This is a genomic window from Streptomyces sp. NPDC003379 (genome assembly GCF_053589195.1).
This window is the reverse complement of the sequence record NZ_JBSFRK010000003.1, coordinates 1-230686: the sequence shown is the minus strand read 5'-3', so window position 1 is coordinate 230686 and position 230686 is coordinate 1. Positions and strand designations below refer to the sequence as shown.

At 72.8% G+C, this 230686-nt stretch carries 143 protein-coding genes and 6 pseudogenes; 79 read left to right on the top strand and 70 right to left on the bottom strand.

Features of this window, described 5'->3' with window-relative positions; all coding sequences use genetic code 11:
• Positions 1-22: 22 nt before the first annotated feature.
• Positions 23-685 (bottom strand): HAD family hydrolase, encoded by a 663-nt coding sequence (locus ACWDVB_RS04680; RefSeq protein ID WP_451513902.1) that lies wholly within the window; start codon positions 683-685, stop codon positions 23-25.
• Between the two features lie 24 nt (positions 686-709).
• Positions 710-1972, bottom strand: coding sequence for a cytochrome P450 (locus ACWDVB_RS04675; protein WP_451513903.1), 1263 nt, complete (start codon positions 1970-1972; stop codon positions 710-712).
• A gap of 310 nt (positions 1973-2282) precedes the next feature.
• On the opposite strand from ACWDVB_RS04675, the gene ACWDVB_RS04670 reads away from it, so the two are divergent.
• The gene (locus ACWDVB_RS04670; protein ID WP_451513904.1) at positions 2283-5096 is read left to right on the top strand and encodes a BTAD domain-containing putative transcriptional regulator; all 2814 of its coding nucleotides are present in this window, start codon (positions 2283-2285) and stop codon (positions 5094-5096) included.
• Between the two features lie 79 nt (positions 5097-5175).
• On the opposite strand, the gene ACWDVB_RS04665 is transcribed toward ACWDVB_RS04670, so the two are convergent.
• From ACWDVB_RS04665 to ACWDVB_RS04655, 3 genes are all read right to left on the bottom strand, one after another.
• On the bottom strand, positions 5176-5445 hold the full coding sequence (locus ACWDVB_RS04665) for a hypothetical protein (protein WP_451513905.1): 270 nt from the start codon (positions 5443-5445) through the stop codon (positions 5176-5178).
• 81 nt (positions 5446-5526) lie between these two features.
• Positions 5527-5700 carry a hypothetical protein gene (locus ACWDVB_RS04660; RefSeq protein WP_451513906.1) on the bottom strand — a complete coding sequence of 58 codons (174 nt, stop codon included), beginning with the start codon at positions 5698-5700 and terminating at the stop codon, positions 5527-5529.
• Positions 5701-5852: 152 nt separating this feature from the next.
• Entirely contained in the window at positions 5853-7346 is a 1494-nt protein-coding gene (locus ACWDVB_RS04655; RefSeq protein ID WP_451513907.1) for an alpha/beta hydrolase, read from the bottom strand.
• Positions 7347-7503: 157 nt separating this feature from the next.
• Here ACWDVB_RS04655 and ACWDVB_RS04650 point away from each other — a divergent pair, with 157 nt between their 5' ends.
• The 3 genes from ACWDVB_RS04650 (at position 7504) to ACWDVB_RS04640 (ending at position 9151) form a co-directional block, all read left to right on the top strand.
• Positions 7504-7704, top strand: coding sequence for a DUF4236 domain-containing protein (locus tag ACWDVB_RS04650; protein ID WP_451513908.1), 201 nt, complete (start codon positions 7504-7506; stop codon positions 7702-7704).
• A 229-nt stretch (positions 7705-7933) separates the two neighbouring features.
• Positions 7934-8836 carry an MBL fold metallo-hydrolase gene (locus ACWDVB_RS04645; protein ID WP_451513909.1) on the top strand — a complete coding sequence of 301 codons (903 nt, stop codon included), beginning with the start codon at positions 7934-7936 and terminating at the stop codon, positions 8834-8836.
• A gap of 45 nt (positions 8837-8881) precedes the next feature.
• Positions 8882-9151 carry a hypothetical protein gene (locus ACWDVB_RS04640; protein ID WP_451513910.1) on the top strand — a complete coding sequence of 90 codons (270 nt, stop codon included), beginning with the start codon at positions 8882-8884 and terminating at the stop codon, positions 9149-9151.
• 82 nt (positions 9152-9233) lie between these two features.
• Here ACWDVB_RS04640 and ACWDVB_RS04635 read toward each other — a convergent pair whose 3' ends face one another.
• The 9 genes from ACWDVB_RS04635 to ACWDVB_RS04595 all read right to left on the bottom strand — a co-directional run bounded on the left by ACWDVB_RS04635 (position 9234) and on the right by ACWDVB_RS04595 (position 77698).
• Positions 9234-11795: a type I polyketide synthase gene (locus ACWDVB_RS04635; RefSeq protein ID WP_451513911.1), complete on the bottom strand. Its 2562-nt coding sequence runs from the start codon at positions 11793-11795 to the stop codon at positions 9234-9236.
• Between the two features lie 9 nt (positions 11796-11804).
• Positions 11805-12953: an OzmP gene (locus tag ACWDVB_RS04630; RefSeq protein WP_451513912.1), complete on the bottom strand. Its 1149-nt coding sequence runs from the start codon at positions 12951-12953 to the stop codon at positions 11805-11807.
• A 45-nt stretch (positions 12954-12998) separates the two neighbouring features.
• A complete protein-coding gene (locus tag ACWDVB_RS04625) occupies positions 12999-16601 on the bottom strand; it encodes an amino acid adenylation domain-containing protein (protein WP_451513913.1) in 3603 nt (1200 codons plus the stop codon).
• Positions 16598-31420 carry an SDR family NAD(P)-dependent oxidoreductase gene (locus ACWDVB_RS04620; protein ID WP_451513914.1) on the bottom strand — a complete coding sequence of 4941 codons (14823 nt, stop codon included), beginning with the start codon at positions 31418-31420 and terminating at the stop codon, positions 16598-16600. Before ACWDVB_RS04620 ends, ACWDVB_RS04625 begins: the two co-directional genes overlap by 4 nt.
• Before the next feature lie 28 nt (positions 31421-31448).
• Positions 31449-34679, bottom strand: a complete 3231-nt coding sequence (gene fabD, locus ACWDVB_RS04615) for an ACP S-malonyltransferase (protein WP_451513915.1) — start codon at positions 34677-34679, stop codon at positions 31449-31451.
• Positions 34676-40609: an amino acid adenylation domain-containing protein gene (locus tag ACWDVB_RS04610; protein ID WP_451513916.1), complete on the bottom strand. Its 5934-nt coding sequence runs from the start codon at positions 40607-40609 to the stop codon at positions 34676-34678. Before ACWDVB_RS04610 ends, fabD begins: the two co-directional genes overlap by 4 nt.
• A gap of 72 nt (positions 40610-40681) precedes the next feature.
• Entirely contained in the window at positions 40682-44332 is a 3651-nt protein-coding gene (locus tag ACWDVB_RS04605) for a beta-ketoacyl synthase N-terminal-like domain-containing protein (RefSeq protein ID WP_451513917.1), read from the bottom strand.
• Between the two features lie 16 nt (positions 44333-44348).
• Entirely contained in the window at positions 44349-53327 is an 8979-nt protein-coding gene (locus ACWDVB_RS04600) for an SDR family NAD(P)-dependent oxidoreductase (protein ID WP_451513918.1), read from the bottom strand.
• Entirely contained in the window at positions 53324-77698 is a 24375-nt protein-coding gene (locus ACWDVB_RS04595; RefSeq protein ID WP_451513919.1) for an amino acid adenylation domain-containing protein, read from the bottom strand. Before ACWDVB_RS04595 ends, ACWDVB_RS04600 begins: the two co-directional genes overlap by 4 nt.
• A gap of 978 nt (positions 77699-78676) precedes the next feature.
• Here ACWDVB_RS04595 and ACWDVB_RS04590 point away from each other — a divergent pair.
• The 6 genes from ACWDVB_RS04590 to ACWDVB_RS04565 are packed head-to-tail and all read left to right on the top strand — an operon-like array spanning position 78677 to position 83750.
• On the top strand, positions 78677-79540 hold the full coding sequence (locus tag ACWDVB_RS04590; protein ID WP_451513920.1) for a 3-hydroxyacyl-CoA dehydrogenase family protein: 864 nt from the start codon (positions 78677-78679) through the stop codon (positions 79538-79540).
• On the top strand, positions 79540-80214 hold the full coding sequence (locus tag ACWDVB_RS04585) for an O-methyltransferase (RefSeq protein WP_451513921.1): 675 nt from the start codon (positions 79540-79542) through the stop codon (positions 80212-80214). Before ACWDVB_RS04590 ends, ACWDVB_RS04585 begins: the two co-directional genes overlap by 1 nt.
• Positions 80215-80248: 34 nt before the next feature.
• Positions 80249-80530: an acyl carrier protein gene (locus ACWDVB_RS04580; RefSeq protein ID WP_451513922.1), complete on the top strand. Its 282-nt coding sequence runs from the start codon at positions 80249-80251 to the stop codon at positions 80528-80530.
• Positions 80523-81623: an acyl-CoA dehydrogenase family protein gene (locus ACWDVB_RS04575; RefSeq protein ID WP_451513923.1), complete on the top strand. Its 1101-nt coding sequence runs from the start codon at positions 80523-80525 to the stop codon at positions 81621-81623. Before ACWDVB_RS04580 ends, ACWDVB_RS04575 begins: the two co-directional genes overlap by 8 nt.
• Positions 81620-82615, top strand: coding sequence for a 3-oxoacyl-[acyl-carrier-protein] synthase III C-terminal domain-containing protein (locus ACWDVB_RS04570; protein ID WP_451513924.1), 996 nt, complete (start codon positions 81620-81622; stop codon positions 82613-82615). The genes ACWDVB_RS04575 and ACWDVB_RS04570 overlap by 4 nt, the downstream gene beginning before the upstream one ends.
• 4 nt (positions 82616-82619) lie before the next feature.
• Positions 82620-83750, top strand: a complete 1131-nt coding sequence (locus tag ACWDVB_RS04565) for an HAD-IIIC family phosphatase (RefSeq protein WP_451513925.1) — start codon at positions 82620-82622, stop codon at positions 83748-83750.
• Between the two features lie 40 nt (positions 83751-83790).
• Here ACWDVB_RS04565 and uriT read toward each other — a convergent pair whose 3' ends face one another.
• Together uriT and uriH are read right to left on the bottom strand one after the other, a co-directional pair.
• Positions 83791-85227 carry a uridine transporter UriT gene (uriT, locus tag ACWDVB_RS04560; RefSeq protein WP_451513926.1) on the bottom strand — a complete coding sequence of 479 codons (1437 nt, stop codon included), beginning with the start codon at positions 85225-85227 and terminating at the stop codon, positions 83791-83793.
• Positions 85224-86171, bottom strand: coding sequence for a uridine-preferring nucleoside hydrolase UriH (uriH, locus tag ACWDVB_RS04555; protein WP_451513927.1), 948 nt, complete (start codon positions 86169-86171; stop codon positions 85224-85226). Before uriH ends, uriT begins: the two co-directional genes overlap by 4 nt.
• Positions 86172-86432: 261 nt before the next feature.
• Here uriH and ACWDVB_RS04550 point away from each other — a divergent pair, with 261 nt between their 5' ends.
• Positions 86433-87485, top strand: a complete 1053-nt coding sequence (locus ACWDVB_RS04550) for a LacI family DNA-binding transcriptional regulator (protein WP_451513928.1) — start codon at positions 86433-86435, stop codon at positions 87483-87485.
• Between the two features lie 174 nt (positions 87486-87659).
• Here ACWDVB_RS04550 and ACWDVB_RS04545 read toward each other — a convergent pair whose 3' ends face one another.
• Positions 87660-88997, bottom strand: a complete 1338-nt coding sequence (locus ACWDVB_RS04545) for a M64 family metallopeptidase (RefSeq protein ID WP_451513929.1) — start codon at positions 88995-88997, stop codon at positions 87660-87662.
• Between the two features lie 197 nt (positions 88998-89194).
• On the opposite strand from ACWDVB_RS04545, the gene ACWDVB_RS04540 reads away from it, so the two are divergent.
• The 4 genes from ACWDVB_RS04540 (at position 89195) to hglS (ending at position 94592) form a co-directional block, all read left to right on the top strand.
• Positions 89195-90619 (top strand): helix-turn-helix domain-containing protein, encoded by a 1425-nt coding sequence (locus ACWDVB_RS04540; protein WP_451513930.1) that lies wholly within the window; start codon positions 89195-89197, stop codon positions 90617-90619.
• Between the two features lie 167 nt (positions 90620-90786).
• Positions 90787-91740 (top strand): CPBP family glutamic-type intramembrane protease, encoded by a 954-nt coding sequence (locus ACWDVB_RS04535; protein WP_451513931.1) that lies wholly within the window; start codon positions 90787-90789, stop codon positions 91738-91740.
• A gap of 173 nt (positions 91741-91913) precedes the next feature.
• Positions 91914-93134, top strand: a complete 1221-nt coding sequence (locus ACWDVB_RS04530) for an NAD(P)/FAD-dependent oxidoreductase (protein ID WP_451513932.1) — start codon at positions 91914-91916, stop codon at positions 93132-93134.
• A 48-nt stretch (positions 93135-93182) separates the two neighbouring features.
• Positions 93183-94592 (top strand): 2-oxoadipate dioxygenase/decarboxylase, encoded by a 1410-nt coding sequence (hglS, locus tag ACWDVB_RS04525; RefSeq protein WP_451513933.1) that lies wholly within the window; start codon positions 93183-93185, stop codon positions 94590-94592.
• Here the strand turns inward: hglS and ACWDVB_RS04520 are convergent.
• Positions 94573-95049: a peroxiredoxin gene (locus tag ACWDVB_RS04520; RefSeq protein WP_451513934.1), complete on the bottom strand. Its 477-nt coding sequence runs from the start codon at positions 95047-95049 to the stop codon at positions 94573-94575. The two genes, hglS and ACWDVB_RS04520, sit on opposite strands and share 20 nt — an antisense overlap.
• A gap of 219 nt (positions 95050-95268) precedes the next feature.
• Between ACWDVB_RS04520 and ACWDVB_RS04515 the strand changes: the two genes are divergently transcribed.
• Together ACWDVB_RS04515 and ACWDVB_RS04510 are read left to right on the top strand one after the other, a co-directional pair.
• A complete protein-coding gene (locus tag ACWDVB_RS04515) occupies positions 95269-97545 on the top strand; it encodes an FUSC family protein (protein WP_451513935.1) in 2277 nt (758 codons plus the stop codon).
• Between the two features lie 235 nt (positions 97546-97780).
• Positions 97781-98563 (top strand): PIG-L deacetylase family protein, encoded by a 783-nt coding sequence (locus tag ACWDVB_RS04510; RefSeq protein ID WP_451513936.1) that lies wholly within the window; start codon positions 97781-97783, stop codon positions 98561-98563.
• Positions 98564-98572: 9 nt separating this feature from the next.
• Here ACWDVB_RS04510 and ACWDVB_RS04505 read toward each other — a convergent pair whose 3' ends face one another.
• Complete coding sequence (locus ACWDVB_RS04505; protein ID WP_451513937.1) at positions 98573-100537, bottom strand: M13 family metallopeptidase; 1965 nt, start codon at positions 100535-100537, stop codon at positions 98573-98575.
• A 207-nt stretch (positions 100538-100744) separates the two neighbouring features.
• Between ACWDVB_RS04505 and ACWDVB_RS04500 the strand changes: the two are divergent.
• Positions 100745-101488, top strand: a pseudogene (locus ACWDVB_RS04500) (tetratricopeptide repeat protein); the annotation flags it as partial.
• Positions 101489-101540: 52 nt separating this feature from the next.
• Positions 101541-102143 carry a CGNR zinc finger domain-containing protein gene (locus tag ACWDVB_RS04495; protein ID WP_451513938.1) on the top strand — a complete coding sequence of 201 codons (603 nt, stop codon included), beginning with the start codon at positions 101541-101543 and terminating at the stop codon, positions 102141-102143.
• 244 nt (positions 102144-102387) lie between these two features.
• On the opposite strand, the gene ACWDVB_RS04490 is transcribed toward ACWDVB_RS04495, so the two are convergent.
• From ACWDVB_RS04490 to ACWDVB_RS04480, 3 genes are all read right to left on the bottom strand, one after another.
• Positions 102388-102876 carry a GNAT family N-acetyltransferase gene (locus ACWDVB_RS04490; protein WP_451513939.1) on the bottom strand — a complete coding sequence of 163 codons (489 nt, stop codon included), beginning with the start codon at positions 102874-102876 and terminating at the stop codon, positions 102388-102390.
• A 43-nt stretch (positions 102877-102919) separates the two neighbouring features.
• Positions 102920-103810, bottom strand: coding sequence for an ABC transporter substrate-binding protein (locus ACWDVB_RS04485; RefSeq protein WP_451514042.1), 891 nt, complete (start codon positions 103808-103810; stop codon positions 102920-102922).
• 304 nt (positions 103811-104114) lie between these two features.
• Positions 104115-105539, bottom strand: a complete 1425-nt coding sequence (locus ACWDVB_RS04480; RefSeq protein WP_451513940.1) for an MFS transporter — start codon at positions 105537-105539, stop codon at positions 104115-104117.
• Positions 105540-105726: 187 nt separating this feature from the next.
• Between ACWDVB_RS04480 and ACWDVB_RS04475 the strand changes: the two genes are divergently transcribed.
• The 4 genes and pseudogenes from ACWDVB_RS04475 (at position 105727) to ACWDVB_RS04460 (ending at position 109833) form a co-directional block, all read left to right on the top strand.
• On the top strand, positions 105727-106347 hold the full coding sequence (locus ACWDVB_RS04475; RefSeq protein ID WP_451513941.1) for an NADPH-dependent FMN reductase: 621 nt from the start codon (positions 105727-105729) through the stop codon (positions 106345-106347).
• A gap of 36 nt (positions 106348-106383) precedes the next feature.
• Positions 106384-107249 (top strand): annotated as a pseudogene (locus tag ACWDVB_RS04470) (alcohol dehydrogenase catalytic domain-containing protein).
• Positions 107250-107338: 89 nt separating this feature from the next.
• Complete coding sequence (locus ACWDVB_RS04465; protein ID WP_451513942.1) at positions 107339-108259, top strand: NADP-dependent oxidoreductase; 921 nt, start codon at positions 107339-107341, stop codon at positions 108257-108259.
• Positions 108256-109833 (top strand): AAA family ATPase, encoded by a 1578-nt coding sequence (locus ACWDVB_RS04460; RefSeq protein ID WP_451611940.1) that lies wholly within the window; start codon positions 108256-108258, stop codon positions 109831-109833. The genes ACWDVB_RS04465 and ACWDVB_RS04460 overlap by 4 nt, the downstream gene beginning before the upstream one ends.
• Before the next feature lie 37 nt (positions 109834-109870).
• Here the strand turns inward: ACWDVB_RS04460 and ACWDVB_RS04455 are convergent, their stop codons facing one another.
• From ACWDVB_RS04455 to ACWDVB_RS04445, 3 genes are all read right to left on the bottom strand, one after another.
• A complete protein-coding gene (locus ACWDVB_RS04455; protein ID WP_451513943.1) occupies positions 109871-110695 on the bottom strand; it encodes a maleylpyruvate isomerase family mycothiol-dependent enzyme in 825 nt (274 codons plus the stop codon).
• 63 nt (positions 110696-110758) lie between these two features.
• On the bottom strand, positions 110759-112573 hold the full coding sequence (locus tag ACWDVB_RS04450) for an ABC transporter ATP-binding protein (protein WP_451513944.1): 1815 nt from the start codon (positions 112571-112573) through the stop codon (positions 110759-110761).
• A gap of 54 nt (positions 112574-112627) precedes the next feature.
• Positions 112628-114451, bottom strand: coding sequence for a thiamine pyrophosphate-dependent enzyme (locus ACWDVB_RS04445; RefSeq protein WP_451513945.1), 1824 nt, complete (start codon positions 114449-114451; stop codon positions 112628-112630).
• Between the two features lie 124 nt (positions 114452-114575).
• Here ACWDVB_RS04445 and ACWDVB_RS04440 point away from each other — a divergent pair, with 124 nt between their 5' ends.
• Positions 114576-114878: a hypothetical protein gene (locus ACWDVB_RS04440; protein WP_451513946.1), complete on the top strand. Its 303-nt coding sequence runs from the start codon at positions 114576-114578 to the stop codon at positions 114876-114878.
• Here ACWDVB_RS04440 and ACWDVB_RS04435 read toward each other — a convergent pair.
• Positions 114861-117818, bottom strand: a complete 2958-nt coding sequence (locus tag ACWDVB_RS04435) for a helix-turn-helix transcriptional regulator (RefSeq protein WP_451513947.1) — start codon at positions 117816-117818, stop codon at positions 114861-114863. The two genes, ACWDVB_RS04440 and ACWDVB_RS04435, sit on opposite strands and share 18 nt — an antisense overlap.
• Before the next feature lie 372 nt (positions 117819-118190).
• Entirely contained in the window at positions 118191-119432 is a 1242-nt protein-coding gene (locus tag ACWDVB_RS04430) for an MFS transporter (RefSeq protein WP_451513948.1), read from the bottom strand.
• Between the two features lie 84 nt (positions 119433-119516).
• Between ACWDVB_RS04430 and ACWDVB_RS04425 the strand changes: the two genes are divergently transcribed.
• Together ACWDVB_RS04425 and ACWDVB_RS04420 are read left to right on the top strand one after the other, a co-directional pair.
• The gene (locus ACWDVB_RS04425) at positions 119517-120284 is read left to right on the top strand and encodes a DeoR/GlpR family DNA-binding transcription regulator (RefSeq protein ID WP_451513949.1); all 768 of its coding nucleotides are present in this window, start codon (positions 119517-119519) and stop codon (positions 120282-120284) included.
• Positions 120285-120334: 50 nt separating this feature from the next.
• Complete coding sequence (locus ACWDVB_RS04420; protein ID WP_451513950.1) at positions 120335-120985, top strand: HAD family hydrolase; 651 nt, start codon at positions 120335-120337, stop codon at positions 120983-120985.
• Between the two features lie 8 nt (positions 120986-120993).
• Here the strand turns inward: ACWDVB_RS04420 and ACWDVB_RS04415 are convergent, their stop codons facing one another.
• Positions 120994-121599 carry a TetR/AcrR family transcriptional regulator gene (locus ACWDVB_RS04415; RefSeq protein ID WP_451513951.1) on the bottom strand — a complete coding sequence of 202 codons (606 nt, stop codon included), beginning with the start codon at positions 121597-121599 and terminating at the stop codon, positions 120994-120996.
• A 117-nt stretch (positions 121600-121716) separates the two neighbouring features.
• Between ACWDVB_RS04415 and ACWDVB_RS04410 the strand changes: the two genes are divergently transcribed.
• The 3 genes from ACWDVB_RS04410 (at position 121717) to ACWDVB_RS04400 (ending at position 124627) form a co-directional block, all read left to right on the top strand.
• Positions 121717-123198, top strand: coding sequence for a cytochrome P450 (locus ACWDVB_RS04410; protein WP_451513952.1), 1482 nt, complete (start codon positions 121717-121719; stop codon positions 123196-123198).
• Positions 123199-123287: 89 nt separating this feature from the next.
• The gene (locus ACWDVB_RS04405) at positions 123288-123581 is read left to right on the top strand and encodes a hypothetical protein (RefSeq protein ID WP_451513953.1); all 294 of its coding nucleotides are present in this window, start codon (positions 123288-123290) and stop codon (positions 123579-123581) included.
• The gene (locus tag ACWDVB_RS04400; RefSeq protein WP_451513954.1) at positions 123578-124627 is read left to right on the top strand and encodes a glutathione S-transferase family protein; all 1050 of its coding nucleotides are present in this window, start codon (positions 123578-123580) and stop codon (positions 124625-124627) included. Before ACWDVB_RS04405 ends, ACWDVB_RS04400 begins: the two co-directional genes overlap by 4 nt.
• A gap of 54 nt (positions 124628-124681) precedes the next feature.
• On the opposite strand, the gene ACWDVB_RS04395 is transcribed toward ACWDVB_RS04400, so the two are convergent.
• A complete protein-coding gene (locus ACWDVB_RS04395; protein ID WP_451513955.1) occupies positions 124682-124912 on the bottom strand; it encodes a hypothetical protein in 231 nt (76 codons plus the stop codon).
• Between the two features lie 56 nt (positions 124913-124968).
• The gene (locus tag ACWDVB_RS04390; RefSeq protein WP_451513956.1) at positions 124969-125268 is read right to left on the bottom strand and encodes a TetR family transcriptional regulator C-terminal domain-containing protein; all 300 of its coding nucleotides are present in this window, start codon (positions 125266-125268) and stop codon (positions 124969-124971) included.
• A gap of 14 nt (positions 125269-125282) precedes the next feature.
• Here ACWDVB_RS04390 and ACWDVB_RS04385 point away from each other — a divergent pair.
• Positions 125283-125711 (top strand): annotated as a pseudogene (locus ACWDVB_RS04385) (cytosine or purine or uracil or thiamine or allantoin permease); the annotation flags it as partial.
• A 1-nt stretch (position 125712) separates the two neighbouring features.
• On the opposite strand, the pseudogene ACWDVB_RS04380 reads toward ACWDVB_RS04385, so the two are convergent.
• Positions 125713-125997: pseudogene (locus tag ACWDVB_RS04380) on the bottom strand (LysR family transcriptional regulator); the annotation flags it as partial.
• Positions 125998-126278: 281 nt separating this feature from the next.
• On the opposite strand from ACWDVB_RS04380, the gene ACWDVB_RS04375 reads away from it, so the two are divergent.
• Complete coding sequence (locus ACWDVB_RS04375; protein ID WP_451513957.1) at positions 126279-127526, top strand: MFS transporter; 1248 nt, start codon at positions 126279-126281, stop codon at positions 127524-127526.
• On the opposite strand, the gene ACWDVB_RS04370 is transcribed toward ACWDVB_RS04375, so the two are convergent.
• From ACWDVB_RS04370 to ACWDVB_RS04360, 3 genes and pseudogenes are all read right to left on the bottom strand, one after another.
• Positions 127523-127792, bottom strand: a complete 270-nt coding sequence (locus ACWDVB_RS04370; RefSeq protein WP_451514044.1) for a glycosyltransferase — start codon at positions 127790-127792, stop codon at positions 127523-127525. The genes ACWDVB_RS04375 and ACWDVB_RS04370 overlap by 4 nt on opposite strands.
• 6 nt (positions 127793-127798) lie before the next feature.
• Positions 127799-128447, bottom strand: a pseudogene (locus tag ACWDVB_RS04365) (MerR family transcriptional regulator).
• 53 nt (positions 128448-128500) lie between these two features.
• The gene (locus ACWDVB_RS04360) at positions 128501-129259 is read right to left on the bottom strand and encodes a helix-turn-helix domain-containing protein (RefSeq protein ID WP_451513958.1); all 759 of its coding nucleotides are present in this window, start codon (positions 129257-129259) and stop codon (positions 128501-128503) included.
• A gap of 260 nt (positions 129260-129519) precedes the next feature.
• Here ACWDVB_RS04360 and ACWDVB_RS04355 point away from each other — a divergent pair, with 260 nt between their 5' ends.
• The 3 genes from ACWDVB_RS04355 (at position 129520) to ACWDVB_RS04345 (ending at position 131298) form a co-directional block, all read left to right on the top strand.
• Positions 129520-129888, top strand: a complete 369-nt coding sequence (locus ACWDVB_RS04355) for a hypothetical protein (protein WP_451513959.1) — start codon at positions 129520-129522, stop codon at positions 129886-129888.
• Positions 129889-129954: 66 nt separating this feature from the next.
• The gene (gene rpmF, locus ACWDVB_RS04350; RefSeq protein WP_451513960.1) at positions 129955-130125 is read left to right on the top strand and encodes a 50S ribosomal protein L32; all 171 of its coding nucleotides are present in this window, start codon (positions 129955-129957) and stop codon (positions 130123-130125) included.
• Between the two features lie 12 nt (positions 130126-130137).
• On the top strand, positions 130138-131298 hold the full coding sequence (locus tag ACWDVB_RS04345) for a GTP-binding protein (RefSeq protein ID WP_451513961.1): 1161 nt from the start codon (positions 130138-130140) through the stop codon (positions 131296-131298).
• A gap of 23 nt (positions 131299-131321) precedes the next feature.
• On the opposite strand, the gene ACWDVB_RS04340 is transcribed toward ACWDVB_RS04345, so the two are convergent.
• Positions 131322-132488, bottom strand: coding sequence for a hypothetical protein (locus ACWDVB_RS04340; RefSeq protein WP_451513962.1), 1167 nt, complete (start codon positions 132486-132488; stop codon positions 131322-131324).
• Positions 132489-132818: 330 nt separating this feature from the next.
• Between ACWDVB_RS04340 and ACWDVB_RS04335 the strand changes: the two genes are divergently transcribed.
• Positions 132819-134102 (top strand): lactonase family protein, encoded by a 1284-nt coding sequence (locus ACWDVB_RS04335; protein ID WP_451513963.1) that lies wholly within the window; start codon positions 132819-132821, stop codon positions 134100-134102.
• A gap of 40 nt (positions 134103-134142) precedes the next feature.
• On the opposite strand, the gene ACWDVB_RS04330 is transcribed toward ACWDVB_RS04335, so the two are convergent.
• The 3 genes from ACWDVB_RS04330 to ACWDVB_RS04320 form a co-directional block, all read right to left on the bottom strand.
• Entirely contained in the window at positions 134143-135057 is a 915-nt protein-coding gene (locus tag ACWDVB_RS04330; RefSeq protein ID WP_451513964.1) for a hypothetical protein, read from the bottom strand.
• A gap of 150 nt (positions 135058-135207) precedes the next feature.
• Positions 135208-135378: a hypothetical protein gene (locus ACWDVB_RS04325; RefSeq protein ID WP_451513965.1), complete on the bottom strand. Its 171-nt coding sequence runs from the start codon at positions 135376-135378 to the stop codon at positions 135208-135210.
• Between the two features lie 180 nt (positions 135379-135558).
• Positions 135559-135843 (bottom strand): hypothetical protein, encoded by a 285-nt coding sequence (locus tag ACWDVB_RS04320; RefSeq protein ID WP_451611939.1) that lies wholly within the window; start codon positions 135841-135843, stop codon positions 135559-135561.
• A gap of 44 nt (positions 135844-135887) precedes the next feature.
• Here ACWDVB_RS04320 and ACWDVB_RS04315 point away from each other — a divergent pair, with 44 nt between their 5' ends.
• Positions 135888-136175 (top strand): YkvA family protein, encoded by a 288-nt coding sequence (locus tag ACWDVB_RS04315; RefSeq protein WP_451513966.1) that lies wholly within the window; start codon positions 135888-135890, stop codon positions 136173-136175.
• Here ACWDVB_RS04315 and ACWDVB_RS04310 read toward each other — a convergent pair.
• From ACWDVB_RS04310 to ACWDVB_RS04300, 3 genes are all read right to left on the bottom strand, one after another.
• On the bottom strand, positions 136140-136853 hold the full coding sequence (locus ACWDVB_RS04310; RefSeq protein WP_451513967.1) for a DUF2470 domain-containing protein: 714 nt from the start codon (positions 136851-136853) through the stop codon (positions 136140-136142). The genes ACWDVB_RS04315 and ACWDVB_RS04310 overlap by 36 nt on opposite strands.
• Positions 136854-137002: 149 nt before the next feature.
• A complete protein-coding gene (locus ACWDVB_RS04305; RefSeq protein WP_451513968.1) occupies positions 137003-137665 on the bottom strand; it encodes an MBL fold metallo-hydrolase in 663 nt (220 codons plus the stop codon).
• Positions 137665-138750 carry an S-(hydroxymethyl)mycothiol dehydrogenase gene (locus tag ACWDVB_RS04300; protein ID WP_451513969.1) on the bottom strand — a complete coding sequence of 362 codons (1086 nt, stop codon included), beginning with the start codon at positions 138748-138750 and terminating at the stop codon, positions 137665-137667. The genes ACWDVB_RS04305 and ACWDVB_RS04300 overlap by 1 nt, the downstream gene beginning before the upstream one ends.
• A 175-nt stretch (positions 138751-138925) precedes the next feature.
• Between ACWDVB_RS04300 and ACWDVB_RS04295 the strand changes: the two genes are divergently transcribed.
• From ACWDVB_RS04295 to ACWDVB_RS04285, 3 genes are all read left to right on the top strand, one after another.
• Positions 138926-139735, top strand: a complete 810-nt coding sequence (locus ACWDVB_RS04295) for an ABC transporter permease (protein ID WP_451513970.1) — start codon at positions 138926-138928, stop codon at positions 139733-139735.
• An 11-nt stretch (positions 139736-139746) separates the two neighbouring features.
• Positions 139747-140235: a glutathione peroxidase gene (locus ACWDVB_RS04290; protein ID WP_451513971.1), complete on the top strand. Its 489-nt coding sequence runs from the start codon at positions 139747-139749 to the stop codon at positions 140233-140235.
• A 145-nt stretch (positions 140236-140380) separates the two neighbouring features.
• The gene (locus tag ACWDVB_RS04285; RefSeq protein WP_451513972.1) at positions 140381-141589 is read left to right on the top strand and encodes a D-alanyl-D-alanine carboxypeptidase family protein; all 1209 of its coding nucleotides are present in this window, start codon (positions 140381-140383) and stop codon (positions 141587-141589) included.
• Between the two features lie 166 nt (positions 141590-141755).
• On the opposite strand, the gene ACWDVB_RS04280 is transcribed toward ACWDVB_RS04285, so the two are convergent.
• Positions 141756-142169 carry an SsgA family sporulation/cell division regulator gene (locus ACWDVB_RS04280; protein ID WP_451513973.1) on the bottom strand — a complete coding sequence of 138 codons (414 nt, stop codon included), beginning with the start codon at positions 142167-142169 and terminating at the stop codon, positions 141756-141758.
• A 244-nt stretch (positions 142170-142413) separates the two neighbouring features.
• On the opposite strand from ACWDVB_RS04280, the gene ACWDVB_RS04275 reads away from it, so the two are divergent.
• The 5 genes from ACWDVB_RS04275 (at position 142414) to ACWDVB_RS04255 (ending at position 147280) form a co-directional block, all read left to right on the top strand.
• The gene (locus ACWDVB_RS04275) at positions 142414-143961 is read left to right on the top strand and encodes an ATP-dependent DNA ligase (RefSeq protein WP_451514046.1); all 1548 of its coding nucleotides are present in this window, start codon (positions 142414-142416) and stop codon (positions 143959-143961) included.
• A 39-nt stretch (positions 143962-144000) separates the two neighbouring features.
• Positions 144001-144516, top strand: a complete 516-nt coding sequence (locus tag ACWDVB_RS04270) for a cation:proton antiporter regulatory subunit (protein WP_451513974.1) — start codon at positions 144001-144003, stop codon at positions 144514-144516.
• A gap of 4 nt (positions 144517-144520) precedes the next feature.
• Positions 144521-145777: a cation:proton antiporter gene (locus tag ACWDVB_RS04265; protein WP_451513975.1), complete on the top strand. Its 1257-nt coding sequence runs from the start codon at positions 144521-144523 to the stop codon at positions 145775-145777.
• A gap of 139 nt (positions 145778-145916) precedes the next feature.
• On the top strand, positions 145917-146582 hold the full coding sequence (locus ACWDVB_RS04260; RefSeq protein ID WP_451513976.1) for a hypothetical protein: 666 nt from the start codon (positions 145917-145919) through the stop codon (positions 146580-146582).
• Positions 146583-146665: 83 nt separating this feature from the next.
• Positions 146666-147280 (top strand): sigma-70 family RNA polymerase sigma factor, encoded by a 615-nt coding sequence (locus tag ACWDVB_RS04255; protein ID WP_451513977.1) that lies wholly within the window; start codon positions 146666-146668, stop codon positions 147278-147280.
• Between the two features lie 367 nt (positions 147281-147647).
• On the opposite strand, the gene ACWDVB_RS04250 is transcribed toward ACWDVB_RS04255, so the two are convergent.
• The gene (locus ACWDVB_RS04250) at positions 147648-148127 is read right to left on the bottom strand and encodes a GNAT family N-acetyltransferase (protein ID WP_451513978.1); all 480 of its coding nucleotides are present in this window, start codon (positions 148125-148127) and stop codon (positions 147648-147650) included.
• A gap of 268 nt (positions 148128-148395) precedes the next feature.
• On the opposite strand from ACWDVB_RS04250, the gene hemC reads away from it, so the two are divergent.
• The 4 genes from hemC (at position 148396) to ACWDVB_RS04230 (ending at position 153010) form a co-directional block, all read left to right on the top strand.
• A complete protein-coding gene (gene hemC / locus ACWDVB_RS04245; RefSeq protein ID WP_451513979.1) occupies positions 148396-149331 on the top strand; it encodes a hydroxymethylbilane synthase in 936 nt (311 codons plus the stop codon).
• A gap of 94 nt (positions 149332-149425) precedes the next feature.
• Positions 149426-150766 carry a sensor histidine kinase gene (locus tag ACWDVB_RS04240; RefSeq protein WP_451513980.1) on the top strand — a complete coding sequence of 447 codons (1341 nt, stop codon included), beginning with the start codon at positions 149426-149428 and terminating at the stop codon, positions 150764-150766.
• Positions 150767-150779: 13 nt separating this feature from the next.
• Positions 150780-151424 (top strand): LuxR C-terminal-related transcriptional regulator, encoded by a 645-nt coding sequence (locus tag ACWDVB_RS04235; protein WP_451513981.1) that lies wholly within the window; start codon positions 150780-150782, stop codon positions 151422-151424.
• A gap of 167 nt (positions 151425-151591) precedes the next feature.
• Positions 151592-153010 carry a PP2C family protein-serine/threonine phosphatase gene (locus ACWDVB_RS04230; RefSeq protein WP_451513982.1) on the top strand — a complete coding sequence of 473 codons (1419 nt, stop codon included), beginning with the start codon at positions 151592-151594 and terminating at the stop codon, positions 153008-153010.
• A 6-nt stretch (positions 153011-153016) separates the two neighbouring features.
• Here ACWDVB_RS04230 and ACWDVB_RS04225 read toward each other — a convergent pair whose 3' ends face one another.
• Positions 153017-154510: a DNA-binding protein NsdB gene (locus ACWDVB_RS04225; protein WP_451513983.1), complete on the bottom strand. Its 1494-nt coding sequence runs from the start codon at positions 154508-154510 to the stop codon at positions 153017-153019.
• Positions 154511-154744: 234 nt separating this feature from the next.
• Between ACWDVB_RS04225 and ACWDVB_RS04220 the strand changes: the two genes are divergently transcribed.
• Positions 154745-155929 carry an aminoglycoside phosphotransferase family protein gene (locus ACWDVB_RS04220; RefSeq protein WP_451513984.1) on the top strand — a complete coding sequence of 395 codons (1185 nt, stop codon included), beginning with the start codon at positions 154745-154747 and terminating at the stop codon, positions 155927-155929.
• A gap of 226 nt (positions 155930-156155) precedes the next feature.
• Complete coding sequence (locus tag ACWDVB_RS04215; RefSeq protein WP_451513985.1) at positions 156156-158147, top strand: N-acetylmuramoyl-L-alanine amidase; 1992 nt, start codon at positions 156156-156158, stop codon at positions 158145-158147.
• Positions 158148-158172: 25 nt separating this feature from the next.
• On the opposite strand, the gene ACWDVB_RS04210 is transcribed toward ACWDVB_RS04215, so the two are convergent.
• Positions 158173-160518: a glycoside hydrolase family 95 protein gene (locus ACWDVB_RS04210; protein WP_451513986.1), complete on the bottom strand. Its 2346-nt coding sequence runs from the start codon at positions 160516-160518 to the stop codon at positions 158173-158175.
• Between the two features lie 159 nt (positions 160519-160677).
• Positions 160678-161178: a hypothetical protein gene (locus ACWDVB_RS04205; RefSeq protein WP_451513987.1), complete on the bottom strand. Its 501-nt coding sequence runs from the start codon at positions 161176-161178 to the stop codon at positions 160678-160680.
• 239 nt (positions 161179-161417) lie between these two features.
• On the opposite strand from ACWDVB_RS04205, the gene ACWDVB_RS04200 reads away from it, so the two are divergent.
• Positions 161418-162491, top strand: a complete 1074-nt coding sequence (locus ACWDVB_RS04200) for a leucine-rich repeat domain-containing protein (RefSeq protein ID WP_451513988.1) — start codon at positions 161418-161420, stop codon at positions 162489-162491.
• Between the two features lie 29 nt (positions 162492-162520).
• Here the strand turns inward: ACWDVB_RS04200 and ACWDVB_RS04195 are convergent, their stop codons facing one another.
• The 5 genes from ACWDVB_RS04195 to ACWDVB_RS04175 form a co-directional block, all read right to left on the bottom strand.
• The gene (locus ACWDVB_RS04195) at positions 162521-162763 is read right to left on the bottom strand and encodes a DUF397 domain-containing protein (RefSeq protein ID WP_451513989.1); all 243 of its coding nucleotides are present in this window, start codon (positions 162761-162763) and stop codon (positions 162521-162523) included.
• 106 nt (positions 162764-162869) lie between these two features.
• A complete protein-coding gene (locus ACWDVB_RS04190; RefSeq protein WP_451513990.1) occupies positions 162870-164072 on the bottom strand; it encodes a thiolase domain-containing protein in 1203 nt (400 codons plus the stop codon).
• Positions 164069-165151, bottom strand: a complete 1083-nt coding sequence (locus tag ACWDVB_RS04185) for a thiolase domain-containing protein (RefSeq protein ID WP_451513991.1) — start codon at positions 165149-165151, stop codon at positions 164069-164071. The genes ACWDVB_RS04190 and ACWDVB_RS04185 overlap by 4 nt, the downstream gene beginning before the upstream one ends.
• Positions 165152-166114 carry a Zn-ribbon domain-containing OB-fold protein gene (locus tag ACWDVB_RS04180; protein ID WP_451513992.1) on the bottom strand — a complete coding sequence of 321 codons (963 nt, stop codon included), beginning with the start codon at positions 166112-166114 and terminating at the stop codon, positions 165152-165154.
• A 67-nt stretch (positions 166115-166181) separates the two neighbouring features.
• Positions 166182-166982 carry a crotonase/enoyl-CoA hydratase family protein gene (locus ACWDVB_RS04175; protein WP_451513993.1) on the bottom strand — a complete coding sequence of 267 codons (801 nt, stop codon included), beginning with the start codon at positions 166980-166982 and terminating at the stop codon, positions 166182-166184.
• A 222-nt stretch (positions 166983-167204) separates the two neighbouring features.
• Between ACWDVB_RS04175 and ACWDVB_RS04170 the strand changes: the two genes are divergently transcribed.
• Positions 167205-168854: an acyl-CoA synthetase gene (locus tag ACWDVB_RS04170; protein ID WP_451513994.1), complete on the top strand. Its 1650-nt coding sequence runs from the start codon at positions 167205-167207 to the stop codon at positions 168852-168854.
• 13 nt (positions 168855-168867) lie between these two features.
• Here the strand turns inward: ACWDVB_RS04170 and ACWDVB_RS04165 are convergent, their stop codons facing one another.
• Together ACWDVB_RS04165 and ACWDVB_RS04160 are read right to left on the bottom strand one after the other, a co-directional pair.
• A complete protein-coding gene (locus ACWDVB_RS04165) occupies positions 168868-169488 on the bottom strand; it encodes a chorismate mutase (RefSeq protein WP_451513995.1) in 621 nt (206 codons plus the stop codon).
• 63 nt (positions 169489-169551) lie between these two features.
• Positions 169552-170397, bottom strand: coding sequence for an alpha/beta fold hydrolase (locus ACWDVB_RS04160; RefSeq protein ID WP_451513996.1), 846 nt, complete (start codon positions 170395-170397; stop codon positions 169552-169554).
• Positions 170398-170580: 183 nt separating this feature from the next.
• Between ACWDVB_RS04160 and paaK the strand changes: the two genes are divergently transcribed.
• Positions 170581-171864 (top strand): phenylacetate--CoA ligase PaaK, encoded by a 1284-nt coding sequence (gene paaK, locus ACWDVB_RS04155; RefSeq protein WP_451513997.1) that lies wholly within the window; start codon positions 170581-170583, stop codon positions 171862-171864.
• Positions 171865-171988: 124 nt separating this feature from the next.
• Complete coding sequence (locus ACWDVB_RS04150) at positions 171989-172390, top strand: hypothetical protein (RefSeq protein ID WP_451513998.1); 402 nt, start codon at positions 171989-171991, stop codon at positions 172388-172390.
• A gap of 22 nt (positions 172391-172412) precedes the next feature.
• Here the strand turns inward: ACWDVB_RS04150 and ACWDVB_RS04145 are convergent, their stop codons facing one another.
• Both ACWDVB_RS04145 and ACWDVB_RS04140 read right to left on the bottom strand, forming a co-directional pair.
• The gene (locus ACWDVB_RS04145) at positions 172413-172811 is read right to left on the bottom strand and encodes a hypothetical protein (RefSeq protein ID WP_451513999.1); all 399 of its coding nucleotides are present in this window, start codon (positions 172809-172811) and stop codon (positions 172413-172415) included.
• A 17-nt stretch (positions 172812-172828) separates the two neighbouring features.
• A pseudogene (locus ACWDVB_RS04140) lies at positions 172829-172906 on the bottom strand (hypothetical protein); the annotation flags it as partial.
• Positions 172907-173329: 423 nt separating this feature from the next.
• Here ACWDVB_RS04140 and ACWDVB_RS04135 point away from each other — a divergent pair.
• Complete coding sequence (locus ACWDVB_RS04135) at positions 173330-173458, top strand: hypothetical protein (RefSeq protein WP_451514000.1); 129 nt, start codon at positions 173330-173332, stop codon at positions 173456-173458.
• Between the two features lie 52 nt (positions 173459-173510).
• Positions 173511-173960: an FhaA domain-containing protein gene (locus ACWDVB_RS04130; protein ID WP_451514001.1), complete on the top strand. Its 450-nt coding sequence runs from the start codon at positions 173511-173513 to the stop codon at positions 173958-173960.
• Here the strand turns inward: ACWDVB_RS04130 and ACWDVB_RS04125 are convergent.
• A complete protein-coding gene (locus tag ACWDVB_RS04125) occupies positions 173923-175428 on the bottom strand; it encodes an acyl-CoA synthetase (protein ID WP_451514002.1) in 1506 nt (501 codons plus the stop codon). The two genes, ACWDVB_RS04130 and ACWDVB_RS04125, sit on opposite strands and share 38 nt — an antisense overlap.
• A gap of 106 nt (positions 175429-175534) precedes the next feature.
• Here ACWDVB_RS04125 and ACWDVB_RS04120 point away from each other — a divergent pair, with 106 nt between their 5' ends.
• A complete protein-coding gene (locus tag ACWDVB_RS04120) occupies positions 175535-177949 on the top strand; it encodes a penicillin acylase family protein (protein ID WP_451514003.1) in 2415 nt (804 codons plus the stop codon).
• A 44-nt stretch (positions 177950-177993) separates the two neighbouring features.
• Here the strand turns inward: ACWDVB_RS04120 and ACWDVB_RS04115 are convergent, their stop codons facing one another.
• From ACWDVB_RS04115 to ACWDVB_RS04100, 4 genes are read right to left on the bottom strand one after another with little or no spacing between them, the layout of a single operon-like run.
• Entirely contained in the window at positions 177994-179556 is a 1563-nt protein-coding gene (locus tag ACWDVB_RS04115) for an acyl-CoA synthetase (protein WP_451514004.1), read from the bottom strand.
• A 20-nt stretch (positions 179557-179576) separates the two neighbouring features.
• Positions 179577-180689: an NAD(P)H-dependent flavin oxidoreductase gene (locus ACWDVB_RS04110; RefSeq protein WP_451514005.1), complete on the bottom strand. Its 1113-nt coding sequence runs from the start codon at positions 180687-180689 to the stop codon at positions 179577-179579.
• A gap of 54 nt (positions 180690-180743) precedes the next feature.
• Positions 180744-181634, bottom strand: a complete 891-nt coding sequence (locus ACWDVB_RS04105) for a PaaX family transcriptional regulator C-terminal domain-containing protein (RefSeq protein ID WP_451514006.1) — start codon at positions 181632-181634, stop codon at positions 180744-180746.
• Positions 181631-182272: a GNAT family N-acetyltransferase gene (locus ACWDVB_RS04100; RefSeq protein WP_451514007.1), complete on the bottom strand. Its 642-nt coding sequence runs from the start codon at positions 182270-182272 to the stop codon at positions 181631-181633. Before ACWDVB_RS04100 ends, ACWDVB_RS04105 begins: the two co-directional genes overlap by 4 nt.
• Before the next feature lie 137 nt (positions 182273-182409).
• Between ACWDVB_RS04100 and ACWDVB_RS04095 the strand changes: the two genes are divergently transcribed.
• Complete coding sequence (locus tag ACWDVB_RS04095; protein WP_451514008.1) at positions 182410-183477, top strand: alpha/beta hydrolase family protein; 1068 nt, start codon at positions 182410-182412, stop codon at positions 183475-183477.
• Here the strand turns inward: ACWDVB_RS04095 and ACWDVB_RS04090 are convergent.
• From ACWDVB_RS04090 to ACWDVB_RS04075, 4 genes are all read right to left on the bottom strand, one after another.
• The gene (locus tag ACWDVB_RS04090) at positions 183453-185021 is read right to left on the bottom strand and encodes a phytoene desaturase family protein (protein WP_451514009.1); all 1569 of its coding nucleotides are present in this window, start codon (positions 185019-185021) and stop codon (positions 183453-183455) included. The genes ACWDVB_RS04095 and ACWDVB_RS04090 overlap by 25 nt on opposite strands.
• Positions 185022-185082: 61 nt before the next feature.
• Positions 185083-187320, bottom strand: a complete 2238-nt coding sequence (locus ACWDVB_RS04085) for a tetratricopeptide repeat protein (protein WP_451514010.1) — start codon at positions 187318-187320, stop codon at positions 185083-185085.
• A complete protein-coding gene (locus ACWDVB_RS04080; protein WP_451514011.1) occupies positions 187302-188246 on the bottom strand; it encodes an oxygenase MpaB family protein in 945 nt (314 codons plus the stop codon). The genes ACWDVB_RS04085 and ACWDVB_RS04080 overlap by 19 nt, the downstream gene beginning before the upstream one ends.
• A gap of 4 nt (positions 188247-188250) precedes the next feature.
• Positions 188251-189267 (bottom strand): LuxR C-terminal-related transcriptional regulator, encoded by a 1017-nt coding sequence (locus ACWDVB_RS04075; RefSeq protein ID WP_451514012.1) that lies wholly within the window; start codon positions 189265-189267, stop codon positions 188251-188253.
• A gap of 166 nt (positions 189268-189433) precedes the next feature.
• On the opposite strand from ACWDVB_RS04075, the gene ACWDVB_RS04070 reads away from it, so the two are divergent.
• From ACWDVB_RS04070 to ptlD, 18 genes are all read left to right on the top strand, one after another.
• Positions 189434-189796, top strand: a complete 363-nt coding sequence (locus ACWDVB_RS04070) for a hypothetical protein (protein ID WP_451514013.1) — start codon at positions 189434-189436, stop codon at positions 189794-189796.
• A 110-nt stretch (positions 189797-189906) separates the two neighbouring features.
• Complete coding sequence (locus ACWDVB_RS04065; RefSeq protein ID WP_451514014.1) at positions 189907-190077, top strand: hypothetical protein; 171 nt, start codon at positions 189907-189909, stop codon at positions 190075-190077.
• A 91-nt stretch (positions 190078-190168) separates the two neighbouring features.
• A complete protein-coding gene (locus ACWDVB_RS04060; protein ID WP_451514047.1) occupies positions 190169-190573 on the top strand; it encodes a cobalamin B12-binding domain-containing protein in 405 nt (134 codons plus the stop codon).
• Entirely contained in the window at positions 190570-191880 is a 1311-nt protein-coding gene (locus ACWDVB_RS04055; protein ID WP_451514015.1) for a methylaspartate mutase, read from the top strand. Before ACWDVB_RS04060 ends, ACWDVB_RS04055 begins: the two co-directional genes overlap by 4 nt.
• Positions 191881-191948: 68 nt before the next feature.
• A complete protein-coding gene (locus ACWDVB_RS04050; protein WP_451514016.1) occupies positions 191949-192950 on the top strand; it encodes an asparagine synthetase A in 1002 nt (333 codons plus the stop codon).
• The gene (locus tag ACWDVB_RS04045) at positions 192947-194239 is read left to right on the top strand and encodes a glutamate synthase-related protein (RefSeq protein WP_451514017.1); all 1293 of its coding nucleotides are present in this window, start codon (positions 192947-192949) and stop codon (positions 194237-194239) included. The genes ACWDVB_RS04050 and ACWDVB_RS04045 overlap by 4 nt, the downstream gene beginning before the upstream one ends.
• On the top strand, positions 194239-195522 hold the full coding sequence (locus tag ACWDVB_RS04040) for an MFS transporter (protein ID WP_451514018.1): 1284 nt from the start codon (positions 194239-194241) through the stop codon (positions 195520-195522). Before ACWDVB_RS04045 ends, ACWDVB_RS04040 begins: the two co-directional genes overlap by 1 nt.
• Positions 195515-196999: an amidase family protein gene (locus ACWDVB_RS04035; protein ID WP_451514019.1), complete on the top strand. Its 1485-nt coding sequence runs from the start codon at positions 195515-195517 to the stop codon at positions 196997-196999. Before ACWDVB_RS04040 ends, ACWDVB_RS04035 begins: the two co-directional genes overlap by 8 nt.
• A complete protein-coding gene (locus tag ACWDVB_RS04030) occupies positions 196999-197205 on the top strand; it encodes an MbtH family protein (RefSeq protein ID WP_451514020.1) in 207 nt (68 codons plus the stop codon). The genes ACWDVB_RS04035 and ACWDVB_RS04030 overlap by 1 nt, the downstream gene beginning before the upstream one ends.
• A gap of 160 nt (positions 197206-197365) precedes the next feature.
• Positions 197366-208633 (top strand): amino acid adenylation domain-containing protein, encoded by an 11268-nt coding sequence (locus ACWDVB_RS04025; RefSeq protein WP_451514021.1) that lies wholly within the window; start codon positions 197366-197368, stop codon positions 208631-208633.
• Between the two features lie 29 nt (positions 208634-208662).
• Positions 208663-212643: a non-ribosomal peptide synthetase gene (locus ACWDVB_RS04020; protein ID WP_451514022.1), complete on the top strand. Its 3981-nt coding sequence runs from the start codon at positions 208663-208665 to the stop codon at positions 212641-212643.
• Positions 212640-212990 (top strand): nuclear transport factor 2 family protein, encoded by a 351-nt coding sequence (locus ACWDVB_RS04015; RefSeq protein ID WP_451514023.1) that lies wholly within the window; start codon positions 212640-212642, stop codon positions 212988-212990. The genes ACWDVB_RS04020 and ACWDVB_RS04015 overlap by 4 nt, the downstream gene beginning before the upstream one ends.
• 43 nt (positions 212991-213033) lie before the next feature.
• Positions 213034-214098 (top strand): branched-chain amino acid aminotransferase, encoded by a 1065-nt coding sequence (locus ACWDVB_RS04010; protein WP_451514024.1) that lies wholly within the window; start codon positions 213034-213036, stop codon positions 214096-214098.
• A 309-nt stretch (positions 214099-214407) separates the two neighbouring features.
• Positions 214408-215604, top strand: a complete 1197-nt coding sequence (gene penM, locus ACWDVB_RS04005; RefSeq protein ID WP_451514025.1) for a pentalenolactone synthase — start codon at positions 214408-214410, stop codon at positions 215602-215604.
• A gap of 32 nt (positions 215605-215636) precedes the next feature.
• Positions 215637-216488, top strand: coding sequence for a 1-deoxypentalenic acid 11-beta-hydroxylase (gene ptlH / locus ACWDVB_RS04000; RefSeq protein ID WP_451514026.1), 852 nt, complete (start codon positions 215637-215639; stop codon positions 216486-216488).
• Between the two features lie 14 nt (positions 216489-216502).
• Positions 216503-217975: an MFS transporter gene (locus ACWDVB_RS03995; protein WP_451514027.1), complete on the top strand. Its 1473-nt coding sequence runs from the start codon at positions 216503-216505 to the stop codon at positions 217973-217975.
• 43 nt (positions 217976-218018) lie between these two features.
• Positions 218019-219833 (top strand): neopentalenolactone/pentalenolactone D synthase, encoded by a 1815-nt coding sequence (gene ptlE, locus ACWDVB_RS03990; RefSeq protein WP_451514028.1) that lies wholly within the window; start codon positions 218019-218021, stop codon positions 219831-219833.
• A gap of 56 nt (positions 219834-219889) precedes the next feature.
• On the top strand, positions 219890-220825 hold the full coding sequence (ptlD, locus tag ACWDVB_RS03985) for a neopentalenolactone/pentalenolactone F synthase (protein WP_451514029.1): 936 nt from the start codon (positions 219890-219892) through the stop codon (positions 220823-220825).
• Here the strand turns inward: ptlD and ACWDVB_RS03980 are convergent.
• The 5 genes from ACWDVB_RS03980 to ACWDVB_RS03960 all read right to left on the bottom strand — a co-directional run bounded on the left by ACWDVB_RS03980 (position 220782) and on the right by ACWDVB_RS03960 (position 226052).
• Positions 220782-221969, bottom strand: coding sequence for an acyl-CoA dehydrogenase family protein (locus tag ACWDVB_RS03980; RefSeq protein ID WP_451514030.1), 1188 nt, complete (start codon positions 221967-221969; stop codon positions 220782-220784). The genes ptlD and ACWDVB_RS03980 overlap by 44 nt on opposite strands.
• A 126-nt stretch (positions 221970-222095) precedes the next feature.
• On the bottom strand, positions 222096-222542 hold the full coding sequence (locus tag ACWDVB_RS03975) for a ferredoxin (RefSeq protein WP_451514031.1): 447 nt from the start codon (positions 222540-222542) through the stop codon (positions 222096-222098).
• 237 nt (positions 222543-222779) lie between these two features.
• A complete protein-coding gene (locus ACWDVB_RS03970) occupies positions 222780-223337 on the bottom strand; it encodes a hypothetical protein (protein ID WP_451514032.1) in 558 nt (185 codons plus the stop codon).
• A gap of 48 nt (positions 223338-223385) precedes the next feature.
• Positions 223386-224885 carry a PepSY-associated TM helix domain-containing protein gene (locus ACWDVB_RS03965; RefSeq protein WP_451514033.1) on the bottom strand — a complete coding sequence of 500 codons (1500 nt, stop codon included), beginning with the start codon at positions 224883-224885 and terminating at the stop codon, positions 223386-223388.
• A 99-nt stretch (positions 224886-224984) separates the two neighbouring features.
• Positions 224985-226052 carry a cation diffusion facilitator family transporter gene (locus tag ACWDVB_RS03960; RefSeq protein ID WP_451514034.1) on the bottom strand — a complete coding sequence of 356 codons (1068 nt, stop codon included), beginning with the start codon at positions 226050-226052 and terminating at the stop codon, positions 224985-224987.
• Positions 226053-226146: 94 nt separating this feature from the next.
• On the opposite strand from ACWDVB_RS03960, the gene ACWDVB_RS03955 reads away from it, so the two are divergent.
• Together ACWDVB_RS03955 and ACWDVB_RS03950 are read left to right on the top strand one after the other, a co-directional pair.
• Positions 226147-226497, top strand: a complete 351-nt coding sequence (locus ACWDVB_RS03955) for an ArsR/SmtB family transcription factor (protein WP_451514035.1) — start codon at positions 226147-226149, stop codon at positions 226495-226497.
• Positions 226498-226600: 103 nt separating this feature from the next.
• Entirely contained in the window at positions 226601-227800 is a 1200-nt protein-coding gene (locus tag ACWDVB_RS03950) for a cytochrome P450 (protein ID WP_451514036.1), read from the top strand.
• Between the two features lie 40 nt (positions 227801-227840).
• On the opposite strand, the gene pstS is transcribed toward ACWDVB_RS03950, so the two are convergent.
• The gene (pstS, locus tag ACWDVB_RS03945; protein ID WP_451514037.1) at positions 227841-228941 is read right to left on the bottom strand and encodes a phosphate ABC transporter substrate-binding protein PstS; all 1101 of its coding nucleotides are present in this window, start codon (positions 228939-228941) and stop codon (positions 227841-227843) included.
• A 235-nt stretch (positions 228942-229176) separates the two neighbouring features.
• Between pstS and argG the strand changes: the two genes are divergently transcribed.
• Positions 229177-230628 (top strand): argininosuccinate synthase, encoded by a 1452-nt coding sequence (argG, locus tag ACWDVB_RS03940; RefSeq protein ID WP_451514038.1) that lies wholly within the window; start codon positions 229177-229179, stop codon positions 230626-230628.
• The last annotated feature ends 58 nt before the right edge of the window (positions 230629-230686 follow it).

The window sequence follows — 230686 nt, the reverse complement described above, 5'->3', positions numbered from 1 at the left end:
GTCGGTCCGCGTCTGCTCCCGCCTATTCCCCGGCGGGGAGGGCGCTGTCCAGGCGGTCCAGCAGATCGGCGGGGTCCGCGTACACCGCACTGGCCCCGGCCTCCTCCAGGTCGCTTCGGGGGATGCCTCCGCAGAGCAGCGCGACGCTCCGTACGCCCGCCCGGGAGGCGGCCCGCATGTCCCATACGGTGTCGCCGACGAACAGCGCCTCGTCCGGGGAGGACCGAGCGATGTCGAGGGCGTGGTGCACGGGGTCGGGAGCGGGTTTGCCCGAGGACACGTCGTCCGAGCTGGCGATGCCGGCGATGACGTCGTCCGCGTCGATGGCCCGGCGCAGCGCGCCGAGCTCCGCTCCGCCCGCGGACGTCGCCAGGACGATGCGCCAGCCGCGGCCGTCCAGGGCGTGCAGCAGTTCACGGGCGCCGTTCAGCGCGGGCAGCCGGTCGAAGTACGTGCCGTACAGGGTGCTGTGCGCGGAGCTGATCTCCTCGTCGCGGTCGCGGTCGCGTCCGTCGCCGAGCAGGTGGGCGATGAGGTCGGTCGAGCCGAGGCCGATGGCGTGGTGGATGTCGTGCATCGCGACGTGCCGGCCGGCTTGGCGGAATGCTTCCCACCACGTGATGACATGCAGGTGGTTGGTGTCGGTGAGCGTTCCATCGACATCGAACAGCGCGGCACGCGTCATGGCTGCACACCCTTCCCTTCGTTCTCAACGCACGTCTGTTCGTTCTCCGTGTACGTCTGTCATGACGAAGCCGCTGCGGGGCCTGGTCGGGACCCGGTGCAGCGGGATACGCAAGTCCTGTTCGGGGACGCGGTAGTCGAGCCGCGCGAGGCGCGGGAGCAGAGCGGTCAGCACCGCCAGGGTGACGTCCTCGCCGGGGCAGCGGTGCCCTTGGGCGGCGTCGCCGCCGCCCTGGGGGACGAGTTCGTCGCGGCCGGGTTCGCGGCCGGTGAACCGCTCGGGGTCGAAGGTGTACGGCGCGTCCCACAGCTCGGGGTCGTGGTTCTGTCCGTAGAGGTCGAGCAGGACCATGGTGCCCTTTCGGATCGGCTCGCCGTGCCAGTCCAGGTCGCTGGGCGCGAGACCGGCGACGAACGGCGCGAACGGGTAGAAGCGCCGCAGCTCGTGGGCGAACGCCCGGGCGTAGTCCATGCCCTCCGCGGCGAGCCGCTCCCGCAGCGCCGGATGCCGGTGCAGCGCGTGCGCGCCGAAGACCGTGAACCAGGTGACGGCGACGGTCGGCCGCAGGACGTTGAGGACCTCCACGGCGGCCGTGCGGGGGTCGAGCGGCTGTCCGTCGGCCTCGCGGTGCGCGGCCACGGCCTCCACCACGGTGGGCGGTGCACCGCCCTTCTCCGACGGGCCGTGGCCGGCTGCCCGGACGTCCTCGATCAGACGGGCCAGCCGCTTCTCCTGCCGCTGCCGGGCGCGCCGGGCCCGCCAGTGGCGGGGCCCCGCGGTGGCGAATCCGTCGACCATGGCCACCAGGTCGTGGGCGGTCCGCCGCGCTTCGCCGTCTCCCTGCTCCGTGAGGGGGACCCCGGCCCAGGCGCACACGGCTCGCGTGATCAGGACGCTCACCTCGTCGAACAGCGTCACCTGCGAGCGGTCGGCCCACTCCTTGCCGGCCCGTTCCCATTCGTCGCCGACGCGCTGGGCCAACGCGGTGACGCCCGCCGCGTCCTGGAGGAGCGACATGAAGAGGGCCTTGCGCTTGCGGTGCTCCTCCCCGTCGAGGGTGTGCACCGCGCCCTTGCCGAAGAGGGTGCTCAGTACGGGTTCGGGCAGGGCCGAACGGCGGCGTACATGGTCCTCGTCGTAGAAGAACGTGACGGCCGCCGGACCGCGCAGCGCGATGGCGGGCTTGCCCAGCAGGCGGGTGCGTACGGGCCCCGGACCCTTGCGGCGGCTCAGGTCGGGAAGCCACGCGTACCCCTGGGCGAGCAGCGGCAGCGTGTGGTCCAGCATGAGGTCCTCCTGGGTGGGAACGACGCAGACCGTGGCATGTGACGTGTGACATGTGGCATGAGGGCCGATGCCCCTCATCGGCATCCTGACCGAATCAGGACCCGCATGCATTTCCCCGGCCGGCGCACGACTCGGTCTCCGGCGGTCCGCCGATCAGGATGGTGGTGATCGGCGGACCATGGTGACCGGGTGCCCCACGTTGCCTCCGTGAACCGGAGTGAAGGACGTGGAACCGGGGCCTGCGGCGTGACGGTGGGACAGGTGTGCGGTTCCGGTAATCTGGATCTTTTCCCGCAGAGGAGTTGCATCAGTGGAGTTCCGGCTGCTCGGAGCGGTTTCCGTCGCCACTGAGGTCGGCGTGCTGCCGCTCGGTCCCGCCAAGCGGCGCAGCCTGCTCGCCGCGCTGCTGCTGAGGCCCAACCATCCTGTTCCGGTGGATCAGTTGGCGGCCGCGCTGTGGGATCAGGAGCCTCCTGCGCGTGCCCGCGGGGTCATCCAGGGACATGTGTCCCAGCTGAGGGTCCTGCTCGCCGGCGCCGAGGCGGAGATGTTCGGCGTCGAGCTGGTCACGCAGGGCACGGCGTACGTCCTTCGGATGCCGGAGTCCCTGCTGGACGCCCACCGCTTCGAGGAGCTGGTGACGCTTGCCCGGAGCCAGCGGGCGCCCGGTGACGCCGTGGCGATGTATCAGGAAGCGCTGTCGTTGTGGCAGGGGCCCGCGCTGACCGGCGCGTATCCGAGCCAGCCGCTGCAGGCCGCGGCCCAGGCGCTGGAGGAGCTCCGGCTGGCGTCCGTGGAGTCGCTGGCGGGGGCTTACTCGCGGATGGGCGAGCATGCCCGGGCCGCCGCCGTGCTGCGGGCGGAGGCCGGCGCCCACCCGCTGCGCGAATCGCTGTCCGCCGCGCTGATGAGAGCGCTCCAGCGGGCGGGGCGCCGGACGGAGGCGCTCGACTGGTTCCACCGGACCCGGCGGCTGCTCGCCGACGAGTTGGGCGTCGACCCCGGCCGGGAGCTGGCCGACGCCTACGCGGTCGCACTGCGCGGGGCGGGTGAGGGCGAGGGCTCCGGTGAGAGGGAGGGGAGCCCTGCGGGGACGGCGGGATCGGTGTCGACCCCCGGCCCCGCCGCGGCTCGGGTTCCACCGCCTGCGCCTGCCTCGCCGCTGCCCGCTCCCGGCGCGGCCCTCGCACCGTCGCCTTCCCTCCCGGCCAGCACGATCGATCTGCTGCCACGCATGCCCCGCGGTTTCCACGGGCGAGCCGCGGAGCTCACCGCGCTGACCCGGGCCGCCGCCGGTGAAGCGCCCGTCTGTCTGGTCACCGGGCCCGCGGGCGTGGGCAAGACGGCGCTGGTGACGCAGTGGGCGCACCGCAACCGCGAGCTGTTTCCCGGCGGTCTGCTCTATGCCGATCTGCGCGGCTTCAGTGACACCGGCGAGCCGTCCCTCCTCGAAGTGCTGCGTGAGTTCCTGCTGGCGCTGGGGGTCGCGCCGCGCCGGATACCGGAGTCGGCCGGCGCCGCGTCCGCGCTGTTCCGCTCCCTCTCCGCAGAGCGTCAGCTCCTGGTCGTCCTGGACAACGCGCGGGCGTCCGAGCAGGTCAGGGAGTTGCTTCCGGGCGGCGCCCGCTGCGTCACCGTGGTCACGAGCCGCTACCGGCTGCGCGGCCTGATCGCCTCCGACGCGGCGCGTCCCGTACCCGTGGACGTACTCGAACCGGACGACAGCACCGCCCTTCTCGCCGCGGTGCTCGGCACGGAACGGGTGCTCGCGGAGGAGGTGGCCGCGCGGCGCCTCGCCGAGCTGTGCGGTGGGCTGCCGCTCGCGCTGCGGGTGGCCGCCGCCAGGCTCGCGGACCAGCCGGAGTCGCCGCTGAGCGTGATGTGCGCCGAACTGTCCGACGAGTCGAGGAGGTTGAGCCTCCTCGCCGTGGAGGACACCGGCGTACGCGCCGCCCTGTGGCTCACCGTGCGCCGGCTGCCCGCGAGCGCCGCGCGGCAGTTCGCCGAGCTGGGGCGGCACCCGGGCATGTACGTCGACCGGTACACGGCGGCGGCCCTCGCGGACACCGACCCGGCGACCGCCGAGGCCGCGCTGGACAAGCTCACCGCGGCGCACCTCGTCGTGCGGGCCGGGCCTGACCGCTGGACGCTGCACGATCTCGTACGGCTGTACGCGCGTGGCCTGGATGCCGGTGCCGACGCCCTGACGCGGGTGCTCGACCTGACCGTGGCCACCGCGCTGGCCGCCGCCGACGCGGCCGAGCCCGGTGACGAGTCGTGTTTCACGCTGCCCGCGGATTTCCATCCGCCGCGGGCCACCAAGGAGTTCGCCGATCGCGGGCAGGCCATGGCGTGGTACGCGGCCGAACGGGACGACCTGACGCTGGCGGCGGCCGCCGCGGACTCGGCGGGGCTGCACGGCAGGACGTGGCGGATCATCCTCGGGATGTGGCCGCAGATCGTATGGCGGGTGCAGGACGGCTGGACTCCCCTGCTCCGTACGGCACTTGAGGCGGCGCGGGCCGATGGTGACGCCCGCGCCGAGTCGCGGGTCCTGGCCCTGCTGGGGTGGGTGCTGACCGAGGAGGGCCGCATCGACGAGGCGCTCGTCCATCTGGAGGCCGCGCCCGTGCTCGCGGCGCGGGCACGGGACACGCGCGGCGAGGCGACCGCGCTGATCAACCTGTCGCTCGCCCAGGCCGCGCTCGGCAGCCCGGAAGAGGCCGCCGAGGGGTGCGCGCTCGCGGCGGAACTCGCGCACAGCGTCGGCGACCGCCACACGGAACGCCTCGCGCTTGGTCACCTCGCCCGGCACCGGCTGGACAGCAGGGAGTGGCAGGCGGCCCACGAGACGGCCATCGCCGCGCTGGACCTCGACAATCCCTCGGAGACGTCGGCGGCGGCCGGAGTGCTGCTGCTCACCACCATCGGCGAGGCGCTCCTGGGGATGGGCGACGAGACCGAGGGCATCCGACGCCTGGAGAACGCGGCCCTCGAAGCGGAGTCGTGCGGCTACGACGACGGCGCGGTACGGGCCCTCGGCGCGCTCCTGCGAGTCTCGGCGGACGCGGGGCTGCAGGCGCGGTACGACACGGCGATGGTGCGGCTGATGGCTCGGACGTAGCTCCGAGTGCTTCCTCGTCGGCGAGGCGGCATGCCCCCGGGCAGCGATGTCCGCGCCTTGGCGGGACGCCCCGTCACGATCACGCGTCGGCCGCTCCGCGGGCGGCTCGGTCGGCGGTGAGCTGCCGGTTCACCTCGGCCGTCTGCTCGGCCAGGGCCCGCGCCCTCGCCTCGGCCCGGTCCGCCCGGGCGTTGATGCGGGCGATGTCCTCCTCGATGACCTTGAGGGCCAGCTCGGCCGCGGCGTCCGCCTCCCGCGGGGGCAGGTCCTCGGGGAGGTCGGCCAGGGCACTCTTGACCGCCGGGATGCCGCCGCGGTCGTGGATCTCTTTCCAGAAGTCGTAATCCATCGCGCCATCCTCGCCGACCGGCCGCGCGCCGCGCGAGGCGGTGCCGTCGCCAGGTCGGAGACGGCTCGGGTCGGACACGGCCTAGGAAGCGGGGTCTGCGGGTGCGCTCGCCCGGGGCGGCATGCTGAAGTCCAGGACGTCCTGTGCCGTCTGCTGGGTCTCCTCCGCGGCCTTGCGGGCCGTGGCGACGACGTCGCCGTGCTCCTGGACGAGGGTGTGGTAGATCGGCGCCTGGGTGGCGTCATTGGCCGGCATGACCTGCGGCTCCTTGTTCGGTGACAGCGTGGTTCGGGTCGGCCGAGTGAGCGGCCGACCCGCGACCTTACGCGAACCCGGTGCGTGGACGGCACCCGCCCCCGATCATCAGTTCGGGACTTGTGACGACTTTCACAGGTGGAAGTGCCTGGTCAGGGGCAGCGGACGTCCCGGTCCGGCCGCTCCCCCGTCGCCAGATAGCGGGAGACCGTCCGGTCGCCGCATTCGTTTCCGTTGGCGAGGTAGGCGTTGTGGCCGGTGGCGTTGACGGTCACCATGGTGGCCCGGCGGCCGAGCGCTTCGCGCAGTCTCAGGGCGCCGTTCAGCGGGGTGGCGACGTCGCGCTCGTTCTGGACGAGGAGGATGTTCGACGGGCCGCGGTCGGTGATCCGCACCGGCGCCTCCTTCGGCTTGAAGGGCCACGCGGCACAGAGCATCGCGTTCCTGGTCATGCCGGCGGTCAGCGGATATGCGGCCCGGCTCTCGTCCACGCCCTTCTGGTAGGCGGCCGCCGAGGTGGGCCACGCGATGTCGTTGCAGAGGGTGCCCGCGCCGACCGCGGTGACGTTCTGGACCTGTCGGAGCGCCTCCTCGGACGGGGCCGGCGGCGCGGGCGGAACGGTGCCCTTCCGGGCGGCCAAGATGAGCTCGGCGAGTTCCGGGAAGCCGTCGGTGTCGTACAGCGCGTTCAGCATGGTCTGGCGCAGTACGTTGCCGTTCAGCTCGGCGGGGTTCGCGCCGGGCCAGGGGATCGGCTCGCGGTCCAGGCGCGCCGCGAGGCGCAGAAGGAGCGGGCGCACCTCGGCCTGCGTGGCGGCGAGGCGGGACGGATTGCCGGGCGCCGAGGCCCACTTGGCGAACTCGGGGAAGGTATCCTCGACGCCCGCTTCATGCGCCGCGAGCCAGCCGCGGCCTACGCGCGCGGGGTCGGGGTCGTCGTTGCTGTCGAGGACGACGCGGTCGGTGCGGTGCGGGAACATCTGGCTGTAGACGGCGCCGACGTACGTGCCGTAGGAGACACCCCACGCGGAGAGTCTCCGCTCGCCGAGCGCGGCGCGAATGCGGTCGATGTCGCGGGCGTTGTTGGCGGTGCTGATGTGCCGGATGAGTTCGCCGCCGTTGCGCGCGCAGGCGTCCGACGTGCGGCGGGCGGTGGCCATGTTCTCCGTGACGGAGCCGTCGGGGGCGGGCCAGGGCCGCAGCTTCGAGGGGGCCAGGTCGGCGAGGCCGAGGCCGCAGCTGACCGGGGTGGAGCGGCCGAGGCCGCGCGGGTCGAAGCCGATCAGGTCGTGCGCGTCCCGCACGCTCCGCGGCAGCTTCTGGCCCTTGCCGGAGGGGTCGTTCAGGCTGGAGCCGCCGGGCCCCTCGGGGATCAGGAGCAAGGCTCCTCGGTGGGCCGTGGGCTTCTCGGCGGGGATGCGGGAGATCGCGATCCCGATCTTCTTGCCGCCGGGGTCGGCGTAGTCCATCGGTACGTCGAGGGTGGCGCACTCCTGCCGGGGGTCGGGCTCTCTTCCCTCGCACTTGGCCCAGTCGAGCCGTGGCGGCGTGGCGGTCGTCGACGCCGAGGCGGCGAGCGGAGCGGTGAGGGTGAGGACGGCCGCGGAGGCGGCGAGCAGGGCGGTGTTCCGCTTGATCTTCGTCACACGGACAGCTTCGCCCGGCCGTCACTGCCGTCACATCCTCCCAACGGGCCTACCTGGGCGAGGGTTTACCCCGACGGGCCACCTAGGGGGCGGGCGGGGGCGGCACGTGAGGGGTGCCCCCCGCCGGGTACCCGGGGAGGGACTCAAGGAGGAGTCCATGCCACTCACGTTCCGCAAGAGCTTTCGGATACTTCCCGGTGTGCGTCTGAACATCAACAAGCGCTCCTGGTCCCTCACCACGGGCGGCCGTCACGGGCCGCGCCGCACCCACAGCAGCACGGGTCGGCGGACAACGTCGATGGATCTGCCCGGCCCCTTCGGCTGGCGTCGTACGACGCGGCGGGGCGGGCACCGGTAAGGGGGCGTGCAGCTCACGGCCATATGCCGTCCCACTCGCCGTGTCGCGGCGCACCGGTCCGCCCCATTTGTCGCCATGTACACCTCAAGCACCTCAAACATACGGGGTCTCGTCAGAGCGGCCTGCGCCCGTGGAAACAAGTGCCCGGCCCCCTTCCACTTCGGTCCGGCGCCGGGATACCCCTGGTAGGGAAGACCCGCCCCCTCCCCCGCAGGAAGTGAGTCCCACCGTGACCGACGACGCACCCGCCGCCCGGCCCCTGACCTCCGGTTGGTCCGTGGACGATCGCTGCACGAACTGCGACGTCGCCAGGCAGCTCGCGCCCGAGCTGATCCGTGAGGTCGACGGCCGCTCCGAAGTCCTCCGCCAGCCGCGCGACGCGGCGGAGGAACGCCTGCTGTACGCCGCCGCGTTCGCCTGCCACACCCGCTCCATCCGGCCCGCCTCCGGCCGGCTGGAAGAGGAGCGGGACCCCTATCCCCTGCCCGTCGACGACGCGGTCCTGTTCTGCGGGCAGAACTCCCCGCGCACCGCGGGCGCCAACTCCTACCTCCTGCGCCGCCCTTCGGGGAGCCTGATGATGGTGGACACCCCGCGCTGGAGCGAGGCGCTGGCCGCCCGGTACGAGAGGGTCGGGCCCGTCACCGACGTACTCCTCACCCACCGGGACCACGCCGCGCACGGCCGCCGGTACGCCGACCGCTTCCGGGCCCGGCTGTGGATCCACGAAGGTGACCTGGACGCCGCGCCCGACGCCGACCGCGTCCTGCGCGGCACCGACAGCGTCGAGATCGGCGACGGCGTCCTCGCCCATCCGCTGCCGGGCCACACCCGGGGCAGCGTGCTGTACGTCGCCGACGAGCGGTACTGCTTCAGCGGTGACAGTTTCTACTGGTCGCGTTCGACGGGTGACATCGAGGTGGCCGAGAGCGTCACCTGGTACTCCGTCGAGGAGCTGGCGGCCTCGTTGGCCCGCACGGCCGAACGGCTGCGCTTCGAGTGGCTGCTGCCCGGACACGGCGACCGCAGGCACCTGCCCGCCGCCGAAATGGCGGACCGGATGCGGTCGTTGACCGCTCGTACGGCCACCCTGCGGCCACGCCCGGTGGACTTCACGGCCCTGCGCTGGTGACCGCGTGGCAACGCCGGCGCCCCCGTGACGAGTAGCGTCGCTCGCATGAAGACTGAACCGCAGAGGTACGAGATCCTCCTCGTCCCCGAGTTCGCCGGGGACGGCAGCGACACCAGCGACAGCCGCGGCGTCCTGCGTTCCGCCGTCGTGGTGGCCACCGGCGAGACCGGCGCCTCCGGCTATCCCCGGTACACGGGGGACGGCATGGAGGCCGACATCGACCCCGCGACCCGCGCCGTCGAGGCCCTGCTCGTCGACGGGGCCGAGCTGGACTACGGGCTCTCCGTCCGGGTCGCGGACGCCCAGGACGGCTGAGCCCGCGGGCCGGTACCCGCGGGCTCGATCACCGGGTGGCACCCGTCATCAGGTGGCGCCCGGTCACCAGGTGGTGTTGCCCTCACGAGCCCCCGGGGCGGCGCGCGGCCGCCCGCTGGGCGCGGCGCGACACCCGGCCCTCGGCGCCCTGGGCGGGGGCCGCCGACGGGCTGTCCTGGCTGATGCCCAGCTCACCGCAGAGGTCGCTGACGAAAGACCGCACCGTGGGGTACTCGACGAACGCCGACGAGCGCACCGGGTGGGCCAGTTCCTCGCCGAGTTCGGCGATGACCTCGATCAGGATCAGCGAGTCCAGGCCCATGTCGAACAGGTTGGTGTCCAGGTCCACGGTGCGTGGGTCCGGTGTGCCGAGTACCGCGGCGATCTCCTGCCGGATGAACCCGGTGAGCAGGGCGGTCTTCTCCGCGTCCGACTTCCCCTCGAAGCGGTCCCGCAGCGTCTCGCCCGCAACCTGCGCGACCGGTGCCGCGCTGCCGTGCGGCTCGATCCAGTGCCGCCGGCGCTCGAAGGGGTAGGTGGGCAGCGGCACCCGGCGCACCCGTTCGCCCGCGTGGAACGCCGCCCAGTCGACCTCCTCCCCCGCGGTCCACAGCCGCCCGAGGACGTCCAGGAGGAACGCCGTGCCGACGGTGGAGGCGGACGCCTCGGGCAGCAGGGCGACGGCAGGCCGTCCGGCCCCGGCGGCGTGCTGCGCGCCGGTCCGCTCCAGGAGGCGCAGCGCCGGATCCGGGAGCGCCGTGCGGTCGGCGGCGACCACCGAGGTCCGCACGCCCCAGCCGGCCAGCGTCCGCAGCGTGGCGTACTGCACGGCGAAGGACGACGACGGGTTCCGCGCACGCAGCAGTTCACGGGCGCCGCCCGGTGTGCCGAGGTCGGCCGCGCACTGGTCGAAGTGTTCACGGAAGGCCGGATTCTCCTCGTACAGCGCCGTGGCATGTCCGGGGGCGCCCTCCCGCGCGTTGCCGAGCAGTTCCAGGACCGGCTGGTCGGCGGTGGGGTCCGCGCTCAGGAGGCGGGTCTCGTCGCCGAGGGCCAGGGCGAGCGCCGCGTCCCGTACGTCGGTGGCGACGAGCGCGCGCCGGTAGGTGTGGGCCCGGCGCCCCACCGCCAGGGTGTGGGACACGTCGGGCAGGTCGAGGTCGCCGTGCCGGCGCAGATGGCGGGCGAGGCCGGCGGTCGCCGCGTCGAGGGCGGCGGGCGTACGGGCGGAGAGGACGAGGAGACGCGGGCCGCTGTCGGTGTGGGGCGCGGCGGGCGGGGCCGGGGGCTCCTCCACGATCACGTGGGCGTTCGTGCCGCCGATGCCGAAGGAGCTGACGCCGGCGCGGCGCGGGGTCGCCCCAGCGGGCCACTCCTTGGTCTCGGTGCCGACGTGGAACGGCCCGGCCGCGAAGTCGATCTCCGGGTTGGGCGAGTCGAAGCAGAGGCTGGGGACCAGGGTGCGGTTCCTCAGCATCAGGACCGTCTTGATCAGGCCCGCCATGCCGGCGGCCGTGTCCAGGTGGCCGACGTTGGTCTTGACCGAGCCGATCGCGCAGGACGCGGGGGCGAGCGTGGCGCCGTCGCGGCCGAACGCCTGGTTCAGCGCGGCGATCTCGATCGGGTCGCCGAGCGGGGTGGCGGTGCCGTGCGCCTCCACGTACGAGATGGTCTCCGGGGCGCAGTCGGCGATCTGCTGGGCCTCCGCGATGACGGCGGCCTGCCCCCGCACGCTCGGCGCGGTGTAACCGGTCTTGTCCGAGCCGTCGTTGTTGACGGCGGTGCCCTTGATGACGGCGTGGACGGTGTCGCCGTCGGCCAGCGCGTCGCTCAGACGCTTGAGGACCACGACACCGACGCCGTTGCCGATGACGGTGCCCTGCGCCTTGGCGTCGAAGGCGCGGCAGTGGCCGTCGGGCGAGAAGATCATGCCCTCCTGGTGGAGGTAGCCCTCGCCCTGGTCGGCCTGGATGTGGGCGGCGCCTGCCAGGGCCATGGTGCAGTCGCCGGAGAGCAGGCTGAGGCAGGCCAGGTGCACGGCCACCAGCGAGGTCGAGCAGGCGGTGTTCGTGCTGACGCTGGGGCCCCGCAGGTTCAGCTTGTACGAGGTGCGGGTGGCGACGAAGTCCTTGTCGTTGGTGATCATCATGCGGTAGCGGTCCACGGACGACGCGGTGCGGTAGCGCTCGCCGAGGTTGTGCAGCAGGTAGGTGTTCATGCCGACGCCGGCGTAGACACCGATCTGCTGGTCGTCGCGGTGCGGGTCGTACCCCGAGTGTTCCAGGGCCTGGAGCGCGCACTCCAGGAACTGGCGCTGCTGCGGGTCGATCAGCTCCGCCTCGTCCTGGGTGATGCCGAAGAGCCCGGCGTCGAACTTGTCGGCGTCCTCGACGATCTGACCGGCCTTCACATAGCGCTCGTCGGTCAGGAGCCGTTCGCTCACTCCGGCCGCGCGCAGCTGTTCGTCGGAGAAGTAGGTGAGGGTCTCGCGGCCCTCGCTGAGCACGCGCCAGAACTTGTCGGGGGTGTCGGCGCCGGGGAACCGGCAGGCGAGCCCGACGATCGCGATGTCCGCGTCCCTGACCTCCGGGCCCGGATCCGTCCGCTCCGCACCCGTGCCCTGCTCTATTCGCTGGTCGTTCATCTGTTCTCCTCAACCCACCTTGATACCGAGGTCCGCGGCGACCTTGCGCATGTCCAGGAACGTCTCGGCGATGAATGCGGCTCCGTCGTCGGTGGTGTCCATCTGTTTGAACAGCTCCACCAGCGCCGCGCGGTGCTGCTCGCGGTCCCCCTCGCCCGCGCCGATCTCCAGGACCACCTGCTTGAGGCGTTCCTCGACGTCGGGCAGGTTCAGGGAGCGCGGGAACTTGATGCTGAAGGTGGAACGGTCGTAGTCCTTGTTGCGGCTCACCGCCCGGGTGTAGCTCGACGCGTTGAGCTTGTAGAACATGCAGTCCCAGTTCTTGAACGAGTAGTAGTTCAGAAGTGGGAACAGCGTGCAGTGCGTCTCCATCGGCGACGAGGCGTAGAGGCCCTTCTCCTTCAGTTCCGCGACCATTTGGTCCGGGTCGTAGTCGTGCCGCATGGCGATGAACGGAAAGACAATTTTGGGGAGTTCGTCGTCCTCGGCGAAGAGGATCTCCTCGATCTCGCCGTTGAACAGCTCGCTCGCGAGCCCGGGGCCGAAGGACTTGTAGAAGCCGCGGACCACTTCGCGGACGTTCGACTCCATCGTGAGGATCTGCTGCGGATCGGCGCACAGGGCGATGTAGGGAATGCGCTCGCGATAGGCGTGCAGGATGGCACGGATCACGAAGAAGGTGCGGCAGGAGACGCAGGGCAGCTTCTCGTCGAGATACTGTCCCGGCTTCTTCGGGCGGGGCCGGTTGAAGACGTCCCGCATCATCTTCTTGATGTTGTCGTCGTCCGCGTCCACCACGAAGGTCGCGGGCAGTTTCTCCTGCGCGAGCTTGATGTTCTGCGCCGCGTGCGTGCTCTCGAAGGGAACGTCGAAGGTGTACGCGAGAGTCCGCTTGCCGTACTCGTTGACGAACTTGTCCAGCATGTACGTGCTGTCCTTGCCGCCGCTGTACATGAAGAGGCAGTCGAACTGGCCGCGCGGGTTCGGCGGCGCGGCCTGGAATTCGGCGAACACCTCATTGGTGTATTTGTAATTGACGAGCAGATCACCCGCGACGTCCAGGTTGCACAGATTGCAGACCTGCTCGTCGTCGAGAACGACTCCCGGATGCCCGTCCTTGAGTGAGCAGATCTTGCAGCGGACGATGGTCGGTTCCACGATGCCTCCTTGAAAGATGTGCCGGCTGCCCGGCCACTGGCGGGCTCAGCGTTCGGCGCCGGACCTCCGTCGGCGCGCTCCGAGCAGGGACCTGTCGCGGCCCGACGGCTGCCGCCCGTGCGTCGGCGACGATGGCGCCGGCTGCCCGGCCGCCGTCCCGTCGTCGGCGAGGTGGCGGGCCATCGCCCGGACCGTCGGGTGACGGAACATGTCGAGACGGCTCAGCGAGGGGCGCAGCTCCGCCCTGAGCCGCGCGACGACATGCGTCAGCCGCAGCGAATCGCCTCCGGCGTCGAAGAAGTTGACGTCGACGGCGACTCCCTCCAGGCCGAGCGCGCTCTCCCAGATCGCGGCGATCCGCCGCTCCAGCGCGCCCTGCGGAACCGCGTCCCCGGCCTGCCCGGCGAGGGCCGCCGCGCTGTGGGGCGCGGGCAGCGCCTTGCGGTCGAGCTTGCCGTTCGGTGTCAGCGGCAGCGCGGGAAGCGCCACGACGGTTCCGGGAACCATGTACTCGGGCAGCCGCGCCCGTATGTGGTCGCGCAGTTCGGCGACCGTGGGGGGCTGTCGCGCGCCGTCGGCCACGAGGTAGGCGACCAGGCGGCCGCCGCCTGGTTCGTCCTCTTCGTCCTCGCGTACGACGACCGCGGCCTGGGCGATCGCGGGGTGGTCGCGCAGGACGGTCTCCACCTCGCCGGGCTCGATGCGGTAGCCGTGCAGTTTGACCTGGTTGTCGACGCGGCGCAGGTATTCCAGACGTGCGTCGGGCAGCTGCCGCACCAGGTCGCCGGTGCGGTAGACGCGGCCGGGCGCGAAGGGGTCGTCGAGGAACTTCTCCGCGGTGAGCTCGGGCCGCCGGTGGTAGCCCTCGGCCACCCCGTCGCCGCCGATGTACAGCTCGCCGGGGACGCCAGGTGGCACCGGCCGCAGCCGCTTGTCCAGGACGTACATCCGCGTGTTGGCCAGCGGGCGGCCGATGGTGACCGGACGTCCGGCCTCCACCCGGTCGACGGAGGACCAGATGGTCGTCTCGGTCGGCCCGTACATGTTCCAGACCCGGCCCGCGCGGCGGACGAGAGCGGCGGCGAGGTCGTCGGGGAGCGCCTCTCCCCCGCACAGGACGGTCAGCTCGGTGCCACCCTGCCAGCCCGCGCCGATCAGCATGCGCCAGGTGACCGGGGTGGCCTGCATGACGGTGGGCCGGTACGCCTCGACCAGCTCGCGCAGCGCGAACCCGTCGGCGGCCGTGGCGGCCGGGGCGACGTGCACCTCGCCGCCCGTGACGAGGGGCAGGTACAGCTCCAGGCCCGCGATGTCGAAGCAGGCGGTGGTCACGGCGAGCAGGGTGTCCGTGCGGCCGAATCCGGGCTCCTTCGCCATGGAGCACAGGAAGTTGGTGAGGGCCCGGTGTCCGATCCGTACGCCCTTGGGCAGGCCGGTGGAACCGGAGGTGTAGATGACGTACGCCGGGTCCTTCGCGGACGCCCGGTCGGGGAAGGGCCCGGCGGCCTCCGGGGGCCGGTCGCCCACCGGCTCCTCGCCGTCGCTCGCGTCGATCTCCACGGCCCGAGCCGGGCAGTCCTGGGGCAGCGCGGGGGCCAGCGCGGACTCGGTGAGCACCAAGAGCGCCCCGGAGTCGTCGAGCATGTGCCGGATCCGGCCGGGCGGATAGACCGGGTCCAGCGGCACGTACGCCGCGCCCGTCTTCAACACCCCGAGCAGTCCCGTGAGCAGGTCGGCCGAGCGGTTCAGGAAGACCCCGACGAGGGTGCCGGGGCCCGCGCCGAGGCGGGCGAGGCGGTGGGCGATCCGGTCCGACGCGCGGTCGAGTCCGCCGTAGGTGAGCACGGTGTCGCCGGACCGGACGGCGGGCGCGTCCGGCCGGCGGCGGCTCCACTCCGCGAAGAGCTGGTGGACGCACCGGTCGCTGGGGTAGTCGGCGGCCGTGTCGTTCCACGCTTCGAGGACCTGGCGGCTCTCGTCCTCGCTCAGGAGCGGCAGCAGACCGGCGTCCTCGTCGGGCCGTTCGACGGCGGTCCGGAGGAACTGCCCGAAGCGGTCGGCGAGTTGGTGCGCGGCGTCCGCCATGCGGGGGTCGGCCGGTTCGAAGGAGACACTCCGGGGCGGCTCGTCGGCCCCGCCGAGCCGTACGGTCAGTGCGGCCCCGTCGGACACTCTCGCCGGCCCACGCCCGTCGCTCAGGTCCACCACGATCGGCAGAGCGGCACCCGAAAGCGCGGACCGCTCACGCAGCCGGGGGTCACGCAGGTGCACACCACGGAGCGGGGCGCCGCGCCGGGCCAGGTCGGCGAGATGCTGGGCGACCGCGTCCTTGAGCGCGGTCAGCGGGTGCCCCGCCGCCTGGATCCCGGGGGCGCGGAAGGGTACGTCGGGCAGCAGCGGGGCGGGAAGGCCGGTGCCACCCATCCGGGCGGGGAGGCGCAGGCCGACGTCGTGGCCGCCGGGGTGTTCCCCGGTCATGCGGGCGAGGAACAGCAGCAGCGCGGCGAGCAGCCAGGCGGTGGCCTCCTGACGGTCCATCGCGAGGATTTGGTCCGGGACCTCGGCTCGCGCGAGCGTCCGGGCGCCGGGGGGCGTGCCGTCGCCGTCCGTTTCCCGGGTGCCCTGAGCGGGCCAGGGCACCTCTAGGGGCGTCCGGTCGGTGAGCCGCCGCAGCCAGTACGTCTCGTGGCGGCGCGCCTCGCGGGCGGAGGAGGCCCACCGCTCGCAGGCGGCGTCGTCGAGCTCCGTGAACCGGTCGCCGGGGCGCAGCTGCGCCGCCCCCGCGTCCGACGGTCCGCCGCCCAGGTCGACCAGCTCCGTCAGCCGCACGTCGAGGTCCGTCGTGGCGACGACCACGGCCGGGCCGTCGACGGCGACCACGGTCCCGGGCGGGCTCGTCGAAGGGCACGCGGTGACTTCCGCACCCCGTACGGCGAACAGCCGCCCGCCGAGGGCCAGGAGCGCGAGGCCGAACACGTTGCGGTGCGGCCCCAGGGTGGTGGCCCGCACCAGCGCGTCGAGCTCCCTGGCCGGTCGCCGCCACGAGAAGAGCCCTTCGCGGGGCGGGCCGTCGTGCAACCCGTGGTACGTACGCCGGGTCAGGTCCTGCGGGGTACGCGTGTGCGTGCCGGAGGCGAGTTCGTCGACCAGCTCGCCGAAGGAGTCGGCCGCCGCCTCGTAACACGTGAGGTTGAGCGTGTACGCGGTGTCGTCCGGCCTGACCGGCACGGCCCGCTGCTTGAGCACATCGCCGGTGTCCGCCTCCCGCTCCATCACGTGCCAGGTCACGCCGTGCTCGGTCGCGCCCTCCAGGACGGCCCAGCTGGTGGCGTGCAGGCCGGCGTGGCGCGGCAGCAGCGCGTCGTGGAAGTTGACCGGCATCCGCTCGGGCAGCGCCAGGACCTCGGCGGGCAGCATCCGCAGGTTGGTGACGCTGAACAGGTACGCGAAGCGCAGCGGTCGCAGTCGTCGCGCGAGGTCACGGCCGGGTTCGACCACGGTGAGGCCGTGCCCCGCCGCCCAGCGGCGCAGTCCCGGGTCGGCGGCGACCACGGCGGTCACCTGGTGGCCCCGCGTCAGGAGGTGCTCCCCGCACTCGGCGAGGAGTGGCTCCTCGCCGATCAGGACGGCGCTGAAGGGGGTGGTCATCGCTGCTCCTCCTGGTCTTGGAGAACGGTGCTCAGCTGGTGGAGCAGGCGGTCGACCTCCGCGTCGGAGAGGCGGTCGACGATCTGCTCCAGCCCGGTCGCCGGTTCCTCGGCGGCCGCCTCGGCCTCTGCGTCCCTGTCGGTGTGCCGGGTGGCGAGGTGGCGGGCGAGGCGTTCGATGGTGATGTGCTCGAACAGCAGGGTCGATGGGAGCGGCCCGTACTCCTGCTCCAGCTCCTTGGTGAGGCTCAGGACGACCAGCGAGTCGACCCCGTAGTTCTCGAAGGTGGCCTTCGAGTCGAGGAGTTCCTCGGGCATCTCGAGAACGCGGGCGAAGACCGCCTTGACCCGGCGTTCCTCGGCACCCGCCGGTTCCGCCGCCGATGAGGTCGCGGACGCGGGCACGGACGCGGGCACGGGCACGGTCGTGGACACGGGAACCAGGCCGTCGCTCTCCGCGACCAGCACGCACTGGTACGTACCGCCGTCCGGGCTCGGATGCGCCACGACCTTGCGGAAGCCGTTCTGGGCCAGTACGTCGCGCCAGGCGGCGCTGGCGAGCAGCGGTGACCTCGGCAGCCGGTACTCCGCGTCCTCGAAGAGCCACCAGCCGGTGGCGAGGCCGAAGATGAGCGACATCTGATCGCGCAGCTCGACTCCTTCGTTGACGATCAACAGGCCGTTCATGCGGAGCAGTTGCTTGGTGTGCGCCAGGGTGCGGTCGATGCTGCCGGTCGCGTGGAACACGTTGGTGCCGAGCACCAGGTCGTAGCCGCCGGGCTCGATGTGCTGCTCCTGGGGGTCGCGTTCGATGTCCAGCACGCGGAAGTCGGCGAACGGGTGGTCGGCGCCGAAGCGCTTGCGGCCGTGCCGCACGAATCCGTCGGAGACGTCGGTGTAGACGTACTCGACGTGGCCGCCGTGGCCCGCTTCGGCGATCCCGCGCAGAACGCGCGCGCTGGTTCCGCCGGTGCCCGCGCCGACTTCCAGGACGCGGACGCGGTCCCCGGGGCGGCTGCGCAGGCGCTCCTCCACGTACCGCAGCACGGTGTCGGCGACCTGGTCGTTGCACCGGTCGGTGACGGGGTCGCCCGCGTAGACGGCCCCCACGAGGTCGAAGGAGCCGCCGGGGAAGAGCACGTCCATGTGGCCGCGCCTGCCGGTCAGGACGTCGGGCAGCGCGTCGAGGCAGCGGAGCAGGAGGGCGGTCACCGGGCCCGACTCCAGGTGCCGTCCCGTCAGTTCACGTACCACTTCAGCGGGTTGCTCGACGCAGCGCCGCAGCTCGGCGTCGTCGATGCGGTCCGTGGTCACCAACTGGTCGTTCTCCGTGCGGAGATACCCGCCGCGCGAGAGGACATCGACCAGCAGGTCGAGCAGCCGCTCCTGACCGGCGGCGACGCCGAGGCGGGTGCGGAGGCCGTCGCGGGTGTGCCGCTCGCCGGGCCGGTGCAGGACGCCCATGGTCCGCATGACGCCGACCAGGAGCCGCCGGGCGAGCCGCTCGGTCTCCGCGGAGGCATTCTCGGTCCCCGGGTACGACGTGCTGACGCCCCGCCCGGAAGGCGGCACCGCCAGCGCGGCCGCCGCGGGACGCTGCCGCGGCTGCGGACGCAGCACGGTGTGCGGGTCGACGCCGAGGCCGGCGAGGATGCCCGGCTCGGCCTTGACCACCAGCGCCTGCGGCAGCTCACCCGACAGGACCCGCTCGACGGCTGCCATGCCCTCCTCGGCGCTGATCGGCCGGATACCGACGGCGGAGAGGCGGCTCAGGACGCGCTCCCGGTGGGCGTCGCCCGCCGCGTGCCAGTAGCCCCAGTTGACGACCCGGACGGGGTAGGGCGCGGTGTGTGCCGCGCCGAGGGCCCAGGCGTCGGCGACATGGCAGCCCGCCGCGTATCCGGCCTGGCCGTGGTTGCCCTCCAGCGTGACCGCGGAGGAGTAGAGCAGCGCGAAGTCCAGCTGTTCGCCGCGCAGCGCGTGGAACATGCTCCACACCGTGGCGGCCTTGGCCTCCAGAGCGCTGCGCAGCTCCGCTTCGGCGAGGTCCCTGATGGGCTTGTCGATCAGCACCATCGCGGAGTGGATCACGCCGTGCAGCGCGCCGAAGCGGTCCTTGGCCTCGTCGACGACGCGCCGCAGCGCCGCCGGGTCGGTGGCGTCGCACGGTACGTACAGCACCTCGGCGCCCAGCTGTTCCAGCGCCGCGAGGTCGGCGCGGCGCCGCTCGTCCGGGGCGCCGCGCCCGATCAGGACGAGGCGGGCCCGGTAGGTGCGGGCCAGGTACCGGGCGGTGTCCCGGCCGAGCACCCCGAGGCCGCCGATGACGAGGTACACCCCGCGCTCGCGGAAGCGGGTCGGGGCGGCGGGCAGTTCCACCTCTTCGAGGCGGCGCACGCGTCGTACGCCACCGCGCAGGGACACCGGGCGGACCTTGGCCTGCTCAGGCTCGGCCAGCAACGGCGGTACCACGTCGGCGAGTTCACTCCCCCGCACGTCCAGGCAGGCCGTGGTCAGCTGGGGGAACTCCTTGGCCGCGACCTCGCAGAAGCCGATGAGTCCGGCGGCCGCGGGACGCACCCGGTCGCCCTCGCCGAGCGGCAGCCCGTCGGCGGTGAGCACCTTGAGGCTCAGGGGCCGGTCGAGCATTCCCGCGCGGTCCAGGCCCCGCGCCAGGCGGTACAGGGAGACGACGCCCCGGTCCTGGGCCTCGCTCAATTCCGCCGCGCTCCGCGGAGGTTCATCGGGGCCGCCGACTCCGAGGAAGTACACGAGGTCGATGTGCGGGGCGCGGGCCAGGGCCTCGTCCACCTCCCGCTCGCCGAGGCCGCCGGCTCCGATGTCCAGGCGTACGTGCTGTGTGTCCGGGTGGGCCGCCTCCAGCGCGTCCGTCAGGTGCGCGGCCTCCGGCGGGGCGACCGTCAGGATCGCTCGGGGTGCGGTGGTGTTCTCCCGTGGGGTGGGCGGGGGCGCGACCGCCCAGCGGGGCCGGTAGTCGATGCCGGGCGCCGCCTTCAGCTCCCGCAGGGCCAGACCTGTGATCCGTACGCAGACGTGGCCCTCGTCGTCGGTGATGGTCACGTCGAATCGGTGGGATCCCAGGTCACGGACGTGGGACCAGCCGTCGGCGGGCACCGGGGCGTGCAGTTCGACCCGGTCCGCGGCGAACGGCAGGAGCGGCCGGGCGCCCACGTCCACCCTCCCGGCGAGCAGCAGGTCCAGCGGGTGCAGTGCGGCGTCCAGCGTGCCCGGGTCGAGCGGGCCGGGGCGGGTCCCCGCGTCGCCGGGCCGCTGCTCCGGTCGGCGCAGCCGGGCGAGCGCCGTCCGCTCGCCGGTCCAGGCGCGCGCGACGCGCCGGTAGTGGGGGCCGTAGGGCAGGCCGCGCCGCCGCAGCCCCTCGTAGAGCTCCTCGTGAGTCACCTGGCGCGTGCACTCCGCCTTGATCTCGTCGATCGCCAGGGGTTCGGGGCGGTCCGGTGCGGTGCCGAGGACCTGGCCGAGCGAGTACACGGTGTCGTCGCCGCTGGCGGCGTCGGTGAGCCGGTAGTCGAGTGCCGGGCCGCCGTGCCGGGCGGTGTGCTGCTCGGGGCGGGTCGTGAGGGTGACCTTGGTGCCGCCGTCCGGGACCTGGAGCGGTGCTGTCCAGCGGACGTCCTGGAAGCCGCGCACCGCGCCCTCGCCCAGGGCGCGGACGATCAGATCCAGGTGGCCCACGCCGGGCAGCACCGGGCTCCCTCCGACGACGTGGTCGCGTACGACCGGATCGGTGGCGGCGAGAGCGAGAGCCGACGTGCGCGGCGCCGACGGTGCGGCGGCAGCCGCGGTGCGGGTGACCGGCAGCCAGTGCCGGGGCCTCTCGAAGGGATAACCGGGCAGCGGTACTGTCCGGCACGTGGCGGACGTACGCGCGTCAAGGGCCGTCCACTCGGAGAAGGCACCGGAGACCCAGAGCCGGGCGAGCCGGGTGGGGTCGCCGTCGGCGGCCAGGGTGCGCAGGAAGTCGGGGCCCGCCCCTTCGGTGAAGACGTCCGCGAGCGCGGTGTGCTGTTCGGCGTTGCCGAGGATCGCCCAGGGGCCCGCGTCCCCGGCGGCGAACGCCGCGAACTTGTCGGCGGCGTCCGTGAGGTCGGACGCCAGGAAGGCGAGGCGCTCGGGCAGTGCCTCCCGCCCGGCCCGCAGGGTGTGACCCACGTCCGCGAGGCCCACGTCGGCGAGGCCGGGCCGCTCGCGGCGCAGGTGGGCGGTGAGTTCGGCGGCGTACGCGCGCAGCCGCTCGGGGCCGCGTGCCGAGAGCACCATCAGCTCGGGACCGGCGGCGGGCGGCGTGGGCCGGTCCGTGGGGGCGCGGTACTCCTCCAGGATGACGTGCGCGTTGGTGCCGCCCGCGCCGAACGAGCTGACGCTCGCCCGCCGGGGGTGCTCCACGGGCCTTCCGTCGTCCTCGGTGACGGGCCGTGGCCAGGCGGCGAGTTCGCGCTGCACACGGAACGGCGACCGGGTGAAGTCGATGATCGGGTTGGTCTCCTCGGAGTGCAGCGAGGGCACCAACTCGCCGTGTGCGAGCTGGAGTACGGCCTTGGTCACCCCGGCGATGCCCGCGGCGCCCTCCAGATGGCCGATGTTCGACTTCACCGAGCCGAGGGCGACGCTGCCCGGGTCGAGGGGGGTCCCGGCGAAGGCCTGCCGCAGGGCGGTGTGCTCGATCGGGTCGCCGAGGGCGGTCCCGGTGCCGTGCGCCTCGACGTAGCCGATGGTGCGCGGGTCGATGCCCGCCCGGTCCAGGGCCTCCTCGACGAGCGCCTGCTGCGCCTGCGGGTTGGGCACGGTGTAGCCGCCGGTGCGGCCGCCGTGGTTCACCGCCGTCGCCTTGATCACGGCGTGGATGTGGTCGCCGTCGGCGACGGCCTCCGAGAGCCGCTTGAGCAGCACGGCGCCGACGCCCTCGCCCGGCACATAGCCGTTGCCGCCGGCCCCGAAGGACCGGCAGTGCCCGTCGGTGGAGAGCATCCGCATCCGGCTCAGGTGGGCGTACTTCGAGGGGTGTACGGATACGTTGACGCCGCCCGCCAGGGCGTAGCGGCACTCGCCCCCGCGCACGCTCTCGCACGCCTGGTGGAGGGCGACCAGGGACGCCGAGCACGCCGTGTCCACGACCACGCTGGGGCCGCGGAAGTCACCGAAGTAGGAGACCTGGTTGGCGATCGCGGAGCGGTTGGCGAGGACCGTGTGGTGGTTGCCCTTGGCCGCCTCCTCGGCTGCGAGCTGGGCGTAGTCGCCCCACATGACGCCGGCGAAGACCCCGACGTCGCGGCCCTGGCCGCCGTAGCGGGGGCGCGGCAGGCGGGACGGCGGGTAGCCCGCGTTCTCCAGCGCCGACCAGGCGGCCTCCAGGAAGAGCCGCTCCTGGGGGTCCATCAGCTTGGCCTGGGACGGCGGGATGCGGAAGAACAGCGAGTCGAAGGCGTCCACGTCCGCCAGGAATCCGCCCCACCTGCCGTAGCTGGCGCCGGGCGTCGCGTGGTCGCCGTCGAAGTGGGCGTCGGCGTCCCAGCGCTCGCGCGGCACCTCGGTGACCGCGTCGTGGCCCCGGCGCAGGTTCTGCCAGAACTCCGTCAGGTCGCGGGCGTGCGGGTAGCGGCCGCTGATGCCGATGACGGCGATGTCGTCGTCGGTGGCGGCGGGTTCGCGGGCGGGCCGGGGCGGGGCGGTCGGCCGCTCCTCGACGGACGCCGCGACGCGCACGGCGTCCGTCGGGGCGGCCTGTGGTGCGGCGGGGAACAGCACCCGTATCGCGTCCCCGTGTTCACGCAGCAGGTGCTGCGCGAGTTCGTGCACCGTGCGGTACTCGAAGAGCAGGGTTCCGCGCGCGCCGGGGAAGTCCCGGTCGAGGTGTTCGTCGACCTCCATGACCAGGACGGAGTCGAGGCCGTAGGCGTCCAGGGCGGTGTGGTCGTCGATGCGCTCCGCCGCCAGGCCGAGCACGTCGGAGAGCATGCCTCGTACGTGGTCCCGCACCCGGCCGAGCAGCGCCGGGGGCGGTGTGGCAGCGACTGGACCGGTGTTCTCCGTACGGGCCCCGGAGACTGACACGGCGCCGCCGGTGCGCGGGGCCAGCGCCAGGTCGACGGCCCCGGGGTCGCCGATCGCCGGGACCATCCGGGTCAGGCCGGTGTGCCAGGCGAGGTCCAGGGCGCGCACGCCTTCCTCGCCGGTGAACTCCCGCATGCCGGTGCGGCGTCGGTACCCGGCGCGTTCCTCCTCGCCCATCAGGGCGTCCACGCCGCCGATCCGCCACAGCGGCCAGGCGAGCGAAAGGGTACGGCCCGCCGCGCCGCCCTCGCGCACCCGGGCGTCGCGCTGTGCCGCGTAGGAGTCCAGGAAGCGGTTGGCGGCGGCGTACGCGCAGGCGCCGAAGTCCCCGACGACCGAGGCGATGGAGGAGAACACCACGAACAGGTCGAGCGGTTCGTCGGCGGTGAGCGCGTCAAGCAGCCGGACCCCGTGGGCCTTGGCCGCGAGCAGTTCGGTGAAGCGGGCGGCGTCCGCTTCGAGCACCGAGCGCCGGTCGGCGGCGCCCGCGAGGTGGAAGACGCCGTCGAGGTGCCCGAAGCGTTCCTTGGCGCGCGTCACCGCGGACCGCATGCCGCGCGCGTCGGCGGTGTCGGCGGCCACGAGCAGCACTTCGCCGCCGAGCGCCACCAGCTCGTCCGCGGCCGTGCGTGCCTCGGGCCGGTCGGCCGAGCGGCTGACCAGCACGAGCCTGGCCCGGTGCGTCGATGCCAGGTGGCGGGCAAGCTCCAGGCCGATGCCGCCGGTCCCGCCGGTGAGGAGGTAGGTGCCGTGCCGCTTGAGCGGGGTCGCGCGGTCGGCCGTCCTGTCCGTCCGGCGCAGGACGCGGATCTGGCGGCCCGCCGCCGAGTGGCGCACCTCCGTGCCTGCCGACCTGCCGCCCTGCGCCAGTTCGGCGGCCAGCAGCCCCGGCAGCGTGGGCCCGTCGGCGAGCCCGTCCGCGCAGACCACGGTGGACAGCTCGAAGCGCGGCAGCACCCCGGTGACGGAGAGCGCGAAGCCCGCGACGGCTTCCTGGTCGGGGCGCGGCCCGTGCCGCGACTCGGACAGGACGTACGCGCAGCGCGTCCGCCCGGTGAGCCGTACGGTGTCGAGCGCGAGGACGAGGGAGCGCAGGGAGTGCAGCCCGCGCGCGAAGGCTCCGTCGAGGGCGGCCTGCGCCTCGTGGGACGCGCCTTCGCGTCCGTAGGCGACCGGCGTGGTCGTCAGGCCCCACAGGTGGACGACGTCCAGCGAGCGGACGCCGTCGTTCCGAAGGTCTGTCAGGAGCCGTTCGAAGTCGGCCGGGCGGGTGGGGTCGACGGCGTACCGGTCGGGCCCGGCGTGTCGGAACTCCGTAGCGGCCCGTACGTCGATGACGCGCCGTCCGCCGGCCGGCGCGGCCAGGCTCCGTGCGGTCTCACCGCCGTCCCCGAGGACGAGCACGGCGTCGGCGGCGACGGCGGCGTCCGGCGCGAGGTCCTGGTCCTGCCAGACCTGTTCGTAGAAGAAGGGGGTCCCCCGGGTCTCCTCGTCAGCCGGTGCCGTCGCTTGCGTCGGCTGTTCCTGCGGCGCGGCCGCGAGGTGGCGGCCGCCGAAGTTCTCGATGCGGACCAGTTCGGTCCCGGACGCGTCGAGGACGCGTACGTCGAACTGGCGCAGGCCGCTCGCCGCGTCGGCGTGGCGGGCGGGGACGGCGTGGGCGTAGCACCTGCGGGGCAGCCGACCGAGCGGGGTCAGGATGTGCAGCGTGCCGAGGCTGAACGGCACGGCGAGGTCGTGGCTCTCCTCCGGACCCGGCCGGTCGGCCCAGTGGCAGGCGCGCAGCGCGCCGTCGAGCAGCGCCGGGGGGAGAAGTTCCGTCGCACCGTTCCCGGCGGAGTCCGGCTCGGGCAGGGTGAGGCCGACGAGTGCGCCGCCGTCTCCGAAGTGGACCTCGTCGATGACGTCGAAGGCCGGACCGTACGCGAAGCGGGCGGACCGGTAGGCGCGTTGCACGGCGGCGCCGTCCCGGCGCTGGGAGCAGTTCGCGCGCAGCGCGTCGAGATCGACGGTGGCGGCGGGTCCGGGGTGCCCGGCGGGGGGCGCGGACACGGTGCCGCGCACGTGGACGGTGCGTTCCGTGCCGTCCGACGTCCATACGGTGAACGCCAGTTCATCGCCCCGGCCGCCTCGCTCGCTCGTACGGGCCAGGCTGACGAAGACGTCGCGTCGCTCGTCCCCGACCACCACCGGCCGCCCCCACAGCACGTCCCGGAGTTGGAGCGCGCCGTCGAGTCCGGCCAGCGCGGCCGCGGCCCGTGCCATCTCCAGGCAGGCCGCCCCGGCCAGCAGTGCACGGCCTTCGATGAGGTGGTCGCGTACGAGGGGCTCGTCGGGCAGGAGGGTCCTGCGGTAGCGGATCTCGTCGAGGGTGGACTCGTTGGCGTCGAGGAGCGGGTGCGGTCGGACGGGAGCGGCCACCGGGCTGTCCTGCCGGTCGGCGGCGGGCACCCAGTAGCGCTCGCGGGCGAACGGGTAGTGCGGCGCGGGTATGCGGCGCGGCGGGGCGCCCGCGTCGACGGGGAGCTCCTCCCAGTCGGCCGTGCCGTCGCGTGTCCACCGCGCGGCGAGGGCGAAGGCGGGGTCGTTCATGGGCGCGGGCCGGGCGTCATCGCCCGACACGAGTTCCGGGCACGGTGTGCCGCTCCGGTGGGCGCGCAGTGCCCGTACGAGGGTGGCGCCGTCCTCGGCGACGACCGCGAGGCGCCGCTCCATCACCTCGCGGCCGTGTTGCAGCGTGTGGGCGAGGTCCACGGCGCGTACATGGTCGCGTTCGGCGAAGTCGGCGAGGCGGCCCGCGTACTCGCGCAGGCGTTCCGGGTCCCGCGCGGAGAGCGGGAACACCAGCGGCCGGGCGAAGTGCTGGGCGGCCACGGGCGCCTCGGGGCGTTCGGGCCCTTCCGGGTACTCCTCAAGGACCAGGTGGGCGTTGGAGCCGCCCGCGCCGAAGGAGCTGAGCCCGGCGCGGCGGGGCGCCCGACCGGAGTCACCGGCGGGTGCGGGCCAGTCGGCCGCCTCCCGCTGCACCGCGAACGGGGCCCGGCCGAAGTCGATGTTCGGGTTCAGCTCATCGGCGTGCAGCGAGGGGGCCAGCCGCCGGTGCTTGAACTGCAGCAGCACCTTGGTGAGTCCGGCGATACCGGCCGCCGATTCCAGGTGGCCGATGTTCGACTTGACCGAGCCGATGGGCCACCGTCCGCCGTCCGCCCTCGCGGAGCCGTAGACCTTGGCGAGGCCGGCGATCTCGATGGGGTCGCCGAGCGAGGTGCCGGTGCCGTGCGCCTCCACGTAGCCGATGTCCGCCGGGCCGAGGCCCGCGCCGCGCAGGGCACGGCGCACGGAGTCGGCCTGCGCGTGCGGGCTGGGCACGGTGTAGCCGTTCGTACGGCCGCCGTGGTTGACGGCGTGTCCGCGGATCACGCCGTAGATGTGGTCGCCGTCGCGCACGGCCGCGGCCAGCGGCTTGAGCAGGACCGCGCCGACGCCCTCGCCGGGGACGTAGCCGGTGCCCCCGGCGCCGAAGGCACGGCACCGGCCGTCGGCGGAGACGAATCTGCCCTGGCTGAGGAAGACGTACTTGTACGGGTGCAGGGAGAGGTTCACACCGCCCGCGATGGCCACCTCGCTCTCCGCGCCGCGCAGGCTCTCGCAGGCCAGGTGGATGGCGGTCAGGGAGGACGAGCACATGGTGTCGAGCGCGATGCTCGGCCCGTTCAGTCCCAGGGTGTACGAGACGCGGTTGGCGATCGAGGCGAACGACGAGCCGGTGACGCGGATGCCGCCGCGCTCGGCGTCGGCCGCGCCGTAGAGCTGGTACTCGCCGTACATCACACCGACGAAGACGCCCACGGCGCGCCCGGACAGCTCGTCCCTGCGGTAGCCGGCGTCCTCCAGCACGTGCCACGCGTTCTGCAGGAACAGCCGCTCCTGCGGGTCCATCAGCTCGGCCTCGCGCGGGGAGATGCCGAAGAACAGCGGGTCGAAGCGGTCCACGTCGCGCAGGAAGCCGCCCCACTTGGAGGAGGCGCGGCCGCGGGCGGCCGGGTCCGGGTCGAAGTAGCGGTCGTGGTCCCAGCGGTCGGCGGGGATCTCCGTGACGCAGTCGCGTCCCGCGGCGAGGTTCTCCCAGAACTCGTCGATGTCGTCGGCCATGGGGTAGCGGCCGGTGAGCCCGATGACGGCGACCGCGCCGTCGTCGTCGGGACGGGCGGGTGCGGGCTCGCGGTCCGCGCGTACGTCCGCCACCACCGCGGTGGCGCGAGGCTCGGCTTCGGCCACGGCCTCGCGGCCCGCCGCACCCGCCAGTTCACCCAGGCGGTCACGGTGCTCCGCGACGAAGTAGCCCGCCAGCTCCTCCAGCGTCGCGTACTCGAAGAACAGGGTCTTGGGCAGGTCGTCGAAGTGCCGTTCCAGCTCCGCGTTGAGCTGGGTGATGACCAGCGAGTCGATGCCGTACCGGTCGAACGGCACCCGCAGGTCGAGCTCCGCCGCGTCGAGTTTGGTCCGCTCGGCGAGCAGATCGCGCAGGAAGGTGCCCGTCCACTCGGTCAGCTCCGCCTCGGACAGCGCGGCCCCGGCCGCGGACGGCTGTGGCTGCCGACCGGGGCGTACCGGGCTCGGTTCGAGCGCCGCCGCGACGCGTTCCGGGTCGCCGTGGCCGACGAGGAGCGCGCCGCCGTCCTGGCGCAGCGCCTCGTCGAAGGCCGCGAGGCCGGCGGCCGTGGCCATCGGGGCGAGGCCGAGGCGGTGGCGCAGCGCCCGGACGGCGTTCTCGTCCTGGCGCATCCCGCCGTCGAGCCAGAGCGGCCAGCCGAGGGAGAGTGTGCGGCCCGAGCGGCGGCCCGCGGCGACCTGCGCCTGTCGGCGTTCGGCGAAGGCGTCGAGGAAGGCGTTGGCGTACGCGTAGTCGCTCTGGCCCGCGTTGCCGAAGGCGGCGGCGATGGACGAGAAGCAGACGAAGAAGTCCAGGGGGTCGTCGGCGGTGAGCCGGTCGAGGTGGAGCGCGCCGTGCGCCTTGGGGCGTACGACGTCGGTGAACTCCTCCCAGCTCTTGTGCAGCAGATATGCGTCGCGCAGCGTGCCGGCGGCGTGCACCACGCCTCGTATCGCTCCGTGGTCGGCGCGTACGGCGTCGAGCAGGTCGCGCAGGGCGTCCTCGTCGGTGACGTCCGCGCGCCGGAAGGTCACGTCGTGCCCGGCCGTGCGGAGCGCCTCGATGCGCCGCTCGGCGTCCGGCCCCGGTTCGTTCCTGCCGATGAGGACGAGCGGGGCGGCGGCCTGTGCGGCGATGTGCTCGGCCATGGTGAGGCCGAGGCGGCCGGCGCCGCCGGTGATCAGGCAGGCGCCACCGTCCTTGAGCAGCGGTGCTTCGACGGGGGCCGTTTCGAGGCGCCGGTGGCGGCGTACGCGCCGGACGCCGCCGCTGTGCCGTGTCTCGGTCCGCCCGTCGTGCAGGTGGGCCAGTTCGGCGACGAGTGTGGGCAGGGCCGGGGTGTCCGCGTCGACGCCGATCAGACGGTGGGTCAGGCGCGGGTTCTCCAGCGCGGTGCTGCGGGCGAAGCCCGCGAGGGCCGCCTCGGCGGGGCGGGCGCCGTCCGCGTCGGTGCGGTGGGCGACGAGGAGGGCGGTGCGGTGGCCGCCGGGGCGTTCGACGAGCGCCTTGGTGAGCGCGAACACCGCGCGCGGGCCGAGGGTGTCCGACGCGGGTTCGAGGGAATGTGCGGGATCGCTGTCGGCGCACCAGGTGTGCAGGACGGCGGTGGGCGTGAGGTCGGCCTCCGCGAGGTGGTCCAGGAGCGCGGCGAAGTCGGCCTTGCGGGACGGGTCGACGGTGTAGTGGCGGCCGTCCAGCGGCGCGAACTCCTCGCCGGGGGTGACGAGGACGACGGCGGGGTCCGTGGCACCGGCGGCGCGCAGGGCCTCGGTCAGCTCGGTGCGCTGGGCGGGGTCGTGGGCGAGGAGCAGCAGCGGCCCGGCGGGGAGGGGCGCCGGTGTCGTTTCCGCCGTGTGCCAGGCGGCGGCGAACAGGGCGGTCCCGGGCTGCGCGCGGTCCGCACGCAACGTACGGACGGACAGTTCGCGGAGCCTGGCGAGCAGCCGCCCCTCGGTGTCGAGGACCGCGACGTCCGCCTTGGTCTGCTTCTCCCCCGTGCCGTGCGCGGGCAGGGTGACGTGTACGAGGCAGTGCCGGGGCAGGGGCGCGAAGACCTCCAGCCTGCCGAGGGCCAGCGGAAGATATGTGGTGGCGTCGTCCTCGCGGGCGGCGAGCAGGCCGACCACGGCGTGCAGGGCGCCGTCGAGCAGCGAGGGGTGCAGGACGAAGGCGGAGGCGTCGTCCTGGCCGGTCTCCGGGAAGGCGGCCTCGGGCAGTTCGAGGACGCCGAGGGCCTGGTCCTCGCCGCGCCGCAGTTCGCGCAGGGACCGCATGGCCGGGCCGTAGTGGAGGCCGCGCGCCCGCAGCAGTTCGTACAGTTCGGGTGCGGCGAGGCGTTCCGGGCAGCGCTCGGCGAGTGCGGCCGGGTCGACGGGGGCGGGGGCCTCACCCGGGCCGGGGACCGCGAGTTCACCGCGCGCGAAGACCTCGGGCTCGCCCGTGGCTCCGTCCTGGGGGGCGGCGATCGTGAAGCGCGCGCCGTCGCCGTGCGGGGACAGCCGGATGTGCACCGTACGCGGCCCCTGGGCGAACGACAGCGGGCGCTCGAAGGAGATCCTGCTCAGGGCGGGGCCGGTCGGCGCGGTCGCGGGCAGGGACAGTGCTCCGGCGGCGCGGGCCATCTCCAGATGGCCGACGGCGGGCATGATGGGCTCGCCCGCGACGCGGTGATCGGCGAGGTAGAACTCGTCGCCCGTCAAGGTGGTGGCGTAGCGGTGCTCGGCCAGCGTGGAGACGTTGGCGCCGAGAAGCGGGTGCAGGGGCTCGGGCGTACCCTCACCGGCGTCCTCGGGGTCGGCGGCGGGGTCGAGCCAGACCCGTCGGCCTTCGAAAGGGTAGGTGGGCAGCGGGACGCGGCGGCGGCGCTCGTCCGCGTAGAACCGTGCCCAGTCCACGTCCGCCCCGTCGAGCCAGGCGGTGCGCACGGCGTCCAGGAGCGCGCGCCCCGACAGCCCGGCGTCGGGCGTGAACGTCCGCTGTTCGCCCGTGGCTTCGCCGTCGCCGGTGGCGCAGCCGGGCTCGGTGCGCTCCCGCAGGGCGCGGACGGCCTCGGCGCGGTCGGCGCAGATCACGGCCCGGCGGTGGCGGTGGGCCCGGCGGCCCATCGCGAGGGTGTACGCGGTGTCGGCGAGGTCCGTGCCGGGGTCGCGGTCGAGGTGGTCGGCGAGGTCGTCGGTGAGGGTCTCCAGGGCCGTGCGGGTCTTCGCGGAGAGTACGAGCAGCTGCTCGTCCCGCGCGGAGGGGCCGGACGGCTCCTGGCGCGGGGCCTCCTCCAGGATCGCGTGCGCGTTGGTCCCGCCGATGCCGAAGGAGCTCACCCCGGCCCGCAGCGGTCCCTCGCCGGTCCAGGGCCTGGTCTCGGTGTTGACGTAGAACGGCGTCGCGGCGAAGTCGATGGCCGGGTTGGGCCGTTCGAAGTGGAGCGTGGGCACCAGGGAGCGGTGGCGCAGCATCAGCGCGGTCTTGATCACCCCGGCCACACCGGCGGCGGCGTCCAGGTGGCCGACGTTGGACTTGAGCGAGCCGATCGCGCAGAATCCGGTCTCCGGCGTGCCGCGGCGGAACGCGTCGGTGAGCGCGGAGACCTCCACCGGGTCGCCGAGGCGGGTGGCGGTGCCGTGCGCCTCGACGTACGAGACGGTGTCCGGTTCCGTGCCGGACACGGCGTGGGCCTCGGCGATGACGGCCGCCTGGCCCTCCTTGCCGGGGGCGGCGTAACTGACCTTGAGTGAGCCGTCGTTGTTGGTCGCGGTGCCCTTGATCACGGCGTGGATGGTGTCCCCGGCGTCGAGGGCGTCGTCCAGGAGCTTGAGGACGACGATGCCGACGCCGTTGCCCAGTACGGTGCCGCCTGCGTCCGCGTCGAAGGTGCGGACCCGCCCGTCCGGGGAGAGGATCGCGCCCTCCTCGTACAGATAGCCGCGCGTCTGCGGCAGCTTGACCGTGACGCCGCCCGCGAGCGCCATGTCGCACTCGCCGTTGATCAGCCCCTGGCAGGCGAGGTGGATGGCCACCAGGGAGGTCGAGCAGGCCGTCTGGACGCTGTAGCTGGGGCCGCGCAGGTCGAGTTTGTAGCTGACGCGGGTGGCCAGGAAGTCCTTGTCGTTGCCGACCATCACCCTGAAGTGCTCGGAGGTGGTGGTCTGGTCGATGCGGGGCAGCACGTTCTGCTGGAGGTAGGTGTTGATCGCGGCGCCGCCGTAGACGCTGATCAGTCCGTCGTAGCGGCGCGGGTCGTATCCGGCGTCCTCCAGCGCGGTGTGGCAGCTCTGCAGGAAGAGGCGCTGCTGCGGGTCGATGACCTCCGCCTCGGCGGGGGTGAACTCGAAGAAGCCGGTGTCGAAGAGGTCGACGTCGGGCAGGACGCCGTGCGCCTTGACGTACGCGGGGTCCGCGCGCAGCGCCGCCGGGACGCCAGCCTCGGCCAGCTCGTCGTCGCTGAACCGGGCGATGCCCTCGCGGCCCGTCCGCAGCAGCTCCCAGAATTCCGCCACGCTGTCGGCGCCCGGGAAGCGCCCGGCCATGCCGACGATGGCGATGTCGTTCCCGGATACTTCGGTGCCGTCGTGCGAACTCACGGTCGTACCTCTTCCCTTGCTGCTCGGCTCAGAGTGCGGCGAAGCGGGCCGCGCGGTCGCGCAGCAGTGCGGCGGTCTCGGACATCAGCTGTTCGGCGATCGCGTCGACGTGGCGCGACTGCCAGGACTCCAGGACGGTGCCGCGCACCCAGGAGTTGAAGGCGCCCATCGCGGGCCCGCAGTAGATCAAGTAGTCGACGGTCCCGCCCGGTTCGCCCCGCCGGGCCAGCTCGAAGCCGCGGTCGAGGTAGGTGCGGAAGGCGTCGGCCATCCGCCGCTTGGGGTCGCCGCCCGTGGTGGCGGCCCCGGTCAGCGGTCCGCGCAGGAACTTCTCCTCGATCTGCCGTCGGGTCGGCGCGCCGATGGAGTCGAGGGAGTCGTGGCGGCGCCACAGCTCGTGCAGCTTTCCGGCGCGCGCGGGCAGGAACACGCCGCGCTTGACGACTTGGGCGCGTACGCCGAGTTCGAACATCTCGGCGGCGGGCGCGAGGGCCACGTCGTGGACGTCGAGTTCCTGGAGCAGGTCCTTGACGGCCGTACTGGTGTCCGCCTCGGGGGTGCACTGGTTGATGGACCCGGTGAGCAGGAAGTCGGCGCCCAGCAGGAACGCGGCGGCGGCCGCCTCCGGGCCGCCGATGCCGCCCGCCGCGCCGACGTGCACCCGCGGCCCCGCCCCGGCCGCCGCGTCGCGCAGGCGGATCACTGTGGGCAGCAGGGTGGCGAGGGTGCCGACGGCGTCGTACCAGCCGGAGCCGGTCTCGACGCAGAGGTCGTCGGCCAGCGGCACGTCCGCGTACCGCGCGGCGTCGTGCTCGGAGACCTGCCCGGAGTCGATCAGCTCCTGGACGACGGGGCGCGGGGCGGGCCCGAGGAAGGCGGCCGCCATGTCGGTGCTGGACACCTTGGCGAGCAACCGGCCGCCGCCGAGCCGGTACTTGACGAGTGCGGGGGTGATCCGCAGGAAGCCGGACGCCTCGACGGTGCGGACGCCCTTGCGCAGGAAGAGGTCGACGAGCGCCGATTCGCGTCGCGGGTCGGCGTGCTGGTGGAGCAGGTTCGCGCCGTAGGGCCCGTCGGCCCCCAGGTCGGTGCGCACGGCGTCGAGGCCCGCCTCGACCTGGTCCAGGGACAGTCCGCCGGTCCCGAAGAAGCCCATGCCGCCGGCCTTGGCGAGGCGCACCAGGAGGTCAGCGCCGGAGATCCCGCCGTACATGGAGCCCGCGAGGTAGGCGTAGCGCAGGCCGTAGCGCTCGCGGAACGTGTCGGCACCGAGGGCCGCGGGGCCCGCGTCGGGCCGTGTCCGTGGCGCGGTGGCCTCTTCAGGGGCTGTGGCTTCCTCGGGGGTCGTGGCTGGTACGAGCGACCGCGGCTCGGCCTCGGCGGCGGGCTCCTCCGGCGTCAGTGGTTCGGCCTCGGCCCTGATCTTGGTGACGAGCTTGCGCAGCACCGCTCCCGGGCCCAGCTCACGGAAGTCGAAGTCGCCCCGGCCCACGCCCATGCCCATGCCCATGCCCATGCCCATGAGATAGCGGACCGTGTCGGTCCACCGCACCGGGGAGGAGATCTGGCGGGCGAGGAGCCGCTTCACCTCGCCGGGGCCGTACGGCCGGGCGTGCACGTTGGCGATGACGGGGATCTGCGGGTCGCGCAGCGTGAACCGGTCGAGGTAGCGGCCGAACTCGTCGGCGGTGTCGCGCAGATAGCGGGAGTGGAAGGGGGCACTGACGTTCAGCTGTACGTAGTGCGCACCGAGTCCTTCGAAGACCGGCTTGGCCAGGGCGATCCGTTCGGCGGGCCCGGCGAGCACGAACTGGGTGGGCGCGTTGTGGTTCGCGATGTCCAGGTCCGTCAGGCCGTGCTCGGCCAGCGCCCGCTCCACCGTGGCGAGGTCACGGCCGAGCACGGCGGCCATCCGCCCGCCCCCGGCACGGCTCATCAGCTCGCCGCGCCGGGCGACGAGGCGCAGCCCGGTCTCGAAGTCGAAAGCTCCGGCGGCGAACAGCGCGACGTACTCGCCGAGGCTGTGGCCGACGAGGCAGGCGGGCGGCTCGGGGTTCTCGCGGCGCTCGCGCAGCCAGGCCAGCGCGCCGACGACGTAGAGCGCGGGCTGCGTGAACTGGGTGAGCTTCAGTTCGCGGCGCGGGTCCTCGACGCACAGTTCTCGGATGGAGTACCCGAGGACCGCGTCCGCGGCCGCGGTCTGCTCGGGAAACTCGTCGAAGAGGTCCTTGCCCATGCCCTTGGCCTGGCTGCCCTGGCCCGGGAATCCGTACACCTTCATGACGCCGTCCTTGGATACGGGGGTCGCGTGGGGGGTGGCGGCTCGTACGGCGGCCAGGGAGCGGGTGTCGTCGCCCAGCGGACTGAGCAGCGGCATCGACCGGGAACGCGAACCGGTGGGCAGGCCGGCCCGCGCGAAGTTGTGCAGGGTGCCGGACGGTCCGAGGTCCAGGTACCGGTGGGGGCCGCGCCGTTCCAGGGCGGCCAGGGTCGCCGCGTACTCGATGGGCTGTCTGGTCGCCCGCCACAGGTGGTCGACCGTGATCCGGTCGACCTCGCCCGCGGTGGCGCAGGACACGACGGGGATCGTCGGCGGCTTCAGGTCGGCCGCCGCCATGATGTCCCTGAACAGCGGCTCGGCCGCGTCCATCCGGCGCGAGTGGAAGGCGTACGGGACCGGGACGCGATGGCACACGACCTTGCGGGCCCGCAGCAGCTCCTCGGCCTCGGCCAGGTCGTCGTGCGCGCCCGAGAGGACGAAGTGGCCGGGGTAGTTGCGGGCGGCGACCTCGGTGCGCTCGCGCAGCAGCGGGATGTCCCTGTGGAGCGCCTCATCGTCGAGGACGGCGAGCATGCCGCCGCGCGGCGCGTCACGCAGCGCGGCGGCCTGGCGGACCAGGAGCCGCAGGCACTCCTCGGCGTCGAGGGCGCCCGCGAGGACGCAGGCGGTGAACTCGCCGAGGCTGGCGCCGAGCAGCAGGTCGGGCCGGATGCCGTACCGGGCGAGGGTGTCGGCGAGGCCGAGCTCCACCATCACGATCGCGGGATGGGTGAGGACCAGCTCCTCGAACGGTTCGGCGGGCCCGCGGCCCGGGGCGTACATCCTGCCCAGTACGGACGTCCCGAGTTCCGCATGGACGACGGCGTCGAGGCGGTCGAGCGTCTCCCGGAACACCGGCTCCGCCCGGTACAGGCCCTGGCCCATCCGGTGGTACTGCGAGCCCTGCCCGGAGAACATGAACACGGTGGGAGGCGTCACCGCGCCGCCTCTCCGACGTCCGCCGCGCCTTCGTCCTCTTCGAGCAGCGCGCAGACGTCCCTGACGACGAACTCGCCCTCGCGGAAGGTGAGAAGGCCTTCCGGCGCGGGCCGCTCGCGGCGGGCCGCCGCCATCAAGTCCCCTATGCCCAGCGGGCGTTCGGCAGCGAGCGACTCCAGTACGGAGGTGAAGGAGCCGAGCAGGCGTGTGATCGTGGCGTCGGTGAACCGCTCCCGGTAGTACGACATGTGGAGCTTGACCGTCTCGGTCGGGAAGATGTCCAGGCGCAGCGGGAACCCCATCCGTGAGATGTAGTACGCCGCGCTGAACCGCTCGGAGTTGTCGAGGCCGACGTTCTGGAACACCACGTAGCTCTCGGTGGGCAGGGTGTCGTCCGGCTGTCCGGCCCAGGCCAGCGCCCGGTGCAGCGGGGTGTTCTCGTGGCCGCTCATCGCGACCAGTTCGTCCCGCACGCGTGCGAGGTACTCCGGCAGTCGCTCGGCGGCGTCGACGCGGGTGCGCAGCGGCAGGATGTTCAGGGTCGGGGCGACCATGTCTCCCACGCCCTGCGGTCCCGCGGAACGGCCGGTGAACAGTACGCCGTGGGTGAGGTCGGCGCGCTCCCCGTCGTCGGCGACGAAGGCCGCGACGGTGGCCGCCCAGCCCGCCTGGAACAGCACGTTCAGCGTCAGCCGGTGTTCACGGGCCACCGCGCGCAGCCGGGCCGCGAGCCGGTCGGGCAGCGCGATCCACTGCCGTCCGAATCCGCTCTCGGTGCCGAGGTCGTTGCCGGGCACCCGCTCGGAGAGCCGGGTGGGGCCCGGGAGGCCGCCGAGCGCGCGCTGCCAGTAGCGTTCGGCCGCCCGCTGGTCGGCGCCGCGCACCGCCGCCACGAACTCCTTGAACGGCAGGCCCTCTTCGAGGGCGAGGGGCTTGCCCTCGGCGAGCGCGGGCAGGCCGCGGTCGACCTGGTTGGCGATGATGTCGAAGCTCCAGCCGTCCAGGCACAGATAGCTCAGGCTGACCACGATGACGCAGGTGCGGTCGTCGACGTCGGCGACGAAGTAGCGGATGGCGCCCGGCTCCTCGGGTTCGATGCCGCGCTCCCGGTCCGCCTTGAGGTGACGTTCGAGTGCCGCGTCCTGTTCGGCGGGCGTGAGCCCCCGCCAGTCCACGAAGTCCAGCTCGACCCGCGGTTCCCGGTGGACCACCTGGACGGCCCGGTCGGGGCCGATCCACCGGAAGGAGGTCCGCATCGGGGGGTAGGTCCTGGCCTGGGTCTCCAGGAAGCTGCGGAAGTCGTCCTTGTCGGCCATCCCGAGCGGCACCGCGGTGAGCCGGTGGACCTGGAACATTCCCGGTTCGGGGGTACGCAGCCTGCGCAGGGCCCACTCCTGGAACGGGGCCACCGGGTAGACGTCCTCGACGTCCGGGTCCGCGCGGAGTTCGGCCAGTCGCGCGGCGGTGTCCCGGTCGCCGGGCTCGTCCTCGGCGTCGGTCCGCGCACGCGCCGTGCCGTTCGCCTCGGCGGCTGCGGCGATCTCCGCGAGCGTATCGTACTGGAAGATCATTTGCGGGGTCAGCTCAAGGCCCCGGTCGCGGGCCTTGGACACTACGTGGATGCTGTGGATGGAGTCGCCTCCCAGCCGGAAGAAGTTGCTGCCCGCGCCGATCGGCTCCACGCCGAGCACCTCGGTCCAGATCTCGGCGATGATCCGCTCGACCGGTGTCCGGGGCCCGGTGGTGTCACCGGACTCGTCGAGCGTCTCGGCCGGCGGCTCCGGCAGCGCGGCCCTGTCGAGCTTCCCGTTCACGTTGACCGGGTACTTCTTCAGCGGGACGTAGGCGCTCGGGAGCATGTAGTCGGGCAGCCGGTCCTTGAGGTGTCCGCGCAGCTCGGGCACCACGGCACGCGCCCACTGGTTGAACACGGGGTCGGTGGCGTACTGCGGCCACCGGCCCGTCGGCGCGGGTGTCTCCACGGCGACCCGGTCGTGCTCGTCGTCCTCGGATCTCAGCAGCACCGTGTAGCTTCCGTCGGTGCGGTCGGGCATCCAGTCGACGCTGACGGAGCAGCCCAGCCGGTCGGCCAGCCGCCACCACTGCTCCGGCTGCACACCCGCGCCGTCCCCGGCCGTCGCCGCGAGGCGCGCGTTGGGCACGTCCAGGACCGCCAGGGCCCGGTCCGGCTCGGCGCGCAGCCGCTGCTCGGCCGTGGCGAGCACGTCCTCGCCCCGCGCCCACACGATGCGGTCGTCGGGGGCCGCGGGGGCCGCCGCCGGGGCGCCGACGCGCAGGAAGGCGTCGTACCGGTAGCGGGTCATCTCGTTCTCGTGCTCGCCGCGACGCAGTTGGGTCCGTACGTCCGCCAGGCGCGGCTCCTCCTGCTGTACGGCCCGGAAGAAGTCGGGGTGCAGCACCAGCTCCTGGTCCTGGGCGACGCGCCGGCGGGCGCGGGTGCGCAGCCGCTCGTCGCTCGGCGCGGGGCCCGCCTGGTGGAGTTCGACCTCCGTGTGGAAGGCCTCCAGCAGGGCGAGGTTGCGGACGTCTCCGACGAACACGGTGCCGCCGTCGTCCACGCGGCGCAGTGCCTCACCGAGTACGTTCCGCAAGTACCCGGCGCTGGGGAAGTACTGGACCACGGAGTTGATGACCACCAGGTCGAACTGCCGGTCCCGGAAGGCGGCGAGGTCGTCCGCGCCGCCGCTGTGCAGCACCACGTGGCGCAACTCATCGCGCTGTTCCACCAGTCGCGTCCGTACGTGGTCCAGTGCGGTCCGTGAGATGTCGGTGGCGTGGTACACCTCGCAGTGCGGGGCGACGCGGGAGAGCAGCAGGCCGGTGCCGCAGCCGATCTCCAGGACCCGCCGGGGCCGCAGGGCCAGGATGCGCTCGACCGTGGTGTCCACCCACTCGCGCATGTCACCCTCCGGCAGCGGGCCACCGCCGTAGCTGCTGTCCCAACCGGTGATCTTGAAGTCGGCGGGTCCTTCGTCGCCCTCTCCGTAGACGCGGTCGAAGACGGCCTCCCACTCCGTGCCCCGGGGTGCCGTGGCGTCGGTGGCGTCCTGTTCGTCGTCGCGGGCGTCCGGTACGACGTACGCGACAAGACGCCTGTCGCCCGTCCCCTCGGCGTCCCGCCGGGCGAGCACCACGGCCTCGCCCACCTCCGGGTGTCCGGCCAGGGCCGCCTCGATCTCGCCGAGTTCGACGCGGTGGCCGCGAATCTTCACCTGGTCGTCCGCGCGCCCCAGGTACTCCAGTTCCCCGTCGGCCGTCCAGCGGACCAGGTCGCCGCTCCGGTACCAGCGGGTGCCGTCCGGGTCGCGCAGGAAGCGCTGTTCGGTCAGCTCCGGACGGTTCAGATAGCCGAGGGTCACACCGGCCCCGCCGACGTACAGCTCGCCGCGTACGCCGACCGGCGTCGGCTGCCCGTAGCCGTCCAGGACGCGCACCTTCAGATCCGGGATGGGCACCCCGATCGGGCTGTGCACCACGGCGGCGTCCACGTCCGCGCGGGTCACCGGGCGGTAGGTGACATGGACGGTCGTCTCGGTGATCCCGTACATGTTCACCAGTCGGGGCGAGTGGTCCCCATGGCGGTCGAACCACGGGCCCAGGCCGCGCACGTCCAGTTCCTCGCCGCCGAAGACGACCACCCGCAGGCACAGGGCGCCGCGCTCCACGTCCGAGAGGTGGCGGAAGGCCAGCGGTGTCTGGTTGAGCACGGTGACCCGCTCGTCCCGCAGCAGCTCGTAGAAGTGCTCGGGGGAACGGCTCACCCAGTGCGGCACCACGACAAGGCGCCCGCCGTGCGCGAGTGCGCCCCACAGCTCCCACACGGAGAAGTCGAAGGTGAAGGCGTGGAAGAGGGTCCAGGTGTCCGAACGCCCGAAGCCGAACCACTCCTTGGTGACGGAGAAGAGCCGCAGCACGTTGGCGTGGCTGACCAGGACGCCCTTCGGGGTTCCGGTGGAGCCGGAGGTGTAGATGACGTACGCGGGGTCGTCGGGTCCGGCACCGGGCGCCCGCTCGGGGGCGCGCTCGTCCGTCGCCCCGTCGATGACCACCAGCTCGGCCGTGTGCTCGGGCAGGCCGTCGACCAGGTGCGGCTGGGTCACCAGGATCGGCGCGGAGCTGTCCGACAGGAGGTAGGAGACGCGCTCCGGCGGGTAGGCGGCGTCGATCGGCAGGTAGGCGGCGCCGGACTTCAGGATGCCGAGGATGCCGACGACCAGGTCGACGGAGCGCTCGGCGCAGAGCCCGATCAGGGTGCCGGGGCCCGCGCCGAGGCGGCGCAGGCGGTGCGCGAGCGCGTTGGCCCGGCCGTCGAGCTCGCGGTAGGAGACGTGTGCACCGTCGTGGCTGACCGCGATGGCGCCGGGCGCCTCGGCCGCCCGTTCCTGGACCAGTTCGTGGAGCAGCGCGACCGGTTCGGCCCTCGGCGCGGGAGTCCGCGAGCCGCTCCACTCCCGTTCCAGGCGCTCGCGGTCGGCGGCGGGCATGACCGGCAGCTCCCCGACACCGAGGCCCGGGTCGGCGGCGACGGCCTCCAGGACCACCCGGTAGCCGTCGAGCAGCCGCTGGACGGTCGCCTCGTCGAAGACCGCGGAGTTGTACTCCACCTCGACCAGGAAGTCCCGGTCGCGGTCCACGACGCTGATCCACAGGTCGAACTTCGAGGTGTCGTTGCGGATGCCCTCGATCGCCTCGACCGTCAGCTCCTCGCCGGAGCTGAGCTCGCGGGCGGGCAGGTAGCTGAAGGAGACTTGGAACAGCGGGTTCTGGCTGAGGTACCGCTCCGGCTGCAGGGCCTCGACGACCGCCTCGAAGGGGACCTCCTGGTACTGGTGGGCGCCGTTCACCACGTCCTGCACCCGGCGCAGCACCTCGCGGAAGTCCGGCTCCCCGGCCAGCCGGGTCTTGTAGACGAGCGTGTTCACGAACAGCCCGATCAGCTGCTCGACGTCCAGCCGGGTGCGGTTGGTGACGGGCGAGCCGACCGCGATGTCCTCCTGCCCGGTGTAGCGGTGCAGCAGGACGTTCAGCGCGCCGAGCAGCACGGTGAAGAGGCTGACGCCCTCCCGCTTGCACAGCTGGGCCAGCTCGGTGCGCAGCTCCGAGGGGAAGACCGTTCTGAGATCGCGTCCCTCGAAGGTCTGCACCGGCGGGCGGGGCCGGTCGAAGGGCAGCTCCAGCGGCTCGGTGCCCTCGCCGAGCTGCTCGCGCCAGTACGAGAGCTGCTGTTCGAGCCGCTCACCGCTGAGGTGCTCACGCTGCCACACGGCGAAGTCCGCGTACTGCACGGGCAGTTCGGGGAGCGGCGAGGGGCGCCCGGCCGCGAAGGCGTGGTACAGCGTCAGGAGTTCCTGCCAGAACAGGCCGAGCGACCACCCGTCGACGACGATGTGGTGGGCGTTGAGCAGGACGACGTGCAGCTCCGGTTCGAGGCGGTACAGGGTGACCCGCAGCAGGGGCCCGGCCGCGAGGTCGAAGGGCCGCCGCGCCGCCTCGTCGACCAGGCCGTCCAGCGCCCCCGGGTCGGAGCTGAGGTCCACCAGCTCGACCGGCACGTTCACCCGCGGCAGGATCCGCTGCCAGGGTTCGCCTTCCTCGCTGGGCAGGACGGTGCGCAGCGATTCGTGCCGGCGGACGATCTCGTCGACGGCGCGCCGCAGGACGTCGTGGCGCAGCGGCCCGCGGAGCCGGAAGCTCATCGGGACGTTGTAGGCCGCGCTGCCGGGCACCATCTGGTCCAGGAACCACAGCCGGCGCTGGGTGAAGGAGAGCGGCGGCCGCTCGTCGGCGGGGCGCCGGGGAATGCCGGTGGTCCCCGACGGGCGGGCCGCGCCGCTCAGCTTCTCCAGCAGGGCCCGCTTCTGCGGGGAGAGTCGCGTCTTGCGCGTGGTGGCGAGGTCTTCGGGGGACATGGGGGCGGGGAACTCCTCTGTGTCGTCGGCGGCGTCCTGGGTCTCGCCGGTCTCACGCGGGCGGGGTGCGGGTCACGCGAGCAGGGTGCGCACGGTCTCCTCGGGCAGCTCGTCGATGCGCTCGATGAGTTCGGCCTCCAGCAGCCGCACCATGTCGGCCAGGGTGCGGGCCTGGAACAGCTCGCCGAGGTCGAGTTCGAACGGGAAGCCGCTCTTGAGCCGGGAGATGATCTGGGTCGCCAGGATCGAGTCGCCGCCCACCTCCTGGAAGTCGTCCTCGGGGCGGGCCGAGGTGACGCCGAGGACCTCGCGCCAGGCGTCGACGACCAGTTCCTGGAGCGAGCCGCCGCCGGCCTCCTCGGACACGTCGGGTTCCGGCGCGGCGGGAGCGACGGCTTCCGGTACCGGGACCGAGACGGGTACGGGGACGGATGCGGGTACGACGGGGGCGGGGGCGGGGGCCTTGACCGGTACCGTCGTACCCGTACCCGTACCCGTACCCGTACCCGTACCCTCCAGGGCGCCCTCCTTCTCCGCCACGACGATCGCCTGGTAGGCCTGGTCCTCGCGTACGGGAGCCGGTGAGAGGCTGCGCACCCCGCGGAACCCGCCGCGCTCCAGGGCCTGGCGCCACAGGGAGACGCTGAGCAGCGGGGAGCCCGGCAGCCGGCAGTCGTCCTCGAAGGCCCACCAGCCGCCCATCAGGCCGAAGGTGAGGGTGAAGAAGTCCTGCGCCCGGGTGGTCTCCAGCAGGATCATGACGCCGCCGGGGCGGAGGAGCTGCCGGGCGTGGGCGAGGGTGTCGTCGATGCGCCGGGTCGCGTGCAGGACGTTGCAGGCGAGGACGACGTCCTGGCTGCCCGCCTCGAAGCCCTGCCCGGTCGGCGCCGACTCGATGTCCAGCGGGGCGAAGGTCACGAAGGGGTGGTCCTTGCCGTACTGGTTGCGCCCGTACTGCGTGAAGCCGCGGGAGATGTCGGTGTAGACGTACGCCAGTCGCCCGTCCGTGCCGGCCGCTCCGTCCAGGGCGGGCAGCACCTTGGCGGTGGTGCCGCCGGTGCCCGCGCCGATCTCCAGGACGGAGACCGTGGCGTCGGGGTCGCGTTCGCGCCGGGCCCGCACGTAGCGGGCGACGAGCCCGGCCACCAGGCCGTTGGTGTCGCCGTCGCTGTGGTAGACGGCCTCCACGGCGTCGAACGAGCCGCCGGGGAAGAGCACTTCGTGCGCCTTCCTGCGGCCGGTGAGGACGTCCGGGAACTCCTCCAGGCAGAGCGTCAGCAGATGGAAGTAGCCGTCCATCTCGGGGTAGTCGGCGGTCACCTCGTGCTTGAGGGCCGCCAGCCGGTCCTGCTCCCACGCGAGCGGCGCCGGTTCCGTGACCAGGTCGGTGGTGATCAGGTCCTCGCCGTCGGCGCGCAGGTATCCGCCGTCGGTGAGGATGCCGAGCAGCCCGTGGAAGAGCGCCGCGTGCTCGTCGACGACGCCGAGCCGCCGTACGAGTTCCGCCTCGGTGTGCCGCTCGCCCGCCGTCGCGAAGACGTCCATGCGGCGCAGCGAGGCGAAGAGCATCCGCCGGCACACCTGGGTCAGTTCGCGCACCATCACGTCGGAGCGCAGCGCCGCTTCGAGGTCCCCGGCCGCCGGGTCGGACCGCAGGTGCTCGTCGGCGGCGGCGTCGAGTTCCGCGAGGACGGACGGCACGGCCGCCGGGTCCTGGGGCGTCGGGGCGTCGGCCTGGCCGGTGGTTCCGGGCGCGGTGCCGGCCGCCCAGGCGTGCGGGAAGACGTCTCGTACGAAGGGGTGGCCGGGCAGTGCGACGCGGCGGGGGGCGCTGCCGGTGTGCAGGCGGGGCCACTCCACCGTGGCGCCGGTGACCCAGGCCGCCGCGAGGTCGTCGGCGTCGCGGCCGGTGGCCCGGCGTGCCGCGGTGCGGCGCTCCGGTATCCGGCCGTGGTGGGTGCCGGGGCTCTCGGTGGCGCCGTCCGCGAAGGCGTCGAGGCGTTCGAGCAGTTCGGTCATCGAGTCGGCGGTCACGGCGAGCCGCTCGGCGAAGGCCTCGCGGCCCACCTGGAGCGTGTACGCCACGTCGAGCAGCGCATCGTCACCGAGCTCGGCCCGACGCAGGTGGCACGCCAACTCACTCGCCTTTTGCCGCAGTTGAGACTGGCTCTTCGCGGAGAGCGGCACCAACTGGCGGCGGCCTGGCACGGCGCGGGCCCGAGCGCCGGGAGCGGTGTACTCCTCGATGATCACGTGGGCGTTGGTGCCGCTGTAGCCGAAGGAGCTCACGCCGGCCACCCGGGGGGAGGCGCCGTCCGGAGTCCAGTCGGCGAGCTCGCGGCTGACGTAGACCGGGCTCTCCTCGAAGTCGGCGTGCTTGTTCTCGGTGCGGAAGTTCGCGGCCGGGGGGAGCTTGCCGTGGCGCATGCACAGCAGCACCTTGATGGCGCCGAGGACACCGGCGGCGCCCATGGTGTGGCCGATGTTGGCCTTGACCGAGCCGATCGCGCAGAACTGCTTGCGGTCGGTGAACTCCGCGAACGCCTCGGTGAGTCCGTGCACCTCGATGGGGTCGCCGAGGCTGGTGCCTGTGCCGTGCGCCTCGACGTAGCGCAGGCGTCCCATGTCGACGCCGCCGCGCCGGTAGACGTCCCGCAGGAGGCTGCTCTGCGCGGCGGAGCTGGGCGAGGTGATGCCGGAGGTCCGGCCGTCCTGGTTGGTGGCGCTGCCCCGGATGACGCCGAGGACGCGGTCGTTGTCGCGGACCGCGTCGGACAGCCGCTTCAGTACGAGGACACCGACGCCCTCGCCTACGAGCATGCCGTCGGCGTCGGCGTCGAAGGGGCGGCAGGCCCGGCCGGGCGAGACGGTGCCGAGGGCCTCCATGGTGACGAAGGTGCCGGGGTGGTTGGCCACGTACACGCCGCCCGCCAGCGCGAGGTCCGCCTCGCCGTCGAGGAGGAGCCTGCGGGCGATGTCGACGGCGACGAGCGAGGACGAACAGGCGGTGTCGACCGTCATCGCCGGTCCGCTCAGGTCGAGTTGGTAGGCGAGGCGGGCCGCCATGATGCTGGTGTCGGAGCCCATCAGGGCGTGCGCGGAGTACTCCGCCTGCGGCGCGAGGCCGGTGCTGCCGACGATGGTCGCCACGGCGCGGCCGCGCAGCGCCGAGGCATCCAGGGCCGCGTCCTCCAGGGCGTGGTAGCAGGATTCGAGCAGGACGCGCTGGGCGGCGTCCATGGCGGCGGCCTCGCGCGGGGCGATGCGGAAGAAGGCCGGGTCGAAGTGCTCGCTGCCGGACATGGCGCCGTAGCGGGGCGGGGCGACGTCCGGGAAGTGCTCCTCGATCAGCGAGAGGGCGACCGGGTCGTCGACCTCGGTGGTGCGGTCCTGGCCCTCGCTGATCACCTGCCACAGCTCGTCGGGGTTCTGGGCGCCGGCGGTGCGGCAGTGCATGCCGATGACCGCGACGGCCTCCGGCGGGGCCTGCCGGTCGAGGTGGGCGGCGACGCGCTCGGCGAGCCGGTCGAGGTCACCGGCCTCGGAGACCGCGCTGGTCGGCAGTGCCGTGCCGAACCGGGCGTTGACCTCCTCGGTGAGCGCCACGGTGGTGGCCAGGGTCAGGCCGAGGTCCTGGAAGGAGGCGTGGGCGACCCGCTCGGGGGCGGCGCCGAGGACACGGGCCGCGAGTTCCGACAGCGTCTGCTTGACGTGGGACGACATGGACTCTGTTTCTCCTTCAGCTCCGCGTGGCGCGCGGCTGCGCGGTGGTCTCGGCCAGGTGTGCCCGGTTGGTCCGCAGGCGGTCCTCCGCGGTGGCGGAGGTCTGCTTGCGCAGGCGGAACAGGCGGTGCCGGATCCAGCCGTGGCGCAGCGCTTCGGCCAGATCGGGATCAAGAGGGGAATCGGCTGCCTCGGGGTCGTACGGAATCTGCTCCTCGATCACGAAGCGGTTGCGGGCGAACACGTCGGACCAGGTGCGCGCGGTGGGGACGCTGATCCCGGCGGCGGGGTCGACCAGGTCACCGCTCAACGTGCACAGATAATCGACGAGGAGAACCTGCCCGCCGTCCACAACCGCCGCGTCCAGGCGGGCGAAGAGCGCCTGCTTGTCCTCGACGCGGTAGCAGCTGTCCATTCCGTACGCCAGGTCGTACTGACCCGGAAACGGTTCGAGCGACCCGCTCCAATGGAACACGGCCACGCGCCCTCGCGCCCCACGCCCGCCGCCCTCGGAGATCTCACCGATACGCCGCTCTGCCGCGTCGACGACCTCCTTGTCACCGGTCACACCGTGCACGATCAGCACCTGATGACCGGCAGCAAGATCAATAAGCGCGCCCACGTCACGACACCCGAACTCCAGGACGGCGCCGAGATCTTCCAGACCGGCCTCGGCGAGGAGGAGGCGGTGTGGCGGGGCCGCCGGCTGGGTTGCCGGTGTCGGGGTCGGGGGCGCGGCCGGTACCAGGGACGGCGACGCGGCCGGTGCCGAGGCCGAGGATGCGGCCGGGCGCGCGGCCGGTGCGGGGGCCAGCGATGCGGCCGGTGCCGAGGCCGGAGCGGCGGAGACGGGCTCGGTGGCGGCGGAGACGGCGGAGACGGCCTGCGTAGCGGCAGCCGGAGCGGCGGGGACAGGGCCCGCCTGGGCCGCAGCCGGAGGGGCGGGGGCAGGGGTCGCCTGTGGCGCGGCCGGAGCGGTTGCGGAGGCCGCGGTCGTTTGCGAGGGGGTGGTTTGGGGCTCCGTGGCCGCGTCCGTTCCGGTCGCGCGCTCGCGCCCCGTGGTGAGCCGCCGCCGCAGATACGTGGCGAGCGCGCCCGGTGCCGGGTGGTCGAAGACCAGGGTGACGGGGAGCCGCAGGCCGGTGGCGCGGCTCAGCCGGTTGCGGAGTTCCACCGCGGTCAGCGAGTCGAGGCCCAGCTCGACGAAGCCGGTGTCGGCGCCGATGGTCGCCGGGTCGGTGACGAGGACGGATCCGACCTGCGCGCAGACGAGTTCGAGGAGCGTGGCGAGCTGTTCGTCGTCCGGCAGGTCGGTGAGCCGGTCGAGGCTCCGGCTGTCCGGCGCGGCGGTGGCCGCCACCGTCCGCGGCACGCTGCTCAGCAGGCCGCGGTGGAGCGGATGGCCGTCACCCGACTCGGCCTGGGCGCGCAACGCGTCGAGGTCGAGACGCATCGGTACTTGGAGTGGTTCGTCGGCGCCACGGGCCACGTCGAAGAGGGCGAGCCCGTCCGCGGAGGGGATAGGGAGCAGTCCGCCGCGGGCCATCCGCCCGGTGTCCCCCTCGCTCAGGTGCTTGGTGAGGCCGGTGGCCTGCTCCCAGTAGCCCCAGGCCATGGAGGTGCCCGGCAGCCCTCGCGCCCTGCGGTGCTGGGCGAGGGCGTCGAGGAAGGAGCTGGCGGCGGCGTAGTTGGACTGGCCGGGGTTGCCGAGCACTCCGGCCGCCCCGGAGAAGAGTACGAACTCGGCCAGGTCCATGTTCCGCGTCAACTCATGGAGGTTCAGGGCGCCTTCGGCCTTGGGCCGCAGCACCCGGGCGAGCCGCTCCGGGGTCAGCGCGTCGAAGACGCCGTCGTCCAGGTCGCCCGCCGTGTGGACGACGGTGCCGAGCGGGTGCTCGGCGGGGAGGGAGTCGAGTACCTCCGCGAGGCGGGCCCGGTCGGCGACGTCGCAGGCCACCACGGTCACCTGGGCACCGGCCGCGGTCAGCTCGGCGGTCAGCTCGGCCGCTCCGGGCGCGTCGGGACCGCGCCGGCTGAGCAGCGTCAGGTGCCGGGCGCCGCGCGCGGTCACCAGGTGCCGGGCGAGCATCCCGCCGAGGGTTCCGGTGCCGCCGGTGATCAGCACGGTGTGCGCGGGGTCGGGGCGCCGGGGCACCGTCAGGACGATCTTGCCGACGTGGCGGGCCCGGCTCATGAACCGGAAGGCGTCCGGTGCGCGCCGCAGGTCCCAGACGCGGCGGGGCAGGTGCGTGAGGGCGCCCCGCTCGAAGAGGTCCACGATCTCGGCGAGGATCTCGCCGATGCGCCGCGGCCCGGCGTCCACGATGTCGAACGCCCGGTAGCGGACGGCGAAGTGCGCGGTCGCGACCTGCGCCGCGTCGCGGATGTCGGTCTTGCCCATCTCGACGAACCGGCCGCCGCGCGGCAGCAGCCGCAGCGAGGCGTCGACGTATGCGCGGGCGAGCGAGTCGAGTACGACGTCCACGCCGCGCCCATCGGTGACGGTGCGGAACTTCTCCTCGAAGCCCAGGTCACGGGAGGACGCGAGGTGGTCGTCGGGCACGCCGAGGTCGCGTACCGCGTCCCACTTGCCCTCGCTCGCGGTGGCGAAGACCTCCGCGCCCAGGTGCCGGGCCAGCTGTACGGCGGCCATGCCCACGCCGCCCGCGGCGGCGTGCACGAGGACGGACTCGCCGGAGGTCAGGCCGCCCATGTCGACCAGGCCGTAGTAGGCGGTGGCGAAGGCGACGGGCACCGCGGCGGCCTGCTCGAAGGTCCAGTCGGCGGGCATCCGTACGACGGTGTGGGCGTCGGCGACGCAGACCGGTCCGAGGCCGCTCGGGAAGAGCCCCATCACACGGTCGCCGACGGCGAGGCCGGTCACGTCGGCGCCCACGTCGGTGATCACACCGGCCCCCTCGGCGCCGAGCGTCAGCTCCCCGGGGTACATGCCGAGCGCGCCGAGCACGTCACGGAAGTTGAGCCCTGCGGCGCGCACCTCGATACGCACCTGACCGGGGGTCAGCGGTGCCTCGGCCGCGGGCCAGGGCAGCAGCGCGAGGTTCTCCAGGGTGCCCGCGCCGCTGGTGTCCAGTCGCCATGCGGTGCCGTCGCCCGGCGGGACCAGCGCGCTGTCCGAGCCGAGCCGGGCAAGCCGGGGCACGGTCGCCTCTCCTTCGCGCAGGGCGAGTTGCGACTCACCGGCGGCGGTGGCGGCGGCGACCGCCGCGGGCAGTGCGGCGGCCGAGGCGTCGGTGCCGTCCACGTCGACGAGGAGGAGCCGCCCGGGGTTCTCCGCCTGCGCGGCCCGCAGCAGGCCCCACACGGGGGCGTGCACCAGGTCCTCGATGTCCTCGCCGACGCGGGTGGAAACGGCCCGCCGGGACACGACGGCCAAACGTGCCGCGGCCTGACTCTCGTCGGCCAGCCACCCCTGCACCAGGTGGAGTACGCGCGCGGTGGCGTCCCGCACCGCGGCCGCGAGGTCGCCGGGCGGCGCGGTGTGGAGGGACACCAGGGCGGTCTCGCCCGCGCCGCCGCTGTCGGACACGTCGGTGCCCGCGCGGCGCAGGGCCCCGGCGAGGCCGAGTTCGTCGGGGCCCGCCACGGTCCATGACCCGGGGGCCGTCTCGGCGGGGGTCAGCGGGGTCCACTCCAGGCGGAGCAGTTCGTCGGGCAGGGCAGCGCGGGCGGGTGCCTGCCGTGCCGTACCGGAGAGTGGGCGCAGCACGAGCGAGTCGAGGACGGCCAGGGGCCTGCCCGCGGTGTCGGCGACGGCGGCCGAGACCGCGTCGGTCCCGGCGCCGGTCAGCCGCACCCGCACCGTGGCGGCGCCCCCGCCGAACAGCTGCATGCCGGTCCAGGAGAACGGCAGCAGCCCGCCGCCGTCGCGGACGAACCCGCCGAAGCCCATGGCGTGGAGGGCGGAGTCGAGCAGGGCGGGGTGCAGGCCGTAGCGGGCCGCGTCCGGGCCGTCGTCGAGCGTGGCCTCGGCGTACACCTCGTCGCCGCGCCGCCAGACGGCGCGCAGCCCGCGGAACGCCGGGCCGTACGCGTACCCGGCGTCGGCCATCACCTGGTAGTAGTCGTCCACCGGCACGGACTCGGCGCCGGCCGGCGGCCACACCGCGAGGTCGAACCCGGCGTCGTCCGCACCGGCCGCGAGCAGCCCGGCGGCGTGCCGGGTCCACACCCGGCCACCCGGCGCCTCGGTGTCGTTGGCGTCGCCCTCGGCGAGCGAGTGGATCTCAAGGGCGCGGGCGCCCGTCGCGTCGGGTGCCTGGACGACGAGCTGCAGCCGGGCGCCGCCCCGCTCCGTGAGGGTGAGCGGAGCCTCCAGGGTGAGTTCCTCAAGCCGCCCGAGGCCCAGGGTCCGCCCGGCGTGCAGCGCCATCTCCACGAAGCCCGTGCCCGGGAAGAGGACCGTGCCGGACACGGCGTGGTCCGCGATCCAGGGGTGCGTGGCAAGCGAGACGTCGCCGCTGAACACGGTGCCGCCGTCGGCGAGTTGCACGGCGGAGGCGAGCAGCGGGTGACCGGCGGCCGTCGCCCGCTCCGGGGCCCCACTCCGCGCCTGTGTGGGCGGGGCGGCGGGGGCGGTCTCCTCGACCCAGCAGACCCGTCGCTCGAACGGGTACGTGGGCAGCCCCGGCACCCGTACGGGCGTACCCGCGCCGTCTCCGTACAGCGCGGCCCAGTCGACCACCGCGCCGCGCACCCACAGGTCCGCCACCCGGCCGAGGTCCCGCTCGCGCAGGGCCGCGTCGAGTCCGGCCGCGTCCACCCGGGCCGCGGTGGCCGCGAACACCGCGTCGGACGGGCGTCCCCGGCGCCAGCGCGTGAGGTGGCCGCGCAGCTCCTCGGCCCCCGATGCGACGACCGCCAGCCGGTGCGTCAGGTCCACGCGTCCGGTCTGCAAGGTGTACGCGATGTCCGCGAGGTCCGTCGAGGGCTGCCGGACGAGGAAGTCGAGCCAGGAGTCGACGTACGCCCCGAGGCGTTCCTCGGTCCGCGCCGACAGGGTGAACAGGACCGGGCCGCGCGCGGCAGGCCGGACGCGGGGCGCGGGCTCCGGCGCCTCCTCCAGTACGACGTGGGCGTTGGTGCCGCCGCCACCGAGGCCGGTGATACCGGCGCGGCGCGGCACGGGGACGCCGTCCACGACGACCTGGTCCCACGGCACCGGGGCATCGGAGAGTTCGAAGGGGAGCCGGTCGAGGTCGATGGCCGGGTTGAACTCCTCGGGCAGCCTGGTCGGCGGCAGTGTGCGGTGCTGGAGTGCGAGGACGACCTTGAAGAGCTGCGCCATGCCCGCGGACGCCTCGCCGTGCCCGATGTTGGGCTTCAGGGAGCCGATCCGGAACCGGCCGCTCACGCCCTGCCGGTCCTCGAAGGCCTGGGTGAGGGCCGTCATCTCGACGGCGTCGCCGATCTCCGAACCGTTGGCCGTGGCCTCCACGTAGCTGACCGTGCGCGGGTCGATCCCGGCGTCGCGCAGCGCCTCCCGGATCACCCCGGCCTGGCGCTGGGAGCTGGGGCTGGTGAAGCCGATGGTCCGGCCGTTGTGGTTGACGGCGCTGCCGCGGATGACCGCGCGCACCGGGTCGCCGTCGCGCAGCGCCTGCCGCAGCGGCTTGAGCAGCACCGCGCCGACGCCCTCGCCGGGGACGATGCCGGTGGCCTCGGAGCCGAAGGACGCGCAGTCGGAGCGGTCGGAGAGCAGGCCCACGGTGGCCAGTTCGACGTACGTCGACGGGTGGAGGTAGAGGTTCACGGCCCCGGCGACGGCCAGGTCGCAGCGGCCGGAGCGCAGGCTCTCGACCGCCTCGTGCAGCGCCACGTGCGCGGACGAACAGGCGGTGTCCACGGCCTTGCTCGGGCCGCCGAGGTCGAACTGGAAGGAGACCCGGTTGACCATGTCGCCGAACGAGGTGCGGGGCATCTCAAGGCGCCCCTCGGAGCCGAGCCGGGTGAAGCCGTGCTTCGCCCCGCCCGCGAAGACCCCGATGCGGCCGCGCACTGTGGGGGGCAGTTTCGAGGGGGCGTAGCCCGCGTCCTCCAGGGCCTTCCAGCACTCCTGGAGGAAGAGCCGCACCTGCGGGTCGGTGTTGCGCGCCTCCTGCTCGGTGAAGTGGAAGAGCGCGGGGTCGAACTCGTCGAACCCGTCGAGGAAGGCGCCCCACTTGGAGTGGCTCTTGCGCACCACGTCCTCGCCCTCGGGGTGCGGGTCGTAGTGTTCGCGCCAGTCCCAGCGCCGACGCGGGATCTCGGTGACGGCGGACCGCCCGTCCATGAGGAGCTGCCAGTAACTGTCCTGGTCGGGGGCGTCCGGGAAGGACCCGCTCATGCCGATGATGGCGACGGCGCCGGCGAGCTCGTCCTCGGCTTCGGACACCGTTTCCGCTTCGAGCTGAAGGGGTTCGGCAGGCTCGGCGGCGGTGGGCGTGAGCACCGCTCCGTCCCAGCCGAGAAAGGCCCTGCACGCGTCGGGGAACTGCTCGACGAGCTGCCCGGCCACGCCCTCGACCTTGGCGAACTCGAAGAACAGCGTCCGCGAGGCCGACGGGAACGCCTCGCTCAGGAGCTGGTTCAGCCGCGTACGCGTGATCGAGTCGATGCCGTAGCGGTCGAGCTGCTCCTTGGCGTCGACCTCACCGTCGCCCTCCCCCGCGCCGACCAGCTCGGTGGCCATCAGCGCGATCCGGTCCTCCATCGCCTGCTCAAGCCGCTCGGGACGCTGTTCGTCCTGGGGCTCGGCGACGGCGACCGGCACGGGCACGGGCACGCGTACAGGCTCGACCGTCTTGGTGGTCACGGTGGCGGTGGCAGGGATGCCGTGGTGGTCCTTCGCGAACGGGTAGCCCGGCAGCGGCACCCGGCGCGCCGGGCCGTTGCGGTGCGGCCCGCGCCACTCGACGGCGCCGCCCCGCACCCACAACTCGGCCACCTGGGCGAGCTTCCCGCGCTCCAGCCACTTGCCCACGGCCTCGCGCAGCTCGTCGTCGGCGAAGAGCCGCGCGACATCGCCCCGCCCGTCGGCCTCACCAAGCCAGCAGTTCTCGGGCAGCTCCCGGCCATCGGCCAAGGCGCGGAGTCCGGCGAGGAGTTCCTGTCGGTCGCGTACGACGAGCGCGGCGCGGGCCGGGAGTTGCGCGCGGCCGAGTTGTAGGGTGCGCGCCACGTCGGCGAGCGACGGCGGTGCGCTTCCGGCTCCGGCACGGTCGTCGGCGTTCCCGGTGGTGGAACCGTCGGACCGCGCGGTCAGGCGGGCCAGCTCGCCCGCCGTACGCCCCTCGTGCAGGGCGTCGGCGTCCAGGCACGGGCCGAACTCGGCGTCCAGGGCCGCGCCGATGCGGGCGAACTGTTCCGGACGTACGCCGTAGGAGTCCAGGGGCTCGTCCGGGTCGATCTCGTCGGCGGCGACGCCCAGGACGCCCGCCACCACCGCGCACACCCGGGCGGGGTCCGCGGTGCGCGCTGTCTCCATGACCGGAACCGGGGTGGTGACGGCGGCCGCGGAGGCGGCGGCGCTGTCCAGGTACTCGGCGAGAGCGTCCGCGTACACACGCAGCCGCTCGGGGTTGCGCGCCGACAGAGGGACGATCTGTGGTGTGCCGCCGTCGTACGAGCGATCCGGCTCGGCGACGGGCACGTACTGCTCGACCACCACGTGCGCGTTGGTGCCGCTGTGCCCGAAGGAGTTCACCGCGGCCATCAGCGGAGCCCCGGAGCCGTTCCGCCAGGGCCCGGCCGTCTCGTCGGGGACGAACGCCGAGTCCTTGAAGTCGATCAGCGGATTGAGTTCACGCAGCGTCGGCATGCCGACCAGGTGGCCGTGCCGCATCGACAGCAGGACCTTGATCAGGCCGACGACGCCCGCCGGGGCGCCGGTGTGGCCGATGTGCGCCTTGGCGCTGCCGATCGCGCAGAACTCCCGCTCGGTGGTCAGCCGCCGGAACGCCCGTACCAGCGCGTTGGCCTCCACCGGGTCGCCGAGCGCGGTGCCGGTGCCGTGGGCCTCGACGTAGCCGACGCGTTCGGCGGGGATGCCGAAGCGCCGGTAGACGTCGAGGACCAGGTCCTCCTGCGCGGCGCCGTTGGGCGCGGTGATGCCGTTGCTCGCGCCGTCCTGGTTCATGCCGGTGGCGCGGACGACGCCGTGGATGTGGTCGCAGTCGGCCACCGCGTCGGACAGCCGCTTGAGCACGAGGACGGCGACGGCCTCGGAGTAGACGGTGCCGTTCGCGTCGGCGTCGAAGGTGCGGCACTGTCCGCTGGGTGACATCGCGCCGCTCTCGACGAGGAGGTCGAGCCCCCGCGCGTCGAGGCCGGCGTTGACGCCGCCGACCAGGGCCAGCGACGACTCGCCCGAGCGCAGGCTCTGGCAGGCCAGGTGCACGGCGGCCAGCGAGGACGAGCAGGCCGTGTTGACGACCAGGGCGGCGCCGCGCAGATCGAGGAAGTACGAGAGACGGGAGGCGACCAGCGCGTCGGAGGCGCCGGTGAACGACTCGTGGGGGTAGCCGGTGGGCTCGGCGCCGATGAACAGCCCGGTGCGGGAGCCGGCCAGGGACGTCGGGTCGAGCGCGGCGTCCTCCAGGGCGTGCCAGCTCTCCTGGAGCAGTAGCCGCTGGTTGTGGCTCATCAGGTCCGCCTCGTGCGGCCGGATCCCGAAGAACTCCGCGTCGAAGAGGTCCCGTTCGGGGAGCGCCCCGCCCCAGCGGTAGCCGCCGGGGTCGTCCCCGGCGAGGTAGTGGTCCGGCAGCTCGCCGTAGCCGACGCGGCCCTCGGTGAGGTTGCGCCAGAACTCGCGTACGTCCGCGGCCCCCGGGAACTGCCCGGACATGCCGACCACCGCGATGTCCAGCATCCGCGAACCGTCCTGCTGGGGTTCCGGGGTCCGGCGGCGGGCGTCCAGCAGATCGCGCGCCCGCTCCGCGCCGACCGCGCCCTTGACGTATCCGTCGAGGATGTCGCGGAAGTCTGCGCTGCTCATCGTTGCTCCCTCGTGGCCAGCTCTGCGTCGAGCAGGTCGAGCACCTCCGCGGCGGACAGCTCTCCGGCCGCGAAACGTGCCTCCAACTTCACGATCAGGTCGTCCGGTGCGGACGGCACGGGTGGTGCAAGTGGTTCTGTTGAGGTCGGCGGTCCTTCAGTGGTGTCCGGGCCGAGCAGTCCGTCCAGGTGGTCGGCCAGCCGCTCCACGGAGGAGAACTCGTACAGGGCGGCGGCGTTGAGCTCGATGTCCAGCTCCTCGGCGATCCGCGCGACGAACGTGGAGCCGGTGATCGAGTCGACGCCGAGGTCGGCGAAGGCCGTCGAGGGTGACAGGTCCTCCTTCGGCACGCGCAGCGTCCGGGCGAGCCGCTCCACCAGCAGACGCCGGAGTTCGGGGCGCCGGTCACGGCCGCCGGCCGCGCTGTCGGGGACCGCGGGGGCCGTCGGGGCCGCCGGGGTCCCTGCGGTCGTCGGGGCCGTCGGGGCGCGCATGCCGATGACCTGCCGGTAGCGGTCGGCCCGCAGCAGCCGCACCGCCGTGTCGAAGCAGGCGGCCCCCTCGGCGTCGTCCAGGAAGCCCAGCGTCGGATAGTCGCGTGCCGCCTCGCCGAAGGAGGCGCGCCAGGCTCCCCAGTTGACGATGCCGACCGGGAACGGGGCCGTGGGGGCGACGGAGCGGGCGAAGGCGTCGGCGGAGGTGATCCCGGCCGCGTAGGCGGCGTGCGTGCCGGCGCCGCCGAAGGAGAAGGCCTGGGCGGAGGAGAAGTAGCAGAGGAAGTCCAGCGGTTCGTCCGCCACGGCGTCGTACACGTTGCGGGCGCCCGCGGCCTTCACCTCGTAGTGCGCGCGGAACTCGTCCTCGCCCAGGTCGGCGAGCGCGCCGGGCGCCCCCGTGATGCGGGTGGCGCCCGCGAACAGCACGCCGTGGATCTCGCCGAGGAGCGCCTTCGCCTCGGCGATCGCCCGCCGGGCCTGGCGCGGGTCGGTCACATCGCCCTGTACGTAGCCGACGCGGTCCCCGTAAAGGGCCTCGCGGACGGCGGGGTCGCCCTGCGGTCGGCGTCCGACGCAGACCACCTTGGCGTCGTACCGGTCGATCAGATGGCGGCTGACAGCGCGTCCGACGAAGCCGCTGCCGCCGACCACGACGTAGGTGCCGCCCGGCCGGATGCCCGGCAGCCCCGGCCTGGCCGCTTCGGACGGCTCCACCGGACGGACCTCCTGCCGGTACCGCCGCCCGCCGCGCAGTGCGACGAGGTCGGCGGCCGGGGACGGGGGCTCGGCGGCCACGGCGGCGGCGACCGCCTCACGGCCCTCGGGCGTCAGCAGGTCGGCGGCCGTCACGTCGAGGTTCCGTACGGCGAACCGCCCGGAGTCGCGGGCCACGAAGTAGGCGAGGCCCGTGAGGCCCGCGCCGTGTGCGGCGCTGTGCTCCCCGGTCACCGACTGGGTGTCCTGCGTGACGACGCAGAGGTCCGTCCGCCTGCTGCCGTCGATCCGCTGAACGGCCTTGACGAGCCGGAGCAGCGCGAGTTCGGGCCCGTCCGCGCCGTCCCGGGCGCCTTGCCCGGAGCCGGTGACGAGGTACATCCGGTCGGGCACGGCTCCCCCGAGACCGAAGGACCCGTCCAGCGGCCGCTCGGTCACCTCGGCACCGCCGTACCGGTGGTACGCGGCCAACGCCCCGGCGAGCCCGCAGCCCGCCCCCTCGGCGGCGACGAGCACCCTGCGCGGCCCGCGCGGGGCGGCGGAAACCGCGGCCGACTCGACCCAGCGCGGCACGGTCAGCAGCCCTCGCGGCGGGGTCACGGGAGCCTCAACCGGGCGGGCCGGGGACTCCCCGCGCGGCGCATGCCCCCGGGCGGGACCCGCGGGGGACTCCACTGAGCGCGGCACGGGCGGCAGCCCTTGCGGCGGAATCACAGGAGCCTCAACCGAGCGGGCTGGGGCCTCCCCGCGCGGCACGGACGGCAGTCCCTGCGGCGGAGTCGCAGGAGCCTCGACCAAGAGGGCCGGGGACTCCCCGCGCGGGGCAGGAGCCGCGGGAGACTCGGCCCGGCGCGGCACGGGTGGCAGCCCTTGCCGCGGGGGCACGGGAGCCTCGACGGGGCGGGCCGGGGGCGACGCGGCCGGTGGGGCGGTGGTGTGCTGTTCGCCGGTCGTGGGGACCCAGTGGCTCTCCTCCGCGAACGGGTACGTCGGTAGGGACACCCGGCGTGGGCGGTCCGTTCCGTGGTGGGCGGGCCAGTCCGCCGGGGCGCCGTCGGTCCAGCGCCGCGCCGTCTCGTGGAGTTCCGTCCCGCTCAGCGGCGGGCGCGTCCCGGAGGTCGCGAAGTCGTGGAGTTGGCGGGCCAGTTCGTCGGTGTCGTGCGTCACGAAGGCGACGCGTACGGCCCACTCGACCCGGCCGACTTGCAGGGTGTAGGCGATGTCGCGCGCCGCGTGTCCCGCGGCGCCCGCGGTGATCGCGTCCCGCAGCCGCGCGGCGCTCTGCCGCAGCTGCTCCTCGGTGCGGGCGGAGAGCGGCACGAGGACCGGCTCGTGCGGCGCGCGGGCGGGCGCGGCTTCGGCGGCGGGGACGTACTCCTCCAGGACGATGTGCGCGTTGGATCCGGTGGCTCCGAAGGAGCTGAGCCCCGCGCGGCGCGGCCCCTCGGGTGGGGCGGGCCACGCCTCGGTCGCGCGCTGCAGCCGGAACGGGGTGGCGTCCAGGCCGAGCAGCGGGTTCACGGTCCGCGCGTGCAGCGAGGGCACCAGCGTGCGGTGGTGGAGTTGCAGCGCCGCCTTGGTCAGGCCGGCGATGCCCGCGGCGGACTCGGCGTGCCCGATGTTGGACTTCACCGACCCGAGCGCGCAGAACCCGGTGTCGTCGGTGTGCCTGCCGAAGGCGGTGGCGAGGCCCCGTATCTCGATCGGGTCGCCGAGCGAGGTGCCGGTGCCGTGCGCTTCGAGGTAGCCGATGGAGCGGGCGTCGATGTCCGCCGTGGCGAGCGCGGCGGTGATGACGGCGGCCTGGCCGACGGGGCTCGGCACGCTGAATCCGCTGCCGGAACCCACGTGGTTGACGGCGGACGCGGCGACGACGGCGTAGATGTGGTCGCCCGCTGCCTCGGCGGCGGCGAGCGGTTTGAGGACCACCGCGCCGACACCCTCGGCCGACACATAGCCGTCCCCGCCTTCTCCGAAGGAGCGGCAGCGGCCGTCGGAGGAGTGCATGCCGACGCTGCCGTACGTGTGGTACTTGCCGGGGTGCAGCGAGAGGTTGACGCCGCCCGCGACGGCGACCTCGCACTCGCGGCGGCGCAGGCTCTCCACGGCGAGGTGCAGTGCGGTGAGCGAGGACGAGCAGAGGGTGTCCACCGTCATGCTCGGGCCGTGGAAGTCGCAGACGAAGGAGACGCGGTTGGCGATCTGCCCTTGGTTGAGGCTGAGCGGCACGGGCGTGGCGGCCTCCGCGGCGACCAGGGTGTAGTCCTTGTGCATGGCCCCGGCGAACACGCCGACCGCCCGGCGCAGGTCGGGCCCCTTGGCGTCGGCGAGGGTGGCCGGGGTGTACCCGGCGTCCTCGATCGCCTCCCAGCAGGTGCGCAGGAACCAGCGTTCCTGCGGGTCGGTGATCTCCGCCTCGGGGCGGGAGATCCGGAAGAAGTCGGCGTCGAACCGGTCGACGCCGTCGAGGAACCCGCCCCAGCGCGACTCGCGTCCCTCACCGGGCGTCCAGCGCTCGGCGGGGACCTCGGCGACGCTGTCGCGGCCCGCCTTGAGGTTCTCCCAGAATTCGGCGAGGTCGGCGGCGCCCGGGTAGTGACCGGCCATGCCGACGATCGCGTACCGCTCGGTGCGCGGTGTCGGCAGGGCGCGCCGCTTCAGGCGCGGGCGTTCCAGCGGCTGCCGCCCGCCGCTCGCTGCGCCGTCCCGGCCGGCGAGGACGGCGTGGGCGTTGGTGCCGCCGTCCGCGAAGCTGGACACGGCGGCGACCAGCGGCGCGTCGGGCCAGGGGGCGAGTTCGCGCTCGAAGCGCAGCGGTGTCGCGGCGAGGTCGAAGTGCTCCAGGGGCTGCTGCCCGCTGCGGAACGGCACGATCCGGCGGTTGCGGAGCATCAGGACGGTCTTGATGACTCCCGCGATGCCCTCGGCGCACTGCGGATGGCCGATGTTCGGCTTGACCGAGCCGAGCGAGCAGGGGGTGTCGGAGTCGGCGCGGTAGACGGCCGTGATGGCCTTCAGCTCGATGAGGTCGGGGATCTGGGAGCCCGCCGCGTTGGTCTCGATGTACGTGACGTCGTCCGCGGCGAGCCCGGAGCGGGCCAGGGCGCGGGCCATGACGCTCCGCTGGGCGGCGGGGTTGGGCGTGGCGGGGCCCGCGGTCCTGCCGTCGTTGTTGACGGCCACCGCCTTGATCACCGCGTGCACCCGGTCGCCGTCGGCCTCGGCCGCGGCGAGCGGCTTGAGCAGCAGGACGCCGACGCCCTCCGCGGGGGTGAAGCCGCGGGCCCGCCGGTCGAAGACGTGGAACTCCGGCCCGGTGTTGAGCAGTCCTCGCTGGTCGAACAGGCGGTGCCCGTCGGCGCTCGGGAGCAGGGTGATCCCGGCGACCACGGCCGCCTCGACGTCACCGGAGCGCATCGCCTGGACGGCGTGGTGCATCGCGACGAGCGCGGAGGAGCAGGCGGTGTCCACGACCGTGCTGGGGCCGCGCAGGTCGAAGTAGTGCGACAGGTTGGCGGCGAGGTAGTTCTGGCCGATGGCGACCACGGGGTTGCGGCTGCGGCCCAGCGTCACCTCGTCCGGGTCGTGCCGGGTGCGGCCGCCGACGTAGACGCCGATGTCACGGCCCTTCAGCTCGTCGGGGGTGTAGCCCGCGTCGCAGAACGCGAACAGCGTCTCTTCCAGGAGCAGCAGCGCCTGCGGGTCCATCGCGGCGGCGTCGCTGTCGGAGAGGTGGAAGTGCGCCGGGTCGAACCCGTCGAGGTCGATGAGACCCGCGGTGTACCCGGTCTCGGTCCCCCAGCGCCGGGCGGGCACGGGCCCGATCGCCGAACGCCCTTCGCTCAGGAGCCGCCAGTAGCTCTCCAGGTCGGGGGCGCCGGGGAAGCGGCCCGACATGCCGACGACGGCGATGTCGTACGGGCCGTCGGCGGGAGCCTGTCGACGTGCGTCGGCGGGGGACGGCGCCGCGGTGACGGCGGGGCTCCCGGTGCCCGTGGGTTCGCTGCCCTCTCCCTCGAAGGTCCGCGCCAGGGCCTGCCCGTGGTGGGCGGCCAGCCAGCCGACGAAGGACTCCACGGTGGGATGGTCCACGAGGACGGACGGGTCGAGCTCGACGCCCAGCTCGCCACCGACCAGGCGGAGGACCTGCACCATCATGATCGAGTCGGTGCCGTAGTCGGCGATCGGCACGTCGGCGGCGAGACGCTCGCGCTCGAACCCGAGTTGCTCGGCCAGCAGGCCGAGCAGCCAGGCCTCGGCTTCCTTCGCGGTACTTCCGGGGGTGCGGGCCGCGTCGGCGGGGGCGGGTGGTGCGGTGGAGGGTGCTGTGGCGTCGGACACCGCGGCGGTGAGCGGTGCAGCGGTAGCCGCTGGGGCAGCGGGCGGCTCGGCGGCAGACGCTGTGGCGTCGGACAGTGCGGTGGCAGGCGCTGTGGCAGCGCCCGGTGCGTCGGCAGCCGCAGCGGCCGCTGCCGGTCCGGCGGCAGCCGTGCCAACAGACGACCCGGCAGTAGCCGGTGCGCCAGCGAACGATGTGCCAACGGACGGGACGCCAGCGGCCAATGCGGCAGGGGACGATGCGGCAGCGGCCGCGGCGCCCATCACCGGTGCGCCAGCACCCAGCGCGGCAGCGGACGGGGCGCCCATGACCGGTGCGTCAGCAGCCAGCGCGGCAGCGAACGAGCGGGGCTGTGCCGAAGCCCTGGGCCCAGGGGCCCGCAGAGTCGTCGGTGTCCAGTCGGGGGCGGCGATCGTCGGTAGGACGACCGGGCCCGCGCCGGTGGACAGGATGTGGTCGAGGAGCCGGAGCCCCTGCTCCTCGGTGAGTTGGCCGAGGCCGGTGGCCTGGTAGGCGGGGCCGGGTCGCTCGCTGCCCATTCCGACGTTCCGCCAGCTGGGCCAGGCCACGCTCACCACCGGCAGTCCGTGCGGCGCGCGGCGGGCGACGGCGTCCAGGTGGGCGTTGGCCATCGCGTAGTCGCTCTGGCCGACCGCGGCGGCGGGCACCATCGAGGCGACCGAGGAGAACAGCACGCAGAACCGCAGCGGATCCTCGGCGAGGGCGTCCACCAGCGCGTCGAGCCCGGCCACCTTCGGCGCGAGCACCGCCCGCACCGCGTCGACCGGCTTGCGTACGAAGGCGAGGTTGTCCCGGTCCACGAGCCCGGCCGCGTGCAGCACCCCGCCGATCGGGCCGAACTCCTGCCGAATGCCGGCCAGTGCGGCACGGACGCCCGCCGCGTCATCGCCGAGCGGCAGCGAGAGGACCCGCAGCCGGACCCCGTCCCGCTCCAGGGCGCGCAGCCCGTCGAGCTTGCGGCCCAGCGGTGTGTCCGTGCCGTGGCGGTCCCACTCGTGGCGCGGCGGCAGCTGGTCGCGCCCGCTCAGGACGAGGGTGCGGGCGCCCCAGTGGTCGACGGCGTGCCGGGCCAGCGCCAGGCCGATGCCCCGGGTGCCGCCGGTGATGAGCAGGGTCTCGTCGGCGGGGAACCGGACGGGGGCGCCGGTGGCGGCGGGGAGTTCGGTGAGCACGGCCCGGTGTCGCGTCCCTCGCCTGTACGTGACGTCGATGTCGTCGCCCCCGTCGGCCAGTTCACGCGCCACGATGCCGGGCAGGTCGGGGTCGGCGGGGTCGGCCTCCAGGTAGCGGGAGCGGACCCGGCCGTACTCGCTCTGCAGCATGCGGTAGAGCCCGGCGCGCGCGTCACCGGTGCCGACGCCGAGCAGCAAGGACTCGCGTCCGGCCATGCGCTGCAGTACGGGGAGCCAGTCGGCGAGTCCGACGCCGCCGAGGTCGACCAGCGCGTCGAAGCGGTCGTGCAGATCGTCGGCGCAGCCGATCAGCTCCGTGCCCGGCAGGGAGGCGACGAGGCGGCGGGCGTGCTGCCCGGTCCCGAGGACGGCCACCGCGTGCGGCGGACGGCCCGCGGTGGTCGCGGCGGGCCGCCACTCCCTGACCAGGAGGCGGGTTCCTTCGGGCGCGGGGACCTCGGCCGGGCAGCGCCGCGCGACGAAGACCTCGCCGAACGCGTCCGGTTCGGCGACCGGCCGCCACACCTCGTCGTATCCGGAGTCCTTGAGCACCTCCTGCCAGCGGGGCGCGGAGAGGATCGGCGCCCCGGGGACCCGGACGTCCTCGTCGTCGTAGAGCCACCAGCCGTCGAGCAGGCCGAAGGTGAGGGTGAGGACCGCGGACTTGCGGGTGACCTCGTTGACGACGAGGACGCCGCCGGGGCGCAGGGCCGCGGCGAGGTTGCGCAGGACGAGGCGGATGTCCCGGGTGGCATGCAGGACGTTGGTGGCCACGATGACGTCGCAGTCGCCACCCGTGAGCCGCTCGCCCGCGCCGGGTTTCGTCACGTCCCAGCGGCCGTAGCGCAGGTAGGGCCTGCCGGGCCCGAAGCGGTGCTCCGCCTGGTCGAGGAAGGCCGGGGACAGATCGGTGTACCAGTACTCGACGCGGTCGGCGTACGCGTCGCCGTGTGCGTCGTAGGCGTCGCCGTGTGCGTCGTAGGCGTCGCCGTGTGCGTCGTAGGCGTCGCCGTGTGCCTCGTAGGCGTCGAGGCGGGGCAGTACGACGGCCGTCGTGCCTCCGGTGCCCGCGCCGACCTCGGCGAGGCGGACGGTGGCCGAGGGATCGTCGGCGAGGCGCTCCCGCACCGCCGTGGCGGTCACCTCCGCCACCACGTCGTTGAGCCGGTCAGCGACGGCGTTGCCCTGGTACACGGCGGTGAGCTTGGCCATGGACCCGCCGGGGAACAGCACGTCGGTCGCGGGCAGCGCCCCGGAGAGGATCTCGGGCAGCCGCTCGACGCACTCCTCGACGAGGGAGAGCTGCGCGTTCCAGTAGGGGTCGGAAGCAAAGCGCTCGCGTACGGCGGTCCAGGCCGCGTCATGCGTCGGGGGCCGCTCCGCCGTGAGCTCCAGGACATCGTCGTACTGCCGTGTCAGCCCGGCGGCGGTGAGCAGCCGGGCCGCCTCGTCGAGCCAGCGCCGGTACTTCTCCACGACGCGCAGACGCCGGGCGAGGCCGGGCACGGACTCGGTGCGGCCGTCGGAGAACGCCCCACAAGCGCTGAGGCGCAGCAGTACGCGTCCGGCGATCAGCCGGTCGAGTTCGTCGGCGGAGAGGGCGGCGGGGGCCGGGGCGGGCGGGATGACGGCGCCCCGCATGACGCGGCTCAGCCCGCTGCTCGCGGGTACGGCGGCGCTCTCGCCCCCGGGAGAGGCAGCGCTCTCGCCCCCGGGAGAGGCAGCGCTCTTCTCCACTTCGAACGTCCCCGGGAAGCGGTCCGCGAGATGGGCCGCCAGGTCGCGGACCGTGGTGTATTCGAAGAGCAGCGTCGGCTCCAACTCCTGCCCCACAGCCTCCTGAAGCGCCTCGACCAGGCTCAGCACCTGCACGGATTCGAGGCCCAGCTCGTAGTAGCCGGCGGTCGCCGGTATGGACTGCGGGTCGCGGTCCAGGCGCTCGGCGAGCAGGCGCCGCAGGAACGCCTCCGCGCGACCGCTCGGGGGCAGCGCGCCGAGCGCGGGAGCCACCTCTGCGGGGACGGACACGGCCGCCGGGGGCGTCACCGCCTTGCTGGACAGCTCGGACAGCTCGGCCACCTTTCGTCCCTCCGGGTCGAAGAAGTCCACGGAGAGCCGGACGACCTCGCCGCGCCTGCTCACCGAGGAGCGGCGTACCCGGGCCGTGCAGGGCCCGGTCAGCGGTCCCGCCGTACGGAACGAGGCGATGTGCAGCGGCAGGAACGCCTGGCCGCCGGTGTCGAGCAGCGAACCGGCCGCGACCGCCGCGCCGAGCAGCAGCGCCGGATGCACCAGGAACTCACCCCGCGGGGCGGCGAGTTCGGCGGTCAGCCGCTCCTGGTCCGTGCGGACCGTGCCCTCCGCGCGCGCCGCGCCGCTGTAGTGCTGGCCGTTGCCGCCGTCCCTCTCGTACGTCTCGGCCAGCGGCCTCGGCGTGCTGCCCTGCGGGTGGCTGTCGAGCCGGTCGCGGAACGCGGGGGCGTCGGTGACGAGGACCTCGGCGGTGGCGTAGGGGACGCCGTCGGTCACGGTGACCTGCCAGCGGTCCGGGCCGTCGGCGGTGCAACGGATCTCCGTGGCCACCGGCCCGTCCGTCACGTCCAGCGGCCGCAGCGCGGTGAGATTACGTACCGTCAGCCGCTCGACGGGACACCCGTGATCGTGGAAGACCCCGGCGATGAGGTCGACGTAGGCCAATGCAGGCAGCAGCGAGCGGCCCTGGACCTGGTGCCCGGCGATGACCGGGGTATCGGTGGAGAGCAGCACCTCTCCGTACGGGGCGGCCGGTTGTGGGGCGGCAGGGCGGCCCCGCACCGCGTCGGCGGCGGGCAGCCAGCAACGCTCCCGGGCGAACGGATAGCCGGGCAGGGAGACCGGCGGGCCCCCGCCGGGCCAGGTGACGGCGGCGCCGCGCACCCAGGCCGCGGCCAGCTCCCGCGCGGTGCGGCCGGTGGCCGGTTCGGCGGCACGGGCGGCGGCGCGGGCGGCGGTGCCGGTCAGGACCCGTGAGCTGTCCGCTCCGGACAGATGGCTCTCCAGGGCGTCCGCGAGATCGTCCACGCCGTCGAAGACCACGGCGAGGCGGTGCGCCATCGGCTCCCGGGTCCGCAGCGTCGCGGCGACCGCGGCGGGATGGGTGCCGCGCCCCTCCCCCCGCAGGAACGCGGCCATCCGCGCGGTGTGTTCGGTGAGCCGCTCCGCGTCGCGGGCGGAGAGCACGCACACGTACGGCGGCTCCTGGGCGGGCGTCTGCGTGGGTGACACGAACTCCTCCAGGATCACGTGGGCGTTGCTGCCGCCCGCCCCGAACGCGCTGATTCCGGCGGTACGGGGCAGGGGCCTGCCAGCGGCGTCGACGCGCGGCGCCCAAGCGGTCAGCTCGCGCTGGAGCCGGAAGGGGGTGGCGTCCAGGTCGAGGTGGGGGTTCAGGTGTTCGGCGTGCAGGGAGGGCACCAGTTCCTGGTGGCGCAGTTGCAGCAGGACCTTGGTGATCGCGGCCATGCCCGCGGCCGACTCGGCGTGCCCGATGTTGGACTTCACCGAGCCGATCGGGATGCGTACGCCGTCCAGGTCGTGCCCCTGGAAGGCGCGGACCAGGCCGGTGATCTCCACCGGGTCACCGAGCGAGGTGCCCGTGCCGTGCGCCTCCAGGTAGTCCAGGTCGGCGGGGGCCAGTCCGGCGCGGGACAGCGCCTCGCCGATCATCACGCCTTGGGACTTCGGGTTGGGCACGCTGAAGCCCTTGCCGGCGCCGCCGTGGTTGACCGCCGTCGACCTGACCACGGCGAGGATGCGGTCGCCGTCCGCCTCGGCCGCGCTGCGGCGCTTGAGCAGCACCGCCCCCGCGCCCTCGGCGGGCACGTATCCGTCGCCGCCCTCGCCGAAGCTGCGGCACCGTCCGTCGCTGGAGAGGAACCCGCCTTTGGCGAGCTGGAGGTACTTCAGCGGGTGGCTGGAGATGTTGACGCCACCGGCCACGGCGACCTCGCAGTCCCCGTCCCGGATCGCCCGGCAGGCGAGGTGGAGGGCAGTGAGCGAGGACGAGCACATGGTGTCCAGGGCGATGCTCGGACCGTCGAAGTCGAAGAAGTACGAGACGCGGTTGGCCACCGAGGCGTACGACGACGAGGTGGCCGCGCCGTCGCCGCGCAGCGCCTCCTCGACGCCGTACAGCTGGTAGTGGCCGTACATCAGGCCGACGAAGACGCCGGTGCGGACCTTCGACAGCGCCGCACGGGACGTACCGGCGTCCTCCAGGAGATGCCACACCGTCTGGAGGAAGATCCGTTCCTGCGGGTCGATGTGGACCGCTTCCACCTGGGACATGCGGAAGAACAGGGGGTCGAACGACGCCACGTCGGAGAGCCAGCCGCCCCACTTGGCGTACGTCTTGCCGGGGGCGTCGCGGTCCGGGTCGTAGAACCGGTCGTGGTCCCAGCGGTCCTCGGGGACCTCCTCGACGCAGTCCTTGCCCTCGCGCAGGTTGCGCCAGAACTGTCCGAGGTCGTCGGCCTGCGGATAGCGGCCCGTGACGCCGACGATCACGATCTCGTCGTCGGCGGGGACGGGGGCGGGCACGGGGACGTGAGCGTGCTGGGGTTCCGGCACGGCGGCGCGTACGACGGGGGCGGGTGTCACCGCAGCGGCCGGGACCGCACCCGCCTCCGCTTCCGCCTCCGCTTCCGCCTGCGAGGCGGGCGCCGCCAGGTCGCGCACCGCGTCGGGGTGCTGGTCGACCAGGAAGTCCGCCAGTTCGCCGATGGTCAGGTATTCAAAGAACAGCGTCTTGGACAGCGGGCCGAAGCGCTCCTCCAGCGCGCGCGTGAGGCTGAGCACCAGCAGCGAGTCGACGCCGTAGTGGTCGAACGCCTCGTCCTCCGCGACATCGGCGGGCGGCATCTTCAGCTCGGCGGCCAGGAGTCCGCGCAGGAACTCCACCGTCAGCGCGCGCAGTTCACCGCTGTCCACGTCGTCCGCCGCCCGTGCCGGAGAGGCTTCGGCGGGCCGCTTCGGGCCGGGCCCGGCGGTGCGCTCGCGCAGCGCGTCGCCGATCCGCGCGCGGTCGCCCGCGGTGAGCAGGACGCGGGAGGCCCCGCCGCGCAGGGCGGCCTCCAGGGCGTCGAGTGCCGCCTCGGCGGGCAGCGGCTCCATGCCGAACTCGCGCCGCATGGCCTGGCGGGCCTCGGCGGTGAGGGTCATGCCGCCGTCGCGCCACAGCGACCAGTCGACGGTGAGGCCGCCGCCGCCGGGGCGCCGTTCCAGGTAGTGGTCGAGGAAGCTGTTGGCGTACGCGTAGTCGCTCTGCCCGGCGTTGCCGAAGACGGCGGCGGTCGAGCCGAACGCGACGAAGTAGTCGGGGGCGTCCGCCCTGGTCGCCTCGTCCAGGTGGACCAGGCCGCGGACCTTGGGCGCGAGCACCTCGTCGGCGTCCGCCCCGCTCTTGTGCAGCACCAGCGAGTCCCGCAGCGTGCCCGCCGCGTGCACGACTCCCGCGACGCGTCCGAACCGGCGCCGGGCCTCGGCCACCGCGCGCTCGACATCGGCACGCACGGCGACATCGCCCCGGATGTGCAGCCAGCCGTCGGGGAGTTGTGCGGTCGGTGCGGAACGGCTGACCAGGACGATGCCCGCGCCCGGGTGCCGGGCGATCCGTTCGGCGACCAGCAGGCCGAGCTTCCCGGTGCCGCCGGTGATGAGGTGCGCTCCGTCCCTCGCCAGCGGCGAGGTCCCGGTCGGCGCGAGGGTGAGTGCGCGCCAGCCGCGGACCTGGCGCCGGGGCCCGTCGATCCGTACCTCCGGTGCGCTGTCTCCCAGTTCGGCGAGCACGCGCTCGGCGATGACGCGTGCGGAGGCAGATGCGGAGGCGGATGCTGATGCGGAGGCCGCGAGCGCGAGGACGCTCATCCGGATGCCGGGGTGTTCCTGGCCGATGGTCCGGGCGAAGCCGTCGAGCGCGGCGTGTGCCGCCCCTGCGGCCCCGGCCCGCTCCTGGTGGACGTACAGATAACGCAGCGGTCCGCCGTGGTCGGCGATCCGCGTCCGGCACAGGTCGAGGGCGGTGTGGAAGCCACCGCGCAGTGCCTCTCCGAGGCCGTCTGCGGTTCCTCGGTCGTCCGTGGCGAGATGGACGACGTGCGAGGCCGCCTCCCCGCCGCCTACGGTGACCCGCAACTCGGGTGCGAGGCGCGCCAGTTCATCACGCAGGGCCTGGGCCCGGCCGTCTCCCGTGTCCAGTACGGACAGCAGCTCCACGGCGTCCCGGGGCGCGGGCTCCGCGTCCTGCCAGACCGGCTCGAAGGCGTGCACACGGGCCTCGGTCACGGGTGCGGCAGCGCCCGGCACGGCCCGCAGGGTGAACCGTTCGATCCGTGCCACGACCGTGCCGTCGAGCGCGGCCAGGCCGATGTCAAAGACCTGCGCGTCGGCGCGGCTCTCCACGGCCACGGCGTGCACGAGGCAGTCGGCGGGCAGTTCGGCGAAGAGACGGACGGAACCGATCGAGTACGGCAGGTGGGCCGCCGAGCCCGGCACGAGCCAGCCGGCGGTCTGCAGCGCACCGTCGAGCAGCGAGGGGTGGAACCGGTGCGGGCCGACCTCGGGGCGGCGCAGCCGTGCCAGCGCCTCGCCGTCGCCGAGGGCGAGCTCCTCGATGACCTGGAAGGCGGGGCCGTATGGGAAGCCGAGGCGGCCGAAGTAGTCGTAGCACTCCTGCCGGGTGCGGCTTTCGTCGCACCGGGCGCGCACCGCGGCCGGGTCGATGGGCGCGGGCGCGGCGTCGGCGTTCGTGCCCGGCTCGTCGAACACCAGGCGGCCGCGGGCGTGCGGGCGCTCGCCGCTGATCTCGAACGCGCCGGAGGGCGCCACGACGATCCGCAGGTCCCGCTGCTGTCCGGGAGCGAGCGCGACGGGCGCCGCCCAGACGACCTCCTCGATCCGCCGGACCGGGATGGTGCCGTGGGCCCGCTCACCGGCGAGGCGTGCCATCTCCAGGTAGACGACGCCCGGCAGCACGCGTTCGTCGCCGACCTGGTGGTCGGCCAGATAGAACTCCGAGCCGGTGAGGCGCTTGGCGAAGGCGGTCTCGCCGAACGTCGACACGTTCTCGTCGAGCAGATCCGCGGATGCGGACGGCGCGACGCGTCCAGCCAGGGCCGTGGCCGGGTCCGGGGCGTCGACCCAGTGCCGGGTCGGCTCGAACGGATACGTCGGCAGCCCGATCCTGCGGCCGCCAGGCAGCCCGGACCAGTCCACGTCCGCGCCGTCGATCCACAGCTGCGCCAGTGACTCCAGGTCCCGCTCGGCCGACAGCGCGCGCACGAAGTCCTGCCAGGCGGTGCCGCGCGACGCCGCGGCGCGGCGCTGCCCCGCGCTCACCCGGGCGCGCAGCGCGCCCTCGGGGGCACGGCCCGCGGCGCAGGTGTCCAGCCGGTCGAGGAGTTCGGCACGGCCGCGGGCGACGAAGGCGAGGCGCTCCTCCATGGCGTCGCGGCCGACGCGCAGGGTGTGGGCGACATCGGCGGACGAGGGCTCGTGCGCGCGGATGTGGGCGGCGAGGCGTCGGGCCTGTTCCCGCAGGGCCCGCTCGGTCCTGGCGGACAGCACGAACAGGTCGGCGTCCGCACGGTCCGGGCCGTGCGGCACGGGCGGCGCCTCTTCGAGCACCACGTGCGCGTTGGCGCCGCCGAAGCCGAAGGAGCTGACGCCCGCCCGGCGGGGCGGCTCGGAGCCGTCGGCGGCGGGCGGCGCGGGCCAGGGCCGCATGGTGTCGACGATCTCGAAGGGGCTGCCGTCCAGTTCGAGGTAGGGGTTGCGTTCGCGGAAGTGCAGGCTGGCCGGGAGGGTGCGGTGCCGCATCGCGAGTACGACCTTCAGCAGCCCGGCGATGCCCGCGGCGGCCTCCAGATGGCCGATGTTGGTCTTCACCGAGCCGATGCCGCAGCTCTGCCCGTCGGCTTCCGTCGCCCCGGGCTCGTGGCCATCGAGCCGCTCGAAGGCCTCGGTGAGGCCGCTGATCTCGATCGGGTCGCCGAGTGCCGTGCCGGTGCCGTGCGCCTCGATGTAGCCGACGGTGCGGGGGTCGACGCCCGCCGCGCGGTAGGCGTCGACGAGGAGTTCGGCCTGCGCGTCGGGGTTGGGCGAGGTGAGCGAGGTGGTGCGTCCGCCGTGGTTGACCGCGGCCGCCTTGATCACCGCGGCCACCGGGTCGCCGTCCCTGCGCGCGGCGGCGAGGTCCCGCAGCACCACGACGCCGACGCCCTCACCGCGTACGTAGCCGTTGGCGGAGGCGTCGAAGGCCTTGCACCGGCCGTCCTCGCTGAGCATCTCGCCCCGGCTGAGGGCCTCGTAGATGCCGGGGTCGAGGATCAGGCTGACGCCGCCCGCGATGGCGAGGTCGCAGGTGCCGTCGCGCAGCGCGGTGACGGCCTGGTGCACGGCGGTGAGCGAACTGGAGCAGGCCGTGTCCACGGCGATGCTGGGTCCGCGCAGGTCGAGGAGGTACGAGATGCGGTTCGGGATGATCGAGAGCGCGGCGCCGGTGAGCGTGTGCGCCTGCGCGGGCCGGCCCGCGGCGCGCTGCACCTCGGTGTAGTCGGAGTTGGTGGTGCCGATGAAGACGCCTACGCGTCTGCCCGCGAGGTCGCTCGGGCGGTGCCCCGCGTCCTCGATCGCCGACCACACCACCTCCAGGAGCAGCCGCTGCTGCGGGTCCATCAGCTCGGCCTCGCGCGGCGAGATGCCGAAGAAGGCGGCGTCGAAGCGGTCCACGCCGGGGAGGAAACCGCCCCAGCGCGAACGGGAGTTGCCGGTGTGTGCCCGCCAGTCCCAGCGGTCGGCGGGGATCTCCGTGACGAGGTCCCTGCCCTGCTCCAGGTTGTCCCAGAACTCCGCGAGATCGGCCGAGCCGGGGAACCTGCCCGCCATGCCGACGACGGCCACGTCCCCCGGCCGGGCCTCGGCGGGACCGGCGACGGAGGGGGCGGCGGAGGCGGTGGGCTCCTGCCGCGCGGTGTCGTCGCCGGGCGTCGTCCCGAGCGCCGCCAGATGCGCGGCGACGGCGGTGACCGTCGGGTGGCGGTAGAAGACGGTCGGCAGCACTTCGATCCCGTACCGCTCGCTGACGCGCGTACTGAGCACGGTGAAGCTGACCGAGTTCATCCCCAGCTGGCCGAGCGGCACGTCCGCGGGGATCTCCGCGGTCTCCGTGCCGAGGATGTCGGCGATGATGGCGGCCAACTCGTCGACCCGCGCCGCTGGTTGAACCCCCGAACCTGCCGCGCCGCGCCGGGCCTGCGGGGCGGTGCCCGTCCCCCGCAGCTCCGCCAGGGGCGCGTCCGTCAGCCTGCCGCGGTCCACCTTGCCGTTGAGGGTCTGCGGCAGCGCTGCCAGCGGGATCAGGACGTCCGGGACCATGTGCGCGGGCAGCCACTGACCCAGCGCCTCGCGGCGGGGCACGGCGGCGCCCTCTTCAAGTACGAGGAAGGCGTGCAGGACGTTCTCGCCGCCGACGCGGCGCGCGACCACCACGGCCTCGCGGACGCCGTCCCGACCGCGCAGGACCGCTTCGATCTCGCCCGGCTCGATCCGGAAGCCGCGGACCTTCACCTGGGCGTCGAGTCTGCCCAGGTACTCGATACGGCCGTCGGGCAGCTCGCGCACCTGATCGCCGGTGCGGTAGAGGCGCTCGCCATCCACGGTGACGAACCGTTCTGCGGTCAGCTCGGGGCGGCCCAGATAGCCGGTGGCAAGGCCCGCGCCGCCGATGTGCAGCTCACCGGGCACGCCGGGCGGGCCCGTCCTGCCGTGCGCGTCCAGGACGTACAGCCGGGTGTTGGCGATGGGGTGGCCGATGGTGACGCGCTCGCCGGGCGCGAGGCGGCTCACGGCCGACCAGATGGTGGTCTCGGTCGGCCCGAACATGTTCCATACCTGGCCGGCGCGGGTCAGCAGCTGCTCGGCGGTGTCCTGGTCGAGGGCCTCTCCCCCGCACAGCACCTTCAGTCCGGGCGTGCCCGTCCAGCCCGCGGCGAGCAGCATCTTCCAGGTCGCGGGCGTCGCCTGGACGACCGTGGCCGGGCTCGACTCGATCAGGCGGCGCAGCAGGACGCCGTCGCGGGCGACCTCCGTCGGCACGATCTCCACCCGGCCGCCGGTGATCAGGGGCAGGAACAGTTCGAGGGCGGCGATGTCGAAGCAGACCGTGGTGAGTGCCAGCAGGTGGTCACCCGCCGCGAGGCCGGGCTCCTCGGCCATGGAGAGGAGCAGGTTGGCCAGTGCTCGGTGCGGCACCCGCACGCCCTTGGGGCGGCCGGTCGACCCCGAGGTGTAGATCACGTACGCGGTATCGTGCGGGCCGGGCGCGGGGGTGCCCTCGTCCGCGCGTACGCCCTCGTACGTGTCGTCGTACGCGTCGATCGCCAGGACCGGCGCGCCGAGGTCCGCGGGTGTCCCGGAGCGGGTGAGCAGCAGGTGCAGTCCGGCGTCCTCGGCCATGTAGCGCAGCCGCTCGACCGGGTAGTCGGGGTCCAGCGGCACATAGGCGCCACCGGCCGCGAGCACGCCGAGGAGGGCGACGAGCATGTCCGCGGACCGGTCGACCAGGACGCCGACGTTGCGGCCCGGAGCGACACCCCGGCGGCGCAGACGGGCCGCCAACGCGTCGACGCGCCCCGTGAGTTCGCGGTAGGTGAGCGTGGTGTCCCGGTCGGAGACGGCGACGGCCTCGGGCGTGCGGTGGGCCTGCTCGGCGAGGAGCGTGGGCAGGACGCGGTCCTCGGGGTAGTCGCGCCGGGTGAGCCGCCGGCGCTCCTCGGCCAGGCGCAGCTCGTCGGCGCTCCGCAGCGGCAGGCCGCCGAGGTCGCGGTCGGGCGCGGCGACGGCCGAGTCGAGCAGCAGGCCGAAGTGCTCGCCGAGTCGCCGCACGGTGTCCTCGTCGAAGAGGTCCGGGTTGTACTTGAGGCAGTAGCGGGCGCCTTCCCGTTCCTCGACGACCTCCAGCGTGACGTCGAACTCGCCCTCCTGGTGGACTCCGTGGAACACGTCGGCGACCGGGGTGGTGTCGGTGTCGTCCTCCACCCAGTTCTGGAAGTAGAAGGCCGTGTCGAACAGGCGCGAGACGCGCAGCTCCTGAGCCAGCGTCAGCAGCGGGTAGTCGCTGTGTTCCAGGGCCTCAAGGACGGTGTCCCGCACGTCGCGCAGGAGGGACCGGAAGTCCTGGCCGCCCTCGAAGTCGTGCTTCAGCACGACCATGTTCATGAAGTAGCCGAGGACATCGGCGTACTCCGGGGATGGCCGCCCGGCGACGGGCGTGCCGATCAGGACGCGGTCCTGCTGGGCGTAGCGGTGCAGGAGGGTGGCGTAGACGGCGAGCAGCACGGCGAAGAGCGAGGTCCGCTCGTCGGCGGCGAGCTGCTTGGCGGCCTGGATCTGCCGTGCGTCGAGGCGGCCTTCGACGGAGGCGCCCCGGTAGCTCGGCACGGCCGGGCGGGGACGGTCGAGGGGCAGCTGGAGAGCGGGCAGCTCGCCGGAGAGCTGCCGCAGCCAGTAGGCGCGCAGGCGGTCACCGCGCTCGGAGTCCAGCAGGCGCGTCTGCCACTCGACGAAGTCGGCGAAGGTGGCGGGCGGCTCGGTGGCGGGCGGGCGCCGCCGGTAGAAGGCGGAGAGTTCGCGCAGGAAGACGGCGATGGACAGCCCGTCGAAGACGATGTGGTGGAAGGTGAGGAGCAGCACCTTCCGGCCGTCGGCCAGGGTGAACAGTGTGGCCCTGAGCAGGGGCCCGCGGGCCAGGTCGAAGGGCTCGCGGACACATTCCCGCGCGGCCTCGCGGACATCGTCCACAGAGCTGGTGCGCACCTGCCTGTTGCTGTAGGCGAGTGCCTGTCCGGGTTCGACGATCTGCCGGTCGCCGACCACGCGGGCGCGCAGTTGGGGGTGCCGGTCGACCATGGACTGCAGCGCGGCGCGGAGTGCGCTCTCGTCGGTGTCCGGGTCCAGCCAGAAGGCGAGGGGCAGGTTGTAGGCGTAGTTGCCGGGCGCGGTCTGCTCGATGACGCTCAGCGCCCGCTGGCCGGCCGACAGCGGGAAGGGGACCGGCTCGGGCGCCACCTCAGGCAGCGGCGGTGGCAGCGGGGCGTCGACGGGGGCGGGGTCGGCGGGGTCGGCAGGCCCGGTCAACTCGCCGACGCGATCGCTCAGCTCCCGCAGGGTCGGGTGCTGGAGCAGATCGCTCAGCCGCAGCCGGACGCCCATCTCCTCCTCGATCACCGTGGCGATCTTCATGCCGCTCAGCGAGTCGAAGCCGTAGTCGGACAGGAGCCGGTCCGGGTCGACGGGGTCGTCCAGTTTCAGGGTGGCGGTGACGATGTCGCGGAGCTGGGGCAGGGGCCCCTGGCCCGCTCGCGGGGTCCCGGCGGGCCGCGGCTCGACGGCCTCGGCGGCCGGGTCCGGCGCGGGCCCTGTCGCGGCGGCGGCGCGGCCCGCGTTCTCCCCGACGATCACGTGCTGGCCGAGGTACGCGCCCCGGTCCAGGACGAGGGCGTCGGAGAACCCTTCCTCCAGGAGGAGCCGCTGCCAGGTCTGCGCGGTGGCCAGCGGCGCGTCCTTGATGCGCAGCTCCGGGTCGGTGAACGCCCACCAGCCGTCGAGGACGCCGCCGGTGACGGTGATGCTGCTGCGGATCGAGGTCAGTTCGTTCAGCACGAGCCGGCCGCCGGGGCGCAGCAGCTCCCGCGCCGTGCGCAGCGTGCGGCGCAGATCGCTGGTCGCGTGTACGACGTTGGTGGCCACGACGATGTCGAAGCCGCCGGACACGAACCCCTGGGCCTCCAGGTCCCGTTCGAGGTTGAGCGTACGGAACCGGGTGAACGGATGGCGTGCGCCGAACCGCTGCTCGGCGCTCTCCAGGAACTGCGGCGAGATGTCGGTGAAGACGTACTCGGTGCGGTCGGCCCAGGCGGCCAGGGCGGGCAGCACGCGCTCGGTGGTCGCTCCGGTGCCGGCGCCCAACTCGACGACGCGCAGCCGCTCGTCCGCGCCGAGCTCCGGCACCCGCACGCGCGCGTGCTCCGCGACGGTCCGGGCGGCCAGTTCGTTGAGGGAGTCGGTGAGGGGGTTGCCCCGGTAGAAGTCCTGGACCAGGTCCATCGACGCGTTGGGGAACATGACTTCGGTGGCGCCGGTCTCGCCGCGCAGCACCTGCGGGTAGTCGCGCAGGAACAGGCGCGTCAGCTCCACCGTGGCGTGGATGTCCGGGTGGTCGGCCGCGATCCGGTCGAGCTCCCGCTCGGCGTGGTCGAGGCCGGTGCCGTCCGGGAGGGCGAGCACTTCGACGGCGTCGCCGCGGACGGCCAGGTGTCCGGCGTCGGCGAGGATGTTCAGCAGGGCGGCGTGCAGCCGGTGGTACTTGGGCGCGATTTCGAGCCGTTCGGCGAGCGCGGCGACGCCGTCCCGCTCCCCCGGGCGCGTGAAGGCGCCCATCCGCTGGTAGACGCCGAGCAGCGCGCGGTCGCAGAGCGCGGAGAGCCGGTCGTAGCCCGCGAGGACGGCGTCGGCGCCGGGTCCGGCCGGGGCGGGCGTGGCGCATCGTTCGGCGAGCGGGGACGTGCGGTGGCCGAGCGCTTCCAGGGCGCGCCGGTCGGCGCGGATCGGCATGACCTGGACGGGGCCGTGGGCCAGCACGCGCTCCAGGGAGTCGAGACCTTCGCGCACGGTGAACTCGGCGACGCCGGTCCTGCGGAAGATCTCCTGGAGCCCCGGCTGCGCGCCGGAGCCGACGCGACCCCAGTAGCCCCAGTTCACCACACGTACGGGATACGGGAGTTGGCTGTCCAGAAGCCTTCCATAAGCATCCTGGAAGGAACTGGCCGCCACGTACGCGGCGTTGCCCGCCGCACTCACGAAGGAGCCGACGGAGCTGAAGAACGCGAGGAAGTCCAGGGGTTCGTCGGCCAGCGCGGCGGTCAGCGCGAGGGAACCGTCGACCTTGGCGGCGAGCGCGGTACGCAGTTCCGGTTCGGTGAGTTCGGCGATGGTGCTGGCGTTGAACGTCATCGCCGCGTGGCACACGCCGTGCAGCGCGCCGAACCGCCGCTTGGCCTCCGCGACGGCCTCGCGCAGCGCGTCCGGGTCGGCGGCGTCGGCCCGCAGATGCAGCAGACTGCCACCGGCCTCGCGCACCCGCTCGACGGTGGCCCGCTGCTCGGGGCCGAGTTCACCGCGGCTGATCCACACGAGGTTGGCCCGGTGGCGCCGCGCGAGCTCCTCGGACAGGGCGCGGCCGATGCCGCCGCTGCCGCCGACGATCAGATAGGTGCCGCCGACGCGATAGGGCGAGCGCTCCGGTGCGGGGACGGGCGTCTTGACGAGCCGCCGTACGTGGCGCCGCCCGCCCCGTACCAGGACCGCACGCCCCGCGGGGTGCGCGGGCTCGGCAAGCACCGCGGACAGCGCGTCCGCCGGATCGGTGTCGCTCACGTCGACGCAGGTGACGTCGGTCTCCGGGCATTCGGCGGCGAGGACCTGGGCGTATCCGAGGATGCCGGCCGCGTGGGGGTTGCCGGCGTGGGCGCCCGCGGTGACCACGGTGAGCCGCTCGCCGAGACCATGGGTGCGGAAGAGGGCGAGGACGCCGTCACGCAGACCGGTATCGAGACTGTCCGGACGGCGCATGCCGCCGAGGTGGTACAGGTGCCGCACCGGATTCCCGAACAGGTCCGCCGGCTCATCACGATCGAGCCGGACGAGGCGGGCGCCGGGGTGGTGCCGGAGTAACCCTTCGGCAAGGGCATCGGGCTCCCCACCGGTGACCACCACCACGTCGCGCCCACCGCCCCCGACGTGACGACCCCCCTGCCCGGAAAGCTCCTCGGGACACCAGACGGGCTGATAGAAGCCGAGTTCGGGCACACCGTCCGCAGGCGCTTCCGAGGCGGGCGGGGCGGGGGTGCCATTCGGGGGGTTGGGGTCGGTCGCGGGGGTGGGTCTGAGTTCCGCGGGGGTGCGTGTCGGGTCTGTGGCGGGGGTACGTATGGGGTCCGCCGGGGGCGTGTGTATCGCGTCCGCAGCGGGGGTTCGTATCGGGTCCACGGCAGGCGTACGTACGGGCTCTGCGGCCGGGGTGCGTATCGGATCCGCGGCAGGCGTATGTACGGGCTGTGCCGAGGGCCTGAGCGTCGCGTCCGCAGCGGGTGTGCGTATGGGCTCCGCCGCAGGCGTGAGCGTCGCGTCCGCAGCGGGCGTACGCGGCATCTCCCGCTCGGCGGGACGGATTGACGCCTGCGCGGTCGGACGGGCCTCCGTGGCCGACAGCGCGAGCGAACGTGTCTGGGTGCCAGCCTGCGCCAGCGAACGGGGCTCCGTAGCCGCCTCCGTGCCCGCTAACGCCGCCGGACCGGCCTCCGTGCCCGCCCGCGCGAGCGGATCTGCCTCCGCCCCCGCCCGCGCCCGCGAACCCGTCCCAACCCCCTGCGGAATCCAGTAACGCTTACGAGCGAAGGGGTAAGTCGGCAGGCCGATGCGGTGGCCGCCCATGTTCGGCCAGTCCGCTTCGACGCCCTGTGTCCACAGGTGAGCGGCGAGCTTCAGGTCGCCTTCCGTCAGGGCGTGGTCGAAGCGGTTCGCCGCGTCCGGGGCCAGCGAGCGGCGGGAGCGGCCGGAGTCGTTCAGTTCGGCGCCCGCAGGGTCCGCTCCGGCCGCGACCGATCTCAAGGCCGCTTGGACGTGGATGAGTTCGGTCGCGGGGAAGGCGAGGCGGACGTCCAGTTGCTCCCTGCCGACGCGCAAGGTGTGCGCGAAGTCCGTGAGCGTCAGGGCCGGTTCGCCCTCCGCGTGGGCCAGGTCGCGCAGCGACGTCTTTCCGGAGACCGTCGTCTCCAGGCCGAGCCGCTCGCTGAGTACGGCCAGTTCGGCCGCGCCGAAACCGTACTCCGCCAGTTCGAGGTCGGGGTCGGGGTCGAGATCCTGGGGCCGGACCCGCAGCACCCCGGCGGCCACCCGGACGCATTCCTCCAGAGTCGCTCCGGTGGCCGGACGGCCGCCGTCAAGGGAATCGGCGAGGAAGTCGGCGAGCATACCGGCGTACACCCGCAGCCGTTCTTCGTTCAGCGCGGACAGCACGACCAGTTGCTCGGCGCCGCTGTCCACCGAAGGCGTGCGGCTCCCCCGGTACTCCTCCACGATGAGGTGCGCGTTGGCCCCGCCCCCGCCGAAGGAGCTGACGCCTGCGCGGCGGGGCAACTCCCGTTCCGCGCCGCTCTGGTCGCCCACCACGGGGCGGTGCCAGGGCGCGGCCTCCTGCTGGACGTGGAAGGGAGTGCCGGACAGGTCGATGTCGGGGTTCAGCTCCGCCGAGTGCAGGGACGGCGGGAGTACGCCGTGCCGCAGCTGCATCAGCACCTTGGTCAGCCCCGCGATCCCCGCGGCGGACTCCAGGTGCCCGATGTTGGACTTGAGCGAGCCGATGGCGCAGCCGCCGGGGGTGCCGGTGGAGCCGCCGCCCGAGGTGCCGGTGGAGCCGCCGCCCGAGGTGGCGCCGCCGCTACGGAACGCCTCGCGCAGCCCCGCGATCTCGATCGGGTCACCGAGCGGAGTGCCGGTACCGTGCGCCTCCACGTACGTGACGGTCCGCGGATCGACGTCGGCGCGGCGCAGCGCGGCGCTGATCACATCGGCCTGGGCCGAGGGGTTCGGCACGGTGTAACCGCTGGTCCTGCCGCCCGCGTTGATCGCGGAGCCCTTCAGGACGGCGTGGACGCGGTCGCCGTCGGCCTCCGCGGCCCGCAGCGGCTTGAGCAGGACGGCGCCGACTCCCTCGCCGTCCACGAACCCGTCGGCGTGCGCGCCGAAGCTGCGGCACTGGTCACCGCGGGAAATCATCTGACGGTCAGCCAGCATCCGCAGGTGCATGGGGTGCAGGATGAGATTGACCCCGCCGGCGATCGCCGTGGCGCACTCCCCGCGCCGCAGGCTCTCGCACGCCAGGTGGATGGCGGTGAGCGAGGCGGAGCAGGCGGTGTCCACGGTGAGGCTCGGTCCGCGCAGGTCGAGCACGTACGACACGCGGTTGGCGATCGACCAGTGGGCGGAGCGCGCGTGCGTGTGCGTGCCGAAGGCGCTGCTGTGGCCCGCGAGCCATTCGTAGTCATTGTTCATGACGCCGGCGAACACGCCCACCGAGCCGTGCGCGCCGAGCCCGCGGGGGCGGTACCCCGCATCCTCGATGGTCGCCCACGCCGTCTCGAGGAAGAGGCGCTCCTGCGGGTCCATCTCCTCCGCGTCGGAGGGCGAGATCTGGAAGAGCAGCGGGTCGAACTTGTCGACGTCGTCGAGCCAGCCGCCCCACTTGCTGTAGCCGCGCCCGTCCTTGGAGTCCGGGTGGTAGTGCTCGTCCACGTCCCAGCGCTCGCCGGGCACCTCGCTGACGCAGTTGCGGCCCTCGACGACGTTGCGCCACAGCTCCTCCGGCGTCCGCGCCGAGGGGTACCGCCCCGCGAGCCCGATGACCGCGATGTCCTCGTTCGCGCGCGAGTACGAAGAAGACGAAGACGCGGGAGCGGGCGCGGGAACCGGAACGGGAGCAGCCTGCTGCTGTACCGACGCCAGCAGTTTCAGGAGAAGAGCACGCTTGTCGTCCATAGACCTTCGTCTCATCCGGGTGCCTCAAGGCCTGCCTCAAGGCTCGAATTGCGGCCAGCCGACGGCACTGCACCACGGAGCGGCACAGTTCGAGGTGAACAATTCATCAAATCCAGCTGAAGAGAATCAGCGCAGAGTGACGATCATCGGCGCACGGTCCGCCTACACGGATCGGAACTCACATGAGTAGGGGAATGCCACTCGCCTCGACGGTGGAGCGGCGGTCACAGGCGGGTCGATATCGGGAAGAAAGGAAATGCCGCCGCGTCTCGCGGCTCCGCTTACATCACTGTCCGTAGGCATGCTCAGCGGTCGACCCCCCGTCTGCTTCACCGGTCAACCGGAATCTAACACTTGATATCCAGCAGCGGCAACCACTTGATCTTCCGTACGACTTCCATCCGTACTCCATTCAACTACAAAGGCATTCACGCCGCTGACCACGGAATACGCACACCCGGAGGCCTTGACCCCGCCCTCCGGGGCGGACACTCCAGGGGATTGTTTTCGGACACGGGCGCCGCGGTGGAGCCACAACCGGCCAATGGCTCAGACCAGTTGGTGTGCGTACCGTCGGTAGCTCGTCGACGTCACGGACGGCGTCCGCTTATGTCCAATTGCGGCACCTTGGGCCGCTTTCGCGGGCTGCGCCGCCGTAAACGTCACGTTCCTCACCACCTCCTCACCGACCCCTCGCCGCGTCCCCTCTTCGGGCAACCCGGGACCCCATTCCCCACATGCGCCCGACATATTCACGGAGAAGGAAGAACGCATGAGAAAAGAGAGAATCCGCAGGCCGTCGGCATTTATGCGGACCCCCGGGATAGCGCACGCGAATGACCTCTGGCGCCACCCCCGAACAATCATGCTACGGTCGGTCCCGCCTGCCCCGCGGTATCTGGAATGACGAATTCCGCCGTGGCGTATTAAGCGAAGTCGACCGCCGGACAGTGACCGCCAGGTAAGGGGAGGTACGCGGTGACAGAGGAAGATTCCACTCCGAAGCTGGCGGTTCTGGGCGCCGGCGTCATGGGAGTCAGCATCACCACACTCGCCCTCGGCCAGGGCGTCCCGGTGGTCCTGGTCGAGACCGATCCGTCGAAGCGGGCGGACGCCCCCGCGAGGATCGACCGCGAACTGCGCACCGCGCAGCTCATGGGCGTACGCCCCGACACCCCGCGCGGGGAACTGGTCACCAGCGCGTCGGCCGCCGACTGCGCAGGCGCGGACGTGGTGATCGAGGCGGTCACCGAGGACGCCGGGCTGAAGGTCACGGCGCTGACCGAGGTCGGCGCGGTGACCGGCGCCGGAACCGCGCTCGTGACCAACACCTCCTCCATCCCCGTCGACGAGCTCGCGGCGAAGCTCCCGCACCCCGAGCGGCTTCTCGGTGTGCACTTCATGAATCCCTCGTACCTGATCCGGACGGTGGAGGTGATCCGCGGCTCACGCACCTCGCGGCGGGCCGTCGACTCCGTCGGACGGCTCCTGACCGCGCTCGGCCGCCGGGGCGTGTTCGTCGGCGACGGCCCCGGCTTCGTCACCAGCCGCGTACTGCACCGCATGATCAACGACGCGGCCCGCGTCGTTGAGGAGGGGCGGGCCACGGCGGAGGACGTCGACACACTGATGCAGGACTGCCTCGGACACCGCACCGGGCCGCTGCGCACCGCGGATCTGATCGGCATCGACAACCTCGTGGACTCGCTGTGGGTGCTGCACGAGCGCACCGGCGACGAGGGCTGCCGCCCCTGCGAGCTGCTGCTCCAGAAGGTGCGGGACGGCGAGCACGGCCGCAAGAACGGCCGCGGCTTCTACACCTATACGGGAGTGGTCTCCTGATGGCTGGTCAGCTCAGTGTCGATGGCCAACTCCTGGAGTACGTGCGACAGATGTCGCTACGCGACGACGACGTGCTGCGCGATCTGCGCGAGGAGACCGCCGGCATGCCGATGCTCCAGGCGATGCTGGTCCTGCCGGAGGAGGCGCAACTCCTCGCTCTCCTCGTCCAGGTGACCGGCGCCAGGAACGTCCTGGAGGTCGGCACCTTCACCGGCTACAGCAGCCTGTGCATGGCGCGTGCCCTGCCGCCCGGCGGCCGGGTCGTCACCTGCGACATCAGCGAGCGCTGGACCGGCATCGCCCGGCGCTACTGGGAGCGCGCCAAGGTCGATCACCTGATCGACCTGCGCCTCGGGGACGCCGCCGAGACGCTCGACCAGCTGGCCGAGCGGAGCGGAGAGGGCGGCGAGGGCGGCTTCGACCTGGCCTTCGTCGACGCCGACAAGGCCAACTACCCGCGGTACTACGAGCAGTCGCTGAGGCTGGTGCGCCCGGGCGGGCTCCTCGTACTGGACAACACCCTCTTCTTCGGCAGGGTCGTCGATCCGGCCGCGCAGGACCCGGACACCCTGGCCATCCGTGAACTCAACACCCTGCTGCGCGACGACGACCGCGTGGACATCTCCATGCTCGCCGTCGCGGACGGCCTCACCCTGGTCCACAAGAAACCCTGACTCGTCCACAGAAGCCCTGAGAGGAAGCACGGAGATGAGCGAGCCCACCACGGCGCGTCAGATATCGGCGGAGGAAGTCCGGGCCGAGCTGAAGAGGTTCCTGGAGGAGCGCACCAAGACCGACTGGGCGGCGGACACCGACCTGTTCGCCACCGGCGGGGTGTCCTCCCTGTTCGCGATGGAGCTGGTCGTCCACGTCGAGAAGACCTTCGACGTGGCCGTCGAGGGACCCGACCTCCGGATCGACAACTTCCGTACGGTGAACGCCATGACCGAGCTCGTGCTCCGTCTCGCCGGGACCGGCTCCGGTGAGTGACGAGCTCGCTGCCCTGATCAGCGCGGAGGTCGGTGACCGGGCCGCCGGCTGGGACCTGGCCGGACAGATCCCGCCGGCGGTGCTCCGCGGGCTCGGCGCGAAGGGCGCGCTGTGCGCCGAGGTCCCCGTCGAGTACGGCGGGCGCGGCCTGACCGGTCTGCGCAACGGTGAACTGACCGCGCACGCGGGGGCGTTGTGCAGTTCGCTGCGGAGCGTGATGACCTCGCAGGGCATGGCGGCGTGGACGGTCCAGCGGTTCGGTACGCGGCGTCAGCGGACCGAGGAGCTCGCCCGCCTCACCCAGGGTTCTCTCGCGGCCGTCGCGTTCAGCGAACCGCAGGCCGGCAGCGACCTCTCGGCGATCAGCACCACGATCGTGGACGACGGCGGCGACGTGGTCCTGAACGGGCACAAGGTGTGGTCGACCGCCGCTGCCTACGCCGACGTCGTCGTGGTCTTCGGGCGCTACCAGGACGAGGCGGCGGCCGTGGTGGTCCCGGTGGACACCCCCGGCGTCACGGTCGAGCCCGTCGCCCAGCCCCTCGGCTGCCGCGCGGCGGGCCACGCCGACGTGCTCCTGAAGGACGTACGCCTCCCCGTGGACCGGGTGCTCTCGGGAGCGAGCCAGTCCCTCGGGCTCCTCACCACCATCGCCCTCACCTACGGCCGCCTCTCGGTGGCGTGGGGCTGCGTCGGCATCATCCGGGGCTGCCTGCGGGCCGCCGCCTCCCACGCCCGGACCCGGGAACAGTTCGGAAAGCCGTTGGCACAGCACCAATTGATCGCCCGTCACCTCTCCGAGCTGCTGGTCGCCGAGCAGACCGCGACCCGGGTGTGCGAGCACGCCGCGGGGTGCTGGGACAGCCGGTCCCCCGAGCTGTCCGGCGCGTCCGTGCTCGCCAAGCACGTCGCCGCGGGCAACGCGGCGCGCGCCGCCTCCACCGCGGTGCAGGTCCTCGCGTCGGCGGGTTCGGTGGACGGCGAAGTGGTGGCCCGTGCCTACCGGGACGCCAAGTTGATGCAGATCATCGAGGGCAGCGAGGAGATCTGCCAGCTGATCCTCGCGGAACGCGCGTTGGAGGGTGTGGCATGACGACCGATACCACAACAGCCGGGGGCGTTGGAGCCGTCGGCATAGGCGCGATCCACTGTCTGCTGCCGGACGAGCGGGTGTCCGTCGCGGACCTGCCCGAACTGGCCCGGCTGACCGACGAGGAGCTGAAGTTCGCCGAGCAGGCGGGCATCAAGTCGGTCGGCGTCTTCCCCGACACCGAGCCGACCGAACTCGCCGCCCGCGCCTGCCGGGAGCTTCTCGCCGCGGAGCCGGGCGTGCCCGACCTGATGCTGCACATCGGTTCGCGGGCGCCGGACGTGCTGATCGGTTCCGACGCGGGGAAGATCGCGCATCTGGGCGGTCTCACCGGCACCTTCCCGTTCACCGTCGACGGGCTGGGCTGCGCGGGCTCCTCGGCGGCCTGGGGCCTGGGCCGGGACCTGATCCTCGGCGACCCGTCCCGGCAGAGCGTCCTGATCACCTACGGCAGCCGGCCCACCGCCGCCGACCGGGTGCGGCGCCCCGTGACGGTGATCGGCGACGGCGCGTTCGCGATGACGCTCGTACGAGGGGGCCGCCCGGTGCTCAAGGCGCACCGCATGGAGGCCGACAGCTCCTTCCACGACCTGTTCAAGGTGGACTACAAGCACAGCCCCTGGTCGCAGTGGCGGGAGGTGTGCGACGACAACGACCGCTACTCCTTCGAGCTGGCCATGCACAGCCGTACCCGGCTCGGCAAACTCGTCGACCAGGTCCTCGCGGACGCGGGCATCGGCAAGGACGACGTGGCCGCCACCCTGATGCAGAACGTCACCTCCAGCGCCTTCGAGTTCTACAAGGTCACGCTGGGGCTGCCGATCCATCCGGTCTGCGCCACCCACCTCGCCGAGCTGGGCCACCTCGGCCCGATGGACGTGGTCCTCAACATGGACCGCCTGCTGGCCACCGGCGAGCTGGACCCCGGGCAGCACGTCCTCGTGCTCAGCAACAGCCCGGTGGCCGCCTGGACCGTGACGCTGTGGGAGGTGTGACGCCATGGGAAGCGCGACACCGGTGACGGAACCGCGGCCGACCGTCAAATGCCTGGTCTGGGACCTGGACAACACCCTGTGGCGGGGCACGCTCCTGGAGGACGGCGAGGTCGCCCTCCACGAGGGCCTCCGCGAGGTGATCGTCGAGCTCGACTCGCGGGGCATCCTGCAGGCGGTCGCCAGCCGCAACGACCACGACCACGCCTGGGGGCAGCTGGAGAAGCTCGGCGTCGCCGAGTACTTCGTGCTGCCGCGCATCAACTGGGGCGCGAAGTCCGCGTCCGTCCGGGCGATCGCCGAGGAGCTGAACTTCGCGCTGTCGACGATCGCCTTCATCGACGACCAGCCCGCCGAGCGCGCGGAGGTGGAGTTCCACCACCCCGAGGTGCGCTGCTATCGGGCGGAGGAAGCGCTGGGGCTGCCGGGCCTCGCCGAGTTCACGCCGCCCGTGGTCACGGGTGACGCGCGCCGCCGTCGGCAGATGTACCAGGCCGGCATCCGGCGGGACAGCGAGCGTACCGAGCACGCCGGGACCGATGAGGAGTTCCTGCGCTCGCTCTCCCTGGAGCTGCGCGTCGAGCGCGCCGGTGACGAGGAGATCTCCCGGGTCGAGGAACTGACGCTGCGCACCAGCCAGATGAACGCGACGGGGGTGCACTACTCCGACCGGGCGCTGCGCGCGCTGATCGCGGACGAGGAGCACGAGGTGCTGGTGGCCTCGCTCACCGACCGCTTCGGCCCGCACGGCACGATCGGTGTGATCCTCCTGGAGCGGCGGCCGGACAGCCGGCACATCAAGCTGCTCGCCACCTCCTGTCGCGTGGTGTCCTTCGGCGTGGGGTCGGCGCTGCTGCGCTGGCTCTCCGACGAGACGGCGCGGGCGGGCGTCCCGCTGACGGCCGGGTTCCGGCGCACCGAGCGCAACCGCATGATGGAGGTCGCCTACCGTTTCGCGGGCTTCAGCGAGCCCTCGGACGGGGCCGCGCGGGCGGACCGGGAGGATGAGGAAGAGGCCGGGGTGCGGACCTTGATCCTCACCCCGGCCAGGCAGGACCCTCCCCCGCATCTGAAGGTTCTGGCGCCCCGCCTGTTCGACCCCGCGCGCGAGCTGGTGGAGTGGACGCGGACCGAATGACACGCCGGGGCCCGCGCCACCGCTCACACCGTGGCGCGGGTCACTCCGTGGCCTCGGCCTCCACCGGCTTGGGAATGAGGAAGGACGTCGCGAAGGCCGCCGCGATGAGCGCGACCCCGGCGATCATGCCTGCCGTGTATCCGGCGGGTGACGTCTTGTCGGCCGGTGCGGCGGCGGTCTGCACGGCGTACAGGACGGCGAAGCTGAGGCCGGCGCCGAGGTTGAAGGCGCCCGCGTTCAGACCGGGCAGGAAGCCCGGGTTCTCCTTCGGGGAGAGCACGATGCCGAGGCCGTTGAGGACGATGTTGCCCACGCCCGCGTAGGTGACGCCGATGAGGACCGACGCGGCCAGGAGCAGCAGCCGCGAGTCGGCGTGCAGGGTGAACAGCATCAGGGCCACCGTCACGGCCGAGCCGATGAGGCCGAGGCGCAGGATGCGGCCGTATCCGTACGTGGCGGCCAGGCGCCCGGCGATCGGGCCCATGGCGAGGCCCGCGAGGGCGTACGGCGTCAGGGTCCACCAGGCGGACTGCTCCGCGCCCATGCCGAATCCCGCCTGGGCGTCCTGGGCGAAGGCGGGGATCATGCCGTTCATCACGGCGAAGACGCCCGTCATGGTGAGGACGGTGGTGAGCAGCAGCGCCCAGGTGGAGCGCTGGCGCAGGTGGCGGGTGGCGACCAGCGGGTGGCTGCTGCGGTCCTCGGTGCGCCAGAACAGGGCGAAGGCGAGGGCCGTGACGACGAAGAGACCGGCGACCAGCGGCCAGTTCGCGGCGCCCAGCTTCCCCGCCTCGTTCAGGGCGATGAGGGCGGCGCCGACCGAGACGACCAGGAGCGTGACGCCGGGCCAGTCCATCCGGGTGTCGGCACTACCGGCGGCCTTGGACTCCGGGGTGAGGGTGGCGACCAGGAGCGCGGCGACGGCGGCCACGCCGGCCATCGCCCAGAACACCGACTGGAAGCCGTGGTGGTCGGCGAGGTAGCCGCCCGCCAAGGAGTCGACGCCCGCGATGCCGCCGTTGACGGCCGTGATCACGCCGAGGAGGGTGCCGTACTTCTTCGGCTCGTGGACTTCGTTGCGCAGCATGATCAGGCAGAGCGGCACGGTGGGCCCGGAGACGCCCTGGATGACGCGGCCGACGAAGAGCATGGGCACGCTCTCGGCGAGCGCGGCGACCACGCAGCCGACGACCATGAGCGCGAGCATTCCGGCGAGCACCTTGCGGCGTCCGACGAGGTCGCCGAGGCGCGGCAGGAAGAGCGAGAAGAGCGCGGCGGAGGTGAAGAAGGCGGTCTGGGTCAGGCCGACTTCGGCGGAGGTCGCCCCGAGGGAGTCCTCGATGTTCTTCAGGGCGGGGCTGAGCATGCTCGCGTTGAGCTGGAAGGCGAAGCACGCGGCGAGGAGCGCGGTGACCAGGACGCCGATGCGCACGGGGCGGGAAGCGCGAGTGGTGGTGGGAGCGGTGGAGGCGTTCATGCGGGGACGTCACCGATCCGCTCCAGGGCGTCCACGATGAGGTCCCAGAAGCGCTGGTGGTCGAGGTCGACGGCGACCTGGGTGTGGCAGTCGTCGGGGGCGGGCGCGCGGAGGTCCGTCACGGTCATGCCGAGGGTGAGGGTGCCGGTGAGCTCGATGTCGACGGGGGCCTTGCGGACCGTCATGACGTCGGGGTCGATGACGTACGCGACCGCGCACGGGTCGTGCACGGGGGGCGCCGCGAAGCCCTGGGCCTCCAGGTACATGGTGCCGAAGAAGTCGAGGAGTTCGCCCACGAAGACGGCGGGCCCGGTGCCCACCTTCGCGATGCGCTCGACGACGTCGGGGGTGGCGAGCGCCTGGTGGGTCAGGTCGAGGCCGACCATGGTGAGGGGCCAGCGCTCGTTGAAGACGATGTGCGCGGCCTCGGGGTCGATCTTGATGTTGAACTCGGCGACGGGGCTCCAGTTGCCCGTGTGGTAGCCGCCGCCCATCAGGACGACCTCGCGGACGCGCTCGACGATGCGGGGTTCCTTGCGGGCGGCCATGGCGATGTTGGTGAGGCCGGCGGTGGGGACGAGGGTGATCTCGCCGGGCTCGTGCGCCATGACCGTGTCGATGATCAGGTCGACGGCGTGGCGCTCGTCCAGGGCCAGGGTCGGCTCGGGCATGACGGGGCCGTCGATGCCGCTCTCGCCGTGGATCTCGGCCGCCGTCTCGATGGTGCGCACCAGGGGGCGGCCGCAGCCGGCCGCGAAGGGCACGCCGGTGATGTTCGCGATGCGGGCCACCGACAGGGCGTTGCGGGTGACCTTCTCCAGGGTCTGGTTGCCCACCACGGTGGTGACGGCGACCAGCTCCACATCCGGGTTGCCGTGCGCCAGGAGCATGGCGATCGCGTCGTCATGTCCGGGGTCGCAGTCCAGGATGATCTTTCGGGGCATCGCGGAACCTCTTTGTTCGGCTGAGCCGTCACCGCGGGGCGAAGGCTCGGGAAAACGTTCTCCGAAGACTCTGTGCACAGTGGCGAATTATGTCAATGGCCGAAACCACACCCTGGCAAACTCGCCCGGAACGGACAGGCCTCGACAGGCCGCAGGCAGGCTGCAACTGGCCGAAACCAACGCAAAATAAGGGTCTGGTTGTGACGAACACCCGCTGATAACGTTTGCCGAAATTTGGCGACTGTCGAAGGGGGGCGCGGCGTGGCCGACGTAACGCTGAGAGATGTGGCCCGGGTGTCGGGCTGCTCCGTCGCCACGGTCTCCCGGGCCCTCGCGGGTACGCGCCCCGTCGGCGCCGAGACCGCGCGCCGGGTCCGCGAGGCCGCCGACGCGCTCGGCTACCGGCCCAATCACGCGGCCCGGGCGCTGCGCGGCCGCTCCACGGGCACGGTCGGCCTCGTCCTGCCGCAGATCACGAACCCCTTCTATCCCGCGCTTGTGCGGGAGTTGACGCACGCCCTGCATGCCGACGGGCGTGCCGTGCTGCTCGCCGACTGCGACGACGATCCGGTGGCCGAGGCGGAGTACGTGGCCGACCTGCTGAGCCGGCGGGTCGACGCGCTTCTGGTGATCCCGGCGCACGAGGACCGCAGCCGGGAGGCGGTGGCCGCCGCCGCCGCCCGGGTGCCGCTCGTCCTGATGGACCGCGGGTGCGGGCCCGGCGTCGCGGACTCCGTCGCCGTCGACAACACCGCGGGCATGGCCCTCGTCCTCGATCATCTGGCCGCCACCGGGCGCCGCCGCGTCTGCTTCATCGGGGCGGCCGGGACGGCCTCGGCCGCCGCCGAGCGGCGTATGGCCTACGCGGCCGGGGTGGGCGCGCTCGATCCCTGCGCCCCGGAGCGGGTGGCCCTCGGCGACTTCTCCGTGGAGTGGGGGCGGGCCGCGGTCGACGAGGTGTGGAGCGCCCGTCCCGACGCCCTGGTCTGCGCCAACGACCTCATCGCGATCGGGGCGCTGCAGCGGCTCCAGCAGCTCGGCGTGGACGTGCCGGGCGAGGTGGTCGTCACCGGCTTCGACGACATCCCGATGGCGGCGCTGTCCGCGCCGGGCGTCACCACGGTCCGCCAGCCGGTCCCCGAGCTGGCCGCCGAAGCTGCGCGCCTGCTGGACCTACGCCTGTCCGGCGACGAAGCCGGTCCCCAGCGGGCGATACGGCTCGCGCCGACACTCGTCGTACGCGAGTCGAGCGCCCCGGGCCGCACGGGCGTGCCGCTCCAGGGAGAGCGGGGCGAGGTGGAGCAGGTCACCTAGGGAGGTGGCGGCGCGTCTGCGGGATGTCTGCCGCCGATGCCTGAGGCGGCGTTCCAGGGGCTGTACCCCCCCTTTCGCCAGCGGCGGCCCACCCGGCGCTTCGATCTCGTCTCGCGCCGGGGGAACCGCCGATGACTACCCGGGGCGCCGTAACTCCGCCCCCGAAGGCGCCGGTCAGCGTGCCACCTGCCACGTGAGCGTGTCGGTCAGCAGGGAGCGCAGCTCCGGGTCGCGGACCGCGTCGGTCGGGTCGGTGGCGCGGACCGAGAGCGTGTGCGTACGTCCGTCGGCGGGGACGCCGAGGGCGCGCGGGCTCACCACGGTGTCGCCCCTGGCCCGCCCGACCTCGCGGCCGTCGACGGACCAGCGCAGCCGGACGCCCTCCGCCACCCGCACGCCCACCTTCGCGTCGCGCCGCACCGCGCGGTCCGTGGGCGTGACGGCGGTGACGACGGACGCGTGCCGGTGGAAACCGGCGATCATGGCCTCGCGCCCGGGCAGGTTGAACTCGCGGCCGAGCGTACGCATGATCGAGTTGGTGGTGGGCCGGTAGAGGCCGCGCGGGTAGTAGCCGCCGCCCTCGTACGCGCCGACGGTGCCGCCGTCCGGCGAGGTCCGGCCGATCCACCGGTACCACTTCTTCTTCTGGGCGGTCAGCTGGGCGGCAGTGAGCTTGCTGGTGTTCGTCTCCCAGGGTTCGGCGCCGGTGTAGGTGCCGTACTCGTCGTACCAGTACTCGTCGGCCAGCTTGCCCAGCGAGTGGCCCGTCTCGTGGACGACGACCTGGTCGGACCGGGCGTTGTCGGAGGAGGCGGTCGCGATGCCGTCGTAGCCGGACGGCGAGGTGATGTCGTTGTAGCCCGCGCCGCCGTACTTGGTGGAGTTGGCGAGGACGATGACGAGGTCGGGGTCCGCGGCCTTCTTCGCGTACGACTCGACCTTGTTGGTGTCCACGCACAGCAGACGCTCGATGCCGTCGCAGAAGAAGGCCGAACCGAGCGCGGTGTCCTTGACGGTGCCGCTCGCCGGGTCGCCGGAGACGCCGGACTGCCGGGACACCGCGTCGACGGCCCAGACGTTGAAGAGGCTCTTGTACGAGGCGTACGGCTCGACGGCGGCGACCTTCGCCCACTTGGCGCGCACGTCGGCGTGGAAGTCCCCCTGCTGGGAGGCGGTGTAGCCGTCGCCGATGAAGACGACGTCGAGCTTGGAGGCGGTGGGTCCGGCCTGCACGATCGGGACGACGTCTCCGTCTCCCTTGATCGTGGCGCGCTCCTTCGCGGTGAGCGGCTCGGCCGCCGGGACCTCGGTGTGCCGGGGGTGGCCTCCGGCGCCGGTGAAGTACTCGACGCTCTGGGTCCGGGACCGCCGGTCCGGGTCCGGGCCCGCCGCCGTGGCCGTGCCGGCCGGGGCGGTGGCGGCGAGCCCCGCGGTGAGGGCGATCCCGGCGGCGAGGGCGGCGCGCAGCGGCGTGCGTCCGACCCGGCCGGATATTCGGTGCGTGGGGGGCATGGGCATCCTTCCGAAGTGCGCGATGTACGCGATATAAATGGCGAGTTAAGCGGGGTTAAGGCGCGGCTCAACGTAGAGGCTCCTGGGGCGCCAGGCAATGGCCGCGCGTCAAGTTGCTTGTGAGACGGGCGTGTTCACCGCCGCGGGCGTGTTCACGCCGCCATGTGCCCCGGGCGCGACGCAGGGAGAGGCCAGTAGTGGCGACGCAGAACAGTTCCGACGGCGTACGGTCCGACGACCCGGCCGAGATCGGGCGGCGCGTCCTGCGTCTGCGCCGCGAACGCGGGCTCACGCAGCGCCAGTTGGCCGAGCCCGCCTACACACCCGCGTACGTCTCCACTCTCGAATCGGGCAAGGTCCGCCCCTCCGAGGCCGCGCTGCGCCACCTGGCCGAGCGCCTCGGCGTCAGTCACGAGGAGCTGGCCACGGGCCGTCCCGCCGAGCTGGCCGCCGGCCTGCGTCTGCGCCTGACCGACGCCCGGCGCGCCCTCGCCACCGGCGTACCCGAGGACGCGGCCACGCTCTTTCGCGCCCTGCACGAGGAAGCCGTCGCGCACGCGCTCGCCGAGGAGCAGGCGGCCGCGCTGCTCGGCCTCGGCGACTGTCTGCTGGAGTCGGGTGAACTCACGGGCGCCCGCGACTGTTTCGCCGCCGTCGAGCGGCTGCTCGCCGACGAGCCGCTGCCGCGGCGGGTCCCGGCCATCCGGGGCCGGGCCACCGCCCATCTGCTCACCGGCGAGCTGCGGTACGCCTGTTACCTCCTGGAGAGCACCCTCGACGAGCTCGACGCCGCGGGCCTGCACGACCCGGAGTCCCTGCTGCTCCTCTACACGGCGTCCATCGCGCCCTACATGGACATGGGCGCGCACGCCCGTGCCGCGCACGCCGCCGAGCTGGCGCTCGCGCTCGCCCCGCGCGTGAACGATCCGGCGCTGGTCGCGGGCATGCACCGCGGAGTCGCCCGCACGCTCATCGCCGAGGGCCGCATCGCGGAGGCGGACGCGTCGCTCGCCAAGGCCCAGGAGCTCTACCGCCAGCTGCACATCCGCACCGAACTCGCCCACTGCCACTGGATGCGCGGCTACGTACACGCCCAGGACGGCGACCTGGAGCACGCCGAGAGCGAGCTGCGCACGGCCCGCTCCATCCTCGCCTCCAAGCGGGCCGCGCTCTTCACCGAGCAGGTCGAGGTGGAGCTGGCGGACGTGCTGCGGCGGCGCGGCAGGGCCGCCGAGGCGGAGGCCCTGCTGCGGCCCCTGCTGACCTCCGGGCCCCTGCCGGCCTCCGGCGGCGAAGCGGGCAGCGCGGGTGAGGGCACGGGGGCGCTCGGGGCCGGGCGGGGCGCGGTGCACGCGGGCGGCGCGCATCGGCTGCTCGGGCTCATCGCCGAGGAGCGGGGCGACACGGAGGGCGCCGAGGAGCACTACTGCGCGGCGCTGTCCCTGCTCGAACGGTCGAGCGCCGCGGGGGACCTCGCGGACCTCTGCCGTCTCCTCGGGGATCTGCTGCGCCGTACGGGACGGGTGGAGGCGGCCATGGACGCGTACCGCACGGGGCTCGGCCACCGGGCCGCGCCCGGCACGACCACGCTCGGGCCCGCGCCCGCCACTCCCCCGATGTGATGCGGCCCCGCGTGCGACCTGCGCCTCTCCCGCGTCCGACCCGCCTCTCTCCTGCATCGAAGGGTGTAGCCCCATTTCATCCGCGGCTACGACTCCAGTGATCGCGACGGCGCCGACGATGGGAGGAAACACACCTGTCGCGACGGGTCCCGCGAGGAGAAAGACACATGACAGGCCTTCACCCCCATTTCCCCGGCGCCTCACTCACCGGAGCGCTGGGACGCGCTCTGGCCGGCGGCCTCGTCATGGGTTCGGCGCTGGGCGCCGGCACCGAGCTGGGCCCGGTGGTGGCCGACGCCCTCGGGGCGGGCGGCTTCGTGGCGAGGCTGGTTCCGGCCGCGCTGGTCAGCGCGGTGGCCGTGCCGCTGGTGGTGCTCGCGCTGCGCCGCCGGGGCGGCTCGCTCAAGGACCTGGGGTTCGGCGGGCCGGGCGAGAATCTGCGGGCCCTGCTGTTCGGGGCCGCGGTGATCGTGGGGTCCGGGGCGCTCGTGCTGGGCGCGGGGACGGCCGCCGGGATGCTGCGGTGGTCGCGGCCCGATCTGTGGACGCTCGCCGGGTACGTGGTGACGAACGGCGTGGTCGCGCTGCTTCTGGAGGCTCTGCCGGAGGAGACGACGCTGCGCGGCTACGCGTGGACGTCGCTGCGGAGGCGCTTCGGCGGCCTGGGCGCGGCACTGGGCACGACGGCCGTGTTCCTGGTCGTGCCCGGCGTCTCAACGGTGGTGGGGGCGGCGACCGCACACCTCGTCGGCCGCGAGGCCGGGCCCGTCGGGCTCGCGCCGGGCGGGCAGGATCCGGTCGGCTATCTGGTCCTGCTGACGGTGTTCGGCCTGATGCTCGTCACCGCCCGTACGGCGGTGCGGCGCGCCCCGCTGTGCGTCGGCATCGGCGCCCATCTGGCGTTCCTGACCGTCAACCGGGTCGTGTACGAAGGTGACCGGCGCGGCGCGGGCTGGCACGCGGAGCTGTCGTCGCCGGGGCTGGAACTCCTCGTGTTCGTCTACCTGTTGGTGGCCATGGCGGCGTTCACGCTGTGGCGTCGGGCAGGACGACGGCAGGTTCCGGCCGCACCGCGAGGCCGGCGGGTCCTGGACCGGGCGCCGGGCCCACCGCACAGGTAAGGGATCGTCATGAGTCGGCCGCGGCGACCGTTCCTGGACAACGGCGGCGGCGAAGGCGCGCCATTCGTGGACGTCGGCGGCGACAGGGCGCACCATGGCGGGGCAGACAGCCGGCCCGCGTTTCCCGGCACCCGAGACAGCCCAGGCCGGCCACCTGGGAAGGGAGCGGCCCCTTGGCCTCCTCAGCACCCCCGCCCGAGCCCCAGTCCGAGCCTCCGCCCGAGCCCCGGTCCGTCTTCCGCACCCTCCCCTCCACCGCCGAGGTCGTGATCGTCGGCGGCGGGGTGATGGGCGCGAGCATCGCCTTCCATCTCGCCGAAGCGGGCGTACGGGACATCGTCGTCGTCGAGCGCTCCACGCTGGGCTGCGGCAGTTCGGGCAAACCGATCGGCGGAGTGCGGGCGCAGTTCTCCGATCCGCTCAACATCGAGCTGGGCCACCGGAGCCTGCGCGCCTTCCAGGACTTCCCGCGCCGCCCCGGCGCCGCCATCGGACTCGACACCGTCGGCTATCTGTTCCTGCTGACCGACCCGCGACAGGTCGCGGAGTTCGAGACCGGCGTACGCGTCCAGAACGGGCTCGGCGTCCCCAGCCGCATGATCGGCCCCGCGGAGGCCCGAGCGCTCTGCCCCTACCTCAGCACCGAAGGGCTGCTCGCCGCCGCCTACTCCCCCGCCGACGGCCACGCGCGTCCCGCCCTCGTCGTCCAGGGGTACGCGCGCGCCGCGGCCCGGTCCGGTGTCGTCTTCGCGACGCACACCGCCGTCACCGGCATGGACACGGCCGGGGACCGCGTCACGGCCGTGCACACCGACCGCGGCCGGATCTCCTGCGCGACGGTGGTGTGCGCCGCGGGCGCCTGGTCGGCGCGGATCGGCTCCATGGCGGGCGTCGAGCTGCCGGTGCGCCCGCTGAAGCGTCAACTCGCGTTCACCGCGCCGCTCGTGCCCGCCGCGCCGCGCACTCCCTTCACCATCGACTTCTCGTCGTCGGCGTACTTCCACAACAGCGACGACGGGCTGCTGCTCGGCCTCGCCGATCCCCGCCAGGCGGAGGGCTTCGACACCACGTGGACGCCGGAGTGGCTCGACCTCTTCCGCGAGGCCGTGCGGCGACGGGCGCCCGCCCTCGCCGACATGGAGACGACCGGCGGCTGGGCGGGTCTGTACGAGGTCACGCCGGACCACAACGCGCTGATCGGCCGCTCCGCCACCGTGCCCAACTTCCTCTACGCCACCGGGTTCTCCGGGCACGGGTTCCTACAGGCGCCCGCCGTGGGCGAGATCGTCCGCGATCTGCACCTGGGGCGACGGCCGTACGTCGATGTCACCCCGCTCGGCGCGGACCGCTTCCACGCCGGATACGAGAGCCGCCCCGAGGCCCACGTGGTGTGAACCCCCACCCAAAGGGGCGCGGCCCCGTACCGGAAGGACGAACTGTCGATGATCGGGCAGTGGCAGCTGCGCGCCGCGTTCGCCGCGCGGCTCTCTTGGATGTACGGGCGTGAAGTCCCCGCCTACACCACGCTCGTGGACGTCTCCCACGAGGTCAACGAGGACGTCCTGCGCGCGCGGGGAGCCGACGCCGAGCGCCTCGGCTCCATCGGCCGGGTCACCGCCGAACGGCACGGCGCCATCCGGGTCGGCACGCTGCGGGAGCTGCGGCAGGTCGCCCGCGTCTTCGGCGCCCTCGGCATGCGCCCCGTCGGCTTCTACGACCTGCGCGACACCGCGGGCAGCGCGCTGCCCGTCGTATCGACCGCGTTCCGACCGGTGACGGAGGACGAGCTGGACCGGAATCCGTTCCGGGTCTTCACCTCCATGCTCACCGTCTCCGATCCCCGCTTCTTCGACGCGGACCTGCGCTCGCGGCTGACGGCGTTCCTCGCCGGGCGTGAGCTGTTCGCGCCGGAGCTGCTGGCCCTGGCCGACCGGGCCGAGGCCGAGCGGGAGCTGCCCGAGGCGGACGCCGAGCGCTTCCTCGCTCTGGCCGTGCGGGCGTTCGAGTTGTCGGCGGAACCCATCGACCGGGACTGGTACGCCGCCCTGGAGCGGGTCTCCGCCGTCGCCGCGGACATCGGCGGCGTACGCAGCACGCACATCAACCACCTCACCCCGCGCGTCCTGGACATCGACGAGCTCTACCGGCGGATGACCGAGCGCGGCGTCGAGATGATCGACACCATCCAGGGGCCGCCCCGCTGGGAGGGGCCGGACGTCCTGCTGCGCCAGACGTCCTTCCGGGCGCTCGCCGAACCGCGGGCCCTGCGCGCGGCGGACGGCACCGTGACCCGCGGCGCGCTGCGGGTGCGCTTCGGCGAGGTCGAGGCCCGCGGTATCGCGCTGACCCGCGAGGGCCGCGCCCTGTACGATCGGCTGCTCGGCCTCGTCGACGAGCGGGCCGCGGGCCGGCCACCCGCCGAGCGGGGTGACATCGCCCGTGCCGTGTGGGCGGAGCACCTGCCGCCGACGGAACAGGGGTTGGCGGAGCGCGGGCTCGGCTTCTTCACGTACCACGTGATTCCCGGCACCCGCCCGAGGGACAGCCGTCCGCCCTCCGACATCGGCGCGCTCCTGCGGGACGGCCGGGTGCGGGCCGAGCCGATCGTGTACGAGGACTTCCTGCCCCGCTCCGCCGCCGGGATCTTCCAGTCGAACCTGAGCGACACAGGTTCCAGGGACGGCGCCCTGGAGGGCAGCGCGTACGACGCCGAACGGCTCTCCGGCGCCATGGACCGGGAGGTGCTCGACCCCTTCGCACTGTACGAGCGGCAGCGCGACCGCTCCCTGGCCCGTGTCACCCGCGAGCTGGGCCTCGCCGCCGTGCCTTGCTTCAGGGCGTGCTCTCCTTGAGGCGGCGCACGGCCGTAAGGGCGCGGTCCGCGTGCGCGCTCATGCGCAGTTCACTGCGGACCACTGCGGCGACCGCGCGGTCCTGGCCGATGACGAACGTGACGCGCTTCGTCGGCGCCAGGGAGAAGCCTCGGGTCACGCCGAACCGGTCGCGCACCACGCCCTCGGGATCCGAGAGCAGCGGGAAGCCGAGGGTGTGCCGCTGGGTGAACTCCCGCTGGCGTTCGACCGCGTCGGCGCTGATCCCCACCGGCCGCGCGCCGGCCGCGGTGAACTCGGCGGCCAGGTCACGGAAGTGGCAGGCCTCGGCCGTACAGCCGGGAGTGAGGGCCGCCGGGTAGAAGAACAGCACCACGGGGCCGTCTTCGAGGAGTTCGGAGAGCCGGCGCGGGCTGCCGGTCTCGTCCGGCAGCGTGAAGTCTTCGACGGTGTCACCGACCGCCAAGCGCGCCGTCATGCCGGGCTCCCCTGCGACGTACGGTCCGTCGGCGACACGGTGCCTCCTCAAGTGGCGGGAGCGAAACCCTACTCGATGGCGGGCGCGGCGCGTCCACGGGCTGCCGCGAGGGAGCGGCAACAGGCCTCCCACCAGCCTTGATCTCTACGATCACCGTCGTGCGATGCTGGAGAACGAGCCCAGAGGCACCGAGAGAGCAGCGGGGAGTACGGCATCGCGATGGCAGTGGTACGAAGGACAGCGAAGGGCGTCTGGGACCGGTTCTCGGCGTCCGACCCCGGACTCCTGCGGCTCATGGCGGGGTTGCGCACGGTCGGGGCGATCCTTCTCACGCTCGCCGCGCTCGCCCTCGTCGACACCTCGGTGACGCATCTCGTCGCGGGCGCGATGACGGCGATGGTCGCCACGTTCGCGATCCAGGAGAAGGAGGTGCGCGGCCAGGCCATCACGCTGGCGCTCGGCCTGCCCGTGGCGCTCGCCGCGATATCCCTGGGAGCGCTGCTCAACTCGCGGGTGATCGCCGGTGACGTCTTCTTCGTGATGCTGATCTTCGGGGCGGTGTACTCGCGCCGGTTCGGCGACCGGGGCACCGCGCTCGGTCTGATCGGCTTCCAGGTCTACTTCGTCTCGCTCTTCGTGAGCGCGTCCGTCCCGGCCCTGCCCGAGCTCTGCCTGACCCTGACCATCGCCTTCGTGTGCAGCGCGGCCGCGCGGTTCGCCCTGGTGCCGGAGACGCCCGAACGCACCCTGGCGCGGCTGCGCGAGGCGTTCCGCGCCCGGCTCGCCCAGCTCGTCGCCCATCAGATCGAACTGCTCGAAGCCGACGCCGAGGACGTGGACAAGGTCCTCGGCGATCTGCGGCGCAGCACCGCCCGGCTGCACGAGGCCGCGCTGATGATCCAGGGCCGCCTCGAAGAAGGCACCAGCGACGCCTCGGCTGCGGCCCTGCTCCAGCGGAGGATCGCCGACGCCGAGATCGCCGCCGAGCGCCTGGGCGTCCTGCTCCTCAACGCCCGCAGCGCCGAGCGCGTGGACACGCTCACGCTGCATCTGCCGAACGCGTCCGCGCCCATGCCGCCGCGCGCGCGGATCGCGCAGGACGCGGGCACGGCGCTGCGCAGGGACCTGCGGGCCCTGCACCTGCTCGTGGTGCGCCTGGTGCCCGACGACCGAGGCACGGCGCTGCCCTACGTACGCAACAGGCTGCTCGGCTACCGCGAGGAGCGGGGCCTGCCGCAGGGCTCGCCCGCGATCCAGGACTGCTTCCGCGCGGTCGGCGAGGCGGCGCGCGCCATCCTGGGCCTGCGCCTGGCGGTGGCCGGTTCCCGGGACGAGGAGTACGACACCCCCGAAGCGGCCCGCTCCCGCGAGGAGTTCGAGGCGGAGGAGATCTCGATCTCCGGCGAGGCGGTGGAGGCGGCCGAGGAGGAGCCGAGCGGGCTGCGCCGCCCCACGACCAGGGCCGCGGTGCAGGTGTCGGTGGGCTCGGCGCTGGCCATCGTCGGGGGCGAGTTCCTGTCCACGCAGCGCTGGTACTGGGCCGTGCTGACCTGCTGGGTCGTCTTCCTCAACACCGCGTCCACCGGCGAGATCCTCGTCAAGGGCTACCGCCGTCTGCTCGGTACGGTGCTCGGCGTGGTGGCCGGGGTGGCGCTGGCCGGAGCGGTCGGCAACCACACGTGGATCGCGTTCGCCCTGGTCCTCCTCTGCGTCTTCGGGATGTTCTTCACCGCGCCGCTGTCGTACGCCCTGATGTCCTTCTTCGTCACGGCGATGCTGGGTCTGCTCTACACCCTCCTCAACACCTACAGCCTCGACGTCCTGGTGCTGCGCGTCGAGGAGACGGCGCTCGGCGCGGCCTGCGGGATCATCGCGGCGGTCCTCGTCCTTCCGGTGCGTACGTCGCACCGTACCGACGAGGAGCTGGGCACCGTCCTCGCCCGCCTCCGGGACGTCGTATCGGCGGCGGTGGCGCAGCTCAGCGGCGGCCCCGCGGTCGATCTCGTGGACCTGGCGCGGGACCTGGACACGGCGCTGGACGATCTGCGCAGCTCCACGAAGCCGTTGACCCATCCGATCGCCCCGCTGCGGGCACGGCGGCAGAACGCCCGCTATGTGGTGGCGCTCCTGGAGACCTCCGCCTACCACGCGCGTTCGCTCGCGGCGACGGCCGAGTTGGTGCCCTCCAGCAAGAGCGTGGCGGCCGACGCGCGCCTGGCGCTCGCGGGGCGGCGCATCACGCACAACATCGATCTGATCGCCGCGCACGTACGCGACGAGGAGCCCGTCGGCGAGATCGAGTCGGGCGCCAGCATCGCCTCGATGCTGGACAGCGGCCGCCAGGACGTACTGCGCACCGGCTCGGTGGCGTTCCGCGTGCTGCGGCATCTGCAGCGCCTGGACGAGGGCATCGTGGGCCTGGCCCGCCCGCTCGGCGTCCCGCTGACGGCGCGGGAGGAGAAGGTGGCGGGGGCGCGGGGCGCCGGGAAGGGGTGACGGGCGCCACGCGGCCCCTCATGCTCGCCCTGGAGAGCGCGGGCAGCGGCAGCCCCTACCGCAAACACCTCCACGCTGTGGCACGCCGAACTCACCACTCTGCTCACCGAGGCCCGCGGTGAGCGAAACGCCGATTTCCTCGCGCACGCGCTGCCGGCCGCCGTGCGCAGCCTCGCCCGCGCGACACTGAGGGCGGACACCGTCCAGCCCCCGTACCGGAAGGTGTGACACATCGATGACGGCACCCAGCCTGCTCGCGGTCTTCGCTCACCCCGACGACGAATCCCTGGCGGCCGGCGGAGTGCTCGCCCGGCACGCCGCGGCGGGCGCCCGCACCGCGGTCGTGACGGCGACCTGGGCCGCGGGCACCCGGCGCGCGGCGGAGCTGGCGGAGGCGGTGCGGATCCTCGGCGCGGGTGAGCCACGCCTGCTCGGCTACGCCGACGCGCGCGTACCGGAATCGGCCCCGGGCGAGGCGCGGCTGTGCGACGCGCCGCTGGACGAGGCGGTGGGGCGGCTCGTGGCGCATGTCCGGGAGGTCCGCCCGGAGATCGTGGTCACCCATGACGCCTACGGAGGGCTGACCGGCCACCCGGACCACGTCCACACCCACCGGCTGACCGTGCTCGCCGCACAGGCGGCCGGGCTGGAGCAGCTCTACCCAGAGGCCGGCGCCCCCTGGCGGCCGCACGCCCTCTATCTGGCCACGCACCCGCACTCGGCGGTGGCGGCGTTGAGTGCTGTGGTCGGTGTGCGCAAGGCGGTGCACAGTGTCCCGGACACGTGGGTCACCGCGGCCGTCGACGTGGGCCCGTGGCTGGACCGGAAGACGGCCGCCGTGCTGGCCCACCGCAGCGAGGTGGAGCGGGGCGCCGCACCCGGCCTGATCGCCGCCCTTGCGCCGGAGGACCGCGAGCGGCTCCTCTCCACGGAGTGGTACATCCGCCACGACCTCACCCCGACCGCCGGGAAACAGACCGAACTCACCGCCGCGCCGTGTCCCGTCACGGGCGGATGACCGGAGGACTCACCAGATGCGGACGCGCTCCGCCGGGTCCAGCCACAGGCCGTCGCCCTCCACCGTGCCGAACGCCTCGTGGAACTCGTCGAGGTTGCGGACGATGTTGGCGCGGAACTCCGGCGGCGAGTGCGGGTCGATCGTGAGGTACTGCTGCTCCTGCTCCTTGCGGCGCTTGGTGCGCCAGCAGTACGCCCAGTTCTTGAAGAGCCGCTGCGAGCCGGTGCCCTCGTCGCTCTGCGGCATCGGCGCCCCGTCGAGCGCGATGAGGTACGCGGTGTGCCCGATGGTGAGGCCGCCGAGGTCGCCGATGTTCTCGCCGACCGTCAGCGAGCCGTTGACGAACTCGCCGGGGAGGTTGCGGGGCGAGAAGGCGTCGTACTGCTTGATGAGCGCCTTCGACTTGGCCTCGAACGCGGTCTTGTCGGCGGCGGTCCACCAGTCGTTGAGGTTGCCCGCGCCGTCGTACTGCGCGCCCTGGTCGTCGAAGCCGTGGCCGATCTCGTGGCCGATGACCGCGCCGATGCCGCCGTAGTTCTCCGCGGGGTCGGCGTCGGGCGAGAAGAACGGCGTCTGCAGGATGCCCGCGGGGAAGCAGATCTCGTTGGTGCCCGGGTTGTAGTACGCGTTGACCGTCTGCGGCAGCATGAACCACTCGTCGCGGTCGACCGGCTTGCCGATCTTGGCGAGCTGCCGGTCCGACTCGAACGCGGCCGCCGCCTGCGCGTTGCCGAGCAGGTCGTCGGCGCTGACCTGGAGCGCCGAGTAGTCGCGGAAGGTGTCCGGGTACCCGATCTTGGGACGGAACGTGGCGAGCTTCTCGTACGCCCGCGCCTTGGTCTCGTCCGTCATCCAGTCCAGGCGGGCGATCGACTGGCGGTAGGCCTCCAGGAGGTTGGCGACGAGGTCGTCCATCATCGCCTTGGACGACGGCGGGAAGTGCCGCGCGACGTACTCCTTGCCGACGGCCTCGCCCATGGCGCCCTCGACGAGGGAGACGGCGCGCTTCCAGCGGGCGCGCAGCTCGGGCGTCCCGTTGAGAGTACGGCCGTAGAACTCGAAGTTGGTCCGCACGAACTCATCGGAGAGGTACGGCGCGCAGGCGCGCAGCACCCGCGTCAGCGCCCAGTCGCGCCACTGCTCGATCGGCACCTCGGCGAGGACCGTGGAGAGGTGGGAGAGATAGGACGGCTGGCGGACGCAGGTCTCCGCGATGGTGGCGTCCGAGCCGCCGAGGCCCTCGACGAAGCCGCGCCAGTCGAACTCCGGGGCCAGCGCGAGGAGCTCGTCCAGGGTCGTGAGGTTGTAGGTCTTCAGCACGTCACGGGTCTCGGCGCGCTCCCAGTGACCGGCGGCGAGCCTCGTCTCCAGCGCGAGCACCGTCTTCGCGGCGGCCTCGGGGGCGGCGTGCTCGCCGAGCGCGAGGAGTTCGGTGAGGTGGGCGACGTACTTCTTACGGATCTCGGCGAACTTGTCGTCGCGGTAGTACGACTCGTCGGGCAGCCCGAGGCCACCCTGGAGGATGTTGAAGAGATAGCGGTCGGAGTCGCGGTCGTCCGAGTCGATGTACGAACCGAACAGCCCCGAGCCGCCGACGCGCTCGAAGCGGCCGAGGAACGCCGCGAGCTCACGGGTGTCCCGCAGGCCCGCGACCTCGTCGATCAGCGGCCGCGCGGGGGCGAGCCCACGGGCGGCGATGGTCTCCTCGTCCATGAAGGAGGCGTACAGCGCGGCGATCTTCCGGGCCTCGTCGGCGGAGGCGCCCTCCCCGTCCGGGGACTGCGCCAGTTCCTGGATGATCTCCTTGACCTGCTCTTCGGCCGTGTCGGCCAGCTGCACGAAGGGGCCCCAGCTGGAGCGGTCCTCGGGGATCTTCTCGGTGTCCAGCCAGTGGCCGTTGACGTGCCCGAAGAGGTCGTCCTGCGGCCGGACCTCGGGGTTCATGCCCGCGCGGGCGTCATCCAGAATGCTCATCCACTCAGCCTATGCGAGCGATCAGCCCGGCACGAAGGGCTTATGCCCCGCCGCGGGCACGACCGTGCGGCGGCCGGGCCAACACGCGCGCAAACCATCCCATGGGGAGCGTTGCGCCTGGTGGCCGAGCGCTTCCTGAGGTCCGCGGCCCGACCGCCCCGAGCCCCTACGCCGCGAGGTTGACGCGGGCGGTGTCCGTAGCCCTCCATGTACGTCAAGGCAGTCGCCCCGGAGTACCAGGGCGAGCTGTCCTACGAGGACGTGCTCGCCACGGCCGGCCGCGCGCTCTGCCGTGCCGATGACGCGGGGGACGCCGCAGCCATGGCCTGGGCGCTGTGGAGCGGCGGCACCCTCGCCCGGCAGGGCGGGGCGCTGCCACTCGCCCGGCGGCTGCTCTCCCACTCCGTCGCGCTGGCGTCCGGCAGCGGCGACCGCCTCGCGCACGGCTACGCGCTCGCGGGCCTCGCCGAGACGGGGCGCATCCAGGGCGATTACGCCGCCGTCGCCGCGCTCCACGAGGAGCTGTTCGAACAGGGGCGGGCGCACGGCGAGGCCCGGCACATGGTCTGGGCGATGACCGGCATGGCGCAGATGCGCCGCAACACCGGCGAGCACGCCAAGGCCCTGAGCCGTTCGAGGAGTCCGTGCGGATCGCCACCGACGCGGACGACGCGCGGGGCCGCGCGTCGTCGCTGCGGGGCGTGGCCGACGTACTGTCCTTGCGGGGCGAACCGGACCGTGCCCTGGCGCTGCTCTCCGAGGCCGAGGCGGTCTGCCGGACCATGGACCAGGCGAGCGCGCTGGCCTACAACCACAAGATGCGCGGCAACGTCCTGTACCGCCGGGCGTTACGCGGACGCCCGTGAGACGTACGCCGTCGCCCTCGACGAGTTCACCGCGATACGCGAGCCACGCGGCGCCGCACGGAGACGGAGGGGGAGACAACGAGCGCGGCCGGGGCCGTCGCACGGCCCCGGCCCACGTAACCACTTATTCTGGTTACATGGAACCGTCCGCGTCCCCCGGCATCCTGATGCGCGCCCACAGCGGCGCCACCTACCGCTTCGATCCGGGCGCGCTCTGCCTGGAGCTGCTGACCACCGGCGGCCCCGGCGAGTTCCGTCGGTACGAGGTGCTCCACGCGCCCGGTGATCTGGCCGCCTGGGCCGAGCGGTCGCGGCTGACGCCGGTCCCCGCCCTGGAGGTGTCCGAGGCCGACGTGGCCGAAGCCCGGGCGCTGCGTGACGCGCTGTTCCGTGTGACGACCGCCCGCGCCCTGGGCGAGGCCCCCGTCCCGGCCGACCTCGCCACCCTCAACGAGGCGGCCGCGCACCCGCCGCTGGTCCCCCGTGTGGGACCGGACGGCGAGCGGTGCTGGGCGGGGGCCGCCGACGGAACCGCGCTGCTCTCCACCGTCGCGCGCGACGCCGTCGAGCTGCTGACGGGGCCGTACGCGCACCGTGTCCGCGTGTGCGCGTCCGACAACTGCCACCTGGTCTACGTCGACACCTCCCGCCCCGGCCGCCGCCGCTGGTGCGCGATGGAGCACTGCGGCAACCTCCACAAGGTACGGACGCTGCGCGCCCGCCGCGCCGAGGAAGGCTGAGCGCCTCACGTCGGGCCCGCCTGCGTCCCGCCGTCATCATCAGCGTGCTCGGCCGCACCGTCGCCCGCGCCACCGGCCGGACGCTCTGCCCCGGCGCCTTGAATTGAAGATCACTACTGCCCGTAGCCGATACCGGGCTCCGGCCGACACGGAACCAGCACCACCGATTCCCGGTGTGGGAGTCGGCCGGGCGATGCTGGAGGGCGCGGGCCATCTGCACCACTACCTGGCGTCCGTGTCCCCGCTACCAGGTGCTCTCGAAGTACTTCACGCGCTCGTCGGCTCCGACGCAGCGCATGCCGGCCGAGGCCATGACGCGCTGTGAGGCGGCGTTGTCGAGGTCCGCGTCGCCCTTCACGCACGTGATGCCGCGGGCCCGGGCCAGCCGCAGCAGTTCGCGCAGGGCCTCGACGGCGTAGCCCTTGCCGCGGGCCTCGGGGATCAGGCCGTATCCGATCGTGACGGTGCCCTCGGCGTCCGGGGGCCGGTTGAAGCCGAGGCTGCCGATGACGCGGCCGCTCTCGCGCTCACGTATCTCGTAGTCGCCGAAGGGCTGCGGATCGCCGGTCCGCGCGCAGTGGCCGAGGAAGTCGTTGGCCGATTCCACGTCGCCGTCGGTGGGGTAGCCGGGTCCCCACCGCTCCCCGTCCCCGGGCGTGCCCGCCACCACGCGGCGCGCCTCCTCGGCGCTCATCGGGTGCAGGACGAGCCGGGCTGTCTCCAGATCTCCCATGACAGGTGGAGTTACCACGCCGAGCGGACCGGCCGCACGTCAATTACCGCTCGGCCCGACCGGACCGTACGTCATCCAGCGCTTCGGTGAGCATCGCGCAGAAGTGGGCGTGTTCCCGTGCGCTGGGCGGCAGTTCGGGGTTCCAGGGCAGGGTCCGGACGCCGCGCCCCAGTGCGTCACCGAGTTCGGCCGCGTTGGAGCGTACGTCGGTGAGCAGGAGGTCCGGGTCGAGCGCGGCCGCCTCGGCCCAGCCGGTCGTGGACCAGTTGGCGCCCTGCCCGGGAGCGGGGTCCACGAGGGCGACGCCGAGGTCGGCGAGCGCGGCGAGGTCGGGCCAGGCGTAGGGCCTCGCCAGGTGGACGGAGTCGGGGCCGGCCGGGGAGAGCGCGAGCACACGCGGCCGCGCCGCGCCGGCCGTCGCCTCGCTCAACCGGAGCTCGGCGGCGGCGAGTTCGGCGTCCGCCTCGGGCTGCTCGGGGGCGCCGAGGCTGCGGGCGAGCGCGGTGAGGCGGTCCCTGATCCCGGCGAGGCTGCGGCCCCGGCCGACGTCGAGCACGGCGAGGGGGACCCGCTCCTCCAGGTGCTTGGCGGCCTCCGGGTCGATGCCGTAGACCTGACCGCCGCCGTAGGTGAGCGCGACGACCAGGTCGGGCTCCGCGGTGAGGAGTGCGTCCACATCGAGCGCGGAGCCCGCCCCGAAGTAGGTGAGGTCCGCGAGGGGGAGGCTGCCGGACTTGGCGGGATCCGGTACGGCCGGGTCGTCGTGCGCGGAGCCGAAGACGCCGGTGGAGCGTATGCCGTGGTCGTGCAGGGCGGCGGCCGTCGGCACGTAGGCGACCAGCCGGGCCGGGCGGCGTGGGGCCCTCACCAGGTGGTTCCGGTCGTCGGCGAACTCCCAGTCGTGGGCCGTGTCGTGGGCCGTGCCCTGGGCCATGTTGTGGGCCGTGTCGTGGGCCATCTCGTGTGCCATGGTGTCCGACTCCTCCTGCTCCGGTGCCGCTGCCTGGCCCGCCCCTGTCCGGGCCTGTCCCGCCGCGGGTCCCGTTCCGTCGCTGGCATGTTTCGTGGGCGTGTTCCGTGGGCGTGTTCCAGGGGCCTGTTCCAGGGGCCTGTTCCGCCGTGGCCGTCCGGGGCTACCTGCCCGGGCGCGCCCCGGCGTACACGGGGGTGGGCCGGAGGCCTCGCCTCCGTTCCGGGCCCCGGCACACACAGGGGCCTCAGGGCGCACCGGCAGCGCGTCAGACCCGCGCCACCGGCTCGGCCGACGCGGCCCGTCCGGTGGGGTCGGCCGCCGCTCGGGACGCCGCCCAGCCCGCCGCCACCGCCAGCAGCCCGCCCACTTGCAGTACGGCGAGCACGACCACACCGGTACGGAATCCCTCGGCCCCTCCCCCGCCGAGGCCGTACGCGAGGGACGCGACCGCCGGGCCCACCGTGAACGCCAGGGTGCGCACCGTCGCCCCCACGCCGCCGCCCGTGCCGATCATGTCGGCCGGGGTGGCGGACAGCATCGCCGTGTTGTTGGGAGCGCCGAACACACCCTGCCCGAAGCCGATGAGCGCGAGCCGCCAGGACAGGTCCGCGAGCCCCGCGTGCTCGTCCAGGGCCAGGGTCGAGAGCAGCCCGGCGAGGGTGAAAGCGCCGCCGAACCCGGCGATCAGGTGGGGCGGATACCGGTCCATGAGCCGACCGCTCAGCGGTGACCCCGCGGCGACCCCGCCCACGAAGAAGATCATGGCGAGGCCCATGAGTTCGGCGCCCGCGTGCAGGACGTCGGCGACGAAGAACGGCAGCAGAAAGAGCGAGAGCCCGATGAACGTGCCGGTCAACTGGAGGGACAGCAGCGGAAGACCGAACGCGGGCCGCCTGACGAGGGCGACGATCGGCTTCGACGACCGCAGCCGCGTCCACACCGCCGCGAGCCCGGCAGCGCCGACCGCCAGCGCCCCGGCGACGTACGCCGAACCGTTCTCGACCCGGTCGAAGGCGAGCAGCAGCGCGGTGACCGCGCCACCGAGCACCAGGACGTCGGTCAGCAGGGTCCGGTCGGGCACCGGCAGCCCGCCGCGCCCGCGCGGCAGCATCCGCGAACCGAACCACCACACCACCACCAGCACCGGGATCTTGACGAGGAACACCGGCCGCCAGCCGTACGCCTCGGCGACGAAGCCGCCCAGCGAGGACCCGGCCATCGAACCGAGCGGCATGATCGTGGCGACGTACCCGAGGGCCCGGCCGCGCAGCTTCGCCGGGACACTCGCCGCGACCACCGGCATGTAGATGGCGACGACCATCGCGCCCGACGCGCCCTGCAGGACACGGGCGGTCAGAAGGACCCAGAAGGACGGCGTGAGGGCCGCGAGGACGCCGGTCAGGCCGACGGCCGCGACCGCCGCGCGGAAGACGAGCCTGGTGTCCGCGCGGTCCGCCCAGCGTCCCGCGGGGATGGCGAGCGCCGCGGTGGGAAGGGCGTAGGCGAGGATCACCCACTTCGCCGCCCCGCTGCCGACGTCCAGTTCCTGGCCGATGGAGGGCAAGGTGACCGCCGACAGGCTCATCTCCAGGGTGACCATCAGCATGGCCAGGGCGATCACGAAGACCGGGCCCCATCGGGGCGTGTCAACTGCGGTGTCGACGGGCTTCGTTGCGGCTGCGTTCGTCATGGGGGCGACGGTACGGAGAGTGAGCGTGTCGCCGCCTCTGTCGGATGACTGGGGTGTGCTCCACCGGTCGACCTAGTCCCTGCGCAGGTACCGAACCCGGTCGCGCGACAGAGGCGGTGACCGGGCAGGTGTTCGTAGCTTCATCGGTGTCGGAAGCAACCCGCACCACCGAGCCGAGGAGGCAGACATGAGCAACAACATCCAGCAGACCCGGACCCAGAACCAGACCCGGACCCAGCGCGACGAACGCCTGAAGGTGGCCGTCATCGTCGCCAGCACCCGCGAGGGCCGCTTCGCGCCCACCGTCGCCGACTGGTTCACCGGTCAGGCCGCCCAACGCGGCGACCTCGACGTGGACGTCATCGACCTGGTCGACGCGCGGCTGCCGGACGAGCTGTCGGAACAGCGCGGACCGGAGGTCTCCGGGATCACCCCGCGGATCGACGCGGCCGACGCGTTCGTGGTGATCACGCCGGAGTACAACCACAGCTTCCCCGCGACGCTGAAGACCGCGATCGACTGGCACTACTCGGAGTGGCGCGCCAAGCCGGTGGGGTTCGTCAGCTACGGCGGGATGGCGGGCGGCCTGCGCGCCGTCGAGCAGCTGCGGCAGGTCTTCGCCGAGCTGCACGCGGTGACGGTGCGCGACACCGTCAGCTTCCACGGCGTATGGAGCTGCTTCGACGAGTCCGGTGCCCTCTGCGACCCGACGGGCCCGGTGTCCGCCGCCAAGACGATGCTCGACCAGCTCGCCTGGTGGGGCCACACGCTGCGCGAGGGCAAGGCCGTCCGCCCCTACGCCGCCTGACACCAGCCGCTCTTCATCCACCAGGAGTTGACCGTCATGCGCGCCATACGTCTGCACACCTTCGGGCCCGCCGAGAACCTCACGTACGAGGAGGCCCCCGAGCCGGTGCCGGGGCCCCGCCAGGTGCGGATCGCCGTCAAGGCCGCCGGGGTCCATCTGCTCGACACGGCGCTGCGCGAGGGCGCAGCCGACCAACTGCCCTTCGCTCTGCCGGAGTTGCCGCTGATCGTGGGCCGCGAGGTCGCGGGGGTGATCGACGCGGTCGGTGACGGCGTCGACGAGTCCTGGCTCGGGCGGCGGGTCGCCGCGCACCTGGGCCTGGTGAACGCCGGGTACGCCGAGTTCGCCGTACGTGAGGTCGAGGCGCTGCACCCGCTGCCGGACGAGGTGGCCTTCGACATCGCCGTCGCGATGGTGGGCACCGGGCGGACCGCGCTGGCGATCGAGCATCTGGCCGGGTTCACCGCGGACGACGTGGTCCTGGTGACGGCCGCGGCGGGCGGCGTCGGAACGCTCCTCGTGCAGGCCGCGAGGAACGCGGGCGCGACGGTGGTGGGAGCCGCCGGCGGCCCGGAGAAGGTGGAACGGGTGCGGGCGCTCGGCTCGGCCACCCGCGGGTCGTCGTAGTCCACGGCCACATCGGCGCGTGGTCGGTCGGGTCGGTCACCGAGCTGAACGCCCAGGACCTCTTCGACCGACTGCTGGAGGTCACGGTCGCGCTCGGGCCTCGCCTGCTGAAGGTGCCCGGCGGGCTGCGTGCCGCGCAGGACCGCGCCATCGCGGAGGCCGCCGCCGGGCGCCTGGTGCCCGCGGTGACGCGCTTCCCGCTGCGGGACGCGGCGGCGGCGCACCGGGCCCTGCAGAACCGCGAGACGGTCGGCAAGGTCGTCCTGATCCCGTGATCCTCCGACACCGTGCGGGGACGACGGTCTCTCCCCTCAACCCCGCGGCCCCGCCCGGCGTCACCTGTCGCAACGTACTGAGGAGTGTCATGAAGATGATCGCCGCCGCTCTGTCCGCCTACGGTCCGCCCGAGGTGCTGCGGCCCATGGAGCTGGCCGTTCCCCAGCCGGGGCCCGATGAGGTGCTGATACGGGTCAGGGCCGCCGGGGTGCAGCCGTTCGACCTGGGGGTGCGGGAAGGGTGGGCGCCGCCGGGTGTCGAGCCGGGGTTCCCGGTCGTCCCGGGCAACGAGTTCGCCGGGGTGGTGGACCGGATCGGCGGGCGGGTCGCCGACTTCGCACCCGGCGACGAGGTGCTCGGATACGGCCTGCTCGGCGGGTACGCGCAGTACGTCGCGGTCCCCGCCGAGCAGCTGGTGCACAAGCCGGCCACGATGCCGTGGACGGTCGCCGGCGGCTTCTCCGGCAATGGGCAGGGCGCCCACCTGGCGCTGTCGCAGCTGCGCGTGGGGCCCGGGGACACCGTCCTGATCGGCGCGGCGGCGGGTGCGCTCGGCACGTTCTCCGTGCAGCTCGCACGGGCCTGGGGCGCCACGACCGTCATCGGCACGGCGAGCGAGCGCAACCACGACCATCTGCGGGCGCTGGGGGCGATCCCGGTGACGTACGGCGACGGGCTCGTCGACCGGATCCGCGCCATCGCGCCCGACGGCGTGGACGCGGCGCTCGACGCGGCGGGCCCGGAGGGGCTGCGCGCCGCCGTGGCCGTGGCCAAGGACCGCGTCCGTGTGGTGACCATGGTCGCCACGGAGGAGGCGGCACGCCTCGGCCTGCCCGACTGGGGCGGCACCCGGTCCGCCACGCGCCTGGCCGAGCTGACCGCGCTGTACGAGAAGGGGGCGGTGGACGTGCATCTGCGGGCGACGTTCCCGCTGGAGCGGGCGGCGGACGCGCACCGCCTGGTGGCCACCGGCCACGGCCGTGGCAAGGTCGTCCTCACCGTGGACTGAGCCGTGGACTCAGCCGTGGACTGAGGGTTCTTCAGGGGGCGCGGCAGGGCCGCAGCGCGGCGCTCGTCGTGCGCGGCGAGGCCGGGATCGGCAAGTCCGAACTGCTGACGCACGCGGTCGCCGCGGCCCGCGCCGGTGGGCTGCGGGTGCTGCGGGCCACCGGGACGGACTCGGAGAGTGAGCTGCCCTTCGCGGGGCTGCATCTGCTGCTCGGCCGGGCCGCGGACCGTGTCGCGGAGCTGCCCGAGCGGCAGGCACGGGCGCTCGGGGGCGCGCTGGGGCTGAGTGACGCGGCGGTGGGGACGGGCGGCGGTGACCGGTTCCTGACCGGGCTCGCCGTCCTCACCCTGCTCGCCGATCTCGCCGAGGAACAGCCGCTGTTGTGTGTCGTCGACGACGCGCACTGGCTCGACAAGGCGTCGGCCGAGGCGCTGCTCTTCGTCGCGCGACGCCTGGATGCCGAGGGTGTCGTCATGCTGTTCGCCGCCCGTGACACGTATGCGCCGCCGTTTCCCGCGCCGGGCCTCGACGAGCTGCGGGTGGGCGCCCTGTCGGACGCCGCCGCCCGGGATCTGCTCGCCGAGCACGCCGCCGATCTGCCGCCGCACGCGCGCGTGCAGATCCTCGGCGAGGCGGCGGGCAACCCGCTGGCGCTACGCGAACTGCCCGTGGCGCAACGGGAGGGGCTGGCCCATGACTCCGCGCCGGTCAGCGGGCACGCGCGCGTGCAGCAGACGTTCACCGACCGCATCTCGGGCCTGCCGGCGGCCACCCGCACGGTGCTGCTCGTCGCCGCGGCGGAGGCCACCGACGACCTCGCGGTGATCGCGTCGGCGGCCGCCGAACTGGGTGCCGTGGTGACCGACCTGGAGCCGGCCGAACGCAAGGACCTGGTGCGGGTCGCGGAGGGCCGCCTGGTGTTCCGCCATCCGCTGATCCGCTCGGCCGCGTACCAGAGCGCGCCGCTCGGCGACCGGCTCGCCGCGCACCGGGCCCTCGCCCGCGCGCTGCCGTGCGTGGGCAACGCCGACCGGCGTGCCTGGCATCTGGCGGCGGCCACGACCGAGCCCGACGAGTACGTCGCCGCCGTCCTGGAGGAGACGTCGGAGCACGCACGCGCGCGTGGCGGCTACACGGCCGTGGCCGCCGCCTGTGAGCGCGCCGCGCGGCTGAGCCCGGACTCCCAGGACCGCGCCCGCCGTCTCGCGCTCGCCGCGCACGCGGCGGCCGCCGCCGGAGAGGGCCGCCGCGCCGCCGATCTCGCGACGCGGGCCGCCCCGCACATCACCGATCCGCTGCGCCGCGCCGAACTGGTGAAGGTGCGGGCAGCCGTGGCCCGTGAGCAGGGGCGGCTCGAAACGTCGTACACCCTGCTCGGCGAGGGCGCGGCCGAGGTCGCGGCGACGGCTTCGGGGACCGCGGCGTTCATGCTGTACGAGGCGGTGACGGCCGCCCGGCACGGCGGTCCGCAGTCCGCCGTATCCGAACTCACGGACCGCCTCGCGTCCTTGGAACTGCCTCAGAGCGCGGAGACCGCGCCCTTCGCGCGGCTGAGCGAGGCGTTGCCGTCGTGACGGAGTGTCAGGGGATGCGGTGACGTCTCCGTACGTCTCACCTCCGCAGCCAGTGACCGGCGGCCTCCAGCCACGTGGTCACAAGCGCCTCGTCGCCCAGGACGTCGATGCCGTCGGCGGGGGTCGGGGAACGGCGCTGGTACGCGAGGAGCAGCAGGTCCGCGAGTGAGCCGCGTACCGCCGTGGTCGCCTTCTTGTGGGCGTGGCTCACGGTGATGGGGGCCTCGGTCAGGTCGATGAACCACTCCCCCGCCCCCTCGGGAGCGTCGGTGTCGGCGTCGGTGGCGTGGAAGTGAAGGGTGCGGCCGGGTCCGAGCAGTGCGCGATGCGCGGTCTCCGACTCGTACGCCTGCGGCAAGGTGGCGAACTCCAGCCACTCCTCAAGCCCGTCGAGCGCGACATCCGCATCCAGGGTGTACGTCCCACCGACCGCGGCGGTCGCGTCGAAGCGGTGGACGACCGTCTCGTACGTCATACGGCGGGCCCAGAAGAGCGGCGTGCCGCTCGGGGCGGGGGTCCACACCCTGACGTCCGGTCCCGTCGCGCGCAAGGCGTCCACGAGCCGGGCGGTGCACTCCGTGAGCCAGGCGGTCAGCGTGACCATGTCGTCGTCCGCCTCGGGCGTGACCTGGTTGACCTGCTCGTCCGGGACGGGCTCGGTGGCCCGGGTCCGCACGATCGTCTCGGCCCAGCTGTGCGTGCCGCCGACGTGGCGCAGCAGGTGGGCGAGGGTCCATCCAGGGCATCCCGGCACCGGCGCGGCGGCGTCCGCGCCCGCGAGGGCCGACACCAATTGGGCGCTCTGGTCGGGGAGTCGGGCGACGTAGCGGTCGTACACCGCACGGGGGCTCGGACGCGTCATGCCGTCACGGTAGACCACGTACCACTGCCCCTCGCAACGCGTTGACACGTATCCAGCGGCCGCTCACGCCGACGTCGAGGACGCCGCCAAGAACTGGGTCGCCGCGAGTTCCCCGTACAGCGGGTCCGCCGCCACCAGTTCGGCGTGCGTGCCCACCGCTCGGACCTTCCCCGCGTCCATCACCACGATCCGGTCCGCCAGCATGACCGTCGACAGGCGGTGCGCCACCACCAGGACCGTCACCTCTCGGGACACCTCCGCCACCACGTCCCGCAGCGCCAGTTCGTTGACCGCGTCCAGCTGTGAGGTCGCCTCGTCGAGCAGGAGCAGGCGGGGCTTTCGCAGCAGCGCCCTGGCGATCGCCACCCGCTGCCGCTCGCCGCCGGACAGCTTGGAGCCCCGGTGGCCGACCAACGTGTCGAGACCTTCCGGCAGCCGTTCGACCACGCGGTCCAGCCGGGCGCGGACGAGGACCTCGCGGACCTCGGCCTCGGTGGCGTCCGGCGCCGCGAAGAGGAGGTTCTCACGGACGGTGCCCGCGAGGACGGGCGCGTCCTGCTCCACGTATCCGATGGTGGCCCGCAGCTCGGCCAGCGGCCACTCCCGTACGTCCTTGCCGTCGACCAGGACCCGCCCGCCCGTCGCCTCGTAGAACCGCTCGATCAGGCCGAACACCGTCGTCTTGCCCGCGCCGGACGGGCCCACGAAGGCCGTCATGCCGGGGCCCGGCACGTCGAGGCTCACGCCGTGATGGACGTACGGGAGGTCGTCCCGGTAGCGGAAGGTCACGTCGTCGAAGGCCACGGAAGCCGGGCCGGACGCCGTCGCCCTTGTGTCGGCCTCCCGCCCCGGCCCGCCGACCCCTTCCGTCTCTTCCATCTCATCCGTCTCTTCCGTTTCCAAGCGCTCCGCCTGCACGATCCGTGCGATCGCCGCCGAACCCACCTGGTACTGCGAAGCCGCCTCGACCATGCGCGACACCGGGTCGATCAGATAGAAGAGGAAGAGCAGGAAGGCCACCAGCGTCGAGACGGATATCGCGCCGGACGCGACCCGCGCGCCGCCGATGCCGAGCACCGCGAGGAACGACACCTGCACGGCGAGATTGACCGAACTCCACGCCACCGCCTGCCACTTCGCCGACCGTACGCCGTGCCGCCACGCCTCCCGCGCGGCCTCCTGCACCACGTCCGACTCGCGCCGCTCGGCACCGGATGCCTTGAGCGTGCGGAAGGCCCCGAACGCCCGTTCAAGTCCGGTCGAGATCGTGCCCACCGCCTCCTGCGCGCGCCGCGTCGCCCGCGCGATCTTCGGCATGACGACGGACACCGCGCCGCCGATCAACACGATCACGCCGAGCGTGACGCCCAGCAGGACGGGATCCATCAGCCCCATCATCACGATCGTCGCGAGGAAGGTGAGACTGCCGGACACCGCGGACACCACGCACTGAGTCGTCACGGCGCGCAGCAGCGTCGTGTCCGAGGTGACCCGGGACATCAGGTCGCCCGGCTGGGTCCGCTCCACCTCCGCGAGGCGCAGCCGCAGCAGACGCCCGATGAGCGTGCGCCGGGCCGCGAGCACCACGGACTCGGCGCTGCGCTCCAGGATGTACGCGCCGAACGACTCGATCGCGGTGCCGAGGACCACGAGCGCGGTGAGGAGCACCAGGATGCCGGTGATCGACCCGTCGCCGCCGAGCCGGTCCACGAGGGACTTGGCCGCCAGCGGCTGGGCCAGCCCGGTCGCGGCGCCGATCAGCGTGAGCAGGGCGCCGAAGGCCACGGCGCCGCGGTGCGGGCGGAAGTGGCGGTACAGGGCGCGCCAGGTCTCTTTGGCGGGGAGCCGCTCGGTCTCGGCGGCGGGTTCGGCTGTCACATGGGACAGGACGCGATCGGCGGTGATCCACCTGACTCGCTGCGTCGTGAGCTGTCAGCGGTAGCGGGCGATGTCGTCGTGGTGCTGTCGCAGGGCGGGTGACATCGCGACGCGGTCGTCCTGCAGGAGGTTGCCGGCGATGGCGGAGGCGGCCGCCTCGCCCTTGCCGAGGGCCTGGGCGATGTGGGCGGCGTGAGTGGGCTGGAGGCTTTCGCCGAACGGCGCCTCGTAGGGGTCAGTGACCGCTTCGATCAGACACGGCCCGTCGAAGGCCATGGCCTGGGCGAAGACGTCGGCGGCCTCGGCGGGGTCCTCGATGCGGAAGGCGTGGAGTCCGCAGGCCCGGGCGACGGCGGTGAAGTCGATGGGGTGCAGTTCGCAGCCCATTTGGGGGTTGCCGAGCAGCGCGGTCTGCTCCCACACCTCCAAGGCGAGGGAGTTGTTGCGCAGGACGACGACTTTGACGGGGAGGTCGTACTGGGCGAGGGTGGCCAGTTCGCCCATGCCCATGCTCATCGATCCGTCACCGGTGAAGGCGATCACCGGCCGGTCGGGGTTGCCGATCTGGGCGCCGATCGCGTAGGGCAGGGCCGCGCCCATGGTGCACAGGGTGCCGGAGAAGGAGTACTGCATGCCGCGGCGCAGCCGGAGCCGGCCGCCCCACGCGGTCACCGTCCCGGCGTCCCCGGTGACGATCGCGTCATCGGGCAGCGCTTTCGACAGTTCCCAGGTGACCACCTGGGGGCGCATGGGGGTGCCGGAGGAGGCGGCCTGCTCGCCGATCAGCTCCCACCAGCGGCGGGTGGTGGCTTGAGCACGTTCCAGGAAGGACCGGTCCGTCTTGCGCTCCAGCAGCGGCAGCAGCTGTTCGAGGACGGCCGCCGCGTGGCCGACCAGGCCCACCTCGACGGGATAGCGCATGGCGATGCGGTCGGCGTTCAGATCGATCTGGACCCCGCGCGCCTGCCCGGGCCGAGGCCAGAACTCGTAGTACGGCGTGGAGGAACCCACGATCAGGAACCCGTCACAGTTCTCGAACGCCTCATGGGAGGCGCGGGTGCCGATCAGTCCCATGCCGCCGGTGGTGTACGCGCTGTCGTCAGGGACGCAGTCCTTGCCCAGACCGGCCTTGACAATGGGCGCGCCCAGCACCTCGGCGACCTGCTCCAGCAGGTCACCCGCACCGCGAGCGCCGGCCCCGGCGCAGATCGCCACCCGCTCACAGGCATTCAGCACCTCGGCCGCCGCACGCAGCCGCTCTCCCGGCGGAACGACGGTGAACGGCTGCGCGGCCAGCGACAGATGCCCTGGCACATTCTTCGGCGAGAGGGTGTCCTGCTCCAGCGTGAAGGACTGGACGTCGATGGGGATCGCCAGGTGGGAGGGCGTGCGGTTCATCAGGGCGCTGCGTACCGCCAGATCGGTGGCGGTCACAGCGTGGGCCGGGCCCATGACCCGTTCGGAGAACATGCACGCCCCCTCCAGCAGCCGGTCCGAGGGCAGATCCTGCAGGAAATGGGCACCGACCGTGTCGTGGTACGACAGGCCGGTGATGGCGATGACCGGGGCGCCGTCGATCCGCGCGTCGTACAGGCCGTTGAGCAGGTGCACCGCCCCCGGGCCCGCGGTGGCCACGCAGGCGGCCGGGCGGCCGGTGAACTTCGCATGGCCCACACAGGCCAGCGCCGCGTTCTCCTCGTGCCGCACATGCACGAAACGCATCTCGGGGTGGGTGCGCAGTGCTTCGAAGAATCCGTTGACCTGGTCCCCGCAGATGCCGAAGCAGGTGTCCACGCCCCATTCCAGCAACCGCTCGACGATCAGGTCGGACGTCGTCTTCGCGTTGCCCGACTGCTCGTTGCTGGGCGGTGCGGACATCAGGCAGCTCCTCGGCGTGCGGGTACAGGACCGCTTCCACCCTCCGCCCGGCCCGCCGGACACGCACCCTCACCGAGGCCGTCCGAGCGACGGAAATGCTGTGCGGCATGGGCCTCGGTCCGGGATGGTGATCAGCGCCATCAGTACGCCCATGGTGAAGATCTGCCCGTCGGTGTTCGAGCCAGCCGCGCCCCGGCAGCGCTCCCACGTCGCCGTGGATGCCGGTGCGCAGCAGTGCCGGTTCGGTGTACCGGCCCCGGAGGAACATGAACAGCAGCAGGCCCACCTGGGCGACGGCGGACAGCAGCCCGAGCAGGCTCGGCCCGAGGGCGATCCCCGCCGCGATCTCGGCGGTGACGGCAGGCTGACGTACGTCAGTTCCGTCGCGGTGCCAGGTGACTGGAGCGCTTCAGCCGTCACGGTGTGACCCGTCGGCCCCGGGGTGGGTGCGCGCCAGATCGATCCGGGACCGCAGCCGTAGCTTCCGGTAGATCTGCCGCAGATGGAAGCCGACGGTGTGCGAGGACAGGAACATCTGGGTCGCCACCTGACGGTTGGTCAGCCCTTGTGCCACCAGGTCCGCGACCCTGCGCTCGGTGTCGGTCAGGCTCGCCCACCCGGACGCGGGCCGGTCCGCATGCTTCCAGTGCCGCCGACGCACCCCGAGACGGCGCAGCCGGCGCCGCACCCGGGCCTCGTCCCGTGCGGCGCCCAGCCGCGCGTACTTGGCCATGGCCCACTCCAGCTCCGTCACCGTCGTCGCGCGGTCGGCCGCGCACAGCGCTCCCAGGTCCTCGGCGGCGGAGGCCCCGCACCATGGGTCGCGGTGCTTCTGCACCGCGTGCCGCAGCGCGTCGGCGTCCTGCCGGTGCACCCCCTGCGCGTGTGCGGCGGCGGCCAGCAGCGACGGTACGTCCGGGTTGTCGGTGGCGAGCCGTTGCGCGGCCCGCACGGTGGCGTCGGCCCGTTCCCCGTCGCCCCGGTCGGTCGCGGTGCGCACCAGCCAGGCGGCCGCCGCCGGTTCCTCGCAGAGGAGGAGGCGCAGGGTGTTGTGGTCCGCGTGGACGGTGGCCAGCGCGGAGTCGAGGCCTTCCAGGTCACGCCGTGCCGCGGCGAGCTGTGCCGTCATCCACGCGACGCCCGCCCGTGACGCGGCCGCCGCTGCGCCGTCGAGCCCCTGCTCGGCCACCGTCCGCGTCAGCTGCTTGACGTGTCCGTCGGCCGCGGCGAGATCTCCACGGCGCAGCGCGACCTCGGTGAGGATCCGCCATGCCAGTGGCGAGTACCGCGGCATGCCCGCCTCGTCGGCGGCGGTGAGCCCTCCGGCGGCCTGCGACTCCGCTTCCTCCAGGGCGCCCCGGGTGAGGGCGAGGGACGAGCCGAGGATCATGTCGGCGCCGCGCAGCACCGGCCATCCCTCGGCTCCGCCGTCACCGTGGAGGGGGCTCAGGACGGCCGCGGCCTCCGTGGTCTCCCGTAGGTGGGTGAGCATGGTGGCGAGTGCGAGGCGGGGCGGGAACGGCCAGCACACGCCGTGTTCCTCGTCGGGCGAGCCGACCGCCTCGCGGGCCTGCCGCAGCGCTTCGCCGACCCGGCCCGCATACCAGTGCGACCGGGCCAGCACGCAGCGCAGTCCGGCGGACGGACGGTCGTGGCGTGTCATCTCCTGCCGTGCCTCGTGTTCGGCGGCTGCCGCGTCCAGGTCGACCAGGCCGTTCAGTCTGCCCAGGACGACGCGCTCCGTGAGATCCTCGGCGTCCGTGGTGCCCGGCGGAGGCGGCGCCCCGGCGACGGCGACGGCCCGTGCGGTCCGGCCCGCGAGCAGCAGCACCGAGGACAGCTGGCACCGCACGACGGCGGCCTGCTCCTTCGGCAGTACCCCGCCCAGTGCCTCCCCGCCCAGTGCCTCCTCGGCCAGCGCGATCGCCCGGGGCAGGGGTCCGCAGCGGGCCAGCGCCTCGACCGCGACACGGATCAGTTCCGCTCGTACGGGGTGGTGCGGCGGACCGGTGATCTCCAGGGCGCGCTGGGCGAGTTCGACCGCCGTACGGGGGTCGGTCGAGACGACCGCGGTGGCCGCCGAGCACAGCACCGTCACGGCCCGGGTGTCGCCGCGGCGGGCGCCGTGCACGAGGTGCGCCGCGGCGGGCAGGACACCGCCGTCCCGGCCGATGACCATCTCTGCCGCCTGGCGGTGGAGTGACCCGCGCAGCGGTCCGGGAAGTGTCGCGAGCAGCGCCTGCCTGACCAGTTCGTGCCGGAACGCGACGGCGTCGCCCTCGCACACCATGATCCGGGTTTCCAGCGCCTCCCGCAGTGCCGGCAGCATGGAGGCCGTGGTCTCGCCCAGCATCTGCGCGATGTCCTCGGGCAGAGCGGTCCTGCCGAGGACGCAGGCCACGTCGAGCAGCAGCCGGGTGCCCGGCTGGAGGGCCGTCGCCCGGTCGCGCACCAAGGTGCTGAAGCGGTGCGGCACTTGCGCGTTCGTGAGGTCCCCGGCCGGCCGGGCGCGCCCGTCGCTCACCCGTACGTGGTGTTCTTCGACGAGGCCGTCGAGGAGCGCGATCAGTGCCGCGGGGTTGCCGTCCGCGCCCTTGGCGTAGGCGAGCAGCTCGGGTGCGGGCTCGGCAGGCAGCCGGTCGGCGGCCAGCTCCGCCACGGCCCGGTCGTCCAGGGGCGGCAGGTGCAGCCGCTCCGTGCGGTCGGCGTCGCCGAGCACGGTGAACAGCTTGTCCGGCAGCGATTCCGTCCCGCCGGTACGACGGGCCATCACCCACACCACCGGCCGCCCCGCGCTGCGCGCGACCAGAGTGCTCAGCGCGGCCAGTGTCATGGTGTCCGCCCACTGGAGGTCGTCCAGTACGACGGCCACGGGGCCGCGGCGCAGCCGTTCGCCGAGCGAGATCCGCAGCCGGTCGATCAGCCAGGCGGAGTGGACGACCGTGGCGCCCGGGTCCTCGTGCGGGGGGCCCACGTCGGTGGTGGGGTCCAGGGCGGCGATCAGGGGCGCGAGGGGGACGGCGCGGCGGATCTCGTCGGCGGTGCCGTACGCGACGGAGAAACCGCACTGGGCCGCGGCGGCCGCGGCGTCGCTCAGCAGCCTGCTGCGGCCGGTGCCGGCCGCGCCTTCGACGAGGGCGACGCCTCCTCGCCGGGGGCCTGAGCGTGTCGTGTCGAGCAGGTGCAGCAGCCGTGCCCACTGCCGTTCCCGGCCGCGCAGCCGCGGCCCGGGCGGTGGGGAGGGTACCGGTGATTCGAATGGTGCGCGTGGTGCTGGTGGTGTGGGTGGTGTGGGGGTGTGCGCGGAGCGGGACGAGGGGGTCGAGGGAGTCGAGTCGATGCGGGGGGTGTGAGCACGTGATGACAAACGCAGTCCCCTTGTGCCTGGTCAGATCGGCTTGGGTGGAATCGTCGAGGGGCGGGCACACGCCCGTCAACACCACCCGAAGTTAGACATCTTGTCCTCATGGGCGGCCCATCGCACTCGGGCCTGTGGCGAATTGGTCCGCGTACGAACGCATGAGCCCGGGAACCCGCTCGGGCAGGCCGCTCCCCTCCCCAGTGGCCGAGGACATCGGAAACTGGCCGAGGTGCTGCCCTCGAACCACGTCGCCTCGGTGGCCTGGAGCGTTTCGGACGCTCCGGGGTGCCCCGGCTGGTGCGGGACGCCTTCGCGGTGGCCGGGTGATCGGCAGCGGGTCCGTTCCGGGAGTCCCGCTGCTCCACGGGCTCCGACGCGTCAGCGGCCAAGCTCGGCGGGTCGGCGTCCGCGGCTGGGGCGCTGTTCCGGCTGGGGGTCGCGCAGGACGCCGGCCGTGCACGCGGCGACGACACAGAACGCCACCGGCAGGAAGAACGTGAGGTTGAGCGGCATGAAGTGGGTCAGCGGTCCGATGACGGCGGGCCCGGCCAGCATGCCGAGGTAGCCGAGGCCCGCGACGCGGGAGACGTTGACCCCGGCGGCGCCCTCGTCCGCGTGGCCCGCCGCGCTGAACAGCTGGGGGATGCAGCCGGAGAGGCCCGCGCCGAACACGGTCCAGCCGATCAGGGCCAGCGGGATCCAGGGGGACAGCGCCGCCACGGTCAGGCCGACCGCGGCCACGCTCGCGCCGTGGCGGAGGATCGCCACCGGGCCGAACCGGGCGGCCACCCGGTCGGCGAGCAGCCGGCCGACGGTCATGGCGGTGGCGAAGGCGCCGTAGGCGAGCGCGGCGGTGGCGGCGGGCGCGTCGAGGACGTCGCGCAGTTGCAGCACGCTCCAGTCGTTGGCCACGCCCTCGCAGAGCATGAGCATCAGCGCGAGAGCAGCAAGTGCCCATATGCGCCGCGGAGTTCGCCTCCCTCGCCGCTCCGGGGGGCTGCCGGAAACTTCCGCGCCCTCGACCGGCGCTTCCGAGGCAGTCACCTTCGTACGAGTGACCGGTTCACGCCGCAGCAGCGCGGGAGCGGACAGCGCCGCGGCCACCAGGCCGAGCAGCGCCACCGCGCCGAGCGTCGCCGCGGGGCTCCAGCCCCAGCTGAGCGTGCGGGCGCCGACCAGCGCGGCGAGGACGCCGCCGATGGAGAATGTGGCGTGGAAGGCGGACATGACGGGCCGTCCGTAGCCGCGCTCCACCTGGACCGCGTGGGCGTTCATGCTGACGTCCAGGCAGCCGTTGCCGAGGCCGAGGGCCAGCAGCGCCGCACCCAGCGCCCATACGTTCGTGGCGAGGCCCGGGAGGATGACGGCCGCGCCGCACAGGGCCGCGCTGACCGGTACGACGACGCGGGCGCCGAGGCGGTCGGTGAGGGGGCCGACGATCTGCATGCCGACGACGGCGCCCGCGCCGAGGAGCAGCAGGAGCCAGCCGAGCACGGCGTGGCTGATCCCCACGCGGTCCTCGACGGCGGGGATGTGGACGATCCACATGCCCATGAGAAAGCCGTTCAGTGTGAAGTAGGCGAAGGTGGCCAGCCGTCCGGCTCGCAGTGTTCGTTCCATGCTATCGAACATAACGAACATGGTTGACGTTCGGAAGATTGCGTTTCGAACACCGATGATGTTTCAATCGCTGTCGTGGCCAGTATGAGCAGAGGCAGTACGAACAGAGATCGACTGCGGCGGATCAGCGACGCCGTGCGTGAGGCGGGCCGGATCGGCGTCGCGGAGCTCGCCGGTCTCACCGGCGCCTCCGAGATGACCATCCGGCGCGACTTGGAGGCCCTGGCCGATCAGGGCGTCCTTGAGCGCTACCGCGGCGGCGCGCGAAGTCTGCTGCTGCGCGGCGAGGAGCCGCCGTTCGCCCTGCGGGAGCAGGAGGGCCTGGAAGCCAAGCGGCGCATCGCCGCCGAGGTGGCCGGGCTGATCGCCGACGGGGAGTCCGTCGTCGTGGACAGCGGCACGACCTGCCTGGAGGTCGCCCGCGCGCTGGGACAGCGCCGGCTGACCGTGATGCCGCTCTCCCTGCACGCGGTGAACGCGCTGACCGGCGCGCCCCAGGTGACGCTGCTCGTCCCCGGCGGGCGGCCGCGCCCCGGTGAGCTGGCCCTGACCGGGCAGCTGACCACGGCGTCCCTGGCCGCCCTGCGCTTCGACACCGCCGTCATCGGCTGCTGCGGGCTGACCGCCGCGGACGGCCTGACCGCCTACGACCTGGACGACGCCGCCGTCAAACGCGCCGCGATCGCCTCGTCCCGCCGCGTCATCGCCGTCGCGGACGCCGCCAAGCTGTCCCGTACCGCCCTGGCCTTCGTCGCGCCCGCCACCGCCCTGCACGCCGTCGTCACCGACGCCGCCGCGGACGAGGAGACCGACGCGCTGTCCGCCGCGGGCGTGACCGTACGAAAGGTATGACACCCGTGAACGGCTCCATGGAGGCTCACTTGAACGACACGGCGCAACACATGAACGACGACACGACGCGGCACACGGCGAGCGGGCCCGCGTACGACACGTACGACACTCTGCTCTTCGACATGTTCGGTGTCATCGCGCGCCATCAGTCCGAGGCCGGCAAGGCCCGCCTGGCCGCCACCGCGGGCGTGCCCGAAACTCTCTTCTGGGAGGCGTACTGGGGCCTGCGGCAGCCCTACGACCGCGGGGACGTCACCGGCCCCGGCTACTGGCGGCAGGTGGCCGACGCGCTCGGCGCCGACTTCGGGCACGACCAGGTCGCGCGGCTCGTCGAGGCCGACATCGCCAGCTGGAGCGCCGTCGACGACACGATGGTCGCGCTGATCGAGGAGCTCGCGGCGGCGGGCAGGCCGATCGCGCTGCTCTCCAACATCCCCGAGGAGCTGGCCGTCCACTACGAGGAGCGGCACGCCTGGCTCAAGCACTTCCAAGTGCGCGCCTTCTCCTGCCGCATCGGCCACGCCAAGCCCGAGGCGGGCGCCTACCGCTGGTGCCTGGACGCCCTGGGCGCCGAGCCGGGACGGGTGCTTTTCGTCGACGACCGCGAGGAGAACATCCGCGCCGCGGAGGCGAGCGGCGTACGCGGCCACCTCTTCACGACCCCCGCCCGCCTGCGAGAGGCACTGCGCCTCGGCGTGTGATCGCGACTTCAACGCGCGATCGCGCCGAGCAGCGCCTTGGCGCACAGGTCCCGCACCTGCGCGCGCGTCAGTTCCGGCCCCGACAGCCACTCCAGGCAAACGGCCACCATGAAGGCGAGCCAGCCGCGCACCGCGAGACGCAGCGCGGGCGGGTCCTGGACGAGGTCGGCGTCCGGGTCTGCGGCGAGGGCCGCGAGGATCTGCCGCTCCTGGGCCGCGAGGCCCCGCCCGTAGACCTCGCGGACCAGCGGATCGCCCGCCGCCTCGGCCCGGTGGAAGGCGCGGAAGCCCTGCGCGTGGCTCTCCACATAGCCGAGGAACGCGTCGAGGCCGCTGCTGATCTGCTCCCGCACCGGCAGACCGGGCTCGGCCGCCGTCAGGCGCAGCATGCGCTCGCTCTCGCGCTGTACGACGGCGGCGAAGAAGTCCCGTTTGGTCGGGAAGTAGTGGTACAGGAGTCCGCGTGAGACGCCCGCGATCTCCGCGACCCGCTCGATCCACACATCGTCGTACGGCTTCTGCGCGAACAGCCGCGCCCCGACCGAAAGCAGCTGCTCACGCCGCTCCTCGGTGCTCATTCTGCGGCGCGTGCGCTCCGGTGGGTTCGCGGCCATGCACGCACCTTACTTGACGCGAATTCAATAGCGGGCCCAGACTGAGGACTCTTGTTGAATCCACGTACAACAGGCCCTCCGGGGCCAACAGGCGCGCTGGACAAGGGAGATGGGCACATGACACAGACGACGCGGTCCGCGGCCGGGCAGACGGCGTCGGCACAGCCCCCGCCCAAGGGTTTCCGCAGCGCGGAGCTCGGCTGGCCCGAGCTGCGCCGCATACCCCATCCGCCGCGCCGCCTGCCGTTCCTCGGCGACGTCCTGGGGGCCGACGCGCGGACGCCGTTGCAGGACTCGATGCGGATGGGACGCCGGCTGGGGCCCATCTTCCGGCGCAAGGCGTTCGGCAAGGAGTTCGTCTTCGTGTGGGGCGCCGAGCTGGTCGCCGACCTGGCCGACGAGTCGCGCTTCGCCAAGCACGTGGGCCTCGGGGTGGCCAACCTCCGTCCGGTGGCGGGCGACGGGCTCTTCACCGCGTACAACCACGAACCCAACTGGCAGCTGGCGCACGACATCCTCGCCCCGGGATTCAGCCGCGAGGCCATGGCGGGCTACCACCCGCTGATGCTCGACGTGGCCCGGCAGCTGACGGCGCGCTGGGACGAGCGGGAGTCGGCGGGGCGGGCGGTGGACGTGCCCGGCGACATGACGAAGCTGACGCTGGAGACGATCGCCCGCACCGGGTTCGGGCACGACTTCGGCTCCTTCGAGCGGTCGGCGCCGCATCCCTTCGTGACGGCCATGGTCGGCACGCTCTCCTTCGCCCAGCGCCGCAACGTCGTCCCTCCACTGCTCACCCCGCTGCTGCTGCGCGGCGCCGACCGGCGCAACGACGCCGACATGGCATATCTCAACCGCACTGTGGACGCGGTGGTCGCCGCCCGCCGCGCCGCGTCCGGGTCGGGCGGCCACGGCGATCTGCTCGACCGCATGCTGGAAGTGGCCCACCCCGAGACCGGGGAACGGCTGTCTTCGGAGAACATCCGCCGGCAGGTCATCACCTTCCTGGTGGCGGGGCACGAGACGACCTCCGGGGCGCTGTCCTTCGCGCTGCACTACTTGTCGCGCTCCCCGGAGGTGCTCGCCCGCGCGCGGGCCGAGGTCGACGAGGTATGGGGCGCCGAGGAGGAGCCCGCGTACGAGCAAGTGGCCAAGCTGCGCTACGTACGCCGGGTGCTCGACGAGTCGCTGCGGCTGTGGCCGACCGCTCCCGGATTCGCCCGTGAGGCCCGCGAGGAGACCACGCTCGGGGGCGTGCACCCGATGCGCCGGGGCGCGTGGGCGCTGGTCCTCGCCACGATGCTGCACCGCGATCCGGCCGCGTGGGGCGAGCGCCCCGAGGAGTTCGACCCCGACCGGTTCGCCCCTTCGGCGGTACGGGCCAGGCCCGCCCATGTGTTCAAGCCGTTCGGCACCGGCGCACGGGCCTGCATCGGACGTCAGTTCGCGCTGCACGAGGCCACGTTGGTGCTCGGTCTGCTGCTGCGCCGCTACGACCTGCACGCCGATCCCAGTTACCGGCTGCGCGTCGCCGAGCGTCTGACGCTCATGCCGGACGGCCTCACTTTGCGGCTCACCCGCCGGTCAGCGGCCGCGTAGGAGCGCCATTGTCAGACCCGTGCGCCACAGTGGTGGGTGGCATCGCCGCGATGCCACCCACGCCATCCAGCGCAGAGGAGTCGCTCGACATGACCGGCACGACGTCCGAGGAACTGCTCGCCGCCCAGGCCTGCTTGCGTCTGCTGCACACCGCGCGCGCCGCGCTGTCCGACGCCTGCGAGGTCCCTCCCGCCGCCGCGGCCACGCTGCTCGCGGGGCCTATCGCGGAGGCCGACGACGCGCTGCGCCGCGCCGGCCTCGCGGGCAACGAAGCGGTGCTCATCGACCGGATCTACGATCTGGTGCCACCCCCGGCCCGCGCGGAACCGGACGGCGGCGCCCCGGTGGCCCGCACGGGTGTGCGGGAAGGCAGTCAGTCATGAGCGCGGCGGCGGGAAGCCCGGCGGAGGGCAACGCCTCGTACGGACACAAGGAGTTCAAGCGTTCCAAAAGTCATTTCGCCGACCGTGTCACCGCCGACGGCGGCGACGGTAGTGACGGTGGTGACGGCTGGCGCGTCGAGGCGGGGCGCTATCACCTGGTGGTGAGCCGTGCCTGCCCCTGGGCGGGCCGGGCCCTGGTCTCCCGGCGGCTGCTCGGTCTGGAGAGCGCCCTGTCCCTGGGGGTCACCGACCCGATCCAGGACGACCGGAGCTGGCGGTTCACGCTGGACCCCGACGGCCGCGACCCCGTGCTCGGCATCCGCTTCCTGAGTGAGGCGTACGAGGCGCGTGAGAGCGGTTGTCCGGGCGGCGTCAGCGTGCCCGCGCTCGTGGATGTGCCGAGCGGCAAGCTGGTCACCAACGACTTCCAGCAGATCACCCTGGACTTCGCCACGCAGTGGACGGCGCTGCACCGCGAAGGGGCGCCCGACCTGTACCCGGAGCCGCTGCGCGACGAGATCGACACGGTGATGGAGGGCATCTACCGCGACCTCAACAACGGCGTGTACCGCGCGGGTTTCGCCGCGGAGCAGAGTGCGTACGACGCGGCGTGCCGCGAGGTGTTCCGCCGCCTCGAGCTGACCTCCGAGCGGCTGGCGAGCCGTCGCTACCTCGTCGGGGAGACGATCACGGAAGCGGACATCCGGCTGTTCAGCACGCTGGTGCGGTTCGACGCGGTGTACCACGGCCACTTCAAGTGCAACCGCCGGAAGCTGTCCGAGGACCCGGTGCTGTGGGCGTACGCGCGGGATCTCTTCCAGACGCCGGGGTTCGGGGACACCATCGACTTCGACCACATCAAGCGGCACTACTACCAAGTGCACTCGGGCATCAATCCGACCGGCATCGTGCCGCTGGGACCCGACCTGGCCGGGTGGCTGACACCGCATCACCGCGAGGAGCTGGGCGGGCGGCCATTCGGCGACGGCACGGCGCCGGGTCCGGTGCCCACCGGGGAGGAGGTGCCGGCGGCCGGGCGGCCGTGACCCGGGCGTTCGACGGGGGCGCCAGGCCAGTGCCCGGTCAGCGCGGCCAGCAGGTCAGCGCGGCCGCCAGGTGAACTTGTCGCCGCCCACCCAGCGCACGGCGTCCGGATCGTCGAGGTCGTGCACGGGGATGCCCGCCATGGCGGCCGCGTCCAGGACGTCCATGACGGTCTTCGCCGTGCCGACCACCTCACCGTCGATCTCCACGATGCGGAACGGCGGGCTGCCGTGCTGGACGCCGAGGACCGTGATCCGAGGGTTCGCCGTGTACGGATACTCGCTCATACCCGGAACTCTTCCACGGTGAGCCGAGGAAGCGCCTGGCCAGTCGGCCGCTCGGGCTACTGCTCGGGCCGCTGCTCAGCCGCCCGCCCCACCAGCCGCCGGGCCGCCGAGCGGGCCGACGCCAGCGCGCTCCTACGGTCCGCGCCCCGCTGGCCGAGCACCACGCGCGTACTCAACCCGTCCAGCAGGGCGAGGAGTTCACCGGCACGGCCCGCGGCGTCGTCGACGGCGAAGGCGTTCGCTGCCGCGGCCAGGGCGAGCAGCGCCGTGAGATCGTCCTGCCAGCCCTGGTCGAGCTCCTCCTGGGCGGTGCGGAGTGGTTCGTTCCCCCGGCGCGTGCCCAGAGTTCGATCCACAGCATCCAGCGGGGGTCACCATGTGGGGGCATGCGACGGTGCAGCTCGCCGAGCGGTGGCCGACGTACGTCCTGGCGGCCGGCTTCGGCGTGCTGCTGCTTCTCCTGCTGCCGGGTACCGAGTTCGGCGGGGCGTTCGGGGCGGCGGGCGGCGCGGAGGGCACGGACGGGGCGGGTGGCGCGGGCTTCTCCGGGTGGACGCCCGCCTTCGTCGTGATGCTGGCGGGCCCCTTCTCGTATCCGCCGATGCCCGCCGACTACACCCGCTGTCTGCCGCCGGACACCCCGCTGCGCTCGGTCACCCTCTCCGGCGCGCTCGGCGGGCTCGTCTCCTCCGTCGCGCTCGGTGTCGCGGGCGTCACGGCCGCGACCCAGGCCGACATGACGGATGCCGTCGCCCGGGTGGAGAGCCTGCTTCCGGGCTGGTTCCGGCCGGTCTTCCTGCTCCGATCACGTCGACGCGCAGCGCGCGGCCGCCGGGCCGTACGGAGGCGGCCGCGCGCTCCTCGGCCTGGAGGAGTTCGCGGGCGTGCGGCAGGAACACCTGCCCGTCGATGGTGAGCCGGGCGCCGCGGGCGGTGCGGGTGAACAGCCGTACGGCGAGATCCTTCTCCAGCGTGGCGATGCGCTTGGAGACGGCCTGCTGGGTGATGGACAGGTCGGCGGCGGCGCCCTGGAACCGGCCCGCCTCCGCGGCGGCGACGAAGGCGCGCATTGCATAGAGGTCCATGACCGCCACCCTAAGGACGGCGGTCTCCCCCACACCACGCATGGTTGTGGCTGGCCGCTGGGATGGTTGTTTGATCAGGCGGGGGGTCGGCCGGTTGGATGACGCCGGTCAACACGGGGTTGTCGAGGACGTCGGGTCGTCGGGATCGCCGGGAACGCCGGGATCACCAGGGTTTGCCGGGGTTCGTCGGGATCACCAGGATCGCCTGGGTTCGCCGGGGTCATCGGGGTTCGCCGGGGTCGTCAGGGTTCGCCGAGGTCATCGGGTGAGGGGTGCGCGGGATGGTGGGGAGACGGTCGCTCGGGCGGCGGTTCGGGTGGCTGTGGGCGGCGTACGCGGTCAGTACGTTCGGTACGCGGCTGGCGTTCGACGCGTTTCCCTTGATCGCGATCCTGGTGCTGCACTGCGGTCCCACGGAGGTGGCGCTCCTTGCCGCCTCGGGCCTCGCGGTGGGGGCGGCGGTGGCGGTGCCGCTCGGGCCGTGGGTGGAGTTCCGCCGCAAGCGTCCGGTGATGATGGCGATGGACCTGGTCCGGTTCGCGGCGTTGATCAGTGTCCCCGCCGCGTTCGCGCTCGGGCTGCTCGGCTTCGCGCAGCTGCTCGTCGTGTCGGTCGTGGTCGCCGCGGCCGACATCACGTTCGGCGCGGCCGCCGGCGCCTACCTGAAGGGGCTGGTGCCTCCGCGGGACCTGCTCGTCGCGAACGGACGGTTCGAGTCGACGACCTGGACGGCCACCATGCTCGGGCCGCCTCTCGGCGGGGCGGCGATCGGTCTGTTCGGCCCCGTGCTGACCGTGACGGCCGACGCGGTCAGCTATCTGCTCTCGGCCGTGGGCCTGCGGACGATCGGCGACAAGGAACCGCGCCCCGTACGCACCGGGGCGGCACCGGACCGGCTCCGGGGAAGGGACCTGCTCGACGGATGGCGGTTCATCCTGGGCAGCCCCGTGCTGCGCCCGCTGTTCTTCAACACGCTGCTGGTCAACGGCCTGATCATGGCGGCATCGCCACTGCTCGCCGTGCTGATGCTCGGCAGCCTCGGTTTCGCTCCCTGGCAGTACGGTCTCGCCTTCGCGGTGCCCTGTATCGGAGGGCTGATCGGCTCCCGGCTGGCCCGGCGCCTCGTCGCGCGGTACGGGCAGCACACGGTCCTGCTCTCCTTCGGGGTACTGCGCGTGTGCTGGTCCGCGGGGCTCGCCCTCGTCCGCCCGGGCGTCGCCGGGCTCGTCCTCGTCATGGTCGTCGAGTTCGGCCTGATCGCCTGCTCCAGTGTGTTCAATCCGGTGGTCGCCACGTATCGCCTGGAACAGATCCCGACGGACCGCGTCGCCCGCACGCTGTCCGCCTGGTCGATCACGGGCAAGGTCACCACCGCGGCCATGACCGCCCTATGGGGCCTACTGGCCGCCCTCACCGACCCACGCACCGCGATCGCGACAGCCGGCCTGCTGATGCTGGCCACGCCGCTGCTGCTGCCGCGTCAGGACCGCCGCCGGCCACAGCAGCCGGTTGTTGTCGGCGGCGATTAGGGCGAGCGGCCCGCGGCGGCTGGAGCGGCCGTCCTCAGGAGCGGCCTCGGCAAGGCTCGGCCTGCTCTGGTACGTCCTGCTCCCGCGCCGCCCGTGGCTCCGGCGCCGGCGGGCAGTCCACGGAACTTCAGCCCCGCCGCCTGGACCAGCGGCGCGAAGGATTCATGCGTGGCGAGCGCCACGTCGTGCCCGGCTGCGCGCAGACGTACGCCGAGGCCGTTGTACGGGGCGACATCGCCGTACGAACTGACGGTGGTGGTGAGGATGCGGGGTCATCGGTCTCTTCCTCCGGGTCGAGGAGCGGGGTTGCCCTCAACCTCACCTCTAGGGTGAGTGTTCGTGTCTGACCGAGGCTCGCCACGCTCTTGAGGGTGGCCCCCAGTGCGGCGAAGGGCATTGGCGTGCACAGCCGTACGCAGATACGTGGCGAGCCCCGGCCTCTGCTGGGACGGCGGTACGACGCGGGCGAAGGCGCGCGGGTCCTCGGCGAAGTCGTCAGCGATCCGCAGATGCGTCTCGGAAGGGCACGGGGTGAACCAGCGGGCTATGTACTGCCGGTGCGCCTCGACCGGCCCCGTCGCGGCCTCGCCCCCCGCGCCGCCTCGTCCATGAGCCGCGCCCAGTCCTCCTTGGAGTGCGCGGCGGCGCTCTTCATGGCCGCCCAACACCCCGGAATGTCCCTCCGCTTCAGCTCGGCCTCGGTGGCGTAGCTCAGGTCGAAGGTGATCTCCCCGAAAACCTCGAACCGCTCCTGGGGGCTGCGCCTGCGGGTCGGCCAGGATCTCGTCGATCTCGTCGAGGGCGAAGCCGGGTTCCCGGGTTCCCGCGTTCCCGGCAGAGCGGCCCGGCCCGGTCGTCATGGTGCAGGGTACGGACGGTGACCCCCGCGAAGCCGGAGACCTGCCCCACGGTGAAACTCAAGGTCGCCTTTCGTCGACGTACAGCCTGAAGCCTCACGCGACGTGAGGGTCAAGTCAGCGGCGGCGAGGGCGAGGGTGAGGGTGACGGTCCAGCGAGCCGGGGGTACGTCCCGTGAAGCGCCGGGCGGCGCGGGTCAGATGTGCCTGGTCCGCGAAGCCTGCGTCGGCGGCGGCGTCCGCGATGCTCTTCGCCCCGCCCGCGCCGCCCCTCCCCACGAGCGATCCGAACGCGGCCCGCAGCCGCCCCCACTGGCGCAAGGTGACCAGCGGAATGCCGACCTCCGCCGCGACCAGGGCGCGCAGCCGGGCCGGCGAGAGGCCCAGCTCGGCGGCGACGGCGTCAACGCGGGAGGCGTTGGCGCAGGCCGCCCGTACGGCATACGGCACGCGCGGATCGACACCCGTACGCGGTCCCGCGACGGAGGCCACCTCGGCGCGCAACGCCTCCGCATCCGGCGCGCCGCCCGCGCCAACGCCCCCGTCCGAGGCATCGAGGAGCCGCCGCACGGCACAGCCGTCCAGCCATGTCGGCGCGGAGGGGTCCGCCCGCAGGCACCAGGGATCGATGAAGACCGCGACGAAGGCGGACGTGGTGGCGCACGCGTGCGTGTACTGCGGCGGAACCAGCACGCCCGCACCGGCCGACTCCCCCACGAAGGCGTGACCACCGAGCGGCAGGACGAGCTTCCAGGCGGGATGCCGGTGCCGCGTGACTTCGTACGGACGGGCTTCGCCGAAGAGGGCGATGTCACCCGCGACGGCGAACACCGGCGGCACGTCCGCGTCTTGGCCGACGGCACGGAACACCGTCACCGGCCCCCGTTCGAAGAGGCAGTCACTCGCGGGGTCCTGGACTGCACAGGACGCCGACTCCGAGTCCGGCCCTGCGAGGCCGTGCCACGCAGAGCACCGCACCGCCCGGGACAGCTACGCCAAGCCCCGTCCCGGAAAGCCCCCCACGCAGACGCCTGGTCCGCACGGAACACCGTCACCGACCCCCACCCCGCGAAGCCACCCCCTGCGCAAGCGTTCTGTTCAATACGCCGCTCAGGGCCCGGCACGACCATCGCCGCATGCACACCTTCGCCGCCCTGGCCCTCGCGGTCTTCCTCTCCTGCACAGCTCTCGCTCACGTCGCCTTCCCCGCGTACTTCCGCACCCTGGTCCCGGCCTGGCTGCCGTCGCCCTCCATCATCGTCGCCGCGAGCGCCCTCGCCGAACTCTTGACGGCCGGGCTGCTGTTCGCCCCCGCCACGCGCGGGGCAGGCGGCTGGGTCGCGGTCGTGCTGCTCGGCGTCTTCCAGGTCTCGCACCTGGACGCCGCCCGGCACACCCGCTGCGCCACCCGCTTCCTCGACACGGGCCCCGGCGTGGCGGCGCGGCTGGCCGTGAACGCCGCGTATCTCGCCTGGGCAGGCGCGGTCGCCATCGCCAGTTGTTAATGGGATCCATTTTCATATAGCGTCGGGGCGCCACCCCGACCTCACATCTCAGGAGGACCCAGACCCATGGCCGTACCCAAGCGGAAGATGTCCCGCAGCAACACCCGTCACCGCCGCGCCCAGTGGAAGGCAAGCACCCCGCAACTGGTACCCGTCACCGTCGACGGCACGCGGCACATGGTCCCGCAGCGGCTGCTGAGGGCGTACGAGCGCGGCCTGCTGCGCCCGGAGAGCTGAGCGCCGCCCCACATGACGCACGTACGAACCGCGGCACGCGACCGGCTGCCCGTGACCGTCCTGTCAGGCTTCCTCGGCGCGGGCAAGACCACGCTGCTCAACCACGTCCTGGGCAACCGCGATGGTCTGCGCGTCGCGGTGATCGTCAACGACATGAGCGAGGTCAACATCGACGCCGCGCTGGTCCGCGGCGGCGAGGCCGCCCTCTCGCGCACCGAGGAACGCCTGGTCGAGATGACCAACGGCTGCATCTGCTGCACCCTCCGCGACGACCTGCTCGAAGAGGTGGACCGGCTGGCCCGTGAGGGCCGCTTCGACCATCTGCTCATCGAGTCCAGCGGCATCTCCGAACCGATGCCGGTGGCCGCGACCTTCGCCTTCCCGCGCGACGACGGCGCCACGCTCGACGATCTGGCCCGGCTCGACACCATGGTGACCGTGGTGGACGCCGCGAACTTCCTGCCTGAACTGAGCGACGGGGACGGCCTCGCGGAACGCGGCCTCGACCAGTACGAGGACGACGAGCGCACGGTCAGCGACCTCCTGATGGACCAGGTGGAGTTCGCCGACGTCATCGTCCTCAACAAGGTCGACCTCGTCGACGCGGACACCGCCGAGCGGCTCGCGGCCACCCTCGCGCGCCTCAACCCGCTCGCCCGCGTGGTGCCCGCGACCAGGGGGCGCGTGGATCTCACACAGGTCCTGGACACCGGCCTGTTCGACCTGGAGCGTGCTCAGCAGGCTCCGGGGTGGGTGCGGGAACTGAACGGAGAGCACGTCCCGGAGACCGAGGAGTACGGCATTTCGAGCATGGTCTTCCGTGCGGGACGGCCCTTCCACCCCGGCCGGTTGTGGTCCTTCGTCACGGAGGAGATGGACAGCGGAGCCTTCGGGCGGGTCCTGCGCTCCAAGGGCTTCTTCTGGCTGGCGAGCCGCCCCCGGGTGACGGGTCTGTGGTCGCAGGCCGGCTCCGTGGCCCGCTTCGAGCCCTCGGGGGCGCGCACGGCGGACGACCCGCAGGGGCAGGAGCTGGTGTTCATCGGTACGGAGCTGCGTGCCGGTCCGCTGCGCGCCGCGCTGACCCGCTGCCTGCTCGCCGAGGGCGAGGAGGCGCCGCGGAACGACCCCTTCCCGGCGTGGGACACGCACGGCGTCGACGCGTGCGAGGCGTGACGTCGCCCCGACACTGCGGGGCGTTACACCGCCTTGCCTTTGCGAGGCGTTACGCCGCCCGACACACGGAGTGATCGTTCGCGGCCGCCGCACACCGTACGCGTACGTGCCGCGTACGACCGGGCCGCCACCAGGAGGCCGCCGCCCAGGCCCCCGAAGCACAGCCCGCCGAAGGCCACCATCCACGTCATCCCCTCGACGGTGGTGAAGACCCCGGTGGGTTCGGCCCCCCGCACCACGCCGAGCGTGCTCAACAGGGCGTATACGAGGAGCCCCGTGCCGTAGACCGACAGGGCGGCGCCGGTCAGCCAGCCGGGGATCAGCGGCAGCAGCCGCGGTACGCGTCGCCCGGCGAGGAGCAGCGTCCAGCGCGGGAACACCTGGCCCCAGCGGTACATCAGGCCGGCCAGCAGGAAGACGCCGAGCAGCGCCGCGAGCACGGTGACGTCGACGCCTACCGCGGCGAGGGACCGCGATGCGCCCGTAGCCTCCGCCTCCACGTCGTTCTGCCAGGCCTCGCCGCTCACGCCGATCGCGTCGCCGCCGAAGAGCCAGACGGTCTTGACCACGGACCAGGGCAGCAGCCCGCACACGAGGACGTACGCCGTCACGCGGGTGCGCGGCGACGCGGTGGAGGCGGCCGGATGGACCAACGGGCCGTCGCTCGGCCCCGCGTGCTCCTGGCCGCAGCGTGGGCACCGGCCGTGCGACCGGCGCCGGTACGCCACCGCGACCATGACGAGGAGTCCGGTGCCGCACGTGTTCAGGAGCATGTGGGCGAGCCCTGTGGCGCTCTCCACTCCCGAGCCGGACGCCAGCGTCACGAAGTGCATCGGCAACCCGATCGCGCCCCAGCCGAAGGCCGGGATGAGGAGTACGAGCGAGGTTCCCACGACGATGCGGCCGGTTCCGGTGCGGTGTCCGGGCGCCGCCGCGCAGACCCCGGCGGCCAGTACGGCGAAGGCGGCCTGGGCGAGTTGGAGGACCGTCGGCTGGTATGAGTGCGCCGTGAGCGGCACGGCGGTGCCCGTCGCGGCCCAGCCGATGAGGACCGTGGCGTAGAGCCCACCCCAGACCTGGGCCGCGAGGGGCGCCCAGTCGGGCCAGCGGCGGACGCCGTCGGTTCTCGGCCATGCGCGCCTGGGCTGAGGGGACTGTGGTGACTGTGGTGTGTTCGCGGGGGCCGTCACGGTTTCCTCCAGGGGGCCGACATCGCCGTCCCCCGAGGCTCGCGCGCGTGCGCCGCCGCCACGTCGGCCTCCGGGTCCGTCCGCCTCCGCCGGACGGCGGACCCGGGCGCCCGCGGATCACTCTCGGGCGGTCAGGCGGGCGGCGGGCAGGCATGGCCCGGATGAGGCGCAGCCGGCGCTCGGACGGTGCACAGGCACCTGGGCAGAGAGGGGACACCACGCGCGGAAGGTGCGCGTACCGCACCCGGACGGTGCGCCTCTTGTCGGCCTGATCGGGTACGGGGCACTGTGGCTGCCACATCCGTCACCACCGACGCGTGAGGTGCAGCCATGAACAACGGAGCAGGGACGGCCGGGGCTTCCGGAAGCCTGCCGGGGCGGCGGCGGTTCATCGCGGCGCTGGCCGGGGCGGCCACGGCGGGGGCGGTGTCCTCGACCGCGGCTTGTGCCTCCTCCGGCCCGCCGGACCGCGGCGCCCCTGAGCGCGAGATCCCGGACCGCACGCGCAAGGACCCCGACTCGTCCACATCCACGTCCACATCCACGTCCCACCATCCGCGCCGTGAGGGAAAGTTGTTCCTGGGCACGTACACCTCCCAGGAAGGCGGCGGTCCGGGCATCGGTCTGGCGACGTACGACGAGACGACCGGCCGCGTCACCGGCACCGGCACGATCACCGGCGTGCCCGACCCCTCCTATCTGGCGCCGCACCCCTCCGGCCGCACGCTCTACGCCGTCAACGAGCGGGAGAACGGCGGCGTGACCGCCATCGCGCTCTCCCCCGGCGGCAAGCACGAGGTCCTCGGCACGCGGGGCACCGGCGGCGCGGGCCCCTGTCACCTGTCGGTGCACCCGAGCGGCCGCTGGCTGCTCAGCGCGAACTACCTCTCGGGCAGCGTCGCCGTCCACCCCATCGGCGCCTCCGGTGCGCTGGGCGAGCGGACCGACCTGGTCACGCACTCCGCCCCGCCGCCGGGCCCGGGCCAGGAGGGCCCGCACGCCCACCAGATCGTCACGTCCCCGGACGGCCGCCACATTCTCGCCGTCGACCTGGGCAACGACACGGTCTACACCTACCGGCTCGACCCCGACGCGGGCACGCTCCGCCAGGTGTCGTACGCGGTCCTGCGGCCCGGCGCGGGGCCGCGCCATCTCACCTTCCACCCCTCGGGCCGCTTCGCGTACCTCGCCAATGAGGTCGACGACACGGTCGTCGTCTGCGCGTACGACCCCACCACGGGCCGCCTCACGCCGGGCAAGCCGCAGTCGACGGGCTCCGGCGACGGCACCAACTATCCGGCGCAGCTGGTGGTGACGCGCGAGGGGCGCTTCGCCTTCCTCGCCAACCGGGGCCACAACAGCGTCGCGCGGTACGCGATCGAGAGCGACGGCGCCCGGCTGCGGTTCCTGGACACGGTGCCCGTACGCGGGGACTTTCCCCGGCACCTCGCCCTCTCCCCGTCCGAGGGGCTGCTGTTCACCGCGAACCAGAAGTCGGACTCGGTGAGCGTGTTCCGGGTCGACCGGCGCAGCGGTGCGCTGCGCCTCGCGGGCAAGCCGTTCGCGGCGCCGGTCGCGGTGTGCGCGCTGCCGGTCCGGCACGGCCCGGCCTGACGCGCGTAAGCCCCAGTCCCGCAACGCTGGTTGTTCCGCTTCAGCCGAGATAGACGCGCGCGGCGGCGATCGGGCGGTCGGCGTCCCTGCGGGCGGTCCCGGAGTTCACGCTCCAGCGGTAGCCGGCGAACAGCTTCGTGGTGGGGTCCGCGTAGAAGATCATGTGGCCGTAGCCGACACCGTTGTGCTCCTTCCAGCCGTCGGTGGTCTCCTCGATGCGGGTGTCGGGGAAGCCCCGGTACGTCGCCTCGGCGGTCGAGGAGGCGGTCGGCATGCCGTGCGGGTCGCTGGTGCAGTCGACGACCTCGAAGACGTACGGCACGACGCCCTCGCCGACCTGGTCGTCCACCGCTGACGCCAGGGTCCCCTTGCGCTCCCGGATCATGACGATGTGCCCGGTGTAGGGCTTGGTGGTCTCCTCCGCGTCGTAGTCGAAGGCGACCAGGTCGCCGGGCCGCAGGTTGACCGGCTTCGTGACGCCGGTGAAGTGCGGGATCGACGCCGCGTTCGCGAAGCCCTCGCGGAACTTCTCGGCCGTCGGGTAGAACTTCCCGGCCTCCGTCTTGAAGTGCTGGCTGAAGAACTCCCTGGTGGCCCAGTCGTACGCCGTCCCGGTGCCGTAGGCGCGCTGGAGGACCAGGGTGAGGAACGAGGAGCACTGGGCGAGCGCGGAGAACTGCTCCGGATGGCCGGGCGCGCCCCAGACGACGGCGGAGTTCTCGTCCGGGAACTCCCCGGCCTTCTTGTAGCGGTTGGCGGCGTCGCTCCAGGGACGTATCCGCAGGTAGTCGATCAGGGCCTCGGCCTCGATCTGGTGCGGCGGCTTGAGCGCGTACGGGCTCGGCGTCGGCGTGGCCGCGGCCGACGCGGCACTCGCCGAGCCGGCCACCAGCGCGACGCCCGCGCCGGCGGTGCCGGTCAGCACTCCGCGGCGGCTGAGAAAGTGACGAGACATGGATGTTCCCCCCGGGTCCGAATGATCTTTACGACGTTCGGGATCCTACGTCCTGAACTCGAACTCCTGGCCGAGAACGGCCATAACGGTCATCCGGACCGGGGCCCGCTGCCCCTGCGGGCCGGGCCCCCGTCCCACGATGGCGGCGGCTCAGCGGCGGCGGGAGGGCCAGGACGTACCAATGCCCGCGACGTGCAGCGCCAGCAGCGTCAGCCCCAGCAACATGACGTTGCCCGAGGTGAACACGTCGTTCGTACCGATGTCGGCGGCGTTGATGAGGAAGGCGATGAAGAACAGGACGGCGGCGGCTATGCCCAGCATGGGACGACTCCTCTGTACGGAGGGGTGGACGGTCTCGGTGCCACAGTCCGTGTGCCCCGCGGTCCCGCTCGCAGACATCCCAACAGCAGCAGCGGACGGCCGCCGGTGTCGCCACCGCCGTCCGGGTGCGGTACGTCATAAGTGAGCGTCGCGCCGGGCGCGTCCAAGGGCGGCCGCAACCTAGGGCTTCGTGAACCCGACGTCACCGGCCCGGGCCACGACCTCGACCTCGTCGCCGAGGGCCCACTCGGCCACCCGGTCGGCGTCGGCCGGCAGGTGGATGCGCCAGCCGGGGGTGCCGGGTTCGTCGGGGGTGCCGGGGTCCCCGTCGTTCTGCAGCTGGACGACGAGCGCGCCGCTCTCGCGGGCCCGGGTCATCAGGTCGCGGACCCTGTCGAGCAGGCGGCCGGCGTCCGGCACGGCTCCGTCGCCGCTGACGAAGGCGGACTGCATGTCGACGACTATCAGGGTGGCGCCGAGCGACGCCGCCGTCGGTAACGTACGTACGTATGAGCACGGAAATGACCGTTCTCCTCGTCGGCGCAGCCGTTCTGGTCGTCGCGACGCTGGCCGTCGCCATCGTGCTGCTCATACGCCTCGTCCGCACCCGCCGCGCCCTGCGCAGAGCCGGGTTGCCCGTCGAGCGGCAGTGGGTCTTCTGGGCCGCGGTCGCCTATCTCGTCCTGCCCACGGACCTGCTCCCCGACCCCGTCTACCTGGACGACATCGGGGTGCTGCTCCTGGCGCTGCGGTCGATGCGGTCAACCCCCGACGGGCCGCCCCCGCCGGGTCGTTGAGAGGCGGGCCTTCGCCAGCAGGGCGTGCATGCACTCCGTCACCTGGGAGACGTCCTCGACGGTCTGGTGGAACGGCAGGCGTACGTCGGCCTGGCTGCGGGCGCGTTCGAGGCGCAGGGAGATCCCGTGCCGGTCGATGGCGAGCGGGCGGACCCGCACCACGCCCTGGAGGCTGTCGGGGCCGATGAGGCGCGTGAGCTGTTCGACGGCGTCCGGGTGGGCGTCGGCGAGGTGGGTGAGCAGCCGCGACTCCGCCTCGGCGAGCGGGTCGGGCACGGTCAGGGCGAGTTCGTCGAGTTCGACGCCCTGGCGCTCGCCGTTCGAGTCGTGCAGCACGGCGCACGTCGGCTCGAAGACGAGGTGGTCACCGTCGTACGTCAGTGACCCCGACAGCCACAGGCGTGCGCGGATCCGGTCCCTGAGCGGTACCGGCGCGACGTCGGCGAACTCGATCAGCGTGGAGGGCTCGCCGCGCGGCGCGCAGATGAGGGCGGCGGCGAGCGCGCTGTCCTCGGGCGGGCACAGCCGCAGCCTGCCGTCCTCGGTGACGCTGTGCGCGCCCACGAGTTCGTCCCTGCCGATCTCCGTGGTCACCGCGCAGGACCAGGCGGTGGCGAGCACTGAACGAGCGCGTGCCGCCGCTGTGGGCACGGTCGTGCTGCTGTGACGGACACTCATTCCCAACCTCCATTAGGTAAGCCTTGCCTAACTTATCGGAGATCGTGGGGCGGTGCCAGTGCGCGGTGCCAGTACGCGGTGCCAGTCGCGAGCCACTACGCGTACGGCCCCGCGTGGCGAACCACGCGGGGCCGTACCGTGTCGGGATATCAGTGCCCCCGGGCGATCCACTCCTCCAGATGCGGCGACTCGGCGCCGACCGTCGTGCTGTCGCCGTGGCCCGTACGCACCACCGTCTCGGGCGGCAGCGTCAGAAGCCGCTCCCTGACGGACTCCACGATCGTCGGGAAGTCGCTGAAGGAGCGGCCCGTGGCGCCCGGTCCGCCGGCGAAGAGCGTGTCGCCGGTGAAGACGGTGCCGAGGGCCGGTGCGTACAGGCTGACCGCGCCGTGGCAGTGCCCCGGCGTGTGCAGCACCGTCAACGACGTACCGGCGACGGCCAGTTCCTGCCCGTCGGAGAGTTCGCCGTCGGGAGCGCGGTCCGGGTGCGTCCGCTTCCACAGCTCCATGTCGGCCGGATGGAGAAGGATCGGCGCGCCGGTCCGGGCGGCCAGCGCCGGGGCCGCGTCGATGTGGTCGTCGTGCGCGTGGGTGCAGACGATGGCGACGAGGCGCCGCTCCCCCACCGCCCGCGCGATGGCGTCCGCGTCGTGCGCGGCGTCGATGACGACGCACTCGTTGTCGTCACCCACGATCCATACGTTGTTGTCGACCTCCCAGGTGCCGCCGTCCAGGGAGAAGGTCCCGGACGTGACGAGGTGGTCGACGCGCGCGCCGGACGCGCTTTCCAGGGGGTCAGCGGCCGTCCCCATCAGAACATCACCACCGAACGCAGCACGTCTCCGTGGTGCATCCGCTCGAAGGCCTTCTCCACGTCCTGAAGGGCGATGGTCTCCGTGACGAACGCGTCCAGGTCCAGGCGGCCCTGCCGGTAGAGGTCGATGAGCATCGGGAAGTCCCGCGAGGGCAGGCAGTCGCCGTACCAGCTCGACTTCAGCGCGCCGCCGCGCCCGAAGACGTCGAGGAGCGGCAGCTCGATCTTCATCTCGGGGGTCGGCACACCGACCAGGACGACCGTGCCCGCCAGGTCACGGGCGTAAAAGGCTTGTTCGTACGTGTCCGGGCGGCCGACCGCCTCGATGACGACGTCGGCGCCGTTGCCCCCGGTCAGCTCGCGCACGGCCTCGACCGGGTCGGTGGAGCGGGAGTTGACAGTGTGCGTGGCGCCGAGGCCCTTCGCCGTCTCCAGCTTCTTGTCGTCGATGTCCACGGCGATGATCTTCGCGGCTCCGGCGAGGCGGGCACCGACGACGGCGGCGTTGCCGACGCCGCCGCAGCCGATGACGGCGACCGAGTCGCCGCGGCCGACCCCGCCGGTGTTGATGGCGGCGCCGATCCCGGCCATCACTCCGCAGCCGAGGAGGCCCGCCGCCGCGGGCGAGGCGTCCGGGTCGACCTTCGTGCACTGCCCGGCGGCGACGAGGGTCTTCTCCGCGAAGGCCCCGATGCCGAGGGCGGGTGACAGCTCGGTGCCGTCGGCCAGGGTCATCTTCTGCTTCGCGTTGTGCGTGTCGAAGCAGTACTGGGGACGCCCGCGCAGACAGGCGCGGCACTGGCCGCACACGGCACGCCAGTTGAGGATCACGAAGTCGCCGGGCGCGACCTCGGTGACGCCCTCGCCGACCGACTCGACGACGCCCGCCGCCTCGTGCCCGAGCAGGAACGGGAAGTCGTCGTTGATGCCGCCCTCGCGGTAGTGCAGGTCGGTGTGGCAGACCCCGCACGCCTGGACCTTCACCACGGCTTCTCCCGGGCCCGGGTCCGGGACGGTGATCGTCTCGATCCGTACCGGCTCGCCCTTCGCGCGCGCGATCACGCCCTGCACCTGCTGCGCCATGACTACAGCCCTTCTTTCTTTCTCTCCACGTCTTGCTCTCCACGTCTTTCCCGCCCCATCGTTACAGGTCACCCGCCTCATGTCCCGAGCGGCGCCGGAACGCACGGGAGCGCGGCGGCCCACGGTCCGACACCGGCCCCGGGGCGGACACGCGGACACGCCCTAGGGTGATCGCGTGCGTGCTCTCGCTGCCCAGGCCCTCCTTCCGGTCAATACGGCGCTCGCCGTGGCCCTGCTCGCGCTGCTGCTCGTCGCCGCCGCGACGGCGGCCGTCTTCCGGCTCGCTCCCGATGTCTCGCGCGGCAGGGCGCGCGAGATCCTGGTCGCCGGGGTACGCGCCACGGCCCAACTGGCCGTGGTCTCGCTGGCCATCGGCTGGGTGGTGCACCACGCGGCGGCGCTGTACGCGTTCCTGCTGCTCATGTTCGCCGTGGCCGCCCGCACCGCCGGGCGGCGCATCACCCCGAACGGCACCTGGTGGTGGGCGGCGCTGCCGATCGCGGGCCCCGTCGTCCCGGTGGTGACCGGCCTGACCGCGGCCGGGCTGCTCCCCGTGCGGGGCATCACCATGGTCCCCGTGACGGGCATCCTCATCGGCGGCGCGCTGACGGCGACGGTGCTCGCCGGGCGCCGCTCCCTCGACGAACTGCGCTCCCGGCACGGCGAGTTCGAGGCGGGCCTCGCCCTCGGCCTCGCCGACCGCGACGCCCGCCTGGAGGTGGTCCGCCCGGCCGCCTCCGACGCCCTGCTGCCCGGCCTCGACCAGACCCGCACGGTCGGGCTCGTCACCCTCCCCGGCGCCTTCGTCGGCATGCTCCTGGGCGGCGCGTCCCCGGTGCTCGCGGGCGCCGTGCAGCTGTTCGTCCTGATCGCCCTGATGGCGGTCCAGGCCCTGTCCGTGGCCCTCACGGTCGAACTGGTCGCCCGGGGCCGACTGCACCGCGAGGAGCCGGGCGCTTCCCGGAAGGCCCAGGGGCGGGCGTAGGCTCAGTGACCATGTCTGTCTACGAAGAAGAAATCGGCGCCCTGCGGGGCGGCTCCGCCGACCTGCGCCAGTTCGAGGGCAAGATCGTCCTCGTCGTCAACGTCGCCTCCAAGTGCGGGCTCACTCCGCAGTACGCGGTCCTGGAGCGGCTCCACGAGCAGTACGGGCCGCGCGGCTTCAGCGTGCTCGGGGTGCCCTGCAACCAGTTCATGGGCCAGGAGCCCGGCACGTCCGAGGACATCGCCGAGTTCTGCTCGGCGACGTACGGCGTGACCTTCCCGATGACGGAGAAGGTCGACGTCAACGGAGAGGGCAGGCACCCGCTGTACGCGCGCCTCGTCGACACGGCGGACGCCGAGGGGCACACCGGGGACATCCGCTGGAACTTCGAGAAGTTCCTGATCGACGGCTCCGGCGAGGTCGTCGCCCGCTTCGGCCCGCGCACCGAGCCGGACGCGCCCGAGGTCATCGCCGCGATCGAGAAGAACCTCGCGGCCTGACGCCGACTCGCCCCGCTTCCCCACTCGTACGGAAGTCCGCCGCGGAGCGGCAGCGGCCCTGCGCCGCAAGCGAGGTGACGGGGTGATGCCTCCAGCCGGGCCAAGCCGATCTGCGGACTCGGGGCGGCGCTCCTACGGTGGCTGGATGGCCATCAGGTACCTTTCGCGCTCCTCCTCCGTCTGCGCCGCGGCTCTCGCGCTCGGGGCTCTGGTCCTTACGTCCACACCGGTCTCGGCGACCGACGCCCCGGCCGAGCCCGCGCCGCCGAGGCCGCTTCCGGCGTACTCCTCCGTCCTCCTCGACCGGCCGGGCGTCCAGGTCCGGCCCGGGCCCGCCGCGCCCGGCCTGCCCGCCGACGTCTCCGCGCTCGCGTGGCTGGTGGCGGACGCCCGTACGGGCGAGGTGCTCGCGGCCAAGAACGCGCACCGGCCGCTGCCGCCGGCCTCCACGCTCAAGTCCCTCTTCGCCCTGGCGGCGCTCCCCCGTCTGGACGCCGAGCGACGCCACATCGTCGCCGAGCACGAGCTGGACGAGGTCGGCGACGGCAGCAGCCTGGTGGGCGTGGCGCCGGGCCGCGCCTATCGGGTCGCCGACCTGTGGCGCGGGGTCTTCCTCAGCTCCGGCAACGACGCCGTGCACGTCCTCGCTCGGCTCAACGGCGGTCTGCCGAGAACCGTCGAGCAGATGCGGGCCAAGGCCCGCGAGCTGGGCGCGCGGGACACCCACGTGGTGTCGCCCGACGGTTATGACGCCGACGGGCAGGTCTCATCGGCGTACGACCTGGCCGTCTTCGGCAGGGCGGGGCTCGCCGATCCGGAGTTCTCCCGCTACTGCTCGACGCCTGTCGCCCGCTTCCCCGCGGGCGGCTGGTCCTACCGCATCCACAACACCAACCGGCTGCTGACCGGCGCCGACGGCGTCGCGCCCTACCCGGGCCTGCTGGGCATCAAGAACGGCTACACGAGCCACGCGGGCTCCACCCTGATCAGCGCGGCCCAGCGCGGCGGGCGCACCCTCGTCGTGACGGTGCTGAAACCCCGGACGGACGGCCTGCGGGCCGTGTACGAGGAGGCGAGGTCCCTGCTCGACTGGGGCTTCGCGGCGGCCGGGAAGGTGCGGCCGGTGGGCTCGCTGCTGCCGGCGTCGAAAGCGTCCGGCACCGCGCCGGGCGCCGCGCAGGTCGCAGCGCGGGGCACCGCGCTGGCCGTGCGGCCGGAGGACTCCGACTGGCCCGCCGTGCTGCTGGTCGCCGCGGGCTCGGTGGTCGTGCTCGCGGGCGTGGTCGTGGCGCTCCGGCGGCGGGCGGTCACGGTGGCCCGACGCAGGTACGTCCGACGGGAGTTCGACGAGTGAGCGAGCGCGAGAGGGCCGTCGGGTGAGCGGTCCGCTGGGGGTGGCCGTGCTCGGCGCCGGTCATATGGGCGCCGCTGGTGGCCTCGCCGGAGGCGGCGCACGAGGAGGCCCTGTTCGCGGCGTGCGCGCGTGGGCTCCCGGTGGTCGGGGGAATGCCCGGGATGGATCAGACGCCACCGAGCAGGCGCGAGAGACCCTGGTCGAGATCCAGGCTGCTCTCCTCGCCGCCCGCGGGCACCACGGCGTACGACCGCATCAGGAAGCGGCGCAGTGCGATCCTGTCGAACTGTACGAGAGCCAGCCCGTGGTACGCGTGGAACTCCATCACCGTCCGCGCCCGCCCGCACGGCCAGATGTGCACGTCACCGCTGCCCGCCGGGGCACGGAGGCCGTCTTCGAGGAGCTGGCGCGCGAAGATCCAGGTGACCTCCATGCCGTCCAGCGAGGCCTCGGAGGGAAAGGTGAGCTGGACCGCGAAGGGGTCCTCCGCCGAGTAGCGCAGGACCACGGAGAGGCCGCGCTCATGACCGTCCGGGGTGATGAGGCGGGCACGGGTGGGCTGCTGGAGGGTGACGGCCATGATCGGGCTCCACTTCTGCGTTTTTCCAGTTCTGGGCGTCCAGTCGCGGGACCCCTGTGCCCTTACGACCCCGTGAGGCGGGGTGTCATTACGGCGACACGCCAAGAGATCCATGTGACCTGCGCCACTTCGACCATGACCGACGTCCCCGTCGGCGGCCGTGTGCCCGTCCGTGTGCCCGTCACGGCGGAGTACACACGTGTCTTTGAAGAACAGCAGGCTCGCCCCGTTGCAGGATGGGCCCATGCTGCTCGCCCGGCTCGCACACGTGTCCAAGGATGTGGCCGCCACCTCCGCGCGGTCCCGGAAGATCGCTCTGCTCGCCGAGTTGTTCCGGGCGGCGGAGCCGGAGGACGTGCCCGTCGTCATTCCGTATTTGGCGGGGCGACTGCCTCAGGGGCGGCTCGGCATCGGGTGGAGCACGCTCAAGGACGCGGGGCCGCCCGCCGCCGAAGCGACGCTGACGGTGCACGGCGTCGACGCGGCGCTCACGGCGATCGGCGCGGTGGCCGGTGCCGGGTCGCAGGCCGAGCGCAGGCGGCTCGTGGGTGAGTTGATGGGGGCGGCGACCGCGGACGAGCAGCGGTTCCTGGTGGGGCTGCTCACCGGTGAGGTCCGGCAGGGCGCCCTGGACGCGGTCGCCGTCGAGGGCCTTGCGGTGGCCACGCGGGCTCCCGCGGACGCCGTGCGGCGCTCGGTGATGCTCGCCGGCGCCGTGAGCCCGGTCGCGCAGGCGCTGCTGGCGCGCGGCCCCGAGGCGCTGGACGAGTTCCGGCTGACCGTGGGCCGCCCCGTCCTGCCGATGCTGGCGCACAGCGCCACGTCGGTCGCCGAGGGCATCGACAAGCTCGGCGCGTGCGCGGTCGAGGAGAAGCTGGACGGCATCCGCGTACAGGTGCATCGCAGCGGAGACGACGTACGCGTCTACACCCGGACCCTGGACGACATCACCGGCCGGCTGCCCGAACTGACGGCCGCGGCGCACGGTCTCGCGGGCGAGCACTTCATTCTGGACGGTGAGGTCATCGCCCTGGACGCCGAGGGACGGCCGCGCCCCTTCCAGGACATCGCGGGACGCGTCGGGTCGCGCGTCGACGTGGAAGCGGCGGCGGCCGGGCTGCCCCTGTCCCCCGTCTTCTTCGACGCCCTGTCCGTGGGCGGGCGGGACCTGCTCGGCCTGCCGTTCGCCGAGCGGCACGCGGAGCTGGCCGCCCTGGTCCCCGAGCCGATGCGGGTGCGGCGCACGCTGGTCGACGACCCGGGTGACGAGCGGCTGCGCGGCGAGGCGCAGGAGTTCTTCGAGGCCACGCTCGGGCGCGGTCACGAGGGAGTCGTGCTGAAGTCGCTCGACGCCCCGTACAACGCGGGCCGACGCGGCGCCTCCTGGCTGAAGGTCAAACCGGTCCACACGCTGGACCTGGTGGTGCTGGCCGCCGAGTGGGGACACGGCCGCCGCACCGGCAAGCTCTCCAACCTCCACCTGGGCGCGCGGCGGGCCGACGGGACGTACGCGATGCTCGGCAAGACGTTCAAGGGCATGACGGACGCGATGCTCGCCTGGCAGACCGAGCGCCTCCAGGAGCTGGCGGTCGGCGACAACGGCCACGTGGTGCACGTACGTCCCGAGCTCGTCGTCGAGATCGCCTACGACGGCCTCCAGCGGTCCACCCGCTACCCGGCAGGCGTCACCCTCCGCTTCGCCCGCGTCCTGCGCTACCGCGAGGACAAACCCCCCGAGCAGGCGGACACCGTCGAGACGGTGCTTGCCACGTCTGCCGCATCTGCCACGTAATTTTGCCAACACTTGGCCCCGATAGGGTGACATCCCGGGATGATCACCTATCGCGCAAGGGGAAAAGCTGTGCCCGCATCACGTCTCAGCCGTACGCCGCTCCCAGGCATCGGCATCCGGTACGACCTGACGACCCGAGAACAACGGCGCCTGTCGGTGGTCGCGCACCGGGACGGGGCACGGACGCTCAGCGCGTACCGTTCCGACGATCCGGACGAGTGCGCCCTGTCGCTGCGGCTGAGTTCGGGCGAGGCGGAGGCCCTGATCGACGCGTTGATGCCGTCGCACCACAGCCCCAATCTGCTGCACACCACTGATCTGGGCCTGGTCGCCGAGCGGGTGCTGCTCTCGGCCACCTCGTACTGGAACGGGCGGCTCCTCGGCGAGACCCGGATGCGGACCGACACCGGCGTCTCGATCGTGGCGGTCCTGCGGCGGGCCGACGCCATTCCGTCGCCCGCCCCCGACTTCCGCCTCGCGGGTGGCGACACCCTCATCGTGATCGGCACGCGCGAAGGCGTGGAGACGGCCGCGACGATACTCGGGCGGGAGTGATCGCGTGCACTCCGCTGTCTTTCTGATCGAGTTCGGCGCGATCATCCTGGCCCTCGGTCTGCTCGGCCGGTTCGCGGGGCGCTTCCGGTTCTCGCCGATACCGCTGTATCTCCTCGCGGGGCTCGCGTTCGGCGAGGGCGGGCTGCTGCCGCTCGGCGCGAGCGAGGAGTTCGTCGCCATCGGCGCCGAGATCGGCGTCATCCTGCTGCTGCTGATGCTCGGGCTCGAATACACGGCCAGCGACCTCGTCAGCAACCTCAAGACGCAGTATCCGGCCGGTCTCGTCGACTGCACGCTGAACGCGCTGCCGGGTGCCGTCGCCGCGCTGCTCATGGGATGGGGTCCGGTCGCCGCCGTCGTACTCGCCGGTGTCACCTGGATCTCGTCGTCCGGTGTCATCGCCAAGGTCCTCGGAGACCTCGGGCGGCTCGGCAACCGCGAGACGCCGGTCATTCTCAGCGTCCTCGTCCTCGAAGACCTGGCGATGGCCGTCTACCTGCCCATCATCACCGCCCTGCTGGCCGGTGTCGGGCTGGCCGCGGGCAGCCTCACGCTGGCCATCGCGCTCGGCGCGGCCGGACTCGTCCTCTTCCTCGCGGTGCGCTACGGACGGCTCATCTCCCGTTTCGTCTCCAGCGACGACCCGGAGAAGCTGCTCCTGGTGGTGCTCGGCCTGACCCTCCTCGTCGCGGGAATCGCGCAGCAGCTCCAGGTGTCCGCCGCCGTCGGCGCGTTCCTGGTCGGCATCGCGCTGTCGGGTGAGGTCGCCGAGGGCGCGCACTCGCTGCTCGCGCCGCTGCGGGACCTCTTCGCGGCCGTCTTCTTCGTCTTCTTCGGGCTGCACACCGATCCGGCGAGCATCCCACCGGTGCTGCTGCCCGCGCTCGCGCTCGCCGTCGTCACCGCCCTGACGAAGATCGCCACCGGCTACTGGGCGGCCCGCCGCGCGGGCATCTCCGTCAAGGGCCGCTGGCGGGCGGGCGGCGCGCTGGTGGCGCGCGGCGAGTTCTCCATCGTCATCGCGGGGCTCGCGGTCACCGCGGGCATCGAGCCGTCGCTCGGGCCGCTGGCGACGGCGTACGTCCTGATCCTCGTGATCATCGGCCCGCTGACCGCCCGTTACACCCAGCCCGTGGCGGGCTTCGTGGGCGGCGTCCTCGCGCGGCGCCGGGAGACCGCCGACGCCGGGGCCGCGCGGGTGCCCGGACCCCGGGAAGCGGTCGAGTCCCTGGACGGCCAGGACGCGGGCGACCGGTCGTAGCTCCAGTACCGGTCCTTGGTTCCAGTACCGGTACTGGTCCCGGTACCGGTCCTGGTTCCAGTGCCGGTCCTGGTTCCAGTCACGGCGAGTCCGGGACTCGGTGCCCGACACCACCCCGCCGCCTGGCACGATGCTCCCCATGACGTCAGGGCCCGCGTTCCGCCTCGCACGAGCCGCCGTGTTCGCGGCCGTGTGCGTGGTGGCGACGGCCTTCGGTCACGCGCTCATGTCCGGTGCCGCGCTGCCCTGGTGGGCGGTCGGCTACGCGTTCGCCGCCACGTCGGCCGCCGCCTGGTGGCTGACCGGGCGCGAGCGCGGGGCGCCGACGGTCATCGGCGCCACGGTCGTGGCCCAGCTGGGCCTGCACGAACTGTTCGGCCTGGCGCAAGGGATGAGCGCGCGGCCGGCCCAGGCCGGTGACGGCATGAACCACATGAACCATGCGATGCCGATGCCGCCGCCGCCCGACTCCGCGACGGCCGCCCTGCCCCATGAGGTCATGCCGGACTGGCTCACGGCCGTCTTCGGGCAGAGCGACTTCGGGATGTTCCTCGCCCACCTCGTCGCCGCGCTGATCTGTGCCCTGTGGCTGTGGCGCGGCGAGGCCGCGGCGTTCCGCACCGGACGCGCGCTCGCCGCGGCCGTCTTCGTGCCGCTGCGGCTCGTCCTCACCGTCCTCGTCGCGGCTCTCCCTCCGGCGCCGCCGCACGTCGGCGCGCTCGTGCCCGTGGAGCGGCTGCGCGGGGTCCTGCTCCAGTACGACGTCTCGCGCAGAGGTCCACCGGTTCTTCCGGTCAGTTCCTGAAACCGCCCGCACCCCTCGGTGCCGGGCGGATGTCCGGCGTTCGCGCCGCTCTCCGAACTCCCTTCACCGAAGGACCTTCTGCGATGACTCCTGCCCTTTTGCGCTCCGGGCGCGCGACAGACCTGGCCCGTGACGACCTGATGCGCGACGACCTGATCACCGAGTGGGCGCTGGCGGCCCGCGACGGCGACGCCGAGGCGTTCGAGCGGTTCGTGCGGGCCACCCGGCGTGACGTCTGGCGGTTCGTGGCCCACCTCAGCGGTGATCTGCACGGCGCCGACGACCTGACCCAGGAAACGTATCTGCGCGCCCTGACGGGGCTGCGCGGTTACGCGGCCCGCTCGGGCGCCCGCACCTGGCTGCTCGCCATCGCGCGCCGCACCGTCGCCGACCGCTTCCGCACGGCGGCGGCCCGGCCCCGGATCGCCGACACCTCCGACTGGCAGGCGGCCGCGGAGCGCGCGCAGCCACGCGGTCTGCCCGGGTTCGAGGAGGGCGTGGCCCTGCTCGACCTCCTTCAGGCGCTGGATGCGCCGCGCCGCGAGGCGTTCGTGCTGACGCAACTCGCCGGGCTGCCCTACGCGGACGCGGCGGCCGCCGTCGGCTGCCCGGTCGGGACCGTGCGCTCGCGGGTGGCGCGCGCTCGGGAACGGGTGAGCGCGTTGCTGCTCGCGGCGGACCACGCGGCGCGCCCCTGACGCCACATGCGGCAGGCGGCAGGCGGCAGGCGGCAGGCGGCAGGCGGCAGGCGGCAGGCGGCAGGCGGCAGGCGGCAGGCGGCAGGCGGCAGGCAGCTTGACGGACACGTCCCACGCGGGACTGACCGACACGCCGCACGCGGCTCGACCGCCGAGGCCGAGAATGTCCGGCGTCGGCTGAAGCCGTAAGGGGGGTACAGGGCTACACCGGCACGACCGACGGAATCGCCGGGCCGGGGACGAAGGCCGCGTTCAAGCGCTTCGCCGACGCATCCAGTGACCGCCGTCGGGCGGCGCGCCCCGGACGGTGCGCCACCCGGCCGCGAGGAGCCGATCACGGTCACGCGAACGGCGGGACAGGGCACTGTCACCGGGGCGTCTCCCGTACGAACAGGGTCACCGACACGCTCGCCTCGAAGCCGTTGCTCCGCATCAGCGCGGCCGACGCCGTGTTACGGGACTCCACATCGGTCACCACGGCGCTCGCGCCCGCTTCCGTGAGGGTCGCGCAGCAGGCCTTGACCAGGCGGCTCGCGACGCCCCGGCCCTGGTACTCGGGGGCGCTCGCGATCCACTCCAGGTTGCCCCAGTCGGTCCGCTGGTCGAAGCCCATCGAGCCGAGCACGAACCCGGCGAGCCGGTCACCGTCGAGCGCCACCCAGCAGGCGGACGCCTCACTGTCCAGGTGGCCCGCGATCGCCGTGAGCGACCAGGAGGTGTACGGCTTCACCGAGGTGTCGTAGACCTTACGGCCCAGCGCGAGGACATCGGCCAGATGGGTGGCCGTCATCGGCGCGAGGTCGATCGCCGGGCGCTCCGGCGCGGCGGCGGAGGTGGACGTGGACATGGGGCCTCCCAGGGGGCCGGATGCGGCGCTCGGCAGCGGCTTCGTCTCCCTCACGCTATGAGGCGGCTCCCGGTCCCGCATGCCGAGCGGGCCGGAGGGACGGGGGCTTAGGGGCAGGCCTGAGGGACAGGAACAGGGCTCCGGGGTATCCACGGGCGGATGAGCGGCGCGGAGGGCCGTCCGCGCCGCAACTCGCCCGAGCAGCAAGTACGTTGATCAGTTGGACGCCCGTTCTGGGCGTCCCCACGAAACCCCTATCGTGGACCGCATGCCCGTTCCTGAACTGATCCGCATCGTCTCCCGCTCCTCCCCCATGGCCCTGGCCCAGGTGGAGCGCGTCCGCGCCGAACTCGCCGCGCTGCACCCCGGCATCCGTACCGACGTCGTGCCCGTCACGACCTCCGGGGACCGCTGGATGGGCGATCTGGCGCGCCTCGGCGGCAAGGGGGCGTTCACCAAGGAGGTGGACGCCGCGCTGCTCGCCGGTGAGGCGGATCTCGCGGTGCACTGCGTCAAGGACGTGCCCGCGGACCGGCCGCTGCCCGCGGGGACGACGTTCGCCGCGTTCCTCAAGCGGGACGACATCAGGGACGCGCTCATCCACCCCGGCGGGCTCACCCTCGACGAGCTGCCCGCGGGCACCCGCATCGGCACGTCGTCGGTGCGCCGCCGCGCTCAACTCGCCGCGTCCCATCCGGAGTTGGAGTGCGTGCCGATGCGCGGCAACGCGGGCCGCCGCCTGGAGAAGCTCGCCGCGGGCGACGCCGACGCGCTACTGCTCGCCCAGTCCGGACTTGACCGCATCGGCCGCCCCGACCTGGCCAGTGAGGTCCTGTCGGTGGAGACGATGTGCCCGCCGATCGGTGCCGGGATCCTCGCCCTGCAGTGCCGTGAGGACGACACCACGACCATCGACGCGGTGTCGGGCCTCGGTGACAAGGACGCCTGGCGCGAGGCGACCGCCGAGCGGATGTTCCTGCACGTCCTGCAAGGCCACTGCAACTCACCGATCGCCGGATACGCCCGCTCGGAGCGCGGCGGCGACCTGTCGCTGCGCGCCTGCGTCTTCACGCCCGACGGCAAGACGGTGCTCAACGCGCACGAGTGGGCCGGCCCGCTCGACCCGGCGACGCTCGGCACGTCCGTGGCCGTCGCCCTGCTGCGCCAGGGCGCCCGGGAGCTGATCGACGGCATCGCACACTGAGGGATCGGCCCTGTGTGTCCGGGGGGAAACCCCCAGATCAGAAGGGGGACAACCGTGTTCCTGGCGGGACCCGCGTCGGCCTAGCCTCATGTACATGCACCTGCACAACCACATGCACGACCGCATGCACCACCACATGCGAGAAGCGGCCGGCGCACCCTTCACCCGGCGAGCGTGGCGCGAGGCGGCGTACTGCCTCATCGGCTTTCCGCTGGGGCTCGCGGGTGGCGTGGTCCTCGCGGTGGTGCTCGCCCTCGGCGCCGGGCTGACGCTCTCCCTGGCGCTCACGGTGGTGGGCGTGCTGCTGCTCATCGCGGGGCTGCGTCTCGCCCGCGCGCTGGGCGGCGTCCACCGCCGCCTCGCCGCGGCGCTGCTCGGCGAGCGGACGGCCGCGCCGCCGCCGTTCCACCCGGGTGACGGCCTCCTGGGGCGGCTCGACGCGCGGCTGCGGGACGGCACCGGCTGGCGGTCGGCGACCTACGTCCTCACGAAACTGCCGGTGGGCGCACTCGGCGCGTATGCCGTCCTGTGGTGGGTCACGGGCCTGGTGAACGTCACCGCGCCGCTTCGGTGGGCGGTGTTCGGGCAGCACCCGCAGGCCGGTGACCCGCAGGGCATGCCGGTACTCACGCCCGTGCCGGTCGGCGGCCCGACCGCGGACACCTTCGCCGGGACCTGGCTCGCGGTCCTGATCGGCGTCGCCACCCTGCTGTGCGCCCCCTGGGTGACCCGGCTCGTCGTCGCGGGCGACCGCTGGCTGATCCGGGCCCTGCTGGGGCCGGGCCGGCTCGCGGACCGCGTGCGGGACCTGGAGGAGACGCGCGCACTTGCCGTCGACGACTCGGTGGCTCTGCTGCGCCGGGTCGAGCGCGATCTGCACGACGGCGCGCAGGTCCGTCTCGTCGCGGTGGCGATGGGCCTCGACATGGTCAAGGAACGCCTCGACGCCGGGCAGCCCCTGGACGTGACACGCGTCCGCCGACTTGTCGAGGGCGCGCACCGGAGCGCCACCGAGGCGCTCACCGAACTCCGCGACCTGGCCCGCGGCCTCCACCCGCCCGCCCTGGACGGCGGCCTGCCCGACGCGCTCGCCACGCTCGCCTCGCGCAGCACGGTGCCGGTCGAGGTGACGGCGGACGTACCCGTGCGGCCGACGCCCGCGATCGAGACCATCGCGTACTTCTGCGCCGCCGAGCTCCTGACCAACGTCATCAAGCACAGCGGGGCGCACCGGGCCGCGCTGACCGTGACCCAGCGGGAAGGGGCGCTGCGGCTCCACGTCAGTGACGACGGGCGGGGCGGCGCCGCGTTCGGCGCGGGCAGCGGTCTGACCGGGCTCGCGCAGCGCGTACGTACGGTCGACGGACGCATCGACGTACGCAGCCCCAAGGGCGGCCCGACGGTGGTCACCGTCGAGCTGCCGCCGCACGCGTGAGAGCATGCGGGCCATGCGTGTCGTGATCGCCGAGGACGCCGCCGTGCTGCGGGAGTTGCTGGCCCAGATGCTCGCCGAGCGCGGGCACGAGATCTGCGCCGCCGTGGGCGACGCGGACGCGCTGCGCGAGGCGGTGGCCGACCACCGCCCCGACGTCACGGTGGTCGACATCCGGATGCCGCCGACCCACACGGACGAGGGGCTGCGCGCGGCCATCGACATCCGCGGCGCGCACCCCGGCACGGGGGTGCTGCTGTTCTCGCAGTACGTCGAGACGAAGTACGCCACGCGGCTGCTCGCGGCGGGCTCGGCGGGCGTCGGCTATCTGCTCAAGGACCGGGTGGCGAACGTCGCGGAGTTCACGGACGCCCTGGAACGGGTGGCGGCGGGCGGCACCGCGCTCGACCCGGAGGTCGTCACCCAGCTCGCCGGCGCAGGCCACCGCGCGGCCGAACTGGCGCCGCTCACCGCCCGGGAGCGCGAGGTGCTCTCCCTGATGGCGGAGGGCCGCTCCAACGCGTCGATCGCCCAGGCCCTCTTCGTCTCGCCCGGCACGGTGGAGAAACACGTGGCGGCGGTCTTCGGCAAGCTCGGCCTCCCCGCCTCGCACGATCACAATCGGCGGGTCCTCGCGGTCATCCGGTATCTGCGGCCTTGAAGGGCGTCGAACGGCCTTGAACGTCCCGCAGGACAAAGGCATATGCCACGAGCAACACCGTATCGGGTGTTGCCAAATCCCTTACGGACCCCCTTCTGCTGTGCGAAAGTCATTAGCGGTCCACCATCCGCCAAGTTGGTCGCACCGCACCTTCACCGGAGCACCCCATGCCGTCCCATGTCTTCGCGGACCACGCCGCCGCCCAGCCGCCCGAGCGCGGCACGGTCGACGCGCTGATCTCGCAGACGCGCCGGCTCCGCGGCGACGTCGACGCCGTGCGGCGCGACGCCGTGAGCGACCGGGCGGACCCGGCGGGGCGCTGGCAGCGGGCCCTGTGCGACCTGGCGGTGCACCAGCTCGACGACCTCGATGACCATCTCGCCCAGCTGCGGGACGGCCCGCCGCGGGTGGGAGGGGAACCCGCGGCGCCGGCCGCTCCCGCGTCCACCGAGTTACGCGGGAGCTCGCTCCTGAGCCGGGTGGGCAGCGCCGAGTGGAACCTCCTCACCGACGAGGCCAGCTGGTCCTGCGAGCTCTACCAGATCCTCGGCCGCGACCCGGCCGCTCCCCCGCTCTCCCTCGACGAACTCCCCTCCCTCGTGCACTCCGACGACCAGCCCCTGCTGACCGCGATGGTCACGGACTGCCTGATCGACGGAAAGCCCATCGACGGCGAGTTCCGCATCGTGCGTCCCGGTGGTGGCGTGCGCCAGGTGCACATGATGGGCGAGCCCGTGCTCGCCGGGGACGGCTCCACCGCCTCCATGTGGGCGGTCCTTCGGGACGTCAGCGAACTGCGTCGCAGCCAGCGCGTGCTCCGCGAGACCCATGACTCGCTGCGGCGCCGGCTCGACACGTCGGACGCCGGGCACCGGTTCACGGTCGAACCGCGGGAGACGGGCCTGCCGCCGTGGCGCGACGCGCTGCGCTTCCCGCGAGGCACCCCCGCACGGCTCGACCTCGCCGCCCACCACCTCCCCTCCTCACTCGGCGCGCCCGTCGGCGGCGACTGGTACGACGCGATGGAACTGCCCGACGGACACGGCCTGTTGAGCGTCGGCGACCTCACCGGGAACGGCGTCACCGTCACCGCCGGCATGGCGATGCTCCTCGGCGCGCTGCGCGGCATGGCGGTCGCGGGAGCGCGGCCCGGCAAGCTCATGGGCTGGCTCAACGACCTCCTTGACGCCACGGCCCAGCCCGCCCTCGCCAGCGCGATCTGCTGCCGCTACGACCCCGACACGCGCCTGCTCACCTGGGCGCAGGCCGGGCACCCCGCCCCGCTGCTGTTCCGCGACGGGACGGGGCGCGCGCTGACGCCACCGGTCGGCGTGCTCCTCGGAGCCACCTCCGGAGCGGTGTACGAGCAGGCCGAAGAGCAACTGCGGCCCGGGGACCTGTTATTGCTGCACACCGATGGTCTGGTGCCACGGCATGACAGGGACGCGGCGACGCGCCGGCTGCTCTCCCTCGCGCCCCGCTTCGCGGAGCGGCGTACGGCACGGGAGTGCGTGGAGACCGTCGTCGAGGAGTTCGGCGGGGCCCTGCGTGAGGACGACGCCTGCCTGTTGATCGCGCGGTGCTGAGTCCTGTTACGCCCTCGCTGTCCGGCCCGCCCGCTTGGCCCCCTTCGGCAGCGCGAGCCTGATCTCCTCGCGCAGGTCCTGGATCTTCGGATATCCGGCGTACTGCGCTGTCAGCCGGTACATCTCGCGCAGCCGGTCCCAGGTGCGGTGGGAGGAGTTGGCCCCCATCGACACCAGCGCGAGTCTCGCGTACCGGTCGGCCTGTTCGGGATCGTCGGCGATGAAGCAGGCCGACGCCAGCGAGAGATAGTCGAAGATCTGCGAGCGGTCACGACCCTGGGACCGCAGCTCGATGGCCTCCTTGGCGTGTCGCTGCGCGGTGTTCGCCGCGGCCGGTTCGTGGTCGGCGAGGGTGCGGTAGGCCAGGGCCTGCATGCCGTGCAGGTCGGCCTCGTCGAACATCTGCATCCAGCTCGGCGGCGGCACGTCGCCCTTGTCCGAGACGAACAGGTCTTCGGCGAGGCCGAGCGTGCGCCGCATGGCCTGACCGCGCCCCATCGACGCCTGCGCCCAGGCCTCGATGGTGTACAGCATGGCCTTGGTGCGGGGCAGCGCCTCCTCCCCGGCTCCCGACTTGGCGAGCTTCATCAGGTCCAGGGCGTCGTCCGGCTTGCCGAGGTGCACCATCTGGCGCGCGGCCCGCGACAGGGCCTCCCCCGCGCGCGGGCGGTCACCGCCCTCGCGCGCCGCGTGCGCCGCGATGACGAAGTACTTCTGGGCCGTGGGCTCCAGGCCGACATCGTGCGACATCCAGCCCGCGAGGACGGCGAGGTTGGCGGCGACGCCCCACAGGCGGCGCTGAAGATGGTCGGGGTGGCGGTAGGCGAGCATGCCGCCCACCTCGTTGAGCTGGCCCACGACGGCCTTGCGCTGCAGCCCGCCGCCGCGGGCCGCGTCCCAGGCGCGGAACACCTCGACCGAGCGCTCCAGCTCCTCGATCTCCGGTGACCCGATGGGGGCCGCCTCATAGCGGTCGAATCCGGCGGGGTCGGCGTACAGGGGGTCGCTGATACGGGGGGCGTCGGCCGCGAGGGCCGGGTCGGTGTGCAGCCAGTCGTGCATGGCGCTGCTGAGTGCGGAGCCTGCGGCAAGCGCGGCGCCCGCGCCCACCAAGCCGCGTCGGTTGAGCATGAGGTCCATTCCCGTGAATTCGGTGAGGACCGCGGCTGTCCGCTCGGGCGCCCACGGCACGCCGTCGGGGTGCTCCGCACTCCCGTCGTCGCGCCGCTTCCCTGGACGCCCGTGCCGGACCAGACCTAGATCCTCAGTGGTCACGACACGGCCGAGACGCTCGGTGAACAGAACAGCCAGCACCCGGGGCACCGGATCGCGCGGGATCTCCCCCATGTCGATCCACCGCCGCACCCGCGAGGTGTCGGTGGCCAGCTGGGAGTGGCCCATGGCCGCCGCCTGCCGGTTCACCAGTCTCGCGAGCTCACCCTTGGACCAGCCGGCCAGGCCGAACAGATCCGACAGGCGGGTATTGGGTTGTCCGTTCACGTCAAGCCCCCAGGTTCTCGGCTGAGTTGACAGTAACCGCCTGTCAGTTGCTGAGCGACTATTCGCCAGGGTTCGCCAGGGTGCGCCACATGGTGTGCCAGGGGACGCCGGGTGTCAGGTAGGAGTGCGCCACCCCGACCCGGTCGCCGCGAGGTACTCCCCAGGGTGCTCCCCACGCGATCGGGGCGGGAGGCGCACGCAATCCACAGGCACACGAAGGGATCTGTATCGCCCATGTACGCAGCATCGTCCTCCGTGTCCGCCCCGCCCCGGCCGCTCCACCCGCGCCCCCCGGCCCCCCGCGGCCGTGAGGTGCCCCCTTCCTCGGGCGGCCCCTATCTGGAACCGGTGCGGCCCTCGGCCGCGCAGCTCGGTGCCGGCCGGACGCGTCGCGTGCCGGGACCCGGCGCACAACCGCTCAGCGGGAGACTCGACTTGTCCGGCCCCCAGGGGGCGCAACTGCGTACCGCGATCGCCTCGGTGCACCGCATCTGTCCGGAGTTCAACCCCGTGCAGGTGCTCCGCCGGAGCGGCCGCACCGTACTGCTCGTCGGTACGGCAGGACGCGGTGCCGCCGTCGCCAAGTGTTTACTGGACCACTCTTCCCTGTGGGCCGACCGGATCCGGCACGAAATAGCTGCCTACCGCTCGTTCGTCCGGCACCGCCCGCCGGTCCGTGCGCCTCGGCTGATCGCCGCCGATCCCGCGGACTGCACACTGGTGATCGAGCGGATGCCGGGACGGGTGGCGGCGCTGCAGCGGCATCCGGTCGAGGCCCCGCCGCGGGCGGACATCCGGGCGGCACTCGGCTCCGTGCTGCGCCTCAACCAGTGGCGGCCGCCGGCGGAGATGTTCGGCAGGCCGATGGACTACGGCAGGCGGATCTCCCGCTTCCACGAGCTGGGCCTGCTGACGGACCGCGACATGGGCGACCTGCAGAAGCTGCTGCACGGCATCGCGCACTCGGCGGTCCACCAGGGCGAGGGCCCCGAGGCCATGTGGCAGTTCTGCCACGGCGACGCCCTGCTGTCGAACATCCTGCTCTCGCCCGCCGGGCCCGTCCTGGTCGACTGGGAGCACGCGGGCTGGTACCTGCCGGGGTACGACCTGGCGACGCTGTGGACGGTCCTCGGTGACGCCCCGGTGGCGCGGCGCGAGATCAGTCAGCTGGCGCAGTCGGCGGGGCCCGCGGCGCGCGACGCGTTCCTGGTCAACCTCATGCTGGTGCTGACCCGCGAGATCCGTACGTACGAAACGGCCGTGCAGCGTTCGATGCACGAATCGGCCCCGGCGGCACCGGTCCCGGCCCACCCCGGTGCTGCGCCGTCCGGTGAGGAACAGCGGCTGCTCCTGAGGCGGCTGCACGACGACTGCCAGATGGCCCGCCGGGCCGTGCGAGCGGCGGTCGGCACTCGCTGACGGGGACGGAGGTCCGCGGTGCGCCCAGGACAGGGGCGCACCGCGGACTTTCGTATGCCTCTGGCCCATGTCGTCGGGAATGGCACACCGGCCTATGCCGACACCCGCTCCACCCTCTTCTCCTGGGCATGATTGACGGATCGTCGGAGAGCCGGTACCACTGACGCACGCCCGGCCCCGCACGACCCGCCACGCTTCATCGGCCCAGGAGTCCCAGGAGGCTGCATTGCGAGGAACCAACGCCCGTACCTCGTCGGCGGCGCGCAGACGCACCATCAGGACGGCGGGCGCCCTCGCGTCGGCCGGCCTGCTCGTGCCGCTGCTCGGCGCGGCCCCGTCGTCCGGCGTTTCCCGAGAGCCGTCCACCACACAGTTGCAGGGCGCCTTCGCGTCCGCCGCCGCCGAGTACCGCGTGCCGCAGAGCGTGCTGCTCGGCGTCTCGTATCTGCAGTCCCGCTGGGACGCGCACGGCGGCGCGGCCAGCGTCACCGGCGGCTACGGCCCCATGCACCTCACCGACGCGCGTACCGCTCTGGCCTCCGCCCCGCACCACAGCGAGGGCGAGGAGGACCCGCGCGGCGACACCTCGCGCCCGATGCCGCCGCCCAGGGCGGAGATTCCGGAGGAGTCCGAACTCCCGGCGCGGCTCAGGACGTTGCCCCGAGCGGCCGAGCTGACCGGACTGTCGGCGGAGGAGCTGCGTACCGACACCGCCGCGAATGTGGAGGGCGGCGCCGCTCTGCTCCTCGCGGCCCAGAAGAAGCTCGGCAAGCCGCTGAGCGCCGACCCCGCCGACTGGTACGGCGCGATCGCCCGCTTCTCCGGCGCGGACGACGAGGCGACGGCGGCGACGTACGCCAATGATGTGTTCGCCGTCATCCGCGACGGCGAGCGGCGCACCACGGACGCGGGCCAGCGCGTGGCGCTCCCGGCGGTGCCCGGTCTGCGGCCCGACGCGGCGCAGCTGAAACGCATGGGGCTGCGCGAGGCGGCCGCGGGTGGGACGGAGTGCCCGAGGACCGTGTCGTGCGAGTGGATTCCGGCGCCGTACGAGGAGTTCAAGGACCCCAACGGGAATCCCGACTACGGCAACCACGATCTGTCGAACCGGCCCAAGAGCCAGAGCATCGACTCGATCATCGTCCATGACACCGAGGGGCGGTGGGAGGGCGTCCTGAAGATGGTGCAGGACCCGACCTACGTCTCATGGCAGTACACCCTGCGCTCCACCGACGGCCACATCGCCCAGCACGTGAAGGCCAAGGACGTCGCCTGGCACGCGGGCAACTGGTACGTGAACGCCAAGTCGATCGGCCTGGAGCACGAGGGTTTCCTGACGGCTCCCGACACCTGGTACACCGAGGCGATGTACCGCACGTCGGCCCGTCTGGTGAAGTACCTCGCCAAGAAGTACGACATTCCGCTGGACCGCCAGCACATCCTCGGCCACGACAACGTCCAGGGCCCGGTGTCGTCCTCCATCCGGGGGATGCACACCGACCCTGGCCCGTACTGGGACTGGCAGCACTACTTCACCCTGCTCGGCAAGCCGTTCCACCGCACGGCGGGCCCGAACGGCGGTCTCGTGACGGTGGCGCCCGAGTACTCGGCGAACAGGCCGGAGTACACGGGCTGCGCCAAGCCCGGTGAGAAGTGCGTGCCGCACGGTTCGGCGGCGGTGCGGGTCCACACCGCGCCGCGTGACGACGCGCCGCTGATCAAGGACATCGGCAAGCGTCCGGGCGGCCAGGACTCGACGATCGACGTGAACGACGTCGGGGCGCGGCTCTCCACCGGTCAGCGGTACGCGGTCGCGGACCGCCAGGGCGACTGGACCGCCGTCTGGTACCTCGGCCAGAAGGCCTGGTTCAAGAACCCGCAGAAGCAGCCCACCGCCGTCGACGCGAAGGGGCTCGTGGTGACACCGAAGGAGGGCGCGAGCGAGGTCCCGGTGTACGGGCGCGCGTACCCGGAGAAGGAGGCCTACCCGGCGGGCGTGCCCGTGCAGGCCGTCTCCCCGCTGCCGTACAAGATCCTGGCGGATCAGAAGTACGTGATCGGCGACAAGGTGCCGGGCGAGTACTTCTACGCGCCGACGTTCGACACCGCGCCGCACAAGGTGGTGCGCGGCAAGGACATGTACTACGTGATCCAGTACGGGCACCGCATCGGGTATGTGCGGGCGGCGGACGTACGGGTGGTGCCGTCGACGTCGTGACGCCGGACCCGGTGTACGGGCAGACCTAGTCGAAGATGTAGCGCTGTCCGGCCCGCGCCCTGAACGTCGTCGTACCGCCTCTGAACAGGTCGCCGCGCACCTTGAGTTCGCGTGTGCGCGAGGCCTTCAGGACGATACGGGTGGCGCGGCCGGACACCCAGGTGATGTCGACGGTCGCGCCGCCGCGTGCGCGCAGGCCGCGCACCGATCCGTCGGGCCAGCTCGCGGGCAGCGCGGGCAGGATCTCGATCGCGTCGTGATGGCTCTGCAGAAGCATCTCGACGATGCCCGCGGTCGCGCCGGAGTTGCCGTCGATCTGGAACGGCGGGTGGGTGTCCCAGAGGTTGGGCAGCGTGGAGGACTTGAGCTGTTCGCCGAGCATCTGGTGCGCGTGGTCGCCGTCGCGCAGCCGCGCCCAAAAATTGATCTTCCACGCCTTGGACCAGCCGGTGCCGCCGTCGCCGCGCGCCATGAGCGAGACCTTCGCCGCCTCCGCCCACGCGCTGCCGGGTTCGATCTGCCGGCCGGGGTGCAGGGCGTAGAGGTGGGAGACGTGCCGGTGATCGTCGCTCTCGTCGTCCATGTCGGCTTTCCACTCCTGGAGTTGCCCCCAGGAGCCGATGCGCAGGCCGGGGTCGAGGCCGTCCAGGGTCTTCTCCAGCTCGGCACGGAAGGACGGCGAGTCGCCGAGGACGCGCGCCGCTTCCAGCGTGTTGGTGAGCAGGTCGTGGATGATCTGCTGGGCCATGGCGTCGCCCGCGGTGAAGTCGCCGTGCTCGGGCGAGTAGCTGGGCGTGGCGACCAGGGTGCCGTCGCGCGGGTCGGTGCGGAGGTTGTCGAGCCAGAATTCGGCGGCCTCCTTCATCGCCGGGTACGCGGTGGAGCGCAGGTAGTTCGTGGAGCCGCCGAAGCGGTAGTGCTCGTAGAGCTGCGCGGTGAGCCAGGCGGCGGCCTCGGGGAACCAGAAGGCGGTCGACCAGTCGTGGACCCCGGTGAAGCCGTAGGGGTTGGTCTCGTTGTGCACCACCCAGCCGCGGCTGCCGAACATCTCCTTGGCGGTGCGCCGCCCGGGCGCGCGCAGGGCCTCGACGAAACGGTCGTACGGAGCGGTGGTCTCCGCCAGGTTGGCGGCCTCGGCGGGCCAGTAGTTCATCTGGAGGTTGATGTTGGTGTGGTAGTCGGCCGACCAGGGCGGGGTGGTGCTGTTGTTCCAGACGCCCTGGAGGTTGGCGGGCAGTGATCCCGGGCGGGAGGAGGCGATGAGGAGGTAGCGCCCGTACTGGAAGAACAGTGCTTCGAGCGCCCGGTCGGCGGCGTCGCTCCCTTCCCCGTCCTGCCGGTCCCCGTACTGCTTGAGCAGGCGGTCGGTGGGGACGTCGGCGGGCAGGGCCTGACCGAGGTCGAGACCGACCCGGCCGAACAGGGCGCGGTGGTCGCGCACATGGCGGGCGCGCAGCGCCGTGTACCCCGTCCCGATCGCCTTGTCGACGGCGCGGGTGACGGCCGCGTGCGGGTCTTCGCCCCGGTAGTCGGGGTAGGTGTCGGCGTAGTCGGTGCCCGCGGCGAGGACGAACCACACGTGGTCCGCGCCGGTCACGGTGACGCTGCCGTCGTCGTGAGCGACGCGTGTGCCGCCCTGGTGCCGGATCCGCAGCTGGGCCTCGAACTTCAGACCGTTGTCGGCGAGTTGACCTCGTACGGTGATCCGGTCGTCGTCCGCCTTCGCGGTGAAGTCGGCGCGGGGCGAGGTGTAGCGCAGGGTGCAGGTGACCTGGGTGGCACGGTCGGCGGAGAACCGGCCGACGATCACTCTGTGCGGGTACGAGGCGAAGAACTCACGGTGGTGGCGCGTCTGTTCGTGGCGATAGGTGACGGTCGCGAGGCCCTGGTCGAGGTGGAGGGCGCGGCGGTATGTGGTGGCACCAAGGTCGTCGACGGCGGTCGGGGCGCTGGGCACGTCGATGTGCAGGTCGCCGAAGGTCTGGTGGGCGCCGTAACCGCGGCGGGACTGGCCGAGCCGCGCGGCGACCGCGTCGGGGGAGAGTCGGCCTTCGGCGTCGAGCTCCTCGCGCACGGCGTCGAGGGCGCCGGGTCTCGGGGCGCGCCAGTTGCCGAAGTCGTAGCCCTCCTTCGAGCCGGGTCCGCCGGTCCACAGGGTCTTCTCGTTGAACTGGAGCCGTTCCGAGGCGAGGGTGCCGAAGACCATGGCGCCGAGGGCGCCGTTGCCGATGGGCAGGGCCTCGCGCTCCCAGTCCTCGGCGGGAGCGGCGTACCAGAGGGTCGATTCACCCGATGTATCAGCAGCCTCGACGTCGTCGAGCGCCCCGCCTCCCGCCGCAAGAACTGCTGCGCTGCCGAGTGCAGACTTCATGGTGGTCCTTCGCGTGATCCCCTGAGTCATGACGGATCACGTTAAAAGTCCGATGACTGCCCTGACAAGACAGAAAACCGCCCCGCTCCTTGGACGGAGCGGGGCGGTGCTTGGACGGAAGTGTGGGGTCGGCGGGGCGCTCGGGTCCGGCCGGGGCGATCAAGCCTGCTGGAAGAGCTCCGCGGGCAGCGGCTTCAGGAGGGCGTACAGGTCGTCGGTGATCGGCCGGTCCCAGGCGGCGATGGTCACCAGGACGTTGTCGCTGCGGTCGAACTGCACGCAGGAGATGCGGCTCTCCGAGAGCTTCAGGCGGCGCACGATGAGGAGGTTGTCCCCCTGCATCACCGGGATGTCCTCCGTCGAGACGACGGTGATGTCCTCGTCGTTCTCCAGGGCCAGGAGCAGCTGGGCCACCTCGAAGGGGACCTCGCCCTCGGCGGTGTCGCGCGCGGGGGAACCCTCGGGGAGGTTGCCGATGATCATGGCGGGGCCGCGCCCGCCGAACAGGTCGTAGCGCAGGAACACGCCCTGGCAGCTGCCATCGGGGGCGGGCAGCAGACCCGCGCCGAGATTGCCGGGCCAGTCACCAGGATCCATGGCCAGTACATCGAAGTCCGGGCCCGCGGGGGTGGCGGAGCTGCGGCGGCGGAGGAAGGACATGCGCCCATGGTACGTGGCCGCCGACGTTTACCGACGCGGGGGCGCGGCTGGTCGGCGGGGGCGACGGGGCGGTGCGGGTCCGTGGCCGGATACCGCACACGGAGTAGCCTCGCGGGGGAGGGGGGAAGATCGGGGTGGGTGGGGCGGTGGGGGCGCTCGGTTGTCGGTTGTCCGCTGGACTGGGGGCGAGTCGACGGCGCGGGGCAGGGGGGAAGCAGAGACGGGGAGGGAGCAGGACAGTGGACGATCGCATGGAGGGGGAGAGCGGCATGGGTGCGGAGACCGGCACGGCCGGGGAGAGCGGCACGGGTGCGGAGGGCAGCGGGCGTGTGGACGCCACCAGGCACGTCCGGGGCGGCACGCGCTCGGGCGGCGGCACCACGGTGGGCGGCCGCATGGCTGCCGGCCACCGCCTCACCGAGGACGACCGCATACCTGCCGACCCCCGCACCGCCGCAGAACACCACCACACCGGGAGCGACACCCCGACTGCGGGCCACCGCACGGCCACCGACGACGCCCTGCCCGCAGGCACCCGCGCCCCGGCGGTCGGTCATCCGGCTGCCGATCGACCCGCCACCGCCGCCGACGGCACCCGCACCGTGCTGAACTACTGGCACGGCGGCCTCAGCGGCGTGCCGGACGAAGTGTGGCGGCATTCAAGGCTGGAAGTGCTGCTTCTGCCCGACAACGCGCTCACCGTCGTCCCCGCCCGCATCGGCACACTCAACGCGCTGCACACGCTCGACCTCGGCCACAACAGGCTGCGCGCCGTCCCGGACGAGATCGGTGACCTCGCCGCGCTGAGCCGCTTCCTCTACCTCCACGACAACGAACTCACCGAGCTGCCCGCATCGCTCGGTCGCCTCACCCGCCTCGCCTATCTGAACGTCGGCGAGAATAGGCTGACGCACCTTCCCGACACTCTCGGCGCCATGACCGCTCTGGTAGAACTACGCGCCCAGCACAACCAGTTGGCCCAGCTGCCCGGCACGATCGGATCCCTCTCCTCGCTCCGCGAGCTGTGGCTGCGCGGCAATGAACTCGCCGACTTGCCCATGCCCGTACGGAACTTGGCGGAGCTCCGCGAGATCGAGCTGCGTGAGAACTCCTTCACGGCCGTACCGGAGGCCCTGCGCGGCCTGCCCCTGCTCCGCCGCGTCGACCTCCGCGGGAATCGGGTGCGCCATCTCCCCGACTGGCTGGGCGAGTTGCCGTCCCTGGAGAAGCTGGACCTCCGATGGAACGACACCCACGTCCACGAGGACCTCCTCCGGACGCTTGAGGGCAAGGGCTGCGTCGTACTGCGCTAGCCCCGGCACATCAGCGCGGCGAGCACGCTCTACGTCAGATCGAACTCCCCCGCACGCGCGCCGTGCACGAACGCCCCCCACTCCGCCGGAGTGAAGATCAAGGACGGGCCCTCCGGCCGGCCTCCGTTGCGCATCGCGACGAAACCTTCGACGAAGGCGATCTCCACGTCCCCACGCCCTTCGCTGCTCGATCGCCAGTCGGCACTGCTGAGGTCGAGCTCCGGCTTGTCCCAGCCCGCGAATGGATGCTGCTGAATGGTGCCTTCGGCCACGTCCTGCTCCTCCCGAATGCGTCGTCCGGCGTCAGCCTAGCTTTCGCTTCGGGCGCCGGACAGGTCGCGGAGCAAGGAGCGCGCTCCGTCCGGCGCGCCGGTGGCGTCAGGTGGTGGGCGGTTCGGCCCCGACGAGCCACATCGAGAAGAACTGCGCGCCGCCCCCATAGGCGTGCCCAAGTGCCTTGCGCGCCCCGGGTACTTGGTGCTCTCCTGCCTGGCCACGCACCTGAAGTGCCGCCTCCGCGAAGCGGATCATGCCGGAGGCACCGATGGGGTTGGCCGACAGGACGCCGCCGGACATGTTCACGGGGAGGTCGCCGTCCAGTTCCGTCACGCCGGCCTCGGTGAGCTTCCAGCCCTCGCCCTCGGCCGCGAAGCCGAGGTTCTCCAGCCACATCGGCTCGTACCAGGAGAACGGCACGTACATCTCGACGGCGTCGATCTCCCGACGCGGGTCCGCGATGCCCGCCTGTCGGTAGACGTCGGCCGCGCAGTCCTTGCCCGCCTGCGGGGAGACGAAATCCTTGCCCGCGAAGAGCGTCGGCTCGCTGCGCATCGCGCCGCCGTGCATCCAGGCGGGCGGCCGGGGCGAACGGGCCGCGCCCGCACGGTCGGTGAGGATCATCGCGCAGGCGCCGTCGGAGGACGGGCAGGTCTCGGAGTAGCGGATCGGGTCCCAGAGCATGGGCGAGGCCTGGACCTTCTCCAGGGTGATGTCGTGTTCGTGGAGGTGCGCGCAGGGGTTCTTCAGGGCGTTGCGGCGGTCCTTGTACGCGACGAGGGAGCCGACCGTGTCGGGGGCGCCCGTGCGCCGCATGTACGCGCGTACGTGCGGGGCGAAGAAGCCGCCCGCCCCCGCGAGCAGCGGCTGCTGGAAGGGGATGGGCAGCGACAGGCCCCACATCGCGTTGGATTCCGACTGCTTTTCGAAGGCGAGGGTCAGGACGGTGCCGTGGACGCGGCCCGCGACGAGGTTGGCGGCGACGAGTGCCGTGGAGCCGCCGACGGAGCCGGCCGTGTGGACGCGGAGCATGGGTTTGCCGACGGCGCCGAGGGCGTCGGCGAGATACAGCTCCGGCATCATGACGCCCTCGAAGAAGTCGGGCGCCTTGCCGATGACGACGGCGTCGATGTCGGACCAGCCCAACTCGGCGTCGGCCAGCGCACTTTGCGCCGCCTCACGGACCAGGCCCGCGATCGACACGTCACGCCGTGCGGCCACGTGCTTGGTCTGGCCGATCCCGACGACGGCGACAGGCTCCTTGCCGACCGAACCGCTCACCGAACCGCCCACCGAACTGCTCATCGGGTGTCTCCTTCCAGGACGGCCACCAGGTTCTGCTGAAGGCAGGGCCCCGAGGTGGCGTGCGCGACGGCGCGGTCCGAGGCTCCTCGGTGGATGCGGGCGGCGGCCTCGCCGATGCGGATGAGTCCGGCGGCCATCATGGGGTTGGCGGCGAGCGCGCCCCCCGACGGGTTGACCGCGACGTCGTCACCGAGTTTCAGGGCCTTGCGCAGGACGACCTCCTGCGCGGTGAACGGGGCGTGCAACTCGGCGGTGTCCACGGGGCGTTCGAAGGCTCCGGCGCGCTCGGCGGCCAGGCGCGTGGACGGTGAGTCGGTGAGGTCGCGCACTCCGAGTGCATGCGCCTCGACGCGGTGGTCGATGCCCCGGATCCACGCGGGACGCTCGCACAGCTCACGGGCCCGCTCCCCCGCCGCGAGGATCACGGCGGCGGCTCCGTCACCGATCGGCGGGCAGTCGCCGGTGCGCATCGGACGTACGACGTATTCGCCCTGCGCGACCGAACCGGACAGCTGCGCATGTGAGTTGGCGGTGGCGTCGGCCCGGCTGCGGTGGGCGATCCCGGCCAGCGCGGGCTCGTCGGTCTCGCCCGCGTCGATGAGCGCCTGCGCCTGGAGGGCGGCGAGCGCCACGGAGTCGGGCCAGAGCGGGGCGACGTAGTACGGGTCGAGCTGCCGCGTCAGCACATCGCGTACGGAGCCGGGCGAGGACTTGCCGTAGGAGTAGACGAGCGCGGTGTCGGTCTCGCCGGTCTGCAGCTTCGTCCACGCCTCGTACAGCGCCCAGGCGCCGTCCATCTCGACGTGCGACTCGGAGATCGGCGGCCAGGCGCCCACCCCGTCGAGCGCCATCGTGAAGGAGAAGGCCCGGCCCGCGAGATAGTCCGAGGAGCCTGAGCAGGTGAACCCGATGTCGCTGGTCTTCAGTCCGGTGGCGGCCAGCACTTCGTGCAGTACCGGCATGAGCATCTCGACCTCGGACAGCTCGTCGGTGGAGCGCAGATGGTCGGTCTGCCCGAAGGCGACGACGGCGACGTCGCGGGCGGGCCGCGGCACGGACGGCTTGCGGGGCGGCGCCATCTAGATCAGCTCCTTGTACGTGTCGTAGTCGGCGTCGGGCTCCCCCGTGGGCCGGTAGTGCTCGGGATAGCGGCCGCCTTCGGTCCACACCGGTTCGACGCGCAGGCCCATGCGGACCTCGTCGTAGGGGATGCCGGCTATGCGCGCGTGCAGCGCGAGGTCGGCGCCGTCGAGGGCGATGTGCGCGTAGACGTACGGCACTTCGATGTCGAGGTTCTTCGCCTTGATGTTGACGATGCAGTACGTCGTGACGGTGCCGCGCGGCCCGACCTCCACCCGCTCCGCCGTGGCGACCCCGCAGGTGGGACAGGCGCCCCGGGGCGGGACGTACACCTTGCGGCAGGAGGGGCAGCGCTCGCCGACGGTCTTCCGCTCGGAGAGGGCGTGGATGTACGCGGTCTGGGCGCGGCCGGGCGAGTAGGTGTAGTCGAGCCGGGCGGCCGCGACGATCCCGGTGACGGGTTCGGCGAACTCCCCGCTGTGCGGCACGCCTTGACGACCCTCGCGCTGCCCGCCGTACGGCTCGAAGCAGGCGATGTCCGTGATGGCGCCGACGCGTTCGGCGGCCCAGCGGATACGGACGCGCATGCCGGTGCGCACGGCGTCCGGGCCGGGGGCGTCGAGGGCGTGCAGCAGGGCGGTGTCGGCGCCGTCCAGCTTCACCAGGACCCAGGCGAAGGGGGTGGCGAGGGGCTGGCCGCGGCGAGGCTCGTGGTTCCAGGCCCAGGTGGTGACGGTCCCCGTGGCGCCGACCTCGACGAGGTCACGTATCTCCTCGGCGGTCACGGGGTCGTACTCGACGGGCGGCACGAGCGTGCGTCCGTCACCGGTCCTCACACCGAGCACGGTGCGTTCCCGCAGCCCGGTCAGGAAGGCGCTCTGCACGGGCCCGAGGGACCGCGTGAACGGAAACTCGACGACAAGAGGAGCATGAAGCACATCGGGGGACGGACCGGACGCCATGGGCGAACTCCATTTCACTCAGGGGACGGAAGGCGCCCCGTAGGGGGCGCGGGGCTGTGCCACTGGCCTACGCCCGCCGGAACACAGGCGCCCGCTTCTCCGCGAAGGCTCTGGAGCCCTCTTTCGCGTCGGCGGTGTCGAAGACGGGCCACCCCCTCTCCAACTCGGCCGCCAGGCCGTCCGTCTCCGTCAGCTCAGCGGCCTCGTACACCGAGGCCTTGACCGCCTCCACGGCGAGTGGCCCGCACCCGTTGATCTGCTCGGCGATGACGAGCGCCTTCTCCAGCGCGGCGCCGTCCGGCACGACGTGTCCGACCAGGCCGATCGCGGCGGCCTCGGCCGCAGAATAGGGCCGCCCGGTGAGCAGCATTTCGAGTGCGTGCGTACGAGGGATCTGGCGCGGAAGCCGCACGGTGGAGCCCCCGATGGGGAACAGGCCGCGCCGAACCTCGAAGAGGCCGAAGGTCGCGGACTCGCCCGCGACGCGGATGTCGGTGCCCTGGAGGATCTCCGTGCCGCCGGCCACGCAGTACCCCTCGACGGCGGCGATGACCGGCTTGCGGGGCCGGTGGTGGCGCAGCATCGCCTTCCAGTGCAGATCGGGGTCGGCCTTCATCCGGTCCCGGTACTGCTCGCCCTCCATCCCGTTGCCCGCGAGGGCCTTGAGGTCCATGCCCGCGCAGAACGCGCCGCCCGCGCCGGTCAGCACGATCGAGCGGACCGCGTCGTCCTCGTCGGCCGCCACCCAGCCGTCGTAGAGGCCCACGAGCATCGACAGCGAGAGGGCGTTCTTCGCTTCGGGCCTGTTCAGCGTGAGGATCAGTGTGGCGCCTTCGCGCCGCACGGAGAGGTGTTCCGTCCCACCCATGTGCCGTGCTCCCTCCATCGACGGCCACCGAACGGCCGGCCTGTCGCCTCCGGACCTGGAACAGGTTGCAGTAGGCGGGGATCCAGTTCAATACTTTTCTGACAGTCAGTCAGTTTCTTTCTGCGAGAGCCCTTCCCACTCAGGGGAGCCTCTGCTCTGATGACCGCCAAGCCGGACGTCGGACGGGACGTCGGAGTGGGTGCCGGGGTCAGGAGGAGTGCGGTGGAGTACAACCTTGCCGACCTGTTCGAGTCGGTCGTCGACGTGGTCCCCGACCGGGAGGCGCTCGTCTACATCGACCACCCCGGCACTGGCGCGGAGCACCGGCTGACCTACGCCGAGCTGGACGCGGCGGCCAACCGCGTCGCGCACCACCTGATCGACAGCGGCCTGAAGCCGGGCGAGCATCTGGGACTGCATCTGTACAACGGCGTCGAGTACCTCCAGACGGTCCTTGCCTGCCTCAAGGCACGGCTCGTGCCGGTCAACGTCAACTACCGTTACGTGGAGGAGGAGTTGGTCTACCTCTACCGCGACGCGGATCTCGCGGCGCTCGTCTTCGACGCCGAGTTCACCGAGCGGGTCGCGGCGACGCTGCCGCGCACGGAGAGGCTGCGGCACCTGATCCGGGTGGGCACGCCGCCCGCCGACGCGCCCGCGCTCGATACCAGGGATGCCATGGACGCCATGGACGCCATGGACGTTGTGACGTTCACCGACGCGGAGGCCGCGGGCTCACCGGGCCGGGGCTTCGCGCCGCGCTCCGCGGACGACCTGTTCATCATCTACACCGGCGGTACGACCGGCATGCCCAAGGGTGTCATGTGGCGCCAGGAGGACCTGTTCTTCGCGGGGCTCTTCGGTGGCGAGCCGGCGGGCGAGCCGGTGAAGCGGCCCGAGGAGCTGGCCGAGCGCGTCGCCGCCGGCGGTCCCGGCCTCACCTTCTTCCCCACTCCCCCGCTGATGCACGGCACGTCGACGCTGACGTCGTTCATCGCCTTCAACTACGGCCAGCGGGTGGCCCTCCACCGCAAGTACGTACCCGAAGAGGTGCTCCGCACCATCGCGCGGGAGAAGGTGTCGAGCGTGTCCCTCGTGGGCGACGCGATGCTCAGGCCGCTCATCGACGCCCTGCGCGGTCCGCTCAAGGGCGTCGACCTGTCGTCGCTGTTCAGCGTCTCCTCGTCCGGGGCGATCATGTCGGAGACGGTGCGCGCCCAGTTCCAGGAGCTGGTGGCGGACGTACTGCTCCTGAACAACTTCGGCTCCTCCGAGTCCGGGTCCAACGGCAGGGCCACGGACGACTCCGGCCCGGAGAAGGGCTTCCGTCTGGAGGTCAACGACCGTACGCGCGTGGTGGATCCGGCCACCCACGAGCCGGTCCCGGTGGGCGAGCCGGGCCGTCTCGCGCAACGCGGCCATGTGCCGCTCGGCTACTACAACGACCCGGCGAAGACCGCCGAGACCTTCTTCCAGAAGGGCGGCGAACGCTGGGTGCTGCTCGGCGACATGGCGACGGTCGACGAGAACGGCATCGTCACCGTCCTCGGCCGCGGCTCGCAGTGCATCAACACCGGCGGCGAGAAGGTGTATCCGGAGGAGGTCGAGCAGGCCCTCAAGTCACATCCGGACGTGTACGACGCGCTGGTCGCCGGAGTGCCCGACGAGCGGTGGGGCTCCAGGGTCGCCGCGGTCGTCCAACTCCGCGCGGGCGCTCCGTCGTTGGACCTGGAGGCGGTCCAGATGCACTGCCGTGCGCTGCTCGCCGGTTACAAGGTTCCGCGCGCGGTGGTCTTCACGGACCACATCCAGCGCTCGCCGAGCGGCAAGGCGGACTACCGGTGGGCGAAGGCGGTGGCGGCGGGAGGGTAGCCGTACCGACGGCTTATGCCGCGCAGACGGACCGCAGCGCCCGCCCGAGGGCAAGCGTGTGCAGGGTGTCGAGCCGGTCGGCGCGCCGGACGTGTGCGGCGGCCGCGGTCAGGGCTCCGCCGCAGTACGGCGCGGTCCGCGCGCCCGCTGAAGCGGCGATGCCCCGGACCAGTCGTCCGTTGACACGGTTGATCTTCTCGCGGACCTCGGCGAGGTCGGGCCGCTCCTTCGGGGCCTGGGACGGGTCGGCGTCCCAGCGCCGGAACAGCCCTCGCTGCACCGCCTTGTTGGCCTCGATCTGGTCCCGGAAGATCCGCACCGTCGCCTCGGGGTCGCCGCCGATCTCCCGTGCCTCCTGGGCCACCGCGTCCAGGACCTGCTTCTCGCGGACCGGATCGTCGATGGGGCCGCCCGTGCCGTACTTGGCGGCGGCAACGAGGTCGGCGGTGGCGAGGCGCCGGGCCGACAGGTCGGCGAGAGGGCCCAGTGGGGCGTACGGACCCGTGGACGCGGTAGTGGCAGCGGAGGCGGTCGGCTGCGCGGGCGCGGCCACCGCCGCGGCGCTTCCCGTGAACAGGGCGGCGACCACCGCGCCAACGCTCAGCAAGCGGCCCGCGTTCGAGATCAGCTGCACGAAATGTGTCCTCCTGGGCCGTGTCCGTGGAGTCCCGCCTGCCGCGGGCCGGCAGCGCACCGCTCAGTCCTGCGCGAGGAACCCCGCCACCCGCCGCGTGAACCACTCCGGGTCGTCCAGCCAGGGAAAGTGCCCGCCGCCGGGCTGCACTTGGCACACACCGGCGGGGAAGTGCGCGGCCAGCTCCTCTGCGCGGGCGGGGCTCGGTCCGCCGTCGTAGGCGCCCGCGAGCACGAGCACCGGCGCGCCCACGGCGGCGAGGGCGGCGCGGGTCGCGGGCGGGTCGAAGGTGGCCTCGCCGTAGTACGCCTCGGACGCCGCCGCGTTCTTCTGGGCCGCGCTCTGCGCCCGGTGCGCCTGGGCCGCGGCGTCCCAACGGCCGTAGGTGAGCGGCGCGATGGCCTCCCAGCCCGCCGTGGGGGCGCGGCCCTGGGCGATCTCGCGCAGCGCGGTCTCGGCCGCCGGGTACCAGGGCTCGTCCTTGCGGAGCGCGGCCGCCTCGCGGCGGTCCTCGTCGGTGGCGGCGCCGCCGACGGCCAGCGTGGCCGGGGTGACGAGGACCAGGGTGCGGATCCGCTTGGGGTGGCGGGCCGCGTACAGCGTGGCGAGGTCGCCGCCGGCGGAGTGCCCTAGCACGTCGACCTGGTCGAGGCCGAGGTGCTCGCGCAGCGCCTCGACGTCGTCGGTCTGCCGGTCGCAGCGGTACGTCGAGGGGTCGTCCGGCACCGCCGAGTCGCCCGTGCCACGCAGGTCGAGCAGGATGAGGCGGCGGTGCGCCGTGAGCCCTCCGAGATCCCCCAGATAGACGGAGGCCCGCATGGGGCCGCCGGGCAGGCAGAGCAGCGGCTCGCCCTCACCCTTCTCGTGGTAGGCCAGCTGGGTTCCGTCGTACGCGCTGAATACCGGCATGTCGGGGATCATCACATCCCGGCCGCCTTCAGGCAACGCCGTGCCCCATGGTCCGCCGGCTCCAAGCGGTGGTGCGCGATCTCTTGACGCCCACCGCCCTGCCTGGATTACTGACCTCGACGGAAGATCGACGACCGAATGATCGGTCGCCCGTTCAGGACGGGAGAAGCGCTTATGGCGCGTATGCCGCTACAGCTGGACGAGGCGGAACGGCTCGGCCCCCGGGAGCTGGGGGCGCTGCAGCTGGAACGCCTTCAGGACACCCTGCTGCACGCGTACGAGAACGTCCCGTTCTACCGGGCGGCGTTCGACAAGGCGGGCCTGCGCCCCGACGACTGCCGTTCGCTCGCCGATCTGGCGCGGTTCCCCTTCACCACCAAGGACGATCTGCGGGCCAACTACCCGTTCGGTATGTTCGCGGTGGAGCAGTCCGAGGTGCGTCGGCTGCACGCCTCCAGCGGCACGACCGGGCTTCCGACGGTCGTCGGGTACACCGAGCGGGACCTGTCCATGTGGGCGGACGTGGTGGCGCGCTCGATCCGCGCGGCGGGCGGCAGGCCCGGCGACAAGGTTCATGTGGCGTACGGCTACGGCCTGTTCACCGGCGGTCTCGGCGCGCACTACGGCGCCGAGCGGCTCGGCTGTACGGTGATCCCCGCGTCCGGCGGGATGACCGCGCGTCAGGTGCGCCTGATCCAGGACTTCCGCCCCGAGATCATCATGGTGACCCCGTCGTACATGCTCACGCTCCTGGAGGAGTTCGAGCGACAGGGCGTCGATCCCCGTACGACGTCCCTGCGGGTCGGCATCTTCGGCGCGGAGCCGTGGACGCAGGAGATGCGGCGCGAGATCGAGGAGCGTTTCGCGATCGACGCCGTCGACATATACGGGCTCTCGGAGGTGATCGGCCCCGGCGTCGCCCAGGAGTGCGTGGAGACCAAGGACGGGCTGCACATCTGGGAGGACCACTTCTATCCCGAGGTCGTCGATCCGATCACGGGTGAGGTGCTGCCGGACGGGGAGCACGGCGAGCTGGTGTTCACCTCGCTCACCAAGGAGGCCATGCCCGTGGTCCGCTACCGGACGCGGGATCTGACGCGGCTGCTGCCCGGCACCGCGCGCGTCTTCCGGCGGATGGAGAAGGTGACGGGCCGCAGCGACGACATGGTGATCCTGCGCGGGGTCAATCTCTTCCCCACGCAGATCGAGGAGATCGTGCTGCGCACGGCGGGCGTCGCCCCGCACTTCCAGCTGCGCCTGACGCGCGAGGGACGTATGGACGCCCTGACGGTGCGGGCCGAGGCGCGCGCGGACACGCCGCCCGAGCGGCGCGCGGCGGCGGCCCGGGAGATCGCGGCGGCGGTGAAGGACGGCATCGGCGTCTCGGTCGGCGTCGACATCGTGGACCCGGAGACGCTGGAGCGGTCGGTGGGCAAGTTCAAGCGGATCGTGGATGTGCGGGAGTAGGAGCGGCAGCACCTCCAGGAGAGACGTCACGTGCGGTAATGAATCACTCACGGTAAGTAGTAGCCTGTCTTGCCGTCGGTGACCTTCTTCATCAACCCCGTCGGCTTCCTCGGAGGAAAGTCTCATGCGTCGCTCTCTCGTATGTGTCTGCGCTGTTCTCTCGACTCTCGCGGCGTTCACTGCCGCGGTGCCGGCCGCCGCCGGGGAGCGGGCTCAGGGCCCGAAACCCGCGGGGTGCGGGAGTGACAGGGCCGCCTGGGCGGGAACGTACAAGCACGCCACGAAAGGGGGCACCTTCACGTTCAGGAAGAACGGCACGGCCACCCTCGCCGCACGGAGCGGAGCGACACGCTCCTTCACGTTCCAGGTGATCGAGTACGCGAAGGACGACTGGCGCGCCCGGCTCTCGTTCGCCGACAACGGCAGCCGCCTGGCCGACCTCGTCCCCCAGTGCGCCTCTCGACAGGCACCCGGTCGCGTCAGCCGGTTCAACATGCTCGGCCGGACCGACTTCGAACGCGGCTGAGCCGTCGGCCGCGGTGTGTTCGTCACGCCTGCCTTCGTGCGTGGAACAGGGCCACCGAGCCCACCACCGTCACCTCGTGGCAGGCGAACGTGCGGGTCAGTGCCGCCCGGAGGTCGTCGAGGCGGTCCTGGCGGTTGCACATGAAGCCCCGCCAGTCGGGGTGAGCGGGGAGTTGATGCCGTGGACGAGGGAGTCGTACGCCCTCCATCAGCCAGCCGATCGCGCGGTCGACCACGGGATCGGATCCAGCCCGGCCACCCGCGGCGGCCAGCGCGCGCAGGGTGATCGCCGTGTCCATGACGGGACAGGGGAAGATGCGCACCCGCCGTGTCCACTCACTCTGGACCTCGGCCCGGATGCAGTAGCGGTCGCACGCCTCCAGCGCGCCGCGGACGACCGGGTGCCGTACCCCAGCGACCACAGGGCGAGCGCACGCACCAACGTCTCCGTCCAGCTGCCGCCCCAACTCCGGTCCGGCTCCTGCCTGCTGAGCAACCAGCGCTCCGCCTTGTGCAGGGCCTTGCGGCGCAGCGGCTGCGGGGACGTCCGGTTGACGGCGTGCGCGGCACGGAGGGCGGCGGCGCCGGCCGCCTTCTTCGATCATGAGGTTCCGTGGCTGGGCGGAGCAGTTCTACCCGGCTGATCCCGGACGGGACGACAGTCCCGTACAGCCTTCCCGTCCCGTGCCTGTCGTGCCTGTCGACAAGGGATCGTCCGCGCCCGCCTGAAGGCCCGGTCCGCTCATCGGCACCACGGACGGGGGAATTGACGCGATGGCCATCCCGCCGCCCGGACACCGGGACGAGCGTCAGAAGATCCAGGACGCGTACGAGGCCGCACGGATCCTCTCCGGAAAATGGATATTCGCCGTGCTGCTCCAGCTGGCGGCGAGAGGCCCCAGCTGCCACAACGACCTGGCCGCAGCTCGTCGACCGGACGGTGCACGACGTCGGGGGCTCCGCGCCGCGCGTGCGCTACCGGCTGACGCCGAGGGGGTACTCGGTGCTGCCGATCATCGACGACCTGGCGGTCTGGTGGCAGGCGTCGGACTCGGCGGGCGAGCGGTGACGTCCGTCGAGCGCACGCCTGTGACCGCACCCCTCTGGGTGAGTGTGCGCGCATGAAGGCCGGGCACCCGACGACGATGGGACTCATCGGCTCCGTCGAACACGCCATGGAGAAATGGACCGACACACTGTGGACGCTGCTGCTTCCGCCCCGTCAGGAGCGGTGCGAAGTGGTGGCCATACTCCACCGTCAGTGCGACGAGAACGCGCTGATCCTGGACCGGGAACGGACCGTCGTGCCCAACGCCTTCGTCGTCGAGCTGCCCCCGCCCGTCCACCGGCAGCTCCGAGAGGCCGAGACCGAGGTGGACTACCATCTCGCCGCCCAGGTACGCCGCCACGCCGCGGAACAGGGTTACACCTTCGCCGGCCCCGTGGCCGTCGATCTACGCGCATCGGGCAGCAGCGCCATCGGCCGCTTCCGTATCCACAGCCACGTGGTGCCCCTGGACGGCTCTGAGGGCGTCACCCCTCGCCGAAACGGTCCCGCAGCTCCCGCTTGAGGATCTTCCCGCTGGCGTTGCGCGGCAGCTCGTCCACGAAGAGGACCCGCTTGGGCGCCTTGAAGGGGGCAAGTCTCTCTCTCGCGTGGGCGATGAGCCCGGCCTCGTCGAGCTCCGCGTCCTCACGGACCACGACGACGGCGGTGACCGCCTCGATCCAGCGCTCGTCGGGCAGCCCGATCACGGCGGCCTCCGCGACGCCCGGATGTTCGTACAGCGCGTCCTCGACCTGCCGCGAGGCGACGAGCACTCCGCCGGAGTTGATGACGTCCTTGACGCGGTCCACGACGGTGAAGTAGCCGTCCGCGTCCCGCACGGCGAGGTCGCCCGAGTGGAACCATCCGTCGCGGAACGCCTCGGCGGTCTCCTCCGGCTTCTCCCAGTAGCCGTCGCACAGCTGCGGCGACCGGTAGACGACCTCGCCGCGTGTGCCGTCCGGCACCTCCCGGCCCTGCTCGTCGACGACGCGCGCCTCGACGAACAGGACGGGCCGCCCGCAGGAGTCCATGCGCCCCGCGTGCTCGCCGGGCCCGAGGACGGTGGCGAGCGGCCCGATCTCGCTCTGCCCGAAGCAGTTGTAGAACCCGAGCCCCGGCAGCCCGGCCCGCAGCCGTTCCAGGACCGGCACCGGCATGATCGACGCTCCGTAGTACGCCTTGCGGAGCGCGCCGAGGTCGCGGGTGGCGAAGCCGGGGTGGTTCGAGAGGCCGATCCACACGGTCGGCGGCGCGAAGAGGCTGTCGGCGCGCCCCGCTTCGACGAGGTCGAAGATCCGTTCGGCGTCCGGCGCGTCGAGGACGGTGTTCTCGGCGCCGACCGCGAGGTAGGGCATGAGGAAGACGTGCATCTGCGCCGAGTGGTAGAGCGGCAGCGAGTGGACGGGCCTGTCGCTCTCCTTGAGGTCCAGGGCGGTGATCGCGCTCACGTACTCGTGGACCAGGGCGCGGTGCGACATCATCGCGCCCTTCGGCTGTGCGGTGGTGCCGGAGGTGTAGAGCAGCTGCGCCAGGTCGTCGCCGCCGGGGCCCTGCCCGTCGTACGCGGGTGACGCGGCGAGCCGCGCGAGGAGCGAGTCGTCCGTGTCGCGCAGGGCCAGGGCCGGCACGCCTGCCGGGAGGCGTGCCGTCAGGTCCGGGTCGGTGAGGACGAGTGAGCTGCCGGACTGGCGGACGATGTACGCGAGGTCGTCGCCGGTCAGGTTCTGATTGACCGGCACATGGACCAGGCCCGCCCGCGCGCAGGCGAGGAAGCCGATCAGGTAGGCGTCGGAGTTGTGGGCGTAGGCGGCGACCCGGTCGCCGGGGGCGGGGCCGTGGTCGCGCAGCACCCGGGCCGCGCGTGAGACGGCGTCGTCGAGTCGCTCGTACGTCCAGGACCGCTCGCCGTAGTGGAGCGCCGTGCTCCGTGGCGTGCGGCGCGCGCTGCGGCTGAGGACTCCGTCGACCGTGCTGTCGCGTACACCCGTCATGGCGTGATCCTGTGTCCCCCGCAGCGCCCCGGTCAAGGGACGACACAGATGACATACCGCTTGGTACGCTCAACCGCCCCTTCCGTCAAAGCTGTTGGGAGGCACCATGCGTACCCGTACGAGACGACTGGCCGCCGCCGGGATCACCTTGCTGACCGCCGTGGCCCTGCTGCCGGCCGGCGCGGCGGCCGCGCCGCGCGACGCCCACCCCTCGGGCGGCGGCCTGCACGCCACCGTCCGGTACACCCAGTACGGCATCCCGCACATCCTCGCCAAGGACTACGCGAACCTCGGCTTCGGCACCGGGTGGGCGCAGGCCGCCGACCAGGTGTGCACGCTCGCGGACGGCTATGTGACCGTACGCGGCGAGCGGTCCCGCCACTTCGGGCCGGACGCCTCTCCCGGATCCGCCCTGTCGTCGGCGTCCACGAACCTCAGCAGCGACCTGTACTTCGGTGGCGTACGGGACGCGGGCACCGTGGAGAAGCTGCTGAAGCAGCCCGCCCCGGCGGGCCCGAGCCGCCGGGCGAAGGAGCTGATGCGCGGCTTCGCCGCGGGCTACAACGCCTGGCTGAAGCAGAACCGCGTCACCGACCCGGCCTGCGCCAAGGCCGACTGGGTCCGCCCGATCACCGCCCTCGACGTGGCGCGGCAGGGCTTCGCCGTGCAGGTGCTCGGCGGGCAGGGGCGCGGCATCGACGGCATCACGGCCGCCCGGCCGCCGGGCACCGCGGGCACCGCGGGCAAGGACCGTGTGGCCGACCCGCGTCGCTCGGCGGAGGCCGCCCGGGAGCTGTTCTCGGCGCGGAACGCCGACATGGGCTCCAACGCCGTCGCGTTCAGCGGCGAGACCACCGCGAACGGCAAGGGCCTGCTGCTCGGCAACCCGCACTACCCCTGGCACGGCGGGCGCCGCTTCTGGCAGTCGCAGCAGACCATACCCGGCGAACTGAACGTCTCCGGTGCCTCGTTGCTCGGCACCAGCGCGGTCAACATAGGCTTCAACGCCGATGTGGCGTGGAGCCACACCGTCGCGACCGGCGTCACCCTGAACCTGCACCAGCTCACGCTGGACCCGGCGGAGCCGACCACGTATCTGGTGGACGGCAAGCCGCACAAGATGACGAAGCGGACGGTCACGGTGCCGGTCAAGGACGGCGCTCCCGTGACCCGCACCCAGTGGTGGACCCGCTACGGCCCCGTCGTCACCGGCCTCGGTCCGCAGCTCCCGCTGCCCTGGTCCTCGACCACGGCGTACGCGCTGAACGACCCCAACGCCATGAACCTGCGCGGCAGCGACACCAACCTCGGCTTCGGCAGGGCGCGTTCGACCGCCGGGATCCTCAAGTCCCTGCGCGACACGCAGGGGCTGCCCTGGGTGAACACCGTCGCGGCGGACCGGCGCGGCCACTCGCTGCTCACCCAGTCACAGGTGCTTCCCCGGATCACCGACGAGCTCGCGCAGCGCTGCAGCACGGCTCTCGGCAAGGTCACCTACCCGGCGTCGGGCGTGGCCGTGCTCGACGGTTCGCGGGGCGCGTGCGCGCTCGGCTCCGACAAGGACGCGGTGCAGCCGGGCATCTTCGGCCCGTCGAGGATGCCGACCCTCAAGGACGCCCCGTACGCGGAGAACTCCAACGACAGCGCCTGGCTGTCCAACGCCGACCGGCCGATCACCGGCTACGAGCGGGTCTTCGGGACCATCGGCACCCAGCGCTCGATGCGGACGCGCGGCGCCGTCGAGGACGTGGCGGCGATGGCGAAGAAGGGCCGTCTGACGGTCGCGGATCTGCAACGCCAGCAGTTCGCGAACCGCGTGCCCGCGGCGGATCTCGCGGCGGACGACACCGCGAAGGCGTGCGCGGCGCTGCCCGGCTCCACCGCGACGGGCAGTGACGGCAAGACCGTCGACGTACGCGAGGCGTGCACGGTCCTGGCGCGCTGGGACCACAGGATGGACACCGGCAGCCGGGGCGCGCTGCTCTTCGACCGCTTCTGGCGCAAGCTGACGGCGGCCGTGCCGAACGCGCGGCTGTGGAAGGTGCCGTTCTCGGCGGCCGACCCGGTACGCACCCCGAACACCCTCGACACATCGCTGCCGGGCTTCGCGACGGCGCTGGCGGACGCGGTGGCCGAGCTGACGGCGGCGGGGATCGCCCTTGACGCGCCGCTGGGCGAGAACCAGTACGTCGTACGCGGCGGAGAGCGCCTCCCGGTGCACGGCGGCACGGAGTCCCTCGGTGTCTGGAACAAGATCGAGGCGACCTGGGACGCGAAGGCCGGTTACACCGAGGTGGCGCACGGGTCGAGCCACATCCAGGCGGTCGGCTGGAACGACGGCCGCTGCCCGCGGGCCCGTACGCTCCTGACATACGCGCAGTCCTCCAACCCAAACTCCCCGCACTACAGCGACCAGACGCGGCTGTACGCGAAGGAGCGGTGGGTGACGTCCCGCTTCTGCGAGAAGGACATTCTCGGCGATCCCGCACTGAAGGTGGTGCGGGTGCGCGAGCGCCGCTGAGGCAGCGGGCCGGGCCCTCACGGCCCGGCCCGCCCGTCCCTGGGTCACATGGCGCGCTCGCGGCCCTCCCAGTAGGGGTCGCGCAGCCGCCGCTTGTACAGCTTGCCGTTCGGGTCGCGGGGCATGGTCTCGATGAAGTCGACGCTCTTGGGCCGCTTGTAGCCCGCGAGCCGCCGCTCGCAGTGGGCGAGGATCTCGGCGGCGAGCGCGTCGTCGGCGGCCCGGCCCTCGGCGACCTCGACGACGGCCTTGACCTGCTCGCCCCAGTCGTCGTGCGGAATCCCGAAGGCGGCGGCGTCGGCGACCGCCGGGTGGGTGAGCAGCGCCGATTCGATCTCGGCGGGGTAGACGTTCACTCCGCCCGAGATGATCATGTCGATCTTGCGGTCGCGCAGGAAGAGATAGCCGTCCTCGTCGAGGAGGCCGAGGTCGCCGACGGTGAAGAAGTCGCCGATGCGGTTCTTCCGCGTCTTCGACTCGTCCTTGTGGTACGAGAATCCGCCGGTGGACATCTTCATGTAGACGGTGCCGAGCTCGCCGGGCGGCAGACGGTTCCCGTCGTCGTCAAAGACGGCCAGCTCGCTGATGGGCCACGCCTTGCCGACCGTTCCCGGCTTCTGCAGCCAGTCCTGCGCGGTGGCGAAGGCGCCGCCGCCCTCGCTGGCCGCGTAGTACTCCTCGACGCACTCGCCCCACCACCCGATCATCGCCCGCTTCACATGGTCGGGGCAGGGGGCGGCGCCGTGGATGGCGTGCCGCATGGAGGACACGTCGTACGCGGCCTTCGTCGCGTCGGGCAGGGCGAGCAGACGGTGGAACTGGGTCGGCACCATGTGGGTGTGTGTGCACTGGTGCGCGTCGATGAGGCGGAGCATCTCCTCGGGCGTCCACTTGTCCATCACGACCAGCGGGTGGCCGATGTGCAGGGCGGCGCCCGCGAACTGGAGCACGGCGGTGTGGTAGAGCGGCGAGCAGACGAGGTGGACGTTGCCGTCGAAGGGCGTGATGCCGAAGATGCCGAGGAAGCCGCCGAGGTAGGACTCCTCGGGGAGCTTGCCGGAGAGCGGGCGGCGGATGCCTCGGGGGCGGCCGGTGGTGCCGGAGGTGTAGTTCATGACCCAGCCGAGCGTGCGGCCTTCGGGCACCGACTCGGGCCGTCCGTCGAGCAGTTGGCGGTAGGGGCGGAAGCCGGGCACGTCGCCGACGGCGTAGCGGCGGACCGCCGGGAGCGCCGCCTCGTCGGCCGCCGCCACGGCCGCGTCGGCGAACCGTTCGTGTGCGATCAGCACCTTGGCGCCGGAGTCGGCGACGATCCAGGCGATCTCGGGGCCGACCAAGTGGTGGTTGACGGGGACGAGGTAGAACCCGGCCTGGGCGGCGGCCAGATACGCGGTGAGGAACTCCACGCCGTTGGGCAGCACGACGGCGAACGCGTCGCCGCGCTCCAGACCGGCGGCCCGCAGCCCGTGCACCAGCTGGTTGGCGGCGCCGTGCAGCCGGCCCGCCGTCCACTCCTCGCCGCCGGGGGCGACGAGCACGGTGCGGCCGGGGTCGGCCGTGGCCTGCGCCCAGAAGCCGTTGGGGGGTGTGCTGACGGGCGTACTCACGGACCTGCTCCCGGGTGTGCTCACGACTGGCTTCCCCTTCCCGCGATGCGGTTGATCCGGTCGACGGCCCGCTCGAAACCGCGCGTCAGATCGTCGAAGACGGCCTGGACGGTGCGCTCGCTGTTCATCCGGCCGACGATCTGCCCGACCGGGGTGCCGAGCAGCTCCTGAACCTCGTACTTCTGGATGCGGGACACGGCTTCGGCGACGAGAAGGCCCTGGAGCGGCATCGGCAGCGTTCCCGGACCCTGCGGGTCGTCCCAGGCGTCGGTCCACCGCGTACGCAGCTGGCGTGCGGGTTTGCCGGTCAGGGCCCGGGAGCGGACCGTGTCGCCGGAACCGGCGGCCAGCAGTTTCCGCGTCAGGGCGGGCGAGTGCAGGTCGGCCTCCGTGGTGGTGAGCCAGAGGGAGCCGAGCCAGGCGCCCTGGGCGCCGAGCGCGAGCGCGGCCGCGATCTGTTCCCCGCTGCCGATGCCCCCGGCGGCGAGCACCGGCAGCGGCGCGACGGCCTCGACGGCTTCGGGGGTGAGCACCATGGAGGCGATCTCACCGGTGTGGCCGCCCGCCTCGTACCCCTGGGCCACGACGATGTCGATCCCGGCGTCCGCGTGCTTGCGGGCGTGCCGGGCGCTGCCGGCGAGGGCGGCGACGAGGACGCCGTTGGCGTGTGCGCGCTCGATCACGTCGGCCGGGGGTGAACCGAGCGCGTTGGCGAGGAGTCCGATCGGGTAGTCGAAGGCGACGTCGAGCTGGTCGCGGGCGACCTGCTCCATCCAGCCGGTGATGCGCCAGCCGGACGCCTCGCCCTCGGCCAGCTCGGGCACGCCGTGTCGGGCGAGGGTGTCCTTGACGAACTGCCGGTGCCCCTCGGGGATCATCGCCTCGACGTCGGCCTCCGTGACGCCCTCGACCTTCTTGGCGGGCATGACGACATCGAGTCCGTACGGCTTGCCGTCGACGTGCTCCTGAAGCCAGTCGAGGTCTCTGGCCAGTTCGTCGGGCGCCGTGTAGCGGACCGCGCCGAGCACTCCGAACCCGCCCGCCCTGCTGATGGCGGCGGCCACCGCGGGGAAGGGCGTGAAGCCGAAGATGGCGTGCTCGACTCCCAGTCTCCTGCTCAACTCCGTCTGCATGGCGGCAGGATGCCGCAGCGGCCCGTACGAGGGAAGGGCTTTTCTGATGCTGCGTCAGATTCTCTCGCCGCTGCGGGCCTCCTGGGTGATGTCGGCGTACAGGCGGAAGACGGCCGGTCCGGCTCCGCCGTCGTCCCTGGCGCGCAGGGCCGCCCAGCACCGGGCGATCAGCTCCCGGGCCTGGGCACCGGGCCAGGGGCGGGGCAGCAGCTCGGGCGGCAGCAGCGGATCGGGCTCCATGGCGCGGCTGAGCTCGGCCGCCAGCTCGATGGCGACGGTGAGGAGTTCCGCCGGGGAGAGCGCGGCGGAGCCCGTGAGCCGGTCCAGGCGCGGCCGTGCGACGCGGCCGAGCCGGTGGTAGCGGTCGGCGATCTCCGTCAGGGGCCAGAGCTCGCGGACGAGTGCGACGGGGTCGCTCGTGTCGCCCCTGCGCAGATCCGTCGTGGTCAGGAGGGTGAGCGCGCCGTGCACCTGAAGGCGGCGGGCCGCCTCCTCGACGTACGGCTCCCAGGCGTTGGCGCAGACGTACAGCCCGCCCTGGAGCGGTGCGCCGCCGAGGTGGACGAGTGTCTCGCGCAGCGAGTCACGGGCCGTGCGCGCCGATTCGGGCACCGCGAAGGCGGCCAGGTGCCAGACGCCGTCCCAGGGCGCCTGTCCGGCGTCCTGCCGGAAGGCGTGGCGCAGGAAGTCCGCGTTCGGGGCGAGGGCGCGCGTGGTGTCCGCGGTCGCGCGCAGCTCCGCCTTGCGGCCCCGGCCCTCGTGGGTGAACCGGCCCTCGGCGACCAGGCGCTTGACGCACAGCCGCACCTGCTGATCGCTCATGCCCAGGGTGTTGGCGACGGTGTACAGCTCGTCCGCGGCGACCGTGCCGTCCTCGCGGATCAGCGCGTGGACGAGCATGCGGGTGGGGACCTCGACGTGGTCCGTCCCTGCGTTCGCGGTCATTTCGTCCCTCTCGCTCCGACGGCGCGGCGCATGGTGGTCACCGCGCCGAATCCCAGCAGTGCGCGCAGGTAGGGCGTGCGCTCGGTCCGTACGGCCGTGAAGCCGCGCCGCTCGTAGAGGGCCCTGGCGCGCGGGTTGGTGTCGATGACGTCCAGTCTGATCTCCCGGCAGGCCGCCTCCGTCGCCAGGGTGGCCACTTCCTCGATGAGCAGGCTCCCGACTCCGCGGCCCCGCATGCGCGCGTCCACGGCGATGCCGTCCATCACGAGCTGGCGCGGCGCCGGCCGGCGTTCGAAGAGGGCGAGGAGCAGGATCCGGTGCAGCCCCCGCACATGACCGTACGCGCGCAGCACGGCGGCGGCCGATCCGCCGGTGAGCGAGCGGCCGCCGAGCTGGTAGCCGGCGAGGCCGACGAGCTGCCCGTCGAGGAGGGCGCACACCGCGCGGTCGCCGTTGAGGTGGGCCGCGATGAAGGGCACCGCCTTGTCCGGCGGGTTCAGCGCGGGGCCGAGTTTGCGGCCGAAGGCCTCCCAGTACAGCTCGGCCGCCCGGCGTTCGGCGCCCGCCGGAACGCCCCGCAGGACCGTCACCGGTCCGCCGTCGGCGCCCGTCCCCACGCTCGTCGCATCGGCTTCCATGCCGCCACCTTCCCTCTCTCACTGCCATCCGGATCCCGCGTTGCCGCCGGATAATAAACCTATCACTCACCTAACGATCGTAGAAGTAATGATAGTTTTCGGCCCTCCGGCAATCCGAACAATGGAGGTCGCCTCCCGTGCGCCCATCTCTCAAGTCGATCAAGCCGCGTCGGCGCGGACTCCGCGTCGCCGTGTGGTCGCTCGTCGCCGCCCTGACTCTCGCCGCCGGACTCGGCGGTGTGGTGCTGTGGCAGAACTCCTACGCCATGGACGAGCGGCGGGTCTCGATCCGCCATGGCGGGCACACCCTGCGCGGCGTGCTCGCCACGCCCCGGGACGGCCGCGAGCGGCACGGTCTCGTCGTGTACGTCCATGGCGACGGGCCCGTCGACGCGACCCACGAGGACGGCTACAAACCCATGTGGGAGGCGAACGCGCGAGCCGGGTACGCCTCCCTCTCCTGGGACAAGCCCGGCGTCGCGGGCGCTCCCGGCGACTGGCTCGGCCAGTCCATGGCGGACCGGGCCGACGAGGTGACCGCCGCCATCGCGTGGGCGCGGGCGAGACCGGACATCGACGGCGACCGGATAGGGCTCTGGGGCGCCAGTCAGGCGGGCTGGGTCCTGCCGAAGGTCGCCGCCAGGACGCCGGTGAGTTTCGTCATCGCCGTCTCGCCCGCGGTCAACTGGCTCCGCCAGGGCCGCTACCACCTCCTCGCCGGACTGCGCGCCGACGGCGCGTCCCGAGCCCGCGTCAGAACCGAGGTCGCGAGGAGCGACGCCACCCGCCGACTGCTGAAACGCCACGCCCCGTTCGAGGAGTACGTGAAGTCGACGGGCGGCGACGCCGACGGCATGACCGACGCGCGCTGGCGCTTCATCTCCAGGAACTACACGGCCGACGCGACGGACGACCTGCGGGCCCTGCGCGGCGTACCGGTGCTGCTGACCCTCGCGGGCCACGACCTCAACGTGGACACGGCCGAGACGGAACGCGTCTATCGCAGGGTGCTGTCAGGCGGCGGCGCGCTGACGGTCGAGCACTATCCGGACGCGGCCCACTCCCTGGTCAAGCGGTCCGTCGAGCGGTCCGGCGCAAGGACCACGCTCACCGCCCTCTTCTCGCCCAGGTCACTCTTCGCGGACGGGTTCCTGGCGGACCAGCGGCGGTTCCTGCGGGCTCAGGCGCGCTCGTCGAGGGCGTAGAGCGTGGCCATGGCGGCGTTGTGGCCCGGGATGCCGCTGACGCCCCCGCCGCGCGCGGCGCCCGCCCCGCACAGCAGGACGTTCGCGTGCCGGGTCTCCACGCCCCAACGCCCGCTCCCCTTCTCTGCGTAGGGGAAGGCGAGGTCGCGGTGGAAGATGTGGCCGCCGGGCAGCCGCAGGTCCCGCTCCAGGTCGAGCGGGGTCTTCGCCTCGACGCAGGGGCGGCCCTCCGCGTCGGGTGCGAGGCAGTCGGCGATCGGCTCGGCGAGGTGCGCGTCGAGCTGGGCGAGGGTCGACTTCAGGAGGTCGGCGCGGACCGCGTCGTTGTCCCGGGCGAAGAGCCTGGCGGGCGTGTGCAGTCCGAAGAGGGTGAGGGTGTGGTAGCCGCGCTCGACGAGGTCGGGGGCGAGGATCGTCGGGTCGGTGAGCGAGTGGCAGTAGATCTCGGAGGGCGGCGCCGCGGGCGGGGCCCCGGCGGCGGCCTGGGCGTACGCCGTCGCCAACTCCCCGTACCCCTCGGCGATATGGAAGGTCCCCGCGAAGGCGTCGCACGGGTCGACGGACGGGTCACGGAGTCTCGGCAGCCGCTTGAGCAGCATGTTGACCTTGAGCTGGGCGCCTTCGGCGGGCGCGGGCGGCTCGTCGCCGAGGAGGGCGGCGAGGACCTGCGGGGAGGCGTTGACGAGGACGTGCCGGGCGGCGACGGTCCGCTCGCCGCTGTCGCCTTCCCGGTAGGTGACTTCGCCGCGCCGCCCGTCGGTGGCGATCCGCGTCACCTCGCAACCGGTGCGCAGCCGGGCGCCCGCGATACGCGCGGAGTCGGCGATGGCTCCGGTGAGGGCGCCCATGCCGCCGACGGGCACGTTCCAGTCGCCGGTTCCGCCGCCGATGACGTGGTGGAGGAAGCAGCGGTTCTGCCGCAGGGACGGGTCGTGGGCGTCGGCGAAGGTGCCGATGAGGGCGTCGGTGAGGACGATCCCGCGCACCAGGTCGTCGGCGAAGCGTTCCTCGATCGCCGTGCCGATGGGCTCTTCGAAGAGGATGCGCCAGGCGGTGGCGTCGTCGACGCGGGCGCGCAGTTCCTCGCGGCTCGGCAGGGGTTCGGTGAGCGTGGGGAAGACCCGGCGGGCGACCTGCCCGGTCATGGCGTAGAAGCTTCGCCAGGCGTCGTACTCCCGGTCGCTCCCGGTGAGCCGCGCGAAGGCGTGGCGGGTGCGGGCCTCGCCGCCGCCGACGAGCAGGCCCGTGGGGCGGCCGGCGCGCTCGGCCGGGGTGTAGGAGGAGATGGTGCGGGTGCGCACCCTGAAGTCCAGGCCGAGATCCCGGACGATCTTCTTGGGGAGGAGGCTGACGAGGTACGAGTAGCGGGACAGCCGCGCGTCGACCCCGGGGAAGGGCCGGCTGGAGACGGCGGCGCCCCCGGTCCCGGCGAGCCGCTCCAGGAGCAGTACGGACCGTCCGGCGCGGGCGAGATAGGCGGCGGCGACAAGACCGTTGTGACCACCGCCGACGACCACGGCGTCATACACAGCACGATCGGGCATGACTCTTCCTAGCACGGGGACCGCCGGCCGGGAATCCGTCCGCCGCGGGCGGCCACGCCGCTCAGTGGCTCCCGGCGGCCCGCTGCTGACGGAGCGCCGCCACCCTGCGGTACAGCTCGACCGCCTCCGTGCCGCGGCCCAGCTGCTCCAGGCAGTGCGCCTCGTCGTTGCGGCTGGCCAGGGCGTCGGGGTGGTCGGCGCCGAGGACCTGCTCGCGGGCGGCGGCGACCCCGCGGTACTCCGTGAGCGCGTCGGCCCAGCGGCCGAGCCAGCCGAGGCCGACCGCGACCTCCCTGCGGCTGACCAGCGTGTCGGGATGGTCGGCGCCGAGCACCCGCTCTCGTATGGCGCACACGTCCCGCGCCTCCGCGAGGGCTTCCTCCCAGCGGCCCTGCCGGCCGAGGTTCACGCCGAGCCCGTGCCGTGCCCGCAGGGTCTCCGGGTCGGCGGGGCCGTTGACGCGCGTACGGTCGTCGATCAGATCGCGGTACAGCTCCAGGGCCTCGGCGCTGCGCCCGAGCCTGCCGAGGCTGATGCCGACCTCGTAGCGGGCGGCGAGCGTGTCGGGGTGGTCGGGGCCGAGCGCCCGCACCCGCGCATCGGCGACTTCGCGGTAGGTCTGCAGGGCTTCCGGCCAGCGGCCCAACTGCCCGAGCGCGTACGCCACTTCGTAGCGGGTGACGAGCGTGTCGGGGTGGGCGGCGCCCAGGACGCGGGCGCGGGCCGCGGCCACCTCTTCGGCCAGGCGGTAGGAGTCCTCCAGGCGGCCGAGGCGGCTGAGGTTGTACGCGAGGTTGTGGCGGCAGCGCAGCGTGTCCGGGTGGTCGGGGCCCGCCGTGCGCTCACGGACGGCGAGCACCGAGGTGTACACCTGGTGGGCCTCGAAGTGCCGCCCGAGCTGTCCGAGTACGTACGCCGTCTCCTGGCGGGCGGCGAGCGTCTCGGGGTGGTCGGGGCCGAGGGAACGCTCCCGCCCCTGGGCGACCCGGCCGTACTCGCGCAGCGCGTCGGCGGCGCGCCCGGTGCGGCTGAGTGTGAACCCGACCTCGTACCGGCTGGCGAGCGTGTCGGGGTGGTCGGGGCCGAGGACGTGCTCGCGCTCGGCCGCGACCGCGCGGTGCACCTCGCCCGCCTCCGCCCAGCGCCCGAGCCTGCCGAGGCTCAGCCCCGCGTTGTGGCGGCTGGTGAGGGTGGCCACCAACTCCGGTGACGGGGCGGGGCGTTCGGGCTGCCGGGGCACGGCCGTCCGGCGTGCGTCGACGCGCGGGATCCACTCGCCGGTCAGGCCGGCCGCCGCGTCGGGCGGTGTGGCGCGCAGCACGGAGGCGCCGCTCGCCTTGTGCCCGGTGGTCATGCCGCGGGTCCAGGAGGGCAGCCGCGGCTCGCCGGACGGCGGCTGCCCGGGGCGGCGCACCTGGGGTGTGACGACGGTCGGGACGTACGAGGGTGTGGCGCGGCCCGCGGCGATGCGGCGGCGCAGCTCCCGCGCGTCCGGGGGCCGGTCGCCGGGGTCCTTGGCGAGCAGGCCGAGGACGACGTCCTCGAAGTACGCGGGCAGTTCCCCGCGGTGGCGGCGCGGCGGCTCGGGGATGGTGTCGCGGTGTCCGACGAGGACGGCCCAGGCGTCCTCCAGGTCGAACGGCGGGGCGCCGGTGGCGATCTCGTAGAGCACGCAGCCGAAGGAGTACAGGTCGCTGCGCTGGTCGACGGGTTCGCCGCTGATCTGCTCGGGCGACATGTAGTGCGGCGTGCCCATCGCGATGCCGGTGCCGGTCAGGCGTGAGGTGAAGCCGATGTCGGCGCCGAGCCGGGCGATGCCGAAGTCGCAGATCTTCACGGTGCCGTCGGAGAGCAGCATGATGTTCGCGGGCTTCAGGTCCCGGTGCACGATGCCCTGTTCGTGGGTGTACGCGAGAGCGGCGGCGACCTGGTCGGCGATCTCCACGACGTCGGCGACGGGCAGCGGATGCTGTTTGTTGTCCTCCAGGAGCTGACTGAGGTTGCGGCCTTCGAGGAGCTCCATCACCAGATAGAGCACGCCGTCGTACTCACCGAAGTCGTGGACGACGGTGACGCCCCGGTGCTGGAGTCCCGCCGCCACCCGCGCCTCGCGGCGGAAGCGCTCGCGCAGCACGCGGGTGAAGGACTGGTCGTGGTGGTGGCCCATCGGCTTGAGGCATTTGACGGCGACCTGGCGGCCGAGCGACTCGTCGCGCGCCCGCCACACCTCGCCCATGCCTCCGCGCCCGATCAGATCCAGAAGCCGGTAGCGGCTCTGGATCAGCCTGGTTTCCGCCATCTCGTGCTGTCGCCCCCGTTGCCTCGCTGCGCCCTCCCCGGCCCGTCCAGTATGGCGTCCCGACTGTCGAGTCTGTACGGGGCGGGGCGGCTGCCGGGCCCGAGGCGGGCCATGGCGCGCAGGATGTGCCGGGGCGGCAGTTGCCAGCGCACACGCGGGGGGACGGCGCGCAGGGCGGTGCCGGTGAGAGTCAGGCGCCGGGTCACCGTGGGGGGCGGTGGGGCGGTTCTGCCGTACAGCTCGTGGGCGTACGGCGGCAGGGAGGCGTACGCCAGATCGGCCACACGCCGCCACAGCAGGGCGCGCGCCGGGACGAGCAGGGGGTGCGTCGGCGGGCTCCGCAGGAAGTCGTCGACGGCGCGGGCGTCGGGCCCGGCGGTCAGCTCGGGGCGCACCTGGTCGAAGTACGCGGCGAGTCCGGCCGTGGAGCCGGGTACGTCGTCGGGGTCGAGGCCGACCAGCCGGGCGCTCCGCCGGTGTTCGCCGACGTAGCGGTCGGCGAGCGCGTCGGGCATCCGGATCCCTGATCGGCGTACGACATGGAGGTAGGAGTCGATCTCCGCGCAGTGCACCCAGAGCAACAGTCCGGGCTCGTCGACGCCGTACCGCTCCCCCGTGTCCGGGTCGGTGGCCGTGAGCATCGTATGGATCTTGCGCACGCGGGCGCCCGCCTTCTCGGCGGCCTCGGTCGTGCCGTAGGTGGTGGTGCCGACGAAGTGGGCGGTGCGCATCAGGCGGCCCCAGGCGTCCTTGCGGAAGTCGGAATTCGTCATGACTCCGCGTACGGCGCGGGGGTGGAGGGCCTGGAGGTAGAGGGCGCGGATCCCGGCGACCCACATCATGGGGTCGGAGTGGACCTGCCAGGTGACCGACGCCGGTCCGAAGAGTCCGGGGTCGGGCGGGGCGGCGGGCGTGTGCTCGGGCATGGTGCTATTCGTCCCCTCTCAGCCAGCCCTTCGCGACCGCCCGCGCACCCGCCTGGAAGCGGCTGCGCGCTCCCAGCTTCTCCATCAGGTCGGCGGCGATGCGGCGTGCGGTGCGCGGGGAGACGCCGAGGCGTTTGGCGACGGCCTCGTCGGTGAGGCCGTGGGCCAGCATCTTGAGGACTTCGGCCTCTTGGGGGGTCAGGCCGTCCTCGTCGCGGTCGCGGGCGGCGCCGCCTAGCGGGGTGGCCTTCTCCCACAGGGAGTCGAACAGGGCGCAGAGTGCGGTGAGCATGCCGTCCGCGCCGAGGACGAGGGCGCCGGCGGCGCTGTTCTCCCCGTTGACGGGAACGATGGCGACATCGCTGTCCAGGATCATCAGGCGGATCGGCAGGGAGGGCGTGGTCCTCACCTCGCCGCCGACTTCCGTGAGCCACTTGGCGTAGGCGACGGTGGCCGGGCTGTTCCGCACGCTGTCGAGGTACAGCGTGCGCATGCGCACGCCGCGGCCGAGGAGCTCCTCGTCCTGCGGTTTGGCCGCGTCCATGCTGGCGGCGCTCTGCGCACCGCCGGGGGCGAAGGTCATCACCTCGGCCTTGACCTCGCGGACGAGCACGTGGATGCGGTCCCGGATCTCCTCGATTCCCTCGAGCTGTTCGACGTCGGCCACGCTCTTGCGGGGGCGGCTGGCGGCGAAGTCGGCGGCGAGGCGGGTGGCGGCGGCGCGGAGCCGCTCGACCCGCTGCTGTTCGGCCACGAGCCGTTCCTGCTGCTGGGCGATGAGGGCCTGGATGCCCAGCTCCGGGTCGACGGCGCGGAAGATGTGGGGTTCCTCCAGGCAGGGCCGGATCAGCGCCAGTCCGCTCAACCTGTCCAGCGAGTCGCCCAGTTCGGCTTCGGAGAGGCCCAGTATCCCCCGCAGTTCGTCGAGGTTCGCCTGCGGCTGGGCCAGGAGGGCCTTGTAGACATGCGCGCAGGTGTCGTCCAGTCCGAGCGCGTCCAGCACCCCGCCCCCTGAGTCCACCCGTCGATCCCTATCACACCATTGCTATCAAGCCGCGGGGAACGGCGGGAGATGCCCACATTCTCTGTCCGAAAACCGCCGTGGTGCTGGCCGTTTCGGGACCTGGCATAGACCGGCCCGCGAGCTGGTCTTGTTGGCTCCGCGTCGCCTTCAGCAAGCTCGGACGATGCAGCTTGTTCACGCACGGGTCCGGTTGGCCGTCGATCCCCCTGAGCCCGAGCGCCTCAGGGCGATCTTCCGGTCCCACGCACGTCGGCATGAAGGGATCCAGCACATCAGCATCCATCCGGACGCGGACCGGAAGCTGACGGTCGGGGTCTACGTGACCGCCGATTCGGTGTGCGAGGCGGAGGACACGGCGCGTGTGTTCGTGACGCGCACGCTGGAGTGCGAGTACGCGCTTCGGGGCGCCCGTGTCGCCGCGTGCTCGGCGGCGCTGGTACCGCAGTTCTACGACGGGCTCTGCGGCACCGGGGACGACGGTGGACGGTCTATGCGAGGGCCGGATCAGGACACCGGTCAGACCTAGCGGCGCACGGGAGCGGCGGGGGAATCTTGTTCCACCGGCGCAAGGGCGCCCCCACCACGGGGCGCGGCGGCCGGGTCACCCCGACGGTCCTTCACAAGAGGAGAGTTCGCATGCCCACCGGTGCCCGCTTTACGAAGTTTGTCGCTGTCCTCGTTCTCGCCACCGTCCCGGCCCTGGGGGCGGTGACGCTCGCCGACGGGTCGGCGGGCGACATCAGCGGGCACGCGGCGGCCGGGTCCGCCACCGTCGCGCAGTCCAAGAACACCACCGGCTGGGACTGAGAACGCCCCGCGCACCGTCCATCCCTTCACAAGAGAGATGAGCACCGCCTTGAACCGACGACAGCCGGGCGACATACGAGGGCTGCACATCATGGTCACCAGCCTCGCCTCCGACGCGCACACCTGGAACCTCGTGTACCTCCAGCTCCTGCTGGAGGAGTGGGGGCACGAGGTGGTGAACCTGGGCGCCTGCGTCCCCGACGAGCTGTTGCTCGACAGCTGCCTCCGTCTCACTCCCGACCTGACCGTGGTCAGCAGCGTCAACGGCCACGGCTTCCACGAGGGAAAGCGGGTCATCGGCAAGTTGCGGGCCCGCGAGGAGCTGGCGCGGACCTCCGTCGTCATCGGCGGCAAGCTCGGCATCGGCGGGGCCGGCGGGCGTGAGCGCGCCTCGGCGCTCACCGAGGCCGGTTTCGACGGCGTGTTCGAGGAAGGCAGCGGAATGGGTGCGTTCCGCTCCTTCCTGGCGCGTCTGCCGCAGGGAGTGTCGTCGTGACAGTGGACATGGCCGGTCCCGGGCGGTCCTTCGGGGACTTCGTCGCCCGGGCCAAGGCGTCCGGCCGGCTCGTCGTCCAGCCGAGAATGGGCATCGGCGACCCCGCGGGGATGCGCGCCGGTCTGCAGGCCGTGCGGGAGGCCGGGGTGTGCGCGGTCGGCACGATCACCTTGGACAGCTTCACCCGCGTGGGCGACCATGCCGCCGTCTACGCGGCGCTGGCCGCGGGCGATCCGTTGAACGGCTACCCGATCGTGGCCTACCCGCCCGAGTTCACCCGCGAAGTCCTCAACGGGCTGCACGACGACGCCTTCCCGGTGCAGGTGCGGCACGGCTCGGCCCGGCCTCAGGACATCTTCGCCGCGCTCGGCGCGTGCGGCCTCCACGCGAGCGAAGGCGGCCCCCTCTCGTACTGCCTCCCCTACAGCCGTGTCCCCGTCGCCGACGCGGTGCGCCACTGGGCCGAGTCCTGCGAGCTCCTCGCGGAGCTGGGCGGGACCGGCGTACGGCCGCACCTGGAGTCCTTCGGCGGCTGCATGATGGGCCAGCTCTGCCCGCCGAGCCTGCTCGTGGCCATCAGCGTGCTGGAGGGGATGTTCTTCCAGCAGCACGGCGTGCAGAGCGTGTCCCTCAGCTACGCGCAGCAGACGCACCCGGAGCAGGACGCCGAGGCGGTACGCGCCCTGCGCCTGCTGTCCGCCGAACTCCTCGCCGGAGCCGACTGGCACGTCGTGCTCTACACCTACATGGGCGTCTACCCGCGGACCGAAGGCGGTGCCACCGAACTCCTCGCGCAGGCCGCCCGGCTGGCGGTGCGGACCGGGGCGGAGCGGCTGATCGTGAAGACGGTCGCCGAGGCCCACCGCATTCCCACCGTCGAGGAGAACGTGACCGCGCTGCGGATCGCCGGCGCGGCGGCCGATGACGAGCGCTCGGCGGTGCGGCCCGACCCGCCGGACACCGGCATCCTCGCCGAGGCCAGAGCCCTGGTCGAGGCCGTCCTGAACCTCGACGCCGACCTGGGCAGGGCCCTGGTGCGGGCGGTGCGGCGGGGCTATCTCGACGTGCCGTACTGCCTGCATCCCGACAACGCGGGCCGGACACGCGCGACCGTCGACGCGACCGGCCGGCTGCGGTGGTCGCACACCGGTGCCCTCCCGATCGGCGCCCTCGTGGAGACGGACGGCCGCCACGAGGCCGACGCCGCGCAGCTCCTGCGCTCGCTGTCCTACGTAGAACAGACCTTTGACGGCGCCGCTCTGGAACGAGCCGTGAGCGCCGACGGCACGACGCTCGGCGTCGGCTGACCGTCCGGCATCCGACGCCCCGCCCACCGCGAAGACGCCCCGCCACCTCACGAAGGAGACAGTCCGGCATGGACATCACCCAGCAAGACACCACCTCGCCCGGCGACCCGCGTGCCCACCTGACGTCTCCGGTCACCCGGGCCGTGCTCAAGACGCAGCACACGATGCTGGACGCGGCCCGCGAGTATCTGTCCGGGCAGGAGTTCACCGAGCTGCTGCCCCCGGTGATGGGCCCGGTGACCGATCCCGGCGCCCGGGGCGCCAAGCAGGTCGACGTCGACTACTACGGTCACCGCTACAAACTGATGACCAGCGCGATCCTGTACAAGCAGGCGTCGCTGACCGCATTCGACCGCATCTTCTGCGTGGCGCCGAACGTCCGCCTGGAGCCGCTTGAGACCAGTTCCACCAGCCGGCACCTCGCCGAGTTCCACCAGATCGACGTGGAGATCGCGGGGGCGTCCCGCGACGACGCGATGGCGGTCGCGGAAGGGGTGGTCAAGCACATCGTGCGCCGGGTCGTGGAGCGCGCTCCGGAGCAGCTCGCCGAACTCGGCCGCGACACCGACGCGTTCGCGGGGCTGCTGTCACAGCAGCCGTTCGGCCGGCGCACCCACGCGTCCGCCGTGGCCGACCTGCACTCCATGGGCCACGACCAGAATCCGGACGCGGAGATCGACTGGGCCGGTGAGGCACTGCTGTCGTCCAAGGCCGACCAGCCCTTCTTCGTGACCGACTACCCCAAGGGCTCACGCGGCTTCTACGACAAGGAGAACGCCGAGCGGCCCGGGTATCTGCGCAACTTCGACCTGCTGGCCGCCGAGGGCTACGGCGAGCTGTGCAGCGGCGGCGAGCGCGAGCACGACTACGGCACGATCATCGCCCGGATGCGGGAGACCGGCGAGAACCCCGCCAAGTACGCCTGGTACCTGAAGGTGGTCCGCGAAGGCATCCCCGCCAGCGCCGGTTTCGGGATCGGCCTGGAGCGCCTGACCCGGTACATCGCCGGGCTGCACTCGGTGTGGCAGGCCAGCGCCTTCCCCAAGGTCCCCGGGGTGGTGGCTCCATGAGTGTCCTGCGAGCCGACCACTTCCCCGACGCGGAGGTGCGCGAACGCGCCCGCGGCGGGCCGGCGGCGGCCTTCCCCGCGCTGCACGACTACGGCCGCGCGCTGTTCGGCGCCGTCGACGAGCACGGCGGTGACCGGCGCGGCGGCGACGGCCTGGACGACGCCCGGCTCGTGCCCCCGGTGTTCATGCCGCGGCGGCTGGAGAAGCTGATCGACCTCGGGCGTGAACCGCTCCACAGCGACGTCGAGTTGGGCACGGAGATCGGCGGATTCTCCTCCACGCTGCCGCTGTACCTGTCGGCGTTCGGCTCGACGCAGGTCGCCAGCGCCGACCTCGGGCGGGCCGCGGGCCGGCAGGCGGGTGAGCTGGGCATCCCGATGGTGGTCGGCGAGAACGTCGCTCCGGTCAACGGCTCCGGCCAGCTCACCGGCGCCGAAGGCGCCACGCTCCTCGGACGGGTACGGGCCTACGCGGACGCCGTGCCCGACGGGATCGGCGGTGTGGTCGTGCAGCAGAGCACCGAGGACGCCGACGCCGAGGTCTGGAACCTCGTCTACAGCGCGCCGTCGGCCCTCCCCCTGCTGGACAGCGGCCGGCTCGCGCTGGAGCTGAAGGTCGGCCAGGGCGCCAAACCGGGGCTCGGCGGGATGACGGTCGTCGACGACACGGGGGCGGCCGCGCTGGCCGGACAGTTCGCCCTGGAGCGGGTCTTCGACGAGGCGAGCGGACGGCAACTGCGCTGCGCCAGCCCCGGCACGTTCACCGAGGAGGTGCTGCGCCAGCAGATCCGGCTGATGCGCAACAACTATCCGCGGGCCCGGGTGTGGGTGAAGCTGCCGCCCGGCCGCGACGTGGGCGAGGCCGCCCGGGTGGCCTGGGCCGCCGGGGCCGACTCCGTCACCGTCGACGGCGCGGAGGGCGGGTCGGGCTGGGCGCCCAAGGCGTTCCTGTCCGGCGTCGGACTGCCGCTCGCCGAGTGCCTGCGCCGCATCGGCAAGCCCGACGGCTGTCTGCTGGTGTCCGGGCGGATGTGGGAAGGGGCGCGCGCGGTGAAGTCCCTCGCCCTCGGCGCCCGCGCGGTGGGCCTCGGCCGGGCGGCGCTGCTGGCCGTGGACGAGGATCCGCGGGCCGGTCTGCGACGCCTGGCCGAGTGCATCGCCCTGGAGATGCGGCTGCTGATCAGCGCGCTGGGCAAGTACCGTCCGGACGCCCTGTCCGCCGAGGACGTCTGGGTGCCGTCGGCCGGACCGGACCGGGCGGCGTCACCGCTCCCCTCGGAAGTGCGCTGATGCCCACCGGCACCGCGGAGGCCGCCCCCGTGCGCACCGGTCCGGTCTCCCCCCGCTATCTGTCGTTCGTCGGCGCCACCGGCCTGTCGAGCGTCGGTGACGCGGCGTGGACCATCGCTCTCGCGTCGACGGTGGTGGAGGCGACCAGCGCGGCGACCGCCGGCACGGTGCTGGCGCTGGCCGGTGTGCCGCGGCTCGCCGCGCTGCTCGGCGCGGGCGCGGTGGCCGACCGGCACGGTCCGGCGCGCGTGATGGTGGGGTCGGACGTGGCCCGAGGCGCGCTCATGGCCGTCTCGGCGGTCGCCGTGGCGATCACCGGTCCCTCGGTGCCCGTGCTGTTCGCCGTCGCCGCGGTGCTGGGTCTGCTGGGCGCGTTCTTCCTGCCCGCGAGCGGCGCCCTGCGCCCCCTGCTGCTGCCGCCGGAGCACTTGGTGCGGGGCAATGCCCTGTACCTGATCGGCCTGCGCGCCGGTCAGGCGGCGGGCGGACCGGTCGGCGCGTGGCTGCTCGGGATCGGCGGGATGGTGGCGGTGGCCACCGCGAACGCGGTGAGCTTCCTGGTGTCGGCGGTGGCGGTGGCGGTGTGCCGACCGCGGCGGGCGCGGTCGGCGCGGTCGGCGCGCAAGGCGCGGGATGTCCCGCGGGAGATGCCGCAGGAGACCCCGCGGGACCAGGCCCGGCTCATCACCCGGGTCGCCGAGGGGATGCGGTACGCGGCTCGGCACCGGCATCTCCGTCTGCTGCTGTGCGTGGTCGGGCTGGTGGAGCTGGCGGGGGCCGGGCCGATCAACGTCGGACTGGTGCTGCTCGCCGACTCCCTCGACGCGGGTACCACGGGCGCGGGCGTGCTGCTGTCGGCGTTCACGGTCGGCGCCGCCGCCGCGTTCCTGACGAGCCTCGCGCTGCCGGTCCGCCGACGGGCCGCCGCCGTACTGGTGGTGTGCGTGGCCGGGCAGGCTCTGCTGCTCGTCCTGCTCGGCCAGGTCCACTCCGTGGCCGCGGCGGCCGCCGGGTACGGCCTGATGGGCGCGGTCACCGCGCAGGCGAGCCTGGTGCTGATGTCGCTGATCCAGCGCTGTGCGGCGACGGAGATGCGCGGCCGGGTGATGGCGCTGATGTCGCTGCTGTCGTTCGCCGCTCCGCTGATCGGCAACCTCGTCATGGGGGTGGCCGTCGACTCCTTCGGTTTCGCGGTGACGCTGGGCCTGCACGGAGTCGTCGCGGCCGCGGCGATCGCGGTGTTCCTCACCTCGCGCACGCTGCGGGAGGCCCGCCTTGACTGAGCCGACAGGGGCCGAGTCCACGGGCCCGTGGCCCTCTCTGGCCGAGCTGGGCGAGCGGCTGCGGCTTCCGCGGCGGGACGTACGGGCCGTACGGGCCGTCGATCTGGTGGAGTCGTGCCTGGGACGGATCGCCGCAGTCGACCCGTGGGTCAACGCGGTGTACGCGGTCGACCCGACCGCCCGTGCCCAGGCGCGGGACAGCGACCGGCGCCTGGCCGCCGGTGGCGGGCGCCCGCTCGAAGGGGTGCCGGTCCTGGTGAAGGACAACGTGGACACCCGTGGCCTTGCCACGGCGGCCGGTTCGCCGCTGCTGATGGAGCACCCTCCGGCGTCGGACGCCGACGTGGTGGGGCTGCTGCGGGCGGCGGGCGCCGTGGTGGTCGGCAAGACGAACCTGTCCGGATGGGGCAACTTCTGTTCCGTCGACGGGATCGAGGGGTGGTCGGGGACCGGCGGCCAGACGTGGAACCCGCACGCGCTCGACCACAGCCCCGGTGGTTCGTCGTCCGGTTCGGCCGCCGCGGTGGCCGCCGGCCTGGCCCCGCTGGCCATCGGCACGGAGACCGACGGCTCGGTCGTGTGTCCCGCGTCCGTCACCGGGATCGTCGGGGTGAAGCCCGAACTCGGCCTGTTGCCGACGGGCGGCATCGTGCCGATCTCCACCGTCCTGGACACGCCGGGAGTTCTGGCGGGCAGCTGCGCCGACGCGGCGGCCTGTCTCGCCGCGCTGACCGGCGAGATACCGTCCGGACCGGTCGGTGTGGCCGGGTTGCGCCTCGGGGTCTGGCCGGGACGACGGATGGCCCCGGCCGCCCGGGAGGCCCTCGACCGGACCGTCACCGCGCTCGCCGCGGCGGGCGCCACCGTCATCCCTGTTGAACTTCCGCTGGAATCAAGCGTGTTGGAGGACGCCCTGGACGCGCTGGTGGCGGAGTTCCGGCCCGGCGTGGAGCACTATCTGGCCGGTCGCGGAGGGGCGCCGCCCACCCTGGCCGCGCTGATCGAGGCCACGAGGGCGCTGGAGGCGCCGTTCGGCCAGGATCTGTTCGAACGCGCCCTGGCGGTCACCGACGAGCAGCGCGCCGAGGCCCCGGCCAAGCGGGCCCGCGCCCGGCAGTGGGCCCGCACGCTACTGCACGACGCGATGAGCGGGCACGGCCTCTCCGCCGTCATCGCGCCGACCAGCGATCCGGCGTGGCCGGTGGACCACGCGGGTGGCGACCGGCGGGCCCGCAACACCTCTACGGTCCCGGCCCTGGCCGGTTACCCGCACATCACCGTCCCCGCCGGACCGCACGACGCGCTCCCTGTGGGCGTATCCGTCTTCGGACCACCCCGCACCCGCGACGCGCTGGCCATCGCCGCCGCCGTCGAAACGGTCTGCGGTCCGCGCCCGATCCCCCGACTCGGCACCGGCCCCGCCACCGCGCGGGCCCCCTCCGACGCAGCACCCACCGAACCTGAAGGAGCCCTGTGATGACCAACCCCTTCGACGCCACCGACACCGACTTCCTCGTGCTGGTGAACGACGAGAACCAGCACTCCCTGTGGCCCGCCGCCATCGACGTCCCCTCCGGCTGGAAGACGGCGCACGGCCCCGCCGACCGGGCCGCGTGCCTCGCGTACGTCGAGACCCACTGGACGGATCTGCGTCCCGCGAGCCTCGCCGCCCTGCGCGGCTGACTCTCCCGCGACGGACAGAACCGACACGACCGGCACGACCGATACGACCGACACGAGCGACACGACCGACACGAGCGACACGACCGACACGAGCGACACGACCGACACGAGCGACACGAGCGACACGACCGACAACCGAGACGGGTAGGAGTGAGGTGCGGTGATCAGGCCACAGCAAGCCGGCGGGGCACGCGTCCCGCACGATGTCGGCGCGGCCGCCGACGTCGTGCACGAACTGTTCGAGCGCCGGGCCGGGGGCACCCCCGAAGCGACCGCCCTGGTCTGCGGGAGCACCCGGGTCGGTTACCGGGACCTGGATGAGCGCGCCAACCGGCTCGCCCATCACCTGGTCGCGGACGGTGTGCGCCCGGGTGACGTGGTCGGCGTGTGCCTGCCCCGGGGCGTCCCTCTCGTCGTCGCCGTGCTCGCCGTGCTCAAGGCGGGCGCCGCGTACACGATGCTGGACCCACGGTTCCCGGCCAGGCGCCTGGTGTCGGTGTGCGAGGACGCCGGGGTCCGTACCGTCGTCGCGGAGCCGGGCGGCGTCTTCGCCGGCCCGCGGCGGTCGACGGTGGACCCGTCCTCCCCTGACGTGGCGGCCCGGCCGGACTTCTCGCCGCGCGTCGCCGTGTCGCCCGAGGACTCCGCATGCGTGATGTTCACCTCCGGCTCCACCGGCAGGCCCAAGGGCGTCGTGACTCCGCACCGGGCGCTGACAGCGACCCTGTGCGGGCAGACGTACACGGACTTCGGCGCCGACCGCGTGTGGTTGCAGTGCTCCCCCGTCTCCTGGGACGCCTTCGCGCTGGAGCTCTTCGGGCCGTTGCTGCACGGCGCGACCTGCGTCCTGCAGCCCGGTGACACCACGGACCCGTCCGCCATCACGGAGCTGATCCACGAGCACGGCGTCACCACCGTGCACGTGTCGGCCAGCCTTCTCAACCACCTGGTCGACGCCTACCCGCACACCTTCGACGGCGTCACGCAGGTCATGACGGGCGGTGAGGCGGCCTCTCCCCGGCATGTGCACGCGCTGCTGGACCGCCGGCCAGATCTGCACCTGGTCAACGGCTACTCCCCCGTCGAGAACACCGTCTTCACCCTGACCCACCGCATACGGCCCACCGACACCACCATCCCCGTCGGCCGGCCCCTTGCCGCCAAGTCCGTACGGATCCTCGGGCCGGACCTGCGCCCGGTCGCGGAAGGGGACACCGGCGAGATCTACATGGCGGGCGCGGGCCTGGCCCACGGCTACCTCCGGCAGTCGGGCCTGACCGCCGAGCGGTTCGTGGCCGGGCCGGACGGTGGCCGCATGTACCGCACCGGCGATCTGGGGCGGCTGCGCGACGGGGCCGTGGAGTTCCTCGGCCGGGCCGACGCACAGATCAAGATCCGCGGCTTCCGCGTCGAACCCGCCGAGGTCCAGGTGGCCCTGACGACGCATCCGCTCGTACGGCAGGCCGCGGTCACCGTGTGGGAGGCCGCCGCGGACGACAGGCGCCTGGTGGCGTACGTCGTCACCGACCGTCCGCTCGACGTGGCGGAGCTGCGCGCCTACGCCGCCGACCTGCTGCCCCAGCATCTCGTGCCGTCGATGTACGTACAGCTGGACGCGCTGCCGCTGACCGCCAACGGCAAGCTCGACCGGACCGCCCTGCCCGAACCCACGGTGGTCACGGGCGCGGGCGGCGCCGCCGGGACCGCGACCGAGGAAGCGCTGTCCGCCCTGTTCGCGGAGCTCCTCGGGGTCGCGTCGGTGGGCGTGGACGACGACTTCCTGGCACTCGGCGGCCACTCGCTGCTGGTCGCGACCCTGATCGGCAGGGTCCGCGCGACGCTCGGGGTGCAGCTGCGCGTCACCGACGTCTTCGCCGCCCGCACCCCGCGCGAGCTGGCGCGGCGTGTCGGTGCCGCGGCCGCGGCCGGCCCCGCCCTGGTGCGCGGGCCCGAGCGGCCGAACCCGAGCCCGATGTCCTTCGCCCAGGCGCGGCTGTGGTTCCTCGACCAGGTCGAGGGCGGCGCCACGTACACCATCCCGCTCACCCTTCGGCTGCGCGGCACGCTGGACGCGCGGGCGCTGCGGGTCGCGCTGGCCGATGTGGTGGGGCGGCACGAGGCGCTGCGCACCGTGTTCCCCGTCGTCGGGGACGTGCCGGTGCAGCGGGTGCTCGACCGGTCCGACGTGCCGTGGTCGGTCGGCGACCTCACCGAGGACACCCTCGGCTCCCGGGTGCGCGAGCTGGCTTCGGTGGCGTTCGATCTCGCGTACGACATTCCGCTGCGCGCGCATCTGTTGCGGCTCGCGGACGACGACCACGTCCTGCTGCTCGTGCTGCACCACATCGCCGGCGACGGCTGGTCGACGGCGCCGCTGCTGCGCGATCTCGCGGAGGCGTACAACGCCAGGGTGCGGGGCGCCGAGCCCGCTCGGCCCGCGCCTGCGGTGCAGTACGCGGACTACTCCCTGTGGGCGAGCGACGCGCTCGGCTCGCCAAAGGACCCGGCGAGCGCGCTGGCGGGGCAGGCCGCGTACTGGAAGTCCGCCCTCGCGGGGCTCCCCGCGGAGTCGACCCTGTCCACCGACCGCCCCCGGCCCGCGGTGCGCGGCCCGCACGGGGACACGGTGCCGTTCTCCGTGGACGCGCGGACGCACGAGCGTCTGCGGTCCCTGGCCCGGGGCACCGGAAGCACCATGTTCATGGTCCTGCACGCCGCGGTGGCCGCCGTCCTGACCCGGCTCGGCGCGGGCACCGACATCTGCCTCGGCTCCCCGGTCGCCGGGCGGAACGACGAGGCGCTGGACGATCTCGTCGGCTTCTTCGTCAACACCCTGGTGCTGCGCACGGACACCGGCGGCGACCCCGCCTTCAGCGATCTCCTCCGCCGTGTCCGCGACACCGACCTGGCCGCGTACGACCATCAGGACCTGCCCTTCGACCAGCTCGTCCAGGACCTCAACCCCCAGCGCTCGCTGTCGCGTCACCCGCTCTTCCAGATCATGCTGGTCCTGCAGAACACCCCGCCGTACACGGCGGACTTCACCGGCCTGCGCGCCGAGCACGAGGTCGTCGACCTGGATGTGGCCAAGTTCGACCTCACCCTCGATCTGGCCGAGTCGGGCGACGGGATCACCGGCATCCTCAAGTACGCGACCGACCTGTTCGACCGCGGCACCGTCGAGCGCGTCGCGCGGCTGCTGGCCCGCGCCCTCGCCGTGTTCGCCGCCGCGCCGCACACTCCCATCGGCCGTGCGGAGCTGCTGACACCGGCGGAGCGGGACCTGATCCTCGACCAGTGGAGCGGCCGTTCCGACGACGGGATCAGCCGCCCCCTCCACGAGGTCATCGCCGAGCAGGCCGCGCGCACGCCCCTGGCGACCGCGCTGCTGTCCTCGGAAACGCGACTGACGTACGACCAACTGGACGCGTCCGCCAACCAGTTGGCGCATCACCTCATCGGTGAAGGCGTCCGGGCGGGTGACGTGGTCGGCATTCTGCTCGACCGGGACCACGACCTCGTCGTGGCGGTCCTGGCCGTGCTCAAGGCGGGCGCGGCGTACACGATGCTGGACCCCCGGTTCCCGCGGGCGAGGCTCGCGGGGCTGGTCGACGCGGGCGGGATCTCGCATGTCGTCTCGGTGCCCGCCCTGGGCTTCCCCGGGATGGTGCGCGTCGACGACGAGTCGGTGGGGCGGCGGCCGCGGACCGCGCCGGACGTACCGGTGTCGGCGCGGGACGTCGCGTGCGTGATGTTCACCTCCGGCTCCACCGGCAGGCCCAAGGGGGTCGTGACGCCCCACGGCGCGCTGACGTCGACGCTGCTGGGACAGGCGTACGCCGACTTCGGCGCGGACCAGGTGTGGTTGCAGTGCTCCCCGGTGTCCTGGGACGCCTTCGCCCTGGAACTCTTCGGCCCACTGCTGCACGGCGCCACCTGCGTCCTGCATCCGGGACACGCCACCGACCCGGCCGTGGTGGCCGAGCTCGTCACCGAGCACTCCGTCACGACCGTGCACTTCTCGGCCAGTCTGCTCAACCACCTCGTCGACGAGCACCCGGAGATCTTCCACGGCATCACGACGGTGCTGACGGGCGGCGAGCCGGCGTCGGTCGCGCACGTGGCGCGGCTGCTCGACCGGCATCCGGGTCTGCGCCTGGTGAACGGCTACTCGCCGGTCGAGAACTGCATCTTCACGCTCACCCACCCGATCGCCCCGGCGGACACCGTCGGCCCGATCCCGGTGGGGCGGCCCGTCGCGGCCAAGGGCGTGTACATCCTCGACGAGCACCTCCAGCCGGTCCCGGCCGGTGTCCCGGGCGAGATCCACATGTCCGGCCCCGGGCTCGCCCACGGCTATCTGCGCGAGCCGCGGAGGACCGCCGAGCGGTTCGTGGCCTGCCCGTTCGAGCCGGGCCGGCGCATGTACCGCACCGGTGACCTGGGCCGCTGGCGCGCCGACGGCACCGTGGAGTATCTGGGCCGCTCCGACGACCAGGTGAAGATCCGCGGTTTCCGCGTCGAGCCGGGCGAGGTGCGTGCGGTGGTCGAGGGGCATCCCGGTGTCCGGCAGAGCGCCGTGGTCGTCCGCGAGGACCGGCCCGGGGACAAGGTGCTCGTCGCGTACGTCGTCCCGGACGGTCCGGCGGACCTGCCGTCCCTGCGCCGCCACGTCGCCGGGCACCTGCCCGAGCATCTGCGGCCGAACGCGTACGTGGTCCTCGACCGGCTTCCGCTGTCGGCCACCGGCAAGCTCGACCGGAGCGCTCTTCCGGTGCCGGAGCATGTCCCCACCGCGTCCGAGGGCGCGCGCACCGCGCGCGAGGAGATCCTGTGCGGGCTGTTCGCGGAGGTGCTCGGCCTGCCCGGGGCGGGACGCGAGGACGACTTCTTCGACGTGGGCGGCCACTCGCTGCTCGCCGCGAAGCTCATCAACCGGGTCCGGTCGGTGCTGGGTTGCGAGGTCGGCGTCCGTGAGCTGTTCACCCACCGTACGCCCGCCGCGCTCGACGCCGTCCTCGGTTCGGGCGGGCGGGCCCGGCCCGCTCTGGTGGCGGCCGAGCGGCCCGATCGGGTGCCGCTGTCGGCCGCGCAGGCCCGGCTCTGGCTGCTCGACCAGGTCGAGGGCGGGTCGAGCACGTACAACGTGCAGTACGCGGTCCAGGTCTCGGGCCCCGTGGACCGCGATGCCCTGCGGGCCGCCGTCACGGACACGGTCCTGCGGCACGAGGCGCTGCGCACCGTGTACCCGGTCGCGGACGGGGTGCCGTACCAGCGCGTCCTGGCCGCGGAGGAGCTGGTCGGCGTCTTCGAGGCGTCGGCCGTCGCCGCCTCGGGGGTGGCGGAGGCCGTCACTCGGGCGGCCCGGCACGTGTTCGACCTGGCCGCTGAACCGCTTCTGCGGGTACTGCTGTTGAGCACCGGCGAGCAGGAGCACACCCTGCTCGTGACCCTGCACCACATCGCGGGGGACGGCTGGTCGCTGCGTCCGCTGTTCGACGACCTGGCGACCGCCTACGCCGCCCGCAGGGCCGGTTCGGCTCCGGCCCTGCGCCCGCTGCCGTTGCAGTACGCGGACTACACGCTCTGGCAGCGGGAACACCTGGGCGACCCGGCCGACGCCGACTCCCTCGCGCATCAGCAACTCACCTACTGGCGCGAGCAGTTGTCGGGCATCCCGGAGCAGCTCGACCTGCCGACGGACCGGCCGCGTCCGGCACGTCCGACCCACCGGGGGGAATCCCTTCCGGTGCGGATCGACACCGACGTGCACAGCGCGCTGTCGGCGCTCGCCCGGGCCAACGGCGTGACCTCGTTCATGGTGGTCCAGGCCGCGTTCGCGGCCCTGCTGACCCGCCTCGGCGCCGGCTCCGACATCCCCTTGGGCACCCCGGTGGCGGGCCGCGCGGACGAGGCACTCGGCGACCTGGTCGGCTTCTTCGTCAACACCCTGGTCCTGCGCACGGACACCGGCGGCGATCCCACCTTCACCGAACTGCTCCGCCGTGTCCGCGGCACCGACCTGGCCGCGTACGACCATCAGGACCTGCCCTTCGACCAGCTCGTCCAGGACCTCAACCCGGTCCGGGCCGCCGACCGGCACCCGCTGTTCCAGGTCATGGTCGTCCTGCAGAACAACACGTCCCCGGCCGCCGCACTCGCGGGCACCGGCTGCACCCCCATCGATGTGCCCAACCTGGCGGCCAAGTTCGACCTGACGCTGTCGCTGCACGAGAGCCGGGGCGGTCTGGCCGGGTATCTGGAGTTCGCCACCGATCTGTTCGACCGCAAGACCGCCGAGCTGATGGTGGAGCGGTTCCCCCGTCTGCTGGCGGAGGCCGTCCGCGATCCGGAGCTGCCGCTCAGCGCCCTCGACGTGATGGACGCGCGGGAACGGCTCGCCGTGTCCGAGCGGTGGACCGGCTCCGTACGCGCGTCCGACCCGCGCCCCGTCCACGCGATCGTCGCCGAACACGCCGCACGCACCCCCGAGGCGACGGCCCTGATATGCGGCGGTCAGCGGATGACGTACGCCCGGCTCGCGGCACGTGCACACCAGTTGGCGCACCACCTGATCCGGCGCGGGGTGCGGCCCGGGGACGTGGTCGGGGTCCTTCTTGAGCGCGACGAGGAGCTGGTCGTCGCCGTTCTCGGCGCGCTGGCCGCCGGGGCCGGCTACACGATGCTCGACCCGCGGTTCCCCGCGGCACGTCTCGCCGAGGCGCTGGACCGGACGGCCGCCCCGGTGGTGGTGACCGCACGCGACCTCGCCGGTCTCGTCCCTGCCACGCCGCCGGTCCTGGTGGACGCGGACGCCGACGCGATCGCGGCCGCTCCCCGGTACGCACCGGACACCGTGGTCACTCCGGACGATGTCGCGTGCGTGATGTTCACGTCCGGTTCGACCGGCACGCCCAAGGGCGTACTCACCTCGCACCGGGCACTGACCGCCACCCTCCTCGATCAGACGTATACGGACTTCGGCACGGACGCGGTGTGGTTCCAGTGCTCCCCGGTGTCCTGGGACGCCTTCGCCCTCGAACTCTTCGGCCCGCTGCTGCACGGTGCCACGTGCGTACTGCAGCCGGGACACGCCACCGACCCGGGCGTCATCGCCCGGCTGCTGACCGAGCACGACGTCTCCACGGCGCACTTCTCGGCGAGCCTGCTCAACCACCTGATCGACGAGCACCCGGCCGCTCTGGCCGGCGTGCGCCACCTCATGACCGGCGGCGAGGCGGCGTCCGTGCCGCACGTACGGGCCCTGCTGGAGCGCCACCCGCGTCTGCGTCTCGTCAACGGCTACTCCCCGGTGGAGAACACGGTCTTCACCCTGACCCACGACATCACCACCGAGGACTCCCCCGTCCCCGTCGGCAGGCCGATCGCGGGCAAGCGGGCCTGGGTGCTCGGACCCGATCTGCGTCCGGTGCCCATGGGTGTACCGGGTGAGATCTACATGAGCGGGCCGGGCCTGGCCCACGGTTACGTGGGTCAGCCCGCACTCACCGCACAGCGGTTCGTCGCCGCGCCGGACGGGGGCCGCATGTACCGCACCGGCGATCTGGGCCGCTGGCGTGCCGACGGCGCCATCGAGTACCTGGGGCGTACGGACGACCAGGTCAAGGTGCGCGGCTTCCGGATCGAACCGGTAGCCGTCCAGACGTATGTGACGGAGCATCCGGGAGTGCGGCGCTGCGCAGTCGTGGTTCGGGACGACCGGCTGGTGGCGTACGTCGTGCCCGAGGGCGAACTCGACCTGGCGGAGCTGCGCGCGTATCTCACCGACCGGCAGCCGCAGCATCTGCGGCCGGCCGTCTATGTACGCGTCGACGAGATCCCGCTCACGCCGAACGGGAAGCTCGACAGCGCCGCCCTGCCGGAGCCGGGCCCTTCGGCGGGCGGGGACGGCCCGTGCGAGGGCCGCGCCGCCCGCACGGTGCGCGAACAGATCCTGTGCGGACTGTTCGCCGAGGTGCTCGGGATCGGCGAGGCGCTCGGGGCGGGCGCGGTCGGCCCGGACGAGGACTTCTTCGCCCTGGGCGGTCATTCGCTGCTCGGTGCCAAGCTCGTCAACCGGGTGCGCTCGGCGCTGGGCGCCGAGGTCGGGCTGCGGGACCTGTTCGCCCGCCCGACACCGGCCGCGCTGGCCACCGCCGTCGACACCGCTGCCGCGGCGCGGCCGGCCCTGACCGCGGCGGACCGGCCCGCGGAGCTGCCACTGTCCGCCGCGCAGCACCGCTTGTGGTTCCTCGACCACATGCACGGCGACCACATGCACGGCGACCGGACGCACGGCGCGAACGCCGCGTACAACGTGAGCCACACCCTGGAGCTCGAAGGCGACCTCGACCTGGAGGCGCTGCGCGCGGCCCTCACGGACGTCGTGGCCCGGCACGAGGCGCTGCGCACCACGTTCCGCCCGGTCGACGGGGTCCCCGTCTCCGTGATCGGACCGGCGGACGAGGTGCGGCTGGAGGTGCCGTGCCGGGAGGTCTTCGGGCCCGAGGTGGACGACGCCGTCGCCGAGGCCGCCCGGTACGCCTTCGGCCTGGCCACCGACCTCCCCGTCCGGGCCACGGTGCTGCGGACCGGTCCTCGCTCCCATGTGCTGGTGCTGACCCTGCATCACATAGCCGCCGACGGCTGGTCGATGCGGCCCCTGCTGGAAGACCTCGCGGCGGCGTACACGGCACGGTCGACCGGCGGCGCCCCCGACTGGCCGCCGCTGCCGGTGCAGTACGCGGACTACACCCTGTGGCAGCGGCGGCTGCTGGGCGACGGCGACGACCCGGACTCCCTGTTGTCACGGCAACTGGCCCACTGGGCCAAGGCGTTGGCGGGACTGCCGGACGAGGTGCCCCTGCCCGCCGACCGGCCGCGTCCGGACGCGCCCACCGGACGCGCCGACACCGTCGACGTCTCGCTCGACGCCCGGACGCACGCGGCGCTGCTCGACCTGGCGCGTGCGCACGGGGTGACGCTGTTCATGGTGGTGCAGGCCGCGCTCTCGGCACTGCTCACCCGGCTCGGTGCCGGCACCGACATCCCCCTCGGCACGCCCGTCGCGGGGCGGACCGACGCCGCCCTCGACGACCTCGTCGGGTTCTTCGTCAACACCCTCGTGCTCCGTACGGACACCGGCGGCGACCCCACCTTCCGCGAACTGCTGGCCCGGGTGCGCGAGAGCGACCTCGCGGCGTTCGACCACCAGGACGTGCCCTTCGAGCGGATCGTGGAGCACGTCAACCCGGCGCGCACGGCGCACCAACACCCCCTTTTCCAGACGGTGTTGGTGGTCCAGAACAACACCGCTGCCGACGTACGACTGCCCGGCCTGCGCACCACTGTCGCTCCCGTGAGCACCGGCAGCGCCAAGTTCGACCTGGTGGTGTCCCTCGACGAGCACCATGACGAGGACGCCCGGCCCGCGGGCATCGGCGGCCGCGTGGAGTTCGCCACCGACCTGTTCGACCGGGCGACCGCGCAGACGCTCGTGGACCGCCTGGCCGGTGTGCTCAGGCACGCCGCCGCCGACCCGGAGGTGCGGGTCGGCGGACTCGACGTACTGACGCCGGGCGAGCACGGCATGCTCGTCGGGGAGTGGGCCGGTGCGCGGCCGGGCGTGGACGACCGCTGCGTCCACGAGGCCGTCGCCGAACAGGCCGCCGCCACCCCTGAGGCGACCGCGCTGGTCTTCGGGGAACAGCGCGTCACCTACGCCGAGTTGGAGCGCCGGGCGAACCGCCTCGCCCACCGCCTCGCCGCACGCGGCGTGGGGCCGGGCCGGCTCGCGGCCGTCCTGCTGGACCGCGGAATAGACCTGGTCGTGAGCGTCCTCGCGGTACTCAAGTCGGGGGCGGGCTACTCGCTGCTCGACCCGAGGTTCCCCGACGACCGTGTCGCGGCGATCCTGGAGGCGGCCGACGCGGCCCTGCTCGTCACCGACGCCGACGGCGCCGCCCGACTGGACACGCACCGGCCCGTGCTCGACATCGGCGCCGACCCGGGCGACGCCCCCGGCCCCCGGCCGGACGGCGCCCCGGACGTGGCGGTCTCCGCGGACGATCCGGCGTGCGTGATGTTCACCTCCGGCTCGACGGGCAGGCCCAAAGGGGTCGTCGCTCCCCACAAGGCCATCACGGGCACGCTGCTCGGCCAGACGTACGCCGACTTCGGCGCCGACCAGGTGTGGCTGCAGTGCGCGCCGATGCCGTGGGACGCGTTCGCGATGGAGCTGTTCGGCCCGCTCCTGCACGGCGCCACCTGTGTGCTCCAGCCCGGCCCGGCACCCGAGCCGGAGCAGATCGCCCGTCTGGTGCGCCGGCACGCGGTGACCACCGTGTTCCTGTCGACGAGCCTGTTCAACTTCCTGCTCGACGAATACCCCGACGTCTTCGGCCGGCTGCGGCAGGTGATGACGGGCGGCGAGGCGGTGTCGCCGGACCACACGGCCCGGCTGCTGCGCGACCATCCGCACATCCGGCTCGTGCACGCCTACGGCCCGGTCGAACACATGATCTTCACCAGCTGTCACGACGTGCGTGCCGAGGACACACCGGCCAGGACGGTGCCGATCGGCACGTCCCTCGCGGGCAAGCGGTCCTACGTCCTGGACGCCCGGCTGCGGCCGGTGCCGTCGAACGTGCCCGGTGAGCTGTACGTCGCCGGCGTCGGCTCGGCACACGGCTATCTCGGCGAACCGGCCCTGACCGCCGAACGGTTCGTGGCCTGCCCGTACGGAGCGCCGGGGACGCGCATGTACCGCACCGGTGACCTGGTGCGCCGACGGGCGGACGGAGTGCTGGAATTCGTCGGGCGCACCGACGACCAGGTGAAGATCCGGGGTTTCCGGATCGAGCCGGGCGAGGTGCAGGCCGCGGTCACCGCGCATCCGGGGGTGCGTCGCGGTGCCGTCGTCGTCCGGGAGGACAAGCCGGGCGACAAGCGGCTCATCGCGTACGTCGTGCCCGAGCCGGGCAGCGGCCTGGACGACGCCTCTCTGCGCGAGCACGCCCAGCGGCGCCTGCCCGAGCATCTGCGCCCCGGCGCGTACGTCCTGCTCGACCGGCTGCCGCTCAACCCCAACGGCAAACTCGACCGCGCGGCGCTCCCGGTGCCGGACCTGGGCGAGCGCCCCGCGGGGCGGGGACCCAGGACCCGTGAGGAGACGGTGCTCTGTGAGCTGTTCGCCGAGCTGCTCGACCTGGGCTCCGTGGGCGTCGACGAGGACTTCTTCGTCCTGGGCGGGCATTCGCTGCTGGTCGGCAGGCTGATCAGCCGGGTGCGGTCGGTCCTCGGGGCCGAGGTGTCCCTCAAGACGGTGTTCGAGGAGCGGACCGTGGCCGCGCTGGCCGGCCGGCTCGACCGGGCCGCGCCGGTGCGGCCCGCGCTGCGGCGACGCCCCAGGCAGGAGGAGGTCCAGTGACCGTGTCCGTAGAAGGAGGTCCGGTGACCATGTCCATCGAAACGGCCCCGCTGTCGCACAACCAGCAGCGGCTGTGGTTCCTCGACCGGGCCGAGCCCGGGCCCGCGTACAACATTCCGGTCGTGCTGCGGCTCCGCGGCGAGCTGGACGTGACCGCGCTGCGGGCGGCGCTGGCCGACGTGACAACCCGGCACGAGGTGCTGCGCACGGTCTACCCCGAGGTCGACGGCGCGCCCCGGCAGCGGATCATGCCGCCCGGTGCGCTCCGGCTGGAGGTGGTCGGCACCGGCGATCCGGCGGCCGCGCTCGATCGCGCGGCCCGCCACGTGTTCGACCTCATGGCGGAGCCGCCGGTGCGCGCCACCCTGTTCACGTCGCCGGGCACCGACGAGCACGTACTCCTGCTGCTCGTGCACCACATCGCGGGGGACGGCTGGTCCATCGCCCCCCTGACACGCGACCTGGCGGCCGCGTACACCGCGCGCGTGGCGGGGAGCGCTCCGGAGTTCCCCGAACTGCCGGTGCAGTACGCGGACTTCGCGTACTGGCAGCAGGATGTACTGGGAGAGGCGGACGACCCCGACAGTCTGTCGTCCCGTCAGCTCGCTTACTGGCGCCGGGCATTGGATGGCGTTCCGGAGGAGGCGGGGTTCCCGGCGGACCGTCCCCCGCCCGCGCGCCCCGACCGGCGCGGCGGCAGCGTGTCCGTGCGGATCGGCTCCGAGACGCACCGGGCGCTGCTCGACCTGGCGGCGAGGTCGGAGACGACGTTGTTCATGGTGGTGCACGCAGCCGTCGCCACGCTGCTGACCCGGATGACGGGCGGCACCGATCTGCCGCTGGGCACAGTCGTCGCCGGACGGTCCGACGAAGCCCTGAACGACCTGGTCGGGTTCTTCGTCAACACGGTGGTGCTGCGCACGGACACCTCCGGCGATCCGTCCTTCACCGAGCTGCTCGACCGGGTCCGCGCCACCGATCTGGACGCGTTCGCCCACCAGGACGTGCCGTTCGAGCGGGTCGTCGAGGAGGCCAATCCGGCGCGGGTCTTCGGACGTCATCCGCTGTTCCAGGTGATGCTGGTGCTCACCACTCAGGTCGGCGAGCCCTCCGCGTGGCCCGGACTACGGGTCGAGTCGGCTCAACAGGGTACCGGGACGGCCAAGTTCGACACGACGGTCGGAGTGCGCGAATCCCGGTCCGCGGCGGGCGAGCCGCTCGGCCTGGAGATCACCTGGGAGTACGCGGCGAGCCGGTACGAGCACGGTTCGGCGGAGCTGCTGGCGCGCCGCCTGGAGCGGCTGCTCGCGCAGGTCGCGGCGGATCCGTCGCCGAGGCTGAGCGGCCTTGCGGTGCTGGGCGAGGCGGAGCGGGCGATGCTCACCTCACCGGTCGCGACCATGGGCGTAGGCGTGGGCATAGGCGTAGGCGTAGGCGTACAGGAGCGCTGCCTGCACGAGCTCTTCGCCGAGCAGTGCTCCCGCACACCGGCGGCGACGGCCCTGGTGCACGCGGGCCGCCGCACCACGTACGCGGAGCTGGAGGACCACGCCCGCCGGGTCGCCCGCCATCTGGACACGGGCCCCGGTGACGTGGTGGGCATTCATCTCGACCGTGGTCCGGCGATGGTGGCCGCGCTGCTCGGCGTCCTGAAGACGGGCGCCTGCTACACGCTGTTGGACACCGCGTTCCCCGCGGAGCGGCTGTGCTCGGTGCTCGACCTGGCCGGCGTCCGCACGGTGGTCGGCTCGTCCTCGTCGTCGCGGGTCCTGGGGCGCCGGTGCGTCGACATCGCCGACGTGCCATCCGCCTCCGCCTCCGCCTCCGCCTCCGCCTCCGGCACGGAACCGGCGCCGGTCAGGGTGCGGCCCGAGGAACCGGCGGTGGTCATGTTCACCTCCGGCTCGACGGGCGTGCCCAAAGGAGTCATGGCCTCCCACCGCGCCGTCAGCGCGACCCTCATGGGGCAGACGTACGCCGGTTTCGGCCCCGGTGAGGTGTGGCTGCAGAGCGCACCGGTGTCCTGGGACGCCTTCGGCACCCAGCTGTTCGGACCGTTGCTGCACGGCGGTACGTCGGTCCTGCTGCCCGGCGCGCAGGTCGACCCGGCCGTCATCGCCGAGCTGGTGGTCGAGCACGGCGTCACCGTCTTCGACGCGTCGGCGAGCCTGTTCAACCATGTGCTGGACGAGCATCCGCAGGTCTTCGCGACCGTCCGCCACGCGCTGACCGGGGGCGAGCCTGCGTCCGCGCACCACCTCGCGCTCGCGCGGGCGCAGTTCCCGGAGCTACGGCTCGTCAACGGCTACGGGCCGGCGGAGAGCACGGGCTTCACCACGGCCCACCTCGTCACGGAGACGGTGGACGCCCAGGACGCCCAGGAGGCCCGCGACGCCCGGAACGCCCGAGTGCCGATCGGCCGGTTCCTTCCCGGCAAGCACGGCTACGTCCTCGACGACCGCCTCCGGCTCGTGCCCTCGGGCGGCGTCGGCGAGCTGTACCTGACGGGGGCGGGCCTGGCCCTCGGCTATCTGGGCGCCCCGGGCGCGACGGCGGAGCGTTTCGTGGCCGATCCGTACGGGCCGCCGGGGACCCGTATGTACCGCACGGGCGATGTCGTACGGTGGCGGCCGGACCGCACCCTCGACTACCTCGGCCGTGCCGACGACCAGGTCAAGGTGCGGGGCTTCCGCGTCGAACCGGCCGAGATCGAGGCCGCGCTCACCACGCACCCGTCGGTCGCGCGGGCCGCGGTCGTCGTACGGGAGGACCGTCCCGGCGACAGACGGCTCGTCGCGTACGCCGCACCGGCCACCGGCACCGCGCCGGACCCGGCGGCCCTGCGCAAGCACCTCGCCGCCAAGTTGCCCAGGCACATGGTGCCGGCCGCCGTCGTCCTCCTGGACGCCCTGCCGTACACCGCGAACGGCAAGCTGGACCGGCGCGCCCTGCCCGCACCGGAGTACACGCCGACCGTCGGCCGGGCGCCCGCCACGGTGACGGAGAAGGCCCTGTGCGACCTGTTCGCGGAAGTCCTCGGTCTGTCCGCTGCGCCGGGCGTCGAGGACGGATTCTTCGACCTGGGCGGGCATTCGCTCCTGGCCACCCGGCTGACGGCGCGGATCGAGGCCCGCCTCGGGGTGCGCGTGGGCATCCAGACCCTATTCGAGGCGCCGACGCCCGCCGCCCTGGCGTCCCGCATGGAAACGTCGCCCCTCGTAGACACCTCGTCCCGAGCGGACGACGGACTGGCCGTCCTGCTGCCGCTGCGCTCCGAAGGGTCCAGGGCGCCGCTGTTCTGCGTCCACCCGGCGGCCGGCATCAGCTGGGTCTACTCGGGGCTGCTGCGCCATCTGCCGGACCGGCCCGTCTACGGTCTCCAGGCCCATGGCCTGTCCGAACCCGACGCCGCGCCCGACTCGATCGCCGCCATGGCCGCGGACTACCTCGCCCGGATCCGCACCGTCCAGCCCGACGGGCCCTACCACCTGCTGGGATGGTCGTTCGGCGCGGGCGTCGCGCACGCGATGGCGGCCTCGCTGCGGGACGACGGTGAGGAGGTCGCGCTCCTCGCGATGCTGGACGGCTACCCGTCCGTCGGCACCGGAGCGTCCTTCACCGCCGAGGACCCCGAAGTCCAGGACGCCCTGCGGGAGTCGCTGGGGCACGCCGACCTGACGCCCGAGGCGTTCCGGGAGCACATCGGCGCCCCGGCGACGCTCGGCGCCGTGTTCGCGCACCACCTGACGCTCAGCTGCGCCGGCCCGCCCGCGCACTATGCCGGGCGCGTGCTGTTCTTCCACGCCACCGTCGGCAAGACGGAGGAGGCACCCACGCCGGACGCGTGGCTGCCCCATGTCGCCGACCTGGAGCTGCACCCCGTCGACTGCCGGCACGCGGACATGACCGCCCCCGGACCGATCGCGCGGATCGCGTCCGTGCTCGACGCCCACCTCGACCTCGACCACGACCACGACTACGACCACGCAGGCCAAGGAGACCCACGATGACCGCCGCTGTGATGCACCAGTTCTACCGACTCGTCGACTCCGGAGACATCCCCGGTCTCGTCGCGATGTTCGCCCCGGACGCCACGTACCACCGTCCGGGCTATCCCCCGGTACTGGGCCGGTCCGGTGTCGAGCACTTCTACACGCACGAGCGGGTCATCCGCGAAGGCCGCCACCAGCTCGACTCCGTGGTGGTGAGCGGCGACGAGGTCGCCGTGAAGGGCTCCTTCGAGGGAGTGCTGCACGACGGCACACCGGCCAAGCACCGCTTCGCCGAGTTCTTCTCACTCACCCCCGAGAACCTGATCGACCGCCGCGAGACGTTCTTCTCCGCCCCGCTCGTCTGACCACGTCACCCGCCCAACCCCGCCCACGCACAAGGAGATCACCATGACGTCGCTTCTGGAGCAGCCCACCGTCCGGCCCGCCTCGCCCGGCCACGGGGACGCCTTCACCCAGCACCTCTACTCCATGCGGTACTCCCCCGAACGCGGGTGGTACGACGGCTCGCTGCAGCCGATGGAGAACCTGTCCCTGCACCCGGCCACCATAGGCCTGCACTACGGCCAGGTGATCTTCGAGGGCATGAAGGCGTTCCGCCAGGCCGACGGGGCGGTAGCGGTCTTCCGGCCGTGGGAGAACGCCCGCCGCTTCCGCCGCTCCGCCGCGCGCCTGGCCATGCCCGAGCTCCCCGAGGACCTGTACATGGAGGGCGTCGACCAGGTCGTCGCCGCCGACCAGGGCGCGCTCTCCGACCACCCGGACCACAGCCTCTACCTGCGTCCGCTGATGTTCGCCACCGACGTGAACCTGATGCTGCGCCCCTCGGAGGACTACCGGTTCCTGGTCCTCGCGTTCGTGGCGGGCGGCTTCTTCGGTGACGAGGTGCGCCCGGTGTCCGTGCTGATCTGCCGTACGCAGAGCCGTGCGATGCCCGACGGCACGGGTGACGTCAAGTGCGCCGCGAACTACGCCCCGTCGTTCGTCGCCCAGCGCCAGGCCCAGGAGGCGGGCTGCCAGCAGGTGGTGTGGCTGGACTCCGTCGAGCGGCGCTGGGTGGAGGAGATGGGCGGCATGAACCTGTTCTTCGTACGGGGCAGCGGTCCCGACGCCGAGGTGACCACCACCCCGCTGACCGGCACCCTGCTGCCGGGCGTCACCCGCGACTCGCTGCTCCGCCTCGCCGCGCGCCTCGGCCACCGGGTCGGCGAACGCCCCGTCTCGGTCGACGAATGGCGCGCCGGATGCGCGAGCGGCGAGATCACCGAGGTGTTCGCCTGCGGTACGGCGGCGGTGCTCACACCGGTCGGCACCGTGCGCGACGGCGAGGGCGGCGACTGGACCGTGGGAGACGGCGAGATGGGCCCGGTGACACGGAAGCTGCGGCAGGCGCTGGTCGACCTCCAGCACGGCCGCGCCGCCGACCCGGACGGCTGGCTGCACCACGTGCGCTGACGCCGAGACGAAGTGGTCCCTAGAAAACCAGGGCTCACTTATATAAGCTCGTTGAAGCATCGGTGGTCAGCGCCTGCGGCGGTACGCGGGCTGCACCCGGCCTCCATGACGCAATGACGCGTCGACCCACGTCAACAGCACAGGGTGAGGAATGCGCGTCGGCGGGAATTCAAGTGATTACCGACCACATAGTCTGCCGACGCGCAGGCATTCACCTTGCATTGCTATTTCCCGCCGACGTAAAAGAACAGCCAAATTCACGACTCAAGCTTATTGACACAAAAAACCGAAGCCTATGAGCATGACCGCATGAAGGAACTTCCGAGGTTTCCGTTCGACAACCCGGCCGTGATCGGCATCGCGCCCCAGATGCGCGCCCTGCAGCAGGAAGGGCCGATCACCAAGGTGCGGATCGCCGGTGAGGACGCCTGGCTGGTCACCCGCTACGACGAGGTGAGGAAACTGCTCGCCGACCGTCGGCTCGGTCTCAGCAATCCCTGTCCGGAGCGGTCGGCCAACAGCGCGGCCAGGAAATTCATGGTCGCGCTGATGGCCGGGGACGACTACGACACCGAGGCTCCCAGGCACGCGCAGATGCGCGCGCTGCTCGTGCCCCGGTTCTCCACTCGCCGGATGCGCCTCATGAAGACCCGGATCGAGCACCACGTGGACGAGCTGCTCGACCAGTTGGCCGCCGGCACTCCGCCGGCCGACCTGCACCACGCGCTGTCGTTCCCGTTGCCGACCATGGTGATCTGCGATCTCCTCGGCGTGCCGCTGGCCGACCGGGAGCGGTTCGGGCAGTGGGCGAGAGGCACATTCGACCAGAGCGACAACGCGCACTCGGCGAACACCTTTCAACAGGTTGTCGACTACATGACGGAACTGGTGGCGCGCAAGCGGACCGAGCCGGGCGACGACATCCTGTCCGAGCTGATCGCCGACAAGGACGGCGCGCTGTCCGACGCGGAGATCGCCCACTTGGGTAATGCCGTGCTGTTGTTCGGCTACGAGACCACCATTGTCCGTATCGACCTGGGCACCCTGCTGCTGCTGCGCAATCCGGCCCAGCGTGCCCTGCTCGCCGAGAAGCCCGAACTCGCGCCGGCCGCGGTCGAGGAGATCCTGCGCCTCGGCGTCGGCGGCAAGGGATCCAACGCGCTGATACCCCGCTACGCGCACGGCGACATCACCGTCGGCGAGACAGTGATCCGGACCGGAGACGCGGTGAAGCTGGCCATCGGCGCGGCCAACTACGACAGCCGGGCGTTCCCCGACGGGGACCTGTTGGACCTGACCCGGGAGAAGCCCAGGTCGCATCTGGCGTTCGGGCACGGCGCCCGGCACTGCATCGGCCGCGCGCTGGCCCGGATCGAGCTGACCGCGGTGTTCGAGCGGCTGTTCCGCAGACTGCCCGACCTGCGGCTCGCGGTACCGGAGGAGTCGCTGCGCTGGCAGGAGCACCGGATCACCGGCGGGTTCGACGAACTGCCCGTCACCTTCTGACCCCCGCACAGACGTCACGAGGACAAGGAATCATGACGGACACTCTCAGCGACTACGTCGACTGCACGCCTCTGCTCGACGACCGTGAGGCCCTCGACCGGTTCTACGACGAGCACGGCTACGTCTATCTGCGTGGCGCTCTGGACCGTGAACTCGTACGGAGCGCCGCCGAGCAGATGCTGGAGGGCCTGATCGCACTCGGCCACGCCGCCCCCGGCACCACGCTCGACACCCTCACCATCGACTCCTTCGAGGCGGTCGACGAGGTGGCGATGCACGACTACGTCAAGTACGACGACCTGTGGAACCACCCCTCGACCCGCAAGGTCTGGGAGAAGGTCTTCGGCGAGCCCGTCTTCGTCTTCAAGTCGACGACGATCCGCTACTACCCCTCCGCCGCGGGCTCCGCGGAGCCGAGCTTCCTGACGCCGCTGCACCAGGACGGCTTCTACATCGGCCCGAACAAGGACTTCCGCACCGCCTGGATACCTCTGCTCCCGACGACCCGCGACATAGGCGGCGTCGCCGTCGCCGACGGCAGCCACAAGAAGGGCCCGCGCGAGCACGTCGTCACCGAGAACTTCCGCCGGTTCGGCCACCCCGTGCGCGGTATCCCGGCGGAGGAGTTCGGCGCCGACGAGCAGCTGCTGTTCTCGCCCATGGAACCGGGCGACGTGATTCTCTTCCACGCCTTCATGTGTCACAAGTCCATCCCGAACGTCTCGGTGGACCCGGCCGGCATGCGGATGTCGATGGACACCCGCGTCCAACCCGCCTCCTCGCACCGCGGGTTCAACGCCCTGACCCCGTGGCCGGAGTCCGCGAAGGACCCCTCCAAGGGCATCTTCTCGAAGATCACCGGCACCCCCGCCACCATCGAGTGATGGGGAGGCAGCGCATGACGAAACGCGAGGGCCTCCCCCCTCTGAAGGGGCCCGACCCTCTGAAGGGGCCCAACGCGACACCGGAGCCCCCGGCCGGCCCGGAACCCGCCGCCGCGGGGCTCAGTGGCATCGCCCTCATGGTGGTGCTCACCGGATACGCCCTGTCCATCGTGGACGCCTCCATCGTCAATGTGGCGCTGACCCCGATCAGTGACGACCTCCACGGCGGCCCCGCCGCACTGGAGCTGGTGGTGTCCGGCTACGGCCTCACCTACGCCCTCGGCCTGGTCCTTGGCGGCCGACTCGGCGACGCCTTCGGCAGACGGCGCCTGTACGCCTACGGGCTCGCGGCGTTCACCGTCACCTCGGCCCTGTGCGGACTCGCCCCGACCATGGAGTTCCTCGTCACGGCCCGGCTGCTGCAAGGTGCCGCCGCCGCCATGCTCGTACCGCAGGTGCTCGCGACGATCCAGGCGGTCACCGAGGGCCAGGCGCGCGCCCGGGCGATCGGCATGTACGGCGCGACCGCGGCCCTCGGCATGGTCATCGGACAGATCCTGGGCGGTCTGCTCGTCTCGCTGGACGTCGCCGGGATGGGCTGGCGGTCGGTCTTCGCGATCAATGTGCCGATCGGGGTGGCCGCGCTGCTGGCCGTCCGACGCGTCCCCGCGACCAAGGCCGACGCGAAACCGGGCTTCGACCCGCTGGGCACCTTGCTGTTCGGTGTCACCATGGTCTGTGTCCTGGCCGTGGTCGTGGCCGGCCCCGAACTGGGCTGGCCGCTGTGGCTGTGGTCGCTGCTCGGGGTCGCCGCCGTGGGGGCGCTGGCGCTGGCGCGGGTCGAGCGCGGACTGGAGGCGCGGGGCGGCTCACCGCTGCTGTCCCCGTCGGTGCTGTCCCATCCGGGGATGCGCAGAGGGCTCGCGGCGATGGTGCCGTTCTCGGCCGGCTTCGGTGCCTTCCTGTTCGTCTACGCGCTGATCGCGCAGGGACACTTCGGCCTCGACGGGCTCGCCTCCGGCGGGGTCCTGGCGCCGTTCGCCGTGGCGTTCTTCGTGGTGGCGCGGTTCACCCCGAGGATCGCGGCGGCGCTGGGCAGCCGGATCGTCACCCTGGGCGCCCTCGTCCAGGGCGCGGGCCTGCTGCTCCTCGCCCTGGTGATCCGGCTGGGCTGGCCGCATCCCTCCCTGACGCTCGTGCTCGTCGGGATCGCCCTCTTCGGCGTGGGCGCGGCGCTGACCGGCCCGACGCTGTTCCGGATGATCCTCGCCGACGTACCGCCCGCGCAGGCCGGCATGGGCAGCGGTGTGCTGGTGACCAGCCAGCAGATGGCGACCGCGCTGGGCGCGACCGTCGGCGGAACCCTGTATCTCTCCCTGGCAGGTTCGCTGTCGACGGCGTCGGCGGCCGTGCTCGTCCTCGCCCTGTTGACGTGTTTCTCGGTGACCGTTCTCGTGATCAGCCTGAAGCTCCCCGACCCCCGCTGACACCCGCTGTTTCCCTTCCGTCCCCTTGCCCCGAGGAGGAGCTGTGGCCCGCGCCGAGAGCGACGACCGTAGCGATGAGACACCGACCATCGACCTGGAGGCGGTGAGGGAGAAATACCGGCAGGAGCGCGACAAGCGCAGCGTCGGTCGCTCCTACCAGTTCGCGCGCGGTGACTTCAGCCGCTACGCGCGAGACCCCTACACCGAGCGGCAGGAGCGCGAGCCGCTCACCGACGAGGTGGACGTCGCCGTCGTCGGCGCCGGCATCGGCGGCCTGCTGACCGGCGCCCATCTGCGCAAGGAGACCGGCCTGGAGCGCATCCGGCTGATCGACGAGGCCGGTGACGTCGGCGGCACCTGGTACTGGAACCGCTTCCCCGGCGTCCGGTGCGACGTCGAGAGCTACATCTACATGCCGCTGCTCGAAGAGATCGGCACGATACCCACCGAGAAGTACTCCACCGGGCCGGAGATCTTCGCCCACCTCCAACAGATCGCCCACAAGTACGGCCTCTACCGCGACGCCCTCTTCCAGACCGCCGTCACCGAGCTGCGCTGGGACGAGGCCGCCGGGAAGTGGCTGGTGAGCACCGACCGCGGGGATCTGATCCGGGCCCGGTACGTGGCCATGTCGATCGGTCTGATGCACCGCCCCAAACTCCCCGCGCTGCCGGGCCTGGAGACGTTCGCCGGGCACTCCTTCCACACCAGCCGCTGGGACTTCGACTACACCGGCGGCGACAGCACCGGCGGTCTGACCAAGCTGAAGGACAAGAAGGTCGGCGTCATCGGCACCGGCTCGACGACCATCCAGCTCGCCCCGCACCTCGCCGAGTGGGCCCAGCAGCTCGTCCTCTTCCAGCGCACCCCGGCCACGGTCGACGTGCGCGGCAACCGGCCCACCCCGCCCGACTGGGCGGACAGCCTCGAACCGGGCTGGCAGCAGCGCCGGATGGAGAACTTCCACGCGCTGACCTCCGGGATCCCCCAGGACGAGGACCTGGTCCAGGACCGCTGGACCCAGACCACGGCCAAGCTGGCCGCCGCGATCCTGCCCACCGGCGACACCGGGGGCGACCCGAAGGAGCGGGCGCTCGCGGCCGAACGGGCGGACTTCCTCAAGATGGAGGAGCTGCGCGCCCGCATCGACAGCGTCGTCACCGACCCCGCGACCGCCGCCGCCCTCAAGCCGTACTACCGCGTGTACTGCAAGCGGCCCTGCTTCCACGACGGCTACCTCCAGACCTTCAACCGGCCCAATGTGACCCTGGTCGACACCCAGGGGCAGGGCGTGGAGCGGCTCACCGCGGCCGGGGTGGTCGCGAACGGCCGGGAGTACCCGGTCGACTGCCTGATCTTCGCCACCGGCTACGAGCACGAGTTCGCCGTCCCGTACACCGACCGCGCCGGCTACGACATCGTCGGCCGCGGCGGCGTGAAGCTGTCGGAGAAGTGGGCGGACGGGGCGCACACCCTGCACGGACTCCAGGTGAACGGCTTCCCCAACTGCTTCATCCTGTCCAAGGTCCAAGCCGGTCGGCACGTCAACATCGCCTACATGCTGGGCGAGCAGACCCGGCACCTCGCGCACATCGTCAAGTGCGTCGAGGAGCGCGGCCACCAGGTCGTGGAGGCATCCGAGGCCGGTGAGAAGGAGTGGGTCGAGGAAATCCTCCGGCTCGCCGCCAACGGCATCGACTTCCTGGAGAACTGCACGCCCGGCCTCTACAACAACGAGGGCGACCCGGGCGGACTGCCCCTGCTCAACTCCAGCTACGGCGGCGGCTCGGTGGAGTTCGTGAACATCCTCAGGCGCTGGCGCGAGGCGGGCGACCTCGCCGGCCTCGAACTGCGCTGACCACCCCACCCTTCTGCGAACTTTCCGCGAACCTTCTGCGAAAGGCGGCAACGCCCATGGACGTAACGCCGATACCGGGCGCCGCTCTCGGCGCCGTCGTGCACGGCGCCCCTGTCACCGGCGACCTGGACCAGACCCGGGCCGAGGAGATCCGGGCGGCGCTCGACGCGCATCTCGTACTCGTCTTCCGCGGCCACGAGACCCCTTCCTACGAGGAGTTCCTGGCCTTCGGCCGCCGCTTCGGGTACATCCCGAAGACCGGTCTGACCAGCGGCGCCCACCCCGACCACAACGAGATCCTGATCGTCTCCAACCTGGTGGAGGACGGCCGCAAGATCGGCGTCGGCGACGCCGAGTGGATGGGCTGGCACACCGACTACTCCTTCCGCCCCCGCGTCTCCCAGGTCGGCTTCCTTGAGGCCCTGGAAGTGCCGACCTCCGGCGGCGGGGAGACCCTCTTCACCGACATGTACGCCCTGTACGAGTCGCTGTCGCCCGAAGAGCGCCGGCGTCTGCACTCCTACCGGGTCCGTCACGCCCTGCGCGCCGGGTACGAGGAGACCATCGAGGAGGAGCTCCAGGGCGAGGTGTCCCTCGGCGAGAGCACCGCACAGATCAGGGCCGAGGACGGCACCTCCACCATCCACCCGCTGATCGCCCGCAATCCGCGCACCGGCCGCCAGTCGGTCTACGTCAGCACCCTGAACACCAAGCGGATCGTGGACCTCGCCCCCGACGACAGCCGCAAGCTGCTCGACGAACTGCTGTCGCACGCGGGCAAGCCCCAGTACACCTACGCCCACACCTGGCAGCCCGGGGACATCGTCATGTGGGACCAGCTCGGCACCGTCCACGCCAAGCAGGCCTTCGACCCGGCCGAACGGCGCATCATGCGCCAGGTCGTCAGCATCTTCGACGACCCGACCGCCCCCTGGCGCGCGGAGGTCGCTAACGGCGGACGCGCGGCATCCCCAGGCCGATCCAGGAGATGATCTCCCGCTGGATCTCGTTGTTCCCGCCGCCGAACGTGAAGATCACGGCCGAGCGGTAGCCGCGCTCCAGTTCGCCGTGGAGGACCGCCCCCGCCGAGCCCTCCTTCAGGGCGCCCGCCGCACCGACGACCTCCATGAGCCAGGCGTACGCGTCGCGGCGCGCCTCCGAGCCGTAGACCTTGACGGCGGAGGCGTCCTGCGGGGTGAGCGTGCCCTCCTGGACGGCGTTGACCATCTGCCAGTTGAGGAGCTTCATGGCGTCGAGCCTGGTGTGGGTCCTCGCCAGGCAGCGCCGGACCCAGCCGAGGTCGATGACGCGGCGGCCGTCGACGAGCTTGGTGTCCATGGCCCAGCGCTGCACGTTGTGGAGGGCGCGGATCGCCGTGGTGCCATGGGCGGCGAGGGTGACGCGTTCGTGGTTGAGCTGGTTGGTGATCAGGCGCCAGCCCTTGTTCTCCTCGCCCACGCGGCGGGAGACGGGGACGCGGATGTTCTCGTAGTAGCTCGCGGTGGTGTCGTGCGAGGCCAGGGTGTTGATGAGGGTGCAGGAGTAGCCGGGGTCGCTCGTCGGGACGAGGAGCATGGTGATGCCCTTGTGGAGCGGAACGCCTTCCTCGGGGGCGGCGGTGCGCACGGCGAGCCAGACCCAGTCGGCTGTGTCGCCGTTGGTCGTCCAGATCTTCTGGCCGTTGACGACGTATACGTCGCCCTCTCTGACCGCTCTGGTCTTGAGCGCGGCGAGGTCGGTGCCCGCGTCGGGCTCGCTGTAGCCGATGGCGAAGTCGAGTTCGCCGGAGAGGATCCTCGGCAGGAAGTAGCTCTTCTGCTCCTCCGTGCCGAACTGCATGATCGTCGGGCCGACGGTGTTGAGCGCCATGAGCGGCAGCGGGACGCCGGCCTGCGCGGCCTCGTCGGAGAAGATGAACTGCTCCATGGGCGTGAGCCCGCGCCCGCCGTACTGCTTGGGCCATCCGACCCCGAGCCAGCCGTCCGCGCCGAGGCGCCGGACGGTCTCCCGGTAGAACCGCTTCTGGGCGGCGGGGTCGGCGTAGCGCGCGTAGACGTTGTCCGGCACCAGTTCGGCGAAGTACGCACGCAGCTCGGCGCGCAACTGCTGCTGCTCGGGCGTGTATTCGAGGTGCACGGCCCCTCCAGGCTCTTACTGGCTCGCTCGGCCTCGGACTCGGCGGCTTGAGACTTGAGGCTTGAGGCATGACGGCGCACACAGTAGAACGCGTTTCAGGAATAGGGAATGCCGGTGACGGGGTGGTCAGCCCAGTGTCGTGAGGAAGTCGTCGCAGGCCTTGGCGCAGCGTCGGCAGGCCTCCGCGCAGGTGGCCGAGGCGGGGCGCAGGTCGCAGAGGTCCGCGCACTGGAGGCAGATGGCGCGGCACCATTCGACCTGCATACGGACCCGTTGCTCGTCCTGGTCGGCCTGGTCGGCCTGCTCGCCGAGGAGGCGGGAGGTCGCGTCGCACACGTCGGCGCAGGCGGTGTCGACGCGGGGCGTGTTGCCCGGCTCGGCGGGGCCCTGCCGCCGGGCGCACGCGCGGACGCAGTCGTCGCAGGCCTGCGCGCAGGCGAAGCGGTCTTCCAGGTACCGGACGAGGTCCTGGTGGCTGCGCTCCTCCCGCGGCTCGCTCGCGGGCGCGGGGTGCGCGGTATGAGCGCGGTGCGCGGGGTGCGGCACGGTCGGTGAGGATGACGTGGTGGTCACGGGACCTCTCCCTTCGGTCCCGCACGGGTAGCCGGGGCGGAGCGGGCGAAACCCGACGGTGCGGCAGCGCGGACCCTGGAGTCACGAGGCGGCCGGGAGAAGCCATGAGGGAGCCCCGCCGCGACGGGGGAGACACGGCGGGGCCCAATCTTTCGAGTGCCCGCTCAGGAGCCCGTCACACACATCAGCCCGAATCTCTTGTTCCGGGACCGGACGGCGCGGTCGCGGGCGCGGTCCTCAGTGGGTGTCCCACCAGCGGGGCGCCTGGTCGTCGGGCTCGTCGGGGCTCGCGAAGTGGAAGCGCACACCGAACGTCTCCGCCAGCGCCTCCCCGACGCGCCGCGCCTCTTCCGCCTCCGGCCAAGGAGGCACCTGCCCGTTGAGGATTCGCAGGTCGGAGCCTTCGCGGAAGGTCGTGAGGCGTAGCTCCCGGTGAGGGGCGGCTGCGTCCGCCGCGCCGGGGAAGACCGCCACGAGATCCACCATCCAGCCACTCGAATCCCCGTCCCAGACCGCCTCGATCGCCACGGGGCGACCCGGCTCGGCGCTGACGCGGTCGGCGAGGCCGGTCACCGTGGGGCGGGCCGGACGGGCGATCCGGTCTGCCAGAACCTCGTGGCGAGCGGCCACCACGTCCTGGCACGCGTTCAGGCCGGGCCGGGACTCGGCGAACCCCTCCCCGTCGAACGCCTGCCGCATCTCCTTGACCGCCCACACCCGGCGCCCCGCGACCACCAGCTCATCCACGCGCTCCCGCGTGGCCGGCGGCAGCGCGTCCCATATCCCTGTGTCCACCGCCCCATTACAGCGTGCGGAGGACGCCCGGAAACCCGACCCCCGGCTTCAGCCGTACGTCCGCCTCCCCCGCCGGTACGCGATCTCGCCCAGCGCGATGTCCACGGCGAGGAACGCCGCCAGTGGGATGCCGAGCAGGGGGACGAAGTAGCCGAGTACCGCGATCCCCGCCATCAAGGGGACCAGGACGTACGCCGGTACGTCCTGCCAGGCGCCGCGGGCCATCGGGCGGCCGAAGGAGGAGCCGCGGCCGCGCTGCCACCACATCCGGTAACCCCACACGATCAGCAGGACCAGGCAGAGGGCGAGCGCGGCGAGCGCGATCTGGTTGGCGATGCCGAAGAGCGAACCGGCGTGCGCGTCGATGCCCCAGCGCGACAGCTTGGCCAGCACGGGATAGTCGTCGAACCGCAGGACATCGGTGACCTCGCCGTTCGCGGGGTTCACGGCGACCGCGTCCTGCTTCTCGGGCCAGCTGCGCTGGATCTGCTTGACGACGTACGCCGACGACCCTGATGCCGCGTCGGCCGGCGGGACGATCTCCACGGGGTTCGAAAGACCTTGGCCGCGCGCCGACTTCAGTACGGCGTCGAGTCCGACGTCCGCGGCGTTCTTCCCGCTTCCGGCACCGGTGGATTCCCCGCCCGGACCACCCGCCGCCGCACCATGCCCGGAGTGCTCTCCTCCGGCGTCCGCTCCGGGCTCCGCTCCCGGCGTGACGCTCGCCGTCACCGCGGGCGTGGACTGGCCGATGGCGTCCCGCAGATCGCTGATGCTCCGGCCCGCGTACGTCGACCAGGTCAGCCCCGTCGCCGACAGGAAGAACAGACCGACCCCCGCCCAGACGCCCACCGAGCCGTGCAGCGACAGCGTGCGGCGACGGCCCGTCGTGTTCCGCAGCTTCCGCCGCGCCCTGCGGCGCCCGAACCACAGGACGAGGCCGCCGCCCGCGATCACCCACAGCCAGCTGGCCGCGAGTTCGCTGTAGAGACGGCCCGGCTCGCCGAGGTGCAGATCGCGGTGGAGTTCGTCGATCCAGGTGCGCAGCGGCAGGGCGCCGGACGCGCCGTACTGCTCAAGGGCGCCGCGCACCTCGCCCGTGTACGGGTTCACGAAGACGGCGAGCGTGCGATCGGGGTCGACGCCCGGCACGCCGGAGAGCAGGACGCGTGTGGTGGCGCCGTCCTCCGGCGCGGGCCGGACCGCGCCGATCGTCCCTTCCGGGTGCGCCTTGCGGGCGGCTGCCACTTGCCGTTCCAAGGGCAGTTCGCGCTTGTCCGCCGCGACGGGTACGCGCAGTTCGTCGGCGTACACGATCTTCTCGGCCTGGTACGAGCACGCGTACAGAAGGCCCGTCGTGGCGGCGACCAGGAGGAACGGCGCGATCAACAGCCCGGCGTAGAAGTGCAGACGCAGGACCAGCGGACGCAACGACGCCCAGCCGGACCGCTTTCCGAGGGGCTGGGCCTCCGCGGCGTGGGGCGGCTGCGGAGGCACGGCTGGCTGCTGCCCGTCGCCTTCGGCGAGGACGGTGGGTTCGGCGGGCATGAGGCGTTCTCCTGGATCGACGGGCCGCGGCCCGGCTGCGACCGGACCGGTCCAGGAGTCGGCCCGCGACCCCGCCGAGTTCCCGCCGCCTCCTGTGACCTACAGCACTTCGGCCGAGGCGGGTGCGTGATGGGCCAGGGGCAGATGCGGGTCGCGCTCTCCGGCGGCGGGTGCCGGGTCGGCGTGGACCAGGGCCGCCGTCAGGCGCGGGACGGCGTGCAACAGTGCGTCCTCGGCCTCGACGGCGACGTGGTGCGCCTCGCGCACGTTCAGCGACCCGTCCACGACGAGCGCCACTTCGGCGCGCAACCGGTGGCCGATCCAGCGCATCCGCAGCTCGCCGACCCCTCGTACACCACGCACCTCCAGGAGCGCCCGCTCCGCCGCGTCGACGAGCGCCGGGTCCACGGCGTCCATGACACGGCGGAACACCTCACGGGCGGCGTCCCGCAGGACCAGCAGAATCGCGGCCGTGATCAGGAGGCCGACCACGGGGTCGGCGAGCCGCACTCCGAGGGCCGCACCGCCCGCTCCGATCAGCACGGCGAGCGAGGTGAATCCGTCCGTACGCGCGTGAAGTCCGTCCGCGACGAGCGCGGCCGAGCCGATCTCGCGGCCGACGCGGATGCGGTAGCGGGCCACGCCTTCGTTGCCGACGAAGCCGATCACGGCGGCGAGGGCGACCACGGGCACATGGCTCATGTCCCGTGGATGCAGAAGCCGTTCGACGGCCGTCCAGGCGGCGAACGCGGCCGAGGCGGCGATGGTGAGGACGATGACGAGGCCCGCCAGGTCCTCGGCCCTGCCGTATCCGTACGTGAAGCGGCGTGTGGCGGCCCGTCGGCCCAGGACGAAGGCGATGCCGAGCGGCACCGCGGTCAGGGCGTCGGCCGCGTTGTGCACGGTGTCACCGAGCAGGGCGACGGAACCGGACAGCGCCACGACGACCGCCTGCGCGAGGGCCGTCAGGCCCAGTACGCCGAGGGACACCCACAGCGCCCGGATGCCGCGCGCCGAACTCTCCAGCGCGGTGTCGACCTTGTCCGCGGAGTCGTGGGAGTGGGGAGTGAGGAGGTGCCGGAAGCTGCGGCGGTGGCGGCGGGGGTGCTCGTGCTCGTGCCGGTGAGGGTGCTCGTGGGGGTGCTGGTGCTCGTTGGGGTGATTCACGTGGTGCTGCCCCTTCCGATGCGACGCGGACGGTGGCCAGGCCGGTGTGGACACCGGCCGCCCAGCCCCTCATTATGTGCGTGTGAGCGCACGCATGCATCTATCACCTGCGCACCATGCGCATCCGCACACCCCTGGCGAGGAGCAGTTCGCCCTCGCCGCCGACCTTCTGGCGCTCCTCGCCGACCGCACCCGCCTGGTCCTGCTCCGCCGTCTGACCGAGGGCGAGGCCGACGTGACCACGCTGACCGAGGTCTGCGGCGCCGCGCGCCCCGCCGTCAGCCAGCATCTGGCGAAGCTGCGCCTCGCCGGACTCGTCGGCACGCGCAAAGAGGGCCGCCGCGTCGTCTATTCGCTCCGCGACGGCCATCTGCGCCGGATCATCGACGAGGCGCTGAACCTCGCGCATCACCGGCTCGGCATCCCCGCCGGCACCACCACGTGACACCACACGATGCCGCGTGACGCCATGGTGAGCCAGCTTGGCTCGCCATGGCGTCACCTATGTGCCATGCTGGCGTCACGGCGCTCTGCATCGGAGGAACCACATGCGGCACGAACTGTCGAACGACCCCGTACGCCTGCCCACCGCCCGCCCCTCGGGCTGCCCCTTCGACCCGCCCACCGAGTTCGCGCGGCTGCGCGAGGAGCGGCCGCTCACCCGGCTGGCCTTCCCCGACGGCCACGTGGGCCGGCTCGCCACCAGCCACTCGGCGGTCCGCTCCATCCTGAGCGACTCCCGCTTCAGCTCGCGCTACGAACTCATGCACCTCCCCTACGAGACCGGGCTGACAGAGCCGCTCGGCCCGGCCCCGATCGGCGACCTCACCGGGCTCGACGCGCCCGAACACACCCGCTACCGGCGGCTGCTCACGGGCAAGTTCACGGTGCGCCGGATGCGGCTGCTCACGGAACGCGTCGAGCAGGTCACCGCTGAGTACCTCGACGCCATGGAGCGCCAGGGACCCACTCTCGACCTGGTGCAGGCGTACGCGCAGCCCATCCCCGCGCTGATGATCTGCGAACTCCTCGGAGTCCCCTACGCCGACCGCGAGTTCTTCCAGCGCAACACCGCGACGCTCATGACGCGGGGCGCCGACGAAGAGGAGCTGATCGCCGCCCTGAACGCGGGCCAGGAGTACCTCCACAAGCTGGTCCTCGCCAAGCGGACGGACCCCACCGACGACCTCCTCAGCGACCTGACCAGCAGCGACCTCAGCGACGACGAGCTCGCCGGGATCGGGTCCCTCCTGCTGAGCGCGGGTTTGGACACCACCGCCAACATGATCGCGTACGGCACCTTCGCCCTCCTGAGCAACCCGGACCAACTCGCCGCCCTGCGCGCCGATCCCGGCCTCGCCGACACGGCCGTCGAGGAGCTGATGCGCTATCTGACCATCGCGCAGATAGGAGTGCGGACCGCGCTGGAGGACGTCGAGGTGGCGGGCCAACTGGTCAGGGCGGGCGAGACGGTCGTCGTCTCCATGGAGGCGGCCAACCGCGACCCGGAACGCTTTCCCGACCCCGACACCCTGGATCTGCGCCGCAAGGCCACCGGTCACCTCGGATTCGGCTACGGCATCCACCAGTGCCTCGGGCAGCAACTGGCCCGCGTCGAGATGCGCGTCGCCCTCCCCGCGCTGCTCACCCGCTTCCCGGCGCTACGGCTCGCCGTCGCGCCCGAGGACGTTCCGCTGCGCACCGGCATGAACGTCTTCGGCGTGCACGAACTGCCCGTCACCTGGTGACAGGAGCAGGGCCGCGGCCGGGGCCGTCGGCCGGCCCCGGTCAGGAGAGCGCGCGGATCACGTCGCGCACCTGACCGGCGACGGACTCCGGCAGCGGCGCGTAGTGCAGCCGGGACAGCGGCTCCTGCCCCGCCTCGCTCGCGGTGTAGCCGAGGAACGACTTGAGGGCGGGGAGGGTCTCCTTCTGGTTCCCCTTGTCGCACACGATCTCGTACGTGACCTGCACGATCGGATACGCACCGGGCGTCGAGGCGCCGTAGCGGAACTTCAGCGTCATGTCCTTGCCCTTGCCCGCGACGCGCGCGGCCGCGATACCCGCCGACGCCGTCGTGGGCGTCGGCTCGACGGGGGCGGGCGCGCCCGTGTCGATGCTGACGGTCTTGATGTCGCGGGCCCGCGCGAAGGACAGCTCGAAGTAGCCGATCGCACCGAAGCCGGAGGTGACCTCCGAGGCGACGCCGCTCGACCCGCTCGCGGACGCGCCGCCCCTGCCCTGCCACGCCTTGCCCGCCGGGTGGTCCCAGACCTCGGGGGCGGCGCCCGCGAGGTAGGCCTGGAAGTTCTGCGTGGTGCCGGAGTCGTCGGAGCGGTGGACGGGACGGACCGGCATGGAGGGCAGCTCGGCGCCGGGGTTGAGCCGCTGGATCTTCGGGTCGTCCCAGCTGGTGATCCGCCCGTCGAACATCCGGGCGAGGGTCGGGGCGTCCAGGACCAGATCGTCGACGCCGGGCAGGTCGTACCCGATCGCGATGGGGCCGCCGACCATGGGCAGGTCGATGGCGCGACCGCCCCGGCAGACCGCCTTGGACAGGGCGACCTCATCGGGCTTCAACGCGCCGTCGGAGCCTCCGAACGCGGTGGCGCCGCGCAGGAACTGGGCGCCACCGGCCCCTGACCCGATCGGGTTGTAGGCGATCCGCACGCCGGGACAGGCGCGTTGGTACTCCTTGATCCAGTGCTTCATCGCGTTCTGCTGGGCACTCGACCCCGTCCCCTGGACCTTCCCCGCCTTCGCGCAGTCGATCCCGGCGACGGCCGCGGGGGCGGCGGACGCGTGACCGTCCCCGTCCCCCTCCCCGAGGCCCGCGAACCCGCAGCCCGCCAGAGCCATCGACAGCACGGCCGCCAGCGAGCCTGCCACGAGCGTTCCACCGCCTTGGTACGTACGTCCTGGGCGTGGGCGTGGGCGTGGGTATGGGCGTTGCAACGTCGTCCCCTCTGGATACGCGATCGGACCTGCCGCGACCGGACCTGCCGCGACCGGACCTCAGATGCTCGCCGATCAACGACGACGGCAGGTGACGCCCGGGCGAACATCGGGCGACGCACCACCCACGACGCTTGCATGGTCATGCGTTCTGATGCATACTCTTGCCATGTCCAAGGTCCTCACCTCCCTCCCCACCGGCGAGCGCGTCGGCATCGCCTTCTCCGGCGGCCTCGACACCTCCGTAGCCGTCGCCTGGATGCGCGACAAGGGCGCCGTCCCGTGCACGTACACCGCCGACATCGGCCAGTACGACGAGCCCGACATCGCCTCCGTGCCCGGCCGTGCCTCCGCGTACGGCGCCGAGATCACCCGACTCGTCGACTGCCGGGCCGCGCTGGTCGAGGAAGGCCTTGCGGCGCTCGCCTGCGGCGCGTTCCACATCAAGTCGGGCGGCCGGCCCTACTTCAACACCACGCCGCTGGGGCGTGCCGTGACCGGCACGCTCCTGGTGCGGGCCATGCTCGAGGACGGCGTGCAGATCTGGGGCGACGGCTCCACGTTCAAGGGCAACGACATCGAGCGGTTCTACCGCTACGGCCTGCTGGCCAACCCGCACCTGCGGATCTACAAGCCGTGGCTGGACGCGGACTTCGTCACGGAGCTCGGCGGCCGCAAGGAGATGTCCGAGTGGCTGGTCGCGCACGAGCTGCCCTACCGGGACTCGACGGAGCAGGCGTACTCCACGGACGCCAACATCTGGGGCGCCACGCACGAGGCGAAGACCCTGGAGCAGCTCGACACCGGGCTCGAGACCGTCGAACCGATCATGGGCGTGCGGTTCTGGGACCCGTCGGTGGAGATCGACACCGAGGACGTCACCGTCGCCTTCGACCAGGGCCGGCCGGTCTCCATCAACGGCAAGGAGTTCTCCTCCCCGGTGGACCTGGTCATGGAGGCCAACGCGATCGGCGGCCGCCACGGCCTCGGCATGTCCGACCAGATCGAGAACCGGATCATCGAGGCGAAGAGCCGCGGCATCTACGAGGCGCCCGGCATGGCGCTCCTCCACATCGCCTACGAGCGTCTCGTCAACGCGATCCACAACGAGGACACCGTCGCCGCGTACTACAATGAGGGCCGGCGCCTCGGCCGTCTCCTCTACGAGGGCCGCTGGCTGGACCCGCAGGCGCTGATGGTCCGTGAGTCGCTGCAGCGCTGGGTCGGCGCGGCGATCACCGGCGAGGTGACCCTGCGGCTGCGGCGCGGCGAGGACTACTCGATCCTCGACACGCGGGGCCCGGCGCTCAGCTACCACCCGGACAAGCTCTCCATGGAGCGGACCGAGGACTCGGCGTTCGGCCCGGTGGACCGGATCGGCCAGCTCACCATGCGCAACCTCGACATCGCGGACTCGCGCTCCCGCCTCGAGCAGTACGTGGAGCTCGGCCTGGTCGGCGCCGCCGTCCACCCGACGCCGATCGGCGCCGCGCAGGCCGCCTCGACGGGTCTGATCGGTGCCATGGACGCGGGCGGCGCCGAGGCGATCGCCTCGCGCGGCGAGACCACGGACGAGGAGACGATGCTGGACCGCGCCGCGATGGAGTCCGGCACGGACTGAGAACGGTTCACCGGTGCGGTACGCACCTGAGCGGCGGGCCCGGCGGATTCGTTCCGCC

What these genes read in the sequence shown, in the direction of transcription:
- ACWDVB_RS04240 (WP_451513980.1), top strand. Translation starts at nt 149,426, where the DNA reads ATGCACCTGCACAACCACATGCACGACCGCATGCACCACCACATGCGA.
- ACWDVB_RS04455 (WP_451513943.1), bottom strand. Translation starts at nt 110,695, where the DNA reads ATGACGCGTCCGAGCCCCCGTGCGGTGTACGACCGCTACGTCGCCCGA.
- ACWDVB_RS04410 (WP_451513952.1), top strand. Translation starts at nt 121,717, where the DNA reads ATGACACAGACGACGCGGTCCGCGGCCGGGCAGACGGCGTCGGCACAG.
- ACWDVB_RS04130 (WP_451514001.1), top strand. Translation starts at nt 173,511, where the DNA reads ATGAAGGCCGGGCACCCGACGACGATGGGACTCATCGGCTCCGTCGAA.
- ACWDVB_RS03995 (WP_451514027.1), top strand. Translation starts at nt 216,503, where the DNA reads ATGACGAAACGCGAGGGCCTCCCCCCTCTGAAGGGGCCCGACCCTCTG.
- ACWDVB_RS04600 (WP_451513918.1), bottom strand. Translation starts at nt 53,327, where the DNA reads ATGAGCAGCGCAGACTTCCGCGACATCCTCGACGGATACGTCAAGGGC.
- ACWDVB_RS04505 (WP_451513937.1), bottom strand. Translation starts at nt 100,537, where the DNA reads ATGAGCATTCTGGATGACGCCCGCGCGGGCATGAACCCCGAGGTCCGG.
- ACWDVB_RS04355 (WP_451513959.1), top strand. Translation starts at nt 129,520, where the DNA reads ATGCACACCTTCGCCGCCCTGGCCCTCGCGGTCTTCCTCTCCTGCACA.
- ACWDVB_RS04425 (WP_451513949.1), top strand. Translation starts at nt 119,517, where the DNA reads ATGAGCAGAGGCAGTACGAACAGAGATCGACTGCGGCGGATCAGCGAC.
- ACWDVB_RS04120 (WP_451514003.1), top strand. Translation starts at nt 175,535, where the DNA reads ATGCGTACCCGTACGAGACGACTGGCCGCCGCCGGGATCACCTTGCTG.
- ACWDVB_RS04090 (WP_451514009.1), bottom strand. Translation starts at nt 185,021, where the DNA reads ATGCCCGATCGTGCTGTGTATGACGCCGTGGTCGTCGGCGGTGGTCAC.
- ACWDVB_RS04235 (WP_451513981.1), top strand. Translation starts at nt 150,780, where the DNA reads ATGCGTGTCGTGATCGCCGAGGACGCCGCCGTGCTGCGGGAGTTGCTG.
- argG (WP_451514038.1), top strand. Translation starts at nt 229,177, where the DNA reads ATGTCCAAGGTCCTCACCTCCCTCCCCACCGGCGAGCGCGTCGGCATC.
- ACWDVB_RS04520 (WP_451513934.1), bottom strand. Translation starts at nt 95,049, where the DNA reads ATGACGGCGCGCTTGGCGGTCGGTGACACCGTCGAAGACTTCACGCTG.
- ACWDVB_RS04465 (WP_451513942.1), top strand. Translation starts at nt 107,339, where the DNA reads ATGAAGATGATCGCCGCCGCTCTGTCCGCCTACGGTCCGCCCGAGGTG.
- ACWDVB_RS04535 (WP_451513931.1), top strand. Translation starts at nt 90,787, where the DNA reads ATGACAGGCCTTCACCCCCATTTCCCCGGCGCCTCACTCACCGGAGCG.
- ACWDVB_RS04570 (WP_451513924.1), top strand. Translation starts at nt 81,620, where the DNA reads ATGACGACCGATACCACAACAGCCGGGGGCGTTGGAGCCGTCGGCATA.
- ACWDVB_RS03965 (WP_451514033.1), bottom strand. Translation starts at nt 224,885, where the DNA reads ATGCCCGCCGAACCCACCGTCCTCGCCGAAGGCGACGGGCAGCAGCCA.
- ACWDVB_RS04065 (WP_451514014.1), top strand. Translation starts at nt 189,907, where the DNA reads ATGCCCACCGGTGCCCGCTTTACGAAGTTTGTCGCTGTCCTCGTTCTC.
- ACWDVB_RS04675 (WP_451513903.1), bottom strand. Translation starts at nt 1,972, where the DNA reads ATGCTGGACCACACGCTGCCGCTGCTCGCCCAGGGGTACGCGTGGCTT.
- ACWDVB_RS04080 (WP_451514011.1), bottom strand. Translation starts at nt 188,246, where the DNA reads ATGCCCGAGCACACGCCCGCCGCCCCGCCCGACCCCGGACTCTTCGGA.
- uriT (WP_451513926.1), bottom strand. Translation starts at nt 85,227, where the DNA reads ATGAACGCCTCCACCGCTCCCACCACCACTCGCGCTTCCCGCCCCGTG.
- ACWDVB_RS04510 (WP_451513936.1), top strand. Translation starts at nt 97,781, where the DNA reads ATGACGGCACCCAGCCTGCTCGCGGTCTTCGCTCACCCCGACGACGAA.
- ACWDVB_RS04680 (WP_451513902.1), bottom strand. Translation starts at nt 685, where the DNA reads ATGACGCGTGCCGCGCTGTTCGATGTCGATGGAACGCTCACCGACACC.
- ACWDVB_RS04405 (WP_451513953.1), top strand. Translation starts at nt 123,288, where the DNA reads ATGACCGGCACGACGTCCGAGGAACTGCTCGCCGCCCAGGCCTGCTTG.
- ACWDVB_RS04610 (WP_451513916.1), bottom strand. Translation starts at nt 40,609, where the DNA reads ATGTCCCCCGAAGACCTCGCCACCACGCGCAAGACGCGACTCTCCCCG.
- ACWDVB_RS04665 (WP_451513905.1), bottom strand. Translation starts at nt 5,445, where the DNA reads ATGGATTACGACTTCTGGAAAGAGATCCACGACCGCGGCGGCATCCCG.
- ACWDVB_RS04605 (WP_451513917.1), bottom strand. Translation starts at nt 44,332, where the DNA reads ATGTCGTCCCACGTCAAGCAGACGCTGTCGGAACTCGCGGCCCGTGTC.
- ACWDVB_RS04440 (WP_451513946.1), top strand. Translation starts at nt 114,576, where the DNA reads ATGGTGATCAGCGCCATCAGTACGCCCATGGTGAAGATCTGCCCGTCG.
- ACWDVB_RS04430 (WP_451513948.1), bottom strand. Translation starts at nt 119,432, where the DNA reads ATGGAACGAACACTGCGAGCCGGACGGCTGGCCACCTTCGCCTACTTC.
- paaK (WP_451513997.1), top strand. Translation starts at nt 170,581, where the DNA reads ATGCCGCTACAGCTGGACGAGGCGGAACGGCTCGGCCCCCGGGAGCTG.
- ACWDVB_RS04040 (WP_451514018.1), top strand. Translation starts at nt 194,239, where the DNA reads ATGCCCACCGGCACCGCGGAGGCCGCCCCCGTGCGCACCGGTCCGGTC.
- penM (WP_451514025.1), top strand. Translation starts at nt 214,408, where the DNA reads ATGAAGGAACTTCCGAGGTTTCCGTTCGACAACCCGGCCGTGATCGGC.
- ACWDVB_RS04230 (WP_451513982.1), top strand. Translation starts at nt 151,592, where the DNA reads ATGCCGTCCCATGTCTTCGCGGACCACGCCGCCGCCCAGCCGCCCGAG.
- ACWDVB_RS04480 (WP_451513940.1), bottom strand. Translation starts at nt 105,539, where the DNA reads ATGACGAACGCAGCCGCAACGAAGCCCGTCGACACCGCAGTTGACACG.
- ACWDVB_RS04085 (WP_451514010.1), bottom strand. Translation starts at nt 187,320, where the DNA reads ATGGCGGAAACCAGGCTGATCCAGAGCCGCTACCGGCTTCTGGATCTG.
- ACWDVB_RS04625 (WP_451513913.1), bottom strand. Translation starts at nt 16,601, where the DNA reads ATGACCACCCCCTTCAGCGCCGTCCTGATCGGCGAGGAGCCACTCCTC.
- ACWDVB_RS04490 (WP_451513939.1), bottom strand. Translation starts at nt 102,876, where the DNA reads ATGGGAGATCTGGAGACAGCCCGGCTCGTCCTGCACCCGATGAGCGCC.
- ACWDVB_RS04330 (WP_451513964.1), bottom strand. Translation starts at nt 135,057, where the DNA reads ATGTCTCGTCACTTTCTCAGCCGCCGCGGAGTGCTGACCGGCACCGCC.
- ACWDVB_RS04275 (WP_451514046.1), top strand. Translation starts at nt 142,414, where the DNA reads ATGCTGCTCGCCCGGCTCGCACACGTGTCCAAGGATGTGGCCGCCACC.
- ACWDVB_RS04300 (WP_451513969.1), bottom strand. Translation starts at nt 138,750, where the DNA reads ATGGCGCAGCAGGTGCAGGGCGTGATCGCGCGCGCGAAGGGCGAGCCG.
- ACWDVB_RS04415 (WP_451513951.1), bottom strand. Translation starts at nt 121,599, where the DNA reads ATGGCCGCGAACCCACCGGAGCGCACGCGCCGCAGAATGAGCACCGAG.
- ACWDVB_RS04255 (WP_451513977.1), top strand. Translation starts at nt 146,666, where the DNA reads ATGACTCCTGCCCTTTTGCGCTCCGGGCGCGCGACAGACCTGGCCCGT.
- ACWDVB_RS04395 (WP_451513955.1), bottom strand. Translation starts at nt 124,912, where the DNA reads ATGAGCGAGTATCCGTACACGGCGAACCCTCGGATCACGGTCCTCGGC.
- ACWDVB_RS04205 (WP_451513987.1), bottom strand. Translation starts at nt 161,178, where the DNA reads ATGTCCTTCCTCCGCCGCCGCAGCTCCGCCACCCCCGCGGGCCCGGAC.
- ACWDVB_RS04100 (WP_451514007.1), bottom strand. Translation starts at nt 182,272, where the DNA reads ATGGAAGCCGATGCGACGAGCGTGGGGACGGGCGCCGACGGCGGACCG.
- ACWDVB_RS04565 (WP_451513925.1), top strand. Translation starts at nt 82,620, where the DNA reads ATGGGAAGCGCGACACCGGTGACGGAACCGCGGCCGACCGTCAAATGC.
- ACWDVB_RS04305 (WP_451513968.1), bottom strand. Translation starts at nt 137,665, where the DNA reads ATGGGGACGGCCGCTGACCCCCTGGAAAGCGCGTCCGGCGCGCGCGTC.
- ACWDVB_RS04150 (WP_451513998.1), top strand. Translation starts at nt 171,989, where the DNA reads ATGCGTCGCTCTCTCGTATGTGTCTGCGCTGTTCTCTCGACTCTCGCG.
- uriH (WP_451513927.1), bottom strand. Translation starts at nt 86,171, where the DNA reads ATGCCCCGAAAGATCATCCTGGACTGCGACCCCGGACATGACGACGCG.
- ptlH (WP_451514026.1), top strand. Translation starts at nt 215,637, where the DNA reads ATGACGGACACTCTCAGCGACTACGTCGACTGCACGCCTCTGCTCGAC.
- ACWDVB_RS04545 (WP_451513929.1), bottom strand. Translation starts at nt 88,997, where the DNA reads ATGCCCCCCACGCACCGAATATCCGGCCGGGTCGGACGCACGCCGCTG.
- ACWDVB_RS04315 (WP_451513966.1), top strand. Translation starts at nt 135,888, where the DNA reads ATGAGCACGGAAATGACCGTTCTCCTCGTCGGCGCAGCCGTTCTGGTC.
- ACWDVB_RS04190 (WP_451513990.1), bottom strand. Translation starts at nt 164,072, where the DNA reads ATGAGCAGTTCGGTGGGCGGTTCGGTGAGCGGTTCGGTCGGCAAGGAG.
- ACWDVB_RS04635 (WP_451513911.1), bottom strand. Translation starts at nt 11,795, where the DNA reads ATGAACGACCAGCGAATAGAGCAGGGCACGGGTGCGGAGCGGACGGAT.
- ACWDVB_RS04400 (WP_451513954.1), top strand. Translation starts at nt 123,578, where the DNA reads ATGAGCGCGGCGGCGGGAAGCCCGGCGGAGGGCAACGCCTCGTACGGA.
- ACWDVB_RS04070 (WP_451514013.1), top strand. Translation starts at nt 189,434, where the DNA reads ATGCAGCTTGTTCACGCACGGGTCCGGTTGGCCGTCGATCCCCCTGAG.
- ACWDVB_RS04260 (WP_451513976.1), top strand. Translation starts at nt 145,917, where the DNA reads ATGACGTCAGGGCCCGCGTTCCGCCTCGCACGAGCCGCCGTGTTCGCG.
- ACWDVB_RS04180 (WP_451513992.1), bottom strand. Translation starts at nt 166,114, where the DNA reads ATGGCGTCCGGTCCGTCCCCCGATGTGCTTCATGCTCCTCTTGTCGTC.
- ACWDVB_RS04475 (WP_451513941.1), top strand. Translation starts at nt 105,727, where the DNA reads ATGAGCAACAACATCCAGCAGACCCGGACCCAGAACCAGACCCGGACC.
- ACWDVB_RS04495 (WP_451513938.1), top strand. Translation starts at nt 101,541, where the DNA reads ATGGAACCGTCCGCGTCCCCCGGCATCCTGATGCGCGCCCACAGCGGC.
- ptlD (WP_451514029.1), top strand. Translation starts at nt 219,890, where the DNA reads ATGGACGTAACGCCGATACCGGGCGCCGCTCTCGGCGCCGTCGTGCAC.
- hemC (WP_451513979.1), top strand. Translation starts at nt 148,396, where the DNA reads ATGCCCGTTCCTGAACTGATCCGCATCGTCTCCCGCTCCTCCCCCATG.
- ACWDVB_RS04125 (WP_451514002.1), bottom strand. Translation starts at nt 175,428, where the DNA reads ATGACGGGTGTACGCGACAGCACGGTCGACGGAGTCCTCAGCCGCAGC.
- ACWDVB_RS04310 (WP_451513967.1), bottom strand. Translation starts at nt 136,853, where the DNA reads ATGAGTGTCCGTCACAGCAGCACGACCGTGCCCACAGCGGCGGCACGC.
- ACWDVB_RS04485 (WP_451514042.1), bottom strand. Translation starts at nt 103,810, where the DNA reads ATGGCCCAGGGCACGGCCCACGACACGGCCCACGACTGGGAGTTCGCC.
- ACWDVB_RS04050 (WP_451514016.1), top strand. Translation starts at nt 191,949, where the DNA reads ATGGACATCACCCAGCAAGACACCACCTCGCCCGGCGACCCGCGTGCC.
- ACWDVB_RS04110 (WP_451514005.1), bottom strand. Translation starts at nt 180,689, where the DNA reads ATGCAGACGGAGTTGAGCAGGAGACTGGGAGTCGAGCACGCCATCTTC.
- ACWDVB_RS04270 (WP_451513974.1), top strand. Translation starts at nt 144,001, where the DNA reads ATGATCACCTATCGCGCAAGGGGAAAAGCTGTGCCCGCATCACGTCTC.
- rpmF (WP_451513960.1), top strand. Translation starts at nt 129,955, where the DNA reads ATGGCCGTACCCAAGCGGAAGATGTCCCGCAGCAACACCCGTCACCGC.
- ACWDVB_RS04345 (WP_451513961.1), top strand. Translation starts at nt 130,138, where the DNA reads ATGACGCACGTACGAACCGCGGCACGCGACCGGCTGCCCGTGACCGTC.
- ACWDVB_RS04045 (WP_451514017.1), top strand. Translation starts at nt 192,947, where the DNA reads ATGAGTGTCCTGCGAGCCGACCACTTCCCCGACGCGGAGGTGCGCGAA.
- ACWDVB_RS04210 (WP_451513986.1), bottom strand. Translation starts at nt 160,518, where the DNA reads ATGAAGTCTGCACTCGGCAGCGCAGCAGTTCTTGCGGCGGGAGGCGGG.
- ACWDVB_RS04060 (WP_451514047.1), top strand. Translation starts at nt 190,169, where the DNA reads ATGGTCACCAGCCTCGCCTCCGACGCGCACACCTGGAACCTCGTGTAC.
- ACWDVB_RS03955 (WP_451514035.1), top strand. Translation starts at nt 226,147, where the DNA reads ATGCATCTATCACCTGCGCACCATGCGCATCCGCACACCCCTGGCGAG.
- ACWDVB_RS04420 (WP_451513950.1), top strand. Translation starts at nt 120,335, where the DNA reads ATGAACGACGACACGACGCGGCACACGGCGAGCGGGCCCGCGTACGAC.
- ACWDVB_RS04445 (WP_451513945.1), bottom strand. Translation starts at nt 114,451, where the DNA reads ATGTCCGCACCGCCCAGCAACGAGCAGTCGGGCAACGCGAAGACGACG.
- ACWDVB_RS04585 (WP_451513921.1), top strand. Translation starts at nt 79,540, where the DNA reads ATGGCTGGTCAGCTCAGTGTCGATGGCCAACTCCTGGAGTACGTGCGA.
- ACWDVB_RS04580 (WP_451513922.1), top strand. Translation starts at nt 80,249, where the DNA reads ATGAGCGAGCCCACCACGGCGCGTCAGATATCGGCGGAGGAAGTCCGG.
- ACWDVB_RS04660 (WP_451513906.1), bottom strand. Translation starts at nt 5,700, where the DNA reads ATGCCGGCCAATGACGCCACCCAGGCGCCGATCTACCACACCCTCGTC.
- ACWDVB_RS04325 (WP_451513965.1), bottom strand. Translation starts at nt 135,378, where the DNA reads ATGCTGGGCATAGCCGCCGCCGTCCTGTTCTTCATCGCCTTCCTCATC.
- ACWDVB_RS04105 (WP_451514006.1), bottom strand. Translation starts at nt 181,634, where the DNA reads ATGACCGCGAACGCAGGGACGGACCACGTCGAGGTCCCCACCCGCATG.
- ACWDVB_RS04020 (WP_451514022.1), top strand. Translation starts at nt 208,663, where the DNA reads ATGTCCATCGAAACGGCCCCGCTGTCGCACAACCAGCAGCGGCTGTGG.
- ACWDVB_RS04175 (WP_451513993.1), bottom strand. Translation starts at nt 166,982, where the DNA reads ATGGGTGGGACGGAACACCTCTCCGTGCGGCGCGAAGGCGCCACACTG.
- ACWDVB_RS04290 (WP_451513971.1), top strand. Translation starts at nt 139,747, where the DNA reads ATGTCTGTCTACGAAGAAGAAATCGGCGCCCTGCGGGGCGGCTCCGCC.
- ACWDVB_RS04285 (WP_451513972.1), top strand. Translation starts at nt 140,381, where the DNA reads ATGGCCATCAGGTACCTTTCGCGCTCCTCCTCCGTCTGCGCCGCGGCT.
- ACWDVB_RS04335 (WP_451513963.1), top strand. Translation starts at nt 132,819, where the DNA reads ATGAACAACGGAGCAGGGACGGCCGGGGCTTCCGGAAGCCTGCCGGGG.
- ACWDVB_RS03950 (WP_451514036.1), top strand. Translation starts at nt 226,601, where the DNA reads ATGCGGCACGAACTGTCGAACGACCCCGTACGCCTGCCCACCGCCCGC.
- ACWDVB_RS04030 (WP_451514020.1), top strand. Translation starts at nt 196,999, where the DNA reads ATGACCAACCCCTTCGACGCCACCGACACCGACTTCCTCGTGCTGGTG.
- ACWDVB_RS04160 (WP_451513996.1), bottom strand. Translation starts at nt 170,397, where the DNA reads ATGCCGGTATTCAGCGCGTACGACGGAACCCAGCTGGCCTACCACGAG.
- ACWDVB_RS04280 (WP_451513973.1), bottom strand. Translation starts at nt 142,169, where the DNA reads ATGGCCGTCACCCTCCAGCAGCCCACCCGTGCCCGCCTCATCACCCCG.
- hglS (WP_451513933.1), top strand. Translation starts at nt 93,183, where the DNA reads ATGATCGGGCAGTGGCAGCTGCGCGCCGCGTTCGCCGCGCGGCTCTCT.
- ACWDVB_RS04010 (WP_451514024.1), top strand. Translation starts at nt 213,034, where the DNA reads ATGACGTCGCTTCTGGAGCAGCCCACCGTCCGGCCCGCCTCGCCCGGC.
- ACWDVB_RS04640 (WP_451513910.1), top strand. Translation starts at nt 8,882, where the DNA reads ATGAAGACTGAACCGCAGAGGTACGAGATCCTCCTCGTCCCCGAGTTC.
- ACWDVB_RS04015 (WP_451514023.1), top strand. Translation starts at nt 212,640, where the DNA reads ATGACCGCCGCTGTGATGCACCAGTTCTACCGACTCGTCGACTCCGGA.
- ACWDVB_RS04250 (WP_451513978.1), bottom strand. Translation starts at nt 148,127, where the DNA reads ATGTCCACGTCCACCTCCGCCGCCGCGCCGGAGCGCCCGGCGATCGAC.
- ACWDVB_RS04595 (WP_451513919.1), bottom strand. Translation starts at nt 77,698, where the DNA reads ATGGACGACAAGCGTGCTCTTCTCCTGAAACTGCTGGCGTCGGTACAG.
- ACWDVB_RS04650 (WP_451513908.1), top strand. Translation starts at nt 7,504, where the DNA reads ATGCCACTCACGTTCCGCAAGAGCTTTCGGATACTTCCCGGTGTGCGT.
- ACWDVB_RS04515 (WP_451513935.1), top strand. Translation starts at nt 95,269, where the DNA reads ATGGCAGTGGTACGAAGGACAGCGAAGGGCGTCTGGGACCGGTTCTCG.
- ACWDVB_RS04220 (WP_451513984.1), top strand. Translation starts at nt 154,745, where the DNA reads ATGTACGCAGCATCGTCCTCCGTGTCCGCCCCGCCCCGGCCGCTCCAC.
- ACWDVB_RS04185 (WP_451513991.1), bottom strand. Translation starts at nt 165,151, where the DNA reads ATGGCGCCGCCCCGCAAGCCGTCCGTGCCGCGGCCCGCCCGCGACGTC.
- ACWDVB_RS04375 (WP_451513957.1), top strand. Translation starts at nt 126,279, where the DNA reads ATGGTGGGGAGACGGTCGCTCGGGCGGCGGTTCGGGTGGCTGTGGGCG.